We start from the raw sequence: 187190 nt of genomic DNA, 5'->3' as shown, positions 1-187190 counted from the left end.
CGTGGATGCTCTTTGATCAATTGTCGAAATATTCGATTTGGATGGAGGTTCATCCACGCATGGCGTGGATCTACCGTGTCGACCAAGGTCGACACCTACCAACAGCGACCAGGATCTGTCAGAGGCGGGGCGGTGTCGGAGTGCGGGGTGCCAGCCGCATGGATGCGGCTGCCAAGCCCCCAGGGGTGAGGGCGCTTTGCTTGCGAAGCACTGCTTCGCAAGCGCCCGAACGCACAGCCGCCAGCGGCTGGGCCGGTCTGGGGGTTCACGGCGTCCCCGCACTCCGACACCGCCCCGCCATCCCACGGAATGCTGCTGCTGTTGCTGAGGTTGCCGGCCAGCGGCCGGCACTACCACGGGTGCAGGGCGCAGCCCTGCCGCCCCCTCAACGGCGGCGGCGCTTGCGGTCCACGTACAGGGTCTTGGCGATGCTCAGCACGATGCCGACCGCGATACCCACCACGCAGCCCAGCAGCAGGTTGTCGGCACCCAGGCCTACGCCCACGCCCACCACGGTGGCGATGACCATTTCAACGGTGTGGGATATCGGTTCGGGCTTCGGGGCGGACATGCAGGCTCCAGCGTCAGTTCGGTGCTTCGAAAGGGGCCGGTGGCCCGGAAACGACGAAGCCGGGTTGCCCCGGCCTCGTCTGGTGTCACGTGCGGCGGGCCGTCAGTGCGATTCGGCCGGGCCTGCGATCGGCGGCAGCGGACGGGCGTCGCCGCCCTTGTCGTTGCCACCATCCTTGTTCGACTTGTTCCAGCCGGCCGGCGGCGGCGGATCGCGGCCTTCCATGATGGCGTCGATCTGCGGCGCGTCGATGGTCTCGTACTGCAGCAGCAGCTGGGACATCGCGTGCAGCTTGTCGATGTTGGCCGTCATCAGCTCGGTGGTGCGTGCGTAGGCCTCGTCGAGGATGTTGCGCACTTCCTCGTCGATGCGGCGCGCGGTGTCGTTGGACACGCTCTTGTGCTGGGTGACCGAACGGCCCAGGAACACCTCGTCGTCCTCTTCGCCATAAGCGATCGGGCCGAGCTGGTCGGACAGGCCCCACTTGGTGACCATGTTGCGGGCCATCTTGGTGGCGCGCTCGATATCGTTGGACGCGCCGGTGGTGACCTTGTCGGCACCGAAGATCAGCTCCTCAGCGACACGGCCACCGTACAGCGAGCACAGCTGCGACTTGATCGCCACGCGGTTCATCGAGTACTTGTCGCCTTCCGGCAGGTACATGGTCACACCCAGCGCACGGCCGCGCGGAATGATGGTGACCTTGTAGACCGGATCGTGCTCGGGCACCAGGCGGCCGACAATGGCGTGGCCGGCTTCGTGGTAGGCGGTGAGGGTCTTCTCCTCCTCGCTCATGGCCATCGAGCGGCGCTCGGCACCCATCAGGATCTTGTCGCGGGCACGGTCGAAGTGGTCCATGCGGACTTCCTTCTCGTTGCCACGCGCGGCGAACAGCGCCGCCTCGTTGCAGAGGTTGGCCAGGTCGGCACCGGAGAAGCCCGGGGTACCACGCGCGATCACCATCGGCTCGACGTCGTCGGCCAACGGCAGCTTGCGCATGTGCACCTTCAGGATGTGCTCGCGGCCCTTCACGTCCGGCAGGCCCACCACGACCTGGCGGTCGAAGCGGCCTGGACGCAGCAGCGCCGGGTCCAGCACGTCCGGACGGTTGGTCGCGGCGATCACGATCACGCCTTCGCCACCCTCGAAGCCATCCATCTCGACCAGCAACTGGTTCAGGGTCTGCTCGCGCTCGTCGTGACCGCCGCCCAGGCCAGCACCACGATGGCGACCGACGGCGTCGATTTCATCGATGAAGATGATGCACGGCGCGTGCTTCTTGGCCTGCTCGAACATGTCACGCACACGGCTGGCGCCGACGCCGACGAACATTTCCACGAAGTCCGAACCGGAGATCGAGAAGAACGGCACCTTGGCTTCGCCAGCGATGGCCTTGGCCAGCAGCGTCTTGCCGGTACCCGGCGGGCCCACCATCAGCACGCCGCGCGGAATCTTGCCGCCCAGCTTGGTGAACTTGGAAGGATCACGCAGGAAGTCGACCAGTTCGCCCACTTCCTCCTTGGCCTCGTCACAGCCAGCGACGTCGGCGAAGGTGACCTTGATCTGGTCTTCGCCCTGCAGCTTGGCCCGCGACTTGCCGAAGGACATCGCGCCCTTGGCACCGCCGCCACCGCCCTGCATCTGGCGCATGATGAACAGCCAGAAGCCGATGATCAGGATGACCGGCAGGAAATTCATCAGGATCGCGCCGAGGGAAATGCCGCTGGACGGCTCCTCCTGCACGATTTCCACGTTCTTGGTACGCAGCACGTTGATCAGGTCACGATCGAACGGTGCAGTGATGGTGGACGACTGCCCACCACGGGTGGTGTAGGTCAGCTGGCTGGTGCCGCCGCGCATGTCGCCGCCGAAGGCGACCTTCTGCACGTTGCCGCTGTCCACCTGGTCCAGGAACTGCGAATACGACGCTCCCTGCGCCCCAGCCCCGGAGGTCTTGGGCGAAAAGCTCTGGAAGACCACCATCAGCACGACGGCGACGACCACCCATAGCAGGAGGTTCTTGGTCAAGTCGTTCATCCTCATTGGCTCCGGTGTTCCTCTTAGTGCTGGCGTTACGTTGGGGTCGAACTTGCGTACGTTGCGAGCTTACTTCATGTGGGCGCGTTTTCCCTGACCCAAGGCATACACCTCGGGAGAGCGCTTGCGCGACGCTTCCGGCTTGCGGATGGAGACCTTGTCGTACCGGCGGCGCATGTCGCGCACGTAGTCGTCAAAGCCCTCACCCTGGAACAGCTTGATCAGGAACGCCCCACCGGTCTTGAGGTGGTTGTCGGCAAAATCCAGCGCCAGCTCTGCCAGGTGCATCATCCGCGGCTGGTCGACCGCGCCCACACCACTCTTATTGGGGGCCATGTCCGACAGCACAAGGTCTACCGGCTGATCCCCGAGCATGGCTTCAAACTGCGATAGGACGGCTTCTTCCCTGAAGTCACCGTGAAGGAACTCGACGCCGGCCAGCGGCGGCATGTCCAGGATGTCCAGGGCCAGCACGCGACCGGTATAGCCGATTTGTCTCCGCACCTGCTGAGACCAGCCGCCCGGGGCCGCGCCGAGGTCGACCACCACCATGTGCGGCTTCAGCAACCGGTCACGTTCAAGCAGCTCTTCGAGCTTGTAGGCGGCGCGCGAGCGCATGCCTTCGGCCTGGGCCTTCTTCACGAAGGGGTCGGAGAAGTGTTCCTTGAGCCAGCGCTGGCTGCTTTTGCTGCGGGTAGCCATTGAAAATAGGGGCGGATGGGGTCCTCATGATACCCTGATCGCCCCATTCAACCGTGTTTTCCTGCATGTCCATCGCCCTGACCGCTTCCCAGACCCGTTTCCTGCGCGGCCAAGCCCACGACCTGAAGGCCCTGCTGCAGACCGGCGGCAAGGGCGTGACCCCGGCCTTCATCGCTGAGCTGAACGAAGTGCTGGAGCGCCACGAACTGGTCAAGGTGAAGGTCGCTGCCGAGGATCGCGAGGCCCGTGACGTGATGATCGGCGAGATCGTCGAAGCCACCGAAAGCGCACTGGTGCAGCGCATCGGCCACGTCGCCGTGCTGTACCGCCCGAGCAAGGAACAGCGCCAGATCGTGCTGCCGCGCGGCTGATCGCCCTACCGCCATGCAGCTGAACCACGAACCGCCTGATTACGCCTACAGCCTGCGCGCCGCCGACGGCCGCTCGGCACGGGTCAACGACCAGGTGCTGGGCAGCAGCTTCTTCCTGGCGCCGGACCAGCTGGTCGAGCACTGGCCGGTGAAGCAGGCCGCCGAGCTGCAGCCGGCCGACCTGGAGCCGATCCTGGCGCTGAACCCGGCACTGATCGTGCTCGGCACCGGTGACCGCCAGGTGTTCCCGCCCGCCGTGGTCATGGCCGCCTGTCTGTCGCGCGGCATCGGCCTGGAAGTGATGAACAATCCGGCCGCCGCGCGCACCTTCAACATCCTGGCCGCCGAAGGCCGCAAGGTCGCGGCCGCCTTCATCCTCGAAGGCTGAGTTCGGGTCGCCGGGTGCCCCCGGCGCTAGCTGCCGGAAGGTGTGCAGCGGAATGCCGAGAACGCCTTGAGCCGGCCAATCAGGTTACCCCCCTGCCCCCAGCGGATATCCATGACCTTCCAGTCCTGGTGCTGCCGCTGTAGCAGCACCCGGTCGGTCCAGCGATAGTCGCCCACGGCCATGTCGACGCGGATCCAGGTGGCGTCACCGCTCGAACCGGGCATCCCTACGGATATCGTTTCCGGTCGATCCGGTGCCATCAGGTACGGACTCTGGTCGAGCATGTGCGGCTTCTCATCGTGCGCGGCCAACGCACTGCAGGCCCGTTCGTAAGCGCGCTGGTCATCGATGGCGGCGCGCAACGCATCGCCCAGCAGCGGTGGAATGGCCGTTTCGCTTGAAGCCGGCGCCTGGATGGCGTCGTAGAGACGGGTGACCACGTCACGCGGATCGCTGGCGGCAGTCGCCAGTGGCGCGACGATGAGCAGCACGAGAAGGAATGCTGGGCGAGGCATGCGGCACCAGATTGGGCTGGGTGCGCTGAAGCATGCCGCTTCCCTCGCTTGCCGGGAAGCTTGAAATGCGACGTTCAAGGTCCCAAATGACCGCCCACAGCCGCCGACGGCGCCCAGCGAGTGACGCGTGGCTGACGCTAAAGGCCAGAAACGCCGGGCACGGCCCGGCGCTCCGCCCACTCCGCCTGCGCCTCAGCGCGCCGGCAGGTATTACTGCGGGTCCACCGGCTTGCCGTTGTAGCGGGTAAGCCGACGGCGTTTGCGGCACATGGGCCGCGCCGTCGGCGAACGCCCGGCGCGCTGCGCCGGGCCGGGGATCCGCCCATAGGACGAATCCACCTATCAGCGTGCCGGCAGATACTGCTGCGGGTCCACCGGCTTGCCGTTGTAGCGGGTAAGCCGACGGCGTTTGCGGCACATGGGCCGCGCCGTCGGCGAACGCCCGGCGCGCTGCGCCGGGCCGGGGATCCGCCCATAGGACGAATCCACCTATCAGCGCGCCGGCAGGTACTGCTGCGGGTCCACCGGCTTGCCGTTGTAGCGAATCTCGAAGTGGACCATGTCGCGGTTCGCGCCAGTACGGCCCATCTCGGCGATCTGCTCGCCCGCCTTCACGCTCTGGCCTTCATTCACCAGGCGCTTGCGGTTGTGGCCGTAAGCCGACAGCCACTGGTCACTGTGCTTGATGATGATCAGCTCACCGTAACCGACCAGGCCGGCACCGGAATACACCACCACGCCATTGGCCGTGGCCTTCACTGCCTGGCCGCTGGTGCCGGCGATGTCCACGCCCTGCTTGGTCGCGTCACCGGCCACATAGCGGCCGACGATTGCGCCATCGGCCGGCCAGCGCCAGGCGATGTTGCTCTTGACCGGTCCCACCGGCGCCGGCGCGGCACTGCCACCGCTGCTGCCACCGGAACGCGGCGGCGTCACCACCGTGGTCGGCGCACGACCACCACCTGCCCCCGCCGGATACAGGCGGATCACCTGCCCCGGATGGATGGTCGAGGGATTGTCCAGGTTGTTCCAGGCAATCAGGTCGGCCGGGGTGATGTCGTGGATGCGGGCCAGCGCATAGATGGTGTCGCCCTTGCGCACGACCACGGTCTGCCCGGGCTTGGGCACCGAGGTCTTCGGCGTGGTCACGCCCGTGCCGGCACTGCCGCTGCCGCCCGGGCGGACCACGGTGGCGGTGCCGCAGGCGGCCAGGGTGGAAACCAGCAACGCCAGCGCGCCGATGCGCACTCCCTTGCTCAGACGATCAGGACTCATGCGAACTTCGACCTCCATACAAGCCAGGCAATCAGCACCACCACCAACGCGGTGGCGATCCAGCCCAGCGGTTCAATCCAGCGACGCAGGGCCGCTTCGGCACGCGCACCACCGATACGGATGACCGCGGCCAGCACGAATACGCGTTTGCCACGACCGATCAGCATGCTCAACAGGTATTGCGGCATCGGTACACCGACGATACCCGATGCCCACGTGAAGACCTTCATCGGAATGGGCATGAAGCCGCCCAGCACCAGGAAGGTAAACACCGCCCACGGCGACTCGGCCATCTTGGCCTGCACGGTGGTGATGCCCTGCTCGATCGCCGGCAGCATGCCCAGCGCCTCGAACAGCGGCTTGATTGCCTCGAAGGCGAAGTGACCCAGCGCGTAGCCGACCACGGCACCGACCATCGACCCGGCCAGGCTGAGCGTGGCGAACCACCAGCCGCGCTTGGGCTGGGCCACGCACATCGGCGCCAGCATCACCTCCGGCATCACCGGGAAGATGATCGCTTCAAAGAAGCTCAGTACCGTCAGGTAGGTCGGCGCGCGTTCATGCGCCGCCCACTTCATCGCCCGCTCGTACAGCGGCCCGAAAATCTTCATGCAACCCTGCTCCGTGGATTAATCGAGCATGCCAGACAGCAGCGGCACGAACGTGACCGGCGCCAACACGCGTTGTTCGATGCTGCCGTCGGCCTTGCGGTCCAGTTGTACCAGCGACTGCCCGCTGGGCCCGCCCACCGGCGCCACCAGGCGGCCACCTTCGGCCAGCTGCCCGATCAGTTCATCGACCAGCGCCGGCGCCGCGGCGGTGACCACGATGGCATCGAACGGGCCATGCTCGGCCCAACCGGCGCGGCCATCATCATGCTTGGTGCGGATGTTCATGCCCAGCGCGCGGAAGCGCTTGCGCGCCTGCCGCAACAGGTCGCCAATGCGCTCGACCGTGTAGATCTCCAGGCCGAGCGCGCCGAGCACGGCAGCCTGGTAGCCGGAGCCGGTACCCACTTCCAGCACCTTCTTCGGCGATACCTGCAGCACTGCCTCGGTCATCCGCGCCACGACCCACGGCTGCGAAATGGTCTGGCCGTGGCCGATCGGCAGGGCGGTGTCTTCGTAGGCGCGTGACGCCAGCGCTTCGTCGATGAACAGATGGCGCGGCACCACCCGGATCGCATTCAAGGTCGACTCGTCGACGATCCCGGCCTCGCGCAGGCGGTCAACCAGGCGGTCACGCACGCGCTGCGAGGTCATGCCGATGCCGACGGCTTCCGGCTGCAGGCGCAGGCGTGGGCTCATGCCGGCCGGTCCAGTGCAGCGCTGAGGCCGCCGACCCAGCTGGCCACCTTCTCCAGGGCCTGGTAGCGGGTCAGGTCAACCTGGATCGGGGTGATCGAGATATGGCCGGTGCGTACCGCGTGGAAATCGGTGCCGGGGCCGGAGTCCTGCTCACGGCCGGCCGGGCCGATCCAGTACACCTCGTTGCCGCGCGGGTCCTTCTGCGCGATGCAGCCTTCGGCGCGATGGCGGTTGCCGAGCCGGGTGACTTCAAAGCCCTTGACCTCGTGCCACGGCAGGTCCGGCACGTTGACGTTGAGGATGGTGTCGGCCGGCAGCGGATCGGCCTTGAGCCGGGCGACGATCTCGACCGCGGCACGCGCGGCGGTCTCGAAATGCTTCGGATCATGGTTGCGGCTGACCAGCGAGACCGCCACCGCCGGCAGCCCGAGGAAGCGACCTTCCATCGCCGCCGAGACGGTGCCGGAATAGATCACGTCATCACCGAGGTTGGCGACATTGTTGATGCCGGACACGACAATATCGGGCTCGAATTCCAGCAGGCCGGTCAGCGCAAGATGCACGCAGTCGGTAGGCGTGCCGGCCACCGAAACGGTGTAATGGTCGATGCGCTTGAGGCGGATCGGCAGGTCCAGGGTGAGCGAATTGCTCGCGCCGGAGCGGTCGCGGTCGGGTGCGACCACCGTGACTTCGTGGCCTGCCTCGCGCAGGACCGAGGCCAGCATCCGGATGCCTGCGGCGTCGACGCCGTCGTCGTTACTGACCAGGATTCGCATCTTCGATTTAACCGCTTGATTTTCCAAGAATTCGATTCCGTCACCGTGCAGTGTGGGCGGGACCGCCGTACTCCCCTGCGGAAGCCGTCGACCCTGCAAGGGCATCGTCTATTGTGCCGCATGCGAGCCGCAGGTCCTACCCTGTCGGCGGTCACGGCCGACATCGAACCGTCATAGGCAGACCTGCGCTGGCGGTTTACCCTGTGCGCATGTCGCACCCTGAAGACGAAGATCCGGCCGCCTTGTTCCGTGCGGCCATCGGCGAAGTGACGCCGCTGCGCAAGGATGCCGAGCCGGCCCCGGCCGCGCCTCGGCCAAAGCCGCGCGCACGCATGGCCGAACGTGACGAGGCCGAAGCGGCTGGCGAATTCGCCCGGCTGCTGCGCGACAGCTCGCCGCTGGAAGCCGGCGACGTAGCCAGCTATCGGCGCGACAACCTGCCACCGCGCTTGTTCCAGCGGCTGAAGCGTGGCCAGTATTCGGTGCAGGACGAACTGGACCTGCATGGCGCCACCGCCGCGCAGGCCGAGTCGCTGCTGCGTCAGTTCCTGCTGGAGGCGCATGCGCACGAATATGGCTGCGTCCGTATCATCCACGGCAAGGGCCTGCAGTCCGATGGCGGCGCGCCGGTGCTGAAGAACCTGGTCGATCGCCATCTGCGCCTGCGCAACGACGTACTGGCGTTCCATTCGGCACCGGCCGGGCAAGGCGGTACCGGCGCGGTGCTGGTGTTGCTGGCACGGCGTTGAGGTAAACCATCCACGCATGGCGTGGATCTACTGAAGGCCCATCCACGCATGGCGTGGATCTACTCGGCCCATCCACGCATGGCGTGGATCTACTCGGCCCATCCACGCATGGCGTGGATCTACTGACGGCCCATCCACGCATGGCATGGATCTACTCGGCCCATCCACGCATGGCGTGGATCTACTGTGGCGAGCGGAGGAAAGTAGATCCACGCCATGCGTGGATGCTCTTCGCCTCCGCCGCCTTTTCTGCTCAGGCCTGCGAGGCGTCGTCGACCGGGCCGAGTTCGTGCAGCACCGCAGTGGCGTAGCAGCCCGGCGGCAGCGCGAACGACAGCTCCAGCACGTCATCGGCCAGCCACGCATGCTGCAGCAACGCCGGCCGCAGGCGCAGCGCGCGGCGCTCCTGCTTTAGGCGCGCGTCTTCCAGGCCGGCCCGCAGCGCCTTCGATTCCTCGTCATCCAGCGCGGCCAGCTCCAGCACGCGCGCAGCATCGGCACTGCGCAGCTCGCCCTCGCCCCACAGCGGTGCGCTGGGATGGATGTCGAAGCGCGCCAGGCGTTCGGCCAGCACATCGGTATAGGGCTCGGGGCCGAACACGCTGCGGCTGCCGTCCAGCATCCACACTTCGCCGTCCAGCGGCTGGTCCCAGCTGCCCTGCTCCACGCGCGCGGCCAGCACGCGGTTGAACAGTGCGGAACGGGCAGCCGACAACAGCAGCGATCGCTGGTCCTTGCGCATGCGACGGCCACCGAACATCGCCAAGGCTGCAGGCACGTTGCCGCCGTCGCGACCGAAGCGCTGCTCACCGAACCAGTTCGGCAGGCCTCGCTCGGCAATCTGCTGCAGGCGTTCGCTGATCGCTGCGCGATCCCCCTTCACGTCGCGCAGCACCAGCTTGAAGCGATTGCCGGCCAGTGCACCGCGCTGCAGCTTGCGGTTGTGCCAGGTGGCGTCAAGCACTTCGATCTCGTCACTGGCCAGCGCGGCGAGATCCGGCGCGATGCGCTTGGGCAGATGCACGCTGAAGCGCTGGGTGGTGACCGCGTGGCGATCCTTCATGCCGGCATAGCTGACCGCCATTTCCGGCAAACCGGCCCACGCCGCCAGCAGCTTGGCCACGTGCACGGTATTGGCACCGCGCTTGCGGATGTGCAGCAGCAGGTGCTCGCCTTCGCCGGTGGCCTCGAAGGCCGGCAATTCGTCAACCTGGAAATCTTCAGGGGTGCTGCGGATGCGTGCAGTGAGCAGTGGCGCGCCGAACGCCAACGGCAGCGGAATCATGCCGCCACCAGCAGCACCACCGCCTGTGCGGCGATGCCTTCACCGCGGCCGGTGAAGCCGAGCTTTTCCGAGGTGGTGGCCTTGACGCTGACCGCGTCCAGCGGCAGTTGCAGCAGCCCGCCGATGCGCTCGCGCATCGCCAGCGCATGCGGTCCGACCTTGGGTCGCTCGCAGATCACGGTGATGTCGGTGTTGCCGACGCGCCAGCCACGCTCGCGCAGCAGGCTGTCGCAGTGGCGCACGAAGTCGCTGCTGTCAGCGCCTTTCCAGCGATCGTCACTCGGCGGGAAGTGCTGGCCGATATCGCCCAGCGCCAGCGCACCGAGCATGGCATCGCACAGGGCATGCAGGATCACGTCACCATCGCTGTGGGCGAGCACGCCGCAGCTGTGCGGTACGTTCACGCCGCCGAGCATGATGTGATCGCCTTCACCGAAGGCATGGACGTCGTAGCCCTGGCCGATGCGGACGGGCGGGAACGGTGCGGTGCTCATGGATACAACCCTTGTTGCAGGGCCGCGCGGGCAATCAGCCGGCGCGGCGGGAAAGTACGAATTCGAACCGGTCCAGATCGGCCGGGGTGGTGACCTTGAAGTTGTCCTCGCTGCCTTCCACCAGCAGCGGGCGCTGGCCCTGGCGCTCCATGGCCATGGCCTCGTCGGTGACCTCGACACCGGCGGCCGCAGCCTCGGACAAGGCACGGCTGAGCTGGTGACGGCGGAACAACTGCGGGGTCAGCGCGCGCCACAGGCGTTCGCGCGGTTCGGTGCCATCGATGCCACCATCATCGCCCGCGCGCTTGAGCGTGTCGCGCACCGGCGCGGCCAGGATCGCGCCGACCGGATCGGCACGGCCGACCTCAAGCAGGCGACCGAGATCGGCCAGCGACAGGTTCGGACGCGCGGCATCGTGGACCAGCACGAACTCATCGGCGCGCACCGACTCCGGCAGCGCCTGCAACCCGGCCAGCACCGACGCGGCACGGGTCGCGCCGCCGATGCAGGTCAGCACCGGCTTGCCCGCCCACTCGGTCCAGCCCGGCCAGTCGGCGTCATCCTGCCCGACCACCACCATCGCCCCGGCCACGGCCGGATGCGCCAGCAGGGCGTCCAGGGTGTGGGCGAGCAGGATCTGCCCACCCGCCTGCAGGTATTGCTTGGGCAGCGGCGCGCCAAAGCGGGTGCCACGGCCGGCGGCTGGAACCACCACCCAGATCGCCGCGCTCACGGCACGTCCGCCGGATGGTCGGCGGCCTGGGCAGTGGTGCCTGCCGCAGATTGCGCCGGGGCAACCGGCGCATCTTCGACCACGCGGTAGAACTTCTCGCCGGGCTTGATCATGCCCAGCTCGCTGCGCGCGCGTTCCTCGATGGCGGACTGGCCTTCCTTGAGGTCCTTCACTTCGGCGGCAAGCGCATCGTTGCGCTGCTGCAGGCCCTCATTGTCCCGCTCCTGGTTGGCGACCTGGGCTTCGAGCATCATCACTTCACCCGAATTGCCCGGACCGAACCAGAAGCGGTACTGCAGCCAGCCCAGCAGCAGGGCCAGCACCAGCAGCATCCAGCGCCAGTCGCGCATCGGCTCAGCGCTTCAGCGAAACGAACGCGTCACGACCGGCGTAACGCGCGCCGGCGCCGAGGGCTTCCTCGATGCGCAGCAGCTGGTTGTACTTGGCCACGCGATCGCTGCGGCACAGCGAGCCGGTCTTGATCTGGGTGGCAGTAGTGGCCACCGCGATGTCGGCGATGGTGGTGTCTTCGGTTTCGCCCGAACGGTGCGAGACCACGGCGGCATAGCCGGCACGGTCGGCCATGGCGATCGCTTCCAGGGTTTCGCTGAGGGTGCCGATCTGGTTGACCTTGATCAGGATCGCGTTGGCGGTGCCCGAGTCGATGCCTTCCTGGAAGATCTTCGGGTTGGTCACGAACAGATCGTCACCGACCAGCTGCACCTTCTTGCCGATGCGGTCGGTCAGCAGCTTCCAGCCGGCCCAGTCGTTCTCGGCCAGGCCGTCTTCAATGGTGATGATCGGGTACTGCGCGGCCCAGTCGGCCAGGAAGTCGACGAACTGCTCGGAGGTCAGGCGCTTGTTCTCGCCGACCAGGTTGTACTTGCCGTTCTCGAAGAATTCGCTGGAGGCCACGTCCAGGCCCAGCAGCACATCTTCACCGGCGGTGTAGCCGGCCTTGCCGATGGCTTCGAGGATGGTGTCGAGCGCTTCGACGTTGCTGCGGAAGTCCGGCGCGAAGCCACCTTCATCGCCGACCGCCGTGCTCAGGCCGTGGCCCTTCAGCACAGACTTCAGCGAATGGAAGATCTCGGTACCGGCACGCAGCGCTTCGGAGAACGAGGTGAAGCCCACCGGCAGCACCATGAATTCCTGGAAGTCGACATTGTTGTCGGCATGCGCACCGCCGTTGATGATGTTCATCATCGGCACCGGCAGCGACGGGGTCACGCCGGTCTTGGCGGCCAGGTACTGCCATAGCGCCTGCTTGTTCGACGCGGCGGCGGCGTGCGCGGCAGCCATCGAAACACCCAGCAGCGCGTTCGCACCCAGGCGGCCCTTGTTCTCGGTGCCGTCGAGGTCGATCAGGCGACGGTCGAGGCCGGCCTGGTCGGTGGCTTCAAAACCCTTCAGCGCGTTGGCAATGGCGCCGTTGACGTTGTCGACCGCCTTGCGCACGCCCTTGCCCAGGTAACGGGTCTTGTCGCCGTCACGCAGCTCGACCGCTTCCTTGGTGCCGGTCGAGGCGCCGGAGGGAACCGCGGCACGACCGAACGAACCGTCCTCCAGGATGACTTCGGCTTCCAGCGTGGGGTTGCCACGGCTGTCGAGGATTTCACGGGCGTGGATGCTGCGGATCGTACTCATGGTCGGGCCGGTTACCTGTATGGAGAGGGGGCGACAAAACGAATGCCGCGTGATTATCCCCGGCTGCCCGCCACTTGCCAAATGGCCTGATCGGCATCAGCCCCAGCTGGACCCGATCACGATCAGGACCAGCGACAGCAGCATCACCAGCAACACACCGGCAATGGCTGCCCAGACGGGTCCACGCTGCCGTCGCCAGGCCAGCACCATCGCCACCAGGCTGCCGACGAACGACAGGCCGAGCATGACCAGAGCAGCCAGAATCCAGTACTGCATCGCCCGCATGCCGTGGTTGCCATCTCCCGGCGAGCCGAAGCTGGCCGCAAAGGCCAGCACGCCCAGCAGCAGGGAGGTCCAGGCGAGCACGGACAGCCCCAGCGCGATCAGGCCCCAGGGCCAACCGCGTGCCAACGCGTTCGTATTCATCAAAGGAGACCGTAGAACAATGCGCCCAGCCACAGCGACAGCAGGATGATCGCCAGGCCCGCCGCCACCTTGCCGCGATTCAGGCGCCAGGCCAGTACGGCGGACGCGACGCAGCCCACGGCACCCAGCAGCTCCGCCACCAGCAATGCGATGAAATATGCGCGCAGGTTGATCGCGCTGCCGCCATCACCGGGCGGCCGCACCGACGCGGCGCCGATCAGCACCAGGCCGAACATGCCCACCGTGAACAACACGGCCAGGCCCAGTGCAATCAGGCCCCACGGCCACTGTTTCCAGTGCCGGCGGCGGCGCTGGGTTTCCAGCGCCACCCACGGATCACGGCTCACGCGAAGCGCGAGAAGCCGTGCTTCTTGGTCACCGCGTCGAGCTCCATCAAGGTCTCGAGCAGCGCTTCCATCTGGTCCAGCGGCCACGCGTTGGGACCATCGGACAGGGCCTTGGACGGATCCGGATGGGTCTCGGCAAACAGGCCGGAGATGCCCACCGCCACCGCGGCACGGGCCAGCACCGGCACGTGCTCGCGCTGGCCGCCCGAACTGGTGCCCTGCCCGCCCGGCAGCTGCACCGAATGGGTGGCGTCGAACACCACCGGGCAGCCGGTGTCGCGCATCACGGCCAACGAACGCATGTCGCTGACCAGGTTGTTGTAGCCGAAGCTGGCACCGCGTTCGCAGACCATGATCTGCTCATTGCCGGTGGCCTTGGCCTTCTCCACGACCGGCTTCATGTCCCACGGCGCCAGGAACTGGCCCTTCTTGATGTTGACCGGCTTGCCGGCCGAGCACACCTTGCGGATGAAATCGGTCTGGCGGACCAGGAACGCCGGGGTCTGCAGCACGTCGACCACCGAGGCCACTTCGTCCATCGGGGTGTATTCGTGGACGTCGGTCAGCACCGGCACGCCGATCTGCTTCTTCACCTCGGCCAGCACCTTCAGGCCCTCTTCCATGCCCGGGCCGCGGAACGCAGTGCCCGAGGTGCGGTTGGCCTTGTCGAAGCTGGACTTGAAGATGAAGTTGACGCCGAGCCTGTCGGTGATCTCCTTCAGCTTGCCGGCGGTATCGAGCTGCAGCTGCATCGACTCGATCACGCAGGGGCCGGCGATCAGGAACAGGGGCTGGTCCAGCCCGACCTCGAATCCACACAGTTTCATGGCGTTTCCTTGTTGTCCGCGGCACCGGCCATGCCGGTGCGCTGGGGGTTGAAGCAGGCAGGATGGGGGCCGAAGCTCCCATTCACAAGTCAGGCGCGCACTTCGGAAAGCAGCTTGCCACCGGCCTTGCGCTCACGCGCAGCCCGGATGAAACCGATGAACAGCGGGTGGCCGTCACGCGGCGTGGACAGGAACTCCGGGTGCGCCTGGCAGGCCAGGAACCACGGGTGCGCATCGCGCGCCAGCTCGACCACTTCCACCAGGGTGTCGTCCATCGACTTGCCGGCGATGACCAGTCCGGCATCTTCCAGCTGGGTGCGGTAGCGGTTGTTGAACTCGTAACGATGGCGATGGCGCTCGGCGACCACATCCTTGCCGTACAGCTCACGGGCCAGCGTGCCCGGCTTCAGGCGCTGTTCCTGCAGGCCCAGGCGCATGGTGCCGCCCAGGTCACTCTTGTCGTCACGCTTCTCGACGTCGCCGGTGGCGGTGCGCCATTCGGTGATCAGGCCGATCACCGGGTTCGGCGACTGGCGATCATTCTCGGTGCTGTTGGCGCCTTCCAGGCCGACGACGTTGCGGGCGTAATCCACAACCGCCGCCTGCATGCCATAGCAGATGCCGAAATACGGCACCTGCTGCTCGCGGGCGAACTTCGAGGTCAGCACCTTGCCTTCGAAACCACGGTCGCCGAAGCCACCCGGCACCAGGATGCCGTCGACGTCGGCCAGCGCGGCCATGTCGGTGCCTTCCAGGTCCTGGGCTTCCAGCCACTTCAGGTTGACCTTGGTGCGCTGGCGCAGGCCACCGTGCTTGAGTGCCTCGCCCACCGACTTGTAGGCGTCCTGGTGGTCGACGTACTTGCCGACCACGGCGATGGTCACTTCGTCCAGCGGGTGCAGGGTCGCGTCTACCGCGTCCTCCCACATCGACAGGTCGACCGGACCGGCCTTGTCGGCCAGCTTCAGCTGGTTGACGACAATCTCGTCCAGGCCCTGCGCATGCAGGCCGGACGGAATGCGGTACAGCACGTCCACGTCCGGCACGCTGATGACGGCGCGTTCGGAAACGTTGGTGAACTGCGCGATCTTGCGGCGCTCCGAATCCGGCACGGCCTGCTCGGAACGGCACAGCAGCACGTCCGGCTGGATGCCGATCGAGCGCAGTTCCTTCACCGAGTGCTGGGTCGGCTTGGTCTTCAGCTCGCCAGCGGCGCCGATGTACGGCACCAGGGTGAGGTGCATGAACAGCGCCTTTTCCGGGCCACGCTCGGTACGCACCTGGCGGATCGCTTCCAGGAACGGCAGCGATTCGATGTCACCCACGGTGCCGCCGATCTCGACCAGGGCCACGTCGTAGCCTTCGGTGGCTTCGTCGATGCAGCGGCGGATCTCGTCGGTGATGTGCGGAATGACCTGCACGGTCGCGCCGAGGTAGTCGCCGCGGCGTTCCTTGCGGATCACGTTCTCGTAGATGCGGCCGGTGGTGACCGAGTTCTTGCGGCTCAGGCGGGTACGCACGAAGCGCTCGTAGTGGCCCAGGTCGAGGTCGGTCTCGGCGCCGTCGTCGGTGACGTACACCTCACCGTGCTGGAACGGGCTCATGGTGCCCGGGTCGACGTTGATGTACGGATCGAGCTTCATCATCGTGACCTTCAGGCCACGGGCTTCGAGAATGGCGGCCAGTGACGCCGCGGCAATGCCTTTGCCGAGCGAGGACACCACGCCGCCGGTTACGAAAATCAAGGGAGTCATGGCTGCAAGCATCCTGTCTGGAAATGGAAAACGGCAGCACCACGCGCGCCCGGAGGGCGGGCATGGAGCCTGAAGGGGGTTTTCCGGTTCGCTGGGGCAGCGAGGGAGGTGCTGGACCGTGCGGCGGCAGGCGCCGGACGGGGACCACCGTGCGAGGTCGGGGCGGCCGTGCCGGCCCTATCGACCGTCACCTGCGACCCGCATTGCTGGCGACCACGCATGGTCGCGCCAGCCCATTCGCAAAGGGTGGACACGCACTTACTCCCGGAAAGCCGTAGTTTACAGATTGATGGCCGCCAACCCAAGGGGCAGTTGCGGCCATCACCCAAAAGAAACGCCCCGCAGGGCGGGGCGTCGGGGGGCGAATCCCTTGTGGCAAGGGCTTCAGAAGGCAGACGTATTACTTCTTCTTCCGCGCCTCTTCTTCCTCTTCCTGCTGCGGGGCCGGCTGGCCCTGCGCCTTCATTTCGGCAGTGGCCTGCGCGCGACGCTTGGCCTTGGCATCCGCCTCGGCCTGCGCCTTGTCGGCCTGGTCACCCTGCTGCGGGGCCGGCTGGCCGGCGTTCTGCGCCACCACCAGCGGCACTGCAACAGCGGCAGCGGCCAGGATCGCAATGGTCAGCAACTTCTTCATGAGGTCCTCCTCGCGGTATGGCTTGGACATGGGGGCGCCGGCGTTCAGATTCCAGCGACTGTCATTTTACCCCCTCCGTGGCGCCGAGGCTGAACCGCAGGCGTGCAAATTCCCCGCCCACACCGCACACTTGCGCGTCGCTCCGCGCTTTGAAGATAGATGAACGCACGCTATAACGCCGCCGATATTGAAGTCCTGTCCGGCCTTGACCCGGTCAAGCGCCGTCCTGGCATGTATACCGACACCGCGCGCCCGAACCACCTGGCGCAGGAAGTGATCGACAACTCGGTGGACGAGGCCCTCGCCGGCCACGCCCGTTCGATCGAGATCACCCTGTACAAGGACGGCAGCGTTGAGGTCAGCGATGACGGCCGCGGCATGCCGGTGGACATCCATCCGGAAGAGAAGATTCCGGGTGTCGAGCTGATCCTGACCCGGCTGCATGCCGGCGGCAAGTTCAACAACAACAACTACACCTTCTCCGGCGGCCTGCACGGCGTCGGCGTCAGCGTCGTCAACGCGCTGTCGACCCTGGTGGAAGTGCACATCAAGCGCGAAGGCGCCGAACACCGCATCACCTTCCGCAACGGCGACCGCGCCACCCCGCTGGAAGTGCTCGGCAGCGTCGGCAAGAAGAACACCGGTACCCGCGTGCGCTTCTGGCCGGACCCGAAGTACTTCGATACGCCGAAGTTCGCCGTGCGCGCACTCAAGCACCTGCTGCGCGCCAAGGCGGTGCTGTGCCCCGGCCTGACCGTCAAGCTGACCGACGAAGCCACCGGTGAAGTCGATACCTGGTACTACGAAGACGGCCTGCGCGATTACCTGAAGCTGGAACTGGGCGAGCGCGAATCGCTGCCGGCCGACCTGTTCGTCGGCAACCTGAAGAAGGACACCGAAGTGGTGGACTGGGCCGTGGCCTGGCTGCCGGAAGGTGAACTGGTGCAGGAAAGCTACGTCAACCTGATTCCCACTGCGCAGCATGGCACCCACGCCAACGGCCTGCGTACCGGCCTGACCGAAGCGCTGCGCGAGTTCTGCGACTTCCGCAACCTGCTGCCGCGTGGCGTCAAGCTGGCTCCGGAAGACGTGTGGGACCGCGTGTCGTTCGTGCTGTCGCTGAAGATGACCGATCCGCAGTTCAGCGGCCAGACCAAGGAACGCCTGTCTTCGCGCCAGGCTGCCGGCTTCGTTGAAGGCGCCGCCCACGATGCGTTCAGCCTGCTGCTGAACCAGAACGTGGAACTGGGCGAAAAGATCGCGCAGATCGCCATTGAGCGCGCCAGCGCGCGCCTGAAGACCGAGAAGCTGGTCGTCCGCAAGAAGGTCACCCAGGGCCCGGCCCTGCCCGGCAAGCTGGCCGACTGCATCAGCCAGGACCTGTCGCGCACCGAGCTGTTCCTGGTGGAAGGTGATTCGGCAGGCGGCAGCGCCAAGCAGGCCCGCGACAAGGACTTCCAGGCGATCATGCCGCTGCGCGGCAAGATCCTGAACACTTGGGAGGTGTCCTCCAACAGCGTGCTGGCCTCGGAAGAAGTGCATAACCTGGCCATCGCCATCGGTTGCGACCCGGGCAAGGATGACATCAGCGGCCTGCGTTACGGCAAGGTCATCATCCTGGCCGACGCGGACTCGGACGGCCTGCACATCGCCACGCTGCTGACCGCGCTGTTCCTGAAGCATTTCCCGGCGCTGGTCGATGCCGGCCACGTGTTCGTGGCGATGCCGCCGCTGTTCCGCATCGACGTGGGCAAGCAGGTGTTCTACGCCCTGGATGAGGAAGAAAAGCGCTCGATGCTGGACAAGATCGAACGCGAGAAGATCAAGGGCGCCATCAACGTGACCCGCTTCAAGGGCCTCGGCGAGATGAATCCGCCGCAGCTGCGTGAATCCACCATCCACCCGGATACGCGCCGCCTGGTGCAGTTGACCGTGGACGATCGAGAGCAGACGAGTTCGCTGATGGACATGCTGCTGGCCAAGAAGCGCGCCTCCGACCGCAAGGGTTGGCTGGAATCGAAGGGCGACCTGGCTTCGCTGGAAGTCTGACGCCGTCCTCTGGTAGTGCCGGCACTACCGGTTGGCGGCAGGACTCATCCCGCCCCCATCGGCAAACCCGGCGGCGCCATAATGCCCGTCCACCCGTGTGGACCACCGTATTGGCCAGCCACTCGCTGCTGTTCCCCGGCCTGCCGCTGCACAGCGCGCGGCTGGTCCTGAGCCCGATCCGCCGTGACGATGCCGCTGCACTGTTCACGCTGCAGTCCAACCCCGACGTGATGCGCTGGTGGAACCACTCGGCGTGGACCCGGCCGGCAGAAGCCCGCGAGCAGATCGACGATGACCTTGCCGCACACGCCATCGGCACTCAGCTGAAGCTGGCCGTGCGCGAAACGCTGGAGGGCCCGCTGCTGGGCATCTGCGTGGTGTTTGCGGTCGACCGCGATGCCGCCCGCGCCGAGATTGGTTACCTGCTGGCCCCCGATCGCCAAGGCCAGGGCTATATGCACGAAGCCCTGCAGCATGTGCTGGCCTACCTGTTCCGCACGCTGCACCTGCACCGCATCGAAGCCGAGATCGATCCGCGCAATGCCGCATCCGCGCACGTGCTGGAGCGCCTGGGTTTCCACTGCGAAGGCGTGCTGCGGCAGCGCTGGCGCATCCAGGGCGAACTCTCGGACTCGGCCGTCTACGGCCTGCTGGCCCACGACGAAGCGGCGGCCGCCCTGCCCGCTTGACCCAATCTGGCTGCTGGGAGCTACAGCCCGCGGACATGCCTTTGGACACATACAGCGCGGCCCTCCCCCGGCCTAGCATCGGAACCCCCTTCCGCTGCCGAAACGGTGCCATGAAGTCCCTGCTGCATATCGCCGCGCTCTGCGTCGGCCTGCTCATTGCCCCTGCCAGCGTACTGGCTGCGCCGGCCGCCGACGACAAGCCCGATCCGAAGGACGGCAAGACCGAGGCGCCTGCCCTTCCCCCCGATGCCTCCGCGCGCCAGAGCATGCGCCTGGCCGGGCGCACCCTCGACTACACCGCCACCGTCGGCACCCTTCCGGTGCGCGACGCACAGGGCAAGGTGATCGCCGATGTGGTGTTCACCGCCTACACGATGCCGGGCAAGGACCGGCCGGTGACCTTCGCGCTCAATGGCGGCCCCGGCGCGTCGTCGGTCTACCTCAACATGGGTGCGATCGGGCCCAAGGTGGTGACCTTCGGTTCGGAAGGCGACAGCGCCTCGGCGCCGGCCACGCTGCACGACAACCCCGGCACCTGGCTGGACTTCACCGATCTGGTGTTCATCGATCCGGTCGGCACCGGCTTCAGCCGCGCGCGCATCGGCGACGACGAAGCCAAGAAAGCGCTGTACAACCCCGGTGCCGATATCGAGTACCTGTCGCGCTCGATCTACGACTGGCTGCTGCGCAACCAGCGCATGGCGTCGCGCAAGTACCTGACCGGCGAGAGCTATGGCGGTTATCGCGGCCCGCGCATCACCCACTTCCTGCAGACCCGGCTGGGCGTGGCGATGAACGGCCTGGTGCTGGTGTCGCCCTACCTGAGCCCGACCCTGGAAGACAACGCCGACGTTTCGCCGATGGCCTGGATGCAGACGTTGCCGTCGATCGCCGCCGCGCACCTGGAGCGCCAGGGCAGGCTGACCGACGCGGCGATGCGCGAGGTGGTGGAATACACCCGCGGCGACTACGCGACCGCGCTGATGAAGGGCCGCAGCGATCCGCAGGCGACCGAAGCGATGCTGCGCCGGGTGACCGAGCTGACCGGGCTGGACCCGCAGTTCGTGCGCCGCGCCGGCGGTCGGCTGGAGACGCAGGCCTACCTGCGCGAAGTGTTCCGCGACAAGGGCACGCTGGGCAGCCGCTACGATTCCAACGTGACCGCATTCGATCCGTTCCCGAACGATCCGGAGCAGCGCGCCAACGATCCACTGCTGGACAGCATCATCGCGCCGACCACCACGGCGATGGTCGACTTCGTCACGCGCGTGGTCGGTTGGAAGGTGGATGCGCGCTACCAGGCGCTGAACTATGACGTGAACCGGCTGTGGGACCGCAACGGCGAACTGCGCCAGGGTGCGGTGACCCAGCTGCGCCAGGCAGTGGCGATCGACCCACACCTGCAGGTGCTGATCGTGCATGGCTGGAACGACCTGTCGTGCCCCTTCATGGGGTCGATCCTGACGGTGGACCAGATGCCGGCGATGGGCAGCAACCCGGACCGGGTGCAGGTACGCAGCTATCCGGGCGGGCACATGTTCTACAGCCGCGCGGACAGCCAGGCGGCATTCCGCAGGGATGTGCAGGCGTTGTTCCAGCGTAATTGAGGTGTGATGGTAGCCGGGCCTGCGGCCCGGCACCCGCCAGATCAAGAGCAACACCAACGGCAACGTCAAAAGTCGGGTTTCCGTAGATTGGCGAGGTGGTCGATCGTCTGCTGTTGGTGGGTGCCGACCTTGGTCGACACGCTGGATGCGGAAAACTCTTTGCCCATGAAAAAAGCCCGCCGGGATCCGGCGGGCTTTTTCGTTTATCGGGCCGCTGGCATCAGGTCCAGCCGAACATCTCGAACAGCTTCAGGATCAGGTACGCACAGCCGCCGGCGGCCGGGATGGTCAGGATCCAGGCCCAGACGATGCGCTCGATCACGCCGAACTTCAGCGAGCGCGGGTTCTTGGCGAAACCCACGCCCATGATCGCGGTGGAGATGCTGTGCGTGGTCGAGACCGGCATGCCGAAGTGGGCGGCCAGGGTCAGGATGGTGGCCGAGCTGGTCTCCGCGGCAAAGCCATGGATCGGGTGCAGCTTGACCATCTTGTGGCCCAGGGTCTTGATGATCTTCCAGCCGCCCGAGGCGGTACCGGCGGCCATCACCACGGCGCAGGTCAGCACGATCCACATCGCGATGCCGTCACCGGCATGCGCGTCCGGGTGCATGAAGGCCAGCCAGGACGGCAGGTCGTTCAGTGCGCCGGTGGCTTCGGCACCGATCAGGGTCATCGCGATGATGCCCATGGTCTTCTGCGCGTCGTTGTGGCCGTGGGCGAAGCCCATGTAGGCCGCCGAGGCGATCTGGGCCTTGCCGAAGAACGCATTGACGATGCGCGGACGGGCCAGGCGGCCGATGGCGCCACCGATCTTGGCCAGGCCGGCAATCAGGCCCCACAACAGCACCATCACCACGATGCCCAGCAGGAAACCGGCGATCGGCGAGGTGATCATCGGCACGAACACCTTCCACAGCAGGCCCTTGTTCTGCGCCCAGCTGCCCAGGCGCTCGGACCAGATCAGCGCATCCCAGTTGTTGTGGGCCGCGGCCAGGCCGGCGCCGCACAGGCCACCGATCAGCGCGTGCGAGGACGAGGACGGCAGCCCTTTCCACCAGGTGATCAGGTTCCAGATGATGCCGCCGAGCAGCGCGCACAGGATCACCTGCGGGGTGACATCGACGACATTGGTGTTGAGCAGGCCGGACGCGATGGTCAGCGCGACCGCGGTGCCGGTCAGCGCACCGAGGAGATTCATGAAGGCGGCCAGCATCACCGCCCAGCCGGGCGAGAGCACCTTGGTCGCGACCACGGTGGCAATGGAGTTGGCGGTATCGTGGAAGCCGTTGATGAACTCGAAGACGAGCGCGGCCAGGATCACCACCAGGACAAGGGTCAACATGCGGCGGCGTCCGTCAGCTGTTCTTCAACACGATCTGGTACGCCACCACGCCGGCCTCGCGGCAACGGTCGATGGCCTTTTCCAGGATCTCGAAGAACTCCTTCAGCAGGAACATCTGCAGGTTGTCCAGGCGGCCGGAATAGATGTCGCGGTACAACTCGAGCATCAGGCGGTCGGCCTCGTTCTCCAGCGAGCGCAGCTTCTCGTTCAGCGCGGTCATCCGGTCCAGGTTCATGTGGCGCAGGTCGGCCACCATTTCCACCACCACGCCGGCAGCCTGCTCCAGCATCGCCGCGCGCGGCGCGAAGTCGATGTGCTCCAGGTGGGTCGTGGCCAGCGAATAGCGATCGGCGAACTTCTCGATCTGCTTGGGAATCTTGTACAGGGCCGAGCCCAGCGCTTCGATGTCTTCGCGCTCGATCGGGGTCATGAAGCTGTCCACCAGCGCCTGGCTGATCTTGTCCGAGGCCGCGCGCTCGCGCAGGCGGGCCAGCTTGAACGCATCCAGCGCCGGCTGGCGGTCGGCCTCGCGCAGCATGGAATGCAGCGCCTTGGCGGCGTCGGAAGCCGCGACGGCGGCCTCATCGAGCAGGGTGTAGAACTGTTTGCCGGAACCGAAAATGGTCTGCAGAGAGAACATTGAGAAACCTGTCAGCCGTCGCGGGAAGGACGGCACCAGACGGAATTATGACGGCTAGATGACCATCTCGGGTATCCCCGCCCCCGTTACGGGGCTTGGAACCCCCAACCTGAACAGGCAGTTGCCACGCGGCCATGCCCCTTTGCTAAGATGCCAGCGCGCCTTCGGGCGCACCCTATGGACGACGACCCTTACCCCCCAGCGCCGCGCCGGACCCCGCTCCTGAGCGCCAGCCGCCATCGCAAGCACCCGCCCTCCCTGCCACCAACCGGGGACGATGCCCGTGTTTGAAATGATCCTGATTGTCTTCGCGCTTGTTCTGCTGAACGGCTTCTTCGCCATGTCCGAGATGTCGGTCATGACCTCGCGCAAGAGCCGCCTGAAGCAGATGGCCGCCACCTCCAAGCGGGCCGCCAAGGCGCTGGAGCTGTCCGAGAAGCCGGAGAGCTTCCTGTCCACCGTACAGATCGGCATCACCGTGATCGGCGTGCTGACCGGCTACCTCGGCGGTGAAGCGCTGGGCGAGGCCTTCGCCGGCTGGATCCAGGGCCTGATGCCGGGCTTTGCGTACGCTGGCAACGTCGGCACCGCACTGGCGGTCAGCCTGATCACCTTCATCACGCTGATCTTCGGCGAGCTGGTGCCCAAGCGCCTGGCGCTGACCCGATCGGAAGCCATTGCCGGGCTGGTGGCGATGCCGATGAGCTGGCTGGCCAAGCTGGCCCTGCCTTTCGTCTGGCTGCTTTCCAAGACCACCCAGCTGGTGCTGCGCCTGTTCGGCCTGGGCAAGGATGAAGTCGCTTCGGTGACCGAAGAAGAGATCCGCATGCTGGTGGCCGAAAGCCACGAGGCCGGCGTGATCGACGCCCACGAGCGCGACATGATGAACCGTGTCATGCGCCTGGGCGACCGCACCGCCGACAGCCTGATGACCCCACGCAACCGCATTGCGTGGCTCGACACCCAGGGTGGGCTGGAGCGCAACCTGGAAATCATGGCCGAGCACGAGTTCTCACGGTATCCGGTGTACCGCGACAACGACATGGACGTGGTCGGCGTGCTTGAACTGAAATCGCTGGCCACGCGCATGGCGCGCGGCGACACCGCCCTGTTCCAGACCCTGCGTGAACCGCTGTACGTTTCCGAATCGACCCACGCGATGAAGCTGCTGGAGATCTTCCGCGAGGAACAGCAGTCGATGGCACTGGTGGTGGACGAATACGGCGAGATCCAGGGCCTGGTGACCATCAGCGACCTGATGGGCGCGGTGGTCGGCCGCCTGCAGGCGGTGGAGAACGCCGACGAGGATGCGCTGGTGGTGACCCGCGAGGATGGCTCGCTGCTGGTGGATGGCTCGCTGCCGATCGAGGACCTGCGCGAGCTGATCGGCAGCAACGACCTGCCCGATGCCGAGGATGGCGACTACTACACGCTGGCCGGCATGTGCATCCACTACTTCGGCCGCATTCCGCATGCGGGCGAGTACTTCGACTGGGCCGGCTGGCGCTTCGAGATCGTCGATCTGGACGGTGCGCGCGTGGACAAACTGCTGCTGCGCACGCTGTCCGACGAGCAGGCCGATGAGCTCACCGCCTGAGTCCGGCCAGGGTCCGGGCGTTGAGCGCCCGGCCTACCGCAACGAGGGCATCCGCACCCTGCTGGAGATGTTCGCCTCCGGCGAGCCCACCCAGCACATGCCGCTCGGCCAGATTCTCTGCAACCTGCAGCAGAGCGCGTTCGGCGTGTTCCTGTTCGTGGCGATCCTGCCCTCGTTCATCCCCATTCCGGGCATGGGTGGTGCGGTCAGTGGCCCGCTGGTGATCCTGATCGGCCTGCAGATGCTGTGCTGCCTGCGCCGCCCGTGGCTGCCCGGCTTCATCGCCCGCCGCGGGCCGAAGCGCGGCACCATGCACCGCTTCCTCGACCGCATCGACCGGCCGCTGCGGCGCCTGGACAAGATGCTGAAGCCGCGCCTTCCGCAGCTGCTGGTTCCGCTGCCCGCGCACGCCTTCACCGGCCTGCTGCTGGTGCTGCTGGGCGTTCTGTTGTCGCTGCCGATTCCGTTCACCAACTTCCTGTTCGGCTTCCAGCTGCTGCTGTTCGCACTGGCACTGCTGGAACGTGATGGCGCGCTGATGCTGTTCAACTGGATTGCCGCGCTGGCGGCCATCGCGTTCTTCGGCTTCAGTTCCGGGCAGCTGGTCGGCTACACGGTGGAGCTGTTCCAGCGCTGGTTCTGAGCACCGGAATTCATCGGGGTTGCCCCATCCACGCATGGCGTGGATCTACCGGGATGCAGTAGATCCACGCCATGCGTGGATGAAGCTCTCACCGCAGGTCGATGAACCCGTTGTCGGCCAACTGCCCCGGATCATCCTGCACCGCCGACAGCACGAACGTCAGCGCCTTGCCCAGCAGCGTGCCCGGGCCATCCCAGTACTCGGCCGAATCGGCCCGCACATGGATCAGGCGCAGGTTGGGATCCTCCTTGCCGCCGGGGAAGAACAGCCTCATCGCCGGCGACCACAGTTCCTCGATCTTCGCGCGATCATCCACCACGCGAGCGCGGCCTGACACAGACACATAGGTGTTTTTCGAGGGCGAGGCGTAGGCCACGTTGACCCGCGGATCGAGCGCGATCTCGGCCACCTTCGGGCTGTCGGCGGTGATGACGAACCACAGGTCACCGTCGAAGGCGACCTGCTGGGTGGCCAGCGGCCGACTGTAGAGGCGGCCATCAACCCCGGTGGTGGTGAACATCGCCACCTCCACATCCTTGATCAGTTCGGCCAGCTGGGCAATGTGTTCGGCGCGCGTATCGGCCATGAGGGGGCTCCATCGGTGTGGGGCCCCCATCAGACGCGCATCGATCGCAATAGGCCGTGACGCAATTGTTCAGCCCGCGTGGCGGGCGTGCCAGGCATGCATGGCCAGTTCGAACGAACGCAGCCGCGCACGGTGGTCATACAGGTTGGCAGTGAGCATCAGTTCGTCGGGCGTGTGGCGCTCGACAAACGCGGCGATGCCGTCGGCCACCTGCTGCGGATCACCCAGCACGGTGCAGGCCAATGCCCGCTCCACGCCCAGCTTTTCATGCGGTTCCCAGAAGGTTTCGATGTCGTCGATCGGCGCCGGAATCTTGCCCGGCCGGCCGCGCCGCAGGTTGACGAAACTCTGTTGCTGGCTGGTGAACAGGCGGCGCGATTCGGCTTCGCTGTCGCTGGCGACGACATTCAGCGCCAGCATCGCGTGCGGCTGCTTCAGCGTGGCCGAAGGACGGAACTCGCGGCGATAGACCGCCAGCGCCTCGTCCATCACGTCGGGCGCGAAGTGCGAGGCGAATGCGTACGGCAGGCCCATCGAGGCGGCCATGCGCGCACCGAACAGGCTCGAACCCAGGATCCAGGTCGGTACGCGCAGGCCGCCACCGGGAACCGCCTGCACGGCCTGGCCGGGCTGAACCGGCTCGAAGTAGTGCAACAGCTCGCGCACGTCCTGCGGGAACTGGTCGGCACTGTCGAAGTAGCGGCGCAGGGCGCGCGCGGTGGGCTGGTCGGTGCCGGGCGCCCGGCCCAGGCCAAGGTCGATGCGGTCCGGATACAGCGACGCCAGCGTGCCGAACTGCTCGGCCACCTGCAGCGGCGCGTGGTTGGGCAGCATGATGCCGCCGGCACCGACGCGGATACGCTTCGTGCCACCGGCTACATGCCCGATCAGCACGGCGGTGGCCGCGCTGGCGATGCCGGGCATGTTGTGGTGTTCGGCCAGCCAGTAGCGGCGGTAGCCCAGCGCATCGGCGTGCTGGGCCAGTTCCAGCATGTTGGCGAAGGCGGCGGTGGTGTCACTGCCCTCGCAGACCGGGGCCAGGTCGAGAATCGACAACGGGATCATCAGCGGTTTTCCGTCACAGGATTCCCCATGCATGGGGTCAGCCAGGCACGGCGGCCAGTGACGGTGGCAGGATGCTGATTCCTGCGGGATGGGTTCAGGACACGCCGGACATGGCCCGTGGCGCGGTCAGAACGCGCTGGGGCGCGGCTCGGGCAACGGCTGGTCGACCATCGGCTTCAGCTCGGCATCCAGCGCCACGCGCTCGTCGAACACGAAACAGCGGCCTTCGTAGCCCTCGCCACCGACGTCTTCGAAATAGCCAAGGATGCCGCCGTCCAGCTGCAGCACGTTGTCCATGCCGTCGTTGACCATCCACAGCGCGGCCTTCTCGCAACGGATACCGCCGGTGCAGAAGCTGACCACGGTGCTGTCCTTCAGCGCCTCACGGTGCGGCGCCAGCGCCTCGGGCAGGTCGGTGAACTTGTGGATGGGCAGCACCAGCGCATCCTTGAAGGTGCCGTACTCCACCTCCTGCAGGTTGCGGGTGTCGAGCATCACCACCGGCTTGCCGGCGTCATCGTGGCCCTGCCGCAGCCAGCGCTGCACCGTGGCCGGATCGACCGCCGGAGCGCGCGGGTACTCCAGCGGCTGGCCGTCATCGCGGCGGAAACTGATGATCTCTTCCTTCACCTTGGCCTTCAGCCGCGCAAACGGCTGGTGCTCGCTGAGGCTGGTCTTGACCCGCATATCGGCAAAACGCGCATCGGCGTGCAGCGCCGCGTAGAAGCCCTCGACCGACGCCGGCGCACCAGCCAGGAACAGGTTCAGCCCCTCGCCCGCCACCAGGATCGTGCCCCGCAGCCCCGCCGCCTCCGCGCGCGCCAGCAACTGGTCGCAGAGAGTCTGGGGAGCGTCGATGACGGCGAAATGGTAGGCAGCGGTATTGGCGATCATCCTGCCATTTTAGCGCCAGACCGCCGGAGGATCCGATTTACCGTTCATCCACGCATGGCGTGGATCTACAAAGCTCATGAACCTGTCAGAGGCGTGAAGGTGTGGGCAGGCGGGGCCGTTGGCGCCATCGATGGGTTTACGGCGTGTCCCGCCTGCCCACACCGCCCTGCCCTTTCACGGAACTCCCGCTGTTGCCTTTGCTGTTGCCGGCCAGCGGCCGGCACTACCAGGTGCCAGGTGCCGGGTGCCGGGTGCCGGGTGCAACCCGGCCGGACGCCCCCTTTACCCCCGCAACAGCATGAACGGCAGCAGCACCAGCGCCGCCGCGCCCGCCATACCAAGCAACACCAGCACCACGAACACCGGGCGCCGCCGCAACAGGCTGCCGAAGGTCTCCGCCGTGCCATCACGCAGCGCCTGCTCGCGTTCGGCACGTACGCGCACGCCGCGCGCTGCCTGATACTCCGCCATCAGCGCTTTCGCACGCGGATGATCGGCGTCCTCGCGCAGCCACAGGCCGCCGTTGGAAATGCCCCAGGGACTGGGTTCGGTGCGATACCAGGCGATGCCGTGCTGGTCCAGCAGCGTGCAGACATCGGCATATTCGTCGTCGCCGACGTTGCGCAGATTGAGCAGAAGTTTTGCCATGCGCCCATGATACCCGGCACCGATGCGCTACCCTTGCCGCCCTCGCCCTGCGCCCTTCCGGAGACGCCCGATGCGCCGCCTGCTGCTTCCCCTGCTGCTGTCCCTCGCCGCCGCTGGCTGCTCGACCGAGCCCTCCGGCCCGCCGCCGGGTGGCACCCTGACCACCTTCGAGCGCATCGACAGCGTGCCCGGCAGCGGTGCCGAGGCTGTCGCCGGCAGCAAGGTCACCGTGCACTACACCGGCTGGATCTACGACAACCGCACCGAAAACAAGCACGGCAAGACCTTCGACAGCTCGGTCGGCCGTGGCGAACCGTTCACCTTCGCGCTCGGCGCCGGCCAGGTCATCCGTGGCTGGGATGAAGGCGTGGCCGGCATGAAGGTCGGCGGCAAGCGCACGCTGATGATCCCGCCGGACTACGGCTACGGCGACCGCCGGGTCGGCCCGATCCCGGCCGGCTCGTCGCTGGTGTTCGACGTCGAGCTGCTCGATGTCAAACCGTAATACCGCAACGCGCCGTCGGGTTGCCGTGGTCGGCGGTGGCCCGGCCGGCCTGTTCGCCGCCGAGCGCCTGCGTGCGGCCGGGCTGGATGTCGACCTGTACGAGGCCAAGGGTTCGCCCGGCCGCAAATTCCTGATCGCCGGCAAGGGTGGGCTCAACCTCACCCATTCCGATCCGCGCCCGCTGTTCGACAGCCGCTACCGCGAGCAGGCGTCTGCCGTGGGCACGTGGCTGGACGGCTTCGACGCGCAGGCACTGCGTGACTGGGCCGCCGGTTTCGGCGTGGAAACCTACATAGGCAGCTCCGGACGCGTGTTCCCGGTGGATCGCAAGGCCGCGCCACTGCTGCGCGGCTGGGTGCGGCGGTTGAAGGAACAGGGCGTGCGCCTGCATGCCAACCATCGCTGGATCGGCTGGAGCGACGACGGTGCGCTGCGCTTCGCCACCGAAGCGGGTGAAATCGATGTCCACGCCGATGCCACCGTACTGGCGATGGGCGGCGGCAGCTGGCCGCAGCTGGGCAGTGATGGCGCCTGGGTCGCGCCCCTGCAGGCGCGTGGCGTGGACATTGCGCCTCTGCAGTCGGCCAATTGCGGTTTCGATGTGGATTGGACTCCATTCTTCGCCCAACGCAGTGCCGGCGCGCCGCTGAAGGCCGTCGTGGCGCACTGGATCGACCTCGCGGGCCAGCCGCAGTCGATGCAGGGCGAGTGCGTGGCCAGCGAGTACGGTATCGAGGGCAGCCTGATCTACGCGCTGGCGGCTGACCTGCGCGAGACCATCAACCGCGATGGCCACGCCATGCTGTGGCTGGATCTGGTGCCGGGCCGCGACGAGGCGCGCCTGCTGGCCGACCTGTCGCGTCCGCGCAAAGGCCGCAGCTTCGGCGAGCACCTGCGTCGCCAAGCGGGCCTGGATGCGGTGAAGGCGGCGCTGGTGTTCGAAATGCTGGGCAAGGAGGCAGGCAACGATCTGCCTGCGGTGGTGGCCACGCTCAAGCGTCTGCCACTGCGCCTGCTGCGGCCGAGGCCGATGGCCGAGGTCATCAGTACGGCCGGCGGCGTACGCCTGGGCGCGCTGGATGATGGCCTGATGATCCAGGCACTGCCCGGCGTGTTCTGCGCCGGCGAAATGCTGGACTGGGAAGCCCCGACCGGCGGCTACCTTCTTACGGCCTGCTACGCCAGCGGCCTGCGTGCGGCGGAAGGCGTGATCGAGTGGCTGGCCGGGCGGTAGGACCTGCCCTGTAGAGTTGAGTCATGCTCGACCGGATGGAAAAGCAGTCGAGCAAGCTCGACTCTACGAAAGCAGCCGAGCGTGGGCCCGGCCCTACACACCGGTCACCACGGCCGGCGCATGCTCACCGAAGCCAGCGCCACGCCACTGGGATGCGGGTAGGCCTCCTCACGCACGGCAATGAAGCCCTGCCGCTGATAGAACGGCACGGCATTGAGCGAGGCCGACAGCACCACGTCGCGCTCACGATCGGCCATCGCCAGCAGGCGCTGCATCAGGGCCTGGCCGATCCCCTTGCCGCCACGGTCGGGATCGACAAACAGCGCATCGACTTCATTGGCGTCGGTATCGAACACGCCGAACCCGAGCAGGGTGCCCTGCGCATCCTCGGCCACCACGCAGCCGCCCTGCCCCAGCAACCGCGCGTACTGCGACGGCGGTGGCGACGCCGACCAGGGCTCAATCACCTCAGGTGGGTAATGGCTGCTGCAGGTCTCGCGCACGCACCGCGTGCGCAGCGCCCACAGCGTGGCGACATCATCGGCCGTGCCTGTCCTGAACTGCATGACATCTCCTTGTAGCGTCGAGCTTGCTCGACTGTTCTTCGTTCCGGACACGCAGTCGAGCAGGGCTCGACTCCACAACGGCCGTTACCGCGACTTGCTGGCGCGCAGCGCCTGGATCTTCGGCGGCGGCTGGAACGAGTCGCTGCGCGCATCGGCCCAGAATGCATGGAACACCGCGTGGTCGGGCACTTTGTGCAACAGCTCGCCCGGTTCCAGGTAGCGGTACAGGGAGGCCAGCGAACGGATCTCCACCGGCGAAACGCGACGCAGGATGTGCTCAGGGCCCAATTCTGCGGGGTCGTTCAGGCCGGCCGCACACAGCAGCTCCTTCAGGGCATGCAGCGTGTGCTCGTGGTAGCTGTGCACGCGCGTGGCCTTGTCTGGCGCGTCCAGATGCTTCCAGCGCGCGGGATTCTGGGTGGCGATGCCAGTCGGGCACTTGTCGGTGTGGCAGCTCAACGACTGGATGCAACCCAGCGCGAACATGAAGCCACGCCCGGCATTGCACCAGTCAGCGCCCAGCGCGATGGTGCGCGCGATGTCGAATGCACTGGTGATCTTGCCGGCCGCACCGATGCGGATGCGCTCGCGCAGGTCCAGGCCGACCAGGGTGTTGTGCACCAGCAGCAGCGCTTCGTGCATCGGCACGCCGACGTGGTCGACGAACTCGGCCGGTGCCGCACCGGTGCCCCCCTCGGCGCCATCGACCACGATGAAGTCGGGAAGCAGGCCGGTTTCCTGCATCGCCTTGGCGATGCCGAACCACTCCCACGGATGGCCGATGGCCAGCTTGAAGCCGACCGGCTTGCCACCGGACAGCTCGCGCAGGCGCGCGACGAACTGCAGCAGTTCAACCGGCGTCGAGAACGCCGAGTGGCGCGACGGCGACACGCAGTCCACGCCCATCGGCACGCCACGGGTCACCGAAATCTCGGCGGTCACCTTCGGTGCCGGCAGCACGCCGCCGTGGCCCGGCTTGGCACCCTGTGACAGCTTGATCTCGATCATCTTGACCTGGTCATGGGTGGCATTGGCAACGAAGCGTTCTTCGCTGAAGCCGCCCTTCTCGTCGCGGCAACCGAAATAGCCCGAGCCGATCTCCCAGACCAGATCACCCCCCATCTCGCGGTGGTAGGGCGAGATCGAGCCTTCGCCGGTGTCGTGGTAGAAGCCACCACGGCGCGCACCTTCGTTCAGCGCGCGGATCGCATTGGCCGACAACGAGCCGAAGCTCATTGCCGAAATGTTGAACACGCTGGCCGAATAGGGCTTGGCGCAGTTCGGGCCGATCAGCACGCGGAAATCATGCTTGGCGATGGACGTGGGCGCCAGCGAATGGTTGATCCACTCATAGTCCACCGCGTAGGTGCTGCGCAGGGTACCGAACGGCACGGTGTCCATCTCGTTCTTGGCGCGCTGGTAGATCAGCGCCCGCTGCTGCCGCGAGAACGGCACGTCTTCCAGGTCGCTCTGCACGAAGTACTGGCGGATCTCCGGGCCGATCGATTCCAGGCCGTAGCGGAAATGAGCCATCACCGGATAGTTGCGGCGCAGCGTGCTGCGCTTCTGCAGCAGATCCCAGGTTCCCAGCGCCACCATCGCCGCAGTCAGGCCGACGCCCCAGTACCAGGCCGGCCAGATCGTGGCCAACCACAGGCATATCGGGAACATCAGGATGGCGAGCAGGTAGACGATATACCGGTGCATGGCTTTCCTCGGTTGCAACTGCCCCCGAGTCTACCGCGCTGCCCGTCTGCCGGGTTTACAGGCGATCATCAACCACGTTGCGCGGCCAGGCCGATTTCACGTCGTAGACCAGCCCCTGCGGCGCCAGCAAGGCCCGGATGTGGGCTTCATCCATCGCCTTGAAACGGGCATGGGCCACCGCCAGCACCACCGCGTCGTAGCGGCCGGGAACCGGCTCAGCCAGCCACTGCACACCGGCCTCGGCCAACGCCGCCGGGCCGACCCACGGGTCACTGACTTCAACCTCGGCCCCGGCCTCGTGCAGGCGCTGCGCCAGTTCCAGTGCGCGGCTGTTGCGCAGGTCCGGACAGTCTTCCTTGAAGGTCACGCCCAGCACCAGGATGCGTGCCTGTGCGGGCGTGCGGCCGCGCTCGGCCAGCATCGCCAGCACGCGGGCTGCCACGTGTTCGCCAACACGGTTGTTGACCTGCCGCGCGGTATGGATCAGGTCCGGGTGGTAGCCCACGCTCTCGGACTTGTGCAGCAGGTAGTACGGGTCCACGCCGATGCAGTGGCCGCCGACCAGGCCGGGCCGGAACGGCAGGAAATTCCACTTGCTGCCCGCCGCATCGAGCACGTCCTGGGTATCGATGCCGAGCCGGTCGAAGATCAGCGCCAGTTCGTTGACCAGCGCGATGTTGACGTCGCGCTGGATGTTCTCGACCACCTTGGCCGCTTCGGCCACGCGCATCGACGGCGCCGGAAACGTGCCCGCCGCGATGATGCGCTGGTACAGCGCATCGATGACCTCAGCGACCTGCGGTGTCGATCCCGACGTGATCTTGCGGATGTCGGTCAGCCGCCGCTGGCGGTCGCCGGGACTGACCCGTTCCGGACTGTAGCCGCAATAGAAGTCGTCGTTGAAGCGCAGCCCCGAGCCCTGCTCCAGCAACGGCACGCAGACCTCTTCGGTGGTGCCGGGATAGACCGTGGATTCGTAGATCACCAGGTCGCCCGCGCGCAGATGGCGGGCGATCAACCGGCTGGCCGAACGCAAGGGTTCCAGGTCCGGCTGTTCGTAGGCATCGATCGGCGTCGGCACGGTGACGATGTAGACGTTGCAGGCATCGAGCAGGGCCGGGTCGCTGCCGTACTGCAGGTGCTGCGCGCCGTCCAGCTCGTCGGCCTCCATCTCAAGGGTGTGGTCCTGGCCACTGCGCAGCTCGGCGATGCGGCTGGCATCGATGTCGAAGCCCAGCGTCGGCCAATGCCGGCCGAAGGCCACGGCCAGCGGCAGGCCGACGTAGCCCAGACCAATCACCGCGAACCGCGGCGCCATCGCCGCCGCCACGGGCGCACTCATCGGCACATCCCCTGCACCGGATCAAACCGCAGGCGCGCTGCCATGGCTTCGGCCAACCCACTCATTCGCTGTACCACTCCGGGAAAACCCACACCAGAAAGGCTACAGCCTAACGGCCCCGACGCTCCGCCGCCAAGGCAGGCTCAGGAGCCCAGCGCCACCGCTGCAGGTTCCAGTTCGCCGTCAGCGCCGGTCCAGGCCAGCAGCATGCGCTCGAAACCGCCGTTGCCAAGCAGGAAGCCCGGCCAGGCCGCTTCGATGATCTGTTCCAGCAGGTCCGCCTCGATCCGCCGCGTGCCCATCGACCAGCGCGGGAACACGCGCTGCGCCACCGGTGCGCGGCACAACACCTTCACCTGTGCATGGCTGCGCGCGTTGACGATGCGCTGGAACACCGAATCGATGCCATCTTCAGGACCCTCCAGGTACTGCAGGAAGCGGCCGCCATCGAACATCAGGACACCGGTGACACCCGCTACACGGTTGAACGTCGTGGCATCAGCCAGCAGGCGATCAAGATCGGCTGTGTGCAGATCGGCGCGGGCCTCACTGGCATAGGCAATCGCGTGCAGCGACATCAGGTGGCTCCCCCCCTGGGAACGATGGTTGGGACTATGACATGAACAGGGAAAACAGTTAAGCAGGTGGCCTCCCTCCTGTATTTCTGCTGGCGCGCCGCAGCTGGGCTACAATCGGCGCCGCGTTGCAGGCCCGGATGGCGAAACTGGTAGACGCATCGGACTTAAAATCCGCCGGGGGCGACCCCATGCCGGTTCGATTCCGGCTCCGGGCACCACGCGCGCACGGCGCAACCAGCATTCAGATCGCACGCGAATAGCGCGGCTGCGCGTGTGCAGCACGCAGATACGGATCGAAGCACATCGCCAGCAGCCGCAGCAGCGGCCGCCCCGGCTCGCTGGCGCGAACCACACCGTCACGGTATTCGGCCAGGCCGTCTTCCTGCAGGCGCTGCACCGAGCTCAGGTCCTCGGCGAAGTACTGCTCGAACTCGATGCCATGGCGCTGGCCCAGTGCGGCGCCATCGACCTCGCCCTGGCACATCAACTGCTGGATCAGGTCGGCACGCAGCTGGTCGTCGGCACTGAGCGCAACGCCACGCCAGACCGGCAGCTGGCCCTGGTCCACCGCGTCTTCCCATGACGGCAGGTCGCGCGGGTTCTGGCTGTAGGTGGCCCCGATGTGGCTGATCGCACTGACCCCAAGGCCGAGCAGATCGGTATCGGCATGGGTGGTGTAACCCATGAAGTTGCGGTGCAGCTGGCCGGCACGTTGCGCGCGCGACAGATCCTCTTCCGGCAATGCGAAGTGGTCCATGCCGATGTACTGATAGCCTGCAGCGGACAGCTTTTCCACCGCCAGCCCGAGCAGCGCCAGCTTGTCTTCCGGAGAGGGAAGCCGGCTCTCGTCAATCTGCTTCTGCGCGCGGAACAGGTGTGGCAGATGCGCGTAGCCATACACCGCCAGGCGATCCGGGCGCAGCGCCAGCACCCGCTCAAGGGTGCGGCCGAAACCCTCCAGGCTCTGCCCGGGAAGGCCGTAGATCAGGTCGACGTTGACCGAGCGCATGCCGCTGTCACGGCAGGCCTGCAGGATATCCAGCGTCTGCTGCACGCCCTGCACGCGGTTGATCGACTCCTGCACGTGCGGATCGAAATCCTGCACGCCCAGGCTGGCCCGGTTGAAGCCCAGCCGGGCCAGCATCGCCACGTCGTGCGTATCGATGAAGCGAGGGTCGAGCTCGATCGAGAAGTCACGCTGCGATGAATCACTGAAATCGAAGCGACGGCGCAGCCCTTCCACCAGGGTGGTCATCGCCTCGGCATCGAGGAAGTTCGGCGTGCCCCCGCCCAGATGCAGCTGGATGACTTCGCGGCCGTCCTCGAACTGCGGGGCCAGCAGATCGGCCTCGGCCAGCACACGCGAGACGTAGCTGTGGCCACGGCCGCGATCGCGGGTGATCACCCGGTTGCAGCCGCAGTAGAAGCACGGGCTGGAACAGAACGGCACGTGCACGTACAGCGACAGCGCGCGGGCCCGCTGGTTGCTGTCGGCGATCGCCTGGCGCAGTGCCGGCGCGTCGAAGCCATCGTGGAAATGCGGCGCGGTCGGATACGAGGTGTAGCGCGGCCCGGGCCGGTCGTGCCGGCGCAGCAGGTCGGGGTCGAAGGTCCAGGCCAGGCCGCCAGCAGCGGGAGAGAACGTGTCCATGCCGCCAGCATCGCGCCGAGCGGACGCTGCCGCCTTGACCCAGATCAATCCTTCGCAGGGATCCCCAGCACCGGCAGGCCGACCTGCGGCCAGCGCAGCATCTGGTAGCGCTTCCAGAAGGTCTCGCCGATGCGGGCCGCGACATCGTCGGCCAGCGCCTGCATCGGCGGGTTGCCGCACTCGGCGGTGGTGATCCGGAACAGCAACAGCCAGCGCTCGAACAGGTCCTTGTCCAGTTCGATGGCCATGTGCTTGGACATTGGCGAGCCCTTGAAGCGGCGGGTGCCGCGCAGCATCGCCGACCAGAAATCAACCAGCTGCGCCAGGTGCTCCGGCCAGTCGTGCACATGCGACTCGAACACCGGCCCCAGGCGCTCCTCCTCGCGCACGCGGCCGTAGAAGTCGTGGACCAGGCGGGTGACTTCCTGCTCGGTGCACAGCTCGGGCGAGGCAACGGGAAGGACAGGCGGAGGCGTAGCGTTCATCGGTTACCCAAAGCGTGCCGGCAGTGTGCCGCAGCCGGCCGGCACCACCGTTGATCCAGATCAATGTCGGCGCAGTCCGCTGCACCTAGGCTGGCGCGCTTGCAGGAAGCATGCCCTGCGGATGCTGCGCCGGCCCAGGCGAAGTATACGCGCCGCCCCCATTTCCGATCCGGGACAGCATGAACAGACCCTCTCCCAGCCGCCGCCAGCAGTTGATCCAGCACTGGGGCGCGATCCTCTGGCCCAGCTTCATCGCTGCCGGCGCCGCCAGCGTCGTGTTCTTCGCCTTCGTCGATCCCCTGCGGCTGCAGGCGATCAGCTTTCCGGACACCACGATCAGCCGCGAACTGGGCTACAGCGTGGGCTTTTTCATGTTCTGGGCGGTAACGGCACTGTCCAGCGCGGTCACCGGCTATCTGAACCGGCCGATGCCGTGCGACGACGACGACGAGCTGCCACTGGGATGAGTACGCCCTGCTCCACCACGGCGCGCCCGCGGCACTGGCGCGGCTTGCTCAGCGCAGGCCTGCTGGCGCTGTTCTATGCCCTGCCCTGGTTGCGCTGGGATGGCCGCCAGGCATTGCTGCTGGACATCAATGCCCGGCGCTTCGACCTGTTTGGCTGGACCCTGTGGCCTGGCGACGTAGGCGTGCTGATCGGCCTGTTGGCGGTGCTGGCGGTGAGCCTTGCGCTGCTCACCCACCTCACCGGGCGCCTCTGGTGCGGCTACGCCTGTCCGCAGACGTTGTGGCGCGGCGCCTTCGAGGGGATCGCGCGCGGCCTGGCGCGGTGGTTGCCGGCGGTAGCGGTACGCCCTGCCACGCAACTGGCGTGGGGACTGCTGTCGCTATGGACCGGCATCACCTTCGTCGGCCTGTTCAGTCCGATTGCCGAGCTGGTGGCCGCAGCGCCGCATGCCGGCTGGAGTGGCTGGGAAACCTTCTGGGTGGTGTTCTATGCCGCCGCCACGTGGGGCAACGCCGGCTTCCTCCGTGAACAGGTCTGCCGCTCGCTGTGCCCGTTCGCGCGCCTGCAGCCGTTGCTGACCGATCCGCATACGCCGCGCATGCTGTATGACGCGCGCCGTGGCGAACCGCGCGGGCCGCGTCCGTCCGGCTTGGGCGGTGTGCTCGGACGCGGCCGTAGCCTGCTCGACCCGACCACCGCGCAGGACTACGTGTTCCGCGCCACGCATCCTCTGCTGGCAGGACCGATGCCGACCTTCAGCGCTGACCGCCTGGGCGACTGCACCGACTGCGCCGCGTGTGTCAGCGTCTGCCCGATGCAACTGGACATCCGCCAGGGGCCGCAGGCGGATTGCCTGGCCTGCGGCGCCTGCCTGGAAGCATGTGCACGGCAGCAGCACCAGGCCGGATTCGGCACGGGCCTGCTGCGCTACTGCAGCCCGCAGGCCATGGCCGGGCAGCCACGACGCCGGTGGCGACCGCGGACCCTGGCACTGCTCTCGTTGCTGCTGGCGCTGCTGGCCTGCGGCGCCTGGCGCCTGCTCTGAATCAGCGCCGCCCGTCGGCGTGCGGCGGCACCAGCTGCGCACGGCGGACAATGCCCAATTGCTCGATGATCAGCGCCATTTCATTGGTGACTTCGGTACGCTCGGTACCCTGCGGGACCAGGCGGTCCAGCACCTGCTGATAGGTATCCCAGAACGCCGGACCGCATCCGTGTTTGTGATAGCTGGCTTCCAGTTCGCGGCGTACCCGTTCAGCCAAGCCATGCATGCCGTATTCCATACGACCTCCGTTGGACTTGTTCTGCATTGTTGACGGTCTACCGACTCACTTGCGTGCTACTGAAAGACTCCCGGACTTCACGTCCGGTTGATGCCAATTAGTCATAGATTTCACGACAGGTCAATTACATGCCGCGACTTTCGTGATCGAAATTATTAATCGTTCACGAAACTACATACGGTGCCCCGGGCGTGCCGGATGGGTCGAACCCGACGTGCCGCCAGGCCGGCAGACGGTGATTATCTATTGACGGCACTGATTGAGTTTTCATGAGCCATCGAATTTGCCCATTTTGCTAAGTGCACTTAGCAACTGACGCTTAGTGTGCTAGATGCGACAAAAGACGACGCAGATCAGATGGATTCGCTGCCTGTCGCTTCGGTTGCAGGGAACAGATGCGGGTAGCGCTGATGCAGGATGTATTGCCGCAGGGCAGGAATCGGAAGGTTCTTAGGCCATTGCGACACTGCAGATCGACTTATGCCAAAGAAGCGCGCCAGTTCGGCATCGGTCCTCAGTCCCAGCCGGTTGCGCACCTGCCGTTTGCTCCAGAATTCGGTCACGGTCGGTTCTTCTGTTAACCAGACTTATTCTCGCGGCAAGGATTCTTGGCGTTCCACGCGTTAAGCTGGCTTGCATAGATGAATACTCTCGGCCAACGACTCGCCGCCGCCATGAAGAAAGCCGGGCACCCTCGCCCGGCCGACCTGGCCCGCGCCGCCAAATCCACCACGGCAACCATCAGCAACTGGCTCAATGACCATGTGAGCGCCTCCCACGTGAAGGCCGCCCAGCTGTTCCGCATCGCCGATGCGGCCAAGCTGGACGCGCGCGAGCTGCTGTATGGGGTGACCGGGCGCGGCGTGGGCGAGCTTGGCAATGCCTACATCCCCAGCCAGGCCCATCTGGATGTGTGGCAGGACGCCTATGAACTGGTCAGCCACCTGGTGGCCGAGAACGGCCTGGAGATCGACCATCGTCGCCATGCGGCGCTGGACCTGCTGGCGTTCGAGCTGCTGATGGATGGCTTCAGCCGCAGCAAGGTGGTGCGGGTGCTGACGACCTCGATGACGTGAACGCATTGCCGCTGGTAGCATGGTCCGCGATGGGGATGGAGCTCCCCCGATAACCGCCTGGAAGGGCTGATGGCTCCTGCCAAGACGAACCCGGCGTTCGTCGACGGCAGGCCGTGCCTGCCCTCGGCGTTCGCCATCGGACCTGCGAACCCGCACGCGAGGCACGCAATGCACGCATTGAACAACTATTTCCTGGTCTTCATCGGAGGCGGCCTGGGCGCCTGCCTGCGCCACGCCTGCAACCTCATCGGCGCACGCGTCGCCGTCGGCAGCTCCTGGCCGTGGTCGACCTTCCTGATCAACATCAGCGGCGCGCTGCTGATGGGCGTGGTGGTCGAGGCCTTCGCCCTGCGAAATGGCGCTTCGCCGCAGCTGCGCCTGCTGCTGGCCACCGGCATCCTCGGCGGCTACACCACCTTTTCCACCTACGCGCTGGAAATCGGCCTGCTGCTGCAACGCGGCCAGCACGGACTGGCAGCACTGTACGCCGGCGGCTCGGTGGCACTGGGCCTGGCCGGTCTGTTCGGCGGCATGAAGCTGACCCGGCTGGTGCTGGGCTGACGATCAGGCCGCTCTGGCGCGCGCCTGAACACGCCATTCCCGGGGTGACTGCCCGGTGTGTGCCTTGAACGCGCGCGACAGGGCCGCCTCGCTGCCATAACCGACGTCGTCGGCGATCCGCTTCAAAGGCCGGCCCTGGCGCAATGCCTGCTGCGCCAGCCCCACCCGCCAGCCCTGCAGGTAGTGGCCCGGCGTAGTCCCCATGGCCTCGCGGAAACTGGCCGCGAACACGCTGCGCGACATGCCCGCCACATCGGCCAGGTCTTCCAGCGTCCACGCCTGCGCCGGCGCCTCGTGCATCGCCACCAGCGCCAGCCGCAGGCGTGGATGGCCGAGCCCCGCAAACAGGCCACCGCGCATCTCACCGCCTTCCATCAGCTGGCGCAACACCTGGATCATCACCACCTCGAACAGCCGGTTGACCATCGCCACGCGCCCGCAGCGCTGCTCGAAGGCCTCTTCGAACAGCAGCTCCAGCGCCGCATGGCCGCCGTACAGATCAGCCAGCGGCAGGCAGATGAAATCGGGCAGCGCGGCGCTGATCGGATTGAGCCGGCCCCCTTCGAATTGCAGGTTGGCGCAGGCCATGTCGGCACCGTGCTGCGGGTCGGTGATGAACCGATGCGGCATCGGTCGGGGGTACAGCAGCAGGCTGGGGACCTCGACCTGCACCGTCTGCTGGCCATGGCTGACCTGCAGCGGGCCACGCCGCACCAGGTGCAGCTGGCCGGCCTCAGCCTCCCCCTCCAGGGTGTTGATGCCGCACAACGCACCCGCATGGAACACCGAGGCGGTGACCGAGAAGCGTTCGAGCAGGATGGCGAGGCGGTCGACCATGACAGGACTCCAGATCAAACGGAATTACTTCAATACGACAGATCGTATCGGATTCACCGCGTCACTGGGCGAACCGGGCGGCGGACTCGTCCGGTGAGTGCCGGATCACCTCGAAGCCTTCCTCCGGCCCAGGCGCAACGAAGTGACGGGTGATCTGCTCGAACGCTTCGTCGCTGGCCTGGAACGGGTGCTCACCGCGCGCATTGCGCGCACGCAGCCGTGCCTTGCAGATGGCGTCGGGAACATCGAGAAAGTGCAGCTGATGGCTAGCGCCGGTCGACTCGAACAGTTCGCGACCCCATGCACGGGTGGCCGGCGTATTGAACGGAAAGTCGAGTACGACCGAGACGCCGGCCCGGAGGATCGCCTGCAGGTGTCCGGTCAGCACACCGCGCAGCGTGGCCGCTCTCTGCAGGTAGTCGGTGATGGAATGGATTTCGCCGAAATGCAGCGTCGCCAGCCATGCATCTTCGCTGATCAGCACGTGGCATGGCTGCGCCGCCAACTGCTGTGACAAGGTGGATTTTCCGGCGCCGATCTTGCCGCACACCAGGTGCAGGGTCGGTGTACCGTCGGTCGATGAAGGATGCTGCATCTGCGTTCTCCTGGGTGGATTCAGATACCCGGGAGAGCGCCGTATGCAATCCGCCTTCCCGGGCGGGTTGCAGGGCCGTGACGACCGCGCGCTATCCCGCCTTCCCGTGGGGAATGCGGTTAATCGATGCAAGGGTGTGCTGGGCCATGCAACCAGCGTAGGACGCCACAGGGCATGCCCGCAATCCCCTGCGGCAGTGCAGCGCGCGCAACATGTGGCCGGCGTCTATGCTCGGCGCCATCCCCGGATGGAATGATCCCGATGCATTCCTTGCTTCGCTGCGCCCCCGCCCTCGCACTCGCCCTCGGCCTGCTGTTGCCTTCCACATCGTTGCTGGCCGCGCCCTCCAGCGCACCCCGCACGCTCAGCGGTGAACTACAGGGAGCGCCATGGCGCCTGGATGTGCCAGCGGGCTGGAACGGCGACCTGGTGATGCTGGCGCATGGCTATGAGCCGGCAGGCGTGCCGCGCACTACGCCGATGACCGCCAACGACAGCACCGCAACGCTGCTGGCCGCCGGTTACGCCGTCGCCCAGAGCGCGTACTCCAGCCAGGGTTGGGCGGTGGCCGATGCGATCAACGATACTGAACGTCTGCGCCGGCACGCGCTGAACGAACTCAAGCGCGTGCGCCATACCTGGATTCTGGGATTCTCGATGGGTGGCGCGGTGACCATCGCCAGCCTCGAGCGATACCCACAGCACTACGCTGGCGGCGTCTCGCTGTGCGGCGCCAACCTCAGTGGTGAACAGATCGCCGCCGACCTGCTGACCACACTGGTCGCGTTCGACTACTTCTTTCCCAACGCCGAAGGCCTGCCGGCCACGGGGCTGCTCTCGCCGGAAGCGGCCACGCTGCCACAGGGCACCTTGTATCAAGGCATCGCCAGTGCGCTGCAGCGGGATCCGGAACATGCCGCCGTGCTGGCCAAGCAGTTGCAGGTCTCCACCGATGCGCTGGCCGGTGCGGTCAGCCTGCATGCGCTGGTCCTGCACGAACTGGTTGCACGCAGTGGCGGCATGCCGGTGGGCAACAGGGAGGTAGTGTACCGCGGCTTCGGTGACGACGGCGCCTTCAATGCCGGTGTGCAGCGGCTCGACCCCGTGCCTGACGCACAGGCCGATGTGCGCGCCAAGCTGGCGTTGAGCGGTGCCTTGAAGCGGCCACTGGTGATCCAGTTCAATCACAACGATCCCACCATCGTGCCGCGCATGCAGACGGCGTATCCACTGCTGGCGGCACGCGCAGGTGCGCATCCGCTGCCCCGGGTACTGCCTGCGGCAGGCGAAGGGCATTGCGGTTTCCCTGAAGCGCAGGTGGTGGAGGCGCTGAAGGCCGCCAGCCGCTGATTGACCGCGGCGGGCGGCCTCAGCCGCCCAGCGTTCCCATGGTGAAGGTGTAGCCCGAACTCATCAGGAATTCGCGCATGCGCATCTCCGCGCGTCGCGGTGAAGCGAGACTCGCAGGTGCGTACAGCGCGTAGACCGTGCCCGCGCCTTCAATGGACTCGCGGCGCACCCCACAGTGCCGGGTCTCCGAAGCGTTCACCCATCCATCCTTCAACCGGTCGGGCCCGATCGACTGGCCGTTCATCAGCCGGAACGTCAGCCAGCGTACTTCTGCATCAGATTTGCTCATCGCCGGCGCCCCGGCTGCGTACTGCGGTCCATCATGTCCTTGCTCGCCATTGCAGCTCCCTAAGACTTGGAACCCGACCATAGCGCCTCCTCATGTCGCGGGCTGATGAGACTGGCCAGTGCCGCTCAGGTTGCCAGGCCGAACTGCTTCCACAACGCCTCACGCCCCGGCGGTGTCAGCCGCAGCTCGCGCCGGCCTTCGACGCGCCGCAGCCAATCATTGTTCACGAAGCTGTCCAGCATCGCCTCACCGACCACCCCCGCCAGGTGCGGGCGACGCTCCGTGCAATCCAGGCACCCCCGGCAGAAGCGCGCGGGCTTGCTGATTGCGGGGCGCTGCAGCACCTCGGCCAGCGGCTGGCCGAGCGTCGTCAGGAACTCGGCCCCCTCCAGAGTCACTTGCCAATAGCCATCACGCGGCAACAGATGCCCGGCCTGCAGCAGGCGATCGGTGATGGCCACGGCATGCACACCCGCCAGATGCCGGTAGCACGAGCGCGCCTCGCGCAGCGCCGGCATGCTGCGTGACGCGGCAGCGGTGCAGGACGGCGTACGGTCGGCAACGCGCAGGATGCCTTCGAGCATGTCCGCGACCTCGGTCGAGGCCAGCCGGTGGTAGCGATGGCGGCCCTGCGGGATGGCGACCAGCAGGCCGCCTTCGATCAGGCGCCGTAGATGCGTGCTCGCCGTCTGTGGCGTCACCCCGGCCACCCGCGCCAGTTCCATCGCGGTATAGGCACGCCCATCCATCAGCTGCAGCAGCATCGCCGCGCGCGCCTGGTCACCGACCAGGGCACCGACACTGACAAGGGAACCGGAGGTGTGGACCATGCCGGCATTGTGGCACGCGCTGGACGGCTGACAGTTCGATGCAGGCCGAAGCATCCCCTGCTGGCCCCGGCGCACAGTGACCGCTCCGTTTTCCGCGAGAACTGCAGTGACTTACCCTTCAATCCGACGCCGACGCATCACGCCCTCGGTCCTGTACCCGGGTACCCCTGTCGTGCTGATGACCACGCTCAATCCCGACGGCAGCAGCAACATCAGCCCGCTTTCTTCGTTCTGGGCACTGGGCAACCGGGTGGTGCTGGGGCTTGGCACGCAGGGCCAGGGCTATCGCAACCTGCAGCTGCGCACCGAGTGCGTGCTGAATTTCCCGTGCGACGCCCAGGCCGCACAGGTCGAGGCCATCGCGCGCGCGACCGGCCGCGACCCGGTGCCTGATGCCAAGCATGCGATGGGCTATGTGCATGTGCGTGACAAGTTCGCGCTGGGCGGCTTCAGCCCCGTGCCGTCCGTACAGGTAGCGCCGGCAGCCATCGCCGAGTGCCCGTTGCAGGTGGAAGTCACGATGATGGCAATGCAGCCCCCCAGCGATGACGATGGGCAAGGCTTCGTGATTGCCGAAGGCCAGATCCGTTGCGTGCATGCGCACGAGGACATCACGCTGGCCGGCACCCAGCACATCGATGTGGCGCGCTGGAAGCCGCTGATCTATCTGTTCCGCCACTACCTCGGGGTCGGCGAACCGGTTGGGCACAACTTCCGTGCGGAAACGCTGGAGCGGGTTTCGGCCTAGCGTGCGAATCAGCGCGTGGCCGCGGGCGTCTCGGTGAACTTCTCGCGCACCGAGCGCTCACGCTCGCGGCGGGTCGCAGCGCACTGTTCGCGTGCGTTCGACATCTGCGTATCCGCGGCGACGCGCTCCGCACTCAACGACTGCTGCAGGCTGGCGATCTGCGCACGAATGCCGGAGTCCTGGGTGGCACCGGCCAGGTTGGTGCCCGCCGCAGCCAGTTGCCGGTTCAGTTCACCGATCTGCCGCCCGACCTGCTGGCTGCGTGAATCGAGCGGACCGTAGATGCGCGAGCGCTCGCCCTGCACGCAGTTGCGCTCGGCGATACCGGCGTCGGCCAGTTCGGTGTTCTGGTACACGGCGGCGCGGTTCGAGGCTTCCCCCGCCGATTCGGTGGAGGAACGGGTGGATCGCAGTTTCATCGGCTCAGCGCCGCCCGCGCACGGATTCTGGCTGTACACCGTCTCCCCGGATGCACCCTTGCATTTGTACACCTGGGCCGAGGCCGACGGCACGCCCACCGCCGCCAGCACTATCGCCAGAAGAATTCCCTTCATTCCCCACCTCTCCCTGGTTCGCAATGGATCCCCCCGCACGATACGGCGGATCGGTGATGCCTGCACGTGCCATCGCGCTGAGCTGGCCATTTCGCAGGGGGGCGCTGGGTGTCAGCCCAGGGCAATCCAGTACGCGACCATGTCCACATAACGGCCCTCGCGTTTCACCGCGCGCGGCTCGGTGCCGGATTCGATGAACCCCAACGACGCGTACAGTCCGCGCGCGGCGGCGTTGTCTGCCAGCACGGTGAGGCTGAGCGACTCGATGCCCTCTGCACGTGCAGCCTGGAACGCCGCGAGGAACAGCTGCCGGGCAATCCCTTGCCCACGATGGCCAGCACCGACGTGCACGCTGTGGATCTCCGCCGTGTGCCGACGTGACAACCGTGCGGGCCGCACATAGCGCAGGAAGCCAACCAGCTGTGCCTGGTCAAAGGCGCCGAAGTAGCGGGTATGAGGGTCATCGAGCTGGGTCCGCATCACCTGTGCGGTCTCACCGCTTGCCTCGGCCAGCGTGGACAGGAACGCAGCGGGTGATTCACGCAGCGCCTGCAGGCGGGCCGCCCAAAGCGTGTCCGCGTCGTCGTGCTCCAGTGGCCGGATCAACATCCCGGGTTCCTGCAGGCGTTCATGCGCAGTGGTCAGCCTAGCAGTCCAGTCCCGGCGACGTATATGAAGCTTGGCAGGGCCACGCCGCAAGTGCGCCATGCAGAAATAAAAAAGCCCTGACCGGAGTCAGGGCTTTTCAACTGGAGGCCTCAAGCGGAATCGAACCGCTGTAAACGGATTTGCAATCCGGTGCATAGCCACTCTGCCATGAGGCCAACGTACTGCGCGCCAGGACCAAAGCCCTGACAAGACAAAACCCCAAGATGGGGCCTGTCGGAACATGGAGCGGGAAACGAGACTCGAACTCGCGACCTCAACCTTGGCAAGGTTGCGCTCTACCAACTGAGCTATTCCCGCGTAAGCTGCCATGGTACCGGAAATCCGGGACACACACCAGCGATTTCACTTTTCTGACTGCGCGCAAAGCCTTGTGGCCCAACGTGCCCCGCCTTGCCGCGGCGGGAGAAAAACAAGGCCCCTACCGGGGCCCTGTAGAATCTGGAGCGGGAAACGAGACTCGAACTCGCGACCTCAACCTTGGCAAGGTTGCGCTCTACCAACTGAGCTATTCCCGCAGATTCTTCGACCTGCGTCGAAGGAGCGCTATTGTGTCCAAATTCCTTCACGCCGTCAACAGTCTTCACACGATGCGGTCACCGGCGTCCGCACTGGGGTACGCTGCCCCGCCCGGTTCCCCTCGGCCATGTTCCTTCGCGGCACGCCCCTGTTGATTGCCCTGCTGCTGCACCTGCTGGTGGCACTGCTGTACTGGACGCTGATTCCGCTGGGAATGAACGCGTATCGCGACCATGTTGGCTTCACCTCGCACCGCGACATCGGCCTGGGCATCGCGCAGTTCCACCTGTTCTGGATGTTCCTCGCCGCCCAGCCATTGATCGCAGTGCTGCGGCCGCTGTTGGCGAAGCTGCTGGTGCTGGCGATTCCCCTTACGTTTGCGAGCTGGACGCTGATGCACAACCACCCGCTGCGCCTGCTGTACTTCACCCTCGGCCCGGGTGTGCTGGCACTGTTGGCGATTGCCGCCAGCGTGCGTTTCCAGGCTCGTCGCACGCTGCTTTCCCACGCGGTCAATCCCGATGCCTAGACGCTACGTCCGCCTGTTCTGGCTGCTGGTTTCGCTCACCTGGCTGGCGCTGATCGCCGCGCTGGTCAATGCCGGCTTCACCCCGGACTACTGGCTGCTGCACCGCCTGGAAGGCATCGAGCCGCGCTATCCGACCAGCAGCGTCATCGTGTTCGCGCTGCTGGGTGCGGTGGAGCTGGTGGTCGCCGCACTTATCGTGCGGCCCTGGAAACTGAAGCGCCTGTGGCTGCGCCTGCTGATCGCCTTCGCCCTGCTGCTGGCGTGGTCGGTGCCGTGGATGCTGTCGGCGATGCACCAGCCGCCGGTACACGGCATGCATCTGCTGTGGTTGCTGCTGCTGGACGTGGGACTGCTGCTGGCACTGTGCGGGGTGTCGGCGGTGAGTGCGTGGCGGGCATTCACGCGCCGCGCAGGAGGCGAGCCGGCTCCGCTGCAACGCTAGTATTACTTCCGGAACTCCACCCGCACATGCTGGCCGAAGCGCGCCTTGGCTTCGCCATCGAACTCCAGCACGCACTCCACCACCTTGGCCACACCGCGCCCTGCGTCTTCGGGCAGGCGCGCCTGCGCGAACACCGGGCTGATGCGCACCACGTGTGCGGGCGGCAGCGTGCTGGTGTTCTCGGCACCATCGCTGTCCGGCACCACGGTGGCCTTCATGCCCACCTGCACCGCGTCGGCATAGGCGGCGCTCAGTTCTGCACGCACCTGCAACGGGCGCGCCGGCAGCAGCGAGATCGCCGGCTTGCCGGCCTGCACGAAGGCGCCGAGGCCCGGCACCTGGCCGACCACGGTGCCGGCCTCCGGTGCGCTCAGCGACATCTGCTGCAGTTTCAACTTGGCGTGTTCCAGCTTGTGCTGTGCCATGTCGACCTGCGCACCGGCCACGTCGACGTCGGCACGCACGCCCGCCAGTTGCTGCTTTGCCGCCTCGGCCTGCTGATTGGACGACACGCCCTCGCTGGCGCCGGTGGCCAGGCGGGTAGCGTTGCGTTCCAGTTCGCGCAGCTGCGCCTGGCTGCCCTTCAGCCGGTCATTAGCCAGCGCGAGATCGGCGGTGGCCATGGCCACTTCCTGTTGCAGCAGCGCACCGTCCAGGGACAACAGCAGCTGGCCCTTCTTTACCGTGGCACCCTCCTTCACCGGCGCGGCGGTGATCGAACCATCCACCGGCGGCGCCAACGCGATCAGGCCACCCTCGACATCGATGATGCCGCGCGCCACCGCGACCTTGCCGGCGCTGGCAGCGCTTGCTTTACCTGTAGGTGCCTGGGCGGGCGCGTCCCTGGAACAGGCGCCCAGCAGCAATGCCGCGGACAGGGCCAGGCTGAGGGAAAGCAGGTGCGACGTCTTGGTCATGGGGCGGACTCTACAGTTTCGTTCTGGCGGCGGTCATCACGGACCATGCCGTCTTCCATGGCGATCACCCGATCGGCATGCCGGATCAGGCGCGGATCGTGGCTCACGCACAACACGGTGGCGCCATGCGCACGTGCGTAGCGATGCAGGATGTCGATCACGCGCTGGCCGTTCTCGGCGTCCAGCGCACTGGTGGGCTCATCGGCGAAAATCAGCGTCGGTGATTTGGCGAAGGCGCGGGCCACGGCAACGCGCTGCTTCTCGCCGCCGGACAGCTGCGCCGGGCGCATGTGGCTGCGGTGGCTGAGCCCCACCTCTTCCAGCGCACGGCGCGCCAGCGGCTCGCTTTCGCGATTGCTCATGCCGCGGTAGCCCAGTGGCAGCTGCACCTGCTCCAGGGCGGTCAGCGCCGGGAACAGGTTGAAGCCCTGGAACACGAAGCCGACATGGTGCAGGCGGAAACGCTCCACCTCGCTGCGGGTCATGTGGCCCACATCCTGGCCCAGCGCATGCACGCGGCCACCATCGGGGGACGACAACCCGGAAAGCAGCGACAACAGCGTGCTCTTGCCGCAGCCGGAGGGGCCCGACACCAGGGTCAACTCACCGGGATAGATGTCCAGCGACAGGCCGCGCAGCACTGGCACCTGCACATCGCCGGACATGAAGCCCTTTTCCAGTGCGTCGGCCTGCAGGGTCGGGGCGACGGCGCGTGTAGAAGTCATCGGCCGGTCCTCAACGCAGCAGCAACGATGGATCGGAGCGGACCACGCTGCGGACCGCCATGATGCTGGACAGCATGGCCATCACCGCCACCAGTGCCACGCAGCCGATGATGACCATCGGCGTCAGCTGCACCGGTACGCGCTGGGTCTGTGCGATCAACAACACCACGGTGCTGAACGCCGCCGCCAGCAACATGCCAACGCCGCCGATCAGCAATGCCTGCTCGAACACCACCCGTGCCAGCGCATAGCGGCCCGCACCGAGTGCGTTGAGCGTAGCGTATTCGCGCACCGAGCCGGCCACTACCGAAGCGAACGACTGGTTGGTGATCACCGCGCCGACGAAGCAGACGATGACGGCCATGAACAACACCGCGATGCCGGCGCCGGTGTCGAACAGCCAGTACTGCTGCGAACGGCTGGCGAACACCGGTGCCGTCCAGAATTCAACCGGCGTGGCCTGTCCCATCGAGGCCGCCAGCCGATCACGCACGGCTCCGACCAGGTCCGGCGAACGCAGGCCCGCCACGAAATAGGTACTGCCTTCATGCGGGTCGGTACCGGCGATGGCACGCGCGGTATCCAGCGAGGCCAGCACATTGACGCCGCCAAGGCCGCGCAGCCCCGGCTGTGCGGCGACTACACGCACTGCCTTGCCGTTGATCCACGCATGGTTGTTCTGCAGGTCCACGCCCAGCGTATCCAGATCGGCACTGTCGACGATCACCGCGCCCGGTTCGCGCAGCTGCGCGCGCAGGTCGGCCGGCAGGATGCGCGCAAACATCATCGCGTCATCCTGGGTGGAGATGCCGGACAGGTACACCGAGACGTTGCCGGTGCCCTGCGCGCTGGAGCGCCATTCGCCATCGACCCATTCGTAGGGTTCGACACGGGTCACATCCGGGTCCATGCGCAGGTGGCTTTCCACGTCCGCGCTGATCGCATGGCCGTAATTGACGCTCTGGGTACCGGGGAAACCCGCCCAGATGTCGGCCGAGGACGCTTTCACGTAGATCGCGGCGGTACCGAAGATGCCCAGCACCAGCGCTGCCTGCACGATCAGCAGCACGCCGGCGAAGCACATCGCCATCACCACCGGCAGGAACCGGCGCCACTCATAGGCCAGGGTCTTGCGGGCCAGCGCAATCATTGCGATGGGTCCTCAGCCTCGATCGGCAGCGGCGCGCCGCCCAGGGCGCGGTACAGCGAAGCAAACGCCAGCACGCGCGCACCCTGCGCCGCGATCAGATCGCCCTGCGAGGCCAGTGCCGCACGCTGCGTGTCGATACCATCGAATTCGCTGGACAGCCCCAGTTGTACCTGCCGTGCCTGTCGCTTGAGCTGCTGTGCGGCGGCGTCATTGGCCGCACGCAGCGACTGGAGGCTGCTGTCCTGGCGCGCCAGGCTGCCCAGTGCGCCCTCCACTTCGCTCACGCCTTCCAGCACCGCTTTGCGGTAACCGAGCAGCGCGGCATCCAACTGTTTTTCATCAGCATGGAAGCGCGCACGGCGCTGGCCCCAATCCCACAGCGGAATATCGATGTACGGGCCGATCGAGGGGCTGGAATCGGAATTGGAGCGCGCGTTCTGGGTAAGGTTGTAGGCGTACAGGATCGAACCGCCGAGACTGACCCGCGGATACATCGCCGCACGCGCCGAACCCTTGTCGGCCGCAGCCTGCAGCACTTGCGATTCGGCCAACAGGATCTGCGGGCGGTGGCGCAGCAGATCCGCCGGCACCTGTTGCAGCGAGAATGCGCCCAGCTTCGGCGGCGTGCGGTAGCTGCGCCAGGCCGGGTCCGGGCCATCACGACCCAACAGCAGCGCCAGTGCACGAGCGGCATTGTCCGCATTCTCGCGGGCCTGCGCGGCGGCCGCGCGGGTGGCCGCTTGGCGTGCACGCAGGCGATCGAGTTCACCCGGTTCATCCAGGCGCAGGCGCTGGCGGACCAGCGCCAACTGTTCGCCGCGATCATCCACGACCTGCTGCCGTACCAGCAGGTCCTGCTGGGTCTGCGCTACGGTCAGGTCCAGATAGCTGCGCACCACGTCGGCGATCACGGCGACCTGTGCGGCACGGCGCAGGGCCTCCGCATTGCCCGCCGAGGCCTGCGCGCCCAGCTGCGCGCTCTCGGCGGCGCCGAACAGGCCGAGATCCCAGATCGCTTCGATGCCCGCATGAAAATAGGTATCGACCGCGGCAGCATCCTGCACCTGCTTGGCGCTGGCGGAAATCTCCGGCAGGAAGCGCGAGTCGGAGGTCCCTGCGACGATCCGCACCGCCTGCAGGCGCAGCGTGGCCTGCTGCAGGTCGAGGTTGCTGGCGATGGCCTGGTCGACCAGGCCGTCCAGCGCCGGATCGGCCAGTACTTTCCACCACTGTTTGGCGTCGACGGCCACGCCCTGGCCCTGGGGCACCTGGGTCCAGGCGCTGGGGGTGCGGTCAGGCAGGTCCGGAACCGGCACCGACATGCAACCACCCAGAGCCAGGCTGGCCAGCAGCGCGCCCGGGCGCAGCGCTGCCTGCAGGGAGAAACCGCGCCCGGCCCTGGGCTCTGCCACTGAAGCGATACGCCTGACCACCAGCCCGCCAACGTGTAGAAGGAGCATGAAGGCTACCGTGCGATTGTGGAGCGAACATGGAGAAATGGTCCGAAAAAGGTCACAACGCGCATGCGGTTCAGGCAACGCTGGCATTGGCCTTTCGCCAGCCTTTCACCACACGCGGCGTGCAGAACACTGGTGCAGATTCCAAGCCATTGAACCCTGCTGCAGCCCATCCCCGAGCCCGACGCACGCGATCGTCCCCACGACCGCACGCCCCGCCATTTCGATTGCGACACCGATGTCGGGTTCGTCCCACAAGCGCACTGATACCACGCCTTCCATGAAGATGCCGTGGCGTGACTGTAGCGACTGCATCGGCTGGCATCATGACAAACGAAAAACGCCCCCTTGCGGGAGCGTTTTTCTTGAATCTGGAGCGGGAAACGAGTCATGCACTAGAGCGCTAAGTCTCTGTTTCCCAATCACTTTCTCCACTGTGGTGATCAGCGAAGAACTCAATTATAGCCTTGTTTTTCGCCCTCGGCAACAAAGTTCATCCAACCACTTCCACCAGCGTCCAAGGATGATCCATCCACCCGTCGTTACGCCTGATGCGTCCAGCTGCTGAGCGGGTTCGCTATCGAACTCCAACTTGCGACGATCATGACTTGCGCTCGCTCCGCAGGCAGCGCGGGGTGGTGTCGCGTGGACTACCTGGCACCTGGACGGCTGTAGGACACAACCGCCGGCATCGGAACACCGCAAGTACTCATCTTTACATCGCTGCGGCTAACTTCGCCGGAGCGCAACGCGGCGCCAGTGTAGTGGCAGCCAGCCTCAACGAAGGCGTGCAGCAATCCGGTTCATCTGCTCGATCTCCGCGCGCTGGCCATCGGAAATCGCTTGGCATAGGTTGACGAGTTCCGGATCTGAGAGCTGCGCCTCGCGGCACATGAGGATCGCTCCCGAATGGTGCGGGACCATAGACGCGATGAACTGTCGATCGCCGATTCCGGTTTGAGCACGGGTAGCGGCAAAAGAACCGAGTGTGAGAACGGCAAACAAGCCGTACAGCACGAGATTGAGCCGCCGGTTTGGAAACATGCCGGGCATTGTCGCTAGCATGAAGATGCCCATTGGCGCCCACATAGTGACCGCCATGTAGAGCATGTTGAGATTGTTTCTGAAGTCCCTGGCGCCGTCGATCATGCTGAACATTACGAAGTACATGACGACGAGGCCCAACACCATGTTCACCCAGAACTTGGCGTATGGTCGGCCGTGCTTACCCATCTGACCGGATGTGTGATGTTGATGTTCATGGGAATGTTCAGCCATCTCCGTCTCCTATGTGCTGGGGCAACCTGGCAGGGTCACTGGTACTGCGGCAGATACTTTGTCGATATATCAGCATGTGGAGCGATGCATCACTAACCGCTGATTTCCAGTCCCCAACTGGACGTAGGGGCGTCGAACGCTTCAACTCGCTGGTCTTGAACCGTCTGGATATCAGACCATACCAAATCGGTCTTGATGGGCTTTGCGCCACCTATGACGCTGGTACCGTGAGCGCCAATATCGAGCTTGCGTCCTCATCGCTCGATGGGCCGGCAACTGATCGATTCTTGCATATCAAGCAAGACAAGGCCACCTGCGGCGGACGCCAATGGCCTCCTCCGCCTTCGCTTAGGGCATCGCCTCAAGCGTCCGTCGCAGGCCATAACGACACAACAGCCCTTGGGCAAGAAAGGAGCCGGTGATGTAGCGCACCCGAAAGGAGACGAAGACATGCACAAGGACATTTCAACATCAAAGGTGTTCTATCGTCCCATCGAGGCGGCCATCCGATGGGCTGGGTTGCTGCGGTATCTCCCGATGATCCTGGCCACGATCGCGTCACCGCGTGTCCTGCCTCGGTCGCTGAACTGCCCTCGATGGAATGAGTGCCGGCTGCACTCGGAACGTATCTATGACGGCATCCTCAACGGAGAGCTGCCCTACGGCAAGAACGGGATCACGCTCAATGATCCGAACCTGCTCAATTCTCTGGATCTGACTGTTCGCCATGTCGATCTAAAACGCTGGATGCGCACCCACTATCCCGAGCACCGGCCAGGATTTCTGTTCAGCCGTGGCGAACGCATGGCGCATCCTTTCATCACCATGGAAACAGGACAGGCGATCCTCGTGGAGCGGCTGGCCCTTCAGGCCGCGCTTGAACAAGCCCGACGTGAGATGCGAGAACTGCAGGAGCAGCACGACACGCTACTCAAGCAATCCTCGGTGCTGTTGGCATCCAAGCAATGCGAGATCAGCGAACGGGCGGAAACGACCTATCTCAACATCATTGGAGGGATGTTGACGCTGATGCTGAGCCAGTCGCCTTCAGGCGTGCCCTATTCCAGCTTCAAAACGCAGGAGGCCCTTGTCTCTGCATTGGTCGCCCACTACGGCGGCACCATGGGCATCACTGAGCGCACCTTAAACGGAAAGTTCGCCAACGCTAAGAGGTACGTTCGTAGCGCAAGCGCATGAGGTTATCCAGCTTGTATGTGCAATCGCGGAGATTGCATTTGCAATGTCTTTCCGCAGCCAGGTCTATTGAATAGAGGTCACGCCAACAAACGCCACCGAGCGTTCAGGAGTGACCGCCATGTCGCAGACCCCTGTACTCCCGCCGAACGAGCGCCGCATCCTGCGGCTCGATGAAGTCGAAGCGAAGTCCGGCTTCAAACGCGCCCACATCTACAACCTGATGAAGAAGCGCCAGTTCCCTCAGGCGCTGCGCCTGGGCGTGCGCGCTGTCGGCTGGGATTCGATCGAAATCGACCAGTGGATCGCCGAGCGCCTCAACCACCGGACCTGACCCGCTCTCCCGCGGACTTCCCATTCCCAGCCGGAGAGCGCCATGCAGGTCGTGTCCATCATTTCAACGAAGGGCGGCGTCGGCAAGACCACGACGGCCGCCAACCTGGGCGGGCTCGCCGCGGACGCGGGCCTGCGCGTGCTGCTGCTCGATCTCGACGTGCAGCCCACCTTGTCCTCCTACTACGAACTGACCCAGCGCGCGCCGGGCGGCATCTATGAGCTGTTGGCCTTCAACGAGCGCGACCTTGGCCAGCTCGTGTCCCGCACGATCATCGCGGGCCTGGACCTGGTGCTGTCCGACGACCACCGGGGCGAGCTGAACACGTTGTTGCTGCATGCGCCGGATGGCCGCCTGCGGTTGCGGCATCTGCTGCCAGCACTTGCTCCCCTCTACGACCTGGTGCTGATCGACACCCAGGGCGCGCGTTCCGTGCTGCTGGAGATGGCGGTGCTCGCCTCCGATCTCGCGCTGTCGCCCGTCACGCCGGAGATCCTCGCGGCACGCGAGCTGCGGCGCGGCACCATGCAGTTGCTCGAAGACATTGCGCCGTACCGGCACCTGGGCATCGAACCGCCGCCGCTGCACTTGCTCATCAACCGCGTCCACCCGGTGTCCGCCAACGCACGGCTGATCCAGCAGGCCTTGCGCGACCTGTTCCAGGACAGCGCCGGCATCCGCGTGCTCGCCACCGACGTGCCGGCCATAGAAGCGTATCCACGTGCCGCAACGCGCGGCCTGCCGGTGCATCGGGTCGAGCACCGCCAGCCGCCCGGCAGAGTCGCCCCTGCCGCGCTCGACACGATGCGCGCGCTCGCCAGCGAGTTGTTCCCGCAATGGCAGGACCGACTGGCTCAAGTATCCGGCCGCCCGCAGCGACCTCTTGATCCTGGGAGGCCCCATGGCGAACGCACATGAGCTGGCCCGCGGCCACAAGCGGCTGCGCGCCCTGATCGAGTTCGCGGTCGGTGAGGGCTGGCACGTCAAGCGCACGCCGGGCGGGCACCTCAAGTTCACCAAGGCCGGCTGCGCGGCGATCTACACGAGTTCGACAGCGAGTGACCACCGGGCCGAATTGAACGCCCGTGCGCAGATCCGCCGCGCCGAGCGAGAGGCCCGCATGGCGCCGGCCGGCGGTCGTGGGGACTGCGAGGGGTGCGGCCATGGCTGACATGACCTCGCAGGACATGGCAGGCAAGCTGCTCGCGGCCGGCTTCGAGCGCAGCGGCCCAGCGGCTACGGCCTTGAGCGACCCGATCGCGGACACGCCCATGGTCGTGACGCTGGACCAGTTGCGGCCCTACGACCATGACCCGCGCATGAAGCGCAACCCGGCTTACGAGGAAATCAAGGCATCCATCCGCGAGCGCGGCCTGGACGCGGCGCCGGCCATCACGCGCAGGCCCGGCGAGGACCACTACATCATCCGCAACGGCGGCAACACGCGACTGGCGATCCTGCGCGAACTCTGGTCGGAGACCAAGGAAGAACGCTTCTTCCGCATATCGTGCCTGTTCCGACCATGGCCGGAGCGCGGTGAAATCGTCGCGCTGACCGGGCATCTTGCCGAGAACGAACTGCGCGGCGGCCTCACGTTCATCGAGCGCGCGCTCGGCGTCGAGAAAGCACGGGAGTTCTACGAGCAGGAGAGCGGCGCCGCCCTGAGCCAGTCGGAACTGGCCCGCCGCCTGGCGGCCGATGGCTTCCCCGTCCAGCGGTCGCACATCACCCGCATGGCCGACGCGGTGCGCTACCTGCTGCCCGCCATTCCCACTGTGCTCTATGGCGGCCTGGGGCGCCACCAGGTCGAGCGGCTGTCGGTCATGCGCACGGCCTGCAAACGCACCTGGGAGCACTACGCCAAGGACCGTTCGCTGCCGCTGGACTTCGACAGTTTCTTTCAGGAGGTGCTGGCGCAGTTCGACACGCAGGGCGACGAGTTCGCGCCGCAGCGCGTGCAAGACGAGCTGATCGGCCAGATGTCCGAGCTGCTGGGCATCGGCTACGACGTGCTGGCGCTGGACCTGACCGAATCGGAAAGCCGCCACCGGGCGCTGGTCAGTGACCCGACGCCACCTGCGGCGCAGCCGGCGTTGCCTTCGCCCACCGCCGGCACGCCGACTCCGCCGGGCGCAGCATCGTCCATCGCCACGCCTGCAGCGGCGGCCGGTCCTCCACCCGCCAGCCCTCCGGCGTCCGAGCCCACCTTGCGCCACGACGACACGGCGGTTGGCGAAGCGGCCACGGGAAGCCAGCCGGCCGCACCGGGCGATCTGCTTCGCGAGCACATCGTCTCGCCAGCACCGACGACAGAACGGCTCCAATCGATCCAGCGCATGGTCGCCGACCAGTTGGGCGATGCGCTGCCGCCCGACTTCTCGGCGAGCGTGCTGCAGTCCATCCCGGTGCAACTCGGCGGACTCTATCCGATCTCCGACGTCTGGTACATCGACGCCGGCCTGGACACGCCCGATCGGCTGCGCATCCACATCGCGCAGTTCGCGCGCGAGATCGCCGGGGAGGCAGGCCTGGACGAGTGCATCGAGGATCGCGCCGATGGCATCGGGTTTGCGTGCCGCGCCCGCGGCCAAGCCCCGTCGCCGCTCGGCCGCGCGGTGCTGACGCTGCTCACTTCCCTGACGGGTCAGCCCGTCGCCGAAGCGGGCCTGGACGGCGCGCAGCTCGCCGCCGACCTGCCGACCCTGTTGCACGGCCAGAGCCAAGGCCATGGCAGCGGCGCAAGGCGCTTGAGCGACACGGCGTTGGTCAAGCTCTTTCGGCTGCTGCGCCTCGCCCGGCGTCTGCTGGACCTGGAAGCCGGCACCACGGCGCCCGGGACGTGAGCGAGGGAGGCCGCATGTCCACATCGCATCCGCTCAACCAGGCCGTGATTGCCCAGGCGCTGTATGACCTTCGCAACGGCCAACTGCGCCGCTGCAAGGCCATGGGCTTCGGCGAGGCCGAGCTGGATGCGCTCAAGCACCCCGCGCTGATCAGCGTGCTGGCCAACGCCAGCGTCTCGTGGTGCTCGGTCACGGTCAACCGCGAAGTGCTGCAGCGCCTGCTCAACCAGGCACAGGACGTGGAGAAGGAAATCGCCACGGTCGATCGCATGCTGCGGCTGGGGGCCAGCACGGAGATGGTCAGCCGCTTCTATGGCCTGACCCATCAGGAAGTCGCCCTGCGGCGGGAGATCCTCGGCCTGCCCAAGCGCAAGGGGCGCCACCCCGTCCTGGACGAGACCCAGGACACCGAACTGTGGCGGCAATGGAAAGCCGTGACCAGCAGCAGGAACGTCGATCTGGAGGACGAGACCTCGATTCTCGATGCGGCCATGGACCTGGCCGAGGGCATGTCGCTGCCGCTCTCGGTGGTCTGGGCCGCGATCAGGAACTGGGTCGATCAGGGATTGGGCTAGGCCATGGCCGTGGACGACACCGCCCCACGAGCCCAGCGCCCTGGCCCCATCGCACTCGCCGACCTGTTCGACGCTGCGCTGAAGGACCTCGCGCCCAAGTCCAGCTCTGGCGCTCCCGCGTCCCTGCCTGCTCCAACGCCCACGCCTCCTACGTCCGGCGACGCCTTCCTGTTCAGTGGCAATCGGCACGGGAGCGTGCCGCGGCGGCTGTTCCTCGACCGCCGCCTGACACCGCTGGAGCGCAACGCCTGGCAGGTGTTCCGATTGATGCTCAACGACGATGGCGTCACGGCATTTCCCACCTATGAGCAGTTGCGCCCCTGGCTGGCGTCGATGCCCTGCGCAGGCCAGGCCTCCCATGAGACCGTGGCGCGGGCGCTGACGCTGCTGCGCCTGACGCGCTGGCTGAGCCTCGTGCGACGACGGCGCGACCCCAAGACCGGTCGCATCCTCGGCAACCTCTACGTCCTGCACGACGAACCGCTGACGCCGTTCGAGGCGATGCAACTCGACGCCGACTACCTGGCCCTGGTCAGCCAGTCGCTGGGGCATTCGGCCAAGGCCGTCCAGGTGGTGGGACTCAACACCCTCCAGGAGATCGCGGACGACCCGATGCTGTCCGGACGCACCTTGCCGTCGCGGCTGCAAGTGCTCGCCGAGCGCCTGGCCGACCAGGGCATCACCGCCTCCGAAAGTTATCCACAGGAGGATGCGGTCCACGATTCCGAAGAAGGGCCCGCGAGCCTTCTTCGGAATGGCGATCGCCCATCTTCGGAATCCGAAGCAGGGCCGAAACCCGCGCCAGACGGCGCTCTTCGGAATTCGAAGCAGGACCGTACAGTACGTAGTAGTCATATTGATGAAGTACGTACTACCGCGCAGGCGCGTGCGCTGGGCGACCTGCAATGGCCCAAGCGCTTCGCGGAACTGAAGGCGGAACAGCAGGCCGGAGCCAAGATGGCGTTGCAGCAGGTGGACGCTGCCCTGCGGCAGGCCGTGCTGGACGAATGGGCCGCACGGTGCGGCAAGCATGGCATCCGCAACCCCGCCGGTTATCTGTTCGGCATCATCCAGCGCGCCATGCGCGGCGAGTTCAATGCCTGGGCCAAGCAGACCGGCCCGGCACCGCCAACACCATCGGCGGCGCGAGCGCCACCAACCGAGCCGCCGCGCAACGTCGTGCCGCCCGAGGTGGCCCGGCAGCACATCGAGCGCCTGCGCGATCTGCTGCGCAAATCCTGAGCACAGGGCTTGTCAAAGCCGTGAAGTAGATCTCCATGGCGGTCGGCAGAAACGGTCCCCTGGGGACGGCTGTGCGGTGAAGCGCCGGGCGACGGCGCGACATGCTGCGCAAAACCTGAGTAGAGCGCATGCAAGACCATGAAGCAGACCTCCATGGCGCTCAACGGAACGGTCCCCTGGGGACGGCTGCGCGGCGAAGGATCGTGTCGAACGGCAGCGCGACGTGCGGTGCAGCACGCATACCGTCAACAACCGAGGACGGGAACGCCGATGTGAGTGCCCATCTGCGGAGCGGTCCCCAGGGGACCGTTGCGCGCTGCGCCGCCAGCGCGCACAGAACCGGGGGTCGGCTCATTTCGGTTTGTTGACTGACTGCCTTCCGCTGCATGCGGATGCTGGCGGCTCCCTGTCCACCAGCGAGCGATCACCATGGCAACCAGCAACGAACCATTGCAACTCAACCTCGGCTCCCTGCGCAGCGCGATGTCGCTGACGCTGCACACCCACCACGCCTCGCGCATCTGGCATGGCCGCGCCGCCGCCGAGGGGCGACCGGGCATCGTCGGCCTGAACGGCTACATCGCCGTCATGAACAAGATGAAGCGCGGCTCGGAGCAGGACGACCCATACAGCGACTGGTGGATGCTTCGCATCGAAGACAAGCTCGACCAGACCAGGACCACGCTGCAGACGCTGCGCGACCAGGTGGACCAGGCCCTGGCCGGCGTGCCCGCCGCGTTGACCCTGGGCGAGAACCTCAACGTGCAGCCCGTCAAGCTTCCGCTGTTCGTCAATGCGCAGTTGGGCTTTGCCGCCGTCTATCTCCTGGCCGACTACGACGACATCGCGCGCAAGCTGATCCTCGCCCACCACACCGCGCTGATCGATCGCTCGACGTTGGAGCGCTGGCTCAACGAAGGTGCCCACGCGCTGCGCAGCCTGTTCAGCCTGGCCCAGCAATACCGCTACTCGGGCTGCACCCGCGACGACTTCGCGGCCAAGAACGCCGCAGCTCGGGCAGCATTGGAGAAGTTCGGCGAACTGCCGCAGGACGTGCTCGAAGGCATGCGCCGCTCGAAGTTTGCGCCGCCCGTCGTGCGCCGTGGTCTGCAACAGCGTGGTGATAGCGCTGCCGCAGCCGCATCTCCCACCGACGAAGGCGCTGCCGCCGATTCGGCCGAGGCCAAGTCCACAGCCGCCGGCGAGGACGAACCGGCATGAGCGACCCGAACCGCGAACCGCGCTACTTCCGTCGTCTGGAACAGCCAGCCTTCATGCGGCTGGAACACGCGGCCTCTCTAAAAGGCCTTTTAAAGCCTTTTAAAGGTAAAGGGGACTTCGAGGCCTGGGCCAGCCAGTGCTTCGCCATGCGCGACGAGTTGATTGCCCTGGCGCAGCGACAGGTGCTGCCACAGGCGTGCGGGCATCCCTTCCACCTGCTTCCCGTCGAGCTGGCCCAGCAGACCACTGGCGCAGGCACGACCTTTCTTCGCTGGCGCAAGCACGATCGATCGGCCATGGGCGTGGCGTTGTGGCAGGAGCTGATGGCGAGCCCCAGCACGCCGGTCAACCTGCTGCACGACCTGCACGAGATCGAACTGCAGCGCGTCATGCTGAACATGCAGATCAGCCTGCTGCACACCCTGGGCAGGCAAGCACAGGAATGCGCCAGCAAGGCCGCGCAGGCGGACAACACCTACCTGCGCCGGCTCGCGTCCGTTCCTGCCGCAGTGCGCGATCGGTGATTGCGCCTGCCATCCGAGCACGCGCCCGAGCCCAACGAGGCACGGGTATTTCAACCACCACGGAGATTCCAACATGAGCACACAATTCATCGGCGAGGGCAACATCGGATCGCCTCCCGAGTACCGCGAATTCCCCAATGGCAACGACGATCCTCGCCGGTTGCTCCGGCTGAACGTGTACTTCGACAACCCCGTCCCCACCAAGGGCGGCGAGTTCGAGGACCGCGGCGGCTTCTGGGCGCCGGTGGAACTCTGGCACCACGACGCCGACCGCTGGCAGCAGCTCTACCAGAAGGGCATGCGGGTGCTGGTCGTCGGCCGCATGGAGCGCGACCCCTGGACGGACAACGAAGATCAGCCGCGTGAGACTTGGCAGGTCAACGCGCGCAGTGTCGGCATCCTGCCGTACCGCATCGAGTCTGTGGCCCTCAGCCCGAAGCCACAGGAGGCAGAGCCGAAGCCCCAGGCCACCCAGGAATCGACGGCGCCGAAAGAGACCAAGCGCAGGAAGTGATCGGGCATGGAGGGCGGCTGCCGCAGTGCTTCGCCGCCCTCCATGCGCTGCGAATTATCCCCAGGGGATAGCTCCACCAACGTCCACCGAGTTCCACGCGCGCTCCCGGAAATCGCGGCTCTCGGCCCGCACACTTCCGGCCACGCACCTTCCCCGCACTCGCCATTTCATCGGCGTGAAAGCGGTCGCTGCCGCATGCGGCTTGTTTGCTGCTGCCAGGGGCTGCGCTCGGCATCCTCGATCCCAGCAACTCCATGAACAACAGGAATCGGGATGGACGGATATGCGGCTGTTCTTGTGCGAGAAACCCTCCCAGGGCAAAGACATTGGCCGGATTCTCGGCGCCACGCAGCGCGGTGAAGGCTGCCTCAACGGTTCCGGCGTCACGGTCACCTGGTGCATCGGCCATCTCGTGGAGGCGGCGCCGCCCGAGGCCTACGACGAGCAGCTCAAACGATGGTCCGTTGAGCAGTTGCCCATCATTCCCCAGCACTGGCGGGTCGAGGTCAAACCGAAGACCGCCACGCAATTCAAGGTCGTCAAGGCGCTCTTGGCGAAGGCGACTCACCTGGTTATCGCCACCGATGCCGACCGCGAGGGCGAATTGATCGCCCGCGAGATCGTGGAGCTTTGCGGCTACCGCGGCCCCATCGAACGCCTGTGGCTGTCGGCGCTCAACGATGCGTCCATTCGGGCGGCACTGGGCCAGCTGCGGCCTTCGGCCGAGACGCTTTCGATGTACCACTCGGCGCTGGCGCGCTCCCGTGCGGATTGGCTCGTGGGCATGAACCTGAGCCGGCTGTTCACGGTGCTGGGGCGACAGGCGGGTTACGACGGCGTGCTGTCGGTCGGCCGCGTACAGACCCCGACGCTCAAGCTCGTTGTGGACCGCGACCGCGAGATCGCGCGCTTCGTGTCCGTACCATACTGGGCCATCGCCGTGTCCCTGTTCGCAGGCGGTTCGACTTTCGCCGCGCAATGGGTTCCACCCGATGCGTGCACCGACGACGCAGGCCGCTGCCTGCGGCAGCCGGTCGCACAGCAGACCATGCAGCAGATCCGCGCTGCGGGCAGTGCCCACGTCGTGTCGGTGGAGACTGAGCGTGTCCGCGAAGGCCCGCCGCTGCCGTTCGACCTGGGCACCTTGCAGGAAGTGTGTTCCAAGCAGCTTGGGCTGGACGTGCAGGAAACCTTGGAGATTGCCCAAGCCCTGTACGAGACGCACAAGGCCACGACGTACCCCCGCTCGGACTCCGGCTACCTGCCCGAGAGCATGTTTGCCGAAGTGCCCACCGTTCTCGACAGCCTGCTCAAGACCGATCCCTCGCTGCGCTCGATCATGGGCCAGCTCGACCGCTCGCAGCGCTCGCGCGCCTGGAACGATGGCAAGGTCACGGCGCACCACGGCATCATCCCGACGCTCGAACCGGCGAAGCTCTCCGCCATGAGCGAGAAGGAACTGGCCGTGTACAGGCTCATCCGGTCGCATTACCTGGCGCAGTTCCTCCCTCACCACGAGTTCGACCGCACTGTGGCCAAGTTTTCGTGCGGGGGGCAGAACCTGGCGGCCACGGGCAAGCAGGTTGTCATCCCGGGTTGGCGCCAGGTGCTCGCCGAGCCGCAGGCCGAAGACGGTGATGGCGAGGGCGATACTGCGGTCCGCGCCCAGGTGCTGCCCGCGCTGCCGAAACTGTATGAGGGCCTGGCATGCCAGGTGGCCGACGTCGATCTCAAGGCACTCAAGACGCTGCCGCCCAAACCGTACACGCAAGGCGAGGTGGTCAAGTCCATGAAAGGCGTCGCCAAGCTGGTGTCCGATCCCCGCCTGAAGCAGAAGCTCAAGGATACGGTTGGCATCGGCACCGAAGCGACGCGGGCCAACATCATCGGCGGCCTGATCGCTCGCGGCTACCTCGTGAAGAAGGGGCGCGCCATCCGCGCCTCGGATGCGGCTTTCACTTTGATCGATGCCGTGCCTGCGGCGATTGCCGACCCTGGCACCACCGCCGTCTGGGAACAGGCGCTCGACATGATCGAGGCCGGACAGCTCACCCTGGACGTGTTCATCGGCAAGCAGGCCGCGTGGATTTCGCAGTTGATTGCGCAGTACGGCAGCGCCTCCCTGTCCATCAAGGTTCCCCAAGGGCCGGCATGCCCGCAGTGCGGCGCACCCACGCGCCAGCGCAGCGGCAAGAGCGGCCCGTTCTGGTCGTGCAGCCGCTACCCGGACTGCAAAGGCACGCTGCCAGTCGAATCCGGCAGCTCCAAGCGCGGCGCCTCGCGCCCGCGCCGTAGCGGCCGCAAAGGCTCCTGACCGCCCCCGTTCCCCGTGAGCCGTGCCCGCCTTCGGCGGCGTGGCCCCTGTCCCGCACTCCGCCGCATGCCCTGCGGGACGCCCAGCGCGCAACGCCTTCTTGATCCGTGTGCGCGTCCCGCCCAGCCGTCCCCGGCCGCGGGACCTGAAGGTAGCTTCTCTGCGAGCCGCACCACGCGCGTTCTGTTGATCTGCGTTTCTTCCGCCCTCTGCGAAGGGTCTCCCGGTGGCTTGCCAGGCTGCACGAGCCACCGGGAGACCCTTCGTGGTCAGCGGTAATCGGTGCCGGTGCCCGCCGGTGCAAAAACGGGCTCCCTTTGTGCGCGGATGTGCGCCAGACGATGCCGGCCCCAGCCACGACATGGGCCGGGTGTGATTGCTTGATGAGCAGATGGTTCTAGCGACGACCGGGCCTGCCAATCAGCCCACGGGTGGTTCCTCTTTTCTCCCGAGCCGAAGGCCGTTGGGCCTTCGGCGCCATTCTCCTGCCCATCAACGTCCCGGCCCGGCCATTGGCCTGGGCCACACGAACAGGAGAGACGACATGCACCCTCAACCTTGCGCACCGCTGCTGTACGGCAGACGGAGGTCGAGAACGGCATGCCCGCCTATCGCGCGGCCATCGCCAATGGTACGCTCGGCTGCAGCCGAGGCCGTAGCCCAAAGGCTGGACTACCTCTTTTGCAGAGGTAAACCTCGGGATGAACTGGGCGAAAACATGCCTTATGTGCCCGCCTTACGGCGAGCTGTTTCCGATGCTTCGCGCAGGATTTCCCGCCCCCCATTCGCTGCGATTGCGGCCACGATGACGCCCAGCACCAGATCCGGGATGTTCGACCCGAACCCCATCACCAGCACCCCGGACAGCACAATCGCACCATTGACGATGGAGTCGTTGCTGGTAAAGATCGCTGACGCCTTGAAGTTCACATCTTCCCCGCGATGGCGGCGCAGTAGTCTGAGGCACACTAGGTTCAAAGCCGCGTTCAGCGCGGCCATGGCCATCATGGCTGGGCCGACAGGCTCTTCCCCTCCAGCGAAGCGGCGTAGGACTTCCAACAGCAGCAGCGCGGCCAGGCCGATTAGCAAGAAACCCGACAAGCGGGCCGCGCCCACCTTGACCGTTGCCGCACGACCGACGGCATACAGGCTAACCGCATAGACCGACGCATCGGCGAGGTTGTCCAACCCGGCGCCCATCAGCGCCGTAGAGCCAGCCCAGATGCCAAGGGCAATGCCGGCGGCGGACTGCGTCAGGTTGATCAGCAACACAGTCAGAAGAATCTTTCGGTCCTTCGCATCGCTCGCATCTAGGCGGCCCAACTCGTCGTTTTCGTGATTTCTGTGGTTTTCAGCCATGCATTGTTCCTTCCAAATCGATGGATGCTGAAGCCTGTAGCGGCTGGAGAGTCAAGGCGCAGATGCAACGAACTTGCCACAGGGTCTTCCCGGACGCCCTTGACTCTACCGTAGCTAGAAGGTTTTCCAATCCAGTCAGAGCTTTAGGACAGAACAGATGAGCACCAATGCGCCCCCTTCATTGCGACTGTCATCCGGTATGGCTGCTATCCACTGATCCGTGGCGCCACTGCGGTTGTGCTCTTCGGCGAGCTCGCGACCGGCCGGCCGTCTTTTCCGACGGAGCTACTCACAGTGATCGTCGCGCTCGCTTGTGCCGCCTTGCTAGAGGGCGGGCGGCCTTTCCACTCCCCGTTGAGCCAGTAGCGGCGTTCCAAGCTGTGGTTGGCCGTCGGCGCATGGCTCGGCTTCTTGGTCGTGCATCTGGCCTTCCAGCACTCCAATCTGGGATACCGGGTCGGGCCGTTGGGATTGTTGATCGGGGTGGCTGAAGCCCATCGCTGGCATCACAAGCGTGAGCACGAAGACGCCCAAGTCAACTACGGCGATTTCTGGATGCCCGGGGGCCACTTGTTCAGCGCTTTCCGGTCGCAAAAGCACACGCTGGGCGCCAAAGAGTGACACTCAAGAAAGATGGACTTTCCAATGGACTACGGCCCGCAGCTTGTCTATCCCTTCCGGAGCCGGCCAGCAGCGGCAAACGCTTGCGCTGCTGGCTATACGATCTTGCCCACGTCGCATTCTTGCGCGAGTCGGGCCTTGCGGCTTCTTGCGAAGCGATCGCGAGTTGCGTGGCGTGCCCATGAGTCGGGCCGCGTCGTGGCGCACTGCTACCTTGGCCTGCACCTGCACCTGCGCAGCCACGCCGCGATGCTCGGTCTGGCCTGGAGAACCCGTAAGGTGGCGGAGATTGCGGCGCGCAGGTCGTCCGGCTCGCGCTGGCTCCTGTGGGCCACGCCCTCGGTCGCACGCCGTCTCAAAACGTCAGAACCGCGCGCTTTCGCATGATGGAGCGCGGCACGTGGCTCTCAGAACTGGACCCGATCACTTCCAGCACCGATGACACGCTCGAGCTTCAGGCGGGCTCGGCCAAGCTGTTGAGAATGCCGCACTCGCGCGAGGTTCGGGCGCTATCGCAGGAGCGTCGCAGATCCATTAACTCGCGCTCCAAGGCGCGCAATTCCTTCATCTTGGTCCGCACTTGCGCGATATGAGCGTCGACCAGCGCGTTCACCTCGCCGCAGCCCAACTCTGGCCGATCCCGTAAGTTCAGCAGTTGACGGATCTCATCCAGCGTCATGTCCTTCGCCCGGCAGCGGCGGATGAACAGCAAGCGCTGCAAATGGACTTCGTCATAGAGCCTGAAGTTGCCCTCGCTACGTGCAGGCTCGGGCAGCAAGCCTTCTGACTCGTAAAAGCGCACGGTCTGCACCAAGCAATCTGCCTTCTTGCCCAGTTCACCGATCCGCATCATGGTTGCTTCCTATAAAAAAACTTGACTCTATATCTACTAGAGGTTTTCTAATGATGGCATCCGGGGAAAACCTTGTCAATGAAGAGCGATCTATGAACAAAGAACCTTCCAGCCCATGCGCCTGCTCCGGCGGCAATGGCCAACAGACGGCGTGCGCCAGTGAGCAGGCCAGCACTGAAACCACCGTTTTCCACGTGAGCAACATGGATTGCCGCAATGAGGAAGCACTGGTGCGGCGAACGCTGGAGGGCATGCCCGGTGTCGAGCGGCTCCTGTTCGATCTTCCGCAGCGTTTGTTGACCATTTCGCACCGCGAAGTCTCGGCCGATGCCTTGGAGCAAGCGCTGAATTCGGTGGGCATGAAGGCTCAGGCTGTCCGAGACGCCGCCGTGTCGACCACCTACCGCATCGAGAACATGGACTGCCCGAGCGAGGAGAAACTCATCCGCTCGCACCTCGGGGCAGTCGAGGGAATTCAGGACCTCGACTTCGACCTCGCTGAGCGCACCCTGTCGGTGAAACACCTCGCTCAGGCACGCGCGCAGATGGAGCAGGTCCTGGCCTCGATCGGCATGCGCGCCAAGGAGCAGACCTTCGGCCACACGGGGCCGATCGAAGCCGCGGCTGTGATCCCATCCTCGGCCCTGCAGCAGCAACCAACCGCTGCCGTTTCCGCGCCGCCGATCGGCGAGCGGGTGACGTACCGGATCGAGAACATGGATTGCCCGACGGAAGAAGCGCTGATCCGCGACCGGCTGGGCAAGCTGCCGGGTGTGACCGCGCTCGACTTCAATCTGATGCAGCGTGTGCTGGGAGTCCAGCACACGCTGGCGACCTCAGCGCCGATCGAGAAGGCGCTTGCTTCCATTGGAATGCAGGCTGCGCGGCAGGACATGCAGACAGCCACCACGGTACTTCGCATCGCGAAGATGGACTGTCCGACCGAGGAAAGTCTGATCCGCGGCAAGCTGCAAGGCATGCCGGGCGTGCAGGGAATGGATTTCAACCTGATGCAGCGCACGCTCACGGTTCGGCACACACCCGACGCGATCAAGCCGGCAGTCGAAGCCATCGAATCGCTGGGCATGGAAGCCGAGGTCCAGAGGACTGATGAGCCGCGCGATGCCCCGGTGGCCGCGCACAAGACCAATTGGTGGCCGATGGCGGTTTCGGGCGTTGCGGCGGTGGCCGCCGAAGGCGTGTACTGGGTCAACGACGGCAATCATTGGGCCGTGATCGTGCTGGCACTGGTTTCGATCTTCACCGGCGGCCTCAGCACCTACAAGAAGGGCTGGATCGCGCTGAAGAACCTCAACCTGAACATGAACGCCCTGATGGCCATCGCGGTCACCGGCGGCATGGCGATCGGCCACTGGCCGGAGGCCGCCATGGTCATGTTCCTGTTCGCGTTGGCGGAAGTGATCGAGGCGAAGTCGCTGGACCGCGCCCGCAACGCCATTCGGGGGCTGATGGACTTGGCGCCCGAGACCGCGACCGTGCGGCAGGCCGATGGCTCATGGACAGAGCTGCCGGCCAAGGAGGTCGCAAAGGGCGCGGTGGTCCGCGTGCGTCCTGGCGAGCGCATCGCACTGGACGGCCTGATCACCTCGGGTCGATCGGCCATCAACCAGGCGCCCATCACCGGCGAGAGCCTGCCCGTCGAGAAGGCCGAAGGTGACCAGGTCTTCGCCGGAACCATCAATGAGACCGGCTCTTTCGAATACAAGGTGACCGCAGGCGCCAGCGACTCGACGCTCGCGCGCATCATCCATGCCGTGGAGTCCGCGCAGGGCAGCCGTGCGCCCACGCAGCGCTTCGTCGACCAGTTCGCCCGCGTCTACACGCCGGCGGTGTTCGCGGTGTCCGTGCTGGTTGCCGTCGTGCCGCCGCTCGCCTTCGGCGGCGCATGGTTTGACTGGGTCTACAAGGCCCTGGTACTGCTGGTGATCGCCTGCCCCTGCGCTCTGGTCATCTCCACGCCGGTCACCATCGTCAGCGGCTTGGCCGCTGCCGCCCGACGCGGCATCCTGATCAAGGGTGGCGTCTACCTGGAGGGCGGGCGCAAGCTCAAGGCGTTGGCCCTGGACAAGACCGGCACACTCACACATGGCAAGCCCGAGCAGACCGACTTCGTGCCGCTGATCGGCGAGGCGCAGGAAGTTGCCGCCTGGGCCGCAAGCCTCGCGGCACGCTCGGACCATCCTGTGTCTCAGGCCATCGCCCGCAAGGCGAACCGTGACGGCATCGCGCTGCACGAGGTCGACGACTTCGCGGCGCTGCCTGGCCGCGGCGTGCGCGGCCGCGTCGCCGGGCGCATGTTGCACATGGGCAACCACAGGCTCGCCCAGGAGCTGGGCCTGAGCGAAGCGACGCTCCAGGCTCGGCTGGAGACCCTGGAGCGCCAAGGCAAGACAGCGATCCTGCTGATGGACGATGCGACCGTGCTCGGCATTTTTGCAGTGGCCGACACCGTGAAGGAAACCAGCCGTGAGGCGGTGGCCGACCTGCAGGCGCTGGGTGTGCGCACGCTGATGCTGACGGGGGACAACCAGCACACGGCCGCGGCCATCGCTGCCCAGGTCGGAATCTCTGAAGCCCGTGGTGACCAACTGCCCGAAGACAAGCTCAAGACCATCGAAAGCCTGGTCGGCGGCGAGGGCCAGGTGGGCATGGTGGGCGACGGCATCAACGATTCGCCCGCGCTCGCCCGTGCCGACATCGGCTTCGCCATGGGCGCGGCCGGCACCGACACCGCGATCGAAACAGCCGACGTCGCCCTGATGGACGACGACCTGCGCAAGATCCCCGCCTTCATCCGGCTGTCGCGTAGCACTGCGGCGATCCTCACGCAGAACATCGTTCTGGCCCTTGGCATCAAGGCGGTGTTCCTTGCGTTGACGTTCACAGGGCATGCCACCATGTGGATGGCTGTGTTCGCTGACATGGGGGCAAGTCTTTTGGTTGTCGTCAATGGGCTGCGCCTCCTGAAGTTCAAGGCGGCATGAACAATGGATGAACCATCTCTTCGCAAGACGCAGTGGTACTCACTCGCGATCGTTATATTCGCCGGCGATCAGGCAGCTAAGAGCTACATTGACGCGACAACTCCCTTGGGTTGGTCGCACGAGGTGGCGTCATTCTTCAACCTAGTTCACGCTCTCAATCCCGGCGCGGCGTTCAGCTTCCTTGCTGGCGCGGGCGGCTGGCAGCGGTGGTTTTTTCTGGCGATCGCGTTCGCAATATCGGCATGGCTCGCATGGCTGCTCTCCCGGCCGCTGCGCAAAACGGAAGGCCTTTCGTACAGCCTCATTCTGGGCGGCGCATTGGGCAACGCGTTCGACCGCGCCACGCGCGGGCACGTTATCGACTACATCGACTTTCACCTGCACGGCTGGCACTGGCCCGCCTTCAACATCGCTGACATGGCCATCGTGGGCGGGGCGATCGCGCTGGTGGCCCAGTCGTTCATGAGCGTGGAGAACCCGGCCGCCACAAAGGAGTCCCAGTGACATTGGGACGATCCGGAAATTCGCAATGCACACGGTGCAGGACACCAATCTGAAGAGAACGGCCCCCAGCATGAGCGGCCGCGGCTTGGCCCTCATGCTAGCGCCCACCGCCGCTTTTGCTGCAACGCCCTGTTGCGATGGCGGCGATTGCTGCAACGACGTCGCAATGCCTTGCTGTGAATAAACAGCACGCAAGCCAGTTGACCTGGCAATTATGAAAGTCCATCACGGCGATGCTGGCCTTTTTCGTTCCAATGAGCCGTCACGGAGAGGTGATGATGAAGCTATGCCGGGATCCTGCAAGCTTTAGGACGGTCTTCTTTACCGCATAGCGATATGCTGATGTCACCCGTTCGCCTCGCCTGGCAAGTACAAGTAGTTCGTCGCGGTTTTCTGGCCGTGTCCGCCCGCTTCGCTGGCCCTTTTGCCCCAAACAAGCGCAATCATGCCTGCGTTACCACCAAAGTTCGCCCCCGCCAGTTGCTGTTCCTAAAGGGCATCAAGCTCAACGCCATCGCCGACCGGCCAGCGTATTTCGCATCGCTGCGTGCCCGTCGGGGCCAGCCCATCGTCATCCTCGCAGAGCTGGGACCGGACGAGGCATTCGCCCTGTGGAAGCAGCATGTACTGGGCGACAGGCCTCGCTGACCCAGTTTCGCCTCATCCTCCTGACAGCCCCGCACTTATTGCGGGGCTTTCTTTTTTCCGCGTTCGCCAATCGGGGCTGTTGCAAATGCCGATTTCCGGCTGACGCGGCTCGCCTCGCGCATGAAGCTGCCCGCATGTGTCGCTGATTCGTCAGCACCATGCCAGCAGCCAGAGTTTCCAGGCTGCCGCGGATTCTTTCCGCGCTACCCGCCAGTCCGCCATCGCATCGAGTCTGCGGACGCGCGTCACCCGTGACGCCGATGCTTTTTTCTCAACCGCGTGCGGGAGCTGCCATCCCGTGAGGGACGAGGCCCCGCTTTTTCCAAGGAGCCCGTCCACGTCCCAGCAAGCCTCTTTCGGCCAGTTGGCCTTGATCCATTGCGGCAAGTTCCTGCCGCTCGAAATCCTGCATAGCGCCGCCGGCCACTACATCGGCACGCGCGATACAGAAGGTCCCGTTTCGCGGGAATCCTGCCAGTACTTCCGCAGCTATGCCGCGGCTCAACGTGCCCTCGAAAGAGGCGGCGGGTCCCAGCTCGCCACACCCTGATCCAACTGGAGGAACCACGTCATGAACCAGCTTTTGCCCCAGGAAGTCGTCGATCAGATCATGCGGGAAGAGCAGCATTTCGCCGCCGCGCCCCAAGCCTTCTTCGAGGTCTGGAAGCGCGGCGTCGAGATCGCAGGCCCGCAATGGTTTGGCGACGGCACGCGCGAAGGCCTGAACCAGGCAAAGAGCAAGTGGGATCTGCGTCCCGACATGCTGCGTGCCAACGACGCACTCGGCGTCCTGAGCAGCGGGGAACGCATGTTCCTGTCCGCCATGTTCAGCTTCTACAACGCGCGCGAGGGCGGTGCCATGCTCAAGCGCTGCCACTTCCAAGGACTGTCGGACTTCGATGGTCTCGATCTGCAACGCCGCAAGGTCATCGCCGATCTGTTGGTGAACTACAGCGGTTGGTGAGCCGGTCTGCGGCATACCACCGTCTTTTTGTTCACTGCCCATGAGGGACATGCGTCCACGCGGCCATGTCCCTCGATTTTTCTTCCGTCAGCCTGCGCCGATTGGCCCAAAGCCCTCGATCAGTGCCGCCTGACGCTTTTTCCACTTTCAACCCACCGGGGTTCAATTCCCGGTGGCGGGAATTGGCTCCATTATTCAATCTGGAGAAATTCCATGACCCAGAATCCCAATCCCTTTGTACGCGGCTACTGGAATCTGAGAGTCGTCCGAACGCTGTGCATCTGCTACGGGGACGGAAGCCCGCATGTCTGGCGATCCATCCACACGAGCCAAGCGCATCTTTCCGACAACGACCTGATCTCATCGCCTTGCATCGTCACCAGCGACTTCGCGTTGATCAAAAGCGGCACTGACGCCATCAGCGACGAGCTGATTGCTGAATGTGATGCTGTTGAAGGCATCAACGGCGAAGGCGTGGTGGGCGCCGTGGTCTATGCCATCCATGGCGACGACCTCGACGGCCGCCCGGTCCATGTCGGTGATACCTATTCGGCCGAAGCCGCGCGAGACGTGGTGCAGCGGTTGAGTTTCGAGACCGGCTATTACAGCCGGTGCTGGGAAGTCAGCAGCGCGCACATCTGCCAGGAAACCGGCCAGTACCTCGCCAACCTGGCAGACCTCGCCACGCCGGAGGCTTTTCTGTTCATCGCCTTTCGGGTTCCGTACAGCCCGGCGATTGGCGTCAAGCTGATCTCCACGCCCTGGACAGACAAGAACCTGGAATATGCCGAGGGCATCAGTGCTGAGCAGCTTCGACAGGAGCACCGCGACAAGGGCATGCCTGACGACCTGGCGAACATCCTTGAACTGGCCGGCCAGGCAGATGTGCGCATCCTCATCCTCGATGCCGACGCACCCGCGCTACTGGGCTTGCCACTGGCCGAGACCTAGCAGACACGCGACGCGCAAGCCTTCCCCTTTATCCCCCATATGCCAGCCCGCCTCCCACCAGGAGCCGGGCTGGTTCAATTCCATAGGAGCAATCTCATGTTCCCCGATCTCATCTTGCCCACGCCCGACTTCGAGAATCAGCTTGGAGCCTGCGTCAACGCCATGAGCCAGGACGACGCCATCGGCCAGATCCTGGTGTTCGAGCGCATGAGCGGTACGCTGCACATGCGCCATATCGACAGCGCCGATCTGGTGGACACCGACATTGACGACTACGAAATGGTCGTCTTCGACGGTGGCAACACAAGCGGCGACACGTGGAAACACGTGTTCTTTCCGCGTCAGCGCGAGCACTACTTCGTGTACCAAGCCTGATTCCTCCAGCCCCTTTCGAGGGGCTTTTTCTTGCCCGCAGCACAGGAAAACGGTTGTGGTGCGGTGCCGTTTCCTGCGGGCAGGCAGACCGCCCCAGCGCCATGCTTGCCCCATGTTCGTCGGCGTTGCCGGCACATGCCCAAGCAGTCGAGACCTTCGAGGCTGCAAGCGCGGGAAACCGTGCTGGTCGTTTCTTCCTACGGACCTACCGCGTCCATCCACGCCACCCACAAGGGACCTCTCCCTTGCGGGCGGGGAATCCCTTGTTTTTCCTCAAGGAGTTTCCCCATGGATCGTTCCCTCATCAAATCCATGATGCCTTCGCTGGTCGCAGGCCATGTGCCCCGCAACGTGCGGTCGTTCAAGTACCGCGTGTTCGATGATCAGCCGCTGTCCTCAACGCTGGGCTTCGCCATCGACCCCCAACCCTTCGACGGCAAGGTGGTCGCCGCGACCGACGATGCCATCGTCGTCAAGCTCAAGCCTTCCGAGTTCGCGGTGCTCGATCCCAGCCTGGTGACCACGGTTCCTGCCGAAGGCGCCAAGGTGCATGTCCAACCCTATGCCCGTCGTCGCTTCGACGGACTGCGCGCGGACACGCCGGAGGTCATCACCGAGGAGACTTCGGACGGCACGCCGTACACCATCACGAGGCACATCCTCGGCTCGGCGCCGGCCAAGCTGCCCATTCCCACGCCGCAGTGCATGGAGTTGGGCCAGCTCATCGAGCAGTTGGAGGAGATGCCGGCCCCCGATCGCTTCCGGCGCATCACCCACATGCTGGTGGATGCCGGTGCCCGCGACTTCACCTGGGTCGATCCCACGCCCTCCAAGATCATCGAGACCCCGCCGGCGATCAGCTTCACGGTCTCGACCGCGAAGTTCGAGGGCCGGGTGACGATCCTCTACGACCGCGGCGGAGACACCTACGTGGTGGAACTGCACCGTCAGAACGGTGAATCGGTCGAACTGGTCGATCGGCACGACGAGGTGTATTTCGACATGCTCGGCGAAGTGCTGGAGAGGCTCATCGACGACGGGCGCTGGCGCCAGATCGACGTGAGCATCCTCGACGCGAAAGCGGCCCGCAAGCGCCAGGCCGTCCCGGCATGACGCCCCGCAGCGAAACCGGGCGGTCCTGCGGCTGACCCGAGGCATCCGCCACGGCGTTCCAGCCGTTCCGGCCGCGTGCACTACAGGCCCTTCATCCCATCGGATGGAGGCCTTTCTCATTCTTCCACACAGGAGATTTCATCCATGTCACTGCGATTCAAAGGCGCTGACCTGCGCCCCGTGCTGACCGAAGCCATCGCCAATCAGGGGTCGTCTCAGAAAACGGAAAAAAATCGTACGCTAAGAGCCGAAGTGGGCCCTTTAGCAGCAATGCAAAGCTGCGATCAACGGGCAGGAAACATTGCCATGGTGCGCGTTGCACTCTCTCACTAGCGTCGACAGGGCCTCTTCCATCCGCGTGAGGTCCGCCATGCGTGCGCGCACATCGGCCAGCCGGTGAGCAGCCAGTTCGGCCGCCTCGCTGCAATGGGTGCCGTCCTCCAGTTTCAGGAGCTGGCCGACTTCATCCAGGCTGAATCCCAGGCGCTGGGCTGACTTCACGAACTTCACCCGCGCCACGTCCGCCTGCCCGTAGCGGCGGATGCGACCGTAGGGCCGCTCCGGCTGGGGTAGCAAGCCCTTGAGCTGATAGAAGCGGATCGTCTCCACGTTGACCCGGGCTGCCTTGGCGAAGGCCCCGATGGTCAGATTCTCTTGAGCGTTCTCCATGGCGCTTGACTCCGTAGTTGACTACGGAAGTAACGTTACAGCATCAAGCGAAGTCCCGGAAGGAGAACCTTATGTCGGAACCCAAGAACGGCCGCGGCGCACTGGCGACCGGCGGCGTCGCGGCCGTCCTCGCCTCGGCCTGCTGCCTCGGCCCCCTTGTCCTGGTCGCGCTCGGCTTCTCTAGCGCGTGGATCGGCAACCTGACCGTGCTGGAGCCGTATCGGCCGATCTTCATCGGCGCAGCGCTCATCGCGCTGTTCTTCGCCTGGCGCAGCATCTTCCGACCAGCCCATGCCTGCAAGCCCGGCGACGTTTGCGCCGTGCCCCAAGTGCGGACTGCCTACAAGGTGATCTTCTGGATCGTGGCCGCCCTGGTTCTGGTTGCCCTCGCGTTTCCCTACGTCCTGCCGCTGTTCTACTGAAAGGAGATCACCATGAAGAAACTCACCACCCTCACCACCCTCACCACCCTCACCACCCTCATCGCCCTGGCCGCCGCTCTAAGCGCGCCCGCCTGGGCTGCCACCAAGACCGTCACCCTGTCGGTGCCCGGCATGACCTGCGCCGCGTGCCCGATCACGGTCAAGACGGCTCTGTCCAAGGTCGCCGGCGTCGAGAAGGCCGAAGTCAGCTTCGAGAAGCGGGAGGCCGTCGTCACCTTCGACGAGGCCAAGACCAATGCCGACGCCTTGACCAAGGCCACCGCAAACGCGGGTTACCCGTCCAGCGTCAAGCAGTGAGGGCGTAATCATGGCCGAGGCGATCACCCTCCACATCGAAGGCATGACCTGCACGTCGTGCGCCGAGCACGTCCAGCAGGCTTTGACGAACGTGCCCGGCGTGCGCGCGGCCTCGGTGTCCTATCCGCAGCGGCAGGCCGAAATCGAGGCGGATGCAGGCGTGAGCGTGGCCCCGCTGGTTGCCGCAGTGGCCACGCTCGGCTATCGCGCACGGCTTACCGACACGCCGAACAAGCCTGCCGGCCTGCTAGACAAGGCGCTGGGCTGGCTCGGTGGCGAAACGAAGCATGTTGGCGGTGAACAAGCGCTGCACGTGGCTGTGATAGGCAGCGGCGGCGCGGCGATGGCGGCTGCCTTGAAGGCCGTGGAGCAAGGCGCCCGCGTCACGCTGATCGAGCGCGGCACCATCGGCGGCACCTGCGTCAATGTCGGCTGCGTGCCGTCCAAGATCATGATCCGCGCCGCGCACATCGTCCACCTGCGCCGCGAAAGCCCGTTCGATGCTGGCCTGCCGGCCGCAGCGCCCGCTGTACTGCGCGAGCGGCTGCTGGCCCAGCAACAAGGCCGCGTCGAGGAGCTGCGCCATGCCAAGTACGAAGGCATCCTGGCAAGCACTCCGGCCATCACCGTGCTGCGCGGCGAGGCCCGGTTCAGGGACACGCGCACGCTGACCGTGGCGACCGCTGACGGCGGCACGCACGAGGTGAACTTCGACCGCTGCCTGATTGCCACCGGCGCGAGCCCGGCGCTTCCGCCAATCCCGGGCCTTGCGGACACACCCCACTGGACCTCCACCGAGGCGCTGGAAAGCAGCTCGCTCCCCGAGCGGCTGGCCGTGATTGGTTCCTCCGTGGTGGCGGTCGAGTTGGCGCAAGCCTTCGCCCGGCTGGGCAGCCAGGTCACGATCCTGGCGCGCAGCACGCTGTTCTTCCGAGAAGACCCGGCCATCGGGGAAGCCGTAACAGACGCCTTCCGCGCCGAGGGCATCGAGGTGCTGGACCACACCCAGGCGAGCCACGTTGCCTATGCGGGCGGGGAATTCGTGCTCACCACCGGGCAGGGGGAAGTGCGCGCCGACAAGCTGCTGGTCGCCACCGGTCGCGCGCCGAACACGCGCAGCCTGAACCTTGAAGCGGCAGGCGTCGAAGTCAATGCGCAGGGAGCCATCGTCATCGACCGCGCCATGCGCACGAGCGCACCGCACATCTTTGCTGCCGGCGACTGCACCGACCAGCCGCAGTTCGTCTATGTGGCGGCGGCGGCCGGCACGCGCGCCGCGATCAACATGACCGGCGGCGACGCGGCGCTGGACCTGACGGCGATGCCGGCGGTGGTGTTCACCGATCCGCAGGTGGCGACCGTGGGCTACAGCGAGGCGGAAGCGCACCACGACGGCATCGAGACCGACAGCCGGCTGCTGACGCTCGACAACGTGCCGAGGGCGCTCGCCAACTTCGACACGCGCGGCTTCATCAAGCTGGTGGCGGAAGCTGGCTCAGGGCGGCTGATCGGCGTACAGGCGGTCGCGCCGGAAGCGGGCGAACTGATCCAGACGGCCGCGCTGGCGATCCGCCACCGGATGACCGTGCAGGAGCTGGCCGACCAGTTGTTCCCCTACCTGACCATGGTCGAGGGACTGAAGCTCGCGGCGCAGACCTTCAACAAGGACGTGAAGCAACTGTCCTGTTGCGCCGGATGAGGAAAAGGGAGGTGTTCGATGAACGCCTACAGCCGCGCCAACCGCCGCATCTACGCGGCCTTGTCCGATCCCCTGTCGGCCACCCACCGGCACCGCCTCGACGATCTGCTCAAGCGCCACGACAACGGCAAGACGACCTGGCTGGCCTGGCTGCGCCAGTCGCCCGTCAAGCCGAACTCGCGCCACATACTCGAACACATCGAGCGCCTCAAAGCCTGGCAGGCGCTCGACCTGCCTTCCGGCATCGAGCGGTCGGTGCACCAGAACCGCCTGCTCAAGATCGCCCGCGAAGGCGGCCAGATGACGCCCGCCGATCTGGCCAAGTTCGAGGCACAGCGCCGCTACGCGACCCTGGTGCGCTCGCCATCGAGGGCATGGCCACCGTCACCGACGAAATCATCGACCTGCACGACCGCATCCTGGGCAAGCTGTTCAACGCTGCCAAGCACAAGCATCAGCAGCAGTTCCAGGCGTCCGGCAAGGCGATCAACGCCAAGGTGCGGCTGGCCACCTCGATCAAGCAGGGCACGGTGACGGCCTCGCTGATGCTCAGGAAACTCGGCAGCTACCCGCGCCAGAACGGCCTGGCCGTGGCGCTGCGCGAGCTGGGCCGCATCGAGCGAACGCTGTTCATCCTGGACTGGCTGCAAAGCGTCGAGCTGCGCCGCCGCGTGCATGCCGGACTGAACAAGGGCGAAGCCCGCAACGCGCTAGCCCGCGCCGTGTTCTTCAACCGGCTGGGCGAAATCCGCGACCGCAGTTTCGAGCAGCAGCGCTACCGGGCCAGCGGCCTCAACCTGGTGACGGCGGCCATAGTGTTGTGGAACACGGTCTATCTGGAACGGGCCTCAAACGCCTTACGCGGTCACGGCCAGACTGTCGATGACGCCCTGTTGCAGTACCTGTCGCCGCTGGGCTGGGAGCACATCAACCTGACCGGCGATTACCTCTGGCGCAGCAGCGCCAAGATCGGCGCGGGCAAGTTCAGGCCGCTACGACCGCTGCAACCGGCTTAGCGTACGATTTTTTCCGTTTTCTGAGACGTCCCCAATCAGTGCCGCATTGTCCTGGTCAAGGATCAGGGCGTGTACTTCCTCGCCGAGCGTGGGGAGCGTCGCCCGGATGGGCGCCAGGCACTGCTCGCCTACGCCGTCGGATGCAACCCGGACACCGACCCGTTCGATGACTGGTGGCACCTCGCCGGCCGCGAGCTGGGCGGCGATGACTTCGCGGAGTATTTCGACCCGAAGGACGGCCTGTTCACGCGCCTCCAGCACTCGGCGGACGATCTCGTGCTTTCCGCCACCGCCACGCACCTGTCCTTAGCAGTGGTGCCTCCCGCCTGACGCGGCAACCGCCTCGCAGCCCCCGCATCGGGGGCCTTCTTTTGTTCGCACCGCCGCCATCGCCGCGCGTGCGCGTTTGTCTCCAGCCGCCGAGGCACGCCCCGCCGGCCACAACGCCGGCATGCCACCGGAGACAACCGCATGAACACGCCATCGACCTCGCCGAGGCTGCACCTCCTACCGGTGTCGCTGCGCACGGCCAATGCATTCGTTCTGTCGCACCATCGCCACCACCGCCCGGTCCAGGGCGCGAAGTTCGCCCTGGCCGTCACGCTGAGCGACAGCGACCTGATCCACGGCGTGGCCATTGTCGGCCGCCCGGTCGCGCGGCACCTGGACGCTGGAAGTCACGCGGCTGTGCACCGACGGCACACCCAGCGCCTGCAGCAAGCTCTACGGCGCGGCCTGGCAGGCGGCAAGGGCGCTGGGCTACATACGCCTGCTCACCTACACCATGCCCGACGAAGGTGGCGCCAGCCTGCGCGCCGCCGGCTGGCGGCTGATCGGCGCGCGCGGTGGCGGCGCCTGGAGCCGTCCCGGCCGTCCGCGCGCCGATACCCCCGAGCACCTGCGCGGCGCCAAGTGCCTGTGACAGGCGCCGGGTGGCGCGGACAAAGGGAAGCGCCCGGGTGCCGATTGATTGCTGCCGCGCGCGCGAGGCCCCGCCATGCTGGCCCCATGCCTGCTGACGTCGTCAGCGACATGCCAGGCAACCATCGGTCTTCGAGGTTGCGGCGCAGTTCCCACTGCGTGACCGAGCCAGCTCGCACCGCATCCTTCCGCGAGCGGCCACCAGCCTCTGGTGGCGGATGCTTTCGCCTTATCAACCCACCGCGGGGTCACGCACCTTCCCCGCATGCGTGGGCCGGTGTGTCTCCGCTTCATCCCAATGGAGATTCACCATGAACACCACGTCCAACGAGAAATCGTATTTCGACCTCCACACCTCGGGCATCGGCTACATCCAGCGTGTCCGTGAAGTGCCCGTCCGGGGCGGCCGCCGTGCGCAGCCTTTCCTGGCATGCACCATCGCCGCGCTGGTCGGCCCCGCCCGGGACCCCAGCTACCGCTACTTCGACGTCAAGGTCTCGGGTGCCGAGGCCAAGAAGCTCGTTCAGCGCTACATCGGCGTTGACGATCCCAAGCAGCGCCCGCTGGTGCGCTTTCGCCTCGGTGACCTGTGGGGCGATGTGTACATCCGCGACAAGGGTGAGCAGAAGGGTCAGGCCGCCGCGTCCCTCAAGGCGCGACTGCTCAAGGCCGAACTGATCGACCGGGCCGAACTGGCTTCGATCGAGCAGCACGAGTTGATCACCCGCGGCATCGGCTATCTCAATCGTGTGAAGGACGTCACCCCAAAAGCTGGCGACTCGTTCCTCTCTTGCACCGTCGCGGCACTGGCCGGGCCTGTCGATGAACCGGAGTATCGGTACTTCGACACCATCGTCGCCACCCCGGAAGCCGAGCACCTGGTTCGCCGGTGCGTTCAGGCCATCGAGGGTGACCGCAAGGTGCTGATCGCCTTCCGTCTGAACGACATGAAGATCGATCCGTACATCCGCACCAAGGGTGAGCACGCCGGGGAACCGGCCGCCAGCCTGGAATCGACGCTGGTCCACATCGGTCTCATCAAGATCGACGGCACCCAGGTCTATCCGACGAGCCAGGCGCAAGCCGAGGCGCCGCCGGCCGAAGACGCATCCGCGTCCGAAGCCGACGATGCCATCGACACGGCCACCGAGCCCGCCGAGCGCGAGCCCGAGGCGCAAGTCCAGGAGCAGGAGCCGGCATTGGCTGCTTCGTTCTGATCCGGCACGGCCTCTCACGGGGCCTTGTCGCTTTTCCTCCCCACGTACGCCGCGTCCCCAGGACGCGTGCTTGCGCATTTCATCCCCCGAGTTCCGCGTGGTCTCACGGCCACGCGGTTGTCGAATTTCTCAAAGGAGATCAGCCATGTCTCTGGTATCCCGCTTTGCTCCGCAATCCCCGATCCTGCGCTCTGATCGCCCACTCTCGGACGACCGCATTCGTGCCGTCGTTCCGTCGATCTTCGCCGACGCTCCACATGGGAGCCGGTCCGATCGGTATGCCTACATACCGACCTCGACCGTGCTGACCAAGCTGCGCCAGGAGGGCTTCGAGCCCTTCATGGTGTGTCAGACGCGCGTGCGCAACGAAGACCGGCGCGAGTACACGAAGCACCTCATCCGACTTCGCCATGCAAGCCAGATCAACGGCGACGAGGCGAACGAGATCATCCTGCTCAACAGCCATGACGGCACGAGCAGCTATCAGATGCTCGCCGGCATGTTCCGGTTCGTCTGCCACAACGGCCTGGTTTGCGGTGACACCACCGCCGACATCCGCGTTCCCCACAAGGGCGACGTGGTCAGCCAGGTGATCGAAGGTGCCTACGGAGTCCTCGACGGCTTCGAGCGCGTGCAGAACGCGCGCGATGCGATGCGCACCATCACCCTCGATGAGGGCGAAGCGGAGGTCTTTGCAAACTCCGCGCTCGCACTCAAGTACGACGATCCAGCCAAGTCCACGCCTGTCACGGAGTGCCAACTGCTGGCACCCCGGCGATGGGACGACCGCAAGAACGACCTGTGGGCCGTCTTCAACCGCGTCCAGGAGAACCTCGTCAAAGGGGGCCTGAACGGACGCACGGCCAACGGCCGCAATCAGCGCACCCGTCCGGTGCAAGGCATCGACCAGAACCTGCGCCTGAACCGGGCGTTGTGGCTGCTGGCCGAAGGCATGCGCCAGCTCAAGGCGTGATGCCACGCGGACCTCGCCCACCTCGGGCGAAGCCATTTCCTCTCATCCACCGGGTGCCGTCGGCGGCCCGTCATTCATCATCAGGAGAACCATCATGGCAACCCCATTGGCACCCGAGAAATCGGTTGCGCCCATCGTCGTCCCCGGCCAGCTCACGCTGCGTACCATCCGCGGCAAGAACGGCCCGTTCACGGTTGGCCGCCTCGCCACGCACCTCGGTACGTTCGAGGTCAAAGACCCGGAGCTGGAGCAGTACCCCGAAGGCAAGTACGACGGGGAATTCATCATCAGGTACATCTTCCCGAAGTCCTATCCGGTCGGCGGCGGCATGCGGTTCGAGATCCGTGCCAGCCTCGACGGCATGACGCTCAACGGCATCGACAAACTCAGCCGCGACGAAGCCCGCAGCTTCGCCACCCAGGACGTCGATCCGCTCGATGAAGAGCAAGGGGCGCAGCCTGCGGCAACGCCGGCCAAGCCCACCAAAGCGTCCAGGCCCGCCAAGCCCGCACCCGTGCAGGCGTCCGCGGACCCGATGGTCGATACCACGCCCTTTGGCGTGGATGCGCCGCCACCTGCTGAGGCTGCTGCCCCCGGCAGCACCCAAGACGGTGACCCCGCGCTCTTCGGCCTGCTGTGGCCGCTGGGCGAGTCCGTGAAACTGGATTCGACCATCGACCGCCGCGCTTTGCGTGCACAGATCGTCCGCCTGGGCGAGCTGGGCTACGCGCTGGACTTCAAGACGCAGGAGTGGAGCCGCCAGGCCGAACTGCAACCTGCGTGATCGCAGACGCCGCATGCGCGGTGTTCTTCATCCACCCGCCGGGGTTCCTTCCCCATGCGGGGGAGGCCCTGGCCATCTTCTGGAGGTCTTCATCATGTCCACCATCGCTTGCGATATCCCCCGCTCCGCGCTGGATGAACCCGCGTGGCGGGCTCTCTGCGAGACGGCAGCCGCACAAGCCACCAAGGGTTGCGGACTGTCTCACGACTACTACGTCGAACGCTTCAGTTCGGCGATCGACGCGCAACTCGGTCGATTGCCCGAAGAACAGCGCGCACAGGCGCTGAAGATCGCACAGGAATGAGACTACGCAACACCGGCCGAACGGCAGGAAACCCAGGACTGGAATGCGGAGCACGGCTATTGCTCGCATGGGATCGAGTTCGGCAGCTGCCCGGCTGGTTGTGATCGCGACGATGACGACTGGGACTAAGGGCAAGGCATAGGTTTTCCTTCGCTGCACCTGCGGCATTCCATCACCCACTGGGGGTTCTTCCCCACGGGGAGGCCTCCAGCTCAACTTTTCGAGGAGGCCTCTCATGGGCTGGTATTTCTCTCCCCAATCGCGGTCTGAACTGATCGCGGAACTGATCGCACCACAGCAGACCGAGCGCGTCAGCGCGAAGGTTATCGCTCACGCATTGCGCAGCAACGTGCTGTGGTCCGTGGTCGAACTGACCGCCAAGGTCGAAGGTGTGCATCGTGATCTCGCGCCGGGCCAGTCCCTGCGCTACATCCGCTGCGATCTGCTGGAACGAAGCGGCAACCAGTGGGGCTACAAGCCGCTGGAAGAGTCCATGCATCCGTACTATTACTCGTGCCCGCTGTCCTATCTGGACCTCGCACCGGAGCAGTCCGCCGACTGGCGTGCAGGCGTTCGCGCCTACCACGCACGGCGGCGCACACCCACGGCTGTCACGGCACCCGCCGCGGCGCTGTTGGCCTGAGCCAGGAGGAACCGACATGGACCCGATCCTGGCTGCACTCCCGCTCTCGCTGTTGAAGCTCGTTGAAGGCAGTTTGTCCAACGACGAAGTTTCCTCCGACGAGGAAATGCTGGGGTACTTCATCGACAACGGCCTCACCGAGGAGCAGGCACGGCAGGCGCTGACCTACCGCGACCAGTACCTCAACAACATCTACCTGGACGGCTTCACGCCGATCACCGCGGTGGACGAGGCGCTTCACTTCAATCCGCACACCCAACAGTTCGAGCCGGACTGAGCGGTTTTCTTCCACCCCCTGGGGCAGTACTTGCCCCAGCGGGCGGTGCTGTTCCCGTTCATCCGAGGACACCACCATGCCCGCAAACACTTCTTCCACGCTGTACCGCATCGACGAATGCCCGGACGTGATGGCCGACGCCTGCGTCGGCGATGACCAGGGCAACCTGATCTTCCTGTCCATCTGGGCGCGGGACACCGCCGTCCAGCAGTTCCTTGCACGCCTGACCCTCGGGCGCGACGAGCAGGGACTGGACCAGTTCCACGTCATCACCGACCAGGGCGGCAGCGTCCCGGTATTCATCGGCAACGTCGATCGCCTGGAAAAGCGCATCACGCGCGCCTACCGGCGAACGCTGTTCGGTTCGCTGTCCAACGTGTGGCTGTTCGACCGGCGCTGCGTCAAGCCCGACAAGGCCAACGCCAGCGCATTGGCACTGCTGCCACGTGACAGCGCCCACCGGCTTGACCGCCTGTGGATGCTGGTGCGGGACACCTGCCCGTTGCCGCTGCTCGACCACTGGCGCGAGACCGTGCTGGAACTGCTGCAAAGCCGCGAGATGCTGGCCCGCCTTCCGTTCGCCCTCGGGCCGCTGGAAGGCCATCGGCTCGCCATCGACGTGCCGGCGCTGAGCTTGGCGCTGGGCTCCCTGATCCGCAGTGACGCGCTCACCGCCTATCCCTATCCGGCCAAGATTTGGACGCCGGAAGCGGTAGCGGCTTGACCCACCCTCGGAGGCACGCCTTGGCGTGCTTCCGTCATTCATCCCCGCCAACCAGGAGACTTCCATGGCTCTCATGTTCCCGCGGCTCGCCCGCAATTTCGCCAAAAATGGGTACTACCCGACCGACGAACCCACGCTCGAAAGAGCCCTCAACGCACTGATGCCCAGCGACGGGCCGATGTGCATCCTCGATCCCTGCGCCGGTGAAGGCGTGGCAATCGCCGAAGCCTCTCATGCCCTCGGGCGCGAACAGACCAAGGCGTTCGCCGTCGAATTCGACGCCGAGCGGGCGCGCCATGCCCGCGGCCTGGTCGATCACTGCCTGCACGCGGACCTGATGGACACGATGATCTCCAAGCAGTCCTTCGGACTACTGTGGCTGAATCCACCGTATGGCGACCTGTCCAAGGACGTCAACGGCAACATCGGCTATCAGGGCCAGGGCCGTGCCCGCCTCGAAAAGCTGTTCTATCAGCGTTCGCTGTCGCTGTTGCAATACGGCGGCGTGCTGGTCTTCATCGTCCCCGGCTACGTGCTCGACGCGGAGCTGGTCGGCTGGTTGACGCGCCACTACACCGATCTGCGTATCTACCGAGCGGTGGAAACGCAGTTCAAGCAGGTGGTGATCTTCGGCCGCCGGGTCCGTCAGCGGGAGCTGGCACCCGATGGCGTCAAGGCCGTGCGCAATCTGCTGCTGCAGGTTGGGCTTGGCGAAGTCGAAGCCGAGGAACTGCCGAGCGAATGGCCGTTCCTGCCGTACATCGTCCCCGCCAGTCCGGCCGAGCCGGAGCATTTCTTCCGCGTGACGATGGAGCCCGAACAGTTCGCCGACGAGGTTGGCCGGCTGCAAGGCCTTTGGCCGTCGCTGGACACGCACTTGGGGACCGCGCAGCAGTCGCTGCGTCCACCGGCGCGGGCCTTGTCCCACTGGCATCTCGCCCTGGCTCTGGCCGCGGGCGCGATCTCCGGCGTCGTGCGCTCCCAGACGGGGCGCGTGCTCGTCGTCAAAGGTGACACCCACAAGGACAAGACGCTCCAGCGGGAATTCACCGAACGCGAAGACGGCTCCATCGCCGAGACACGCATCCTCACCGACAAGTTTGTGCCCGTTATCCGCGCGTGGGACATGACGCCTGGCTCCCCGACAAGGGGCGAGGTGCTGACCATTCGCTGATCCACCGGACGCGCTGCCGTCCTGCTGTACCACATCGAAGGAGAAACACCATGTTCCCCAATCCGTTCAAGCGGCCTGCGCCGCGCAAGCAACCCTTGTTCGCACCGAGTACGTTGAAGTTGAGCGAGAAGGTGCATTGGCTGGCTCGGCGAGGCCTGATCGACCCCTTGGCCTATGTCCAGCGCCATGTGCGCGGGGACTGGGGCGAGATCGATGAGGCCACCCGCCAAGCCAACGACGTCGCAATCCAACAGGACAACCTGATGATCTCCCAGTACCGGATCACGCCGGAACTGGTGTTGCTCGTGAAGACCAGCGAAGACCACCAGACCACGGTGGTCCAGCTTCCCGAAGAGCGCGACCTGATCTGAAGGCGCCGCCTCGTCATCCCATCCACTTGACGGAGCCACTTCACTCCGCCAGGGGTGTCGTGGCTCAATAGCCTTTCAAGGAGGAGCCCATGGCATCGCATCGCATCGAAACCTACTGCCAGAGGCTGGCGTTCCCCATCGGGGCGCTCATCTTCAGCCGAGGCATTGATCGCCTTGTCCGCGCGGGTCGCCTGGACCCGATTCCGTACTTCAGGCGCCACACCCGTGGCGACTGGGGTGACGTCAACGTCTGCCAATGGCACGCCAACGGCGTTGCACTTCAATCGGGCGCGTCGCTGGAATCGCACTATGTGATCCACCCGGGACTCGCCATTCGCATCATCACCGATGCGGGGCGCAGCGTCACTGCCATCGTGCTGCCGTCCGAAGACTGAGCACGGTTCACCCGCAGGCCACTCAGGCCAGCATCTTCAACCACCTTCGGCCGCGCGCCGATTTCCTTCCCACCACGGGGCATGCCATTGCCCCGCTGGGGGTGGTGCATGCCCCATTTTTCATTGGAGCATCACAATGTCCTTCGATCTCGAAACCACTGCCGCTGACGCCGCGCCCGTACAGGGCGAACTGCTCGACGCGGAATCATCCCCTCTGACCCTGAGCCTTCAGGATTTCGTCGGCGAGTTCGGCGACGAACTGCTCGACGCCCTCAACAGCGCCAACCCGCCTGTCTATACCGGCCAACCGCAGGCGCACCGGCAGCTCATCGTCGCCAGCCTCAAACGCAAGCTGTTCCCGGCCCAGGCCGAAGTCGTCCACGCCGCCGCCGAGCTGCTGATCGACCGTGGCGAACGCGCCGCGATCGTCAATGGCGAGATGGGCTGTGGTAAGACGACCGTTGGCATCGCCGCGGCCGCCGTGCTCAACGCCGAAGGCTACCGCCGCACTCTGGTCCTGTCGCCACCGCACTTGGTTTACAAGTGGCGGCGGGAGATCCAGGAGACGGTGGCCGGCGCCAAGGTATGGGTGCTCAATGGGCCGGATACGCTCGTCAAGCTCCTCAAGCTGCGTGAGCAGTTGGGCGTGCAGCCCACGGGCCAGGAGTTCTTCGTCCTGGGGCGCGTCAGGATGCGGATGGGTTTCCACTGGAAGCCCGTCTTCACCCAGCGGCGCACCCGCCACGGCGACGTGGCGGCCTGCCCGGACTGCGGCACGGTCATCACCGACCTCGACGGCGAGCCGGTCAACCCGGTCGCGCTCGAAGCCGAGGAGTACCGCAGGAAGTGCAGCCATTGCGCTGCGCCCCTGTGGACGCTGATCCGCCCGCGCAGCCTGTCCGGCAGCGACCAGTCCTCGGCCGTCCTCAAAGCCCTGAAGCGCATCCCGACCATCGGGGAAGTCACTGCGCAGAAGCTGATGCAGAAGTTCGGTGACGGCTTCCTGGCCTCGATGCTGGGCGACAACATCCACGAGTTCATCAACCTCATGGATGGCAACGGCGAGCTGGTGTTTTCCGACCGTCAAGCCACGCGCATGGAACGTGCGATGGCCAACATGGAGTTCGGCTTTGGCGAGGGCGGTTATCAACCCTCGGAGTTCATCAAGAGGTACTTGCCGCAAGGTACGTTCGACCTGCTCATCGCTGATGAAGCGCATGAGTACAAGAACGGGGGCAGTGCCCAGGGCCAGGCCATGGGCGTGCTGGCGGCGAAGGCTCGCAAGACCTTGCTGCTGACTGGCACGCTGATGGGCGGCTACGGTGATGATCTTTTTCACCTGCTGTTCCGAGCCCTTCCGGGGCGGATGATCGAAGACGGCTACCGCCCGACCACGAGCGGCAGCATGACCTCGGCTGCGATGGCGTTCATGCGCGATCACGGGGTGTTGAAGGACATCTACTCCGAGAGCACCGGCACGGCGCACAAGACGGCCAAGGGCACCAAGGTATCGGTGCGCACGGTCAAGGCCCCGGGCTTCGGCCCCAAGGGCGTCTTGCGCTGCATCCTGCCATTCACGATCTTCCTCAAGCTCAAGGACATCGGCGGCAACGTCCTGCCGCCGTATGACGAGGAGTTCCGTGAAGTCGCGATGGACACGGCGCAAGCCGCGGCCTACCGCGATCTGGCGGGTCGGCTGACCGCCGAGCTGAAACAGGCTCTGGCGCGACGCGATACGACCTTGCTGGGTGTGGTCCTCAACGTGCTGCTGGCCTGGCCGGATTGCTGCTTCCGGTCGGAGACCGTGGTGCATCCGCGCACGCGCAACACCTTGGCGTTTGTCCCGGCTCAGTTCAACGAGTTCGAGATCAGCCCCAAGGAGCGTGAGCTGATCGACATCTGCAAAGAGGAGAAGGCGCAGGGCCGCAAGGTCCTGGCCTACACGGTCTATACCGGCACGCGCGACACCACGTCGCGCCTGAAGGTGTTGCTGGAGCAGGAAGGCTTCAAGGTGGCGGTGCTGCGCGCGAGCGTGGATGCCAGCCGCCGCGAAGACTGGATCGCCGAGCAACTGGACCGTGGCATCGACGTGCTCATCACCAACCCCGAGTTGGTCAAGACGGGGCTGGACCTGTTGGAGTTCCCGACGATCGTGTTCATGCAGTCGGGCTACAACGTGTACTCGCTCCAGCAGGCGGCACGCCGCTCCTGGCGCATCGGGCAGAAGCAGCCCGTGCGTGTGATCTACCTCGGCTACGCCGGTTCCTCGCAGATGACCTGCCTGGAGCTGATGGCCAAGAAGATCATGGTCTCGCAGTCCACCTCGGGCGACGTGCCCGAATCCGGGCTCGATGTCCTGAACCAGGACGGTGATTCCGTCGAGGTCGCACTGGCCCGGCAGCTTGTCGCCGCATGACACGTTCCACTTACGGCCCTTCGGGGCCGTTTTTTTTGCCGCTCCCGGTAAATCGGACGCTGCCTGGTTCGCATTGTTTGCTGCCGCTCGCGGCCTGAGCGGCGATGGTGAGGGCTGGATGTTTCAGGACGCCGAGCTATGTGCCCCTCTCCACCGTGGTTTCACTATCCCGAACGCCGCCTTCTGGCGGGATTTCTCGGCCTGCTGTGGTCGGTGCTGGCCGGTGGCTGCGCGACGACGACTGCGCCGGTCGCGCCCGACACCATCGCGGAAGTCTTGGCCGCGCCTGAACCCGAGGCTTCCGAGTACATCCCGGTCGTGCGCTACGCCCGCTACACACTGGTCGAACTGGCACCCATGGCGGCGCAGCGCGACCTGTTGTTGCAGACCATCGACGTGTCCATGCCCGAGGATGCCCGCGCCACGGTCGGGGATGGGCTTCGGCACGTGCTCAAACGCAGCGGCTATGGCCTGTGCCAGACCGCGCATGCCGTGATCGAGCTGTACGCGCTGCCGTTGCCGGCGGTACACCTGCACCTCGGCCCCATGACCTTGCGCGATGCGCTGCTCACGCTGGCTGGCCCGGCCTGGGAACTGCACGCGGATGACCGCGCACGGCAAATCTGCTTCGAGCGGCCCGGCGATCGCGCGGTCGCCGAGTCCCCATCCGAGCCACCCGCCACCGAGGCGGTGCAGACGTTCCCGCTGGCACCCATGGTTTCGGGAGGCCAGCCATGAACGCCCCGCAACCTGCCCAGCGATCGACCGCCGCCGTGGTGGTGCAGAGCCTGATGTGGCTCTGGTTGATCTTCCTCAGCGTCTTGGCGGCCCTGGGCTACCAGGCCCTCAGCGACCAGGCCGACCAGGAGCGGCTGGATTCCCGCCTGCAACGCCTGGAAGCGCAGGCAACTGGCTTGGCCGAGACGATCGAGGCCATCCAGCAGCGCCCGGCCGTCGCGACGGACGCTGACCTCAAAGACACCCGCCAGATTCTGGAAGCACGCGCGGCCCAGGTCGAGAAATCTCTCAGTGGCTACGCAGCGGCCGACGACCTCCAGGCGCTGCGCGCGGAGGTCGAGCAGATCAAGGCGCGCCAAGCCGCCGCGCGTGCCACCGCACCCGCCCAGCGGCGCGCATCGCGCACGTCCGCCGCCTCCAAGACCGAGCTGCCGCCGCTGCCATTCCGCGTCGTCGGCGCCGAACTGCGCGCCGGCCAGCGCAGCGTGTCCGTCGCGCCGAGCATCGGGGACTTCACGCCCGCCCAACTTCAGGTGCTGCTGCCCGGGGATGCGGTCGGCCCGTGGCGCCTGCAGGCGATCGAGGGCAACACCGCAGTGTTCCAGGCCGGCAACCAGACCCGCCGCGTGGCGATTCCCTGACCGGAGCACCCCATGAAGCCGTCGATCCTCCTTTTCGCGGTCCTGGTGGCGTCGTCGCAATGGCCCGCCTGGGCGCAGCAGCCCGCAACGACCTCGGCGCGCAACGCACAGAGCCAGGAGCGCCCGCTGGCCGCCCGCGTGCTGGACGACCGGGTGGCAACCGAATGGGGCTTGCAGCCACAAGAATGGGCACGCTACCGCGAGCTGATGGATGGGCCGCTGGGTATCTACTCGCCCAACCTGGACCCGCTGTCCGCCCTGGGCATCGAAGCTCGCACGGACGAAGAACGGCGCCGCTATGCGGAACTGCAGGTGCAGGTGGAAGCGCGCCGCGTCGAGAAGCTGCTCGCCTACCAGCGCGCCTACGACGAGGCCTGGCAGCGCCTGAATCCGGGGATGCAGCGCGTGAACCTGCCCGACGACAAGCCGGGCGCCGGCCCATCCAGCAGTCCCTTGCGCGGCAGCGGCCGCATGGCGGTGTTCGTCAAGGACGGCTGCGCAGCCTGCGGACAGCTCGTGCAGCGCCTGCAATCCTCGGGCGCGGAGTTCGACCTGTACATGGTGGGCAGCCGCCAGGATGACGCGCGCATCCGCGACTGGGCCAAGCGCGCGCAGATCGACCCGGCGCGCGTGCGCGCCGGCAGCATCACGCTCAACCACGACGGCGGCCGCTGGCTGTCACTGGGCCTGCCCGGCGATCTGCCCGCCGCCGTGCGCGAAGTGAACGGCCAATGGCAGCGCCAGCCGTAGCCATGCCCCTGCGCGCACTGGTGCTCACTGCCGGCCTGTATGCCGTTGCCGCCCTGGCCCAGGAGGTTCCGCCACCGGCTTACCAGCTTGCCGCCCAGCGCGCAGGCATCCCCTCGACCGTGCTCTACGCCGTGGCCTTGCAGGAGAGCGGCATCCGGCGCAACGGGCGCCTGGTGCCGTGGCCGTGGTCCCTCAACGTCGCCGGCCAGTCGCGCCGCTTCGCCACGCGCGCCGACGCCTGCGCTGGCCTGCAGCAGGCGATGCGCGCCACGCCGCACACGCGCATTGATGCGGGCCTGGGCCAGATCAACCTCGGCTACCACAAGCACCGCTTTACCGGCGCGTGCGACCTGCTGGATCCGTATCGCAACCTGGCCGTTGCCGCCGAGATCCTGAAGGAGCAGCACACCCCCGGCGAGGACTGGCTGCTGGCGATCGGCCGCTACCACCGCCCCGCAGGCGGCGAGCCCGCCGCCCGCTATCGGCGCAGCGTGTCGCGCCACCTTGCCCGCGTGCAGGGCACGCGACCAGCCGCCGCGGTCCTCGCGGCGCGCCAGGAGACCTCCCCATGACGAAACCCCATCCCGCCCATCTCGCGTTCACGGGCCTACTCATGCTGCTGTCAGGCCTGCCGCTGGCCTCGCGTGCCGGCGAGCCACTGATCGTTGTCGAGGACCGTGGCGGCACGTCGGCATTGCCGTACTACGAAGCCCTGAATCTCCAGCCGCGCGCCAACGCACCGGCGCGGCCGTCCATCCCGACGCCCCAGGTTCCTGCCACACGGGCGGACGAAGCCGCGATGCTGCCGGTGCGCAGCGCCAAGCTCACGCCCGGCACCGTCGCGCGACGGGTGATCGAAGCGCCCGGCCTGCGGCCGTTCGTGGTCATCGGCGACGACGAGGCTTCCCGGGCCTGGTTGCAGCGCCGCGCCGCCGCTTTGCGCGAACGTGGCGCGGTCGGCCTGGTCGTCAACGTCGAGACCGCGCAGGGCCTGGCGCGGCTGCGCGCCCTGGTGCCGGGCGTGCCGCTCGCGCCCGTGGCCGGCGACGACCTGGCCGATCGCCTGGGCCTGCGGCACTACCCGGCGCTGATCACGGCCACCGGCATCGAGCAATGAAGCCATGTCGGGCAAACAGCCGGTCGAGGTTCTGCTACGCCCAGCGGTGGAGCTATACACCGTCGCGGCGTGTGCAGGCGCCGCGTTTCTGTGCCTGGTGGCCCCATGGTCGCTCGCGCTGAGCCCGGCCATGGGCATCGGCAGCGCCTTGGCGTTCGGCGCCTACGGCGCGATCCGCTACCGCGATGCCCGCATCATCCTGCGCTACCGGCGCAACATCCGCCGTCTGCCGCGTTACGTGATGACCAGCAAGGACGTGCCGGTCAGCCAGCAGCGCCTATTCGTGGGGCGCGGCTTTCTCTGGGAGCAGAAGCACACGCATCGGCTGATGCAGACGTACCGGCCCGAGTTCCGCCGCTACGTCGAGCCGACGCCGGCCTACCGGCTGACCAGGCGCCTGGAGGAACGGCTGGAATTCGCGCCATTGCCGCTCTCGCGCCTGCCGAAGCTCACCGGCTGGGACGCGCCTTTCAACCCCGTGCGCCCGTTGCCGCCTGTCGGCGGCCTGCCAAGGCTGCACGGCATCGAGCCCGACGAAGTGGACGTCAGCCTGCCGCTGGGCGAGCGCGTCGGGCACTCGCTGGTGCTGGGCACCACGCGGGTGGGCAAGACGCGCCTGGCCGAGTTGTTCGTCACGCAGGACATCCGCCGCAGGAATGCTGCCGGCGAGCATGAGGTCGTCATCGTCATCGACCCCAAGGGGGATGCCGATCTCTTGAAACGGATGTACGTCGAAGCCCAGCGCGCTGGCCGCGAAGGCGAGTTCTACATCTTCCACTTGGGCTGGCCGGAAATCAGCGCCCGCTACAACGCCGTGGGCCGCTTCGGTCGGATCTCGGAAGTGGCGACACGCATCGCGGGGCAGCTCTCCGGCGAAGGCAACAGCGCGGCGTTCCGCGAGTTCGCATGGCGCTTCGTGAACATCATCGCCCGCGCCCTGGTGGAACTGGGGCAGCGCCCGGACTACATGCTGATCCAGCGCCACGTCATCAACATCGACGCGCTGTTCATTGAGTACGCCCAGCACTACTTTGCCAAGACGGAGCCCAAGGCCTGGGAGGTGATCGTCCAGATCGAGGCCAAGCTCAACGAGAAGAACATCCCAAGGAACATGATCGGGCGCGAGAAGCGTGTGGTGGCGCTGGAGCAATACCTCTCCCAGGCGCGCAACTACGACCCTGTGCTCGATGGCCTGCGCTCGGCGGTGCGCTACGACAAGACCTACTTCGACAAGATCGTTGCATCGCTGCTGCCGCTGCTGGAAAAGCTCACGAGCGGCAAGATCGCCCAGCTCCTGGCGCCGAACTACTCCGACCTGGCCGACCCGCGCCCGATCTTCGACTGGATGCAGGTCATCCGAAAGCGGGCCATCGTCTATGTGGGTCTGGATGCGTTGTCTGACGCCGAGGTCGCCGCAGCGGTCGGCAATTCGATGTTCTCTGACCTGGTTTCGGTGGCCGGACACATCTACAAGCACGGAATCGACGATGGCCTGCCCGGCGCAGTGGCTGGCGCTCGCGTGCCGATCAACGTGCACGCGGACGAATTCAATGAACTGATGGGCGATGAATTCATCCCGCTCATCAACAAGGGCGGCGGTGCCGGCCTGCAAGTCACGGCGTACACGCAGACGCTCTCGGACATCGAGGCCCGCATCGGAAATCGCGCGAAGGCCGGCCAAGTGATCGGGAATTTCAACAATTTATTCATGTTGCGCGTGCGCGAGACGGCCACCGCGGAACTGCTGACGAGGCAGTTGCCGAAGGTCGAGGTCTATACAACCACCATCGTCTCGGGCGCGACGGACAGCTCAGACATCCGCGGCGCGACGGATTTCACGTCGAACACCCAGGACCGCATCAGCATGGCCAGCGTGCCGATGATCGAGCCGTCACACGTCGTCGGCCTGCCCAAGGGCCAGTGCTTCGCGCTGCTGCAGGGCGGCCAGCTCTGGAAGGTGCGTATGCCGCTGCCGGCGCCGGACCCGGATGAAGTGATGCCGGCGGACCTGCAGCAACTGGCCGGGTACATGCGCCAGAGCTACAGCGAGGCCACGCAGTGGTGGGAGTTCACCAGCTCGTCGGCCTTGCAGGATGCGGCCTTGCCCGACGACCTGCTGGACGATGCCGCTGCGGCCGAGCCCGGCGCGGTGGCCACCGGCGCCGACGATGGCGCGGGCAACGAGGCCGTGCCATGAAGGATGCCGCCTCGACCGCGCAGCGGGAGCAGAACCATCGCCAAGGCTTGATCGTCGGCACCATCACCTTACCGTTCCGGCTGCTCGGGGTGCTCATTGGCTCGCTGCTGTTCTCGATCGTGGTGGAGTGCGCCGGCATGCACCTGTTCTGGAAGGACCAGGGCTGGCGCCACTCCCAGCAGATGCTGCGGTACGAACTCGGGCACCTGTCCAACCACTTCACGCGCAGCGTGGTGGTACAGGAGCCCGGGCGCACGGCGCACGAGTTGGTGGATACCGGGTACGAGTGGGTGTTCGTGCGCTCGGGGTTGCTGGAGCGCATGAGCCAGACCGCCGAGCGCGTCCGCGCGCCCAGCCACGGGCAGAGCCGCAACTTCCGCTACTACATCAGCCAAGTCTATGTCTGGGCCGAAAGCTACCTGATCGCTGCGGCCTTCACGACGCTCACCTTCCTGGTGCGCCTGCTGGTCCTGGTGCTCACGCTGCCGCTGATCCTCACGGCGGCATTCGTCGGCCTGATTGACGGCCTGGTGCGACGGGATGTGCGCCGGTTCGGCGCGGGCCGCGAATCCGGCTTCATCTACCACCGCGCGAAGGCCAGCCTGATGCCGTTGGCCGTGCTGCCTTGGGCCACCTATCTCGCTCTGCCCATATCGGTGCATCCTCTGGTCATCCTGCTGCCCAGCGCGGCGTTGCTGGGGATGGCAGTCAGCCTGACCGCAGGCAGCTTCAAGAAGTACTTATGAGGTGACACGGGCGGCACGGCTCTGCAAAGCCGTGTGCCGTTCATCGGTTCTGCAGGGTATCAAGAGCAGCATCCAACGCCGTAACCGCCTCGACGACCGTTCTTACCGTCGCCCGATCAAACTCATGATCGCGCTGAGCGTCGTGCACACCGCTATTGAGGTAACCCCATTCAATACTCGTACCGCTGACATTGAGCAGCCGGACCAACGCCCCTACGGCATCCGGCGCACCCGCATGTTGCGCCGCGATACGCTCGACGGCCGACCGCAACTTGGTGCATTTATTGTTCAGCTCCCAAGGCGCGCGGGGCCCGCTCAGCTTGATGTCGATCCGGCCGTCCGCCCGCCGACCCAGCCACGTCCACAGGCGGTCCGTCAGACTCTCCAGCGCCGGCCGGGCCTGACGCAGTGCCTCGCGTTTCTCGTCAGCCGCCAACGCCTGCTGGGCCAGAAGAACATAGTTCTTCGCTGGCGGGTCGCTGTCGACCCGCAGTTCGTGCTCTCCCTGATGCGGGAGAAACTTGTAGCGCTTAATGGCCGCGGCGCGGCGCACGCCCAACTCCTGCTGGATGCGGTGCAGGAACTCCTCTGCGTGCGAGGTGAGGATAACCTGCTTGCCGTGGAGCAAACCGTCCTCGAAGAAGGTACGCCAGATGCCATCGCGATGGTCGTCGTCGATCGCGTTGACGACGTCATCGAATATGACCACGGGGCAGCCCTGCGCGAGGTTCTTGGCAAGCAGAATCGCCAGGCCCAGGCATTTGATGTGCCCTTCGCTGAAGACGATCAACGCGTCGTAGCGCGCGCCCGGCTCGCCGGCGAACTCCACCTCGATCTTGCCGTTCTCGGCCACGGGCAACCACAGCGCGTGCAGCAGATCGCCGGGCGGATCGGCCCGGTTGAATGCGTTGTAGAGATGGCGGGCTTGGTCTCCCAGCCCCTGTAGCAGAACCCCCGGCAGAGCGGTCAGGTATGCCTGAATCTCGGGCAGGAAACCGTCGTAGGCGGCCTTGACCCGCTGATGGTGCACCACCACCGGCATTTCGTCCGTGGCCGCCTGGATCAGGCCGCGGTTCGCGTCGTCGAATTGGGCCACGGTTTGGCGGGCGGCCGCCAGCTCCTGATCCGCAGTCGTGCGCATGGTCCGCAGCCGTTCGATCTCCAGCTGATGCTGTTGCAGGCGGTCCCGCTCCTGGGCCATCGCGCCGCGCTGGGCATTCACGTCGCGCGCCTGCGCGTCGAAGCCTTCGATGATCTGTGCGATCCGTAAGAGGGCTTGCCAGGCGCGCTGGTCCCCATTCACCCCGCCGCCGAGCCAATTGCCCGCCGACGTGGGAGGCAGCAGTGGCAGGCCCGCGGCCTGCGATTCGGCAGGACAAGCGACCCCAGCCGCCGCCACCACGCGGCGCATTTCGTCACACAGCGCTCGGACCGCCTCGCTCAACTGTGTCCGATGCCCGGCCTCCTGCTGCTGCAGGACGGCCAGTTGCGCGAGCTGCTCCAGGCCCATTCGCGCCCTGGCGAACGGGTCCTGCGCCACGGCGGCCAGTTCGGTTCCACATGCCGGACACGCGGTCGCCCCGTCCGCCAACGCTTGCACGGCCTCGTAGAGCTTCGCGTACGACACCTCGCCGGCGCGGGCCGCGAGTTGCGCGGAAGACGCTTGCCACAGTCCCTGGACGCGGTAGGCCTCTGCCAGCAACGCTTGCAGGCGGGCCTGGGTCACCTCGTGAATGGCAGGCGGGTTGGCGTCCAGCTGAGCCTGGACATACGGTAGCCGTCCTTGCTGCTGCGGCGTACCCAGCAGCCAGTCCACGCAGGTTTGATAGGTCGCGCCAGGTGACATGCGCTGCGCCAAAGCTTGTTCCAGGCCCTCGACCGCTGCGATCTTCTGCGGGTAGGCGGCGATGGTCTGTTCGGAGTTCGCCAACTGCAGGCGACGCTGCGCCAGCTGCGCCGCCTGCACGCCGGCAAGCATCAGGTCCTGATCGAGCGAGGGGTTGAAGCCGCGCACGAACTCGCTGAACTGGTCCACGCCGAACAGGGTGGCGATGAGCTGGCGCTGATCGCTCGGGGTCCGCGCGGCGATTCGGGCGAAATCGTCGAGGCGGTTCTTCTCGATGAAGCAGAAGCGATACTCAGCTTCGTCGGGCTGGACGGCCTGCGCCTCGCCCGCCGCCGTAGACGACAGGACTGGCGCGATGTGGCGGCGCAGGCGAGCGTTGTTGCAGTACGTCCGCTGGTCGACCCGCTTGGCCTGCGCTTCGCTGATCGAACCGAGCATCGCCACTTCCAAGGCTTCGCAGAAGCTGCTCTTGCCGGTGCCGTTGGCACCGTAGACCAAGGTGATGTCATGGCTGAGGTCGAACGTCTCCTGCCGCATGAATCCTCGAAACGGCCCGACTTCGAGCTGGTGCAGTCGCCCGAGCGCCGGCCCGTTTTCGGGGCCGCGCGCGTCCCCGTCGTAGGCGACAGGCATCTGCGCCAGATGCGCGATGGCCAGCGGCGCCAAGCGCGTGGAGCGCCCCCGGCGTGCAGCACCGACCTCGGCCAGTGGCTGCAGGTGATCGAGCACCAGGTGCGCCAGCCGGCGCACGTCGTCGTGCACGTGCCGCTGCGTCAAGTGCGCCAGGAACCGGTGGTACTCCGAACGTATGCTTGCCACAGCGACCCCTCACTTGGTCAACCACTGACCGTAAGCCTCCACATCGATCATGGGGACCGTTCCACTGAACTGAAGCTGCGCGATCAGCTTGAAAAGAAACGCGGTCGCCGGCTTGTTTTCGTTGGTGTAGCTGTACGCGCCGCTGGCTTGGTCATAGAAAAAGTGCCCGTGGGCGGCAACGCATCCGATGTCCAGACGCCCCTCGGTGAGGTTTGCGTTCAGCGCCTTGTCCATGGATGGGCCCAATGCAGGACTCCATTCGCTCTCGAAGGTGAGCAAGCCACCCAGAATCGGAATCAACGGCTTCGCTGGGTAGGTCCCGCCAGCGTGCGGGATCGGCAGGCTCGTGCGGTGCAGCCTGCGCACACTGGCGACCTTCTCCTGGGCATAGGCCACAAGCCCCGCGTCAGCCGTCTGCTTGGCCTCGAACACGGCGTACACGCTTTCGGCTGGAATGATCGTCTCGTTCTCGTAGGTGAAGATAAAAGGCGAATATTGCCGATCAAACACCACCACATCGATCTGCTGGCTGAAGTTCCCCAGGCTGTCCACCACATGCGCCTTCGCCGCCTGGTACCGTTTGGGCAGATAGGTATCCAGCATGTCGATCCAGACGTTCTCGCTCGCATCCCCCTTCGTACCCGGGTGACCGAAGGTCTTGCGTACTACGGACAAGCGCTGCTGGATGTCTTCATGCAGGGACGACAGGAGCTGGGAAAGCGACCACTGGGACATGCTGTACCTCGATGGGACGTGTATGGAAGCCGATGGAATCAGGACAGTGGGAACTTGGGGCCAAACAGTGCGCGCCAGGCGCGAAGCGCTTCGATATTGCGACCACGACGCGCGTGGTCGATGGCGATGCTTGCGTCCTGGCTCGCCTGGAACAGCAGCTGCTGCGCGCGCTGCTTGCGCGCGGCATCCATATCGTTGCTGATCGCCGGGCCAAGTCCGGCGGGATCCGGCCACTCGTCATGAACACGATCGGCAAGCGTGGCAAAGAACGACTGGATCTCGCGATCGAACGATCCTCCCCAGCCGCCGTAAAGACACTCAAGGGCCATTACCTCGATCAGGAACGAGGGCTTCACCGGCTTCTGATCGCCGTGCTTGGGATTGTTGTTCCAGTACTTCACCATGCGCACGAGACCTTTCCACTCATTGCCATAGGCTTGGTGCGCTGCGGTCGCCTTGTCCTTATGGATCTCCGGGTCCGTCTTGATCCACTTTCCGGACGCCGTATCGGGGATCTCATACTGGTCGCCGGTGTCGAATGCGGGCACCGCATCCACGCTGACCACCCGGTAGTCCGTGTTGTCCTCCGCGTCGATGTGAACACCGAAATCCACGTTGATCGAGCGCGCCTGTTTGCGCACGGCCGCCGAACCGTATTTCTCCACCAATGCAGAGTGGAAATCATCCAGCACTACCGATGCGGCCTTGCCGTGGTAATGCTTCTCCGAGTCCTTCAGCACGAAGAAGATGTCGATATCCTTGAGCGGCTTCGTCTTCGTGTATCGAGCATAGGACCCGGTCAGGAAGCTGCGCGCAATGCCGAACTTGGTCTGCAGGTAGTCCCGCACTTCGTTCTGGCGTTGCGAGGCATTCTTCTGTTCGCGTTCGTTGAGTTCCAGACGCGACTTGAACTTGCGAAAAGCTTCATCGATCGACAGCATCAGCGTTGCCTCCAATATCCGGCCTGACCCGCCAGGCCGCTGTGTTCGACAGTCGAGCCTAGGCTCTGCTTGACCATTCCATCCGTCGAGCGATAACTTCCTTTGCTCCACCCCTCCACATCAGGCCGCCCTGGCTTTGTATCGAGCATTAACTTGTACTTGGCCTGCGATGGCAGCAGCCCAGCTTTCTTGATCGCGTACTTCAACTGCTCGGTATCCGTCCAGAAGCTGCCGTCGCCATCGGACCACCCATACACGATGTCGATATCCCATCGGGTCACGAGTTTGTCGGTTGCCGGGTTGTAGATCTCCAGAATCACCTTGCGCAGATCACCGGTCCCGAGCCACGTCTTGATGGCTCGGGTATTGCTCTCCCAGCGATCCGCGAAGTGCTCGGGGTCCAGCCCACTGAGCAGGATGATGTCTTTCAAGCTCTTGAGGATGTTGTCGGTCACATAGGTAACCGAGTGCGTGTACGAGTAGGTGGCGACGGTGCTCATGACTTGAGGAAACCTCCGAGGTCGAGCGACAGCGCTTGTCCAGCATCGGCCTGCGCCTGCGTGGCAATTCCTTGGCTCAAGTCCCGTGCAATGATGCGAGAACTGTGCTTTTTGAGCGCGGTTTGCACCCAGCCGAGCTGCTCCTTCGGACACGGCAGCGAGACTCCCCAGTCTCCCTTCAACGGCTCGAACCCCAAGACTTCTTCGTTGGCATCATCACCATCGATCGCGTCTTCGTCGAAGAGGCAGTAGATCCTGGTCCGTGGTCCATCGCATGTCGCAACGATGGGCGCGCTCTTGGGTGCCTGGTCGGCGATCAAGCTGGCGGCCACGCCCGCCACGGCCCTGAGTTCAGAGCGAGCCGTGCCGTCCTTGCCCTGAGTGAGCAGTTCGACAATGGCATCCCACGTCTGCAACGCATCGCGGTGCGGCGAGCTGCGAAACGTCCGGCTGACAACGGTGGTCATTTTTGCTTCCCTCCTTGAAGGCGCATTTGCGTTGCCTGTCGTATCGCACTGCGCAGGTGCTCTACGGAAAGCTTGTTCGGATCGATAGCCACTTGCGGGTCGGCCGCGAGGGCGTTGGCTACGACCTTGCGAATGGCCCGACCATCCAATCCGACGCACTCGCCAGCGCACGCGTCGAACTGGTGAGCCGAGGAAAGCTTGCCAATCCCCGGAAATGTCTTTGCCAGGCCATTCAGGCAGTCCACCAGGATCTGCTTGCAGGCATCCTTGCCGGGCAGTGGCACCTCCATCACCATGTCGCAACGAGATAGGAAGGCACTGTCGACGGCCTGTGGGAAGTTGCTGGTGGCCACGAACAGCAGATGCGGGTTGCGTTCGGCCAACATGTCCAACTGCACCAACACCGCGTCGGTGGCCCGGTGCACATCAACCGGGTTGGCTTCCAGGCTGAGCTTGGCTCGATCAGCCGCAAGCGTTTCGACCTCGTCCAGAAGGACGATCGTCGGGCCCGCCGCTGCGGATTCTGCGATCGATTGCGAGAACAGGTCTGCCACGGCGCGTTGAGTCTTTCCCATTGCAGAGCTCGTCAGCGTGTGAGGCTCTACTTCCAGCAATCGAAACTTCGCAGAAGAAAAAGATTCGGCCACACGATGCGCCAAGCCCCGTGCCAAGGAGGTCTTCCCAGTCCCCGGCGGGCCGACCAACAAGATCACGCCGTGCAGGGGGAGTACCGTGCGCTCCACCTTGGGGCGCACCGTGAAGTTGACGATCGCCTGTGACAGCAACTGCTTCTTGAGAGCTTCGTCCATGACGATGGAATCCCACAGGGCGCCCAGCGACGTGTCCGGCAGCTTCCAGCTTCGATGGATGCCTTTCGGCAAAGTGGCGTCTGATGAAGGATTCTTGGTCATCCGTGGCTCTCGGCGGGTCAGAGAATGGTGCGATAGGTCGCCAGCACCTTGGTCGTTTGCACAAGGCCCTGGCGCAGCAGGATTTCGAGATAGCGGTCCACCTCGATCGGCGGATGCTTGAGTTGGGCACGCTGGCGCTGCGCAGCCGACACCACGGCGGCCGCGTCCAGATCCAGTAGGTTGTCCACAAACTCATCGGGGTGCTGCGATTCGATGCCGTACGGAGCCAGCAGATCGTTCGGGAAATCCCGTTCGTTGAACGTCACAATCACGCTCGCACCGCAGCGAATCGCCGCAGCCAGGACGTGCCGGTCGTCCGGATCGGGCAATGTCAGGCCTGCCACGAGCGCTTCGTAGCCCTCCACCAAGCCGTCCGGAATTGCCCGGTCCATGAGATCCGACGTCCTGTCGACCTGAACCCGGGTGAGATCGGGGCGGTTGATCAACAGGTTGCGTTTCCACTCCTCATGAATGGCTTGGCTCCACCGCGCCCGGAAGCGGCCAGACAGGCCGAGCCACATCAGGAAATCCCGCAGTGGCGCGGGATATAGAACGCACGCGTCGTAGACGGCGGTGAATGGGGAATGCCTCATTCGTATCCCATTCCCAACTCTTGCGACTGCTGAGCGAGTTCGGCCATCGCCTGCTCACTGGCGCGCTCGCGCGCTTCCTTGTACTGCATCAGATCGGCGAACCTCACCCTGCGGTGCTTGCCGGTGCGATGAAATGCCAACACCCCATCTTCGAGCAGCTTGACGAAATGGGGACGGGACACGTTGAGCAAGTCCGCCGCCTCTTGGGTCGTCAGCTCTGCATGGACGGGCACCACCTTTACTGCATTGCCATCGGCCAACTCGGCCAGGATGTCGACCAGCAGGCGTAAAGCCGAGGTAGGCAGTTCCACCTGATGAGCCTGTTTGTGGTCATCAAAGATCTGGATGTGCTGCGTCTCGAACTGGGTTGCGAGGTAAGCCGCCAAGGCACGTTGACCCTGGACGGCTGCCTTCACCTCTCCCGCGGCGGGAAGGGTCATCTTGGATTGGGCAGTGGCGGTGGTCATGGGTAGCTCCTAAGCGAAAACGGTTGCAGAGCCGATCATATTCGAAATACTCGAAAAACGCAATAATCGAAGCGCGACCCGTGCTTTTGTAGGTTCGCTCGCAGCATGCCCAATCCGGTCGTCCGCCAGTTCCTATTGTTTGCGGCCTGAAACAGCCCTGATCTCCACGATCAACCCATTGCTGATCACACAGGAATGGCGCGATGGTGGCTTCGATCTGGCTGCGCGCCGCGCATCGCGGCGTGCCCACTTGTTTCGTGACGGCCCTCGTGCTGGGCCAGTCCCCGATGGCATTGGCCGAGTCCCCGGCGCAGCGCCAGGAGTTGGTCGCCGCGCTGCGCCAGCTCGACGCGCTGGAACGCACCGTCGCGGACAGCGCCGCGCATGCCCCCATCCAGCCGGGCGAGCGCTACCACTTCGATTACCCACGGCTGCTGGCTGACCTGGCGCGCGTGCGCGCCGGCATCCAGTTCCACCTGACGCCATCACGCGCTCAGCCGCGCGACCCCTCCGAACTGGCCGGCGACTACCGCACCGAGCGGGCCGCTTCGCCATCGCCGAAGACGACTGCGGAGGGCGAGCAATGAACGGCGCCCAGGTCTCGGCATTTCAAGCCAACAGCGGTATCGCGCCTTCCGCGATGGCGACCGTCCTGGTCGGCGTCGTGTTCGCGGTCCTGCTCGTGTGGGGCGTCTGGGCCATCCGAACGGCCTATGTGGGGTGGTCCGAGAGCCGCCTCAACCAGCGCCAGTTCCTCGGCGTCTGCATCCGCTTCGTCGCGATGTACCTCGTCCTGAGTTTCTTCCTCCTGTCCTGACATGAAAGGCCCGACCATGCACAACCGCAACCTCACTTCCCGTTTTGCCCAGCGCGCCGCCGTGGCCCTGGGCGCCGCCGCGCTGCCCGCACTGTCGTTCGCGCAAGGTCTGCCGCAGTTGGAGAACCCGACGCGCGGCACCGGCAACGGCATCATGGAGACCATCCGCAACTACGGCTACGACATCATCATGCTCGTGGCCCTGCTGGTGGTGGCGTCGATGTTCATCGGCGTCTGCTACCACGCCTACGGCACCTACGCGGAGATCCACACCGGCCGCAAGACGTGGGGCCAATTCGGCCTCACGGTCGCCATCGGCGCCGTGCTGCTCGTGATCGGCATCTGGCTGCTCACCGAAGCCACCGGCATCCTGTAAGCGAGGCCGGTATGTCCGAGCAGCAGCACGTCCGTGCGGACGGGACGGTCACGTTCCTTCCGCACCGGCTCAACCGCCATCCCGTGGTCGTGCGCGGCCTCACCGCCGACGAGCTGTGGATCTGCTGCGGCCTGTCCGGCGCGGCCGGCCTGCTGGTCGGCGCGCCGCTTTCGTGGGTGTTCCGCACGATCGCCATCGCACCGACGTTCGTTGTCCTGGGCGTGGCCTTGGGCGTGTTCATCGGCGGCGGCATCCTGCGCCGCCTCAAGCGTGGGCGCCCCGACACCTGGCTGTATCGACAGTTGCAGTGGCGCATCGCAACGCGCCATCCGCTGATGGCCGGCTGGGTGGGCGGCCACGTGCTGATCTCGCGCTCGGGCTTCTGGTCCACCCGCAGGAGCATGCGATGAGCCGCTTCAAGAACGAGATCGCCCACCTGCAGGCGCACATCAAGACCTTGCGCCTGGGCGCGGGCGCGCTGGTCATTGTCGCCCTGGTCATGGGCGGCGGCTGGTGGAGCGCGCCGCGCGACCTGACCATCCACGTCCCGCCCGACCTGCGCTCTGGCAGTACCCGCAAGTGGTGGGAAGTGCCGCCCGAATCGGTCTATGCGTTCACGTTCTACGTGTTCCAGACGCTGAACCGCTGGCCGACCAATGGCGAAGAAGACTACTCGCGCAACCTCCATACGCTCTCGCCGTACCTCACCCCGTCCTGCCAGGCCTTCCTGCGGGCGGACTATGACTACCGCCGCTCCACGGGCGAGCTGCGTCAGCGCGTGCGCGGCATCTACGAGATTCCCGGCCGCGGCTATGGCGACGACCCCACGGCGCGCGTGCGCACCGTATCCGATCGCGACTGGGTGGTGACGCTGGACATCACGGCGGACGAGTACTACGGCGCCGAGCAGGTCAAACGCGCCCTGGTGCGCTATCCGATCAAGGTCACGCGGGTGGACGTCGATCCCGCCCGCAACCCGTTCGGCCTGGCGCTGGACTGCTACGAAGGCGCGCCCCAGCGCATCAGTGCACCGGAGCCGGCGCGCCCGGCGCCGAGTGACCTGAATCCGCAAGCGCCTCAAGGAGGAAACACCCCATGAAGCATCCTGTACTCGCGCTGCTGGGGCTACTGGCCGTGGCCGCGGCACCCGTCGCCCAGGCGGTGGAGATCCTGCGTTGGGAACGCATGCCACTGGCAGTGCCGCTGAAGGTCGGTCAGGAACGCATCGTATTCATCGACCGGAACGTGCGCGTGGGCGTGCCCGCAGGCGTGGGCAAACGCCTGCGCGTGCAGAGTGCGGGCGGCGCGGTGTACCTGCGTGCCAGCGAGCCGATCGAGCCCACGCGGTTGCAACTGCAGGACGCCGACACGGGCGCGCTGATCCTGCTGGACATCGCAGCCGAACCGCCCAAGGACGGGGAAGCCGAGCTGGAGCCGGTGCGCATCGTCGAGGGTGACAGCGCACCGGGACGCTATGGCGAGCAGGCCGACAGTGCCGAGGCCCCGGCACGCGCCCAGGGCCAGGCAGGTGCGCGGACCGCGCGGCGCGAAACTCCGGTCCCTGTCGTGCTGACGCGCTTCGCCGCGCAGAACCTCTACGCACCGCTGCGCACCGTCGAGCCGCTTCCGGGCGTCATGCGGGTCAACCTTCCCCGCGACCTCGACCTGGACACACTGATGCCAACGCTGCCGGTGCGCGCGGCCGTGCTCGCGTCGTGGCGCCTGGAAGACCAATGGGTGACTGCCGTGCGCCTCACCAACACCGGCGCCGACTGGGTCGCGCTCGACCCGCGCGTGCTGCAAGGCGATTTCCTCACCGCCACCTTCCAGCACGAGGCGCTGGGCCCGCGCGGCACGACCGAGGACACGACCGTGCTGTACCTGGTCACGCGCGGCCGCGGCCTCGCGCAGTCGCTGCTGCCGGCGATTCACCGCTTCGACCCTGCCGTGCATCTGCCGCAGCCGGACGGCGACGAGAACGCCAAGGAGGCCCGCCATGCGCAGTAACGGCCTGCTCAAGTGGCTGATGATCCCTGTCGCCATCCTGGTGCTGTTCGCCGGTATCCGGCTGTTCTCGGGTGGAGGCGGCACGGCGCCACCCGCGGCGGACAACGGCGCCCAGCTCACGCCCGAGGAAATGAAGGCGCTGGGCATCGAAGGCGACACCCCGCGCGACACCGTGGCGACGCTCGTTGCCCAAGTGAAGCAGTTGCGCACCGAGCTTCAGACCGCGCTCTCGGACAACAAGTCGCAGCGTGAAGAGAACCAGCGGCTGCGCCAGCGCGAGAACTCCATCGACCAGCGCATCAACTCGGCGCTCGAATCCGAGCGGTCCAACCTGCGCCGCGACCAAGAGCAGGCGGCCAGCGCGCGCCAGCAGACCGAAGGGCTGCTCGCCGACCTGCAGCGGCGCCTGGACAGCATCGGCGGGCGCGGCGGCGGCCATGCGGACCTGCCCGTGGGCCTGGGGCTGCAGGGCGGCGACGAGGCCGGCATGGAGGGCGGCGTGCGGTGGGTCGAGCCGGACGACGCAAAGCCCGCCGAGGGGCGCAACGGGGGGCGTGGCGCGAGCGGCGGCATGAGCTTCCCCACGAGCTTCGGCCCGGCGCAGAGCACGCTCGAAACCACCGCTGAAACCGTGGCCAACGCGGGCGCCCGCGCCGCCGGGGTCAAGAATGCCAAGCCGGTCTATACCGTGCCGACCAACTCGACGCTAATGGGATCGGTGGCGATGACGGCCCTGATCGGCCGCGTGCCGATCGACGGCACGGTCAACGATCCCTATCCGTTCAAAGTTCTGGTCGGGCCGGACAACCTGACCGCCAATGGCATCGACATTCCCGACGTGGCCGGCGCCGTGTTCAGCGGCACCGCCTCGGGCGACTGGACGCTCTCGTGCGTGCGAGGTCAGGTGCGCAGCATCACGTTCGTCTTCAACGACGGCACGATTCGCACGATCCCCGAAGACCGCGAGGGCAACCAGCAGAACAACCAACAGCGCGACGGCTTGGGCTGGATCAGCGATCCCCACGGCATTCCTTGCGTCAGCGGCGAGCGGCGCAGCAACGCCCAGCAATACCTCGACTCGCAGGCCCTAATCACCGCGGCCGGTGCCGGTGTGGCCTCGCTCATCGAGAGTGGCAGCGGCCGCATGTCCTATGTCGGCTCGGACGGCTCCATCGGCACCGTGGGCATCACCGGCCAAGAAGCGGTCGGCCAGATTCTCGCGGGCGGTGTCCGGGACATGTCGGCCTGGGTCAACAAGCTCTACGGCCAAGCCTTCGCCGCCGTCTATGTCCAACCCGGCGCCAAGGTTGCCGTCCACCTCGAAAAGCCGCTCGCCATCGACTTCGATCCCGAAGGCCGCAAGGTCGATCACCGCGCAGGAGAAAGCCATGCCCTTGAACTTGACTAACCTGGCCCGTGGCCTAGCACTGGCCCTCGCCGTCGCGGTGCTCGCCGGCTGCGCCACCAGCAAGGAAAAGCTGTTGACCCACGGTGACCGCACGATGATGGACATCTGGCAGCAGGAGGCCGGCGACGGCGGTGGCGCAGCCGGACGGAACGCCGGCCGCCAGTTGCTCGATGCGCGCCAGAGCCTGCGTCGGCCCCTGACCGACGCCGACGTGCAGGCCGCACCTGTCGAGCAGATGCGCTACACGCGCACCGCGCGCAATGAGGTTCACCGCCAGTTCCAGCGTCTGCCCAATCCCGATCTCGTGATGTACGTGTACCCGCACCTGGCCGGCACCGACCCCGTTCCCGTGCCGGGCTACACGACGGTTTTCCCCTTGTACCAGCGCGTGCAGTACGCGATGCCTGGCGAGAGGACGGAGGACTACTGATGCGGTGGAAACTTCCATGGCCGAAGCTGGCTGCCGTCAGCGCCGAAGACACCGCCGCCGACGAGCAGCCGGACGGCTGGCAGCGCCACGTCGAGGCCTTGCAGCAAGCCGGCATCCCCGAACCCGGCGCCGCGGTCCAGGGCCGCAAGCCGGCGACCGTGGCCGACGAGCAGGCGCTGTACGACGTCGCACCGTCCTTCGTGGAACTGCTGCCCTGGGTGGAGTTCTTGCCCGAGTCGAAATCGATGCTCCTGGAGGACGGCCAATCGGTGGCCGCCTTCTACGAGCTGGTGCCGCTGGGCACCGAAGGCCGGGAACCCGGCTGGCTCGCGCATGCCCGCGACGCCCTGGAAAACGCGCTTCAGGACAGCTTCGATGAACTGGACGAGAACCCGTGGGTGCTCCAGCTCTATGCCCAGGACGAACCGAGCTTCGACCAGTACATGCAGACCTTGCGCGATTACGTGCAGCCACGTGCGCGCGGCTCGGCGTTCACCGAGTTCTACCTGCGCTTCTTCGGCCACCACCTGCGCGCTGTGGCCAAGCCCGGCGGCCTGTTCGAGGACACGGTGGTCACGCGGCTGCGCTGGCGCGGCCAGACGCGGCGCGTGCGCATGGTGGTGTACCGCCGCGCGAGCGGACAGGGACAGGCAAACCGCCGCGGCCAGACACCCGAGCAGATGCTGGGCATCGTCTGCGACCGCCTGTGCGGCGGCCTGGCGAACGCCGGCATCCAGGCCCGGCGCATGGTCGCGGCCGACGTCCACGACTGGCTGCTGCGGTGGTTCAACCCGCGCCCCACGCTGCTCGGGCCTGGGGTGGAGGACCGGGAGCGCTTCTACGCGTTGGCGCGCTATCCGGACAGTACCGAGGAAAGCGAGGCCGGCGAGATCGAGCTGGCGAGCGGGCGGGATTTCAGCCAGCGGCTGTTCTTTGGGCAGCCGCGCTCGGACGTGGCGCAAGGGGCCTGGTACTTCGACGGCATGCCGCACCGCGTGCTGATCACCGACCGGCTGCGCATGCCGCCCGGCACCGGGCACCTGACCGGCGAGACCCGCAAGGGGGACGCGATCAACACGCTGTTCGACCAGATGCCCGAGGACACCTTGATGTGTCTCACCATGGTGGCCACGCCGCAGGACGTCCTCGAATCGGACCTCAACCATCTGGCGAAGAAAGCTGTGGGCGAGACGCTGGCGTCGGAGCAGACGCTCAAGGACGTGCATGAAGCCCGCTCCCTGATCGGCAGCGCGCACAAGCTCTACCGGGGCACTCTGGCGTTCTACCTACGCGGGCGCGACGAGGCGGAACTGGATCGGCGCGGCCTGGACCTCGCGAACGTGATGCTCAACGCCGGCCTGCAGCCGGTGCGCGAGGACGACGAGGTGGCGCCGCTCAACAGCTACCTGCGCTGGCTGCCGTGCTGCTACAACCCCGGCAAGGACCGGCGCCGGTGGTACACGCAACTGATGTTCGCCCAGCACGCGGCGAACCTGTCGCCAGTATGGGGCCGCGCCCAGGGCACGGGGCATCCCGGCATCACGATGTTCAATCGCGGCGGCGGCCCGATTACGTTCGACCCCTTGAACAGGTTGGATCGGCAGATGAATGCCCATCTGTTTCTATTTGGCCCCACCGGCTCGGGGAAGTCCGCCACGCTCAACAACCTGCTGAACCAGGTGACGGCCATCTACCGGCCGCGGCTTTTCATCGTGGAAGCCGGCAACAGCTTCGGCCTGTTCAGCGACTTCGCCAGGCGCCTGGGCCTGACCGTGAACCGGGTCAAGCTGGCCCCCGGATCGGGCATCAGCCTAGCGCCGTTCGCCGACGCACGCCGGCTGATCGAAACGCCCAGCGACGTACAGACGCTCGATGCCGACGCGCTGGACGAAGACCTGCCCCCCGATGCCTCGGCCATGGAAGCGGACGAGCAGCGCGACGTGCTGGGCGAACTGGAGATCACAGCGCGGCTGATGATCACGGGCGGCGAAGACAAGGAAGAAGCGCGGATGACGCGGGCCGACCGCTCGCTGATCCGCCAGTGCATCCTCGACGCCGCCGAACATTGCGTGGCCGAAAAGCGCACCGTGCTCACGCGCGACGTGCGCAACGCGCTGCGCGCCCGTGGCCAGGACCCGACGCTGCCCGAGATGCGGCGCGTGCGGCTGCTGGAGATGGCGGACGCGATGGACATGTTCTGCCAAGGCACGGACGGCGAGATGTTCGACCGTGACGGCACGCCGTGGCCCGAGGCCGACATCACGCTGGTCGATCTGGCGACCTATGCCCGCGAGGGCTACAACGCGCAGCTCTCCATCGCCTACATCAGCCTGATCAGCACGGTGAACAACATCGCCGAGCGCGACCAGTACCTGGGCCGGCCGATCGTCAACGTGACCGACGAAGGTCACATCATCACCAAGAACCCGCTGCTCGCGCCCTATGTCGTGAAAATTACAAAAATGTGGCGCAAGTTGGGCGCCTGGTTCTGGCTGGCGACGCAAAACATCGACGATCTGCCGCGCGCCGCAGAGCCCATGCTCAACATGATCGAGTGGTGGGTGTGCCTGTCGATGCCGCCGGACGAAGTGGAGAAGATCGCCAGGTTCCGCGAACTCTCGCCGGCGCAGAAGGCGCTGATGCTCTCCGCACGCAAGGAAGCGGGCAAGTTCACCGAGGGCGTCATCCTCTCCAAGAGCATGGAAGTGCTGTTCCGCGCCGTGCCGCCAAGTCTCTACCTCGCGCTCGCGCAAACCGAGCCCGAGGAGAAGGCAGAACGCTACCAGCTCATGCAGCAGCACGGCGTCAGCGAGCTGGATGCCGCCTTCAAGGTGGCTGAGAAGATCGACCGGGCACGTGGCATCGAGTCGCCGACCCTGGACCTGCCCTGAATCTGCCGTACACCGGAGAACGCCATGGAACAGAAACGCCCATCCATTCCGATGCAGGTACAGGCGTTCCGCCGTCGGCGCTGGAGGCTCAGCTGGCCCTGGGTGTTGGCCGCCGTGCTGGTAGCGCTGCTGCTGATCTGGCTCGTGTCCCGCTATTCTGGCAAGTCCACTCCCCAGACTTCAACGCCGGTCAGCGTGACGCAGGTGGCCGGGCCTCCGTGGCAGATGGGAAATCCGGAAGGGCGTTTCACGCTGACGCTCTACGCGGACCTCGAATGCCCGTTCTGCCGATCCTATTTCCCAGTGCTCAAGCGTTGGGTGGCCGGCAACGCGGACGTGGCCTTGCAATGGCACCACCTCCCGTTGGCCGCGCATGAGCCGGCCGCGTCTGCCGAAGCGAGCCTGGCGGAGTGCGCCGGCGAATCTGGCGGCCATGCCGCCTTCTGGCAGGCTGTCGAGTGGGTCTATGCCCACACGCGCAGCGACGGCCAGGGCTTGCCCGAGGACCTGCGGTACCCCGACCTTACGCCAGCCATCGAGCAGTGTCTGGCGAGCGAACGGCCCGAGGCGCCGATCCGCACCCAGACGGCGGAAGCCACGAGCAGCGGCGTGACCGCCACGCCGTCGCTGCGGCTGCACGATCGCGAAACCGGCAAGGCGATCCTACTGCAGGGTCCGATCGAGGGCGATGCCTTGCTGTCGGCCATGGACATGCTCGCGGCCGGCGATCCCGCCGCCACACCTACTACATCGGAAATGCCTGCCGACGTCGTCGGCGACATGCCCAGGTAGCCCCGGTCTTCAAGGCTACGGCGCAGTCCACTGCGCTGACCGAAACCCGTTCGCCTCGCATCCTGGCCGCGAACGATCACCGCTGCCGCGGTGATGGATGCACCTTGTTCGTTCCCCAGGAGGGCTTGCCCTCCCAGGGCGCGCGCCCTCCGATCTCACCGTCTGGAGGTTCGCCATGTCTTTCGTCGTCAATGACTCCTGCCTGGAGTCGCTTTCCGCCATCGCTGCCCAACACGAGGACTGGATCATCCAGCAAGCCATTGCACTGCTGGAGAAGCGGGTTTTCAAAGCGGGTGCGAAACTCCTCGACCCCACGGCCGTGCGCGACTACCTGCGCGTGAAGCTGGTCGCCGAGCCCAATGAGATATTCGCCGCGGTGTTCCTGGACAGCATGCACCAGGTGCTGGCCTACGAGCCGTTGTTCAGGGGCACGATCAACTCGACTTCGGTCTATCCGCGTGTCGTCGTGCAGCGTGTGCTGGAGTTGAAGGCCGCCGCGGTGGTCTTCGCGCACCAGCACCCCTCGGGCATTTCCGAGCCGTCGAGCGCGGATCGCATGCTGACCCAGCAACTGCAGGCCGCGCTGGCGCTCATCGATGTGCGGGTACTGGACCACATCATCGTCGGCCAGGGTGCCCCGTTCTCCTTTGCGGAGTCCGGCCTGCTGTAAGGGTTGCACTGCTTCGTTGATCAGCGCGGAGGCTTCGGCCTCCGCTTTTTTCTTTGCGGCGACGCAAGCAGGTATGCGGGGTGGCCGCGATGCGCATTGTTTGTTGGGGCCGCCTGGGGTTCGGCGTTTGACTATGGCCCTGATCAACTTCCGGGGCACATGACATGCCAGCAGCTTTTACCCGGTTCGCACCAGGCTGGCGAACCCTTGGCCTGGCCGTGGCGCTGCCGACGTCTCTGGCGGTGTTCAGCCCGGCCACCTTCGCCGCCGACGTGGTGGTCGTCACCGACAGCCGCCACCCGGTCAAGACCATGGGCGGCGAGCGACTGATCGAGTTGGGCGAAACGCCCCGGATCGAGGCCGAGCTTTCCGCGAATCTTCCAGCCGACCCTGAGCGGGCAGCAGCCATCGTCCGGCAACGCCTGAAGCAAGGCGGCACCGATCTTCAGCGCCGCATCGGCACCGCCTACCAGGGCGTCACCGACGCATGGAGTTTGGGTGTCACGACCATCCCGGCCGTCGTGGTGGATCAACGCTTTGTGGTCTATGGCGAGCCGGACGTGGCCCGGGCCGTCGCGCGCATCGAGCAACACCGGAGGACGCAGCCGTGACCCATCGCCCATTCGACCTGCTGCGCCGCCTGCGCGTCGCCGTGGCCTCGCTGCTGCTGATCAGCGCCACGGGCAGCTACGCCTTGAACACCGCCACCATCGTGTCCTCCGTCATGTCGCCGGACTGCCTGGAGTACCGGGTGGTGGGCATCTGCTACTGGCTCTACTGCACCTGGACGGGCTGCACGGTGCGCACATCCACCAAGGTCCGGCACTACGTGCCCGATGCGGTCGTCTCCAGCTACAGCAACACCGGAGAGAACCCCTGGGTCGAGGTGCAGGCGATGAGCACGCCCAACCCATCCGCACAGGCAGGTGGGGATGGGACCACGAACGAAGACCACGACAACAACCTCGCCAAATTCAAGAACAGCGATGTCATCGGCCATCCTGGCGGCGAGGTATTCAACCAGTTCGCATCGTCGTCGGGCTATTTCTGCCAAGGCGCGGGCACGGCCTTCATGCCGTATCTACTCAGCACCCTGGACACGCTGGCTTGGCGCTACAACGTGCCTGAAATGGCCTACCCGGAGGCGTTGATTCCGGGCATGCGCGAGGTCGGTGCGCGCACCACGATGAACCTCTGGGGCAATGTCTATCCGCGCGGCGGCTTCCTGCATCAGACCGATGACTACAAATCCGGGGCCGTCGTGGCCCAGCGCGCCGGTGATGTCGTCACGCGCCGCGGGCAGATCCACGTGTACCAGCCGCTGCTTGCCAACGCCCGCGACGGCTACTGGCCGGCCGGCGCGCTGATGGAGGGTGATGCCTCTACGGGCAAGTGGCAGGAGCTGACGCCGCGCCTGTCCAACACCTGCGTGGTGTTCCCGCACAGCGGCACGCTGACCCAGGCCCAACAAGGCGACTACGCCTGGGCGCTGTGGCGTCCCTATGCGTGCTGCGAACGCCGCGGGCAGGTGTTCCTGGGCAGCGTCGATTTCCTCTGAGGTGCCACGATGAAGCGTCCTGAATCGATGAACCTTTCCGCCAAGGCGTGCCGCCTGCTGCGCCCGAAGGCGCTGGCCGGCCCGCTCGCTCTGGTCTGCGGCCTGGCGTGGGCGCAGGTCGGATACCAGAACAGCGGCCCCGTCCTCGGCGATGACGTCATGTACTCGATCGGCGGTGGCAGTGCGGTGTCCATGGGCCGCGCGGCCGGCATGCGCTCCATCGGGGTCGGCGTGGGGTGGAACAGCAACCTGATCTGCGGCGACATGAGCATCCAGACCACGCTGCGCAATCAGCTCAACGGCATCACGAACGGCTTTCAGCAGATCATGAGCAACGTGATCCAGAGCGCGACCAGCGCGGTTGCATCGCTGCCGGCGCTGATCATTCAGCGCGCCGATCCGGGCCTGTACAACCTGCTGACCAACGGCGTGCTGCAGGCGCGGCTGGACTTCGACCGCTCCAAGCTGACGTGCCGCGCCATGGCGGAGAAGATGGCCGAGACTGCGGGTGGCCAGCTTGGCTGGAGCCAGATGGCCGAAGGCATGGCCTTGCGTGACGCGGTTGGCAGCAACGATGCCGTGTCGGCCGTCGAGCAGGCCGAGACGCGCCGCGGCAACGACGGCCTTCCCTGGGTGGGCGGCAGCAATGCCGGTGGCGCAGGCCAGTCCGCCATCCGCGTGGTCGGCGACGTCACCCGCGCGGGCTACAACCTGGTCAACGGGCGCGGCGTGACGGACACATCCTCCATCGCGTCCACCAGTTGCGCGAGCCTGTCCTGCCAGACCTGGACGTCGCCGCAGCAGGCGACCGAATGGGCCACCCGGGTCCTCGGGGAACAGGTGCAGCGCACGTGCGATTCCTGCACCAAGACCGAGACGGTGCCCGGCGTCGGGCTGACGCCGCTGATCCAGGAGGAGTACGAAGCCAAGCTGGAAGTCTTGCAGGAACTGGTTTCCGGCGTGCGCAACACCACCTTCGAGAACTTGCGCGAGGCCGGCAGCACGTCGCTGCCGATCACGCGCGGCGTCATCGAGGCGCTGCGCGACGAGCCGGACCAGGACCTGCTGGCGCGGCGCCTCGCGTCCGAGGTGGCGCTTTCGTCGGTGCTGGAGAAGGCACTGCTGCTCCAGCGCACGCTGCTCACCGGCAAGAAAGAGCCCAACGTGGCAGCCAACGAGTTGGCAGTCGAGGCCGTGAACCACGAGAGCGACACGCTCGACCGGGAGATCCGCAACCTCAAGACCGAACTTGAACTGCGGCGCGAGCTGGCGAACAACTCGCCGATGGCCATCATCCAGCGCCATGGCACGCGCGCGGCAGGCTCGCGCGGCATCTATGAGGGCGATCCGGTGCCCGACCGCCTCGACCAGTTGCAGAAGGGCAATCCGGGAGGCCGGCCATGAGCGCGGAGCGCATGGCCTGGCGCCCCTTGCGCTGGCTCATCAGCCGGCGTGCGGCGAAAGCACTGCTGTGGGCGGCCGTGATCGTCGCCGCTGCGGTGGGCGCCAACATCGCCGGCATCTATCTCGTTGGCAGCGTGGCCGGCTGGGAGCGGTGGCTCGCGGCCGCATCGGGCTACTTCTTCGTGTGGCGGTTGTTCCTGTACGGGGCGACGGCCTGCGGCTGGGTCTGGATGCGGCGGCGGCTGCTGGCGCGCGAGGACAGCACGCTGGCCCGACGCCGGCTGATTCGCGCTGAGGTCGCCGGCATTGTTGCCATCGTGGCGCTGGAAGCCAGCCTGTTGATGCAGGCCGCTTGAGGGGATCGAGGCCATGACGCTTTTCACGACCGACTACCTGGAGTACTACCTAACCCTCGTGTCCTGGATCGTCAACAACGGCATCTGGGCGGTCCTCGTATCCAGCGGGGTATTCGCGCTGCCTTTCGTCGCCATCATCGTGCAGGAGTGGTTGAAGGCCCGTGCGGAAGGCGCCGACGAGGGCAACAAAGGCGTGCTGAGCGCCGCCCGCATCGAGAACCGGGTCTTCGTCGCCATCGTGGTGGTGATGTTCGCCGGCATTCCGTTCATCGACGTGGACCTGAACACCATCCAGTACGACAGCTCGCGCTCGGCCCAGTGCCAGGTCAGCGTGGCGCAGCCCGGGGATACCGGCTGGTCGCAGTCCTTCAGCACCATCAACAACCAGTCGGCGAAGGTGCCGGTGTGGTGGGCGTTCATGCACGCGCTCTCGCGCGCCGTCACGGGCGCTTCGGTGGCAGCGATCCCGTGCGGCACGGACCTGCGGCAGATGCGCATGGAGATCGACGCTACGCGCATCGATGACCCGGTGCTGGCTCAGGAAGTAGCGGATTTCTCGCGGGATTGCTATGGGCCTGCACGGGCCAAATTGTTCATGCAGCGCCCTCAGCTCGATGAGCAGCAGATGCACGACGTGACCTGGATCGGATCGCGGTTCTTCACCGACACGAACGGCTACTACGACACATACCGTTCCAGCACCCCACGCGAGGACTGGCCCTATGACAGCACCCGCGACGCAGGGCTTGCGCAGGTGGCCAGCGGTGGCGGCTACCCGACCTGCCGCCAGTGGTGGAGCGATGGAAGTAACGGCCTGCGGGCACGCCTGCTGGGTCAGGTGGACCCGAGCCTGTCGAGTCGCCTGGCGGGCTGGGCCGGGTTCCTGAGCCGGGCCGAGGTGGACGACTCGGTGATCCGAGCCATCGCGTCACCGCGGCAGCAGAAGTTGAACCAGGGCAGCGTCTATACGGACTACGGAGGCCAGATCGACAAGACCTTGCCGAACATCGTGACACGGGCCACGGGAGACGTTGGGATGGCCGTCGGCGCGATTGCCGCGTTTCCCGCCATGGACGTCGTGAGACAGTCTCTACCCATGGTCCTCGCCTTGCTCAAGATGGCGCTGGTCATCTGCATCCCGCTCGTGCTGGTCGTGGGCACCTATGACCTGAAGACGGTCGTCACGGTCAGCGTCGTGCAATTCGCGCTGTTCTTCGTGGATTTCTGGTTCCAGCTCGCTCGCTGGATCGACAGCACTATCCTCGATGCGCTCTATGGCTGGGGCTTTGGCTGGAACCGGCCACACACGAACTTCGACCCGCTGGTGGGGCTGAACAATGCGTTCGGCGACATGCTCTTGATGTTCGTCGCGGGCACGATGTTCCTGGTGCTGCCAGGATTCTGGCTGGCAAGCCTGACCTGGGTTGGAATTCGGGCGGGACATGCCATTCAGGGGTTGTCGGACGGCAGCAAGAGCGCCGGCCAAGCCGGGGGCAAGGGGGCTGGGGCACTCACGGGAGGCAAGCTGAAGTAGCCCGGAGTCCGTCAGTCGTCGGTGTACAACTCGTGCGACGTATCGTTGTACAGATTGGGATCGTAGCCCGGTGTCTTGCGCAGTTCTGTGAGATCGGTGAAAGGCCACTCGTCCTCGTCAGAGGTATTGGCAGCAGCAGCCCACGCCGCCGCCACGACGCCCAACAACACGAGTGCGAACCAAAAAGCAACGTAGAGCAGCAATCCCACCACAGACAGCTTGACCACCCACACGAGCGCGGTGGCAACGGCCGCCGGCACCCCCTTGGACACCAACCAGTTCGACGCCCGACGTTCGCCGCGCGCGTAGGCGCGCCATCCGCGGCCAAAGGTGCGGCCGAGGCGTTCTGCGGTGCTGATGCGGGTCGTGGTGTTCATGGTCGTCTCCTGCTACAGAGGGATGCCTATTCCAGTTTGGTCCATTTCATTCTGTTTGGGGCTTCAATGTGCTCTCTTGCCGCTTCAGGACGCTTCGTCATCCGGTTCCACCGGCCCGGGATCAGGCTCCACGCCGACGCGATACGTGGCAACGAAGCGCGGCCAGTCCACATGGTCCACCAGGTCGATGTCATCGACAACGCCGACTCTTGCTGCCGCACGCTCGAACAGGGCGATGCTCTTGGCGGGATAGTTGTTGCGCGACGGATAGAGCACCCCGTCGAACAGCGGCTGGCCATCATCGCCGAGCATCGCATGCACCTGGGCGGACACCTGCTGCGTGTGCGTGTAGTCGCGGCTGGCCAACTGTTCCAGGTTCAGGCCGAAGTAACCCGCCATGACACCCTCGGCCGTGAGATCGGCCAAGCGCACGTCGTCCAGGACCCCCACGGCCCGCACGAGCCGGCTCTCGACTTCCTTCAGCGCAATCGAGCGCTTCTCGTCCGCCAGCCACTGGTGCTTGTGAAACACCGACTCCATCAGCGCCGTGGACAGGTCGCGGCCCAGGTAGAGCACGCCGTAGGTCCGCGCCGGGTCGTCGTAGCGATTGGTGCCGCTGCGGCCATAGTACAGCGGGCTGCCCCGATAGACGACGCGGCTCACATGCTGGAGCAGTTCACCCGCATCGATCAAGAACAAGGGCAGTTCGCGGCTCATGGCGGTCTTGCCTCAATGCACCTGGACGCCCAGCACGTTGAACACCGCTTCGGCCACGTCATCGATTGTGCCATGCGTCACCGCATCCACCGGCGAGCGTCCGCCCAAGCCTTCGAGCGGTTCGGATAGTGCGCGGTAGATCGTCCAGTGGTCGATGCCCTCGACCTCTTGAAGCACGGTTTGGGTCAACTGCTGCTTCACCGGGTCGAGCTGCCAGTCGGGCAGCTTCTGGCCGCGCGGCCCCACATTCAGCGCCAGCAGCCGGCGCGCGAGGATGTCCTTGTAGATCTGCTGGCGCGACTTGTCCGCCAGCTTGGCGTACTCGGGGATCGGCAGGTTGTGCGGCTGGTTGAAGGATTCCAGCAACACGGCGCGGCCTCGCTGGACGTCGGTTTCAGTCGGGGTCCAGCGCGTTTCGGTGCGCAGCGCGGCCGCCTTGCGCGCCAGGGCCTGCTCCACCGTTTCGCCTTCGAGGTTGGCTGGCAGTTTTACCGCCTCCACGCGCTCGTGAATGAACGCCTGCAACTCGGCCGCGAAAGCCGGCGCATCCCGGATTTCAACGGTATCCGCGAAACGGCGCACGTCCTCCACGGTGACGCGCGGCAGACGATCGGCAATGAATTCAATGGCGGTGGGCATGGTCATCTCCCAAGCAGGTTTGAGACAGGATTCACTCTAGTCGCCCTTGTCGCATTTGTCAACTTAGTCGCCTGAGCGAGAGCCTACCTGCCGGGGGTAGCGTCCCCGCAGCATAGGCAGGGGCCAGCGCCAGGTCTCCGTCCAATCCATTCGTGCGGGTTCCACATTGACGCTGGAGACGCAACCCAGGCCCGGCTATACCGAAACGGTTAAAGGCCAAAGGGCCGAAACGGCAAGGGAATGGGGTGCAAGGGGAAAGGCCCTACCTCGAAAAGGCGAAAAGGCCTCCCGGCCGGCCCCCCAGAGGACACCCGCATGCTCTCCCTGTTCCAGCGAAAACGGCCCCCGGTCGCTGCCCCGTCGCCAGCGCCCGCCACCGACCTCCCGAAAGGGTTGCTGCGGCCCGAATCGGCCGCATCGCTGCTGGCAACACCGCGCCGGCAGAAGCTGCTGGAACACATCTGGCAGCGCACGTCGCTGTCGCGGCGGCAGTTCGCCACCCTATACCGCACGCCGCTGGAGCACTACGCCGAGTTGGTCCAACAATTCCCCGCATCGGAAAGCCATCACCACGCTTACCCCGGCGGCATGCTGGATCACGGGTTGGAGATCGTCGCCTATGCGCTCAAGCTGCGGCAGTCCCATCTGCTGCCCATTGGCGGCAGTCCCGAAGACCAGGCGGCGCAGTCTGAAGCCTGGACTGCCGCAGTCGCTTATGCCGCGCTGCTGCACGACATCGGCAAGATCGCCGTCGATCTGCACGTCGAACTGTCCGACGGCTCGCTGTGGCACCCCTGGCACGGCCCGCTGCACCAGCCATACCGCTTCCGCTACCGCGACGATCGGGAATATCGGCTCCACAGCGCCGCGACAGGTTTACTCTACCGTCAACTGCTCGACCGTGATGCCCTGGACTGGCTCAGTGGCTATCCCGACCTGTGGGGACCGCTGCTCTACGTCCTGGCCGGCCAGTACGAGCGCGCCGGCGTGCTGGGCGAACTTGTCGTGCAGGCCGACCGGGCTTCGGTGGCCCAGGAACTGGGCGGCGATCCGGCCCGCGCCATGGCTGCACACAAGCATGCGCTGCAGCGCAAGTTGCTCGACGGGCTGCGCTACCTGCTCAAGGAACAGTTGAAGCTGAACCAGCCGGAAGCCTCCGATGGCTGGATCACCGAGGATGCCTTGTGGCTGGTAAGCAAGACGGTCTCGGACAAGCTGCGTGCGCACCTGCTGTCACTAGGCGTCGACGGCATCCCCGCGAGCAACACCGCCGTCTTCAACGTGCTGCAGGATCACGGCATGTTGCAACCGACGCCGGACGGCAAGGCGGTCTGGCGCGCGACCGTGACCAGCACGACTGGCTGGTCCCACTCATTCACCCTGCTGCGTCTCGCTCCCGCGCTGATTTGGGAGTCTGGAGAGCGGCCAGCGCCCTTCGCAGGGGCAGTGGCAATCGGCGGGACACCGGCACCCAACAATGCCGATGCCTTGGTGCCCTCGCCGGCAATGACGGCAAAGCCAGCCACCGACGATCAAGAGTCCCTTCCATGGGAGGGCGTCGACGCCGCGACTCCGGTTCACTTGCCTGCCGCACAAGCCGCACCCGATGTCATGGAGGACCTGCTGGCGATGGTAGGAATCGGCGATTTGCTTGTTCCCCAACAGGATGCGGAAGCCGTCTCGGGCGACGCACCCGCCGCTGGCCCTCAAACGCCACCGCCAACCTCGATGGTGCCCGTGCCGTCATCAGCGCCGGTGCCCACGTCCTCGTCGGCGCAGCCATCGGGCGAGCACTTCATGGCGTGGCTGAAACAAGGTATCGCTACCCGCCGGCTGGTCATCAACGACGCGAAGGCGCTCGTGCATACGGTGGGCGACACGGCCTACCTGGTCAGCCCCGGGGTATTCCAACGCTACGCACAAGAACACCCCCAGGTCGGGACTCTCGCCAAGCAGGAGAACCAGCAGGATTGGCAATGGGTACAAAAGCGCTTCGAGCGCCTGCAACTGCATCGCAAAAAGCCCAGGGGCCTGAACATCTGGACGTGCGATGTCACAGGCCCCAGGAAGTCCCGCCGCCTGTATGGCTATCTATTGCACGATGTTCGGCTCCTGTTCGCAGAGCCACCACCGAACAATCCTTACTTGTCACTTCTCGCGTAACCGGCGGCTCAAGAGCCGTCCAAAAATGCGACGCGGCGGACCAATCCGCAACGGCGCGAATCAGAACGTCGATATCGCTTGACCTCAAGTTTTGAGGCTTTGTAATGCCGCCGAGGTCGGTTTGCGCGCGCGTTCTGCGACGAGACGAGAAGCCGACAACCAACGGGATTCGATCTCTGCCGCATCTGTCGCTCATGGTCTTGCGCTGCCAAGAAAGCAGCGTCAGGGGACAGCGTGCAGCGCGATCGCGCTCGCTTCATTCGCTTTACGACCTGACCACGGAACCTGTTCAGATGACGACTTCCAGCTCCGACCCTCGCGGCGTGCGCCTGCTTTGGATACTGATCTCCCTCAGCGCGATGGCGCTCGCAGGTTGTAAAGAGAACGCCGGAGCTGGCGCCGGAGGCCATCCACCGCCGCCGCAAGTCAGCGTCGCGCAGGTCGAGATCAAGCCCATCACGTAATGGGACGAATACAACGGACGCATCGAAGCCATCGAGAGCGTCGAGCTGCGCCCACGGGTGTCTGGCTACGTCGAGCGGGTCGCCTATCGCGAAGGAGACGAGGTCAAGAAGGGCGATGTGCTCTTCATGATCGATGCCCGAAGCTACCGCGCGGAACTGGCCCGGGCCCAGGCGCAATTGACCCGGGCGCGCAGCGAAGCCGGCCGCAGCAGAAGCGAGGCGCAACGTGCCAAGGTGCTGGTCGAGCAGCAGGCTGTCTCCACCGAGGCCTGGGAGCAGCGCCGCGCCGCTGACGAGTCCGCGCAGGCTGAGGTGCAGGCCGCGCAGGCTGCGGTGGAGACGGCGCAGTTGAACCTGGAGAGGACCCAAGTGCGCTCGCCCATCAACGGGCGCGCCAGCCGTGCCCGCCTTACCGCAGGCAACCTGGTGGCCGCCAGCGATGCAGCCAGTGTGCTAACCACCATCGTGTTCCAGGACAGGGTCTATACCTACTTTGAGGCCGATGAGAAGGCGTTCCTGCGCTACTCGCGCATGGCGCGCAAGGGAGAGCGCCCCAGCGAGCGAGGCGGCCAGCTGCCGGTCCAGATCGCCCTGGCGGACAAGGCGGACTTCTCTCACACCGGCACGGTGGACTTCCTCGACAACCAGGTGGACCGGGGCAGCGGCACGATCGCCGTGCGCGCGGTGCTGGACAACAAGGATCGCGTTTTCACGCCGGGCCTCTATACCCGCGTGCGACTGGTCGGCAGCGGCGAATTCTCGGCCGTGTTGATCGACGACAAGGCGGTGCTGACCGACCACGACCGTAACTACGTCTACATCGTAGACAAGGATGGACTGGCGCAGCGACGTGATGTGAAACTGGGTGGCAGTTCCCATTGGCTGCGCATCGTGCGAGGGGGGCTGGCGGCGGGCGACCGCGTGATCGTCAACGGCGCGCAGAAGGTGTTCTTGCCGGGCATGCCTGTGCAGGCCACGGCGGTGCCCATGGTGGCTGCTGCGGCGCCCGCGTCCGCCACCAAATGAAGCACCACGCCGGAGCGCGCCACCGATCGGACGTATCACACAACGAGCGGCGCGGCGCGCTTCCCCCTGGACTCCTTTCAAGGTATTAGCCCATGGACCTCTCCAAGTTCTTCATGGACAGGCCGATCTTCGCGGCTGTGCTGTCGATCGTCATCTTCGTCTCGGGCCTGCTCGCGATCCCGGCGCTGCCGATCAGCGAATATCCCAAGGTCGTGGTGCGCGCCGTGTATCCGGGCGCCAACCCCAAGGTGATTGCCGAGACCGTGGCGACACCCCTGGAGGAGCAGATCAACGGCGTCGAAGGCATGATGTACATCAAGTCTGTCGCCGGCTCCGACGGCGTGCTGGTGACCACGGTCACCTTCCGTTCTGGCATCAACGCCGATGACGCGACGGTGCGGGTACAAAACCGCGTCGCCCAGGCTCAGGCCCGGCTGCCCGCGATGTGGTGCGCCAGGGCATCACCGTCCAAAAGCAGTCCCCCGCCTTCCTGATGGTGGTGCACCTGACATCGCCCGATAAGCAGTACGACACGCTGTACCTTCGCAACTACGCCCGGCTGCACGTCAAGGACAGTTGCACATCGAGCCGCGCAAGACCGACAACGAGTAGTCCTGTCCCAAGCAGTCGGGCGTCCCGGCGTGCCGCCGTCGCGCTGTCGTGCTGCGCATTGAGCCTCGCTGCGCGAGTCTCGCCCCTGTCGGGCTTCCATCGCTGGCGCCTCCGGCCCGGCTCGCTGATCCGTGCCTGCGCGCTCCGCTTGCCGAAAACCGGCGTGCGTGGGTGGCGTGAGGGGGCGGTCTTGCTGTGTCCCTTCGCCGACGACCACGCCGCGCAGGAAGCCACGTTCTATGGTGCGCCGGAATGGCAGCGCAGCCCGTCCAAGCTGCGCGAGCGCCTGACCGAGCGCGAAATCGACGCCGCGCACGCGCTGGTGCGCTTCGTCGGGCTGGACGCCTACCGGCAGGCAGGCGGCGGCATCCGCCGCGACCTGTTCGCGGAAGGCGATGCCGGAACCTACCTCACCGATACCGCAGTGCTGGAAACGCTCGTGCGCGACAAGCTGGCAACGCTGGCCGAGGACGTGCGCGCCGAGGGCTGGGCATGGGTGGAGGCCGTGCCGCATCTGGCCTACGAGGAACGGCAGGCGTTCCAGAACGCCCCGCGCCACCGCCGCGAGCCGACCACCCGCGAGGCCCGCCGCATCGCCTCGCTGGAAACCCGCCTCGAAAAGATCGACGCCGAACTGGAAGAAGCCTGCGACGCCGAGGACGAGGCCAAGGCCGAGAAGCTGGAACAGCGGCGCGATCAGGTGGTCGGAGAACTGCAAGACGCGGAGAATGCCTTGCAAGGCTACGCCCCCGAAGTGCGCGAGGTGGCCGGTGCCATCGTCACCATCGACCGCAACGGCGAGGCTGTTATTCATCGCGGCCTGCTGCGCGAAGCCGAGGCCAAGGCGCTGCGCACGCTGGAAAAGCTGCGGCGCGGCTTCGGCAGCACCGAAGGCGAAGCCGCCAACGAGGAGCACGAGGACGCCGACGACCCGCCCAAGGCCGCGAGCCTGTCCGACCAGCTGGCGCAGCGGTTGAGCGCCCACCGCACGGCGGCGCTGCAAATCGAAGTGGCCCGGCATCCGCACGTCGCGCTGGCCGCGCTGGTGCATGGCATGGTGCAGAAGGTTTTGCAGGACAGCTACCACGGCCACGACCTGCCGCTGGGCGTGAGCCTGAAAGTGCAAGACCGGCTGGAAGGCATGGCCCCGGACTGGCCGGAGTCGCCCGCCGCTGTGGCGCTGCGCGAACTGCAACAGGTAGCCGGGGAAGCCTTGCCGGAGGACAGCGCCGAACTGTTCGCCGCGCTGCTGGCGAAGTCGCAAGACGAACTGGTGCGGCTGCTGGCCGTGTGCGTGGCTTCCACGGTGGACGTGGTGACGCCCCGTGCCACGCCGCACCAGCCCGGCGCAGAACTGGCGCAGGCCGTGGGCCTCGACATGGCCGCATGGTGGAAGCCGACCGCAGAAGGCTACTTCAAGCACGTTTCCAAGGCCGTGATTCTGGATGCCGTGGGCGCGTTTGCACCGGAATTCGTCACCCGGCTGGCGAAGCTCAAGAAGGCCGACATTGCCAGCGAGGCCGAGCGGCTGGCCGATGGCACCGGCTGGATGCCCGCCATCTTCAAGGCCGAAGGCCCGCAGGAGGCCGCGCAGGAAGAAGGCCCGGAGCAGGACGCCCCGGAGGATACCGAGGCAATGGCGGATGAACCCGCCGAGGCACTGGCCGCTTGACCCGCGCCGAAGGCAAGCGCCCCGGCCTCGACCGGGGCGCTTCGCTTTGTGTGGTGGCGCATCGAGACGAAGGAATAACCGCGATCAGCACCGCGCCCAGGCCGTTCCGCCCTGGGCGCGGTGGACGCGAAATCCGGGTGCGACAGTGGCCGCGCCCGGTGTTCAAGGCCAATAGCCGAATTAAAACGCCGCCGCCTTCGCGCTGGCTCAGGCGGCGGCGTTGAAGGCATCGCTGTAGTGCGCGATGCCTTCCGGCACTGTCCCATGCAGGGCCAGCGCCATGAAATAGCCGGGCGGCACGCCCGGCAGTTGCAAGCCCGCATGGGCCTGGAAGCCAAAGCGCGTGTAGTACGTTGGATCTCCCAGCAGCACGCAGCCTGCGGCCTGCATAGCCCGCAGTTCAGACAGCGCCTGTTCCATCAGGCGCGAACCGATGCCTCGCCCCTGCCTTGGCGGCAGGACGGAGATCGGCCCCAACCCATACCAGCCCTCGGTCTTTCGCCTGTGCTCATGGGTGATCGTTACTGGCGACAGCGCGACGTGACCGACGACGCGCCCATGTTCTTCGGCCACGATGGAAAGCGTCAGTTCGTTGGCGGCACGCAAGGCGCGCACGATGAATTGCTCGGTGTGGCTGGTGTGTGGTGCATCAGCGAAGGCGGCGGTCGTGACCGCTTCGATGGCGGCAATGTCGTCGGCGGTTTCGTGTCGGAGCTGGATGGTCAGGGTGTGCCACATGAGATTCAGACGCCCATCGCCATGACCCAGCCCACCAGCCCGGCTAACAGCACCACGAGCGCCGGCGGCACGCGCCCCACCGTCAGCAGTCCGAACGAGAGCAGCGCCAGCCCAAAATCCGCCTTGCTGTGGATGGCACTCGTCCATACCGGGTCATAGAGGGCGGACACCAGAATACCGACCACGCCGGCGTTGATGCCGGCCATGGCCGTCTGGATGCCCGCGCGGTGGCGCAGCCCTTCCCAGAACGGCAGTGCACCGACCAGCATGAAAAAAGCGGGGAGGAAGATCGTGCCCAGGAGTGCCAGCCCGCCGATCCAGCCATGCAGCGGTCCGTGGGCGACCGCGCCGAGGTAGGCCGAGAAAGTGAACAGCGGCCCCGGCACGGCCTGCGCCGCACCGTAGCCGGCCAGGAAGTCGGCATTGCTCACGACGCCGCTGGGCACCACCGAGGCCTGCAGCAGCGGCAGCACAACGTGTCCACCGCCGAAGACCAGTGCACCGGAGCGGTACACCCCTTCCAGCAGGGCTATCGTGGACGAGTCCGTGGCTGCCGCCCACAGGGGCAGCCCGACGAGCGGTGCGGCAAACAGCAGCAGCGCCACGATGCCCAGCTTGCGCGAGACGGGGTAGCTGTGGGCGTGGCCGCCGCCGGGTTGCGCGATCTTCAATGTCCACCAGCCCAGCAGCCCTGCCACCGCGATGGCGGCAAGCTGTCCCGCGGCCGAGGGCAGGACCATGGTCAGCAGCGCCGCCAGAATGGCCAGCGCGGCGCGCGGCCGGTCCGGGCACAACGACTTGGCCATCCCCCAGACCGCTTGCGCCACGATGGCCACGGCGACGACCTTGAGCCCGTGCACCCAGCCGGACTGGGCCAGCCCCTGGTACTCGGCGATGCCAAAGGCGAACAGGATCAGCGCAATCGCCGATGGCAAGGTGAATCCGGCCCAGGCCGCCAGCAGCCCCAGCCAGCCCGCGCGGCCCAACCCCAGCGCCATACCGACCTGGCTGCTGGCCGGCCCCGGCAGGAACTGGCACAGGGCGACCAGATCGGAGTAGCTGCGGTCATCCAGCCAGCGGCGACGCTCGACGAACTCCGAGCGGAAATAGCCCAGATGCGCGATCGGCCCGCCGAAGGAGGTCAGCCCCAGCTTGAGGAAGGCGCCGAAGACTTCGACGGGTGAGCCGCGCGCGGCAGCGGCCTCATGCTGCAAGGTGTTGGTGGAATCTGTCATTTGTGCATCGCCTCCCCGGTGAACTCCCGGATGCGGTCCTTGGCCAGCGCCAAGCCTTCCTTGCCCTTGGGCGTGATCGTGTAGAGCTTGCGCACGGTGCGCCCTTCACGCTCCTGGCGGGAGACGAGGTAGCCGTCGCGCTCCATCTTGTGCAGCATCGGGTACAGCGTTCCGGGGGAGAGGCGGTAGCCGTGGTGGGCCAGCTCGTCGATCATCCATTGCCCGTAGATCTCCTGCTCGGCTGCGTGGTGCAGCACATGCAGGCGGATCAGCCCCGACAGCAGGTCGTGGTGCTCCATGGCACGTGGAGTAGGTTTCTCTTTCATATCGAATATCGATAACGAAATTCGATAATACCAGCCTCACTTCAGATTGCCTGCCGCTTGTGCGGGAGGTCTCAGACCCTGCGACCCTCCGCATCCACCACGGCTTCGCCGTCTTCCTTGCGGAACGCGCCGCGCTGCGGCTGCGGCAGGATGTCCAGCACGGCCTCTGAGGGCCGGCACAGGCGCGTGCCCAGCGGGGTCACCACGATGGGCCGGTTGATGAGGATGGGGTGCTGGAGCATGAAGCCAATCAACTGCTCGTCACCCCACTTCGGGTCATCGAGGCCCAATTCCGCATAGGGCGTACCCTTCTCACGCAGCACGGCGCGCATTGGCGCGCCCATGTCCGTGATCAGGCGTTGCAGCGTTTCGCGGTCAGGCGGTGTCTTCAGGTATTCGATAACGTTCGGCTCTTCGCCGCTGTTGCGGATCAGAGCCAGCACGTTGCGCGACGTGCCGCAGGTGGGGTTGTGGTAAATGGTGATGTTGCTCATGAGTCGTGTCTTGGTTATCCACGGGCAGGGTTCGGGCCGCACTCATACCAGCCCTTGCTTTGGTTGACGATCCGAACGACCAGTAGCATGACTGGCACCTCGATCAGCACGCCGACCACGGTGGCCAGCGCGGCGCCGGACTGGAAGCCGAACAGGCTGATGGCGGCGGCTACGGCAAGCTCGAAGAAGTTGCTGGCGCCGATCAGCGCCGAAGGACAAGCGATGCTGTGCTGCTCGCCCGCCTTGCGGTTGAGCCAGTAGGCCAGGCCGGAGTTGAAGAACACCTGGATCAGGATCGGAACGGCCAGCATGGCGATGACCAGTGGCTGGCGGATGATGGCCTCGCCCTGGAAGGCGAACAGCAGCACCAGCGTGAGCAGCAGCGCCGCGATGGACAGCGGCCCGATGCGCTCCAGCGCCCGGTCGAAGGCGGCTTGGCCCTTGCTCAGCAGGGCGCGGCGCCAGAACTGGGCCAGGATGACGGGAATCACGATGTACAGGCCGACCGATACCAGCAGCGTGGCCCACGGCACCGTGATGGACGATAGGCCCAGCAGCAGGCCGACGATGGGCGCGAAGGCGAACACCATGATGGTGTCGTTCAGCGCGACCTGCGACAGCGTGAACACAGGATCGCCCCCGGTCAGCCGGCTCCAGACGAACACCATGGCTGTGCAAGGTGCGGCGGCCAGCAAGATCAGGCCCGCGACATAGCTGTCGAGCTGGTCGGCGGGGAGCCACTGCGCGAAGACCTGGCGGATGAAGATCCACGCCAGCAACGCCATCGAGAATGGTTTGACGGCCCAGTTGATGAACAGCGTCACGCCGATGCCGCGCCAGTGCTGCTTGACCTGGCCGAGAGCGCCGAAGTCCACCTTGAGCAGCATGGGAATGATCATCACCCAGATCAGCAGGCCCACGGGCAGGTTGACCTGAGCCACTTCCGTGCGGCCGATGGCCTGGAACACGCCCGGCGCGAACTGGCCGAGCGCGATACCGGCGACGATGCACAGCAGCACCCACACGCTCAGGTAGCGCTCGAAGACGCTCATGGTGGGGGCGGCCGGCACGCGGCCGGCCGTTTGGGTTCCAACACTCATCGCGCCAACCTCACTTCGTACCAATGCTGCGCAGCTCGTGCTGCAGCGACATGGCATCCAGGCGCTGAATCGGCAGCGACAGGAACAATTCGATGCGTCGGCGCAGCGTCAGCGCCGCATCCGTGAACGCCTTGCGCTTCTGCTCGTCGGTGCCTTCAACGGCTGCAGGATCAGGCACACCCCAATGCGCCGACATCGGGCGCCCCGGCCACACGGGGCAGACCTCGCCGGCGGCGTTGTCGCAGACCGTGAAGATGAAATCCAGCTCCGGCGCACCGGGCGCCGCGAACTCGTCCCAGTTCTTGCTGCGGTAGCCGGCGGTCGGCATGTGCAGCCGCTCCAGCGTGGCGAGCGCCAGTGGGTGGACTTCGCCCTTGGGGTGGCTGCCCGCCGAGTAGGCGCGAAAGCGCCCCTGGCCCAATTCATTGAGGATGCCTTCGGCCAGGATGGAGCGGGCCGAGTTACCCGTGCAGATGAACAGGGCGTTGTAGGTCTTGTCGGTGGTCATGGGTATCTCACATCAGCAGCAGGAGGAAGCCGGCTTCACCGCAACGCCCACCGGCTTGCCGCGCACCGGGGTACAGCACGCTGCGGCGGAAGTCGCTGCAGGCGCCGCTTCGTTAAAGACCGGAATGTTGCCCAGCGTGTGGAAGTGCTCCCAGGCCACGCCCTGCGGATCGGTGATCCAGTGCTTCTCGCTGCGCGCGTAGCAGCAGGTCGTGGTGCCCTCGTCCAGCAGCGTCATGTCGGCCGCCTCGGCGCGGGCCTTCAGCACCGCCAATTCCTCGGCATCGTCGGTCTGGATACCCAGGTGGTCGATGCCCGGCTTGTTGCCACGTGTGGAGATGGCGAAGTTGACCGGCGGGTCTTCGAGCATCCATTTGGCGTAGTCGCCTTCGACGCGCGCGGGCTGCGCGGCGAACAGTTGGGAATAGAAGCCGATGCTGCGGTTCAGGTCATCGACGTGCAGGTGGACGTGAAAGCGCTTCATGGGGGTGATCCTTTCAGCAGGAAGTACAGGCAGAGGAGGATTCGGTGACCTCGCACGCGCCGCCCTGGCAGCAGTGCTCGGTCAGATAGCCGAGCAGCCCATTCATCTGGGTGAAGTCGGCGCGGTAGATCAGGTTGCGGCCCTGCTGCTCGATGGTGACCAGGCCGGCATGGGCCAGTTCTTTCAGGTGGAAGGACAGGGAGTTGCGGGCCACGTCGAACTGGTCGGCGAGGACGCTGGGTGTCAGCCCTTCGGGGCCGGCGACCACCAGGGCGCGGAACACGCGCAGCCGCTGGGTATGGGCCAGGGCGCCGAGGGCGGAAATGGCTTGGGTCTCGTTCATGATTCGATAATACAACATTTATTGAATCATTGGCAAAACGCTTCAATTGAATGGAGCCTGCGCGCTTGCGAGGCTTGACTTTCAAGACAGTTGCTCACGCCTTCGCGCCTGCGGCGCTGCGCGCTTCGCTTGCCTCCAGGGGAAAGCCCTGCGGGCTATCCCCGCCGCGCGATGCTTGGCGCCCCTCGATGCCGCCGAACCGGCTGCGCCGGATCGGCCCGGCCAGCGCCCCGCCGCGATGGACGGGACGCTGGCGAACACGCTGGCGCTTGCTGCGGCAGGTTGTGCAGGTGCGTGCCGTCCTCAACGCGGTTCAGGGACAACCCGCCCGGCATCGCTATGGAGCTTCCACGCCACGCCTCAAGACCGGCGCTGCAAGGCATGGCGGGGCGTTCTCGCCTGTCGTTGTGGGGTTGACCTGGCCCGCGTCAGCGGGCGAGTCGGAGAAGCCTTCGGGCGGGGTGCAGTGGTCAAGTTTTAGTGGACACCTGCATAGGTAGTTTTGGCGGTTGGCTGCGTTCATATGCAGCCGGCGCCTGATAGCAGTACCTTGATCTTGATCAATAAGACTCTCTGTACCCAGCTACGGGTACATATACCCGCGCAACGAACCAGCAGACCAACTTCCAACTCACCTCAGGGGCTCAGCGCACACAGCCAGGTCTGCGCGCGATCGAGGCGCCGAGCAGGCAGACGTTCGGCACTGACCGCTGAGGCTATCGACGATCGGTGACCGGATCACGACCGAGCAAAGGCCCCCGCGCGCGGTGTGGACGTAGCGATGGGATACACAAGCGCATGATGTCGGCGCCTGCCGCTAGGACTGGGCACGTGGCAGTCACGGAGAAAAAATGTCCCGCTCGCGTAGCAACGTGGCCGGCCGGGTAGATCCCAGAATCAGGCAAAGAGATACGCCAGTTGGCTGGACGGACCGCAGCGCCCTCGGACTACTGCCGCAGATGGGGCAATACCAAGTCAAACCTGGTGACAAGCTCACTGGAGGTCACGGCAACGGAGCCACCATGTGCCTCCGCAATCGATTTCACGATGGCAAGGCCAAGACCGGCGCCCGCCGTATTTCGTTGCCGTGCCGGATCAACTCGGTAGAAGCGGTTGAAGAGCTTTGGTAGATCGCGCTCAGGAATTCTCTCACCGGGATTGACCACACTGATCGTTGTCCACTGCTCGTCCTGCGAAAGCAAGACCGTGATGCTCTTGCCGCGAGGCGTGTGTCGAATTGCATTCGAGAGAAGATTGTTCAGCGCCCGGGTGAGCATTTCCCGATCCGCCGCTATGCTGCCGATCGCCCCTTTAACACCAAGCGTAATGCCGCTATCTTCTGCCAGCGCCTCGAAATAGTCGAACAGACTCCGCACCAATTCGGACAGATCAATGGTAGACAGACGCAAGTTGCGGGGATCATTTTCCGTTTGGGCAAGAAACAGCATGTCACCAATCATGCGTCCCATCCGATCAAACTCTTCCAAATTTGAATAGAGGATTTCTCTGTATTCCTCGTTGCTGCGCGGCTGGCCAAGCGCCACGTGAGTCTGCGTGACCAGGTTGGTGACGGGCGTGCGCAACTCGTGCGCGATGTCTGCGGAAAAGTGTGATAGCCGGGTGAAGCCTTCCTCGATTCTCGCCAACATATCGTTGAAGGCGAATACCAGTTCCGCCAGTTCGATCGGCACATCCCGAGGATCCAGCCTCACATCCAGCTTTGAAGAGCGAATCGCCCGAATCTCTTCATTGACCTTGCGAATCGGCAGGTGGCCCCACTGCACCGCCAGCCAAGCCACACCGAGCGCCAGGCACATGACCAAGCCGGTTGCCCACCAGAGCATGCGCTTGAACTCCGCCAGGAAGTCGAGATGAAAGCCGATGTCCATGGCAGCGACGATGCGGTAGCCGGGCGCCGCTGAATCGTCAGCAGGCAGTTGCAGCACCACACCTCGATATGACCTCTGATCCTCCTGCCACACGATCAAATCGTCAGCGGTGATGCGGTTGACCAACTTTTTGCTACTGGCAAGTTTAGACAGGTCAGGACCGGGCGTGGCATAGATGCTATTGCCAGCCCCATCGTAGACGCCGTACGTCATCCCATGATGTCCTGCGACTGCGTTGGCCAAGTGTTGCTTCAGTTCGTCGCTTGCGATGTCACTTGCAAGCTGGTGCAAGGGCTGAGCCAAAGCGGTTGTCACTGCCTCCAGTTCGTGGGCATCCTGTTGAGCAAAGTGGTGCTCCAACGACCGGAGAATGACCCAATTGAACACAAGAAACACCAAGGTCGTGGCGATACCAACGAGGGCCGTGACCCTCAATGCAAGCGACGCTGGACGGCTTTGCCGCGGCTTATGGCGCAGGGGCATCATCGGGCGCATCGAGCGTGTATCCCATTCCACGCACGGTGTGGATGAGCTTCGGATTGAACGCATCGTCTATCTTCGCGCGTAGACGGCGGATGGCTACATCGATGACGTTGCTGTCGCTGTCGAAATTCATGTCCCATACCTGCGACGCGATCAGAGACCGTGGAAGGACCTCCCCCTGGCGACGGGCCAGGAGCTCAAGCAACGCGAACTCCTTGCTGGTGAGATTGATGCGTTGGCCAGCGCGCGTTGCGCGCCGGCGCGCCAAGTCCAGCACCAAATCGGCAACCTGGATGCGATCAGGCTGGCTCGGAGCGCTTCCGCGTCGCAGCAGCGTCCGCACCCGCGCCAGCAACTCAGAGAACGCGAATGGCTTGACGAGGTAGTCGTCCGCTCCCAGTTCCAATCCCTTGACACGGTCGTCTACACCGCCACGCGCCGTCAGAAAGAGCACAGGGACCTGTTTACCGGCATCTCGAAGGGCACGCACGATGCGCCAGCCATCGACATCCGGCAGCATGACATCCAAGACCACCAGATCGTATGTCTCGCCCATGGCCAGGTGGTGTCCGTCCAATCCGTTGCGCGCCAGATCCACGACGAATCCCGCCTCCATGAGACCTTGGCGGACGTAATCCGCCGTCTTGTTCTCGTCTTCAACGACCAGCAGTTTCATCGCATGTCCCATGAAATCGCTACGGCGCGGAAAAATAGCCGCTCACGATGTACGCATTCATCCACTTTCAATCAGCAATTTACTGGTTGCCAGCTTCCACGAACATGACACGAACATTACATGAATGTAATTCAGGGGTCATTCGATGGAAAGTGCCCAACCCATAGCATGACCTGCATTGCGTCGAACTGTGCCGCTCAGGATGGGGTGGCGTTTAGAACGACTTCCGAGTCATCTATGGAGGATTTCAGGCCATGCCGCCTCGTTCACCCTTTTTTATCGTGCCCACACAGGGCCTTTCTCGTCGGCGTTTCGTCCAAGGGTTAGCCGCCGGCGGCGTTCTCGCTGGGCTGTCCACGCCGGCGTTCAAGGCATTTGCCCAGCAAGGCTCCGCGACGCGCGGTGCCGCCCCTGTGCTGAAGGGCACCGAGTTCGACTTGGTGATCGCCGAATCGCCCGTGAACTTCACGGGCAAGCCAGGCGTGGCTACGACCATCAACGGCTCGCTGCCGGCACCGACATTGCGTTGGCGCGAGGGTGACACCGTCACAATCCGTGTAACCAACAAGCTGCGTGAAGCCACATCCATTCACTGGCACGGGATCATCCTGCCGTATCAGATGGATGGCGTGCCGGGCATCAGCTTCAATGGCATCGCTCCCGGCGAGACCTTCACGTACCGCTTCAAGGTTCAGCAGAGCGGCTCCTACTGGTACCACTCGCACTCCGGCTTCCAGGAACTCACGGGCATGTACGGGGCGATCATCATCGACCCCGCTGGCGCCGAGACCATCCACGCCGACCGTGACCACGTGCTGCTGTTCTCGGATTGGACCGACGAAGACCCGATGCGGGTGTTCACCAAGCTCAAGTCCCAAAGCGACTATTACAACTACAACCAACCTACCGTCTTCGACTTCTTCCGGGACGCCTCGCGCGAAGGCACGGCCGCTGCGATCGACAAGCGCAAGATGTGGAACGAGATGCGGATGAATCCGACGGATCTCGCAGATCTGTCTGCCGCCACGCTGACCTATCTGGCCAACGGCGTCACCCCCGCCGGCAATTGGACGGCGCTGTTCCGACCGGGTGAGCGCGTGCGGCTGCGCATGGTCAACGGTGCGGGCAACACCTTCTACGACGTACGCATTCCAGGACTGAAACTCACGGTGGTGCACGTCGATGGTGTTGACGTGGAGCCGGTGACCGTCGATGAGTTCCGATTCGGTCCTGGCGAAACCGTCGACGTGATCGTCCAGCCACGGGATGACGCTTACACGATCTTCGCCCAGGCGATGGACCGGACAGGCTACGCGCGTGCCACGCTGGCCGTGCGTGAAGGTCTTCAAGCTCCCGTGCCTGCCCTCGATCCGGTCGAATGGCTGACCATGAACGACATGATGGGCGGCATGATGGGGGGCATGGACCATGGCGGGTCCGGCCAGGCCATGGAGATGACCGGGATGACGGGCATGACGGGCATGACCGGGATGACCGGGATGGGCTCGGGTTCGATGTCCGGGATGGATCATGGGGCGATGGCAGGCATGAATCACGGCGCCATGAACCACGGTGGCATGGCGATGGATCACAGCCAACACGCCGCGGCGGCGGGGGGACTGGCCGTGCCCAGCACTACTGCTCGCCACGCTCGCACCGAGTATGGTGCCAGCACGGACATGCGCGTTGACATGGCGCGCACCAACCTCGATGACCCCGGCATCGGACTGCGCAACAACGGTCGGCGCGTGTTGACCCTCGCGGATCTGCATACCCCGTCGGGGCCGCTGGACAAGAGAGGCCCCGGCCGGGAGGTCGAACTGCACCTCACGGGCAACATGGAACGCTACGCATGGTCCCTGGACGGGCTGGAGTTCGGAAAGTCCACGCCGGTGCACTTCAAACACGGCGAGCGGCTGCGGGTCATTCTGCACAACGACACCATGATGACCCATCCCATGCACCTGCACGGCATGTGGAGCGAGCTGGAAAGCCCCGACGGTCGCTTCCTTGCGCGCCGCCACACCCTGCCGGTGCAGCCGGCACAACGCATCAGCTTCCTGGTGACAGCCGACGCGCTCGGCCGCTGGGCGTGGCACTGCCACCTGATGTTCCACATGGATGCCGGCATGTTCCGCGAAGTCGTGGTGTCTTGAACCCAGCGCACAAGGAAGACCAAGAATGTCCAAAGCACTCCCCACTCGCGCACTGGCCACGACGCTTCTGGCCCTGGTAAGCGTCGCCGCCCAGGCACAAGCACAGAACGACCATGCAGCGCACGGCCAGGCCGACGCTCAAACGGCCGCGCCATCCACTCAGACCGTGGCTCCTGCCGCCGACCCGCACGCGGGTCACGCGACGTCGGCGAGCGGCTCGACCGCGGCCCCGGCCATGGATCACGGCAACATGCAGATGCAGGGCGGGTCGGCGCCTCCTGACGCCCGCGATCCGCATGGCTACTCCAATGGCCTGACATTGGGATCGGGCGACTACGCCGTACCCGGTGTGCCGCGGCTGATGCTGGCCGACGAACACAGGTTCTTTTCGTTGCGCGGCGAAACTCTGGAACGCCGCTTCACGCGCAAAGGAGACGACTCCACGGCCTACGACCTCCAGGCGTGGTATGGGACGACCTACAACAAGGCCGTCGTGAAGGCCGAAGGCGATATCGCCAAAGGAAAGCTCGAAGAATCGCGTACCGAGCTTCTCTGGGGGCACGCCGTCGCACCGTACTGGGACACCCAGCTCGGCGTTCGGGTGGATAACGGGGAAGGCCCGAGCCGTCAATGGTTGGCTTTCGGCATCCAGGGCCTCGCCCCCTACTGGTTCGAGCTGGAGGCGACGGGCTACGTGGGAAGTGGTGGACGTACGGCGCTGCGTGTCGAAGGCAGCTACGAGCTGCTGCTGACCCAGCGACTGATTCTGGAGCCTCGCGCCGAGTTGCAGTTTTATGGCAAGGACGACCCGGAACGCGGTATCGGCAAGGGCCTGGCCGAAGCGTCTGCTGGCTTGCGCCTGCGCTATGAATTCAGTCGCCAGTTCGCCCCCTATATCGGCGTGGAACGGGCGGGCAGCTTCGGACGCACCGCGGACTATGTGCGTGCCGAAGGCGGCCGTGCGCAGCAGACGCGCTGGGTGGCTGGCGTGCGATTCTGGTTCTAGAACCTAGCGGGTTTGATCATCTGATGAGAGGCGATCCATGAACATGCACTACGACAGAAGCCAGGGCAAAGTGCCGAGACGCCAGGCATTGATCGCTGGCTTGTTGGTGATGGCACTCGCAGGACCGAGCCTGGCGCAGAGCCGACCGATTGCCAAGGTCTGGAAGGACCCGAGCTGCGGATGCTGCAAGGACTGGGTCTCACACCTGCAAGGCGCAGGCTTCGATGTGCAGGTTCTCGACACCGGGAACACCGCAGCGCGCACGCGGCTGGGCATCCCGCAGAAGTACGGTTCTTGCCACACGGCGCAGATCGGCGGCTATGCCATCGAGGGTCATGTGCCTGCCTCGGACATTCAACGCTTGCTGCGCGAAGCCCCGCAGGCCATCGGCCTCGCGGCGCCCGGCATGCCGGTCGGTTCGCCCGGCATGGATGGTCCGGCCTATGGTGGACGCAAGGACGCCTACGACGTGCTGCTGATTGGGAAAAACGGTAGCAGCACGGTCTATCAGTCGCATCGCTGACCATCCATCAACCCTTCTCCGTGGAGATATGCCATGCAGCATCAGCACACACAGACCCCCAGCGATCGCCCCCGGTTCTGGCGATCGCGCTACGGCGTGGCGTTCCTCATCATCGCCGCTGTCGCCGCGTATTTCCTGCTCAAGGAGCATACGGCACATGTTGCCGGCTATCTCCCCTTCCTGCTGCTGGCGGCTTGTCCGCTGATGCACCTGTTCATGCACCGTGGTCACGGCCACGGCGGACACGATCATGCCGCGCGTCAGGGTAAGGAAGGTGCCGCAGCCTCCAAGGAGCAGAAGCAATGAGTCGAGGCACTCGCACCGTGCGAGCACGCGACGCCGCGCTTGTCTCCTTGCGCGCCTGCGGCCTGCTGCGATCACCAGACACCAAAGGTTAACGGCGGAGGGCACTTGTCACTATGAATTCACCCAGCAAGTCTTCAGGACATGAGCACGCAGGCATGGCGGCGGGTGCCACAACGTCCGGCCCGCATACGCACCACCATCACGCCAGCCATGCTGGAAGTGACGACGCGGGCGGGTCCTCAAGCCACACGCAGCCCGATGCCGCGACGCGAGATCCGGTGTGTGGCATGGCGGTCACGGCGGCGTCGGAGCACCGTTCCACGCACTTGGGGAACACGTACTTGTTTTGCAGCACCGGATGCAAGGCCAAATTCGACGCCGATCCGGCGCGATATGCCAGCGGTGACGCGGGCATAGGCACAGGCAGCGGCCATGCACCGCATCACCATGCCAGCACCGCAGTTTCACCGGCCCCGGCGGCATCGCCAACCGCGCCCGGAACCATCTACACCTGCCCGATGCACCCGGAGATCCGCCAGGATCATCCGGGAACCTGCCCCAAGTGCGGGATGACGCTGGAGCCTCTGCTGCCCGACCTCGATGACGACAACCCGGAGTTGCGTGACTTCTCGCGTCGCTTCTGGTGGACCTTGCCGCTGACGCTCGTGGTCTTGGCGCTGGCGATGCTGGGCGAGCGGCTGCACCTGATGGACATGGCTACACAGAGCTGGGTCGAGTTGGTGCTGTCGTTGCCGATCGTGCTGTGGGCCGGCTGGCCCTTCTTCTCCCGCGGCTGGCTGTCCGTGGTCAACCGCAGCCCGAACATGTGGACACTGATCGGCCTGGGAACGGGTGCGGCATTCATCTACAGCGTTGTGGCAACCGTTGCGCCGGAAGTGTTTCCAGCTTCCTTCATGTCCATGGGACGGGTCGGCGTGTATTTCGAGGCCGCCGCCGTCATCATCTCGCTGACACTGCTCGGCCAGGTGCTGGAACTCAAGGCCCGCTCCCAGACTTCGGCAGCCATCAAGTCGCTGCTGGGGCTGGCACCCAAGACGGCGCGGCGCATCAATGCGGACGGCAGCGAGGAAGACGTGCCACTCAGCCATGTGCACGTCGGCGACCTGCTGCGCATCCGACCCGGCGAGAAGGTGCCGGTGGATGGCATCGTGCACGAGGGCAGCAGCTCGATTGACGAATCCATGCTGACCGGCGAACCGCTGCCCGTCAGCAAGCGCGTGGGCGACAAGGTCATCGGGGCCACACTCAACACCAGCGGCGCGCTGGTCATGCGTTCGGAGCGGATCGGCTCGGACACCGTTCTATCGCAGATCGTCCAGATGGTCGCCCAGGCGCAGCGTTCCAAGGCACCGATGCAACGCATGGCCGATGTCGTTGCCGGCTACTTCGTGATGGCCGTCGTCGCCATTGCGGTGACGACGCTCCTTGTATGGGGATTCTTCGGGCCACAGCCCACCTGGGTCTATGGACTGATCAATGCGGTGGCCGTCCTGATCATCGCCTGCCCGTGCGCGCTGGGTCTGGCCACGCCGATGTCGATCATGGTCGCAACGGGCCGTGGCGCCACGCAGGGCGTGCTGTTCCGCGATGCCGCGGCGATCGAGAATCTTCGCAAGGTCGATACCCTCGTCATCGACAAGACAGGAACCCTGACCGAAGGCCGACCTGCTTTCGATCAGGTCGTCGCAGCCCCCGGCTTTACGAACGATGAGGTGCTGCGTCTTGCGGCCAGCCTGGACCAGGGCAGTGAACACCCCCTGGCCGACGCCATCGTGCAGGCCGCGCGTGCCCAGGGCCTCCAACTCGTGAAGCCTCAGAGCTTTGAATCGGGAACCGGCATCGGCGTGCGCGGAAAGGTTGAGCACCGGCAACTGGCGTTGGGCAACACAGTGCTGATGGAACAGTCTGGCGTATCGGTGGAACCGCTCGTACCCCAGGCCGAAGCTCTGCGCGGCGAAGGGGCCAGCGTCATGTACCTGGCGGTGGACGGGCAGCTCGCGGGCTTGCTCGCCGTGTCCGATCCGGTCAAGGGCAGCACCCCCGAGGCCCTGGCCGCGTTGAAGGCTGCGGGCCTGCGGGTCATCATGGCCACCGGGGACGGGCAGACCACCGCCAAAGCCGTCGGTGCACGCCTAGGCATCGACGAGGTGCATGGTGAGGTCAAGCCGGCGGACAAGCTCATGTTGATCGAGCGACTGCAGAAAGAAGGACGCATCGTCGCCATGGCCGGAGACGGCATCAACGACGCGCCGGCCTTGGCGAAGGCAGACGTGGGCATCGCCATGGGAACGGGAACCGACGTGGCGATGAACAGCGCCCAGGTCACGCTGGTCAAGGGTGACCTGCGTGGCATCGCTGTCGCTCGCACGCTCTCGGTGAGTACCGTGCGCAACATGAAGCAGAACCTCATGTTCGCCTTCCTCTACAACGCGCTGGGCATCCCCATCGCCGCCGGGGTTCTCTATCCCCTCACGGGCTGGCTGCTGTCGCCGCTGATCGCAGCATTGGCGATGAGCCTGAGTTCGGCGTCGGTCGTTGGCAACGCCTTGCGCCTGAGAGCGAGCCGACTGTGACCGGATTTTCTTTCTGAAACTACAGGAGCCTGCTATCGCCCAGCAAACCGTTTCTTTCGTTCCACGCCGTTGCAAAGGTGCAAGCCTTATCTCGGCATTTCGTTCTTAAACCACACCTCACACATCCAGGTAGAAACTTCTATGACCCGTTCACATTTCATCGCCAAGCTCGTCGCGCCGATCGCTGCTGGTCTGTTCGCCACCGCCGCATTCGCGCATCCTTCGCTGGTGTCTTCAACGCCGGCCGACAAGTCGCAGGTTTCTGCGCCAGCCACCATCGAACTGAAGTTCTCCGAGACGCTGGTGCCGCAGTTCTCCGCCGCGAGCCTTGTCATGACTGGCATGCCGGGAATGGCGAGCCATGGCCCGATGAAGATCAACGCCAGCGTCGCGGCTGCCGGCGACGGCAAGACCATGGTCATCACGCCGGCACAGGCGCTCCAGCCCGGTGACTATCGCGTCGAATGGCGTGCCGTCTCCTCGGACACGCATCCGATCACGGGTAACGTCACCTTCAAGGTGAAGTAAGCCCATGGCCGGGGATTGGTTGACCATCGTCCTGCGCCTGGCGCTGTATCTGGACCTGGCGGCGGCGTTTGGCGTCGCCATGTTCGGTCTCTATGCTTTGGGCAACGACGAGCGATCCTCGACGATCTCGCGCCGCTATCGCGTCCTCATTGGCGCATCCGCTGCCATCGGCATTGCCCTGTCGATGTGGGGCATGACGGTCATGGCCAAGGCCATGTCCGGTGCCCAGAGCTACGCGGAGCTGTCAACGCACGTCTTCGACATGCTCATTACGGGCACGCACATGGGCATCGCCTGGTGCATTCGCATCCTCGCGCTGTTGGTGTGTGTGCTCGTCGCAATGTTGAAATTGAACGCTACCTTGCGATTTGCAGTGATGGCGCTCTCCACCGGCGTGGCGCTGGCGACCCTTGCGTGGGCAGGCCACGGCGCGATGGACGACGGCGTTCGCGGCTACATCCATCTTGCGTCGGATATCACGCACCTCTGGGCAGCGGGCGCTTGGGTGGGCGCATTGGTGGCGTTCTTGATGCTGGCATCCCACAAGCAGGATGTCGCGCAAGACCCGGTAGCGGTCCTCAGTCGGACGTCGAATGGCTTTGCTCGCATAGGTACAGCGATCGTGGCTGCACTCGTCGTGAGTGGAATTCTCAATTACCTGTTGATCGCCGGACCATCGTTTGATCCGCTCATCTCGACGCTGTATGGCCGGCTGCTGATGGTAAAGCTCTTGCTTTTCGCAGGCATGCTGGCGTTGGCTGCTGCCAATCGGTATCGGTTGAGCCCGAGCCTGGAGGCTGCTTTGAAGGCAGGCAATCGCGCACAGGCAGTCATCAAGCTTAGACAGAGTCTGTTCACGGAGGCGACCTTGGCCGTTTTGGTTCTGGCGAGCGTTGCATGGCTTGGCATCTTGTCTCCCACTGGAACCTAGTCCTTCATGGGCGGCAGATGACAGCACATGAATTGAATGTAATGCACGGGTAAGCGCTCTGTAGACCGCCTGCTTCTACATTTAACGACGCGGCGCAAGTTGTCGTCGTTTTTACAAAGGAGTCGATCATGAAATCGCAAATTGTCATTGCCGCCCTGTTGAGCGCTCTCTCCGTGCCAGCCTTCGCCGGTCATGCAGCAGCCCAAGCAGCCAAGGAAATGGTTCCCTTGGCTGACGGGGGAACGCTGTACATCTTCAAGGACGGAAAGATGGCACAGGAAAGCCGCTTCGGGCGCGCCGTCTATCTCAATGTCGGAGCTTCGGTGTCGACGAAGGATGGGCGCAACATCGCGATCACCAGCAATGAAGTCGCTCGCCTCGGGTCGCTGCTACAAAAAGAGCACGGCGGATGACGCCGCGGGTGTGCGGTGCTTTTCAAAGCTTCTGCACAGTGTGACAGAGACGCGCGCCCCGATTGGGCGCGCGCGCTTGGGACGCGTCACGAGCAACCACGAGCGCTCAAGGTGCCAGTTTTTGCGATGTCAAGCGCATCAACTTCCCTGAAATGGATCCAGCCTCCCCGTCCACCGTGATTCGTCCACGGGACATCTGGCGCGAATGAGAACTTGCGAGGAGCCCGATTTATGGAGTTGCGTCATCTACGATGCTTTGTCGTCTTGGCAGAGGAGTTGCATTTCACGCGGGCGGCCGAGAGGCTGCATATAGAGCAACCCCCCTTGTCTCGCGCGATCAAGGAATTGGAAGATGAGCTTGGGGTCACGCTGTTTGACCGCGACCGCAGGGGCACACGGCTGACCGTGGCGGGGGCGGCATTCTTGCAGGACACCCGCCGACTCTTCACTGTCCTGGAGCAAGCGCGTGAAAATGCCAGAGCCATTGCCGCGGGCCTGAGGGGCAGCCTGCGCATTGCAATTTCCGATGGTGCGATGGACCCACGACTATCGGCGTTCCTAGCTCGTTGCCGCGCGGAAGAGCCCGAGGTCGAGATACGTCTCTCCGAGGTACCGCTGACCGAGCAGATACGGGGCCTACGGTCTGGCGACTTCACGATCGGATTTGCACACGCGGCGGATGTTGGCGAAGGCATCGTGGCTGAACCGATCTGGCGAGACCCGATTGTGATCGCCGTGCCAGCGCGGCACTCGCTTCTTGCGCACAAGCAAGTTCCGCTGAACGAACTTCAGGGTCACCCACTGGTTCTGTGCGACAAACTGGCCTGCGAAGGCTACTGCCGAGAACTAAATCGGCTGCTACAGGTTCTGGAACACAGACTCAACGTTGTCGAAGAAGTGTCGTCGCTGGACATGATGCTAACGCTCGTCGGCGCAGGCTATGGGATTGGTTTCATGACGGCGACCAAGATTCCCATCAGCCAGAGGCCGGACGTGGTGATTCGCCCTCTGGCGCAGGACACGGCGGTAATCACAACCTATCTGCTTCGGCCAGAAAGCAGCAACTCATCGGTTTCGCTGGATCGCTTCATCGAACGTCTGCGAGGACCTCCGGATGACTAAAGCGTCAATGCCTATCTGAATCGTGCGCCGCGGCACGAAGATTGCGTTCGGCTGCGCTGACGAGTTCCGCAGCACTGAGCTTGAGTCCGGCGGCGATTCTTAAGATCAGAGCGAGAGTGGGCATGTGCTCCCCACGCTCTATTTTGCCCATGTGCGATCGCTCGATCCCTGCTTTCGCAGCCAGTTCTTCCTGAGCAACACCTTGCGTCAGGCGGGCGACACGAACGGCCGCTCCGAATGCCAACGCTGGCTCGGCGTCGAAAGTGGTAGTTCCTGGGGGACGGCCTCGTCGGACAGTTCGCTTCTCCATCCTTGGAAGCGTCGAACAGTCCAAACAATTTAACCACGTTAAGTTTAACTCAAACTAGCTATCATGAAGACTTTCCATCCTTGTCTTATCGCTTCTTGGGGCCTCTCATGCACGACGCCACCAGCCCACGCCCACAGCTCAGGCTCGCCATAGCGCCTGGTGTGGCCTCTTCGTACCTAGCTGCATTGCTTGCCCTGCAGCGCGCGGAGGAGCCCGAAGTTTCTATGGAATTTAATGAGGTTACGGCGAGCGATCTCATTACGGGCCTCTACAAACGGCGCTTCGACGTCGGCCTTTCTCTGAAGCAGGTGAGCGATTCTTCGCTGAAGAGTCTTTCTATTTGGTTCGAGGCGACAGCTCTTGCCACGCCGCTGCGATACCCACTGCTCCGGCAGCAGTCAATCAGAATAGACGAACTTAAGGAGCACTCCGTGTTTCGATGGAAGGCCGAATATTCTCCTTCGCTGGACCAGTACCTGTCCTCCATGTCATCAACGGAAAGGCCGAATGTCCAGCATGTCAGTTCTTTTGAGATGTTATTGCTCTGGGTCGCAGCTGGATATGGCGTAGGGATTTCCTCGCGATCACGCATCGAAACCGCTAGCCAGTGCGGAATCTGCACGCGCCCAATAGCCGATGGCCCCTACGAGGTCATTACGCACCTGCAGCGACTCTCGGGACAGACGAATCTTGTAGCTGATCGATTTGAGCTTAGAGCCTTGCGAGTTGCCGAGGCGCGTAAAGCATGACAACCACGTGCGGTGCCCGCCCTTGCCGGTGGATTTGCAGCGGGTGCCGGTTCGGGCCAAGGCGCCGTCCAGACGCATCAATTCATCCTGGAAACTGACCTTGATCAATTCAACTCCCTACAACTTCCAATAGTATGTCCGCATGATCGGCTTAAGGCGCCTTCTCGCAAGATGGAGCCGCTGGATTACCAGCGGCCTAGTCGTAACCTTGCTTTTCTCGCAGGTTGCGATGGCGATGTACGTCTGTCCCAAGCCAGACCCGAGGGCATCTGTGGAAACCACGCAAATGCGTGCCACGATCTCGATGCAGCAGGCTGACAAGTTGCCAATGTCGGATTGCACCGGCATGCCTGATTCCATGGACAGCGAAGCGCCACAGTTGTGCCACGCTCATTGCAGTGGCGATCGGGAGTCGGCGCTTTCATGGCAGGGGCTGGACATTCAGTTTCTCGCGGCGCACGTGATGTGGCTCGCCAACTCGCTGCCCGGGTTGGTTCTCGACCGGGTAGCCCTCAGAGCGTGTTCAAAGTCTTTTGAGCAAGAGCACCAAGAATGCCAAGTGGACGAACTGCAGGCTGGTGTTGAGCCATCGCTCGCAGTTCTTCCACAGCCTCCTGTTCTTGTCCAGCCAGGCAAAGCTGCGTTCCACGACCCAGCGCTTGGGCATCACTTTGAAAGTGTGAAGCTCGCTTCTCTTGGCGATCTGCACCGTCACATGCCCTCCCAGAATCTGCTGCACGCCTTGCGCGAACGGCCGACCGATGTAGCCTGCATCGCACAGCAGGCTTTGTAGCCGGCTCAACCGGGGCTTGCAGCGCTGTAGCGCCTGCAGTGCGCCTTTGCGGTCCGTCACCTCGGCCGTGGTCACCGCTATCGCATGCGGCAATCCCTGGGTGTCCACCGCGATGTGGCGCTTGATGCCCGAGACCTTCTTGCCTGCGTCATAGCCCTTCAAGCCCGCCGTGTCCGTGTTCTTCACGCTCTGCGCGTCCACGATCAAGAGCGTGCTGCAGGCGTTGCGCCCCAGTTTCTCGCGGGCCGCGCCAACCTGATTTTTTTAATGCCTGCTCCAGCAGGCTGCCACCCTCGCGTGGCTCGCTCCAGATGGCAAAGTACGAGTGCACGGTGCGCCATTTGGGAAAGTCGCTGGGCAGTGCCCGCCACTGACAGCCCGTGCGCAGCAGGTACAGCACGGCGCAGAACACCTCGTACAGCTCCACTTTGCGTGGGGCAGTCTTTCTGCGCGCACTCTCCAGCAATGGCCGGATCACCTCGAACTGCTCGCGCTTGATGTCGCTGGGGTAGCCTTTTCTCACCCAGCGAGCTTCTCACATCAAGAGGGCGAGACTTTGAACACGTTCTCAGGCGGCACGTTACCTACATTCCTCCCAATCCCCGCGCGGGCTTTCCGCCGATCTACCTCACGTTCCAAGTCCTGCGGAATTGATTTATGTGTCCGTGCTCGCCGCGCACCGATGCGGCAGACCACGTGATTTCGTGAATACCAATTCCGAGGACAACCATGTTTACTCCCTTTTTTGGCGCCCCCGAGGGGCGCCCGTCGGCGTACGGCCGAGGCACAACGCCGGCCTCGATGCGAGTGCATCGTCTGAAAGCTATCAGCATCGCGTTGGCGGGCAGTGCGCTTGTCTCGCCTGTAGCCTACGCCCTCGATTTTGCTGAGGCACGCCTTATCGCGGAGCAGCAGAGCCCACGCATAAGCGCGCAGCAGTTGCAGGTTAACGTCGCCGAATCCGTGCAGAAGGCAGCAGGCTCGCTGCCCGACCCCAAGCTCTCGCTCGGCATCGAAAACTACCCCATCAGCGGCATGGATCGCTGGAGCATGACGCGCGAATCCATGACGATGCAGCGCTTGGCGCTCATGCAGGAAGTGCCCAACAGGGCCAAGCGCGACGCCCAGGTCGCCAGCGCGCAGGCGCGTGTGGATCGAGAACGCGCGGCGCTGGTTTTGCAGCGATTGCAGATCCGCCAGGAACTCAGCCTGGCGTGGATCGCCGCGCAGGCGGTGGAGCAACGGGAGATACTGCTGACGGAACTGCTCGCGGAGAACCAGCGCCTGCAAGACAGTCTCCCCGCTCGCGTCGCCGGCGGCACCGCCCAGGCTGGCGATCTGTTGGTCGCGGAACAGGAGGCGCTGACACTCACGGACCGCCGTGACGATCTACAGCGGGACCGGGCCAAGGCCAGGGCCGCGTTGCGGCGCTGGGTGGGCTCCAGGGCCGACGAAGCACTGCAAGGCGATCCAGGCCCGCTCACTCGCCCCGTCGCGCAACTGCGCACAGAACTGGCGAATCACGCGGAGCTTGAACTCTATCCGGCGATGCAAAGCATGGCCCGGGCCGAGTCCCGCGAAGCCCAATCAGAGACCCGCGGCGATTGGGCCTGGGAGATAGCCTATAGCCGGCGTGATCGCCGATGGGGCGACATGGTGTCATTTCAGGTGACATTCGATCTGCCTTGGCAGAAGGATCGACGCCAAGTGCCCATGATCGAGGCAAAACGGCACGAGTTGGAACGTCTGGACGCCGAACGCGAAGACGTGGCGCGGCGGCATTTGCAGGAGCTGGACGACAGCGCCGCCGAACTCCAAGCGTTGAACAGCCAGATCGACCGCCTGCAGACCGCCGGCTTGCAACTGGTACGGAACCGAGCGGCGCTTGCATTGAGCAACTACCGATCCGCCAAGGGGGACCTGAGCGCTGTGCTCAGTGCACGCGCCCAGGTGCTGGAGACGCGCATGCGTCTGATCGACCTTGGAGCGCAGCGCGACAGCCTCGTCGCCCGACTGAACAGCCTGATCGCGGACTGAGTGGAGACCCTCGCCATGAATACCTCTTCGAGAAACATCCTTGCCGGCTTGACGCTGGTTGCTGCCGGTATTGCCGTTGGATGGGGCGTCGCCCAATGGCGCGCCGGCCACCTCAGCGGCTCCCCCGCTGCCAACGTCTGTTGGCGCGCACTTAAAACTGACCCAGGCTGCGCGTTGAACTTTGACCCACCCGGTGTACGGGGCTGAGGGTATCAGTTGGTGGTCTGGGTGGTGGCCTCCTTTGCCCTGATTCTGGCTTTGGTCTTGTTGGCGGCGGTGCTGTTGCGCAGCCGCCAGGAGTCGTTGCCGGTCTCCAGGATGTGGCAGTGGTGGGTGATGCGATCCAGCAGCGCGGTGGTCATCTTGGCGTCGCCGAACACCTGACCCCATTCGGAGAAGGCCAAGTTGGTGGTGATGGCGAGGCTGGTGCGCTCGTAGAGCTTGCTGATCAGGTGGAACAGCAGCGCGCCGCCTGAGGGGGTGAACGGCAGGTAGCCCAGTTCATCGAGGATGACCAGGTCGGCATAGGTCAGGCGCAGGGCGATCTGCCCGGCCTTGCCCTGGGCCTGTTCCTTCTCCAGCGCATTGACCAGTTCGATGGTGGAGAAGAAGCGCACGCGCAGGCGATGCTGGCGCACGGCCTAGATGCCGATGGCGGTGGCCAGGTGGGTCTTGCCGGTGCCCGGTCCACCGACAAGGACGACGTTCTCGGGGGTGTGGATGAAGTCACCCTGGTGGAGTCGTTCGACCAGTGCGCGATCAACGGGACTGGCCGCGAAGTCGAACCCGAGCAGGTCACGATGGACGGGGAAACGTGCGGCCTTCATCTGGTTGGCCTGGGCACGAACCTGCCGTTCGGCGGACTCGGCCTGCAGCAGTTCGGCCATCCAGTGTTCGGGCTCCATGGTGTGCAGGCGCATCTTGGCCAGCAGTTCGGGCCACTGGCTGGCCATGCCGTGCAGCTTGAGCTGCTGCATGCGCAGCGGCAGGTCAGGCGTCGACATGATCTGCCTCCCGCAGGGCGTCGTAGCCGGCCGGATCGGACACCGGCGGATGACGCAGCGTCACTCGCGAGGCGACCGTCTCGATCGTGCGGTCCGGATGCTGCAATCGCCCCAGCACGTTGAGCACGTGGTCGGCGCGCACCAGGCCGGACTCGAGTGCCAGTTCCACCGCCACCAGTACCGCTTCGAGCCCGTGCACGGGTACGGCGGCCAGCACCTGGGCCATGGCGCGGTCGCCGTGAGGCTGGCGCAGCAACACCTGCTGCAGCTTGCGCAGCGGATCGGGCATGGACAGGAACGGCGCGCCGTCACGCAGTGCCCCCGGCTTGCGCTGGACCAGGGCGATGTAGTGCTGCCAGTCGTAGTGGACCCGATCACGCTCGAAGCTGCGCCGGTGGCGGGCGACCTCGGCCTCGCCGACCACCACGGCCAGTTCGAAGGGATACACGCGCAGGCTGGCGACGGCGTGGGCGTGTTCGCACGGCACGCTGTAGCGGTTGCGCTGGAAGCTGACCAGCGCGGTCGAACTGACCCGCACCGGCCGCTCGATGTAGCCGTCGAAGGGCGCGGGCATCGGCATCAGGTGGGGCTGTTCGTCCTCCAGAGCTTCGGCCACGGTGATGTCGGAGGCATCCGGATGCGCCTGCATCGGCCAAGCGGCGCGGCACTCGCTGGCGAGCCAGGCATTGAGGGTGTCCAGATCTGGCCAGTGGCGGGCCCCGGCCTCGATCCAGATCTGTCGGCGCCGGTCCTGCACGTTCTTCTCGACCCGCCCCTTCTCCCAACCCGCGGCGCGGTTGCAGAACTCCGCGGCGAACAGGTAGTGGCTGGTCATGGCGTGGAAGCGGGCGTTGACCCGCCGTTCCCGGTGCTGGCCGATCCCGTCCACCGCCGTCTTCATGTTGTCGTAGATGCCGCGGCGCGGCACGCCACCGAAGGCGGTAAACGCCTGGGTATGAGCATCGAACAGCATCTCGTGGCTCTGGGTGGGATAGGCCACCAACCAGAAGGCGCGGCTGCAGGCCAGCTTCACGTGGGCGAGATCCAGCGGCATCTTGGCGTGGCTGCCGACGAAGGCGTACTCGCGGCTCCAGTCGAACTGGAAGGCTTCACCCGGAGGAAAGTGCAACGGCACGAAGGCCGGGCGGCGGCTGGCGCCGCCGGCCGCCTTCCACTGGCGGATGAAGGCCGTCACCCGGGTGTAGGTGCCCGGATAGCCGATCGCCTGCAACTGCGAGAACAGCACCTTGGCGGTGCGTTGTTCCCGCCGGGGACGATGGCTGTCGGCACGCAGCCACGTCTCCAACTGGGACCGGTAGGGATCGAGCCGGGAGGGCGAGGCTCGCCTGGGATAGACCGGCTCGGACTGGCCGCTGCGCAGCCATCGCCGGATGGTATTGCGGGATAGGCCCGTGCGCTTGGCGATCTCGCGCAGCGGCAGGCCATCGCGGAAATGCATCCGCCGGATCTTGGCCAACATGACCATGGTGATCACTCCTGAAATCCCCCGAGCAAAAGATGCTCAGGATGTGGGCTTCAGGTGGGTCAGTTTTACCCGCGCATCACCGCCGAAAGTGGGTCAGTTCTGGATGCGCGCCAACAGCGTCAGGCACTTTCGAGCATTGCCGCATCATTTAGCAACCGTTGAATGCGCTGGCGAGTCTCCTCTGGAATACCTTGCACAGACGAGTCAGGTCCGGGCCTGTTTGGCTGCTGCTGGGTGCCCGCGATGACCCGCACGACCATGCCCAAATTTCCTGGTGTCACGATGTCGATGGCTGCGCGATCACCCAGGTCCGGATGTGGGCGGGTCAGCATCCGGTACAGGTCCCACGGATCCGCATGCGGGCACTGGTTCATGAGCACCTGTGCCAGCTTGTGCTTGAGGGGTACCAGCTGCCAGTCGGGCACGCGTTGCCCGCGGTTGCCCAAGCTGATGGACAGCAGCTTGCCCGCCTTCAGCTCGCGGTTGATCTGGTCCTTGGACTTCCCGGCCAACTTGCCGAACAGCGGGACCGGCAGACTGCTCGGCGATTCGTAGATGACCAGCATTTCCTCGCGCTCGCGCTGGATGACAGACACCTCCGGCTCTGGCGCATGCGTCGGGGGCGGTGGTACCTGCGACAGTCGCTGGAATGTGATTCCCCCGTCGTTTGGCGTCACGACGATGGGTTCGGCCACCACAGGCGGAACGGATGCCGCAGAAGCAGCAGCGACGATGGTGTTGGGCTTGTCCTCCTCTGCCATGGCCGGCACGCCCTCGATATGGATCGTGAGGTGCGCGCTGGCCGCTTCCACTTGGCCCTGTTCGAGCAGATCGAGACGATCCGCCCAGTCCTGCATCATCCGGCGGCGCGGCTCAACATACTTGGCGTGGTTGTAGGCCGAACTCACCTTGTTCGGGTCCGAGTGCGAAAGCTGCGCGTCCACCCAAATCTTGGGATAGCCGATCTCGTTGAGCGCCGTCGAGATGGTTCCGCGGATGCCGTGACCGGTCAGTTGATCCTCGTAGCCCATTCGTTTCAAGGCCGCGTTGAGGGTGTTCTCGCTGATGCGCTTCTTGAGTTCGCTGCGGTGCGTGAGCAGATGGACCTGGGCCGGCCTCATCACACCCAACAGGTAGCGCACGATCTCGATGGCCTGCACGGACAACGGCACGATGTAGGGCGGAACGTCCTGCGGGCGCTTGCCGGCCTTGCGCATCTCGTCTTGGAGTTGCTTGACGATCTGCGGCGGGATGATCCACAGGCCACGGTCGAGATCGAACTGGTCCGGGGTCGCCAGCCGCAGCTCGCCGGTACGCACGCCGGTCAGGAACAGCAGCCGGATGCCGAGTTGGGTCTGCCAACCACGAGGGTTGTAGAGCCTGAGCTTGTGCAGGAACTCGGGAAGCTCCGGAAGATGCAGGTAGGGGTTGTGGTTCACCGGGGGCTTGGGCTCGGCCACCACGTCCAGGTCGGAGGCCGGATTGGCTTCCAGCCCCTCCACGATGACGAGGGCATAGCGGAACAACTGCCCCAGCCAGGTGCGGACCTTCTCGGCAGTGGTGAACGCCTTGCGCTCCTCGATCCTCGCCAGGACGCCCAGGAGTTGGGGCCGGCGAATGTCGTAGATCGACATCTGCTTGAGGCTAGGCAGCACGTCCTTGTTGAAGATCCGCAGGATTTGCGACAGCGTGCTGTTCCTGCCCTCCTTGATTTCCTTGCGGCGATGCTCGACCCACGCATCGAAGACGGCCTTGAAGGTGTAGTCGGCCGCAAGCTTGACCGCGTGTCGCTTCTGTTTCCGATCGGTATGGGGGTTGACGCCCTTTGCCAGAAGCGCCCGGGCTTCGTCGCGCAAGGTGCGCGCTTCGCGCAAACCGATCTCGGGGTAGTTCCCCAGGGAGATGCGCTTTTGCTTGCCGAGCCAGTAATAGCGCAAATGCCACGACTTGCCGCCGGTGCGGGCGACCACCAGGCCGAGGCCATCGGTGTCGGGGATGCTGTAGGTTTTCTCGGCGGCCTTGGCTTGCCGCACGGTCAGATCAGAGAGTGTCATCATCAAGCTCCTAAGTCTTGGACTTAGGCCCGATGCTGCTTGTCATCCCGATCCAACCCCAGCAACAACCCGGAACCGGCACGACCCGCATTCTTTGGCCTTGTTTTTGGCCTCAAAAATGGTGGCTGTCAGTGGACTTTCGTGGCTTTCGCTGGAATGAAAAAAGGAGCCGAAGCTCCTCTTTTCAATGACTTACAGACGTCAGTGGAAGTCTGTAGATCATAAATTGGAGCGGGAAACGAGACTCGAACTCGCGACCTCAACCTTGGCAAGGTTGCGCTCTACCAACTGAGCTATTCCCGCAGATTTCGTTCGACCTGCGTCGAAGGAGCGCTATTGTGTCGATATTGCTGCACGGCGTCAACAGGAATTTTCACGTGACATGAGGGGGCGCACTCGGGCGCCCCGGCCCCCTCCCTTCACATGCGAAGACCCCGGCGGTGGAAGTAGACCTGCTCGGCGATGCGCCGCGTGGCGGCCGTATGCAGCAGTGCGTCGAGTGGCCAATCGGCCTGCAGATGATCCATCGCCCAGCGCAGCAGGCGCTTGCCGTGGAACGCCGGCGCCGCCTGCCGCGCCAGACGCTCCGGCTGCGGGCCACTGCCCCGCAGGCGCCGGCCGATGGCATCGCCCACGGCCCAGCCGTGCCGCCATGAGGAATGGATGCCGCCGGCCGAGAGCGGCGAGACGATGCCCGCGGCGTCGCCGGTCAGGATCAGGCCAGGGCCGGTGATGGGGCCTTCCGGCCGGCCGCAGGGCACCAGGCCGGCGCGGGTAGCCGAGGGCGTGGCCGATTGCGGAATGCCGGCCACATCGCGCACGTGGCTGATGAACCCGTCGATGTCCGGCGCCTGCACCCGTTGCGGGTCATGACGCAGCGCCAGCCCGACCTGCAGGCCCGTTGGATTCTGCGCGACCCAGCCAATGTAGCCGGGTGCAAAGCGCTTGCTGACAAAGCAATGCAGCGCGTCACCCTGCGGCAATTGCAGGCCAGCGAACTCGCGCTCGACGCCGTACAGGTTGTCACGCACCTGGCCGAGGCCGGTGCACCGTGCCACGCGCGAGCGGGCGCCGTCGGCACCGACCAGGTAGGCGCAGCGTCCCGCTCCCGCCACCTGCCAGCCGTCGCCACTGCGACGGGCATCAGTGAAGGATTGCTGCAGGCGCAGGTCCACGCCATTCGCGCGCAGCTCGCTGGCCAGCCAGCGCATCAGGTTCGGCGTATCGGTGGTGAGGAAGTAGTAGCCCGGTGCGGCCAGCAACACGCTGCGCAGGTTCGGCGCATACAGGCGCACATTCGCAACGCGTTGCACAAGGTGTTCGGGCATTCGCCGCAGCCAGGTCTGCTCCATCGCCTCCTTCACCACGATGCCGGTGGTGTGCAGGCGCTCGCCGGGATCCGCCTTGCGTTCGAGCACGCAGACGCGCAGGCCGTACTGGGCAGCGGCCAGTGCGCAGGCGGCACCGGCGAAGCTGGCGCCGACGATGACCACGTCGTGGTCGTAGGCGGAGGGGATGTGGGGCATCGCTGCATCACCGGCTGGAAACGAGGGATACAGCTTCAGCCCAGCGCATGGCGGGGCGATGGGGTGACGGTGAAGTGGGAATGAAGCGATGCCCTGCGCGTGATGCGCCAGAGAGCAACGCCCCCTTCGGGGAGCGTTGCTTGCGGAGCGTCCTGGCGCTATCAGGCAACCACGATCCTGAGCGGGTCGGCCAACGCCAGGATCTCCGCACGCTCACCACTGGGCGGATAGATCCATTCGGTGTTGATGCGGGACTTCAGCGCCTTGGCCTCCGCACCGGACAGCACGACCTGGCGGTCCCAGCCCTCGGTGTAGACGGCACCCCACGGCCCCAGGTCCAGGCAGGTCACGTACTTGGGCTGCGCATACGGAATCATCGCCTCTCCGATCAGATCGGCTGCCGCGTTGTGGCCCGCCGAGCGTCCCAGGTTCATCGCGTGCTGGCAGGACATCATCGCTACGTTGCCCTCGTCATCGGTAGCGGCATGCGCGCAGTCACCGGTGGCGAACACCGCGTCGACGGCCCTCACCTTGAGGGTGCGATCCACGTGCAGGCGACATCCACGCGGTGATGATCAATGCGCAGAAGGCCATGCGCGAAGAACTGGCGCGTTCCAGTCTGGCGTCGATTGCAGAGGGCGTGCAGGGCAAGGGCCGCCCGGCGAGTTTCGCGGGTGATGTGCAGGAGTGGTTTGCCGACCGCCAGGTAGCACGCGAGGAAGCGCGGATCACCGGCATGCGTGCGCGTGCGTCGACGCAGGACGAGGATTGATTGCAGTGGCGCGCACGCATACGAAAAACGCCCCCTTGCGGGAGCGTTTTTCTTGAATCTGGAGCGGGAAACGAGACTCGAACTCGCGACCTCAACCTTGGCAAGGTTGCGCTCTACCAACTGAGCTATTCCCGCTTGGGAGGCGAAATTCTACCTGTTACAGGAATGGCGTCAAGCGGTTTTTTCAGGGTCTGCGAGGCGCCTGGCGCGGCGTATCCACGCATGGCGTGGATCTACTACAGCATCCCCGCAAACCGTTAGGTCCGCATCTTCCGTGGATGCAGCATTTCCAGTAGATCCACGCCATGCGTGGATGTCGCGCCCGATCAACCGTTGCCCAGCTTCTTCTGCCGCGCACGCTCGCGCGCAGCGCGCTCGTCATCGCGCAGGCTCGGCCAGGCGGCGTGCAGGTACTGCAGGCCCGACCACAGGGTCAGCACGGCGGCAATCGCCAGGGTCCAATCGCCGATGTGGAACACCGGCCAGCCCATCCAGATGTCCTGCACGGGTACGTTCGGCGCCACCGAATACAGCAGGCACAGCAGCGCGACCATCTGCGCGGTGGTCTTGACCTTGCCGATCATCGCCACGCGCACCTTGGCACGCTGGCCCAGTTCAGCCATCCATTCGCGCAGCGCCGACACCGCGATCTCACGGCCGACGATCACCGCCGCCCAGAACGCCATCCACGGCGTCGGATGACCCTGCACGATCAGGAACAGCGCCACTGCCACCATCAGCTTGTCCGCGACCGGGTCCAGGAAAGCGCCGAACGCCGATTCCAGCTGGTAGCGGCGTGCGATCCAGCCATCGAGCCAGTCGGTGATCGCGGCCAGGCCGAAGATCGCCGCCGAAGCGAAATTGGTCCAGGTGTAGGGCAGGTAGAACACCAGCACCAGCACCGGGATCATCACGATCCGCAACAACGTCAGCCAGGTGGGCAGGGTCAACTTCATGCTTGCGTGCTTCTCTCTCTACTCGGCCGCATCGGGCGTGGCCAACCCGTGCAGGTTAGCGTAGATACGCGCCGCGAGGGCGTCATTGATACCTTCCACCTTGGCGATTTCCGCTTCACCGGCCGCTTTCAGGCCCACAAGGCCACCGAAATGCTTGAGCAGGCTGGCACGGCGGCGAGGCCCGATGCCGGGGATGTCTTCCAGCTTGCTGGTCATCCGCGCTTTCTGCCGGCGGCCGCGGTGGCCGGTGATGGCGAAGCGGTGCGCCTCGTCGCGCACCTGCTGGATGAACTGCAGTGCCGGATTGGCCGCGCCCGGGCGTAGTTCGCGGCCGTCGGGCATCACCAGCGCTTCATGGCCGGCGCGGCGCTCCACACCCTTGGCCACGCCCACCAGCAGCACGCCTTCCACGCCCAGGTCGGCCAGTGCGGCCTGGGCCTGCGCCAGCTGGCCGGCGCCACCGTCGATCAGCAACACGTCCGGCAGCACGCCCTGCTCTTCCACGGCGCGGCGGAAGCGGCGGTCGATGGCCTGGCGCATGGCGGCATAGTCGTCGCCCGGCTCGATGCCGCTGATGTTGAAGCGACGGTACTGCGCGCGCACCGGGCCGGCGGCATCAAACACCACGCACGAAGCCACGGTGGCTTCCCCGAGGGTATGGCTGATATCGAAGCACTCCACCCGCTTGACCGGCTCGGCCAGGCCCAGCATGTCGCGCAACGCATCGCTGCGTGCGTGCTGTGCGTTGCGGCTGTTGAGTTCGGTGGCCAGGGTCAGCTGCGCGTTGCGGCTGGCCAGTTCCACGTAGCCGGCACGCTCGCCACGCACATTCCACTTCAGCTGCACCTTGCGTTCGGCCGAGGCCGACAGTGCGGCCACCAGCAGGTCGGCATCGGGAATCTCGCGATCCAGCAGGATCTCGCGCGGCGGCTCGAATTCGATGTAGTACTGCGAGACGAACGCAGCCAGCACTTCTTCCGGGCTTTCCTCGCCGTTGGTGCGCGGGAAGAACGGGCGAGTACCCAGGTTGCGGCCATCACGGAACGCCAGCAGCAGCACGCAGGCCTGCGAGCCCTGCATGGCCACCGCCAGCACGTCGAGGTCGGCGGCGCGGCCGTCCACGTACTGGCGGGTCTGCATGCTGCGCAGCGAGGAAATCAGGTCACGCAGGCGCGCGGCCTGCTCGAACTCCAACGCCTCGCTGGCGGCCTGCATCTGCTCACCCAGCTCGCGGGTCAGCTCATCGCTCTTGCCTTCCAGGAACAGCGCGGCGCGGCGCACCGACTCGGCATATTCCGCTGGCGCCACCAGCTCCACGCACGGCGCGCTGCAGCGGCCGATCTGGTACTGCAGGCACGGCCGCGAACGATTGCGGAACACGCTGTCCTCGCAGCTGCGCAGCTTGAACAGCTTGTGCATCAGGTTCAGCGTCTCGCGCACTGCGGTAACGCCGGGATAGGGACCGAAATAGCGCCCGGGAATGGCGCGTGGACCGCGATGCAGCGCGATGCGCGGCCAGTCCTCACGGGTCAGCAGCACATGCGGATAGGTCTTGTCGTCGCGCAACGACACGTTGTAGCGCGGCGACAACGACTTGATCAGCTGGTTTTCCAGCAGCAGCGCCTCGGCTTCCGAACGCGTAACGGTCACGTCCATGCGCGTGATCTGCGAGATCATCGACATGATCCGCGCATTCTTCGGGCTGCCATTGAAGTAGCTGCCGACGCGGTTGCGCAGCGCACGCGCCTTGCCGACATACAGCAAGGTGTCATCGGCTGCGTACATGCGGTACACGCCGGGTGCGGTGCTGAGCTGGGCCGCGAAGGCCTTGCCATCGAAGGCCGGGGCGGGAACGTCGGTCATTCGCTGATCGGCACTTCGCTGAGCACGCCGCTGTCGGGGTCGAATCGGAGTACGGCGTGGGCGTCGGTCTCGGCGATCCACACCGCACCGGCCCCCACAGCCAATCCCGCCGGGCCATGCAGGCGGCGTGGCAGCGGCTGCGTGGTCAGTTCACCGCCGCCCAGGCGCAAGGTGCGCAGGCGGCCATTGCCACTGTCGGCGATCCACAGCAGCGGCGCGTCCGGGCTCAGCGCAATGGCCTGCGGGAACTGCAGGCTGGCCTGTGCGCGCGGGCCGTCCTCGCTGCCGAAGCGCCATGCCCCCTGCCCGACCAGGGTCTGCACCAGATCGCCCCGCAGTTGCAGTGCGCGGATCGAAGACCCCAGCGCATCGGCCACGTACAGCACCTGCTGCACCACCGCCAGCGTGGTGGGCTGGGCGAAGGCAGCCAGATGGCCACTGCCATCGCGATCGTCAAGCGCGCCGCTGCCGGCCCGCCATTGCAGGCTGCGCTGGCCGAGGTGGTAGCTCCAGATGCGATTGTCGCCGGCCATGGCGATGTGCAGCTGGTTGTCCGCGATGGCCAGGCCGACCGGGTGGTCCAGCGACACCTGCCGTGCCTGCGCCACCGGCCCCTCCACTGGTGCTCCCGGACGGCCATTGCCGCACAGGGTATCGACGATGCCGGTCGATAGATTGATGCGGCGCACGGCATGGTTGCCGGTATCGGCCACGTACAGCGCGTCGCGCTCCAGTACCAGCGCCTGCGGTCGGTGGAATGCCGCCTCGGCAAGGTTGCCATCCATGAAATCGGCCGTGCCCAGCCCGAACTGGCGCAGGATGCGGCCGCCGTGGCTGCATTCGAGAATGCGGTGATGGCCGCTGTCGGCGATGTACAGGCGCTCGGTGCTGACCGCCAGCCCGAGTGGGAAGCGCAATGCCTGGCGCGGCTCCGGATGCAGCTCGCTGCCGCCGCGCGGCGGCGCGGAGGGTGCCCCCTGGCACAGCACGTTCAGGGCGCGCTCCAGTTCTCCCGGTGCGCCCTGCCCGACCAGACGCTGCTGCTCGCGGCCCTGTGCGTCCAGCAGCACCACGGTCGGCCATGCGGTGATGCCGAAGCGGCGCCAACCATCCCAGTCTGCATCGAGCAGGACCGGCATCGACAGGCCCTGGCGGCGCAGCAGCTTCAGCGCGGCGCCGGCATCGCGTTCGAAATCGAAACGCGGCACCTGCAGCACCAGCGGCTGCAGCTTGCCGGGGTGGCGCGACAGCCATTGGCCGAACTCGGCCAGGCGTTGCGCGCTCCATGCGGAGGCAGCGTTGACGAACAACAGTGCCACCGGCCGGCCGCGCAGTTCGGTCAGTGTGCAGGGGGTGGCATTGAGCCAGGTGGCGAACTCTGGCAGGTCCGGGACGGGCTGGACGTTCATGCCCCGATTATGCCGGACTCGGCGTCATGCAACAGTCGTGCCACGGCACGTTCTGCGGCATCGTCGACCAGTGTCCAGACCTGTTCGAAGTGATCACTGCCGCCGGTGTAGGGGTCGGGGATCGCAACCCGGCCCTGCCCGCCCGACCAGGGCAGGTACAGTGCCAGCCGCTCGCGCTGGGCAGGCGTGGCCAGGCGGCCGGCATCACGCAGATTGAATTCATCGGCGCACAGGATCCAGTCGAAACGGTCGAAATCCGCCGCCCGCAGCTGGCGCGCGCGCAGGCCGCCGATGTCGACGCCATGCCCGGCCGCGCAGGCGATCGCGCGCCGGTCCGGTGGCTCACCGACGTGCCAGTCACCAGTACCCGCCGAATCGACCTGCACCCGACCGGCCAGCGGCGAGGCCTCCAGGCGCGCACGCAGCGCACCTTCGGCCATCGGCGAACGGCAGATGTTGCCGAGGCAGACGACCAGCAGTTTCATCGCGCCGCCATTGCCTGCAGCAGCGCTTCGGCGCGCTCCAGGTCCTCGGGTGTGTCGATGCCTGGCGGGAACGGTTCCGGCGAGATCGCCACGCTGATCGGATAGCCGGCCTCCAGCACCCGCAACTGCTCCAGCGACTCGACCTGCTCCAGCTGGCCCGGCGGCATGGCCGCGAACTGCTGGAGGAAACCGGCGCGATAGCCATAGATACCGATGTGGCGCAGCCAGGCATGCCCTTCCGGCAGGGCGTCGCGGCTGCGCGCGAAGCCATCGCGGTGCCAGGCGATCGGTGCACGACTGAAGTACATCGCCTCGTTGCGCACGTTGCGCACCAGCTTGACGACGTTCGGGTCGAACAACGTTTGCGCGTCTTCGACGGTGGTGGCCAGGGTCGACATCGGCGCATCGCCGCCGACCAAGGCTTCGGCCACCGCGCGGATCCCGGCCGCCGGCGCGAACGGTTCATCGCCCTGCAGGTTGACCACCACGGTATCGCCGGCCCAGCCGGCAATGCGCGCGCATTCGGCCAGGCGGTCGGTGCCGGACGCGTGCGACGCAGCGGTCATCGCCACCTTCACTTCAGACAGCCCGGACAACGTGTCGGCAATACGCTGATCGTCGGTGGCGACCCAGACCTCACTGGCCCCGGCCTGCAGCGCGCGGCGCGCCACGTGCAGCACCAGCGGCTCACCGCCGAGCAGGCGCAGCGGCTTGCCCGGCAGCCGCGAGGCGGCGTAGCGGGCCGGAATGGCGACGACGAATTCAGTCATGCGGGCGGTACTCGGCAGGCTCGTAACAGCAGGAATGCGGCCGGCGGCACGTGAATGCAAGCGCCGCCGCGCCACTCAGTTCGGTCGCAGCTTGTCCAGGCGGTCGGTCAGCGCGACCCAGAACGCGGCGGGCAGCTCAGCGCGCAACGGTACCGCGTAGTGCCAGTCGTTGCCGAACGCCCGGCATTTCACCGCGTCCTTCTCGGTCATCAGCACCGGCAGCTGGCTGCCGAAGGACAGGTCCTGCGGCTGGTAGGCCTGGTGGTCGGCAAACGCATGCGGCACAACGCCGATACCGCGCGCGCGCAGCATGTCGAAGAAGCGCTGCGGGTGGGCGATACCGGCTACGGCGTGCACGCGCTGGCCCTTGAAGTACGCCAACGGGCGCGCGCGGCCACCGGCCAGCGGTTGCGCGCTGTCGATGTGCAGGGCCATCGGCCATTGGCCGAAACCACACGCCTGGGCCGCGGTTTCCTCATCGGCCTGGCCCAGGTTGACCACGCGGAAATCGCATTCGGTGGCACGGCTGACCGGCTCGCGCAGCGGTCCGGCCGGGATCATCCGTCCATTGCCGTAGCGACGCTGGGCATCGACCACTTCGATCTCGATGTCACGCTCCAGCCGATAGTGCTGCAGGCCGTCGTCGCAGACGATCACATCGCAACCGGCCTCGACCAGCGCCTTGCCGGCAGCCACGCGATCGCGGTCCACGCGTACCGGCACGCCGGTCTTCCAGGCAATCAGCACCGGCTCGTCACCGCCCTTGGCGGTCGGCGTGTCGGCCTGCACCCAGAGCGGTTTGTCGGCGTCTTCGCGGCCATAACCGCGGCTGGCGACGCCAGGCGTCCAACCGGCCGCACGCAGCCTCTCCACCAGGGCGATGGTCAGCGGCGTCTTGCCGGTGCCGCCGGCAGTGATGTTGCCGACGACGATCACCGGCACCGGCAAGGTGTAACGCTTTCGCCAGCCGCGGCGATAGGCCCTGCGGCGCAGCGCGGTGACGCCGGCGTACAACGGTGCCAGCAGGCGCATCGCCCACGGAACCGGACTGCCGTCGTACCAGTATGGCGGGGTCTGGGTGCCCTTGCCGGCCATCAGTCCTGCCTTTCGCGGAACTGCATGCTGTGCAGATGCTGGTACAGGCCACCCATGGCAAGCAGCTCCTTGTGGGTGCCGCGTTCGACGATGCGGCCGTGATCCATCACCAGCACCAGGTCGGCATGCTCGATGGTCGACAGGCGGTGCGCGATGACCAGCGTGGTGCGTTCGGGCATCAGGCGCTGCAGCGCATCCTGCACCAGCCGCTCGGACTCGTTGTCCAGCGCGGCAGTGGCCTCGTCGAGGATCAGGATCGGCGCGTCGCGCAGGATCGCGCGTGCGATCGCAAGGCGCTGGCGCTGGCCGCCGGACAGCAACGCGCCATTCTCGCCCACCGGGGTCTGCAGCTGCTGCGGCATGCGGGCGATGAACTCCCACGCATTGGCCGCTTCGGCCGCCGCACGGATCTGCTCCTCGCTCGCATCCATGCCATAGGCGATGTTGGCAGCAATGGTGTCATCGAACAGCATGACCTTCTGCCCGACCATCGCCACCTGCCGGCGCAGATCGGCCAGCGGATAGTCGTCCAGCGCCACGCCGTCGAGGGTGATGAGGCCGCCACTGGGCTCGTAGAAGCGCGGCACCAGCCGGATCAGGCTGGTCTTGCCACTGCCGGAACGACCCACGATGGCGGTGACCGTACCCGGCTTCGCGACGAAACTGATGTCGTCCAGGGCAATGCCGCTGTCTTCGCGGTAACGCAGCATGACGTGGTCAAAGGCCAGCTCGCCGCGCACGCGCTGCACTGTGTTGCGGCCCTGGTCGCGCTCGACCGGCATGTCGAGAATGCTGAACAGGCGTTCGGCGGCGGCCACGCCGCGCGAGATCGAGGTCTGCACGCTGGTCAGTCGACGCAGCGAGGGGATGATGGCCATCATCGAGGTCATCAGGCCCATGAACTGGCCGGCGTTGAGGCGCCCCGCCAGGGCTTCGCGGGTCGACACCCAGACAATGACCGCCAACGCCAGCGCGGCCAGGAACTGGACCACACTGGACGCTGCGGCACGGGTGACTTCCACCTTCATGTTCAGCGACAGCATGCGGTTGGCCAGGCGCGAATAGCGCGAGATCTCATGCTGCTGGGTGCCATGCACCTTCACTTCCTGCTGCGCGGCCAGCGACTGCTCGGCGGTCTGCGCCATCGAGCCCATGCCGTCCTGGATGCCGCGGCTGATGCGACGGTAGCGCTTGCCCACGTAGGACACGATCACGCCGATCAGCGGCACCACCACCAGCATGGCCACGGTGACCTTGACGCTCATCTGCAGCATCACCGCCAGCATCGCGATGATGGTCAGGGTGTCGGCGACGACGGTCTTGAGTGCGTCGGCGCTGGCCTGGGTGACCTGCTCGGTGTCGAAGTTCAGGCGGCTGACCATCACCGGCGTCGCTTCGGTATCGAAATGCGAGGACGGCAGATGCAGGTACTTGGCCAGCACCTGCTCGCGCAGGTCGCGCACCACGCTGCGGCCGGTCTTGGCCAGCGCGTAGTCACTCACCCAGGTGGCGACGCTGCGCATCAGGAACAGGCCGAGGATGGTCAGCGGCAGGATCACCGCCATGCGCGGTTCCGGGTTGACGAACCCACGGTTGACCAGCGGCTCCATCAATTTGGTGAAGTGGTAGCCGGCCAGGGCCTCGACCACCATCGCGATGACGGCGGCCACCATGAACACCCAGTAGGCCCGGGTATACCCCAGCAGACGTTTGTAGATCGGCCACACCGGCGCGTGATTGGAACTCATGGACGCACCTCGGGTGCTGTTGCAATGGCAATACGGCGGAAACCGAGCTGACCCAGCGCGTCCTGCGCGGTCACCACGGCCTGGTAGGGAGTGCGCGCATCGGCCCGCAGCAGCACGGTCTGCTCGCGATCGCTGCCCGCCACGGCGGCGATGGTCTGCTTGACCGACTCGACGTCGCTGCGCAGCACTTCCTGGTCATTGATGAAATAGCGACCTTCGGCATTGATCAGCACGCTCAGCGAGCGCGGCGGCTCGTTGGTCTGCTGCTGGCTGGCGGTCGGCAGCTGCACCTGCAGCGTCGAACGCGCGTCGAAGGTGGTGGTGACCACGAAGAAGATGATCAGTACCAGGATGACGTCGATCAGCGGCACCAGGTCGATATGCGGCTCATCCTGGGATCGGTCGTTGCCGATACGCATCGATCAGGCCTTCGCCGTGGCAGCGTTGGACGAACGCACCGCGGCGGCCGGGTTCATCACCCCGGGGCGGCCGTCGAGCGTATCCAGCAATGCGCTGGCTTCCTGCTCCATCTCCACCACGTAACCGTGGATGCGGCCCTTGAAGTAGCGATGGAACATCAATGCGGGAATCGCCACGATCATGCCGGTGGCGGTGCAGACCAGGGCCTTGCCGATGCCGCCGGCCAGCTGGTTCACGTCGCCCACGCCGTGGTCGAGGATGCCCAGGAACATCTGGATCATGCCGATCACCGTGCCGAGCAGGCCCAGCAGCGGGCCGGCCGAGGCAATTGTGCCCAGTGCGTTCAGGAATCGCTCCATGCGGTGCACCAGGTGGCGGCCGGTGTCTTCGATGCGCTCGCGGATCTGGTCGCGCGGGCGGTTGCGCGCTTCCAGCGCGGCGGCCAGCAGCGCGCCCAGCGGCGAATTGGCGCGCAGGGTCTGCAGATGCGCGGGATCGAGCTTGCCGCGCGCGGCCCAGTTGCGCACTTCCTGGCCGAGGCCGGGCGGCAGCACCTCAGTCCGCCGCAAGGACCAGAAACGCTCCAGGATGATCGCCAAAGCCAGTACGCCCAACAGCAGCAGCGGCACCATCGGCCAGCCACCGGCCTTGACCAGTTCCCACACGTTTCAACCCTCCGGCCCAACGGCCGCTTGTTCGATCGTCGATAGGATAGCAGCCGACCGCGCCCGCCCAGCGGCATCCCACCAACGGGATGCGTGGACACGCTGTTCACGCAGCTGCAGCCCTTGCGCGCCAAGCCATACGCGGATCGCCCCCGACTCGGCCGTGGCCAGCACTTCGGCTCCCTGCACCTGCCAGCGCTGCACCACCTCCGCGCGCGGGTGGCCGAAGCGGTTCTGGTGGCCGGCCGACACCAGCGCCAGCCGCGGCGCCACCGCGGCCACCCAGGGCGCGCTGGAGCTGCCACCGCTGCCGTGGTGGGGCACCAGTACCACATCCGCCTTCAGCGCCGCTGGCGACGCCTGCAGCAGCGCCTGCTCGGCCGACCTGCCGATATCGCCAGCCAGCAGCACCACGCCATGGCGACTGGCAATGCGCAGCACGCAGCTCTCTTCGTTGCCGGCCTGGCGGCTGCCGGGAGGCGGATGCAGCACCTCGAAGTCGACCCCGTCCCAGCGCCAGCGCAGGCCCTGCTGGCAGGCGCGGGCACCGGCGATGCCACTGCCGGACGGTGCCAGCGGTTGCAGCGCCGGAAGCTGGCGGCGCAGGCTGGCCAGGCTGCCGGTGTGGTCCAGGTGATCGTGGCTGAGCATGACCTGCGCGGGCACCGCCTGCCCCAGCGCGCGCAGGGCCGGCATCAGGACCCGCTCGTTGCCATCGCCGCCGGTCGGCGGCCCGACGTCATACCAGAGCGCGTGGTGCGCTGTGCGCAACAGCACTGCCGTGCCCTGGCCAACGTCGTGCACCAGCAGCTGCAGCTCTCCCTCGGCCGGCGCGTCGCGGGCCGGCCACAGCAGGGGCAGGCACAGCAGCAGGCCAGCCAGGCCGCCCCCGCTACCGCGCGGCAGCAGCCACCAGAACACCCCCAGCAGCGCTGCAGGAGCCGCCCAGCCCGGCGCTTCGGCCAGCCACCACATCGCCCGCGGGTGTAGCGCCAGGGGCTGCAGGATCTGCCAGCTCAGATCGAACAGCCACGCCGCTGCGCGCCAGGCCCACCGCCCCGCCCCGTCATGCAGCGCGTGCAGGGCGGTGCCGAGCAGTGACAGCGGCACCACCAGCAGGGTCCACCACGGAATGATCGGAAGATTGATCAGCGGCCCCAGCCGCGCCGCCCCGCCGAACAGGGCCACGCCCAAGGGCAGCAGGCCCAGGGCGGCCACGCCCTGCGAGGCGAGGAAACTGCGCAGGCCGCCTCCGATGCCCTCCGGACCGGCCTGCGGCAGGCACCACAACAACCACAGTACCCCGCCAAAGCTGAGCCAGAAGCCCGCTGAGAGCACTGCCAGCGGCGCCGGCAGCACCATTGCCATCGCGGCCAGTGCCAGCCCCTGCCCCGTTCCCAGTGGGCGACGCCCGCAGCGGGCCAGTGCGACCAGGCCGATCATCAACGCGGTACGCACGGTGGGAAGCGATGCGCCGGCGACCATGGCATAGGCCGCCGCTGCCAGCGCAGCCGCACAGGCAGCCGCTTGTGGCCGAGGCCAGCATCTGCCCAGCCACGGGCACAGCCACCACAGCACACGGCACACCAGTGCACCGGCGCCGGCAACTACGCCGACATGGAAGCCGGAAATGGCAACCAGGTGGCTCAGGCCCAACGCACGCAGGTGTTCCCAGTCGGCATCGGACAGGCCGCGGGTGTCGCCCAATGCCAGCGCCTGTACGAAACGCCCGGCGGGACGCGCGACCTGGGCGGCGATCGCCGCGCTGCTGCGCTCGCGCCAGGCCGACAAGCCCTGCGCAGGCAACACCTCGCGCGCACGGGCAGGATCGCGCACCGTGCCACTGCCGGCCAGCCCCTGCAGCAACGCGTGCCGCTCACCATCGAAACCACCGGGATTGATCCGCGATCGCGGTGCCTGCACGCGCAGTGACAGCGTCCAGCGCGCGCCCGCGCGAACCTTCTGGCGCCCGGCCTCGACGCCGCCGCCCGGAGCGCGCCATGGATCATTCCAGGTGACCTGCAGGCGCCTGCCACGCAACGAAGGCAGCGCGTCAGCGGCGTCAACCTGCAGCACGAAACGTGTGTAGCCGGGGCCGCTGCGCGGCAGATCGATCACCCGTCCACTGACCTGCACGTCCTGCGCCGGCTGGCCGGGCGGAAGCTGGTGCTGCAGTGCCCACTGCCCGTGCAGCGCCGTCCATGCCAGGCCGAATAACGCCACCGCCACTGCGCGGCCAGGCCAGCGCAGCAGCCAGCCGGCGAGGCCGGCCACCGCCAACGATGCGCACAGCCACAGCGGCGGCAGCACCGGCCACTGCACGCAGGCGAGCGCACCCAGTACCAGCGCAGCGGCACAGCGACGGCCAAGCAGGGGAACAGCGGATCGTCCGGCAACCATCCCCGCAGCCTGCCGCCCGGCGTGGGCGCACGCCTATCGGGCATTGCCGCGAGCGACTGTCAGCGCCGAACGGTGCCGCGGTGGAAATTGACCCGGAAGCTGGCACCACCGCCGGCGGCCTCGCCCACACTGACCGAGCCGCCGTGATGCTGCACGATTTCCTTCACCAGATGCAGGCCCAGGCCGCTGCCGCTACCCGCGGCCCGCAGGCGATGGAAGGGCTCGAAGATCGCCTCGCGATCGCCCACCGGGATACCGGCGCCCTGGTCGCTGACCTCCAGCAGCCCTCGCGCGTCCAGGCGCACGCAGATGGTGCCGCGGCCACCGCCGTGGACGATGGCGTTGTGCACCAGGTTGGCGATGACCCGCCCCAGCGCCAGGCTGTCGCCATGGATCCATACCGGCGCGTCCGGCGCGTCCACCTCGAAACCGTAACCGGCGCCCACCACCAGCGGTGCCAGCTCGGCAGCCGCCTCACGCACCAGCAAGGCCAGATCCAGACGCTGCAGCGCGCCGACATTGCGATCAAGCCGCTGCAGGTCGAGCAGATGCTCGGCCACATTGCCGAGACGGGCGACATCGGTCAGCAACTGTGATTTCAGCTCGCCCTGCGGCAACTGCGACAGGCGCGCCTGCACCACGGCGATCGGCACGCGCAGTTCGTGCGCGGCATCGGCGAGGAACTTGTCGCGTGCCGCATAGCCCTGCTGCACTTTGTCGATGGCATCGTTGAAGGCCTCCACCAGCGGTGCGACCTCGGTCGACACCAGGCGGGCATCCAGCCGTGCACCGGCCTGGCCGATGTCCAGCTCCTTGGCCTGTTGCGCGGAACGGCGCACGCCGCGCATCGCGCGATGGATCACCGTCGGCATCACCAGCAGCGTGACCACGATCAGCGGCAGGAAGAACCACAGGCCGATCAGCCGCAGCACCATCAGCGCGCCATCCAGCAGGCCTCCCTTCGGCGCGCCGCCAACCATCACCGTGATGCGGCGCCCCTCTTCGTTGCGGATCATCACCCGCGCCACATCCAGGTAGGGCGGCACCAGCGAGCCGAGTTCGGTGGCACCCAGCGTCGGCAATCGCGCCAGCAGCGGCGCATGGATGGCCGGGATGGTGCCACGCTCCAGCCAGACGCCTTTGTCGTCGACCGCAGCGAACCAGAGATTGCCGCCCGCCTCGGCATCGAGCGTGTTCCAGCGCGCCTGGTCCAGCACCAGGCGCCCGCCTTCGCTGTGCACGGCCTTGGCCACCGCTTCGGCCATGAACATGTCCATGCCCCAGCTGTCCTTGTCGCCCCAGGTCAGGATCAGCGCGACCACCGCAAACAGCACGGTGAAGGCCTGCGCCAGGAACAACCGCCAGGCCAGGCCCAGGGTGATGGAACGGATCGGGCGCGCCATCTCAGGCCTCCGCCAGCAGGTAGCCAACGCCGCGGATCACATGGATCTCCACACCGGCCCCGGCCTGTTGCAACGCCTTGCGCAGCTTGGAGATATGCGCGTCCAGTGCGTTGGACTGGATCTCATCATCGAAGCCATACACCGCTGCTTCCAGCGCGCTGCGGGTGACTGTGCGTCCCTGCCGCATCGCCAGCGCCTGCAGTACCAGCACCTGCCGCCGCGGCAATGCCAGTGGCTGGCCCTCCACCTGCGCCTGCAACGACTCGAAATCGAACTCCAGCCGTCCCAGTCGCAGGCTCGGCGTCACCATCGCCGACGGCCGCCGCGATACGGCGCGAATGCGCGCCATCAGTTCCTCGATCGCCACCGGCTTGACCAGATAGTCATCGGCACCGACATCCAGGCCCTCGACCTTGTCCGACAGCGTGCCCTTGGCGGTCAGCATGATGACCGCCAGATTCGGCCGCAGTGCACGCGCAGTGGCGACAAAACCAGCGCCATCGCCATCGGGCAGCTGACGGTCGAGCAGCATCAGCTGGTGCACCGGTTCGCGCAGCGCGCTTGCCGCCTCGGCCAGGCTGCCAACCACGTCGGCAACCACGCCCTGCCGCTCCAGCCCCGATTGCAGGGCACGGGACAGGTCAGGATCGTCTTCGACCAGGAGGATGCGCATCGGGGGCTCGGCTACCGGAAACGCTGCCGATCATAGTGCCTGGCGCAGTGTTTTTCCGCTTTGGAGTGGCCAGTGCGCAGGCGCAATGTTCTGACAATGTTGTCCCCCCATCATGCGCAGCCATCCCCCGCAAAGTCGCTGACCAATGCCCTCCCTGTCCCCGGCCCTGCTGCGTCCGCTGCTGTTTTCCGCTGCCCTCGGCGCGCCGTTGCTCGGCCACGCCGCCGACCAGACCCCGGGCGTGCAGGCTGGCATCACCGTGGGTGCGACTTCCGGTGCGTACGCGCACTACGACGCCAAGCCATTGGTCGTGCCGGCCATTGCCTGGCAGGGCCAGCGCTTCTTCGCCAGCCCGGGCTCGCTGGGCATGTACCTGTACAAGGACCGAGGCCTGCGCCTGTCGGCGGCAGTCACGCCCTACACGCTGCGCTTCAAGACCGATGACGTGAACGATCCGCAGCTGCGTCGCCTGCACAGCCGCCAGCTGTCGGCCATGGCCGGCCTCAACGGCGAGTACAGCGCCGACTGGGGCATTGTCGAGGCCAGCGTGATGCGCGAGGTCAGCGGCCATGGCGGTGGCACCGAATCGCGCGTGCACTACAGCTACCCGATCCAGGCCGGTCGTTTCACCTGGGTGCCGCGCGTTGGCGTCGTGCACTCCAGTGCACGCCTGCTCGACTACTACTACGGCATCAGCGATGAGGAAGCACTGCGCTCGGGACTGGCTGCCTACAGCCCGGGCAGCGCCACGTCGCCGAGCCTGCAGATCGCGGTCAGCACGCCGCTGGGCACGAAGTGGCGCGCGACCGGCGTGGTCGCCAACCAATGGTTCGGCGATGCAGTGAAGGACAGCCCGATGGCACGACGTGGCACGCAGACGTCGGCTTTCGTTTCCCTGATGCGCTCGTTCTGATCGAGCGCCCGCTACGGACAAGGACCCCCCATGGCCTCCGTCTCCCCCGTTGACGAAGCACACGCGATCCTGCGCGCACCCGACCTGGACAGCGCCGAGCGCGTCTACCTTGGCCTGATGCCCGATCTTGAGCATGTGGACGCACTTGCACGGCGCGCCCTGGGCCTGTCCCGTGCCGCCGACGCGGCCCGGGGCTATGCGCTGTCGATGACCCTGGTGGGACTGCGGTTGCAGGAACTGGAAATGGGCGAAGCCACCGCGAAGGAACATCGGCAGGCCACCCTGCGCAGCCTGCGCCAGGCCTTCAGCGCCTGATTGCAGGCCTCCTGCACGACCTGCCGCCATGTTGCAGGGCAGCGCGTGGGCTCAGCGGAACGTGGTCCAGGCCAGTACCGCCGACAACAGGGCTACCCAGATCACCGCCTTGAAGGTGCCTTCCAGCATGTTGCCGCCGAACAGCAGCTCGAAGAAGGGATTGGGCTTGGAAACCGGCACATGGTCGCTCATCGGAGGAAATTCCTGGCAGTGTGATGAAGGATGCCTGCGCATGCGTGCGCGGGTGCCACTGTAGTACACCCAACGCACCGGCAGGCAGTCGAAGAACATCCGCTTAACAACCCGCGCGCCGATTCGGGTATGTTCGTCCCAACGCTGCGTTCAAGGATGATCGATGCTCAAGCGCGTCCTGTTCCCCGTCGTCGCCCTGCTGCTGTCCGCGCTGATCGTCGCGCTGGGATGGCAGAACCGCCAACTCCGGCAGATCAACGAGCAGATGGCCACCCAGCTGCAGGACATGCGGCTGGAAGCACACGGGCTCGACCTTGGCAGCCGCCCGGAGACCCTGGCGCTGCGCACCACCCAACAGACCCAGGTCGCCATCGGTGGCTCCCGCACGGCGCCGCAGGTCCTGTACTTCTTCTCCACGGCGTGCCGCTACTGCCTGGCCTCGATGCCGCAGCTGCGGCAGATCGACGCCGCACGCGGCAACAGCGAACTGATCGGCGTCGGATTGCCTCCTTACGATCAACTGGCCGACTACGCCGGCACGCATGCGCTGCGGTTTCCCATCGCCGTCGACAGTGAAGGGGCCGCATCCACGCGCTATCGCGCCACGGTCACACCGATGCTGATGGTACTGGCCGCCGATGGCAGCGTTGCCTACAAGCACGTCGGCCAACTCGATGACCAGGTCGTGCGGGCAGCCATGAAGTCACTCGCACCGATCGCCGCGCTGCCCTGACCCTGCTCACCGCGCATTCCGCCACTGCGCCGTGTTACCGCATCCGCGCCACAACCGGCACTCCGGTGCCTTCGGCAACTGCACCACCACAACGCCAACCAAGGAGAGATACATGATCGGAAAGAAAGTCCTTTCGTCCGTCGCCGGTATCGTTGTTGTCGCTGCCATGGCCTTCGGCGCCAGCCAGGCCTTCGCCGTCCCGCCCAAGACCGGTTTTGCACCGGGCTGTGAACCGCACCCGCAGTGCCCGTTCGGCAACTCGGGCAAGCATGGCCAGCTGCTGTGCTGCGATCCGCTGTAATCCACGTTCACACCGACTGTTGGAGATACCCATGATCAGGAAGAAGCTGTCTGCATGGATCGGAGGCGCCGCCGTCGTGGCCGCGCTGTGCTTCGGTGGTGCCCAGGCCTTCGCGGCGCCGGCCAAGACCGGATTCGCGCCAGGGTGCGAGTACACGCCGGGCTGCCAGTACGGCGGCAATGGCCGCTGGAGTGGTGGCCGCGTCTGCTGCCAGGTGCCCTGAGCGGCGCCACACGCGCCGGCCGGGTTCCCACCCGCCATGCGTGATGTGTGACGGCCAACCCGCATTGGCCACCCTGCCGGGCCGCCCTCCGAGGCGGCCCGGTACTTTCCAGCCCGTTTCATCCTCTCCGGACCGCGTTGGCGCGCGCTTTACCGGCTTTCGTCGCATACCGGTTTCACACGGCAGGACGGAGTGCCACGCTGGAGTCCCTTCTCCGGAGCACCGTGCCATGCCGATGCTTGCCCTGCTGCTGTTGTGCGCTGGCCTGTTCGGCCACGATGCCGACGTCGGGGATGCCTCCCTGCGCGGCCAGATCCTGCAGGCCGAAGCCGCGCACACCGGCGCCCCCTCGGCAGTGCGCCCGCAAGCGGCCCCGACCACTCTGCAGCTGTACCGGCTGCGCCAGGACCGGGTACTGCGTGTCGGCAGTCAGCACCTGCAGAGTAACTCCAGCGGTGGCGCGCCTCAGCAGGCCGGCTCGGCGCGCTTTGCGCAGATCTGGGAACGCGTGGATGGGCAGTGGCGCATGCAGCGCATGGTCAGCATCGACGAGTGGGTCGCGCAGCGTTGAGCTGCCGATGCCGGCGAGATGCAGAAACAAAAAAAGCCGGCCCAGGGCCGGCTTCTTTCTGATCCACCGCTACACCGGCAATGCCGGGAGCCAGGTGGTGGGCGGTACAGGGTTCGAACCTGTGACCCCTACCATGTCAAGGTAGTGCTCTACCGCTGAGCTAACCGCCCATCTTGTTCGGGCCGCCCGAAGGCTGGCCTTGCTACGTAAAAACCCGGCGCCAGGGCCGGGCTTTTCAGGTCACGACAGCCCCTTTGCAGGAACGTCGTGGTGGGCGGTACAGGGTTCGAACCTGTGACCCCTACCATGTCAAGGTAGTGCTCTACCGCTGAGCTAACCGCCCGAATTGCTTCTGCATTTCCGCGATTGCGTCGGTGCAGGCCGCGTATATTACGGATGCAGGCCGTGAAGCGCAACACTTTTGTGAAGATGCTGCTGCGCCGCCGCGTTCAGCCGAGGCTGGCCTCCTTCAGCTGGCGGATCTGGTCGCGCACGCGCGCGGCGTCCTCGAATTCCAGGTCCTTGGCGTGCTGGTACATCTGCTGTTCCAGCGCTTTGAGACGGGCTGCCAGCTGGGCCGGGCTGAGCGAGCGGTAATCGGCCCCTTCCTCCGCCACGCCTGCCCGGCTCTTGCCCTTGCCCTTCTTGGCTTCCTTCTCGGCTGCGTCAGAGCGGGCGCCTTCCAGTACATCGACGATCGGCCGTGCCACCGAGCGCGGCACGATGCCGTGCTCTTCGTTGTACTCGACCTGCTTGGCGCGTCGGCGGTCGGTCTCGTCGATCGCCGCCTGCATCGAACGGGTGATCTTGTCGGCATAGAGGATCGCCTTGCCGCGCACGTTGCGCGCCGCACGGCCGATGGTCTGGATCAGCGAGCCGGTGGAGCGCAGGAAGCCCTCCTTGTCGGCATCCAGGATCGCCACCAGCGACACCTCGGGCATGTCCAGGCCTTCGCGCAGCAGGTTGATGCCAACCAGCACGTCGAACTTGCCCAGGCGCAGGTCGCGGATGATCTCCACGCGCTCGACGGTGTCCACGTCCGAATGCAGGTAGCGCACGCGGATCCCGTGCTCGGTGAGGTACTCGGTGAGGTTCTCCGCCATGCGCTTGGTCAGCGTGGTGACCAGCACGCGGTCGCCAGCCTTGATGCGCTCGTTGGCCTCGCTCATCAGGTCGTCGACCTGGGTGCCGACTGGACGGATCTCCACCACTGGATCGATCAGGCCGGTCGGGCGCACCACCAGCTCGGTGATCTCGTCACCGGCCTCGCGGTACTCATAGGGTCCCGGCGTGGCCGACACATAGATGCTGCGCGGGCAGCGCGCTTCCCATTCCTCGAAGCGCAGCGGCCGGTTGTCCAGCGCCGACGGCAGGCGGAAGCCGAACTCGACCAGGGTTTCCTTGCGCGAACGGTCGCCCTTGAACATCGCACCGATCTGCGGAATGGTCACGTGCGATTCGTCGATCACCAGCAGCGCGTCGGCCGGCAGGTAGTCGAACAGGGTCGGTGGCGGCTCGCCGGCATTCTTGCCGGTCAGGTGCCGCGAGTAGTTCTCGATGCCGTTGCAGAAGCCGACCTCGGCCATCATTTCCAGGTCGAACTGGGTACGCTGCGCCAGGCGCTGGGCCTCGACCAGCTTGTTCTGCGCATACAGCTGCTCCAACCGCTCCTTCAGCTCGACCTTGATGGTTTCCACTGCCGCCAGCACGCGCTCGCGGGTGGTCGCGTAGTGGGTTTTCGGGTACACGGTGAAGCGCTGCATGTTGCGCAGCGTCTCACCGGTGAGCGGGTCGAACAGGGTGATCTTCTCGACTTCGCCATCGAACAATTCCAGGCGCAAGGCCTCGCTGTCCGACTCGGCCGGGAACACATCGATCACTTCGCCGCGCACGCGGAACGTACCGCGCTGCAGCTCGTACTCGTTGCGCGTGTACTGCAGCTGGGTCAGGTGATTGATCAGGTCGCGCTGGTCGATGCGCTCGCCCTTGGACAGGATCAACCGCAGCGACAGGTAATCCTCGGGTGCACCCAGGCCATAGATCGCCGACACGGTGGCGACCACGATCGCATCCGGGCGCGACAGCAGGGTCTTGGTCGCGGCCAACCGCATCTGTTCGATGTGCTCGTTGATCGAACTGTCCTTCTCGATGAAGGTGTCCGACGACGGCACATAGGCTTCCGGCTGGTAGTAGTCGTAGTAGCTGACGAAATACTCCACCGCGTTGTGCGGGAAGAACGCCTTGAACTCGCCATACAGCTGCGCCGCCAGCGTCTTGTTCGGCGCCATGATCAGCGTCGGCTTCTGTACGTTCTGGATGACGTTGGCGATGGTGTAGGTCTTGCCCGAGCCGGTGACGCCCAGCAGGGTCTGCTTGGCGATGCCGGCTTCGAAGTTGCTGATCAGCTTCGCGATGGCATCGGGCTGGTCGCCCGCCGGCGAGTACGGCGAGACGAGTTCAAAGCGGTCGCTCATGGTGTTGCCAGTTCCCGGGAACGGCAAGTATACGGGGCAAGCGGTGACGGCCAGCTGAGGGGTTTCCGGGCTGGACGGCGCGGCGATGGCTGATGGCAGAGGACCGCCAAGGCATACAAAGTCGGGGCCTCCAACACCGCTTGAGGCCCATCGTGCGCCAGCTCACCGCCTCCCGTACCGGATTCAGCTTCATACAGTTGCTCACAGCGATCGCCCTGCTGGCGATCCTGGTTGCAGTGGCGCTTCCCGGCCTGCGAAATGCCATCAACCTGGTACGGGCGGAACAGATGAAGAACCACTTGCTGGCTGCGTTCGCTTCGGCCCGGGCCACGGCCATCTCGCGACAGCAGGATGTCACCATCTGCGCCAGCAGCGATGGCTTCGGATGCGGCCAGGACTGGGGCGTCGGCTGGTTGATCTTTCTCGACCCCGATCGCACGGGTGAGCCCTCCGGTCCAGAAGCAATCCTCCGCCATCATGCAGGGCGCCGGCAGGGTCACCTTCAGGTTCGTTCCAGCAGTGGCCGCCCCGCATTGCGCTACGCCTCCAACGGTCGCAGCTTTGGCACCAATCTGACGATCTCGCTATGCGTAGGCGGCATGCTTCACAGCGAGATCATCGTCAACAACAGCGGAAGAGTCCGTTCCCAGGTACATCGGCATCGTCCCGCCTGCTTGTAGCGTCTGCGGGACAGCAAGTGCCTGGAACGACAAAAGCCGCGATTGCTCGCGGCTTCTGCAGGATCTGGCGCCCGAAGTTGGACTCGAACCAACGACCCCCTGATTAACAGTCAAGTGCTCTAACCGGCTGAGCTATTCGGGCGGGGAGGCGCATTCTATGGGGTTCCGCACGATGTTGCAACACCCCCGCGCCGCGCCTTCACCAGCAGCCCGACGCCTTCGATTCCACCGGGGTCTTGGCACTCGCCTGGTTGATGGTCAGGGTGCCGCAGTAATCTTTCGCCTGCCCCCCTTTGGGCGTCGCAGTAATGGTGAAGGTGGACTGGGCCTGCTCGATGGTGATCGCATACCAGGTATCGCTTCCCTCACGCGGCGTTTTGGTCGAGGCCAGCGCGTACCCCTGGTAGGTGTTGTTGATCGTGTGGAAGCGTTCGGCCATCTGGCTGTACTCGACCAGATCCGCCTTGGCCTGCGCCCGCCGCGAACGCCGCACTTCTTCCTGGTAGGACGGGATGGCGATTGCAGCCAGGATGGCGATGACGGCAGCCGCAATCAGCATCTCGATCAGCGTGAAGCCAAGGGCACCACGCTGGAAACCCAGCCGGCCGGATGAACGAATGGAACGCATGCTCTGGATCTCCGTTACTGGATCTGGCGCCAGGACTGGCGGCCACAGGGAGCGGGAAGGTACATCGCCTCGGAACCGGAGACGTTGATGGCCATCACGCAGTGGGGCGGCGGTGGCGGCGGTGTTCCCGGAGCCAGTGGCATGACCGGCGGGCGCGGGGCCGTCGAGACCAGGGCATCCTTGACCGGCGCGGTACCGCCCGTATCGAGCGCCACGGCCGCGGTTCCATCGGTGTAGGACTTGCCCGTGGGCGAGCCCACGCGCACGTTGGACAGTGCCGGCGCACCGGTCCGGACGTCCAGGCCAAACAACCAGTTCTTGCCAACGGTGCTGCAACCGGTGGTGCTGAGCGATGCCGCATAGGTAGGCAGGAAGACCATGCCGGAGACGACCTCGGGGTTACCTACGAAGCGTTCGCCCGAAGGCAGGTCGATGTACCAGCCCTGAGAAGCAGAAGGCGCCGTACCCAGCTTCACCGTGCGCGACAGCCCATCTGTCCCGGTGGATACCGCATAAGGTGTCAGGTTGGCGCGGGTGACCGTCGTGGTGGTGGTGTCGGAGCGATCCGTGAACGCGTACAGCGACTGGATGGAGGTATCGGACGGATCGTTGAGGAACGAGAAGCTGCCCGAACCGAAGATCAGGCGCACGCCCCCACCCTCGCCCGCCGTCGCCGCCAGGCCACCTGTAATCGGCTGGCGATAGGTGGTCTTCGACTCGACGTAGCTGAGCGTGGTGAACACCGGAGTGGAAACCGAATTGGACGTCGACAGCAGGTCGAACTTCCAGATCGCGCCGTTGGCATCGGCGCCGTAGACCGTATCGGCAAAGCCATCACGCACCGCCCGCGAAGGAGTACTGTTGTCCTTGCGGTCCAGCACAACGATGTTGCCCAGTCCATTGACTCCACCGGGCGCGCCCGTACCGGACTCGGTGGCTTCGATCATGCGCACGTTCGGCGTACCTGTGCCGATGTCTACGACAAACAGCACGGCCTTGCCGCTGGCGCTGTTGTATCCATTGCCGAAGATCGCCTTCCAGCTCACGCTGTTGCCCGATTTCACCGGCACGATGACGGGCTTGCCCAGCACGAAACCGATGTTGTCCCGGATGGCCTGCGAGCCCCCGGTCAGATCGTTTATCTCCCACAGCCGGCTTGAGCTGTTGAACGAACCCGGCGCACTCACGTCCAATGCGAACACGCCACGCCCACCCGCACCGGTGGTACCGACCAGCGTAGTGTGCCAATCACCACCGTAGTAGGTATCACCGACCGTCAGCGGTCCATCGACGAAATAGCGATGCGGCACCTGGTCCTTGGCGTTGAGCGCGTTGTAAGGTCGCAGCAGGTTGCCCATGTGGCCGACGGAGGTGGCCGGAATGTAGGCAAACGCTTCACTGCCACCGGATGCGGTCACTTTGCCGGCCGCGTCCATGCCGCCATCAAATGCATGCAGCATGCCGTCGTTGGCGCCCACATAGACCATGTAGCCACGGCCCTTCTTGGTCTTCATGTAGGCGTCGTAGGAGGCGCCCAATCCAGCCAGTGACCGGTAGCCGTAGTCATCGATCGGCGAACTGATCACCGGCGCGGAATTGATGATGTCACCCAGCACCGCAGTACGATCACGCAGCTTGCCGCCATTGCGCACCTCCTTCGAGGTGTCGCCCAGCAGGTAGGCCACCGCACTGTCAGCGTCCGCACCCAGCGCGGTGAGATCGCTGGCATTGCAGCGGCTCATCGCCGGGTACTTGCCGGCCGGCGTACCGCACAGCAGGTCCAATGTCACGTTGGAACTGCTGAAGGGGCTGACCGAGGTGCCATTGGCGAAGAACACCTTGCGCGCAGAGGGCGAGGTCAGCTTGGTGCTGGCTTCCCAGATCGGCGTGAACACGGTGGCTCGCGTGCTCGGATTGACCGAGACCTGGCTGGCGGTCAGTCGACTGAACCAATCGGTACCTTCATTTGCAACCTCGTAGCGCGGCGTCACGCTCAGCGAGCCTGCACCGATGCGGGCACCGGTCAGGGCGATGCTACCCGACGGCGAGGAACCGGCAGCCACCGCCGACAGCACGCGGCGCATTGCAGCGGTCACTTCAGACGGCGTCTTGGCGTTGATGAACTCGCCACGCGTGTTGATGGTGGCGTGCCACAGTTCGTCGATGACGCGGCCATCGTCGGAAGCGGTCGGGTCACCATTGGCATTCCAGTTCGGTGCGTTGGTATACGGGTCTTTGGTAGCCGCCTGGTTGACCTCGAAGATCTTGCCCTGCGCACCAAGCGTGACGGCGTAGAAATTCATGTGCAGGTTGGTCTGGCAATCCATCCGCTTCCAGTCCGCCGACGATTTGTCCAGGGTGCTGCACTGCTTGCTGACCGGAACCTGCCCTGCCGGGAAGCTGTCGCCCTTGCGCAGCGGAACCAGCGGACCATCGTAGTAGGCCGCCGCGATATCGGCGATGGTGTTCTTGTAGCCGTCGGCAAAAGGTGCGCCGGGGAAATGCGTGCTGCCCGTGGAGTCAGCGTTGCCGTAGTCGGTCGCCGAGGCCGAATTGGTGTTGGTGTAGCCGTCGGTGAACAGCATGCCGCCATTGCGCTGGCAGGCCAGTGCCACCGGCGCGCCAGCACCTGTGCGCTGGAACTGCTGGCCGAGGAAGTCAACGGCCTGCCGGTTGGGCGTGCCGCCATTGGGCTTCAACGAGAGAATCTGGTTGAACAGCGACGAACGCTCCTTGACGGCGTCATACATCGTCACGTTGGTGCGGTTGTTGATGGTGAAGTAGCCGATCCGCATGTTCTCGACCTGGCCCATCGCATGGGTCGAGGAACCCACCATCGAGAGGATGCGATTGCGATGGTACTGGAACCAGTTCGCGTAGTTCTTGATGGCGTCGGCGTAGCCGCTGCTGTAGTTGCCGCTGACAATGGTGTAACGGTACAGGTTGCAACCCGGGCCGCAGGCATTCCTGATCAATGGACGACTGGTGGCGTCAGTCTTGTACCCTGCCGGTGCCGGCGTGGCCTCCGGGAGATAGAAGGTTGCGGGGAAATACTGGATAGGCAGCTGGCAATTCGTCGGGGCGACCCAGTCGTTGGACAGCGTGCCCCACTTGCCTCCCGTGTCAGGAAGCCCATCGTTGTTCGAGTAGGTGTTTCTACCCGACCTGTAAGTTGTATTGCAGACCTCGCCATTTGCGTAATACGACGTGCCCTTCGGCACGGTCATGCCGACGAGGATGGCAAAGCTCTCGCTGGTCACGGCACGGTTAGCGGTCAGGTTGTAGATGGTGCCGTAATCGTTGCTGAAATCCGAACCGCTGCGCGGGTCCGCACGCGTACTGGACGGCGTGGCATCACTCATCAGCACGTTGCCACTCGCATCGGCGGCCGCCAGGCGCCAGGGATCGTACTTGACGCTGGGATTGAAGTAGCCGGCATTGTAGGCCGGCGAGCGCGCAAAGCCGAAGATGTCGAGCGGCGGGATCGCACGGCCATAGCTGTAGGAGCGGTTATAGCCGGAGTGCGGGAACAGATACAGGTAGCAGTCGACCGAATTGCCATCACAGGCCGTTCCGACATCGTAGAAGACGCCGGCCGAACTGAAGAAACTGCTGCCATTCCATCGCATGCGGCCGTCACCGCCGGCGAAGATGCGTTCGAACGTCATCGAGTTCGAGTCGTCCACCGCCATGATGAAGGCCGGCGGCGCCGAACTTACCGAATTCAGTGGAGCCTGCGCCAACTCACCCTGCGCCTGCGCGGCGAACAGGCTGTACATGAAATAGGCGCCCGAGCCGAGCAGCAACGCCCCCATGCCGGCCAGAATGCTGGATTTGCGAGAGAACATGCCTGTGACCCTCAAGGCTTGAATACGGTATCGATGACGGCCGACGAAGACGGCCCCGACTGCAGGTCGGTGGAGAACGAAGTGATCTGGTAGATCGGCGCCGCCTTGTCCAGCGGCTTGCCCATTGCCAGCGAAGCTCCACCGATGATGCAGGTGTCGATCTGGCGCACGTTGACCGCATCCTTGCCGGTGATTTCCTTGCCCCGGCCCCAGGCCACCGGATCGTAGCCATCGTCGCAGTTGAGCTGGACGGCATCGGCCTGGATCGGGGCATCGCTTGCCAGCGAGGTACGGTTGGTGATCGCCTCGAGTGCGCTTTCGGTACGCCGGGCCACGCCCTCGGCATTCTGGAAGGCGGTGTTGGTCGCACGATAGCTGGCGGCCATCTTTTCCTGCATGCCGGCGACCTGCATGCCTGCGATGCCGATGAGCGCCAGCAGGATCAGCATGATCAGGGCGACGTAGAGCACGGCGCCCTGCTGCCGGACCGGTGCACTGAAAGAACGGATGGACCTGTTCATGGCGTCAGTTTCCGAAAAGTCGATTACGCAGGGCGATGGTGGTTTCGTAGGCGGCACGATAGCGGCCATCGTTGCCGCCGGGTGCGAAACGCACGCCCAAAGCACGTGGATCGCTGACCTCCGCGGCCGGTGCACGCGAAGACGCGGACTCCGGGCTGCGGGCCAGCACGCCCACCTGCACCTGCGCCACGCGCAGCCACTGGGCTGCTGCGGTCGCATCGTTGCCGGTACTGACGCCGGAGGCCACGTTCTGCACGGTGACGTTGCCGGTCGGGTACTGCGTAGCGGAAATCGCCGCGGACGTGTCCAGGCCGAACAACACCTGCAGGTTTTCGATGCCCTCCACCAGCTCTTCGCGGGTCGTGTAATTGCCGGTATTGTCGGCACGGGCACGCATCAGGACCGGCTCGCCGTTGGCGGCGGTGCCGACGTAGTAAGCGATCGACTCGGCCCGATAGATCATGGTCTGGCCGGTCGGCTGCGCGTTGTAGCGATCCAGCATGGCGTTGGATGCGGTAACGCTGCCCGCAGCGTAGCTACCAATGAAGATGTCGGCATGACTGCAATCGGCGATGCCGAACAGCCGTGGCTGCGCGACGCCATCTTCAGTCAGGCGCTTGCCAAGCGTGGCATCAAAACCAATGGTGCTGTTCGCACTTGGCGTAATGCTGGTTACCGGCACGCCAACCGGCGAGAGATAGCGCAGCACCAGGATGTCGCTGCCACCACGCGCATTGAGTGCCTGCAGCGCAGCCGGAAGGCCACTGGGCGCGGTCCAGCTGGCGCCCAGTTTCAGTGAGTTGCCTGGCGCCGTACTGGGCGCCTCGTAGCCCTGTACCGAGACGCTGAAATCCAGCGGGCTGCCAGCACCGGTGGCCACCCCGGCGATGCGCACCGCCGGATCGCCCTGGTTGCGGATCACGTGGGATTGATCATTGGCACAACCGAAATGGCCGGCCATGCGGATGTCCCGTTGCAGGAACTCAAGCGCAAACCGTGCGTTCTCCTGCACCCGGGCCACGCCCTGGGCCAACTGCGATGCTTCGCGCGAGGCCGAAAAGACCTGGATGACACCCAGCATCAACACCAGGCCGATGACCATGGCAATCATCACCTCGACCAGCGAGATACCCGCTGCCCTGGAGGGGGTCTGGCCGCCCCGCGTCATAGCTGCGTCTCCGCGGTGAAGGAGGTGATCGAATCCGGATTGGCCTTGTCCCAGCGCTGGTCGGCCCAGGCAATGCCCACTACGACGCGACCACCGGCATTGGTGACCGTCGCGCTTGCGCCATCGCCCAGCGCCTGTACCACCTGGCACTGCCAGCGCGCCACGTTCTGGGAGATCGCCACATCACCGATGGGGCGCGAACAGGCGGCCCGGGTCACGCTGCCGGCACTGAAACTCGCGGCGGTGTACCACTGGGACTGGTAACGATTGGAGCGCATCTGATCGATCAGGTCGTATGCCAGGTTGGTCGCCTGCGTGCGGTAGTTCGAGCTCTGCACGAAACGCACATTCATCGTCTGCAGCAATGCGAATCCCAACAGGCCGAACGCCAGCACGACGATGGTGACCAGTACTTCGATCATGCTGAAGCCGCCTGCGGAGCGGGGCCCTGCCGGTGAGCGGAAACGTCTCATGTGCAGTTCTCTTTCACGGTGGTGAGCTGCCCGGAGGCATTGAGGGTCAACCGCCGGCGCAGCGGCTGCTTCCCGCACTTGACCGGCTGGATGGCGATCTCCTGCGCGTCCGCACTGCGGCGACGCCCGTGGCCGTCGAAGGCAATCACCGCCCCGGCCGGACCGGTCACCTGCAGCGTGCGGTTGACCGCCACGTAACGCATGACCACCTCGCCGTCGGCGTAGCTGCCATCGCCGTTGACATCGGCCCATGCCAGCATGCCCGCGCCCCAGTTGCCGTCGCATTTGCTGCCACCGTCACTGCCGCAGACACCGCCGCCGCGCTTGTTGCGGATTGCCTCGCTGCGCGCCAGCGCGATCAGGCCTGCGGCCTCGTTGCCCGTGGTGATGACCCGGTTCGAGTCGATGGTTCTCTGGAAGCTCGGATAGGCGATGGCAGCGAGGATCGCGATCACCGCGACGGTGACCATCAACTCAACCAGCGTGAAGCCGTTTTGCCGGCGCAAATACATTGGACGCTCCCCAGCGTGTTGATGGCCACGATGGGCCATCGCCCCGCTACCGGCAAGCGGTGGCGGGATGAACGGTCAATCCGGGGCGACAGGCGTCAATGCCTTGACGACCCGCCCTCCCCTGCCCGCCCCGGCGCGATCCCCATCGCGCCGGCCGGGGTTCAGGCCAGCACCTGGTAGCAGGGCTGGTACTCGCCCGAGATCTTCATCCGGCGCTGTTCGACGAAGGCGCGCAGCAGCGCGTCCAGGGCCTGCATCATGTCGGTATCGCCATGGATCTGGAACGGCCCGAACTGCTCGATGCGGCGCATGCCGTCTTCCTTCACGTTGCCGGCCACGATGCCCGAGAACGCCCGGCGCAGGTCGGCCGCCAGCGCGTGCGGCGCACGCCCGTGGTGCAGGTCCAGCGCGGCCATCGCCTCGTGGGTCGGCACGAACGGCTGCTGGTACTCCCACGGAATCTCGATCGACCAGTTGAAGAAGAACGAATCCTTCTGCGCCAGGCGGTGTTCGCGCACGCGCTTGATGCCGTTGGCCATCTTCTTCGCCACCGCCACCGGGTCACCGATGATGATCTCGTAGCGCTCGGCGGCTTCATCACCCAGGGTCAGGCGGATGAAGCGGTCGATCTGCTCGAAGTAAGGCGCGGCCACGGTCGGGCCGGTCAGGATCAGCGGGAACGGCAGGTCCTTGTTCTCTTCGCGCAGCAGGATGCCGAGCAGGTACAGGATCTCCTCGGCGGTACCGACGCCACCGGCGAACACGATGATGCCGTGGCCGATGCGGACGAAGGCCTCCAGGCGCTTCTCGATGTCCGGCATGATCACCAGGTGGTTGACGATCGGGTTCGGCGACTCGGCGGCGATGATGCCCGGCTCGGTCAGGCCGATGTAGCGCGTCACGGTACGGCGCTGCTTGGCGTGGGCGATGGTGGCGCCCTTCATCGGCCCCTTCATCGCGCCCGGGCCGCAGCCGGTGCAGATGTCCAGGCCGCGCAGGCCCAGCTCGTAGCCCACCTGCTTGGTGTACAGGTACTCATCGCGCGAGATCGAGTGGCCGCCCCAGCACACCACCAGGTTCGGATCGCCCGGGTTGAGGATGCGGGCGTTGCGCAGCAGGCCGAACACCGCGTTGGTGATGCCTTCTGACGACTCCAGCTCGGCCGCATAGGCCGGGCCCATCTCGATGGCCATGTAGGCCAGGTCACGCACCACCGCGAACAACAGTTCGGCGACGCCGCGGATGATCTCACCATCCACGAAGGCCATCGCCGGCGCGTTGACCAGGTCGATGCGCACGCCGCGATCCTGCTGCGCCACCTGGATGTCGAAGTCGGGGTACAGATCGCGCGCCGCGCGCGGATCGTCAGAGGCACTGCCGCTGGTCAGCACGGCCAGCGCACAGCGGCGCAGCAGCTCGTGCATGCCGCCGGCGGAGGCATCGCGCAGGCGCGCCACTTCGGCCCGCGACAGCACATCCAGCCCGCCGCGCGGGTAGATCCGCGCATCCTGCACCGGCAGCGCGCGGGCTGCTTTTTCGTTCGTGGTCATATCCAATTTTTCGCTTCCTTCAAGGTTTCCGACTGTACTGCCGCCCCCTTAAAAAGCAAAACGGCCGGGAAACCCGACCGTTGGATATGTGCAGCCCGTGATCACCTGTCCGGGACCGCTTCGGCGGCATTGGCACCGCGCACATTTCTGGATGCTACGCCCATGCAGGGTCACCTGCAAGGACTTTCGCAAGAACGGAAAACGGCCGGGTTTCCCCGGCCGTTTCCACTTACATCATCAGACTCTGAAAGATCAGAACTTGTACTTCAGGGTCAGCTGCATCGACCAACGCGACACGCCGGTGTTGCCCTTGTCGTTGTTGTTTTCCTGGATGGTCGGGTTATCGGTGGTACCGGTGAAGTTGTAGATGTACTTGCCGGTCGCCGGGTCGATACCTGCGTAGCTGGCCACGCGGGCGGTCGAGTTGAAGCCGTAATCTTCGATGCGGCCCCACTTTTTGTTGAGCAGGTTGCCGACATTCATGATGTCCAGCGCCAGCTCACCCTTGTGCTCCTTCACGAAGCCCGGGAATTCCTGGGCGATGTGCAGGTCGAAGCTGTTGACCCACTTGGTGCGGAAGGCGTTGGCCGGGGCGATCTGGCCCTGGTACTTCGCCAGCTGCGGGTTGGCGGCCAGCCAGTCGAAGAAGGCCTTCTCCATCGTCGCGCCGCCAGTGAACTTGACGTCGCCCGGGCCGTTCGGCACGTAGAACAGGTCGTTGAAGTAGCCGGCGCCGGTGGTGGCAGCGGCGTCGCCGTTCATGTCGTTGTAGTAGATGTAGCTGAACGGACGACCCGAACGGCCTTCATAGAACAGGCCCACGGTGGTGTTGTAGTTGCCGAAGAACGCCTTCTTCCAGTTGATCGAACCGGTCACGCGGTCCTTGATCGCGTAGCGCGAATCATAGGCCACGTTCTCGTTGGCGGTACCGATCAGGGTGCTGCCCCAGTTGGAGGTGTTCTGCGAGCTGGTCAGCGGGCTGACTTCCTTCGCGGCGGTGTAGGTGTAGGCCAGCGACCAGCCCCAGTTCTCGGTCAGCGGCTTGTTCAGGCCAGCGGTGAACTGGCGGCTGCTGCCCTTGTCCGTGTTGCGCATCAGCATCACGTCGCCCATGTCGCTCGGGCGGTTGTACTTTCCATCAACGCGACGGCCATTGGTGGCGGTCTGGTTCTGCTGCACCGAGCAGTTGGTCGGGTTGGCGGCCTGGCCGACGCACGGCAGGTAGCCTTCCGGGCTCCAGTACAGCTCGCGACCGTCCTGCCCAATACGGGTGTACGACGGGCCACCGGCGTTCTTGTACAGATCCAGGCGCTCGAAGTAGATGCCGCTCTTGACCTTGGTGTACAGGAACTCAGCCGACGCGACGATGCCATACCACGGCAGTTCGTGGTCGAAGGCGATGTTGGACTTCCACACCGACGGCAGCTTCAGGTCCGGCGCAGCGATGTCGACGTTCTGGCGGGCACCGGCACCGGTGGTCGGGATGTACGGCGGATTGGTGTTCGGGGTGAAGAACGAAGCCGCCGGGCTGTTGATGGTGTACTCGGTGTAGTTCAGGCCGGTGTTCTGGTAGGCACCTGCCAGCCACACGTTCGGGGCCGCGCCACCGAACAGGCCCACGCCGCCGCGCAGCTGGGTCGGACGATCACTGTCGAAGGTGTAGTTGAAGCCGAAGCGCGGCTGCACCAGCTTCTTGTCGGGCAGCTTGGTGTTGTCGTAGCCGTACAGCTCCATGATGCGCGGGTTGTACAGGCGCTGGGTGCTGAAGTCCGGCATGTCGATGCGGACGCCGCCCTGCACGGTCAGGTTGCTGTTGACCGCCCAGCTGTCCTGGATGAACAGACCAGTGTTCTTCAGGGTGTACTTGGCCGGGATGTCATCGTAGCTGCCGCCTGCGCGCGGGGCACGCACGATGTACTGGTTGATCTTGCCCGCGGCGAAATCATTGAGGTTGTTGAACACGTACACGCCGTTGATGTTGCGGCCGTAGTAGTTCATCAGGTCGTTGCTGGAGTAGTCGAAACCGAACTTGACGGTGTGGTCGCCGATGTACCAGTTGGCGGCACCGAAGGCGCTCAGCTCCTTGCTCTCGACCGCGTTGACGTGCGAGTTCTGCTCGGTACCGAAGTACAGCGAGTTATTGGCGCTGCCGCCAAAACCACGGACCTGGATCTGCGGCAGGCTGGACGGGGTGGTACGGACCGAGGTGTATTCCTTGTGCGAGATCTTGAACTCGGTCGAGAAGTTCTCGGACCAGTCACTGAACAGTTCGCCCATCCAGGATTCGTAGGTCTTCGGCTGCTGGTACCAGAAGGTGCTCAGCGAGATCGCGCTGTTGCTGATCTGCGGGAAGCGGACGACGTTCTGCTCGAGCTTGTTGTAACGCACCGCAGCGCGGTGGTTCTCGTTGATGTTCCAGTCGATCTTCAGCGCGTACTCTTCCACCTCGGTCTTGTTGGCCGGGGGATTGAGCGAGCCAGCGTCGAAGCCGTAGCCGGTGGCGATCTGCTGCGCACGGGCGATGTCGGCATCGGTGATGGTGCCCTTGCCGTACGGCGAGTCGGTCAGGCTGACGCCCGGCGCCGAGCGCTCCATCTTCTCGTAGTTGGCGAAGAAGAACAGCTTGTCCTTGACGATCGGGCCGCCGAAGGTCATGCCGTAGGTCTTTTCGTCATCGAAGCCGTTGAAGCGGACGCCTTCCAGCTCCTTGCGGACCATGTCCTTGTCGCGGTACGCGTAGTACACGGTGCCGCCGAAGTTGTTGGTACCCGACTTGGTCACCGCATTGATCACCGCACCGGTACCACCGGCGATGGTGGTGTCATAGTTGGCGATGTCGATGTTGATTTCCTGGATCGCATCCATCGACACCGGCTGACGCTCGGTCGGCAGGTTGTTGGATTCCAGGCCGAACGGGTCGCCTGCGCCGATGCCGTCGATGCGGATGGCGTTGTAACGGGTGTTCTGGCCACCGACCGAAATCGCGCCGTCAGCCTTGCTGACCTGCGAGATGCGCGGATCCAGGCGGATGTAATCCTGGATGTTGCGGTTCACCGACGGCAGCGACTCCAGCGTCTCACGGTTGACGTTGGTACCGGTACCCATCTTGTAGGCACTGAACAGATCGCTGCCCACCGAGGTGGCAACAACGTTCACTGCGTCCAGGTTGGTGGCAGCCAGGTCACCGCCCAGGTTGGCGTTGACGGTGTTGACCTGGTTCAGGTTCAGGTAGACACCTTCTTCGGTCTTGGTGCCAGCACCCGGCTTGGTGATGGTGATGGTGTACGGACCACCCACGCGCAGACCGCGCGCATTGTAACGACCCGACGCATCGGTGGTGGCACGCGAAACGGTGCCCGACTCGGTGTGGGTGATGGTGACTTCAGCGCCGGCAACAGGTGCGCCTGCTGCGGACACGACCTGGCCGCCGACACCGGCAGAGGTGCTCTGGGCGAAGGCGGGAGCGGCGGCGAGTGCAGCCACGAGACCAAGGGTGAGCTTGGACATCCGGAGTGGGTGGGTCATTTTTCGGTAGCCTCGATGCGAGTTGGCGATGGCGGAAAAAAAGCGCATCCAATCAGCCCTGCGGGTGGCTGGTCGGAGAGTTATCTGGGGTTCCCTACCGCTTGGCTGAAGGTAGCCATAACGGTTAACACTAGATTAACACGCTACGCCATCAATGTGACGGTTGTGCGACAAACGGCACCCGATCGCAACGCAATCGTGACGGGTTCTTCACTCGGCCTTTCCCCAGGGCTTACACCTGGGGCAGCGTCACGCTGGCATCGAGAATCTGGCCCCGCCAGGCCAACCCGGCCCTGGACAGCAGGGTTACGGCTGCGGCGGCCGACTGCTCCGGGCCCTGCGCGGCCGGGTCCTGGTCGACGGAATAGGCACGGGCGCGCAGCGCGGTGCGCAACGGTCCCGGATACAGGCCGCTGACCCTGACCGGACTGCGGCCGAGCTCGTCATGCAGGCTGGCGATCAGGCCACGCAGGCCATGCTGGGCTACCCCATAGCCCCCCCAATACGCCTGCCCGACCCGCTCCGGCGCATCGACGGCGAACACCAGCGCCGCGTCCTGGCGTTGCCGCAGCAGCGGCAGGCAGGCCTGGGCCAACCATGCCGGGGCGGTGAGGGTGACATGCACGGCACGGGCGAAACTGGCCGGGTCGGCCAGCTCGAACGGGGTCAGGCCCGGGAAATGCGCGGCACAGACCAGCAGGCCATCGAGCCTCCCCAGCTCGCGCTGCAGGGCCTGGGCCAGCTCGGCATAATCGTCGGGCGCGGCCCCTTCCAGATCCAGCGGGTACAGCAGCGGCTCCGGGCCAACCGCCTGCACCTGGGCGTAGACCCGATCCAGGCGGCGCGGCTTGCGGCCCAGCAGGACTACAGTGGCCCCGGCAGCCGCTGCGGCAACCGCCGCCGCACTGCCCAGCCCACCCCCGGCGCCAGCCACCAGCACCACGCGATCCTGCAACGGAAGGCCATCGCGCGCCCCTTCGGTCGGTGACGCCGATGGCCACGCACTCATCCCTGGGTCGCCTCTTCGACGATGCGCTTGAGCTCGCCGGCCTCGAACAGTTCCAGCACGATGTCGCAGCCGCCGATCAGCTCGCCGTTGATGAACAGCTGCGGGAAGGTCGGCAGGTTGGAGAAGCGCGGCAGGTTGGCACGGATTTCCGGCTCTTCCAGCACGTTGACGGTGCGCAGGCTGGCCGCTCCGGCCGCCAGCAACGCCTGCACGGCGCGGCTGGAGAAGCCGCACATCGGGTATTGCGGGGTGCCCTTCATGAACAGCACGAGCGGGTAACGATCGACCTCGGCCTGGATTTGCTGCATTACCGCCACAACCACACTCCTTGCTTCGCCGGACAAACCGACCGTGATGGTCGGCTAGACTGCCCACGGTAGCCGCCATTGTAAGCGGATGGAACCGGCTGCCGCCGCCCTCTGGCCACGAACCTGTCCATGCCCGTCGAATTGCCTGCCCTGCCCTACCTTCCTGGCTCCCTGCAGCCCCACCTCTCCGCGCAGACCGTGGAACTGCACCACGGCCGCCACCATCGTGCCTATGTCGATGCGGTCAACGCCGGCATCCTGGGCACCGAGTGGGAAGAAGCGTCACTGGAAGAAATCGTCCGCCACGCCCAGGGAAAACTGTTCGATGCCGCCGCCCAGGCCTGGAACCATGGGTTCTACTGGCAGTGCCTGCGTCCGCGCGGCGGCGGCGAGCCGCAGGGCCGGCTCGGCGAACTGGTCAAGCGCCAGTTCGGCGATGTCCAGCGCCTGCGCGAGGAATTCAACCGCACCGCGCTGGGCCTGTTCGGCTCCGGCTGGGTGTGGCTGGTGCAGCATCCGGGCGGGCAGCTGGGGATCCAGGCAACCCGCAATGCCGGTACCCCGCTGACCGGCGAGAGCACGCCGCTGCTGTGCTGTGATGTGTGGGAGCACGCTTACTACACCGACTACCAGAATGATCGCGCGCGCTATCTGGATGGGTTCTGGCAGACGGTCAACTGGGAATTCGCCGAGAGCCAGCTGCGCTGAGGCAGCGACTCGGCCACGGGTAGTGCCGGCCGCTGGCCGGCAACCCACCGGGCGTTCAAAGATGCCGGGGCTGCCGGCAAGCGGCCGGCACTACCGGGAATCAGATCGCCGGCACGCCGCTGCTGTGCTGTGATGTGTGGGAGCACGCTTACTACACCGACTACCAGAATGATCGCGCGCGCTATCTGGATGGGTTCTGGCAGCTGGTCAACTGGGAATTCGCCGAGAGCCAGCTGCACTGAGGCAGCGACTCGACCACGGGCAGTGC

General features: G+C 65.5%; 196 protein-coding genes, 9 tRNA genes, 6 pseudogenes and 1 riboswitch. Of the genes and pseudogenes, 105 read left to right on the top strand and 106 right to left on the bottom strand.

The window, feature by feature from the left end; genetic code table 11:
- Positions 1-385: 385 nt before the first annotated feature.
- From ACMZPQ_RS06460 to rlmE, 3 genes are all read right to left on the bottom strand, one after another.
- Positions 386-571 (bottom strand): hypothetical protein, encoded by a 186-nt coding sequence (locus ACMZPQ_RS06460; RefSeq protein ID WP_008265807.1) that lies wholly within the window; start codon positions 569-571, stop codon positions 386-388.
- Between the two features lie 102 nt (positions 572-673).
- Entirely contained in the window at positions 674-2608 is a 1935-nt protein-coding gene (ftsH, locus tag ACMZPQ_RS06455) for an ATP-dependent zinc metalloprotease FtsH (RefSeq protein WP_049456576.1), read from the bottom strand.
- A gap of 69 nt (positions 2609-2677) precedes the next feature.
- Entirely contained in the window at positions 2678-3310 is a 633-nt protein-coding gene (gene rlmE, locus ACMZPQ_RS06450; protein WP_197582950.1) for a 23S rRNA (uridine(2552)-2'-O)-methyltransferase RlmE, read from the bottom strand.
- Between the two features lie 65 nt (positions 3311-3375).
- Between rlmE and yhbY the strand changes: the two genes are divergently transcribed.
- Entirely contained in the window at positions 3376-3681 is a 306-nt protein-coding gene (gene yhbY / locus ACMZPQ_RS06445) for a ribosome assembly RNA-binding protein YhbY (RefSeq protein WP_197582949.1), read from the top strand.
- A 13-nt stretch (positions 3682-3694) separates the two neighbouring features.
- Positions 3695-4069: an MTH938/NDUFAF3 family protein gene (locus tag ACMZPQ_RS06440; RefSeq protein WP_197582948.1), complete on the top strand. Its 375-nt coding sequence runs from the start codon at positions 3695-3697 to the stop codon at positions 4067-4069.
- Positions 4070-4095: 26 nt separating this feature from the next.
- Here the strand turns inward: ACMZPQ_RS06440 and ACMZPQ_RS06435 are convergent, their stop codons facing one another.
- The 5 genes from ACMZPQ_RS06435 to surE form a co-directional block, all read right to left on the bottom strand.
- The gene (locus ACMZPQ_RS06435; protein WP_197582947.1) at positions 4096-4584 is read right to left on the bottom strand and encodes a YqhG/Tai3 family protein; all 489 of its coding nucleotides are present in this window, start codon (positions 4582-4584) and stop codon (positions 4096-4098) included.
- A 492-nt stretch (positions 4585-5076) separates the two neighbouring features.
- Positions 5077-5859: a peptidoglycan DD-metalloendopeptidase family protein gene (locus tag ACMZPQ_RS06430; RefSeq protein WP_197582946.1), complete on the bottom strand. Its 783-nt coding sequence runs from the start codon at positions 5857-5859 to the stop codon at positions 5077-5079.
- A complete protein-coding gene (locus ACMZPQ_RS06425; RefSeq protein WP_004152860.1) occupies positions 5856-6470 on the bottom strand; it encodes a YqaA family protein in 615 nt (204 codons plus the stop codon). Before ACMZPQ_RS06425 ends, ACMZPQ_RS06430 begins: the two co-directional genes overlap by 4 nt.
- Before the next feature lie 18 nt (positions 6471-6488).
- On the bottom strand, positions 6489-7166 hold the full coding sequence (locus ACMZPQ_RS06420; protein WP_197582945.1) for a protein-L-isoaspartate(D-aspartate) O-methyltransferase: 678 nt from the start codon (positions 7164-7166) through the stop codon (positions 6489-6491).
- Complete coding sequence (surE, locus tag ACMZPQ_RS06415; RefSeq protein WP_197582944.1) at positions 7163-7942, bottom strand: 5'/3'-nucleotidase SurE; 780 nt, start codon at positions 7940-7942, stop codon at positions 7163-7165. Before surE ends, ACMZPQ_RS06420 begins: the two co-directional genes overlap by 4 nt.
- Before the next feature lie 209 nt (positions 7943-8151).
- Here surE and ACMZPQ_RS06410 point away from each other — a divergent pair, with 209 nt between their 5' ends.
- Positions 8152-8691 carry a Smr/MutS family protein gene (locus tag ACMZPQ_RS06410; protein ID WP_008267381.1) on the top strand — a complete coding sequence of 180 codons (540 nt, stop codon included), beginning with the start codon at positions 8152-8154 and terminating at the stop codon, positions 8689-8691.
- A gap of 253 nt (positions 8692-8944) precedes the next feature.
- Here ACMZPQ_RS06410 and truD read toward each other — a convergent pair whose 3' ends face one another.
- The 10 genes from truD to ACMZPQ_RS06360 form a co-directional block, all read right to left on the bottom strand.
- A complete protein-coding gene (truD, locus tag ACMZPQ_RS06405) occupies positions 8945-9976 on the bottom strand; it encodes a tRNA pseudouridine(13) synthase TruD (protein WP_197582943.1) in 1032 nt (343 codons plus the stop codon).
- Positions 9973-10470, bottom strand: coding sequence for a 2-C-methyl-D-erythritol 2,4-cyclodiphosphate synthase (gene ispF, locus ACMZPQ_RS06400; RefSeq protein ID WP_005409005.1), 498 nt, complete (start codon positions 10468-10470; stop codon positions 9973-9975). The genes truD and ispF overlap by 4 nt, the downstream gene beginning before the upstream one ends.
- A 34-nt stretch (positions 10471-10504) precedes the next feature.
- Positions 10505-11203: a 2-C-methyl-D-erythritol 4-phosphate cytidylyltransferase gene (gene ispD / locus ACMZPQ_RS06395; protein ID WP_053449344.1), complete on the bottom strand. Its 699-nt coding sequence runs from the start codon at positions 11201-11203 to the stop codon at positions 10505-10507.
- Positions 11200-11553 carry a cell division protein FtsB gene (ftsB, locus tag ACMZPQ_RS06390; protein ID WP_197582942.1) on the bottom strand — a complete coding sequence of 118 codons (354 nt, stop codon included), beginning with the start codon at positions 11551-11553 and terminating at the stop codon, positions 11200-11202. The genes ispD and ftsB overlap by 4 nt, the downstream gene beginning before the upstream one ends.
- A gap of 4 nt (positions 11554-11557) precedes the next feature.
- Positions 11558-12850 carry a phosphopyruvate hydratase gene (eno, locus tag ACMZPQ_RS06385; protein ID WP_197582941.1) on the bottom strand — a complete coding sequence of 431 codons (1293 nt, stop codon included), beginning with the start codon at positions 12848-12850 and terminating at the stop codon, positions 11558-11560.
- Between the two features lie 96 nt (positions 12851-12946).
- The gene (locus tag ACMZPQ_RS06380) at positions 12947-13276 is read right to left on the bottom strand and encodes a hypothetical protein (RefSeq protein ID WP_197582940.1); all 330 of its coding nucleotides are present in this window, start codon (positions 13274-13276) and stop codon (positions 12947-12949) included.
- On the bottom strand, positions 13276-13623 hold the full coding sequence (locus tag ACMZPQ_RS06375; RefSeq protein ID WP_197582939.1) for a hypothetical protein: 348 nt from the start codon (positions 13621-13623) through the stop codon (positions 13276-13278). Before ACMZPQ_RS06375 ends, ACMZPQ_RS06380 begins: the two co-directional genes overlap by 1 nt.
- Complete coding sequence (gene kdsA, locus ACMZPQ_RS06370) at positions 13620-14450, bottom strand: 3-deoxy-8-phosphooctulonate synthase (protein WP_006431480.1); 831 nt, start codon at positions 14448-14450, stop codon at positions 13620-13622. The genes ACMZPQ_RS06375 and kdsA overlap by 4 nt, the downstream gene beginning before the upstream one ends.
- 89 nt (positions 14451-14539) lie before the next feature.
- Positions 14540-16204, bottom strand: a complete 1665-nt coding sequence (gene pyrG / locus ACMZPQ_RS06365; RefSeq protein ID WP_040008072.1) for a CTP synthase — start codon at positions 16202-16204, stop codon at positions 14540-14542.
- 400 nt (positions 16205-16604) lie between these two features.
- The gene (locus ACMZPQ_RS06360; RefSeq protein ID WP_006431442.1) at positions 16605-16838 is read right to left on the bottom strand and encodes a hypothetical protein; all 234 of its coding nucleotides are present in this window, start codon (positions 16836-16838) and stop codon (positions 16605-16607) included.
- Between the two features lie 159 nt (positions 16839-16997).
- Between ACMZPQ_RS06360 and parE the strand changes: the two genes are divergently transcribed.
- From parE to ACMZPQ_RS06345, 3 genes are all read left to right on the top strand, one after another.
- Positions 16998-18887 (top strand): DNA topoisomerase IV subunit B, encoded by a 1890-nt coding sequence (gene parE / locus ACMZPQ_RS06355; protein ID WP_197582938.1) that lies wholly within the window; start codon positions 16998-17000, stop codon positions 18885-18887.
- 110 nt (positions 18888-18997) lie between these two features.
- Complete coding sequence (locus ACMZPQ_RS06350) at positions 18998-19576, top strand: GNAT family N-acetyltransferase (RefSeq protein ID WP_197583641.1); 579 nt, start codon at positions 18998-19000, stop codon at positions 19574-19576.
- A 110-nt stretch (positions 19577-19686) separates the two neighbouring features.
- Positions 19687-21183 (top strand): S10 family peptidase, encoded by a 1497-nt coding sequence (locus tag ACMZPQ_RS06345; RefSeq protein ID WP_197583640.1) that lies wholly within the window; start codon positions 19687-19689, stop codon positions 21181-21183.
- A 220-nt stretch (positions 21184-21403) separates the two neighbouring features.
- Here ACMZPQ_RS06345 and ACMZPQ_RS06340 read toward each other — a convergent pair whose 3' ends face one another.
- Both ACMZPQ_RS06340 and ACMZPQ_RS06335 read right to left on the bottom strand, forming a co-directional pair.
- Positions 21404-22525: an inorganic phosphate transporter gene (locus tag ACMZPQ_RS06340; protein ID WP_197583638.1), complete on the bottom strand. Its 1122-nt coding sequence runs from the start codon at positions 22523-22525 to the stop codon at positions 21404-21406.
- A gap of 13 nt (positions 22526-22538) precedes the next feature.
- Entirely contained in the window at positions 22539-23165 is a 627-nt protein-coding gene (locus ACMZPQ_RS06335) for a DUF47 domain-containing protein (protein WP_004152833.1), read from the bottom strand.
- A gap of 292 nt (positions 23166-23457) precedes the next feature.
- On the opposite strand from ACMZPQ_RS06335, the gene ACMZPQ_RS06330 reads away from it, so the two are divergent.
- Together ACMZPQ_RS06330 and ACMZPQ_RS06325 are read left to right on the top strand one after the other, a co-directional pair.
- Positions 23458-24762 carry a hemolysin family protein gene (locus ACMZPQ_RS06330; protein WP_312645860.1) on the top strand — a complete coding sequence of 435 codons (1305 nt, stop codon included), beginning with the start codon at positions 23458-23460 and terminating at the stop codon, positions 24760-24762.
- Entirely contained in the window at positions 24746-25405 is a 660-nt protein-coding gene (locus tag ACMZPQ_RS06325) for an exopolysaccharide biosynthesis protein (protein ID WP_197583636.1), read from the top strand. The genes ACMZPQ_RS06330 and ACMZPQ_RS06325 overlap by 17 nt, the downstream gene beginning before the upstream one ends.
- Positions 25406-25493: 88 nt before the next feature.
- On the opposite strand, the gene ACMZPQ_RS06320 is transcribed toward ACMZPQ_RS06325, so the two are convergent.
- The 4 genes from ACMZPQ_RS06320 to ACMZPQ_RS06305 all read right to left on the bottom strand — a co-directional run bounded on the left by ACMZPQ_RS06320 (position 25494) and on the right by ACMZPQ_RS06305 (position 28598).
- Positions 25494-25991, bottom strand: a complete 498-nt coding sequence (locus ACMZPQ_RS06320) for a pyridoxamine 5'-phosphate oxidase family protein (RefSeq protein ID WP_197583635.1) — start codon at positions 25989-25991, stop codon at positions 25494-25496.
- A gap of 69 nt (positions 25992-26060) precedes the next feature.
- Positions 26061-27056: an LLM class flavin-dependent oxidoreductase gene (locus tag ACMZPQ_RS06315; RefSeq protein WP_087922179.1), complete on the bottom strand. Its 996-nt coding sequence runs from the start codon at positions 27054-27056 to the stop codon at positions 26061-26063.
- A 126-nt stretch (positions 27057-27182) separates the two neighbouring features.
- The gene (locus ACMZPQ_RS06310; RefSeq protein ID WP_197583633.1) at positions 27183-27950 is read right to left on the bottom strand and encodes a sulfurtransferase; all 768 of its coding nucleotides are present in this window, start codon (positions 27948-27950) and stop codon (positions 27183-27185) included.
- 282 nt (positions 27951-28232) lie between these two features.
- Complete coding sequence (locus tag ACMZPQ_RS06305; protein ID WP_008268110.1) at positions 28233-28598, bottom strand: DUF6164 family protein; 366 nt, start codon at positions 28596-28598, stop codon at positions 28233-28235.
- 70 nt (positions 28599-28668) lie between these two features.
- On the opposite strand from ACMZPQ_RS06305, the gene ACMZPQ_RS06300 reads away from it, so the two are divergent.
- Both ACMZPQ_RS06300 and ACMZPQ_RS06295 read left to right on the top strand, forming a co-directional pair.
- Positions 28669-29103, top strand: coding sequence for an FKBP-type peptidyl-prolyl cis-trans isomerase (locus ACMZPQ_RS06300; protein ID WP_008266124.1), 435 nt, complete (start codon positions 28669-28671; stop codon positions 29101-29103).
- Complete coding sequence (locus ACMZPQ_RS06295; protein WP_197583632.1) at positions 29090-30337, top strand: TIGR03862 family flavoprotein; 1248 nt, start codon at positions 29090-29092, stop codon at positions 30335-30337. The genes ACMZPQ_RS06300 and ACMZPQ_RS06295 overlap by 14 nt, the downstream gene beginning before the upstream one ends.
- A gap of 104 nt (positions 30338-30441) precedes the next feature.
- Here ACMZPQ_RS06295 and ACMZPQ_RS06290 read toward each other — a convergent pair whose 3' ends face one another.
- The 4 genes from ACMZPQ_RS06290 to ACMZPQ_RS06275 form a co-directional block, all read right to left on the bottom strand.
- Positions 30442-30903 carry a GNAT family N-acetyltransferase gene (locus tag ACMZPQ_RS06290; RefSeq protein ID WP_312645851.1) on the bottom strand — a complete coding sequence of 154 codons (462 nt, stop codon included), beginning with the start codon at positions 30901-30903 and terminating at the stop codon, positions 30442-30444.
- An 84-nt stretch (positions 30904-30987) separates the two neighbouring features.
- Positions 30988-32610: a glutamate synthase-related protein gene (locus ACMZPQ_RS06285; protein WP_197580106.1), complete on the bottom strand. Its 1623-nt coding sequence runs from the start codon at positions 32608-32610 to the stop codon at positions 30988-30990.
- A gap of 55 nt (positions 32611-32665) precedes the next feature.
- On the bottom strand, positions 32666-33952 hold the full coding sequence (locus ACMZPQ_RS06280; RefSeq protein WP_197580105.1) for a nucleotide sugar dehydrogenase: 1287 nt from the start codon (positions 33950-33952) through the stop codon (positions 32666-32668).
- A gap of 143 nt (positions 33953-34095) precedes the next feature.
- A complete protein-coding gene (locus tag ACMZPQ_RS06275; RefSeq protein WP_197580104.1) occupies positions 34096-34530 on the bottom strand; it encodes a BLUF domain-containing protein in 435 nt (144 codons plus the stop codon).
- 131 nt (positions 34531-34661) lie between these two features.
- Here ACMZPQ_RS06275 and ACMZPQ_RS06270 point away from each other — a divergent pair.
- Positions 34662-34748 (top strand) — tRNA-Leu (locus ACMZPQ_RS06270).
- 23 nt (positions 34749-34771) lie between these two features.
- Here ACMZPQ_RS06270 and hemN read toward each other — a convergent pair.
- On the bottom strand, positions 34772-36181 hold the full coding sequence (gene hemN / locus ACMZPQ_RS06265) for an oxygen-independent coproporphyrinogen III oxidase (protein WP_197580103.1): 1410 nt from the start codon (positions 36179-36181) through the stop codon (positions 34772-34774).
- A 44-nt stretch (positions 36182-36225) separates the two neighbouring features.
- Positions 36226-36666, bottom strand: a complete 441-nt coding sequence (locus ACMZPQ_RS06260) for a group III truncated hemoglobin (RefSeq protein WP_197580102.1) — start codon at positions 36664-36666, stop codon at positions 36226-36228.
- A 179-nt stretch (positions 36667-36845) separates the two neighbouring features.
- On the opposite strand from ACMZPQ_RS06260, the gene ACMZPQ_RS06255 reads away from it, so the two are divergent.
- Positions 36846-37133 carry a hypothetical protein gene (locus tag ACMZPQ_RS06255; RefSeq protein ID WP_197580101.1) on the top strand — a complete coding sequence of 96 codons (288 nt, stop codon included), beginning with the start codon at positions 36846-36848 and terminating at the stop codon, positions 37131-37133.
- The gene (locus ACMZPQ_RS06250) at positions 37130-38179 is read left to right on the top strand and encodes a 4Fe-4S dicluster domain-containing protein (protein WP_197580100.1); all 1050 of its coding nucleotides are present in this window, start codon (positions 37130-37132) and stop codon (positions 38177-38179) included. The genes ACMZPQ_RS06255 and ACMZPQ_RS06250 overlap by 4 nt, the downstream gene beginning before the upstream one ends.
- Before the next feature lies 1 nt (position 38180).
- Here ACMZPQ_RS06250 and ACMZPQ_RS06245 read toward each other — a convergent pair whose 3' ends face one another.
- Both ACMZPQ_RS06245 and ACMZPQ_RS06240 read right to left on the bottom strand, forming a co-directional pair.
- Positions 38181-38417 carry a hypothetical protein gene (locus tag ACMZPQ_RS06245; RefSeq protein ID WP_197580127.1) on the bottom strand — a complete coding sequence of 79 codons (237 nt, stop codon included), beginning with the start codon at positions 38415-38417 and terminating at the stop codon, positions 38181-38183.
- Positions 38418-38770: 353 nt separating this feature from the next.
- On the bottom strand, positions 38771-38980 hold the full coding sequence (locus ACMZPQ_RS06240) for a helix-turn-helix domain-containing protein (protein WP_197580099.1): 210 nt from the start codon (positions 38978-38980) through the stop codon (positions 38771-38773).
- Between the two features lie 111 nt (positions 38981-39091).
- On the opposite strand from ACMZPQ_RS06240, the gene ACMZPQ_RS06235 reads away from it, so the two are divergent.
- Positions 39092-39493, top strand: coding sequence for a transcriptional regulator (locus ACMZPQ_RS06235; RefSeq protein WP_197580126.1), 402 nt, complete (start codon positions 39092-39094; stop codon positions 39491-39493).
- Between the two features lie 22 nt (positions 39494-39515).
- A riboswitch (Fluoride riboswitch) is annotated at positions 39516-39579 on the top strand.
- 82 nt (positions 39580-39661) lie between these two features.
- Positions 39662-40054 carry a fluoride efflux transporter CrcB gene (crcB, locus tag ACMZPQ_RS06230; RefSeq protein WP_197580098.1) on the top strand — a complete coding sequence of 131 codons (393 nt, stop codon included), beginning with the start codon at positions 39662-39664 and terminating at the stop codon, positions 40052-40054.
- A 3-nt stretch (positions 40055-40057) separates the two neighbouring features.
- Here crcB and ACMZPQ_RS06225 read toward each other — a convergent pair whose 3' ends face one another.
- Positions 40058-40891 (bottom strand): cupin domain-containing protein, encoded by an 834-nt coding sequence (locus tag ACMZPQ_RS06225; protein ID WP_197580097.1) that lies wholly within the window; start codon positions 40889-40891, stop codon positions 40058-40060.
- Positions 40892-40952: 61 nt separating this feature from the next.
- Complete coding sequence (locus tag ACMZPQ_RS06220) at positions 40953-41486, bottom strand: AAA family ATPase (protein WP_197580096.1); 534 nt, start codon at positions 41484-41486, stop codon at positions 40953-40955.
- Positions 41487-41747: 261 nt separating this feature from the next.
- Between ACMZPQ_RS06220 and ACMZPQ_RS06215 the strand changes: the two genes are divergently transcribed.
- On the top strand, positions 41748-42836 hold the full coding sequence (locus tag ACMZPQ_RS06215) for an alpha/beta hydrolase family protein (protein ID WP_197580095.1): 1089 nt from the start codon (positions 41748-41750) through the stop codon (positions 42834-42836).
- Between the two features lie 19 nt (positions 42837-42855).
- Here the strand turns inward: ACMZPQ_RS06215 and ACMZPQ_RS06210 are convergent, their stop codons facing one another.
- Positions 42856-43125, bottom strand: a complete 270-nt coding sequence (locus tag ACMZPQ_RS06210) for a hypothetical protein (RefSeq protein WP_197580094.1) — start codon at positions 43123-43125, stop codon at positions 42856-42858.
- A gap of 125 nt (positions 43126-43250) precedes the next feature.
- Complete coding sequence (locus ACMZPQ_RS06205) at positions 43251-43955, bottom strand: ArsR/SmtB family transcription factor (protein WP_197580093.1); 705 nt, start codon at positions 43953-43955, stop codon at positions 43251-43253.
- Positions 43956-44061: 106 nt separating this feature from the next.
- Here ACMZPQ_RS06205 and ACMZPQ_RS06200 point away from each other — a divergent pair, with 106 nt between their 5' ends.
- On the top strand, positions 44062-44703 hold the full coding sequence (locus ACMZPQ_RS06200) for a flavin reductase (RefSeq protein ID WP_197580092.1): 642 nt from the start codon (positions 44062-44064) through the stop codon (positions 44701-44703).
- 8 nt (positions 44704-44711) lie between these two features.
- On the opposite strand, the gene ACMZPQ_RS06195 is transcribed toward ACMZPQ_RS06200, so the two are convergent.
- The 5 genes from ACMZPQ_RS06195 to ACMZPQ_RS06175 form a co-directional block, all read right to left on the bottom strand.
- On the bottom strand, positions 44712-45257 hold the full coding sequence (locus ACMZPQ_RS06195) for a DUF4124 domain-containing protein (RefSeq protein WP_197580091.1): 546 nt from the start codon (positions 45255-45257) through the stop codon (positions 44712-44714).
- Between the two features lie 111 nt (positions 45258-45368).
- Entirely contained in the window at positions 45369-45866 is a 498-nt protein-coding gene (locus ACMZPQ_RS06190) for a GNAT family N-acetyltransferase (RefSeq protein ID WP_197580090.1), read from the bottom strand.
- 141 nt (positions 45867-46007) lie between these two features.
- Positions 46008-46081 (bottom strand) — tRNA-Cys (locus ACMZPQ_RS06185).
- Positions 46082-46147: 66 nt separating this feature from the next.
- A tRNA-Gly gene (locus tag ACMZPQ_RS06180) sits at positions 46148-46223 on the bottom strand.
- Between the two features lie 142 nt (positions 46224-46365).
- Positions 46366-46441 (bottom strand) — tRNA-Gly (locus tag ACMZPQ_RS06175).
- Positions 46442-46569: 128 nt separating this feature from the next.
- Between ACMZPQ_RS06175 and ACMZPQ_RS06170 the strand changes: the two genes are divergently transcribed.
- On the top strand, positions 46570-46971 hold the full coding sequence (locus ACMZPQ_RS06170) for a hypothetical protein (RefSeq protein ID WP_197580089.1): 402 nt from the start codon (positions 46570-46572) through the stop codon (positions 46969-46971).
- Complete coding sequence (locus ACMZPQ_RS06165) at positions 46964-47413, top strand: hypothetical protein (RefSeq protein WP_197580088.1); 450 nt, start codon at positions 46964-46966, stop codon at positions 47411-47413. The genes ACMZPQ_RS06170 and ACMZPQ_RS06165 overlap by 8 nt, the downstream gene beginning before the upstream one ends.
- 2 nt (positions 47414-47415) lie before the next feature.
- Here ACMZPQ_RS06165 and ACMZPQ_RS06160 read toward each other — a convergent pair whose 3' ends face one another.
- The 5 genes from ACMZPQ_RS06160 to ACMZPQ_RS06140 all read right to left on the bottom strand — a co-directional run bounded on the left by ACMZPQ_RS06160 (position 47416) and on the right by ACMZPQ_RS06140 (position 52940).
- On the bottom strand, positions 47416-48330 hold the full coding sequence (locus ACMZPQ_RS06160) for an HlyD family secretion protein (protein WP_197580087.1): 915 nt from the start codon (positions 48328-48330) through the stop codon (positions 47416-47418).
- Complete coding sequence (locus ACMZPQ_RS06155) at positions 48327-49055, bottom strand: ABC transporter ATP-binding protein (RefSeq protein ID WP_197580086.1); 729 nt, start codon at positions 49053-49055, stop codon at positions 48327-48329. The genes ACMZPQ_RS06160 and ACMZPQ_RS06155 overlap by 4 nt, the downstream gene beginning before the upstream one ends.
- Positions 49056-49065: 10 nt before the next feature.
- Complete coding sequence (locus ACMZPQ_RS06150) at positions 49066-50205, bottom strand: ABC transporter permease (RefSeq protein WP_414486090.1); 1140 nt, start codon at positions 50203-50205, stop codon at positions 49066-49068.
- Positions 50202-51665 (bottom strand): TolC family protein, encoded by a 1464-nt coding sequence (locus tag ACMZPQ_RS06145; RefSeq protein ID WP_197580084.1) that lies wholly within the window; start codon positions 51663-51665, stop codon positions 50202-50204. Before ACMZPQ_RS06145 ends, ACMZPQ_RS06150 begins: the two co-directional genes overlap by 4 nt.
- 774 nt (positions 51666-52439) lie before the next feature.
- Entirely contained in the window at positions 52440-52940 is a 501-nt protein-coding gene (locus tag ACMZPQ_RS06140) for a DUF305 domain-containing protein (RefSeq protein WP_003098996.1), read from the bottom strand.
- Between the two features lie 450 nt (positions 52941-53390).
- On the opposite strand from ACMZPQ_RS06140, the gene ACMZPQ_RS06135 reads away from it, so the two are divergent.
- The 11 genes from ACMZPQ_RS06135 to ACMZPQ_RS06085 all read left to right on the top strand — a co-directional run bounded on the left by ACMZPQ_RS06135 (position 53391) and on the right by ACMZPQ_RS06085 (position 63701).
- On the top strand, positions 53391-54137 hold the full coding sequence (locus tag ACMZPQ_RS06135; RefSeq protein ID WP_003098991.1) for a hypothetical protein: 747 nt from the start codon (positions 53391-53393) through the stop codon (positions 54135-54137).
- Positions 54138-54255: 118 nt separating this feature from the next.
- The gene (locus tag ACMZPQ_RS06130; protein ID WP_003090093.1) at positions 54256-54468 is read left to right on the top strand and encodes an AlpA family transcriptional regulator; all 213 of its coding nucleotides are present in this window, start codon (positions 54256-54258) and stop codon (positions 54466-54468) included.
- A gap of 42 nt (positions 54469-54510) precedes the next feature.
- Positions 54511-55386 (top strand): ParA family protein, encoded by an 876-nt coding sequence (locus tag ACMZPQ_RS06125; protein WP_003098988.1) that lies wholly within the window; start codon positions 54511-54513, stop codon positions 55384-55386.
- Entirely contained in the window at positions 55370-55639 is a 270-nt protein-coding gene (locus ACMZPQ_RS06120; protein ID WP_003050422.1) for a hypothetical protein, read from the top strand. The genes ACMZPQ_RS06125 and ACMZPQ_RS06120 overlap by 17 nt, the downstream gene beginning before the upstream one ends.
- Positions 55632-57311: a ParB family protein gene (locus tag ACMZPQ_RS06115; protein ID WP_003098985.1), complete on the top strand. Its 1680-nt coding sequence runs from the start codon at positions 55632-55634 to the stop codon at positions 57309-57311. The genes ACMZPQ_RS06120 and ACMZPQ_RS06115 overlap by 8 nt, the downstream gene beginning before the upstream one ends.
- Positions 57312-57325: 14 nt before the next feature.
- The gene (locus ACMZPQ_RS06110; protein ID WP_003090097.1) at positions 57326-57886 is read left to right on the top strand and encodes a DUF2857 domain-containing protein; all 561 of its coding nucleotides are present in this window, start codon (positions 57326-57328) and stop codon (positions 57884-57886) included.
- A 3-nt stretch (positions 57887-57889) separates the two neighbouring features.
- Positions 57890-59128, top strand: a complete 1239-nt coding sequence (locus tag ACMZPQ_RS06105; protein ID WP_005408896.1) for an STY4528 family pathogenicity island replication protein — start codon at positions 57890-57892, stop codon at positions 59126-59128.
- A 429-nt stretch (positions 59129-59557) separates the two neighbouring features.
- A complete protein-coding gene (locus tag ACMZPQ_RS06100; protein WP_003098981.1) occupies positions 59558-60349 on the top strand; it encodes a PFL_4669 family integrating conjugative element protein in 792 nt (263 codons plus the stop codon).
- A complete protein-coding gene (locus ACMZPQ_RS06095) occupies positions 60346-60873 on the top strand; it encodes a DUF3158 family protein (protein WP_003098978.1) in 528 nt (175 codons plus the stop codon). Before ACMZPQ_RS06100 ends, ACMZPQ_RS06095 begins: the two co-directional genes overlap by 4 nt.
- A gap of 73 nt (positions 60874-60946) precedes the next feature.
- Positions 60947-61387, top strand: a complete 441-nt coding sequence (locus ACMZPQ_RS06090; RefSeq protein WP_003098976.1) for a single-stranded DNA-binding protein — start codon at positions 60947-60949, stop codon at positions 61385-61387.
- Positions 61388-61670: 283 nt separating this feature from the next.
- Complete coding sequence (locus ACMZPQ_RS06085; RefSeq protein WP_197580083.1) at positions 61671-63701, top strand: DNA topoisomerase III; 2031 nt, start codon at positions 61671-61673, stop codon at positions 63699-63701.
- A gap of 723 nt (positions 63702-64424) precedes the next feature.
- Here the strand turns inward: ACMZPQ_RS06085 and ACMZPQ_RS06080 are convergent.
- Positions 64425-65060, bottom strand: coding sequence for a cation efflux transmembrane domain-containing protein (locus ACMZPQ_RS06080; protein WP_003098972.1), 636 nt, complete (start codon positions 65058-65060; stop codon positions 64425-64427).
- 411 nt (positions 65061-65471) lie between these two features.
- Here ACMZPQ_RS06080 and ACMZPQ_RS06075 point away from each other — a divergent pair, with 411 nt between their 5' ends.
- A complete protein-coding gene (locus tag ACMZPQ_RS06075; protein WP_014747696.1) occupies positions 65472-65681 on the top strand; it encodes a sterol desaturase family protein in 210 nt (69 codons plus the stop codon).
- Between the two features lie 12 nt (positions 65682-65693).
- Positions 65694-66068, top strand: coding sequence for a DUF3703 domain-containing protein (locus tag ACMZPQ_RS06070; protein WP_055312603.1), 375 nt, complete (start codon positions 65694-65696; stop codon positions 66066-66068).
- Positions 66069-66135: 67 nt separating this feature from the next.
- Here the strand turns inward: ACMZPQ_RS06070 and cadR are convergent, their stop codons facing one another.
- Positions 66136-66534, bottom strand: coding sequence for a Cd(II)/Pb(II)-responsive transcriptional regulator (gene cadR, locus ACMZPQ_RS06065; RefSeq protein WP_003098965.1), 399 nt, complete (start codon positions 66532-66534; stop codon positions 66136-66138).
- 92 nt (positions 66535-66626) lie between these two features.
- Between cadR and ACMZPQ_RS06060 the strand changes: the two genes are divergently transcribed.
- From ACMZPQ_RS06060 to ACMZPQ_RS06025, 8 genes are all read left to right on the top strand, one after another.
- Positions 66627-69539, top strand: coding sequence for a heavy metal translocating P-type ATPase (locus ACMZPQ_RS06060; RefSeq protein ID WP_003098961.1), 2913 nt, complete (start codon positions 66627-66629; stop codon positions 69537-69539).
- Positions 69540-69542: 3 nt separating this feature from the next.
- A complete protein-coding gene (gene lspA, locus ACMZPQ_RS06055; RefSeq protein WP_003098955.1) occupies positions 69543-70043 on the top strand; it encodes a signal peptidase II in 501 nt (166 codons plus the stop codon).
- A 336-nt stretch (positions 70044-70379) separates the two neighbouring features.
- Positions 70380-70691, top strand: a complete 312-nt coding sequence (locus ACMZPQ_RS06050; protein ID WP_003108988.1) for a hypothetical protein — start codon at positions 70380-70382, stop codon at positions 70689-70691.
- 136 nt (positions 70692-70827) lie between these two features.
- Positions 70828-71241 (top strand): hypothetical protein, encoded by a 414-nt coding sequence (locus ACMZPQ_RS06045; protein WP_003098951.1) that lies wholly within the window; start codon positions 70828-70830, stop codon positions 71239-71241.
- Positions 71242-71262: 21 nt separating this feature from the next.
- On the top strand, positions 71263-71655 hold the full coding sequence (locus ACMZPQ_RS06040) for a hypothetical protein (RefSeq protein ID WP_003098949.1): 393 nt from the start codon (positions 71263-71265) through the stop codon (positions 71653-71655).
- A 213-nt stretch (positions 71656-71868) separates the two neighbouring features.
- Positions 71869-72606: a DUF5983 family protein gene (locus ACMZPQ_RS06035; protein ID WP_003098947.1), complete on the top strand. Its 738-nt coding sequence runs from the start codon at positions 71869-71871 to the stop codon at positions 72604-72606.
- A gap of 96 nt (positions 72607-72702) precedes the next feature.
- Positions 72703-72981 (top strand): hypothetical protein, encoded by a 279-nt coding sequence (locus tag ACMZPQ_RS06030; RefSeq protein ID WP_003098943.1) that lies wholly within the window; start codon positions 72703-72705, stop codon positions 72979-72981.
- A gap of 288 nt (positions 72982-73269) precedes the next feature.
- On the top strand, positions 73270-74094 hold the full coding sequence (locus ACMZPQ_RS06025; RefSeq protein WP_003098941.1) for a hypothetical protein: 825 nt from the start codon (positions 73270-73272) through the stop codon (positions 74092-74094).
- Positions 74095-74355: 261 nt separating this feature from the next.
- On the opposite strand, the gene merR is transcribed toward ACMZPQ_RS06025, so the two are convergent.
- The gene (gene merR, locus ACMZPQ_RS06020; protein ID WP_003098939.1) at positions 74356-74763 is read right to left on the bottom strand and encodes a mercury resistance transcriptional regulator MerR; all 408 of its coding nucleotides are present in this window, start codon (positions 74761-74763) and stop codon (positions 74356-74358) included.
- Positions 74764-74834: 71 nt separating this feature from the next.
- Between merR and merT the strand changes: the two genes are divergently transcribed.
- From merT to ACMZPQ_RS05895, 25 genes and pseudogenes are all read left to right on the top strand, one after another.
- Positions 74835-75185 (top strand): mercuric ion transporter MerT, encoded by a 351-nt coding sequence (gene merT, locus ACMZPQ_RS06015; protein WP_003098936.1) that lies wholly within the window; start codon positions 74835-74837, stop codon positions 75183-75185.
- Positions 75186-75197: 12 nt separating this feature from the next.
- Positions 75198-75503 carry a mercury resistance system periplasmic binding protein MerP gene (gene merP, locus ACMZPQ_RS06010; protein WP_003098934.1) on the top strand — a complete coding sequence of 102 codons (306 nt, stop codon included), beginning with the start codon at positions 75198-75200 and terminating at the stop codon, positions 75501-75503.
- 10 nt (positions 75504-75513) lie between these two features.
- Positions 75514-77202 carry a mercury(II) reductase gene (gene merA / locus ACMZPQ_RS06005; RefSeq protein ID WP_003098932.1) on the top strand — a complete coding sequence of 563 codons (1689 nt, stop codon included), beginning with the start codon at positions 75514-75516 and terminating at the stop codon, positions 77200-77202.
- 18 nt (positions 77203-77220) lie between these two features.
- Positions 77221-77736, top strand: a complete 516-nt coding sequence (locus tag ACMZPQ_RS06000; RefSeq protein WP_003098931.1) for a Tn3 family transposase — start codon at positions 77221-77223, stop codon at positions 77734-77736.
- Positions 77700-78218: pseudogene (locus tag ACMZPQ_RS05995) on the top strand (Tn3 family transposase); the annotation flags it as partial. The gene ACMZPQ_RS06000 and the pseudogene ACMZPQ_RS05995, both read left to right, overlap by 37 nt.
- 45 nt (positions 78219-78263) lie before the next feature.
- Positions 78264-78548 (top strand): DUF3085 domain-containing protein, encoded by a 285-nt coding sequence (locus tag ACMZPQ_RS05990; RefSeq protein ID WP_031629745.1) that lies wholly within the window; start codon positions 78264-78266, stop codon positions 78546-78548.
- A 141-nt stretch (positions 78549-78689) separates the two neighbouring features.
- Positions 78690-79140 (top strand): annotated as a pseudogene (locus ACMZPQ_RS05985) (XF1762 family protein).
- Positions 79141-79450: 310 nt separating this feature from the next.
- The gene (locus ACMZPQ_RS05980) at positions 79451-80356 is read left to right on the top strand and encodes a DUF3577 domain-containing protein (RefSeq protein ID WP_003098919.1); all 906 of its coding nucleotides are present in this window, start codon (positions 79451-79453) and stop codon (positions 80354-80356) included.
- Positions 80357-80501: 145 nt separating this feature from the next.
- Positions 80502-81329 carry a DUF932 domain-containing protein gene (locus ACMZPQ_RS05975; protein WP_003098915.1) on the top strand — a complete coding sequence of 276 codons (828 nt, stop codon included), beginning with the start codon at positions 80502-80504 and terminating at the stop codon, positions 81327-81329.
- A gap of 94 nt (positions 81330-81423) precedes the next feature.
- Positions 81424-82113, top strand: a complete 690-nt coding sequence (locus ACMZPQ_RS05970; RefSeq protein ID WP_003098913.1) for a DUF3275 family protein — start codon at positions 81424-81426, stop codon at positions 82111-82113.
- Positions 82114-82207: 94 nt separating this feature from the next.
- Positions 82208-82417, top strand: coding sequence for a hypothetical protein (locus ACMZPQ_RS05965; RefSeq protein WP_003098911.1), 210 nt, complete (start codon positions 82208-82210; stop codon positions 82415-82417).
- Between the two features lie 235 nt (positions 82418-82652).
- Positions 82653-83060 carry a hypothetical protein gene (locus tag ACMZPQ_RS05960; protein ID WP_003098908.1) on the top strand — a complete coding sequence of 136 codons (408 nt, stop codon included), beginning with the start codon at positions 82653-82655 and terminating at the stop codon, positions 83058-83060.
- 16 nt (positions 83061-83076) lie between these two features.
- Positions 83077-83337: a hypothetical protein gene (locus ACMZPQ_RS05955; RefSeq protein ID WP_003098905.1), complete on the top strand. Its 261-nt coding sequence runs from the start codon at positions 83077-83079 to the stop codon at positions 83335-83337.
- A gap of 76 nt (positions 83338-83413) precedes the next feature.
- Positions 83414-84061, top strand: a complete 648-nt coding sequence (locus ACMZPQ_RS05950; RefSeq protein ID WP_003098901.1) for a hypothetical protein — start codon at positions 83414-83416, stop codon at positions 84059-84061.
- Between the two features lie 40 nt (positions 84062-84101).
- Positions 84102-85235, top strand: coding sequence for a DUF6094 domain-containing protein (locus tag ACMZPQ_RS05945; protein WP_254917107.1), 1134 nt, complete (start codon positions 84102-84104; stop codon positions 85233-85235).
- 50 nt (positions 85236-85285) lie between these two features.
- Positions 85286-85606 (top strand): hypothetical protein, encoded by a 321-nt coding sequence (locus tag ACMZPQ_RS05940; protein ID WP_003098896.1) that lies wholly within the window; start codon positions 85286-85288, stop codon positions 85604-85606.
- A gap of 89 nt (positions 85607-85695) precedes the next feature.
- The gene (locus ACMZPQ_RS05935; protein ID WP_003098895.1) at positions 85696-86001 is read left to right on the top strand and encodes a hypothetical protein; all 306 of its coding nucleotides are present in this window, start codon (positions 85696-85698) and stop codon (positions 85999-86001) included.
- Positions 86002-86137: 136 nt separating this feature from the next.
- A complete protein-coding gene (locus ACMZPQ_RS05930) occupies positions 86138-88417 on the top strand; it encodes a helicase-related protein (protein WP_003098893.1) in 2280 nt (759 codons plus the stop codon).
- Positions 88418-88555: 138 nt separating this feature from the next.
- Positions 88556-89155, top strand: a complete 600-nt coding sequence (gene pilL2, locus ACMZPQ_RS05925; RefSeq protein WP_003098890.1) for a PFGI-1 class ICE element type IV pilus protein PilL2 — start codon at positions 88556-88558, stop codon at positions 89153-89155.
- On the top strand, positions 89152-89796 hold the full coding sequence (locus ACMZPQ_RS05920; protein ID WP_003098888.1) for a PilN family protein: 645 nt from the start codon (positions 89152-89154) through the stop codon (positions 89794-89796). Before pilL2 ends, ACMZPQ_RS05920 begins: the two co-directional genes overlap by 4 nt.
- A gap of 12 nt (positions 89797-89808) precedes the next feature.
- Positions 89809-90546, top strand: a complete 738-nt coding sequence (locus ACMZPQ_RS05915) for a TIGR03759 family integrating conjugative element protein (RefSeq protein WP_003098886.1) — start codon at positions 89809-89811, stop codon at positions 90544-90546.
- A 2-nt stretch (positions 90547-90548) separates the two neighbouring features.
- Positions 90549-91118 carry a transglycosylase SLT domain-containing protein gene (locus tag ACMZPQ_RS05910; RefSeq protein WP_003050289.1) on the top strand — a complete coding sequence of 190 codons (570 nt, stop codon included), beginning with the start codon at positions 90549-90551 and terminating at the stop codon, positions 91116-91118.
- Positions 91115-91663, top strand: coding sequence for an integrating conjugative element protein (locus ACMZPQ_RS05905; RefSeq protein WP_003109779.1), 549 nt, complete (start codon positions 91115-91117; stop codon positions 91661-91663). Before ACMZPQ_RS05910 ends, ACMZPQ_RS05905 begins: the two co-directional genes overlap by 4 nt.
- A gap of 4 nt (positions 91664-91667) precedes the next feature.
- Positions 91668-93860 carry a type IV conjugative transfer system coupling protein TraD gene (gene traD, locus ACMZPQ_RS05900; protein ID WP_003116813.1) on the top strand — a complete coding sequence of 731 codons (2193 nt, stop codon included), beginning with the start codon at positions 91668-91670 and terminating at the stop codon, positions 93858-93860.
- Positions 93857-94606, top strand: coding sequence for a TIGR03747 family integrating conjugative element membrane protein (locus ACMZPQ_RS05895; RefSeq protein ID WP_003105620.1), 750 nt, complete (start codon positions 93857-93859; stop codon positions 94604-94606). The genes traD and ACMZPQ_RS05895 overlap by 4 nt, the downstream gene beginning before the upstream one ends.
- Before the next feature lie 40 nt (positions 94607-94646).
- Here the strand turns inward: ACMZPQ_RS05895 and ACMZPQ_RS05890 are convergent, their stop codons facing one another.
- The 8 genes from ACMZPQ_RS05890 to ACMZPQ_RS05855 form a co-directional block, all read right to left on the bottom strand.
- The gene (locus tag ACMZPQ_RS05890; protein ID WP_003105622.1) at positions 94647-97214 is read right to left on the bottom strand and encodes an AAA family ATPase; all 2568 of its coding nucleotides are present in this window, start codon (positions 97212-97214) and stop codon (positions 94647-94649) included.
- A gap of 66 nt (positions 97215-97280) precedes the next feature.
- Positions 97281-98006, bottom strand: coding sequence for a CBASS effector endonuclease NucC (nucC, locus tag ACMZPQ_RS05885; RefSeq protein WP_003050273.1), 726 nt, complete (start codon positions 98004-98006; stop codon positions 97281-97283).
- A gap of 38 nt (positions 98007-98044) precedes the next feature.
- Positions 98045-98947 carry a CBASS oligonucleotide cyclase gene (locus ACMZPQ_RS05880; RefSeq protein ID WP_003105624.1) on the bottom strand — a complete coding sequence of 301 codons (903 nt, stop codon included), beginning with the start codon at positions 98945-98947 and terminating at the stop codon, positions 98045-98047.
- The gene (gene cap7 / locus ACMZPQ_RS05875) at positions 98947-99447 is read right to left on the bottom strand and encodes a type III CBASS phage resistance system CD-NTase-associated protein Cap7 (protein WP_003090159.1); all 501 of its coding nucleotides are present in this window, start codon (positions 99445-99447) and stop codon (positions 98947-98949) included. Before cap7 ends, ACMZPQ_RS05880 begins: the two co-directional genes overlap by 1 nt.
- The gene (gene cap8, locus ACMZPQ_RS05870) at positions 99444-99914 is read right to left on the bottom strand and encodes a type III CBASS phage resistance system CD-NTase-associated protein Cap8 (RefSeq protein WP_003105626.1); all 471 of its coding nucleotides are present in this window, start codon (positions 99912-99914) and stop codon (positions 99444-99446) included. Before cap8 ends, cap7 begins: the two co-directional genes overlap by 4 nt.
- Positions 99911-100825 carry a CBASS system CD-NTase-associated protein Cap6 gene (gene cap6 / locus ACMZPQ_RS05865; RefSeq protein WP_003105629.1) on the bottom strand — a complete coding sequence of 305 codons (915 nt, stop codon included), beginning with the start codon at positions 100823-100825 and terminating at the stop codon, positions 99911-99913. The genes cap8 and cap6 overlap by 4 nt, the downstream gene beginning before the upstream one ends.
- Before the next feature lie 17 nt (positions 100826-100842).
- A complete protein-coding gene (locus ACMZPQ_RS05860; RefSeq protein WP_003109777.1) occupies positions 100843-101418 on the bottom strand; it encodes a PIN domain-containing protein in 576 nt (191 codons plus the stop codon).
- Positions 101415-101885, bottom strand: a complete 471-nt coding sequence (locus ACMZPQ_RS05855; RefSeq protein WP_003050245.1) for a helix-turn-helix domain-containing protein — start codon at positions 101883-101885, stop codon at positions 101415-101417. Before ACMZPQ_RS05855 ends, ACMZPQ_RS05860 begins: the two co-directional genes overlap by 4 nt.
- Positions 101886-102088: 203 nt before the next feature.
- Between ACMZPQ_RS05855 and ACMZPQ_RS05850 the strand changes: the two genes are divergently transcribed.
- The 16 genes from ACMZPQ_RS05850 (at position 102089) to ACMZPQ_RS05775 (ending at position 116128) form a co-directional block, all read left to right on the top strand.
- Positions 102089-102472: an integrative conjugative element protein, RAQPRD family gene (locus tag ACMZPQ_RS05850; RefSeq protein WP_003105635.1), complete on the top strand. Its 384-nt coding sequence runs from the start codon at positions 102089-102091 to the stop codon at positions 102470-102472.
- Positions 102469-102702, top strand: coding sequence for a TIGR03758 family integrating conjugative element protein (locus ACMZPQ_RS05845; protein WP_003050225.1), 234 nt, complete (start codon positions 102469-102471; stop codon positions 102700-102702). Before ACMZPQ_RS05850 ends, ACMZPQ_RS05845 begins: the two co-directional genes overlap by 4 nt.
- 16 nt (positions 102703-102718) lie before the next feature.
- Positions 102719-103078, top strand: a complete 360-nt coding sequence (locus tag ACMZPQ_RS05840; RefSeq protein WP_003090173.1) for a TIGR03745 family integrating conjugative element membrane protein — start codon at positions 102719-102721, stop codon at positions 103076-103078.
- A gap of 11 nt (positions 103079-103089) precedes the next feature.
- Positions 103090-103488: a TIGR03750 family conjugal transfer protein gene (locus tag ACMZPQ_RS05835; protein WP_003105639.1), complete on the top strand. Its 399-nt coding sequence runs from the start codon at positions 103090-103092 to the stop codon at positions 103486-103488.
- A complete protein-coding gene (locus ACMZPQ_RS05830) occupies positions 103485-104177 on the top strand; it encodes a PFL_4703 family integrating conjugative element protein (RefSeq protein WP_003105641.1) in 693 nt (230 codons plus the stop codon). Before ACMZPQ_RS05835 ends, ACMZPQ_RS05830 begins: the two co-directional genes overlap by 4 nt.
- Positions 104174-105085: a TIGR03749 family integrating conjugative element protein gene (locus ACMZPQ_RS05825; protein WP_003105643.1), complete on the top strand. Its 912-nt coding sequence runs from the start codon at positions 104174-104176 to the stop codon at positions 105083-105085. Before ACMZPQ_RS05830 ends, ACMZPQ_RS05825 begins: the two co-directional genes overlap by 4 nt.
- The gene (locus ACMZPQ_RS05820) at positions 105075-106493 is read left to right on the top strand and encodes a TIGR03752 family integrating conjugative element protein (RefSeq protein ID WP_197580079.1); all 1419 of its coding nucleotides are present in this window, start codon (positions 105075-105077) and stop codon (positions 106491-106493) included. Before ACMZPQ_RS05825 ends, ACMZPQ_RS05820 begins: the two co-directional genes overlap by 11 nt.
- Positions 106474-106923, top strand: coding sequence for a TIGR03751 family conjugal transfer lipoprotein (locus ACMZPQ_RS05815; RefSeq protein WP_003109775.1), 450 nt, complete (start codon positions 106474-106476; stop codon positions 106921-106923). Before ACMZPQ_RS05820 ends, ACMZPQ_RS05815 begins: the two co-directional genes overlap by 20 nt.
- Entirely contained in the window at positions 106923-109814 is a 2892-nt protein-coding gene (locus tag ACMZPQ_RS05810; protein WP_003105079.1) for a conjugative transfer ATPase, read from the top strand. The genes ACMZPQ_RS05815 and ACMZPQ_RS05810 overlap by 1 nt, the downstream gene beginning before the upstream one ends.
- Before the next feature lie 24 nt (positions 109815-109838).
- A complete protein-coding gene (locus tag ACMZPQ_RS05805; RefSeq protein WP_003090202.1) occupies positions 109839-110606 on the top strand; it encodes a DsbA family protein in 768 nt (255 codons plus the stop codon).
- Between the two features lie 175 nt (positions 110607-110781).
- A complete protein-coding gene (locus tag ACMZPQ_RS05800; RefSeq protein ID WP_003090203.1) occupies positions 110782-111276 on the top strand; it encodes a JAB domain-containing protein in 495 nt (164 codons plus the stop codon).
- Between the two features lie 164 nt (positions 111277-111440).
- On the top strand, positions 111441-111887 hold the full coding sequence (locus ACMZPQ_RS05795) for a TIGR03757 family integrating conjugative element protein (protein ID WP_003109772.1): 447 nt from the start codon (positions 111441-111443) through the stop codon (positions 111885-111887).
- Positions 111884-112834, top strand: a complete 951-nt coding sequence (locus ACMZPQ_RS05790; protein WP_003109771.1) for a TIGR03756 family integrating conjugative element protein — start codon at positions 111884-111886, stop codon at positions 112832-112834. The genes ACMZPQ_RS05795 and ACMZPQ_RS05790 overlap by 4 nt, the downstream gene beginning before the upstream one ends.
- A gap of 9 nt (positions 112835-112843) precedes the next feature.
- On the top strand, positions 112844-114238 hold the full coding sequence (locus ACMZPQ_RS05785) for an integrating conjugative element protein (protein ID WP_003109770.1): 1395 nt from the start codon (positions 112844-112846) through the stop codon (positions 114236-114238).
- The gene (locus tag ACMZPQ_RS05780; RefSeq protein WP_003090212.1) at positions 114235-114594 is read left to right on the top strand and encodes a hypothetical protein; all 360 of its coding nucleotides are present in this window, start codon (positions 114235-114237) and stop codon (positions 114592-114594) included. Before ACMZPQ_RS05785 ends, ACMZPQ_RS05780 begins: the two co-directional genes overlap by 4 nt.
- A 13-nt stretch (positions 114595-114607) precedes the next feature.
- Positions 114608-116128, top strand: coding sequence for a conjugal transfer protein TraG N-terminal domain-containing protein (locus ACMZPQ_RS05775; protein ID WP_197580078.1), 1521 nt, complete (start codon positions 114608-114610; stop codon positions 116126-116128).
- 11 nt (positions 116129-116139) lie between these two features.
- On the opposite strand, the gene ACMZPQ_RS05770 is transcribed toward ACMZPQ_RS05775, so the two are convergent.
- The 3 genes from ACMZPQ_RS05770 to ACMZPQ_RS05760 form a co-directional block, all read right to left on the bottom strand.
- Positions 116140-116505, bottom strand: a complete 366-nt coding sequence (locus ACMZPQ_RS05770; RefSeq protein ID WP_003090216.1) for a DUF3742 family protein — start codon at positions 116503-116505, stop codon at positions 116140-116142.
- Between the two features lie 84 nt (positions 116506-116589).
- A complete protein-coding gene (locus ACMZPQ_RS05765; RefSeq protein ID WP_003090219.1) occupies positions 116590-117222 on the bottom strand; it encodes an RES family NAD+ phosphorylase in 633 nt (210 codons plus the stop codon).
- Positions 117223-117234: 12 nt separating this feature from the next.
- Positions 117235-117861 carry a hypothetical protein gene (locus ACMZPQ_RS05760; protein ID WP_003109769.1) on the bottom strand — a complete coding sequence of 209 codons (627 nt, stop codon included), beginning with the start codon at positions 117859-117861 and terminating at the stop codon, positions 117235-117237.
- Between the two features lie 315 nt (positions 117862-118176).
- On the opposite strand from ACMZPQ_RS05760, the gene mobH reads away from it, so the two are divergent.
- From mobH to ACMZPQ_RS05745, 3 genes and pseudogenes are all read left to right on the top strand, one after another.
- A complete protein-coding gene (gene mobH, locus ACMZPQ_RS05755; RefSeq protein ID WP_414486134.1) occupies positions 118177-120024 on the top strand; it encodes a MobH family relaxase in 1848 nt (615 codons plus the stop codon).
- Between the two features lie 293 nt (positions 120025-120317).
- Positions 120318-121514: pseudogene (locus tag ACMZPQ_RS05750) on the top strand (efflux RND transporter periplasmic adaptor subunit).
- 92 nt (positions 121515-121606) lie between these two features.
- A pseudogene (locus ACMZPQ_RS05745) lies at positions 121607-122088 on the top strand (efflux RND transporter permease subunit); the annotation flags it as partial.
- A gap of 1917 nt (positions 122089-124005) precedes the next feature.
- On the opposite strand, the gene ACMZPQ_RS05740 reads toward ACMZPQ_RS05745, so the two are convergent.
- The 10 genes from ACMZPQ_RS05740 to ACMZPQ_RS05695 all read right to left on the bottom strand — a co-directional run bounded on the left by ACMZPQ_RS05740 (position 124006) and on the right by ACMZPQ_RS05695 (position 132073).
- On the bottom strand, positions 124006-124536 hold the full coding sequence (locus ACMZPQ_RS05740; protein WP_003107230.1) for a GNAT family N-acetyltransferase: 531 nt from the start codon (positions 124534-124536) through the stop codon (positions 124006-124008).
- A gap of 5 nt (positions 124537-124541) precedes the next feature.
- Positions 124542-125771 (bottom strand): chromate efflux transporter, encoded by a 1230-nt coding sequence (gene chrA / locus ACMZPQ_RS05735; RefSeq protein WP_003107233.1) that lies wholly within the window; start codon positions 125769-125771, stop codon positions 124542-124544.
- A complete protein-coding gene (locus ACMZPQ_RS05730) occupies positions 125768-126097 on the bottom strand; it encodes a PadR family transcriptional regulator (RefSeq protein ID WP_015014846.1) in 330 nt (109 codons plus the stop codon). The genes chrA and ACMZPQ_RS05730 overlap by 4 nt, the downstream gene beginning before the upstream one ends.
- 71 nt (positions 126098-126168) lie before the next feature.
- Positions 126169-126591 carry an arsenate reductase (glutaredoxin) gene (gene arsC, locus ACMZPQ_RS05725; RefSeq protein WP_003107236.1) on the bottom strand — a complete coding sequence of 141 codons (423 nt, stop codon included), beginning with the start codon at positions 126589-126591 and terminating at the stop codon, positions 126169-126171.
- Positions 126592-126605: 14 nt separating this feature from the next.
- Positions 126606-127643, bottom strand: coding sequence for an ACR3 family arsenite efflux transporter (gene arsB, locus ACMZPQ_RS05720; RefSeq protein ID WP_003107238.1), 1038 nt, complete (start codon positions 127641-127643; stop codon positions 126606-126608).
- Positions 127644-127701: 58 nt separating this feature from the next.
- Positions 127702-128199, bottom strand: a complete 498-nt coding sequence (locus ACMZPQ_RS05715; RefSeq protein ID WP_003107241.1) for an arsenate reductase ArsC — start codon at positions 128197-128199, stop codon at positions 127702-127704.
- 12 nt (positions 128200-128211) lie between these two features.
- Entirely contained in the window at positions 128212-128682 is a 471-nt protein-coding gene (locus ACMZPQ_RS05710) for an ArsI/CadI family heavy metal resistance metalloenzyme (RefSeq protein ID WP_003107243.1), read from the bottom strand.
- Between the two features lie 13 nt (positions 128683-128695).
- Positions 128696-129025: an ArsR/SmtB family transcription factor gene (locus ACMZPQ_RS05705; RefSeq protein ID WP_197580077.1), complete on the bottom strand. Its 330-nt coding sequence runs from the start codon at positions 129023-129025 to the stop codon at positions 128696-128698.
- 947 nt (positions 129026-129972) lie between these two features.
- Positions 129973-131400 (bottom strand): Cu(+)/Ag(+) sensor histidine kinase, encoded by a 1428-nt coding sequence (locus ACMZPQ_RS05700; protein WP_003109693.1) that lies wholly within the window; start codon positions 131398-131400, stop codon positions 129973-129975.
- Complete coding sequence (locus tag ACMZPQ_RS05695; RefSeq protein ID WP_003097513.1) at positions 131381-132073, bottom strand: heavy metal response regulator transcription factor; 693 nt, start codon at positions 132071-132073, stop codon at positions 131381-131383. Before ACMZPQ_RS05695 ends, ACMZPQ_RS05700 begins: the two co-directional genes overlap by 20 nt.
- A gap of 254 nt (positions 132074-132327) precedes the next feature.
- Between ACMZPQ_RS05695 and ACMZPQ_RS05690 the strand changes: the two genes are divergently transcribed.
- From ACMZPQ_RS05690 to ACMZPQ_RS05650, 9 genes are all read left to right on the top strand, one after another.
- The gene (locus ACMZPQ_RS05690; protein ID WP_003097515.1) at positions 132328-134229 is read left to right on the top strand and encodes a copper resistance system multicopper oxidase; all 1902 of its coding nucleotides are present in this window, start codon (positions 132328-132330) and stop codon (positions 134227-134229) included.
- A 25-nt stretch (positions 134230-134254) separates the two neighbouring features.
- Positions 134255-135235 (top strand): copper resistance protein B, encoded by a 981-nt coding sequence (locus ACMZPQ_RS05685; RefSeq protein ID WP_005408883.1) that lies wholly within the window; start codon positions 134255-134257, stop codon positions 135233-135235.
- Positions 135236-135272: 37 nt separating this feature from the next.
- Positions 135273-135758 (top strand): DUF411 domain-containing protein, encoded by a 486-nt coding sequence (locus ACMZPQ_RS05680; RefSeq protein ID WP_003090303.1) that lies wholly within the window; start codon positions 135273-135275, stop codon positions 135756-135758.
- Positions 135759-135791: 33 nt separating this feature from the next.
- Entirely contained in the window at positions 135792-136064 is a 273-nt protein-coding gene (locus ACMZPQ_RS05675; RefSeq protein ID WP_003097518.1) for a DUF2933 domain-containing protein, read from the top strand.
- 155 nt (positions 136065-136219) lie between these two features.
- Positions 136220-138658 (top strand): heavy metal translocating P-type ATPase, encoded by a 2439-nt coding sequence (locus ACMZPQ_RS05670; RefSeq protein WP_197286470.1) that lies wholly within the window; start codon positions 136220-136222, stop codon positions 138656-138658.
- Between the two features lie 141 nt (positions 138659-138799).
- Complete coding sequence (gene copC, locus ACMZPQ_RS05665; protein WP_003090319.1) at positions 138800-139186, top strand: copper homeostasis periplasmic binding protein CopC; 387 nt, start codon at positions 138800-138802, stop codon at positions 139184-139186.
- 4 nt (positions 139187-139190) lie between these two features.
- On the top strand, positions 139191-140117 hold the full coding sequence (gene copD / locus ACMZPQ_RS05660; protein WP_003097522.1) for a copper homeostasis membrane protein CopD: 927 nt from the start codon (positions 139191-139193) through the stop codon (positions 140115-140117).
- 128 nt (positions 140118-140245) lie between these two features.
- On the top strand, positions 140246-140530 hold the full coding sequence (locus tag ACMZPQ_RS05655) for a CopK family periplasmic copper-binding protein (RefSeq protein ID WP_003090336.1): 285 nt from the start codon (positions 140246-140248) through the stop codon (positions 140528-140530).
- A 231-nt stretch (positions 140531-140761) separates the two neighbouring features.
- The gene (locus ACMZPQ_RS05650; RefSeq protein WP_003097524.1) at positions 140762-141652 is read left to right on the top strand and encodes a LysR family transcriptional regulator; all 891 of its coding nucleotides are present in this window, start codon (positions 140762-140764) and stop codon (positions 141650-141652) included.
- A 4-nt stretch (positions 141653-141656) separates the two neighbouring features.
- Here ACMZPQ_RS05650 and ACMZPQ_RS05645 read toward each other — a convergent pair whose 3' ends face one another.
- The gene (locus ACMZPQ_RS05645; RefSeq protein ID WP_003097526.1) at positions 141657-141962 is read right to left on the bottom strand and encodes a helix-turn-helix domain-containing protein; all 306 of its coding nucleotides are present in this window, start codon (positions 141960-141962) and stop codon (positions 141657-141659) included.
- 107 nt (positions 141963-142069) lie between these two features.
- Here ACMZPQ_RS05645 and ACMZPQ_RS05640 point away from each other — a divergent pair, with 107 nt between their 5' ends.
- Positions 142070-142711 carry a LysR substrate-binding domain-containing protein gene (locus ACMZPQ_RS05640; RefSeq protein WP_023657317.1) on the top strand — a complete coding sequence of 214 codons (642 nt, stop codon included), beginning with the start codon at positions 142070-142072 and terminating at the stop codon, positions 142709-142711.
- Positions 142712-143234: 523 nt separating this feature from the next.
- On the opposite strand, the gene ACMZPQ_RS05635 is transcribed toward ACMZPQ_RS05640, so the two are convergent.
- Positions 143235-144027, bottom strand: a protein-coding gene (locus ACMZPQ_RS05635) for an IS5-like element ISStma16 family transposase (RefSeq protein ID WP_086009121.1) whose coding sequence is annotated in 2 segments (ribosomal slippage) — positions 143235-143769 and positions 143768-144027 — 795 coding nt in all. Because the reading frame shifts where the segments join, the coding sequence is not laid out codon by codon here.
- A 206-nt stretch (positions 144028-144233) separates the two neighbouring features.
- Between ACMZPQ_RS05635 and ACMZPQ_RS05630 the strand changes: the two genes are divergently transcribed.
- The gene (locus ACMZPQ_RS05630; protein ID WP_003097539.1) at positions 144234-145541 is read left to right on the top strand and encodes a TolC family protein; all 1308 of its coding nucleotides are present in this window, start codon (positions 144234-144236) and stop codon (positions 145539-145541) included.
- A 212-nt stretch (positions 145542-145753) separates the two neighbouring features.
- Here the strand turns inward: ACMZPQ_RS05630 and istB are convergent.
- From istB to ACMZPQ_RS05600, 6 genes and pseudogenes are all read right to left on the bottom strand, one after another.
- Positions 145754-146545: pseudogene (gene istB / locus ACMZPQ_RS05625) on the bottom strand (IS21-like element ISPa36 family helper ATPase IstB).
- Positions 146532-148031, bottom strand: coding sequence for an IS21-like element ISPa36 family transposase (gene istA / locus ACMZPQ_RS05620; RefSeq protein ID WP_414486133.1), 1500 nt, complete (start codon positions 148029-148031; stop codon positions 146532-146534). Before istA ends, istB begins: the two are co-directional and overlap by 14 nt.
- Before the next feature lie 119 nt (positions 148032-148150).
- Positions 148151-150088 carry a tyrosine-type recombinase/integrase gene (locus ACMZPQ_RS05615; RefSeq protein WP_014744326.1) on the bottom strand — a complete coding sequence of 646 codons (1938 nt, stop codon included), beginning with the start codon at positions 150086-150088 and terminating at the stop codon, positions 148151-148153.
- Between the two features lie 224 nt (positions 150089-150312).
- Positions 150313-150388 (bottom strand) — tRNA-Gly (locus ACMZPQ_RS05610).
- Positions 150389-150504: 116 nt separating this feature from the next.
- Positions 150505-151611, bottom strand: coding sequence for an NAD(P)/FAD-dependent oxidoreductase (locus ACMZPQ_RS05605; protein WP_197580076.1), 1107 nt, complete (start codon positions 151609-151611; stop codon positions 150505-150507).
- 161 nt (positions 151612-151772) lie between these two features.
- The gene (locus ACMZPQ_RS05600) at positions 151773-152159 is read right to left on the bottom strand and encodes an NAD(P)/FAD-dependent oxidoreductase (protein ID WP_197580075.1); all 387 of its coding nucleotides are present in this window, start codon (positions 152157-152159) and stop codon (positions 151773-151775) included.
- Between the two features lie 23 nt (positions 152160-152182).
- On the opposite strand from ACMZPQ_RS05600, the gene ACMZPQ_RS05595 reads away from it, so the two are divergent.
- A complete protein-coding gene (locus ACMZPQ_RS05595) occupies positions 152183-152383 on the top strand; it encodes a hypothetical protein (protein ID WP_197580074.1) in 201 nt (66 codons plus the stop codon).
- Between the two features lie 59 nt (positions 152384-152442).
- On the opposite strand, the gene ACMZPQ_RS05590 is transcribed toward ACMZPQ_RS05595, so the two are convergent.
- The 13 genes from ACMZPQ_RS05590 to ACMZPQ_RS05530 form a co-directional block, all read right to left on the bottom strand.
- Positions 152443-152518, bottom strand: a tRNA-Gly gene (locus tag ACMZPQ_RS05590).
- Positions 152519-152709: 191 nt separating this feature from the next.
- Entirely contained in the window at positions 152710-153339 is a 630-nt protein-coding gene (gene pgsA / locus ACMZPQ_RS05585) for a CDP-diacylglycerol--glycerol-3-phosphate 3-phosphatidyltransferase (protein ID WP_197580073.1), read from the bottom strand.
- An 18-nt stretch (positions 153340-153357) separates the two neighbouring features.
- Positions 153358-155202, bottom strand: coding sequence for an excinuclease ABC subunit UvrC (gene uvrC, locus ACMZPQ_RS05580; RefSeq protein WP_197580072.1), 1845 nt, complete (start codon positions 155200-155202; stop codon positions 153358-153360).
- Positions 155199-156611, bottom strand: coding sequence for a hypothetical protein (locus ACMZPQ_RS05575; RefSeq protein ID WP_197580071.1), 1413 nt, complete (start codon positions 156609-156611; stop codon positions 155199-155201). The genes uvrC and ACMZPQ_RS05575 overlap by 4 nt, the downstream gene beginning before the upstream one ends.
- Positions 156608-157096 (bottom strand): low molecular weight protein-tyrosine-phosphatase, encoded by a 489-nt coding sequence (locus ACMZPQ_RS05570; protein WP_197580070.1) that lies wholly within the window; start codon positions 157094-157096, stop codon positions 156608-156610. The genes ACMZPQ_RS05575 and ACMZPQ_RS05570 overlap by 4 nt, the downstream gene beginning before the upstream one ends.
- Positions 157093-157866 carry a 3-deoxy-manno-octulosonate cytidylyltransferase gene (gene kdsB / locus ACMZPQ_RS05565; protein ID WP_197580069.1) on the bottom strand — a complete coding sequence of 258 codons (774 nt, stop codon included), beginning with the start codon at positions 157864-157866 and terminating at the stop codon, positions 157093-157095. Before kdsB ends, ACMZPQ_RS05570 begins: the two co-directional genes overlap by 4 nt.
- A gap of 75 nt (positions 157867-157941) precedes the next feature.
- Positions 157942-158961 carry a tetraacyldisaccharide 4'-kinase gene (gene lpxK / locus ACMZPQ_RS05560; protein ID WP_197580068.1) on the bottom strand — a complete coding sequence of 340 codons (1020 nt, stop codon included), beginning with the start codon at positions 158959-158961 and terminating at the stop codon, positions 157942-157944.
- Complete coding sequence (gene msbA / locus ACMZPQ_RS05555; RefSeq protein WP_197580067.1) at positions 158961-160709, bottom strand: lipid A export permease/ATP-binding protein MsbA; 1749 nt, start codon at positions 160707-160709, stop codon at positions 158961-158963. Before msbA ends, lpxK begins: the two co-directional genes overlap by 1 nt.
- Positions 160706-161128 (bottom strand): ExbD/TolR family protein, encoded by a 423-nt coding sequence (locus ACMZPQ_RS05550; RefSeq protein ID WP_004152323.1) that lies wholly within the window; start codon positions 161126-161128, stop codon positions 160706-160708. Before ACMZPQ_RS05550 ends, msbA begins: the two co-directional genes overlap by 4 nt.
- Before the next feature lie 3 nt (positions 161129-161131).
- Positions 161132-161794, bottom strand: coding sequence for a MotA/TolQ/ExbB proton channel family protein (locus ACMZPQ_RS05545; protein WP_006429918.1), 663 nt, complete (start codon positions 161792-161794; stop codon positions 161132-161134).
- 3 nt (positions 161795-161797) lie between these two features.
- On the bottom strand, positions 161798-164194 hold the full coding sequence (locus tag ACMZPQ_RS05540; protein WP_197580066.1) for a DNA internalization-related competence protein ComEC/Rec2: 2397 nt from the start codon (positions 164192-164194) through the stop codon (positions 161798-161800).
- Between the two features lie 59 nt (positions 164195-164253).
- Entirely contained in the window at positions 164254-165597 is a 1344-nt protein-coding gene (locus tag ACMZPQ_RS05535) for a sensor histidine kinase (RefSeq protein WP_197580065.1), read from the bottom strand.
- Position 165598: 1 nt separating this feature from the next.
- Positions 165599-166270 (bottom strand): response regulator transcription factor, encoded by a 672-nt coding sequence (locus tag ACMZPQ_RS05530; RefSeq protein ID WP_197580064.1) that lies wholly within the window; start codon positions 166268-166270, stop codon positions 165599-165601.
- A 145-nt stretch (positions 166271-166415) separates the two neighbouring features.
- Here ACMZPQ_RS05530 and ACMZPQ_RS05525 point away from each other — a divergent pair, with 145 nt between their 5' ends.
- Both ACMZPQ_RS05525 and ACMZPQ_RS05520 read left to right on the top strand, forming a co-directional pair.
- Entirely contained in the window at positions 166416-167183 is a 768-nt protein-coding gene (locus tag ACMZPQ_RS05525; RefSeq protein ID WP_197580063.1) for a MipA/OmpV family protein, read from the top strand.
- A 30-nt stretch (positions 167184-167213) separates the two neighbouring features.
- Positions 167214-167498 (top strand): hypothetical protein, encoded by a 285-nt coding sequence (locus ACMZPQ_RS05520; protein WP_197580062.1) that lies wholly within the window; start codon positions 167214-167216, stop codon positions 167496-167498.
- 51 nt (positions 167499-167549) lie between these two features.
- On the opposite strand, the gene ACMZPQ_RS05515 is transcribed toward ACMZPQ_RS05520, so the two are convergent.
- Positions 167550-167690, bottom strand: coding sequence for a hypothetical protein (locus ACMZPQ_RS05515; RefSeq protein WP_173364575.1), 141 nt, complete (start codon positions 167688-167690; stop codon positions 167550-167552).
- Positions 167691-167853: 163 nt separating this feature from the next.
- Between ACMZPQ_RS05515 and ACMZPQ_RS05510 the strand changes: the two genes are divergently transcribed.
- From ACMZPQ_RS05510 to ACMZPQ_RS05495, 4 genes are all read left to right on the top strand, one after another.
- Complete coding sequence (locus tag ACMZPQ_RS05510; protein ID WP_197580061.1) at positions 167854-168423, top strand: redoxin family protein; 570 nt, start codon at positions 167854-167856, stop codon at positions 168421-168423.
- Between the two features lie 112 nt (positions 168424-168535).
- Positions 168536-168724 carry a hypothetical protein gene (locus ACMZPQ_RS05505; RefSeq protein WP_197580060.1) on the top strand — a complete coding sequence of 63 codons (189 nt, stop codon included), beginning with the start codon at positions 168536-168538 and terminating at the stop codon, positions 168722-168724.
- Positions 168725-168755: 31 nt separating this feature from the next.
- A complete protein-coding gene (locus tag ACMZPQ_RS05500) occupies positions 168756-168947 on the top strand; it encodes a hypothetical protein (RefSeq protein ID WP_197580059.1) in 192 nt (63 codons plus the stop codon).
- Positions 168948-169176: 229 nt separating this feature from the next.
- Positions 169177-169518 (top strand): DUF4440 domain-containing protein, encoded by a 342-nt coding sequence (locus ACMZPQ_RS05495; RefSeq protein WP_197582814.1) that lies wholly within the window; start codon positions 169177-169179, stop codon positions 169516-169518.
- A gap of 95 nt (positions 169519-169613) precedes the next feature.
- Here ACMZPQ_RS05495 and ACMZPQ_RS05490 read toward each other — a convergent pair.
- The 3 genes from ACMZPQ_RS05490 to uvrB all read right to left on the bottom strand — a co-directional run bounded on the left by ACMZPQ_RS05490 (position 169614) and on the right by uvrB (position 171992).
- Positions 169614-169688, bottom strand: a tRNA-Val gene (locus tag ACMZPQ_RS05490).
- A 98-nt stretch (positions 169689-169786) separates the two neighbouring features.
- Positions 169787-169861 (bottom strand) — tRNA-Val (locus ACMZPQ_RS05485).
- Between the two features lie 106 nt (positions 169862-169967).
- Positions 169968-171992, bottom strand: coding sequence for an excinuclease ABC subunit UvrB (gene uvrB / locus ACMZPQ_RS05480; RefSeq protein ID WP_197582813.1), 2025 nt, complete (start codon positions 171990-171992; stop codon positions 169968-169970).
- 152 nt (positions 171993-172144) lie between these two features.
- Here uvrB and ACMZPQ_RS05475 point away from each other — a divergent pair, with 152 nt between their 5' ends.
- Positions 172145-172672, top strand: coding sequence for a GspH/FimT family pseudopilin (locus ACMZPQ_RS05475; RefSeq protein ID WP_197582812.1), 528 nt, complete (start codon positions 172145-172147; stop codon positions 172670-172672).
- A 65-nt stretch (positions 172673-172737) separates the two neighbouring features.
- On the opposite strand, the gene ACMZPQ_RS05470 is transcribed toward ACMZPQ_RS05475, so the two are convergent.
- From ACMZPQ_RS05470 to grxD, 11 genes are all read right to left on the bottom strand, one after another.
- Positions 172738-172814: transfer RNA gene (locus ACMZPQ_RS05470), tRNA-Asn, on the bottom strand.
- 57 nt (positions 172815-172871) lie between these two features.
- Positions 172872-173300 (bottom strand): type IV pilin protein, encoded by a 429-nt coding sequence (locus tag ACMZPQ_RS05465; RefSeq protein ID WP_197582811.1) that lies wholly within the window; start codon positions 173298-173300, stop codon positions 172872-172874.
- Between the two features lie 14 nt (positions 173301-173314).
- Complete coding sequence (locus ACMZPQ_RS05460; RefSeq protein WP_197582810.1) at positions 173315-177148, bottom strand: pilus assembly protein; 3834 nt, start codon at positions 177146-177148, stop codon at positions 173315-173317.
- Between the two features lie 11 nt (positions 177149-177159).
- Positions 177160-177669: a PilX N-terminal domain-containing pilus assembly protein gene (locus ACMZPQ_RS05455; RefSeq protein WP_197582809.1), complete on the bottom strand. Its 510-nt coding sequence runs from the start codon at positions 177667-177669 to the stop codon at positions 177160-177162.
- 4 nt (positions 177670-177673) lie between these two features.
- A complete protein-coding gene (locus ACMZPQ_RS05450; protein WP_197582808.1) occupies positions 177674-178837 on the bottom strand; it encodes a PilW family protein in 1164 nt (387 codons plus the stop codon).
- Positions 178834-179310: a type IV pilus modification protein PilV gene (pilV, locus tag ACMZPQ_RS05445; protein ID WP_197582807.1), complete on the bottom strand. Its 477-nt coding sequence runs from the start codon at positions 179308-179310 to the stop codon at positions 178834-178836. The genes ACMZPQ_RS05450 and pilV overlap by 4 nt, the downstream gene beginning before the upstream one ends.
- On the bottom strand, positions 179307-179822 hold the full coding sequence (locus ACMZPQ_RS05440) for a GspH/FimT family pseudopilin (protein ID WP_312646136.1): 516 nt from the start codon (positions 179820-179822) through the stop codon (positions 179307-179309). Before ACMZPQ_RS05440 ends, pilV begins: the two co-directional genes overlap by 4 nt.
- A gap of 161 nt (positions 179823-179983) precedes the next feature.
- Positions 179984-181372: a nucleotide 5'-monophosphate nucleosidase PpnN gene (gene ppnN, locus ACMZPQ_RS05435; protein WP_006429576.1), complete on the bottom strand. Its 1389-nt coding sequence runs from the start codon at positions 181370-181372 to the stop codon at positions 179984-179986.
- Between the two features lie 252 nt (positions 181373-181624).
- On the bottom strand, positions 181625-184897 hold the full coding sequence (locus tag ACMZPQ_RS05430) for a TonB-dependent receptor (RefSeq protein ID WP_197584101.1): 3273 nt from the start codon (positions 184895-184897) through the stop codon (positions 181625-181627).
- A 232-nt stretch (positions 184898-185129) separates the two neighbouring features.
- Positions 185130-185906 carry an SDR family NAD(P)-dependent oxidoreductase gene (locus ACMZPQ_RS05425; protein ID WP_197584102.1) on the bottom strand — a complete coding sequence of 259 codons (777 nt, stop codon included), beginning with the start codon at positions 185904-185906 and terminating at the stop codon, positions 185130-185132.
- The gene (gene grxD, locus ACMZPQ_RS05420) at positions 185903-186223 is read right to left on the bottom strand and encodes a Grx4 family monothiol glutaredoxin (RefSeq protein ID WP_197584104.1); all 321 of its coding nucleotides are present in this window, start codon (positions 186221-186223) and stop codon (positions 185903-185905) included. Before grxD ends, ACMZPQ_RS05425 begins: the two co-directional genes overlap by 4 nt.
- Before the next feature lie 120 nt (positions 186224-186343).
- On the opposite strand from grxD, the gene ACMZPQ_RS05415 reads away from it, so the two are divergent.
- A complete protein-coding gene (locus tag ACMZPQ_RS05415; RefSeq protein ID WP_197584106.1) occupies positions 186344-186922 on the top strand; it encodes a superoxide dismutase in 579 nt (192 codons plus the stop codon).
- 116 nt (positions 186923-187038) lie between these two features.
- Positions 187039-187164 (top strand): annotated as a pseudogene (locus tag ACMZPQ_RS05410) (Fe-Mn family superoxide dismutase); the annotation flags it as partial.
- Positions 187165-187190: the final 26 nt, after the last annotated feature.

Origin of the sequence: Stenotrophomonas maltophilia, assembly GCF_047497515.2 — a bacterium.
GTDB lineage: Bacteria > Pseudomonadota > Gammaproteobacteria > Xanthomonadales > Xanthomonadaceae > Stenotrophomonas.
This window is presented reverse-complemented; position numbering and strand designations above follow the sequence as displayed.

Coding starts and splice junctions, on each gene's coding strand:
- ACMZPQ_RS06460 (WP_008265807.1), bottom strand. CDS start 571: ATGTCCGCCCCGAAGCCCGAACCGATATCCCACACCGTTGAAATGGTC.
- ftsH (WP_049456576.1), bottom strand. CDS start 2,608: ATGAACGACTTGACCAAGAACCTCCTGCTATGGGTGGTCGTCGCCGTC.
- rlmE (WP_197582950.1), bottom strand. CDS start 3,310: ATGGCTACCCGCAGCAAAAGCAGCCAGCGCTGGCTCAAGGAACACTTC.
- yhbY (WP_197582949.1), top strand. CDS start 3,376: ATGTCCATCGCCCTGACCGCTTCCCAGACCCGTTTCCTGCGCGGCCAA.
- ACMZPQ_RS06440 (WP_197582948.1), top strand. CDS start 3,695: ATGCAGCTGAACCACGAACCGCCTGATTACGCCTACAGCCTGCGCGCC.
- ACMZPQ_RS06435 (WP_197582947.1), bottom strand. CDS start 4,584: ATGCCTCGCCCAGCATTCCTTCTCGTGCTGCTCATCGTCGCGCCACTG.
- ACMZPQ_RS06430 (WP_197582946.1), bottom strand. CDS start 5,859: ATGAGTCCTGATCGTCTGAGCAAGGGAGTGCGCATCGGCGCGCTGGCG.
- ACMZPQ_RS06425 (WP_004152860.1), bottom strand. CDS start 6,470: ATGAAGATTTTCGGGCCGCTGTACGAGCGGGCGATGAAGTGGGCGGCG.
- ACMZPQ_RS06420 (WP_197582945.1), bottom strand. CDS start 7,166: ATGAGCCCACGCCTGCGCCTGCAGCCGGAAGCCGTCGGCATCGGCATG.
- surE (WP_197582944.1), bottom strand. CDS start 7,942: ATGCGAATCCTGGTCAGTAACGACGACGGCGTCGACGCCGCAGGCATC.
- ACMZPQ_RS06410 (WP_008267381.1), top strand. CDS start 8,152: ATGTCGCACCCTGAAGACGAAGATCCGGCCGCCTTGTTCCGTGCGGCC.
- truD (WP_197582943.1), bottom strand. CDS start 9,976: ATGATTCCGCTGCCGTTGGCGTTCGGCGCGCCACTGCTCACTGCACGC.
- ispF (WP_005409005.1), bottom strand. CDS start 10,470: ATGAGCACCGCACCGTTCCCGCCCGTCCGCATCGGCCAGGGCTACGAC.
- ftsB (WP_197582942.1), bottom strand. CDS start 11,553: ATGCGCGACTGGCGCTGGATGCTGCTGGTGCTGGCCCTGCTGCTGGGC.
- eno (WP_197582941.1), bottom strand. CDS start 12,850: ATGAGTACGATCCGCAGCATCCACGCCCGTGAAATCCTCGACAGCCGT.
- ACMZPQ_RS06380 (WP_197582940.1), bottom strand. CDS start 13,276: ATGAATACGAACGCGTTGGCACGCGGTTGGCCCTGGGGCCTGATCGCG.
- kdsA (WP_006431480.1), bottom strand. CDS start 14,450: ATGAAACTGTGTGGATTCGAGGTCGGGCTGGACCAGCCCCTGTTCCTG.
- pyrG (WP_040008072.1), bottom strand. CDS start 16,204: ATGACTCCCTTGATTTTCGTAACCGGCGGCGTGGTGTCCTCGCTCGGC.
- ACMZPQ_RS06360 (WP_006431442.1), bottom strand. CDS start 16,838: ATGAAGAAGTTGCTGACCATTGCGATCCTGGCCGCTGCCGCTGTTGCA.
- parE (WP_197582938.1), top strand. CDS start 16,998: ATGAACGCACGCTATAACGCCGCCGATATTGAAGTCCTGTCCGGCCTT.
- ACMZPQ_RS06345 (WP_197583640.1), top strand. CDS start 19,687: ATGAAGTCCCTGCTGCATATCGCCGCGCTCTGCGTCGGCCTGCTCATT.
- ACMZPQ_RS06340 (WP_197583638.1), bottom strand. CDS start 22,525: ATGTTGACCCTTGTCCTGGTGGTGATCCTGGCCGCGCTCGTCTTCGAG.
- ACMZPQ_RS06335 (WP_004152833.1), bottom strand. CDS start 23,165: ATGTTCTCTCTGCAGACCATTTTCGGTTCCGGCAAACAGTTCTACACC.
- ACMZPQ_RS06330 (WP_312645860.1), top strand. CDS start 23,458: ATGATCCTGATTGTCTTCGCGCTTGTTCTGCTGAACGGCTTCTTCGCC.
- ACMZPQ_RS06325 (WP_197583636.1), top strand. CDS start 24,746: ATGAGCTCACCGCCTGAGTCCGGCCAGGGTCCGGGCGTTGAGCGCCCG.
- ACMZPQ_RS06320 (WP_197583635.1), bottom strand. CDS start 25,991: ATGGCCGATACGCGCGCCGAACACATTGCCCAGCTGGCCGAACTGATC.
- ACMZPQ_RS06315 (WP_087922179.1), bottom strand. CDS start 27,056: ATGATCCCGTTGTCGATTCTCGACCTGGCCCCGGTCTGCGAGGGCAGT.
- ACMZPQ_RS06310 (WP_197583633.1), bottom strand. CDS start 27,950: ATGATCGCCAATACCGCTGCCTACCATTTCGCCGTCATCGACGCTCCC.
- ACMZPQ_RS06305 (WP_008268110.1), bottom strand. CDS start 28,598: ATGGCAAAACTTCTGCTCAATCTGCGCAACGTCGGCGACGACGAATAT.
- ACMZPQ_RS06300 (WP_008266124.1), top strand. CDS start 28,669: ATGCGCCGCCTGCTGCTTCCCCTGCTGCTGTCCCTCGCCGCCGCTGGC.
- ACMZPQ_RS06295 (WP_197583632.1), top strand. CDS start 29,090: ATGTCAAACCGTAATACCGCAACGCGCCGTCGGGTTGCCGTGGTCGGC.
- ACMZPQ_RS06290 (WP_312645851.1), bottom strand. CDS start 30,903: ATGCAGTTCAGGACAGGCACGGCCGATGATGTCGCCACGCTGTGGGCG.
- ACMZPQ_RS06285 (WP_197580106.1), bottom strand. CDS start 32,610: ATGCACCGGTATATCGTCTACCTGCTCGCCATCCTGATGTTCCCGATA.
- ACMZPQ_RS06280 (WP_197580105.1), bottom strand. CDS start 33,952: ATGAGTGCGCCCGTGGCGGCGGCGATGGCGCCGCGGTTCGCGGTGATT.
- ACMZPQ_RS06275 (WP_197580104.1), bottom strand. CDS start 34,530: ATGTCGCTGCACGCGATTGCCTATGCCAGTGAGGCCCGCGCCGATCTG.
- hemN (WP_197580103.1), bottom strand. CDS start 36,181: ATGGACACGTTCTCTCCCGCTGCTGGCGGCCTGGCCTGGACCTTCGAC.
- ACMZPQ_RS06260 (WP_197580102.1), bottom strand. CDS start 36,666: ATGAACGCTACGCCTCCGCCTGTCCTTCCCGTTGCCTCGCCCGAGCTG.
- ACMZPQ_RS06255 (WP_197580101.1), top strand. CDS start 36,846: ATGAACAGACCCTCTCCCAGCCGCCGCCAGCAGTTGATCCAGCACTGG.
- ACMZPQ_RS06250 (WP_197580100.1), top strand. CDS start 37,130: ATGAGTACGCCCTGCTCCACCACGGCGCGCCCGCGGCACTGGCGCGGC.
- ACMZPQ_RS06245 (WP_197580127.1), bottom strand. CDS start 38,417: ATGGAATACGGCATGCATGGCTTGGCTGAACGGGTACGCCGCGAACTG.
- ACMZPQ_RS06235 (WP_197580126.1), top strand. CDS start 39,092: ATGAAGAAAGCCGGGCACCCTCGCCCGGCCGACCTGGCCCGCGCCGCC.
- crcB (WP_197580098.1), top strand. CDS start 39,662: ATGCACGCATTGAACAACTATTTCCTGGTCTTCATCGGAGGCGGCCTG.
- ACMZPQ_RS06225 (WP_197580097.1), bottom strand. CDS start 40,891: ATGGTCGACCGCCTCGCCATCCTGCTCGAACGCTTCTCGGTCACCGCC.
- ACMZPQ_RS06220 (WP_197580096.1), bottom strand. CDS start 41,486: ATGCAGCATCCTTCATCGACCGACGGTACACCGACCCTGCACCTGGTG.
- ACMZPQ_RS06215 (WP_197580095.1), top strand. CDS start 41,748: ATGCATTCCTTGCTTCGCTGCGCCCCCGCCCTCGCACTCGCCCTCGGC.
- ACMZPQ_RS06210 (WP_197580094.1), bottom strand. CDS start 43,125: ATGAGCAAATCTGATGCAGAAGTACGCTGGCTGACGTTCCGGCTGATG.
- ACMZPQ_RS06205 (WP_197580093.1), bottom strand. CDS start 43,955: ATGGTCCACACCTCCGGTTCCCTTGTCAGTGTCGGTGCCCTGGTCGGT.
- ACMZPQ_RS06195 (WP_197580091.1), bottom strand. CDS start 45,257: ATGAAGGGAATTCTTCTGGCGATAGTGCTGGCGGCGGTGGGCGTGCCG.
- ACMZPQ_RS06190 (WP_197580090.1), bottom strand. CDS start 45,866: ATGTTGATCCGGCCACTGGAGCACGACGACGCGGACACGCTTTGGGCG.
- ACMZPQ_RS06170 (WP_197580089.1), top strand. CDS start 46,570: ATGTTCCTTCGCGGCACGCCCCTGTTGATTGCCCTGCTGCTGCACCTG.
- ACMZPQ_RS06165 (WP_197580088.1), top strand. CDS start 46,964: ATGCCTAGACGCTACGTCCGCCTGTTCTGGCTGCTGGTTTCGCTCACC.
- ACMZPQ_RS06160 (WP_197580087.1), bottom strand. CDS start 48,330: ATGACCAAGACGTCGCACCTGCTTTCCCTCAGCCTGGCCCTGTCCGCG.
- ACMZPQ_RS06155 (WP_197580086.1), bottom strand. CDS start 49,055: ATGACTTCTACACGCGCCGTCGCCCCGACCCTGCAGGCCGACGCACTG.
- ACMZPQ_RS06150 (WP_414486090.1), bottom strand. CDS start 50,205: ATGATTGCGCTGGCCCGCAAGACCCTGGCCTATGAGTGGCGCCGGTTC.
- ACMZPQ_RS06145 (WP_197580084.1), bottom strand. CDS start 51,665: ATGCTCCTTCTACACGTTGGCGGGCTGGTGGTCAGGCGTATCGCTTCA.
- ACMZPQ_RS06140 (WP_003098996.1), bottom strand. CDS start 52,940: ATGGCTGAACATTCCCATGAACATCAACATCACACATCCGGTCAGATG.
- ACMZPQ_RS06135 (WP_003098991.1), top strand. CDS start 53,391: ATGCACAAGGACATTTCAACATCAAAGGTGTTCTATCGTCCCATCGAG.
- ACMZPQ_RS06130 (WP_003090093.1), top strand. CDS start 54,256: ATGTCGCAGACCCCTGTACTCCCGCCGAACGAGCGCCGCATCCTGCGG.
- ACMZPQ_RS06125 (WP_003098988.1), top strand. CDS start 54,511: ATGCAGGTCGTGTCCATCATTTCAACGAAGGGCGGCGTCGGCAAGACC.
- ACMZPQ_RS06120 (WP_003050422.1), top strand. CDS start 55,370: ATGGCGAACGCACATGAGCTGGCCCGCGGCCACAAGCGGCTGCGCGCC.
- ACMZPQ_RS06115 (WP_003098985.1), top strand. CDS start 55,632: ATGGCTGACATGACCTCGCAGGACATGGCAGGCAAGCTGCTCGCGGCC.
- ACMZPQ_RS06110 (WP_003090097.1), top strand. CDS start 57,326: ATGTCCACATCGCATCCGCTCAACCAGGCCGTGATTGCCCAGGCGCTG.
- ACMZPQ_RS06105 (WP_005408896.1), top strand. CDS start 57,890: ATGGCCGTGGACGACACCGCCCCACGAGCCCAGCGCCCTGGCCCCATC.
- ACMZPQ_RS06100 (WP_003098981.1), top strand. CDS start 59,558: ATGGCAACCAGCAACGAACCATTGCAACTCAACCTCGGCTCCCTGCGC.
- ACMZPQ_RS06095 (WP_003098978.1), top strand. CDS start 60,346: ATGAGCGACCCGAACCGCGAACCGCGCTACTTCCGTCGTCTGGAACAG.
- ACMZPQ_RS06090 (WP_003098976.1), top strand. CDS start 60,947: ATGAGCACACAATTCATCGGCGAGGGCAACATCGGATCGCCTCCCGAG.
- ACMZPQ_RS06085 (WP_197580083.1), top strand. CDS start 61,671: ATGCGGCTGTTCTTGTGCGAGAAACCCTCCCAGGGCAAAGACATTGGC.
- ACMZPQ_RS06080 (WP_003098972.1), bottom strand. CDS start 65,060: ATGGCTGAAAACCACAGAAATCACGAAAACGACGAGTTGGGCCGCCTA.
- ACMZPQ_RS06070 (WP_055312603.1), top strand. CDS start 65,694: ATGGACTTTCCAATGGACTACGGCCCGCAGCTTGTCTATCCCTTCCGG.
- cadR (WP_003098965.1), bottom strand. CDS start 66,534: ATGATGCGGATCGGTGAACTGGGCAAGAAGGCAGATTGCTTGGTGCAG.
- ACMZPQ_RS06060 (WP_003098961.1), top strand. CDS start 66,627: ATGAACAAAGAACCTTCCAGCCCATGCGCCTGCTCCGGCGGCAATGGC.
- lspA (WP_003098955.1), top strand. CDS start 69,543: ATGGATGAACCATCTCTTCGCAAGACGCAGTGGTACTCACTCGCGATC.
- ACMZPQ_RS06050 (WP_003108988.1), top strand. CDS start 70,380: ATGCTGATGTCACCCGTTCGCCTCGCCTGGCAAGTACAAGTAGTTCGT.
- ACMZPQ_RS06040 (WP_003098949.1), top strand. CDS start 71,263: ATGAACCAGCTTTTGCCCCAGGAAGTCGTCGATCAGATCATGCGGGAA.
- ACMZPQ_RS06035 (WP_003098947.1), top strand. CDS start 71,869: ATGACCCAGAATCCCAATCCCTTTGTACGCGGCTACTGGAATCTGAGA.
- ACMZPQ_RS06030 (WP_003098943.1), top strand. CDS start 72,703: ATGTTCCCCGATCTCATCTTGCCCACGCCCGACTTCGAGAATCAGCTT.
- ACMZPQ_RS06025 (WP_003098941.1), top strand. CDS start 73,270: ATGGATCGTTCCCTCATCAAATCCATGATGCCTTCGCTGGTCGCAGGC.
- merR (WP_003098939.1), bottom strand. CDS start 74,763: ATGGAGAACGCTCAAGAGAATCTGACCATCGGGGCCTTCGCCAAGGCA.
- merT (WP_003098936.1), top strand. CDS start 74,835: ATGTCGGAACCCAAGAACGGCCGCGGCGCACTGGCGACCGGCGGCGTC.
- merP (WP_003098934.1), top strand. CDS start 75,198: ATGAAGAAACTCACCACCCTCACCACCCTCACCACCCTCACCACCCTC.
- merA (WP_003098932.1), top strand. CDS start 75,514: ATGGCCGAGGCGATCACCCTCCACATCGAAGGCATGACCTGCACGTCG.
- ACMZPQ_RS06000 (WP_003098931.1), top strand. CDS start 77,221: ATGAACGCCTACAGCCGCGCCAACCGCCGCATCTACGCGGCCTTGTCC.
- ACMZPQ_RS05980 (WP_003098919.1), top strand. CDS start 79,451: ATGAACACCACGTCCAACGAGAAATCGTATTTCGACCTCCACACCTCG.
- ACMZPQ_RS05975 (WP_003098915.1), top strand. CDS start 80,502: ATGTCTCTGGTATCCCGCTTTGCTCCGCAATCCCCGATCCTGCGCTCT.
- ACMZPQ_RS05970 (WP_003098913.1), top strand. CDS start 81,424: ATGGCAACCCCATTGGCACCCGAGAAATCGGTTGCGCCCATCGTCGTC.
- ACMZPQ_RS05965 (WP_003098911.1), top strand. CDS start 82,208: ATGTCCACCATCGCTTGCGATATCCCCCGCTCCGCGCTGGATGAACCC.
- ACMZPQ_RS05960 (WP_003098908.1), top strand. CDS start 82,653: ATGGGCTGGTATTTCTCTCCCCAATCGCGGTCTGAACTGATCGCGGAA.
- ACMZPQ_RS05955 (WP_003098905.1), top strand. CDS start 83,077: ATGGACCCGATCCTGGCTGCACTCCCGCTCTCGCTGTTGAAGCTCGTT.
- ACMZPQ_RS05950 (WP_003098901.1), top strand. CDS start 83,414: ATGCCCGCAAACACTTCTTCCACGCTGTACCGCATCGACGAATGCCCG.
- ACMZPQ_RS05940 (WP_003098896.1), top strand. CDS start 85,286: ATGTTCCCCAATCCGTTCAAGCGGCCTGCGCCGCGCAAGCAACCCTTG.
- ACMZPQ_RS05935 (WP_003098895.1), top strand. CDS start 85,696: ATGGCATCGCATCGCATCGAAACCTACTGCCAGAGGCTGGCGTTCCCC.
- ACMZPQ_RS05930 (WP_003098893.1), top strand. CDS start 86,138: ATGTCCTTCGATCTCGAAACCACTGCCGCTGACGCCGCGCCCGTACAG.
- pilL2 (WP_003098890.1), top strand. CDS start 88,556: ATGTGCCCCTCTCCACCGTGGTTTCACTATCCCGAACGCCGCCTTCTG.
- ACMZPQ_RS05920 (WP_003098888.1), top strand. CDS start 89,152: ATGAACGCCCCGCAACCTGCCCAGCGATCGACCGCCGCCGTGGTGGTG.
- ACMZPQ_RS05915 (WP_003098886.1), top strand. CDS start 89,809: ATGAAGCCGTCGATCCTCCTTTTCGCGGTCCTGGTGGCGTCGTCGCAA.
- ACMZPQ_RS05910 (WP_003050289.1), top strand. CDS start 90,549: ATGCCCCTGCGCGCACTGGTGCTCACTGCCGGCCTGTATGCCGTTGCC.
- ACMZPQ_RS05905 (WP_003109779.1), top strand. CDS start 91,115: ATGACGAAACCCCATCCCGCCCATCTCGCGTTCACGGGCCTACTCATG.
- traD (WP_003116813.1), top strand. CDS start 91,668: ATGTCGGGCAAACAGCCGGTCGAGGTTCTGCTACGCCCAGCGGTGGAG.
- ACMZPQ_RS05895 (WP_003105620.1), top strand. CDS start 93,857: ATGAAGGATGCCGCCTCGACCGCGCAGCGGGAGCAGAACCATCGCCAA.
- nucC (WP_003050273.1), bottom strand. CDS start 98,006: ATGTCCCAGTGGTCGCTTTCCCAGCTCCTGTCGTCCCTGCATGAAGAC.
- ACMZPQ_RS05880 (WP_003105624.1), bottom strand. CDS start 98,947: ATGCTGTCGATCGATGAAGCTTTTCGCAAGTTCAAGTCGCGTCTGGAA.
- cap7 (WP_003090159.1), bottom strand. CDS start 99,447: ATGAGCACCGTCGCCACCTACTCGTACACGCACTCGGTTACCTATGTG.
- cap8 (WP_003105626.1), bottom strand. CDS start 99,914: ATGACCACCGTTGTCAGCCGGACGTTTCGCAGCTCGCCGCACCGCGAT.
- cap6 (WP_003105629.1), bottom strand. CDS start 100,825: ATGACCAAGAATCCTTCATCAGACGCCACTTTGCCGAAAGGCATCCAT.
- ACMZPQ_RS05860 (WP_003109777.1), bottom strand. CDS start 101,418: ATGAGGCATTCCCCATTCACCGCCGTCTACGACGCGTGCGTTCTATAT.
- ACMZPQ_RS05855 (WP_003050245.1), bottom strand. CDS start 101,885: ATGACCACCGCCACTGCCCAATCCAAGATGACCCTTCCCGCCGCGGGA.
- ACMZPQ_RS05850 (WP_003105635.1), top strand. CDS start 102,089: ATGGTGGCTTCGATCTGGCTGCGCGCCGCGCATCGCGGCGTGCCCACT.
- ACMZPQ_RS05845 (WP_003050225.1), top strand. CDS start 102,469: ATGAACGGCGCCCAGGTCTCGGCATTTCAAGCCAACAGCGGTATCGCG.
- ACMZPQ_RS05840 (WP_003090173.1), top strand. CDS start 102,719: ATGCACAACCGCAACCTCACTTCCCGTTTTGCCCAGCGCGCCGCCGTG.
- ACMZPQ_RS05835 (WP_003105639.1), top strand. CDS start 103,090: ATGTCCGAGCAGCAGCACGTCCGTGCGGACGGGACGGTCACGTTCCTT.
- ACMZPQ_RS05830 (WP_003105641.1), top strand. CDS start 103,485: ATGAGCCGCTTCAAGAACGAGATCGCCCACCTGCAGGCGCACATCAAG.
- ACMZPQ_RS05825 (WP_003105643.1), top strand. CDS start 104,174: ATGAAGCATCCTGTACTCGCGCTGCTGGGGCTACTGGCCGTGGCCGCG.
- ACMZPQ_RS05820 (WP_197580079.1), top strand. CDS start 105,075: ATGCGCAGTAACGGCCTGCTCAAGTGGCTGATGATCCCTGTCGCCATC.
- ACMZPQ_RS05815 (WP_003109775.1), top strand. CDS start 106,474: ATGCCCTTGAACTTGACTAACCTGGCCCGTGGCCTAGCACTGGCCCTC.
- ACMZPQ_RS05810 (WP_003105079.1), top strand. CDS start 106,923: ATGCGGTGGAAACTTCCATGGCCGAAGCTGGCTGCCGTCAGCGCCGAA.
- ACMZPQ_RS05805 (WP_003090202.1), top strand. CDS start 109,839: ATGGAACAGAAACGCCCATCCATTCCGATGCAGGTACAGGCGTTCCGC.
- ACMZPQ_RS05800 (WP_003090203.1), top strand. CDS start 110,782: ATGTCTTTCGTCGTCAATGACTCCTGCCTGGAGTCGCTTTCCGCCATC.
- ACMZPQ_RS05795 (WP_003109772.1), top strand. CDS start 111,441: ATGCCAGCAGCTTTTACCCGGTTCGCACCAGGCTGGCGAACCCTTGGC.
- ACMZPQ_RS05785 (WP_003109770.1), top strand. CDS start 112,844: ATGAAGCGTCCTGAATCGATGAACCTTTCCGCCAAGGCGTGCCGCCTG.
- ACMZPQ_RS05780 (WP_003090212.1), top strand. CDS start 114,235: ATGAGCGCGGAGCGCATGGCCTGGCGCCCCTTGCGCTGGCTCATCAGC.
- ACMZPQ_RS05775 (WP_197580078.1), top strand. CDS start 114,608: ATGACGCTTTTCACGACCGACTACCTGGAGTACTACCTAACCCTCGTG.
- ACMZPQ_RS05770 (WP_003090216.1), bottom strand. CDS start 116,505: ATGAACACCACGACCCGCATCAGCACCGCAGAACGCCTCGGCCGCACC.
- ACMZPQ_RS05765 (WP_003090219.1), bottom strand. CDS start 117,222: ATGAGCCGCGAACTGCCCTTGTTCTTGATCGATGCGGGTGAACTGCTC.
- ACMZPQ_RS05760 (WP_003109769.1), bottom strand. CDS start 117,861: ATGCCCACCGCCATTGAATTCATTGCCGATCGTCTGCCGCGCGTCACC.
- mobH (WP_414486134.1), top strand. CDS start 118,177: ATGCTCTCCCTGTTCCAGCGAAAACGGCCCCCGGTCGCTGCCCCGTCG.
- ACMZPQ_RS05740 (WP_003107230.1), bottom strand. CDS start 124,536: ATGTGGCACACCCTGACCATCCAGCTCCGACACGAAACCGCCGACGAC.
- chrA (WP_003107233.1), bottom strand. CDS start 125,771: ATGACAGATTCCACCAACACCTTGCAGCATGAGGCCGCTGCCGCGCGC.
- ACMZPQ_RS05730 (WP_015014846.1), bottom strand. CDS start 126,097: ATGAAAGAGAAACCTACTCCACGTGCCATGGAGCACCACGACCTGCTG.
- arsC (WP_003107236.1), bottom strand. CDS start 126,591: ATGAGCAACATCACCATTTACCACAACCCCACCTGCGGCACGTCGCGC.
- arsB (WP_003107238.1), bottom strand. CDS start 127,643: ATGAGCGTCTTCGAGCGCTACCTGAGCGTGTGGGTGCTGCTGTGCATC.
- ACMZPQ_RS05715 (WP_003107241.1), bottom strand. CDS start 128,199: ATGACCACCGACAAGACCTACAACGCCCTGTTCATCTGCACGGGTAAC.
- ACMZPQ_RS05710 (WP_003107243.1), bottom strand. CDS start 128,682: ATGAAGCGCTTTCACGTCCACCTGCACGTCGATGACCTGAACCGCAGC.
- ACMZPQ_RS05705 (WP_197580077.1), bottom strand. CDS start 129,025: ATGAACGAGACCCAAGCCATTTCCGCCCTCGGCGCCCTGGCCCATACC.
- ACMZPQ_RS05700 (WP_003109693.1), bottom strand. CDS start 131,400: ATGATGCCCCTGCGCCATAAGCCGCGGCAAAGCCGTCCAGCGTCGCTT.
- ACMZPQ_RS05695 (WP_003097513.1), bottom strand. CDS start 132,073: ATGAAACTGCTGGTCGTTGAAGACGAGAACAAGACGGCGGATTACGTC.
- ACMZPQ_RS05690 (WP_003097515.1), top strand. CDS start 132,328: ATGCCGCCTCGTTCACCCTTTTTTATCGTGCCCACACAGGGCCTTTCT.
- ACMZPQ_RS05685 (WP_005408883.1), top strand. CDS start 134,255: ATGTCCAAAGCACTCCCCACTCGCGCACTGGCCACGACGCTTCTGGCC.
- ACMZPQ_RS05680 (WP_003090303.1), top strand. CDS start 135,273: ATGAACATGCACTACGACAGAAGCCAGGGCAAAGTGCCGAGACGCCAG.
- ACMZPQ_RS05675 (WP_003097518.1), top strand. CDS start 135,792: ATGCAGCATCAGCACACACAGACCCCCAGCGATCGCCCCCGGTTCTGG.
- ACMZPQ_RS05670 (WP_197286470.1), top strand. CDS start 136,220: ATGGCGGCGGGTGCCACAACGTCCGGCCCGCATACGCACCACCATCAC.
- copC (WP_003090319.1), top strand. CDS start 138,800: ATGACCCGTTCACATTTCATCGCCAAGCTCGTCGCGCCGATCGCTGCT.
- copD (WP_003097522.1), top strand. CDS start 139,191: ATGGCCGGGGATTGGTTGACCATCGTCCTGCGCCTGGCGCTGTATCTG.
- ACMZPQ_RS05655 (WP_003090336.1), top strand. CDS start 140,246: ATGAAATCGCAAATTGTCATTGCCGCCCTGTTGAGCGCTCTCTCCGTG.
- ACMZPQ_RS05650 (WP_003097524.1), top strand. CDS start 140,762: ATGGAGTTGCGTCATCTACGATGCTTTGTCGTCTTGGCAGAGGAGTTG.
- ACMZPQ_RS05645 (WP_003097526.1), bottom strand. CDS start 141,962: ATGGAGAAGCGAACTGTCCGACGAGGCCGTCCCCCAGGAACTACCACT.
- ACMZPQ_RS05640 (WP_023657317.1), top strand. CDS start 142,070: ATGCACGACGCCACCAGCCCACGCCCACAGCTCAGGCTCGCCATAGCG.
- ACMZPQ_RS05630 (WP_003097539.1), top strand. CDS start 144,234: ATGTTTACTCCCTTTTTTGGCGCCCCCGAGGGGCGCCCGTCGGCGTAC.
- istA (WP_414486133.1), bottom strand. CDS start 148,031: ATGGTCATGTTGGCCAAGATCCGGCGGATGCATTTCCGCGATGGCCTG.
- ACMZPQ_RS05615 (WP_014744326.1), bottom strand. CDS start 150,088: ATGATGACACTCTCTGATCTGACCGTGCGGCAAGCCAAGGCCGCCGAG.
- ACMZPQ_RS05605 (WP_197580076.1), bottom strand. CDS start 151,611: ATGCCCCACATCCCCTCCGCCTACGACCACGACGTGGTCATCGTCGGC.
- ACMZPQ_RS05595 (WP_197580074.1), top strand. CDS start 152,183: ATGATCAATGCGCAGAAGGCCATGCGCGAAGAACTGGCGCGTTCCAGT.
- pgsA (WP_197580073.1), bottom strand. CDS start 153,339: ATGAAGTTGACCCTGCCCACCTGGCTGACGTTGTTGCGGATCGTGATG.
- uvrC (WP_197580072.1), bottom strand. CDS start 155,202: ATGACCGACGTTCCCGCCCCGGCCTTCGATGGCAAGGCCTTCGCGGCC.
- ACMZPQ_RS05575 (WP_197580071.1), bottom strand. CDS start 156,611: ATGAACGTCCAGCCCGTCCCGGACCTGCCAGAGTTCGCCACCTGGCTC.
- ACMZPQ_RS05570 (WP_197580070.1), bottom strand. CDS start 157,096: ATGAAACTGCTGGTCGTCTGCCTCGGCAACATCTGCCGTTCGCCGATG.
- kdsB (WP_197580069.1), bottom strand. CDS start 157,866: ATGACTGAATTCGTCGTCGCCATTCCGGCCCGCTACGCCGCCTCGCGG.
- lpxK (WP_197580068.1), bottom strand. CDS start 158,961: ATGGCCGGCAAGGGCACCCAGACCCCGCCATACTGGTACGACGGCAGT.
- msbA (WP_197580067.1), bottom strand. CDS start 160,709: ATGAGTTCCAATCACGCGCCGGTGTGGCCGATCTACAAACGTCTGCTG.
- ACMZPQ_RS05550 (WP_004152323.1), bottom strand. CDS start 161,128: ATGCGTATCGGCAACGACCGATCCCAGGATGAGCCGCATATCGACCTG.
- ACMZPQ_RS05540 (WP_197580066.1), bottom strand. CDS start 164,194: ATGGTTGCCGGACGATCCGCTGTTCCCCTGCTTGGCCGTCGCTGTGCC.
- ACMZPQ_RS05535 (WP_197580065.1), bottom strand. CDS start 165,597: ATGGCGCGCCCGATCCGTTCCATCACCCTGGGCCTGGCCTGGCGGTTG.
- ACMZPQ_RS05530 (WP_197580064.1), bottom strand. CDS start 166,270: ATGCGCATCCTCCTGGTCGAAGACGATCCTGACCTGTCCCGTGCCCTG.
- ACMZPQ_RS05525 (WP_197580063.1), top strand. CDS start 166,416: ATGCCCTCCCTGTCCCCGGCCCTGCTGCGTCCGCTGCTGTTTTCCGCT.
- ACMZPQ_RS05520 (WP_197580062.1), top strand. CDS start 167,214: ATGGCCTCCGTCTCCCCCGTTGACGAAGCACACGCGATCCTGCGCGCA.
- ACMZPQ_RS05515 (WP_173364575.1), bottom strand. CDS start 167,690: ATGAGCGACCATGTGCCGGTTTCCAAGCCCAATCCCTTCTTCGAGCTG.
- ACMZPQ_RS05510 (WP_197580061.1), top strand. CDS start 167,854: ATGCTCAAGCGCGTCCTGTTCCCCGTCGTCGCCCTGCTGCTGTCCGCG.
- ACMZPQ_RS05505 (WP_197580060.1), top strand. CDS start 168,536: ATGATCGGAAAGAAAGTCCTTTCGTCCGTCGCCGGTATCGTTGTTGTC.
- ACMZPQ_RS05500 (WP_197580059.1), top strand. CDS start 168,756: ATGATCAGGAAGAAGCTGTCTGCATGGATCGGAGGCGCCGCCGTCGTG.
- ACMZPQ_RS05495 (WP_197582814.1), top strand. CDS start 169,177: ATGCCGATGCTTGCCCTGCTGCTGTTGTGCGCTGGCCTGTTCGGCCAC.
- uvrB (WP_197582813.1), bottom strand. CDS start 171,992: ATGAGCGACCGCTTTGAACTCGTCTCGCCGTACTCGCCGGCGGGCGAC.
- ACMZPQ_RS05465 (WP_197582811.1), bottom strand. CDS start 173,300: ATGCGTTCCATTCGTTCATCCGGCCGGCTGGGTTTCCAGCGTGGTGCC.
- ACMZPQ_RS05460 (WP_197582810.1), bottom strand. CDS start 177,148: ATGTTCTCTCGCAAATCCAGCATTCTGGCCGGCATGGGGGCGTTGCTG.
- ACMZPQ_RS05455 (WP_197582809.1), bottom strand. CDS start 177,669: ATGAACAGGTCCATCCGTTCTTTCAGTGCACCGGTCCGGCAGCAGGGC.
- ACMZPQ_RS05450 (WP_197582808.1), bottom strand. CDS start 178,837: ATGACGCGGGGCGGCCAGACCCCCTCCAGGGCAGCGGGTATCTCGCTG.
- pilV (WP_197582807.1), bottom strand. CDS start 179,310: ATGAGACGTTTCCGCTCACCGGCAGGGCCCCGCTCCGCAGGCGGCTTC.
- ACMZPQ_RS05440 (WP_312646136.1), bottom strand. CDS start 179,822: ATGTATTTGCGCCGGCAAAACGGCTTCACGCTGGTTGAGTTGATGGTC.
- ppnN (WP_006429576.1), bottom strand. CDS start 181,372: ATGACCACGAACGAAAAAGCAGCCCGCGCGCTGCCGGTGCAGGATGCG.
- ACMZPQ_RS05430 (WP_197584101.1), bottom strand. CDS start 184,897: ATGACCCACCCACTCCGGATGTCCAAGCTCACCCTTGGTCTCGTGGCT.
- ACMZPQ_RS05425 (WP_197584102.1), bottom strand. CDS start 185,906: ATGAGTGCGTGGCCATCGGCGTCACCGACCGAAGGGGCGCGCGATGGC.
- ACMZPQ_RS05415 (WP_197584106.1), top strand. CDS start 186,344: ATGCCCGTCGAATTGCCTGCCCTGCCCTACCTTCCTGGCTCCCTGCAG.